Consider the following 209,658-nt stretch of genomic DNA (forward strand, 5'->3'; position numbering starts at 1 on the left):
GAAATGGTCATGCCTGGCGACAACGTCAGCATCACCGTGAAGCTGATCAACCCGATCGCGATGGAAGAAGGCCTGCGCTTCGCCATCCGTGAAGGCGGCCGTACCGTGGGTTCGGGCGTTGTGGCCAAGATCCTCGACATCTAAGCCGAGCGTAAAGAGTACCGGAGGGGTATAGCTCAATTGGCAGAGCGTCGGTCTCCAAAACCGAAGGTTGTAGGTTCGATTCCTACTGCCCCTGCCACCTAGGTGGCACCCCGAAAAAAGCCCGTCGCGTCCCGACGGGCTTCGGCGTCTCAAGAGACGCATTGAATTGAAGGCTGAAAGGCCACAGGAAAACAGCCGAACATGGCCACTTCTCAAATCGAAACCGTGAGCACCGGTGCCGACAAGGCCAAACTGGCCGTGGCGGTCGTGTTGGCAGTGGGCGCCATCGTGGCGTTCTATCTGCTGTCGCGCCAGGGCTCGCTGGTGCAATGGGCTGCGCTGCTGGTCGGCCTGGCTGCCGCAGTGGCTGCCTTCGGCAGTTCGGAGAACGGCCGTCAGTTGTGGGCCTTCGGTCGCGATTCGTGGCGCGAGGTCAAGAAGGTCGTGTGGCCGACCCGCAAGGAAGCGATGCAAATGACGGCCTACGTGTTTGCCTTCGTGGCAATCATGTCCGTCTTCCTCTGGCTCACCGACAAGACGCTCGAATGGGTGTTTTTCGACCTCATTCTGGGCTGGAGAAAATAAGCAATGACCGACGACGCAGTTGAAACCACGCCGCAAGAGGACGTTCATCCTCTTCTGGCCCCCGCCGCCAACCCTGATCTGCGTTGGTATGTGGTGCATGCCTATTCGGGCATGGAAAAGGCCGTCGAGCGCAACATCATCGAGCGCATCAACCGCGCCGGCATGCAGGACAAGTTCGGTCGCATCCTGGTTCCGACCGAAGAAGTGGTCGAAATCAAGAACGGCCAGAAGCGCACCACCGAGCGTCGCTTCTTTCCTGGCTACGTGCTGGTCGAAATGATCATGGCCGATGAGAGTTGGCATCTTGTGAAGCACACCAACAAGGTGACGGGCTTCGTGGGCGGCGCCAAGAACCGTCCGGCACCGATCTCGCAGAAAGAGGTCGAGGACATCGTCAGCCAGATGCAGCAAGGCACCGAGAAGCCGCGTCACAAGGTCGAGTTCACCGTCGGCGAGTTCGTGCGCGTCAAGGAAGGTCCGTTCACCGACTTCAACGGCACCGTCGAAGACGTCAACTACGAGAAGAGCAAGGTCAGCGTGTCGGTCATGATTTTCGGCCGTGCGACACCTGTGGAGCTCGAGTTCAGCCAGGTCGAGAAGACCTGAGCCTCCGGGGCTGAAGGCCTCGCCAATTATTCGGTTGCGCGTTGTCCGACTCGGCGCGCGGCCTTGATCTCGAAGAGTCGTTCAACCCCGGGGAGCCGCGGCCGCAAGGCCAGGCGATATCACCCGCAAGGAGCAAAGCATGGCGAAAAAAATCGTCGGCTTCATCAAGCTGCAAGTCCCAGCTGGTAAGGCCAACCCGTCACCACCCATCGGTCCCGCACTGGGCCAGCGTGGTTTGAACATCATGGAGTTCTGCAAGGCGTTCAACGCGCAAACCCAAGGCGTCGAGCCGGGTCTGCCGCTGCCGGTGGTCATCACCGCGTTCGCTGACAAGAGCTTCACCTTCATCATCAAGACGCCCCCGGCGATCACCTTGATCAAGAAGGCCATCAAGCTGGACAAGGGTTCGGCCCGTCCGCACACCGACAAGGTCGGCAAGATCACGCGCGCTCAGCTCGAGGAAATTGCCAAGGCCAAGATGAAGGACCTGACTGCCGCCGACCTCGACGCAGCAGTCCGCACCATCGCCGGCTCTGCCCGTTCGATGGGCGTGAATGTGGAGGGCGTGTAAATGTCCAAGAGCACCAAGAAGCAAAAGTCGTTCGAAGGCAAGGTCGACAGCAACAAGCTGTACGCCCTCGTTGACGCCATCGGTCTCGTGAAAGAAGCCGCCACCGCCAAGTTCGATGAATCGATCGACGTGGCTGTGCAACTCGGCATCGATGCGAAGAAGTCTGACCAGGTCGTGCGTGGCGCCGTCGTGCTGCCCAACGGCACGGGCAAGACCAAGCGCGTGGCTGTGTTCGCCCAGGGCGCCAAGGCTGAAGAAGCCAAGGCCGCCGGCGCCGACATCGTCGGCATGGACGACCTGGCTGCCATGGTCAAGGCTGGCGACATGCCTTTCGACGTCGTGATCGCCGCACCGGATGCCATGCGCGTCGTCGGTACGCTGGGCCAGATCCTGGGCCCGCGCGGCCTGATGCCCAACCCCAAGGTTGGCACCGTGACCCCGGACGTCGCCACGGCCGTGAAGAACGCCAAGGCTGGCCAGGTCCAGTTCCGCGTCGACAAGGCCGGCATCATCCACGGCACGATCGGCCGTCGTTCGTTCGACACCGACAAGCTGCAAGGCAACCTCGCCGCGCTGATCGACGCTCTGGTCAAGGCCAAGCCGGCGACCAGCAAGGGCGTGTACCTGCGCAAGGTGGCTGTGTCGTCGACCATGGGTCTGGGTGTCCGCGTGGACACGCAAACCATCTCGGCGAGCTGAAGAGATTTGCCCGGCTCCGGAAGGAGCAGGGCGGATGTGGTGGGTCGCGGCAGCCTCGGTTGCCGTGAGCCATCCAAGACCGCTGGTGTGCAGGGCGCTGCACTTAATCGCCGGATCGATCCTTCCGGTATCCAGCGCAGATGGCGACCCCGCTGCAAGGAATTTGATTTTTGTTCCGAAACAGTTGGTCGCTGCATGAAGCGCGATCCGAGGCTCCTGCCGAAGATCGCATTAAAAGGAGTAGACCTTGAGTCTGAATCGCAGTGAGAAAGAAGCGGTCATCAGTGATGTGACCAGCCTCGCCGCTAAAGCTCAAACGCTCGTGATGGCGGAATACCGTGGCATCACGGTTGCCGATATGACCAAACTGCGCAGCGAAGCTCGCAGCAAGGGTGTGACCCTCAGCGTGTTGAAGAACACGCTGGCACGCCGTGCTGTTGCTGGTAGCGCATTCGAAGTCGTCGGCGACCAGATGACCGGTCCGCTGATCTACGGCTTTTCCGAAGACGCAGTAGCCGCCGCCAAGGTGGTGGCCGACTTCGCGAAGACCAACGACAAGTTGGTGATTCGCGGTGGCGCGTTTGGCGGCAAGGCCCTGGACGTCAACGGCGTGAAGCAACTGGCCAACATCCCTTCCAAGGAAGTGCTGCTGGCGCAATTGCTGGGCTTGATGCAATCCCCGATCTCTCGTACCGCCCGCGTGCTCGCGGCGCTGGCCGAGAAGCGCGGTGGTGGCGAAGCTGCACCCGCTGCCGATGCACCGGCAGAAGCGCAGGCTGCATAAGCCTGCGTCTGAAATATTCAACCCAATTGTTAGGAAACAAAAATGGCATTCGATAAAGACGCATTTCTGACCGCGCTCGACAGCATGACGGTCCTGGAACTCAACGACCTGGTGAAAGCCATCGAAGAGAAGTTCGGCGTGAGCGCCGCTGCAATGGCCGCTCCGGCCGGCGCTGGTGGCGGTGCCGCTGCTGCCGCAGTGGAAGAACAGACCGAATTCAACGTCGTGCTGACCGAAGTCGGCGCGAACAAGGTTTCGGTCATCAAGGCCGTGCGCGAAATCACGGGCCTGGGCCTCAAGGAAGCCAAGGACCTGGTGGAAGCCGCTCCCAAGGCTGTCAAGGAAGCCCTGTCCAAGGCTGACGCTGAAGCTGCAAAGAAGAAGCTGGAAGAAGCCGGCGCCAAGGTGGAACTGAAGTAATTCAGACCCCCTAGAGGGCTGGAGGTGCCTGAAAAGGCCCTCCAGCCTTTGCCGCTTTCAGAGCGCACCCAAAAGCCGGCTCGTTGCCGGTTTTCCCGGAGACCTTCAGGTCGACGGAAAAGCCAAAAACGAGACGCTTTTTGAGTGTCTTCTGACCCCGACTGCAGAAGACCCCTTGGTTCGGGCGATGTGCAACGCATCGCTGTCCGCCAACGGCTGGTAGTGGCCAGCCGCCAAGCATCAGTGCCTAGGCACTGTTGACAAGTCGCTGAAGATCTCAAGCTCCGGAGCTCTCATGGCCCAATCGTCCGCGTACAGTTACACCGAACGCAAGCGCATCCGAAAAAGTTTCGGTAATCGCGACAGCGTCGTCGAAATTCCCTACCTGCTGCAGATGCAGAAAGACGCGTACACCGCGTTCCTGCAAGCCGGCATCGCCCCCAAACAGCGCACCGTCGAAGGCCTGCAGGCCGCGTTCGACGCCGCCTTCCCGATCGTCTCGCACAACGGTTTCGTCGAGATGAAGTTCCTCGAGTACAACCTGGCGAAGCCTGCGTTCGACGTGCGCGAGTGCCAGACCCGCGGTCTGACCTTCGCCTCGGCCGTGCGCGCCAAGGTGCAGCTCATCATCTATGACCGCGAGTCGTCGACCTCGCAGTCGAAGGTGGTCAAGGAAGTGAAGGAACAAGAGGTCTACATGGGCGAAGTGCCGCTCATGACCGAAAAGGGTTCGTTCATCATCAACGGCACGGAACGCGTGATCGTTTCGCAGCTGCACCGTTCGCCGGGCGTGTTCTTCGAACACGACAAGGGCAAGACGCACAGCTCGGGCAAGCTGCTGTTCTCGGCCCGCGTGATTCCCTACCGCGGTTCGTGGCTCGACTTCGAGTTCGACCCGAAGGACATGCTGTACTTCCGCGTGGACCGTCGCCGCAAGATGCCGGTCACGATCCTGCTGAAGGCCATCGGCCTGAACCCGGAATCGATCCTCGCGAACTTCTTCGTGAACGACAACTTCCGCCTGATGGACAGCGGCGCGCAGATGGAGTTCGTCGCCGAACGCCTGCGCGGCGAAGTCGCGCGCTTCGACATCACCGACAAGTCGGGCAAGGTCGTGGTCGCCAAGGACAAGCGCGTCACCGCGCGCCACACGCGCGAACTCGAGCAGGGCGGCACCACGCACATCAGCGTGCCGGAAGACTTCCTGATCGGTCGCGTCATTGCCCGCAACATCGTCGATGCCGACTCGGGTGAAATCCTGTCGAAGGCCAACGACGAACTCACCGAAGCGCTGCTGAAGAAGCTGCGCACCTCGGGCGTGCAGGACATCCAGGTCATCTACACGAACGAACTGGACCAGGGCGCGTACATCTCGCAAACGCTGCGCATCGACGAAACCGTCGATGAGTTCGCCGCGCGCGTGGCCATCTACCGCATGATGCGCCCCGGCGAGCCGCCGACCGAGGACGCTGTGCAGGCCCTGTTCCAGCGCCTGTTCTACAACCCGGACACGTACGACCTGTCGCGCGTGGGCCGCATGAAGTTCAACGCCAAGGTCGGCCGCGACGAATCGACCGGCCCGATGGTGCTGACCAACGAAGACATCCTGGCCGTGGTCAAGATCCTCGTGGACCTGCGCAACGGCAACGGCGAAGTCGACGACATTGACCACCTGGGCAACCGCCGCGTGCGCTGCGTGGGCGAACTGGCCGAAAACCAGTACCGCACCGGCCTGGCACGTATCGAGAAGGCCGTGAAGGAACGTCTGGGTCAAGCGGAACAAGAGCCGCTGATGCCGCACGACCTGATCAACAGCAAGCCGATCTCGGCCGCGCTGAAGGAATTCTTCGGCGCCTCGCAGCTGTCGCAGTTCATGGACCAGACGAACCCGCTGTCCGAAATCACCCACAAGCGCCGCGTGTCGGCCCTTGGCCCGGGTGGCCTGACGCGTGAACGTGCAGGCTTCGAAGTGCGCGACGTGCACGTGACCCATTACGGCCGCGTGTGCCCGATCGAAACGCCCGAAGGCCCGAACATCGGCCTGATCAATTCGCTGGCCCTGTACGCCCGCCTGAACGAGTACGGCTTCATCGAGACGCCGTACCGTCGCGTGGTCGACAGCAAGGTCACGATGGAGATCGACTACCTGTCGGCCATCGAGGAAGGCAAGTACGTCATCGCCCAGGCCAACGCGGCCCTGGACAAGGACGGCGTGCTGACCGGTGACCTGGTCTCCGCGCGTGAAGCCGGCGAATCGATCCTGGTCGGTGCCGAACGCATCCAGTACATGGACGTGTCGCCCGCGCAGATCGTGTCGGTGGCCGCATCGCTCGTGCCGTTCCTGGAGCACGACGACGCGAACCGCGCGTTGATGGGCGCCAACATGCAGCGTCAGGCCGTGCCTGTGCTGCGCCCCGAGAAGCCGATGGTCGGTACCGGTATCGAGCGCGTCTCCGCGGTCGACTCGGGCACCGTGGTCACGGCCACCCGCGGCGGTATCGTCGACTACGTCGATGCGACCCGTGTCGTGGTGCGCGTGAACGACGCCGAAGCGGCTGCCGGTGAAGTCGGTGTGGACATCTACAACCTGATCAAGTATCAGCGTTCGAACCAGAACACCAACATCCACCAGCGTCCCATCGTCAAGCGCGGCGACAAGATCGCCAAGGGCGACGTGGTGGCCGACGGTGCGTCGACCGACCTCGGCGAACTGGCCCTTGGCCAGAACATGCTGATCGCGTTCATGCCGTGGAACGGCTACAACTTCGAAGACTCGATCCTGATCTCCGAACGCGTCGTGGCCGAAGACCGCTACACCTCGATCCACATCGAGGAACTGGTGGTGATGGCGCGCGACACGAAGCTGGGCGCCGAAGAAATCACGCGCGACATCCCGAACCTGGCCGAGCAGCAGCTCAACCGCCTCGACGAATCCGGCATCATTTATGTCGGCGCCGAAGTGCAGCCGGGCGACACGCTGGTGGGCAAGGTCACGCCGAAGGGCGAGACCACGCTGACGCCGGAAGAGAAGCTGCTTCGCGCCATCTTCGGCGAGAAGGCTTCCGACGTGAAGGACACCTCGCTGCGCGTGGACCAGGGCTCGCAAGGCACCGTGATCGACGTGCAGGTGTTCACCCGCGAGGGCATCACGCGCGACAAGCGCGCCCAGCAGATCATCGACGACGAGCTCAAGCGCTTCCGCCTCGACCTGAACGACCAGCTGCGCATCGTCGAAGCCGACGCGTTCGACCGTATCGAGAAGCTGCTGACGGGCAAGGTCGCCAACGGCGGCCCGAACAAGCTGGCCAAGGGCACCAAGCTCGACAAGGCCTACCTGTCGTCGGTCGAGAAGTTCCACTGGTTCGACATCCGCCCGGCGGAAGACGAAGTGGCCACGCAGCTCGAGTCGATCAAGAACTCGCTGGAGCAGACGCGCCACAGCTTCGACCTCGCGTTCGAAGAAAAGCGCAAGAAGCTCACGCAGGGCGACGAGCTGCCCGCGGGCGTGCTGAAGATGGTCAAGGTCTACCTGGCCGTCAAGCGCCGCCTGCAACCCGGCGACAAGATGGCCGGGCGTCACGGCAACAAGGGTGTGGTGTCCAAGATCGTTCCGGTCGAGGACATGCCCCACATGGCCGACGGCACGCCGTGCGACATCTGCCTGAACCCGCTGGGCGTGCCTTCGCGGATGAACGTGGGCCAGGTGCTCGAAGTTCACTTGGGCTGGGCCGGCAAGGGCATCGGCCAGCGCATCGGCGACATGCTGCAGCAGGAGGCCAAGGTGGCCGAGCTGCGCAAGTTCATGGAGCAGCTGTACAACGGCTCTGGCCGCCAGGAGAACATCGGTTCGCTGAGCGACACCGAGCTGCTCGAGATGGCAGCCAACCTGCAGAACGGCGCGACCTTCGCGACGCCCGTGTTCGACGGCGCCTCGGAAGATGAAATCCGCGGCATGCTGAAGCTGGCCTACCCGGACGACATCGCCAAGCTCAAGGGCCTGACCGATACGCGCACGCAGGCGTACCTGTACGACGGGCGCAGCGGCGACCAGTTCGACCGTCCGGTCACCGTCGGCTACATGCACTTCTTGAAGCTGCACCACTTGGTGGACGACAAGATGCACGCACGCTCGACCGGTCCGTACTCGCTGGTCACGCAGCAGCCCCTGGGCGGCAAGGCGCAGTTCGGCGGCCAGCGTTTCGGGGAAATGGAAGTGTGGGCGCTGGAAGCCTACGGCGCTGCCTACGTCCTGCAGGAAATGCTGACGGTGAAATCCGACGACGTGGTGGGCCGTACCAAGGTGTACGAGAGCATCGTCAAGGGCGAACACTCCATCGAAGCCGGCATGCCGGAATCGTTCAATGTGCTGGTCAAGGAAATCCGTTCCCTGGGCCTGGACATCGAACTCGAACGTTCATAAGCAACAAGGAAAGAGTCACATGAAGTCATTACTCGACCTGTTCAAGCAATTCACGCCCGACGAGCATTTCGATGCCATCAAGATCGGCATGGCGTCGCCCGAGAAGATCCGTTCGTGGTCTTTCGGCGAAGTGAAGAAGCCCGAGACGATCAACTACCGCACCTTCAAGCCCGAGCGCGACGGCCTGTTCTGCGCCAAGATCTTCGGCCCCATCAAGGACTACGAGTGCCTGTGCGGCAAGTACAAGCGCCTGAAGCACCGCGGCGTGATCTGCGAGAAGTGCGGCGTTGAAGTCACGCAGACCAAGGTGCGTCGCGAGCGCATGGGTCACATCGACCTGGCCGCGCCCTGCGCACACATCTGGTTCCTGAAGTCGCTGCCGTCGCGTCTGGGCCTCGTGCTCGACATGACGCTGCGCGACATCGAACGCGTGCTGTACTTCGAAGCCTACGTGATCACCGACCCCGGCATGACCCCGCTGAAGAAGTTCGGCATCATGTCCGAGGACGACTACGACGCGAAGCGCAAGGAATTCGGCGATGAGTTCGTTGCCAAGATGGGCGCCGAAGGCATCCGCGACCTGCTCGAAGGCATCGAACTCGACAGCGAGATCGAACGCCTGCGCGGCGACCTGACCGGCTCCGAAGTCAAGGTCAAGAAGAACTCCAAGCGCCTGAAGGTGCTGGAAGCCTTCCGCAAGTCGGGCATCAAGCCCCAGTGGATGGTGCTCGAAGTGTTGCCCGTGCTGCCGCCGGACCTGCGTCCGCTGGTGCCGCTGGACGGTGGCCGCTTCGCGACCTCCGACCTGAACGACCTGTACCGCCGCGTCATCAACCGCAATTCGCGTCTGCGCCGCCTGCTGGAGCTGAAGGCTCCGGAGATCATCGCGCGCAACGAAAAGCGGATGCTGCAAGAAGCGGTCGACTCGCTGCTGGACAACGGCCGTCGCGGCAAGGCCATGACGGGCGCCAACAAGCGCGCGCTCAAGTCGCTGGCCGACATGATCAAGGGCAAGAGCGGCCGCTTCCGCCAGAATCTGCTGGGCAAGCGCGTCGACTACTCGGGCCGCTCGGTGATCGTGGTGGGCCCGACGCTCAAGCTGCACCAGTGCGGCCTGCCGAAGCTGATGGCGCTCGAGCTGTTCAAGCCTTTCATCTTCTCGCGCCTCGAAGCCATGGGCATCGCGACCACGATCAAGGCTGCCAAGAAGGAAGTCGAGTCGGGCACGCCGGTGGTGTGGGACATCCTGGAAGAGGTCATCAAGGAGCACCCGGTCATGCTGAACCGGGCTCCCACGCTGCACCGCCTGGGCATCCAGGCCTTCGAACCCATCCTGATCGAAGGCAAGGCCATCCAGCTGCACCCGCTCGTCTGCGCGGCATTCAACGCCGACTTCGACGGCGACCAGATGGCCGTTCACGTGCCGCTGTCGGTGGAAGCGCAAATGGAAGCCCGCACGCTGATGCTGGCCTCCAACAACGTGCTGTTCCCGGCCTCGGGCGAACCGTCGATCGTTCCTTCGCAGGACGTGGTGCTGGGTCTGTACTACACGACCCGCGACCGCATCAACGGCAAGGGCGAGGGCCTGATCTTCTCCGACATCGGTGAAGTGCAGCGCGCGCTGGACGCCAACGAAGTCGAACTCACCGCCAAGGTGGCAGTACGGATCACGGAGTACACCAAGGACAAGGAAACCGGCGTCTTCACGCCGTCGACCTCGCTCGTGGACACCACCGTGGGCCGTGCCCTGCTGTCCGAGATCCTGCCGAAGGGCCTGCCGTTCTCGAACATCAACAAGGCGCTGAAGAAGAAGGAAATCTCCAAGCTCATCAACGTCTCGTTCCGCAAGTGCGGCTTGAAAGAGACCGTGGTGTTCGCCGACAAGCTGCTGCAGAACGGCTTCCGCCTGGCAACCAAGGCCGGCATCTCGATCGCCATCGACGACATGCTGGTGCCCGCTGAAAAGCACGGCATCATCGAGCGCTCGGCCAAGGAAGTGAAGGAGATCGAGCAGCAGTACGTGTCCGGTCTGGTGACCTCCGGCGAACGCTACAACAAGGTGGTGGACATCTGGGGCAAGGCCGGCGACGAAGTGTCGAAGGTCATGATGGCCAAGCTCTCCAAGGAGCGCGTCGTCGATCGCCACGGCAAGGACGTCGAGCAGGAGTCGTTCAACTCCATCTACATGATGGCCGACTCCGGCGCCCGCGGTTCCGCGGCCCAGATTCGCCAGGTGGCCGGCATGCGGGGCCTGATGGCCAAGCCGGACGGCTCGATCATCGAGACGCCCATTACCGCGAACTTCCGCGAAGGCCTGAACGTGCTGGAGTACTTCATCTCCACCCACGGTGCCCGAAAGGGTCTGGCCGACACGGCGCTGAAGACGGCGAACTCGGGCTACCTGACCCGCCGTCTGGTCGACGTGACGCAGGACTTGGTCGTGACCGAGCAGGACTGCGGCACGCACGGCGGCTACCTGATGCGCGCCATCGTCGAAGGCGGTGAAGTGATCGAATCGCTGCGCGACCGTATCCTGGGCCGTTCGGCCGCGGACGACGTGCTGCACCCGGAAAACCGTTCGGTGCTGCTGAAGGCCGGCGAGATGTTCGACGAAGACAACATCGAAGTCCTGGAAGCCCAGGGCGTCGACGAAGTCAAGGTCCGCACCGCGCTGACCTGCGAAACCCGCTTCGGCATCTGTGCGACCTGCTACGGGCGCGACCTGGGCCGCGGCGGCCTGATCAACATCGGCGAAGCCGTCGGTGTGATCGCTGCCCAGTCCATCGGCGAACCCGGCACGCAGCTGACGATGCGTACCTTCCACATCGGCGGTGCCGCTTCGCGCGCTGCCATCGCTTCGAGCGTGGAAGCCAAGTCGAACGGCTCGATCGGCTTCAACGCCACGATGCGCTACGTGACCAACAGCAAGAGCGACCTGGTCGTGATCTCGCGTTCGGGCGAGATCGTCATTCATGATGAGCACGGCCGTGAGCGCGAACGCCACAAGGTGCCGTACGGCGCGATCCTGACCGTCAAGGCCGACCAGCAGATCAAGGCCGGCCACGTGCTCGCCAACTGGGATCCGCTGACCCGCCCGATCATTACCGAGTTCGCCGGCAAGGCGCAGTTCGAGAACGTCGAGGAAGGCCTCACGGTCGCCAAGCAGGTGGACGAAGTGACCGGTCTGTCGACCCTGGTCGTGATCGACCCGAAGCGCCGCGGCGCCGCCAAGGTCGTGCGTCCTCAGGTGAAGCTCATCGACGCCTCCGGCGCCGAAGTGAAGATCCCGGGCACCGACCACTCGGTGACGATCGGCTTCCCGATCGGCTCGCTGGTGCAGATCCGCGACGGCCAGGACGTGGGCCCCGGCGAAGTGCTGGCGCGCATTCCGGTCGAAGGCCAGAAGACGCGCGACATCACCGGCGGTCTGCCGCGTGTGGCCGAGCTGTTCGAAGCCCGTTCGCCGAAGGACAAGGGCATGCTGGCCGAAATGACCGGTACCGTGTCGTTCGGCAAGGAGACCAAGGGCAAGATCCGCCTGCAGATCACCGATCCCGAAGGCGGCGTGTACGAAGACCTCGTGCCGAAGGAAAAGAACATCCTGGTGCACGAAGGCCAGGTGGTGAACAAGGGCGAAAGCGTGGTCGACGGCCCGGCGGATCCGCAGGACATCCTGCGCCTGCTGGGTTCGGAAGAACTCGCGCGCTACATCGTGGACGAAGTGCAGGACGTGTACCGCTTGCAGGGTGTGAAGATCAACGACAAGCACATCGAGGTGATCGTTCGCCAGATGCTGCGCCGCGTCGTGGTCGACAACATCGGCGAGACGAACTACATCTCCGGCGAACAGGTCGAACGCAGCGAAATGCTCAACACCAACGACGCCCTGCGCGCCGAAGGCAAGATCCCCGCGACGTTCACCAACCTGCTGCTGGGTATCACGAAGGCCTCGCTGTCGACCGACTCGTTCATCTCGGCGGCTTCGTTCCAGGAAACGACGCGCGTGCTGACCGAAGCGGCCATCATGGGCAAGCGCGACGAACTGCGCGGTCTGAAGGAAAACGTGATCGTCGGCCGCCTGATTCCTGCAGGCACCGGCATGGCGTACCACCAGGCACGCAAGGTCAAGGACGCCATGGACGAAGCCGAGCGCCGCGCCATTGCCGAGTCGGAGGCTGCCGACATGGCTGCCTCCAACGAGAGCAGCGATGCAGCCGCCACGGTCAGCGCCAGCGAAGGCGCAGCGACCGAATAACTGGTTAGCATCACCGGCCATGACCGGTACCCCACGCCCCCCGACCGCCCCCGGTTGGGGGGCGTTTTTCTTTGTTTTGTCCGAGAGGCGTTGTTATCGATGAGCGTGCTGCCCGAATCGCTGGCCAGCTGGATCGTGATCGCGGTGCTGCTGTTCTGGTTTGTCGGTTCCTACAACCGGCTGGTGCGTCTGCGCTCGGCCGTGCTGCAGGCCTACGGCGCGCTCGACGCGGCCCTGGGCAAGCAGCTGGACTTCGTGCAGGCCAGCATCGCCGCCGCGCCGCCGGACGATGCAGCGCCGCTGAACGAGTCGCTCTCGTCCATTGCGCCTCTGCAGGCGGCGACCACGCAACTGTCGACGTTGCTGGGCGCGACGCGGCTGCATCCCCTCGATGCCGGCGGCATGGCGGCGCTGGCCACGGCGCTGCAGGTGTGGCTCGGCGCGTGGCGCCGCCAGCACCCGGACGATGTGACCGTGTTCGACGCCGACGGCACGCTGTCGCGGCCGGCGCCGTTGCTGCCGGGCTCGGCCGCCGCGACGCCCGGTGTGTTCGAGCCGATCGCGTGGCCGGAGCCGTCGGCGGCCGCCGAAATCGCGCGCAGCCAGTTCAACCTGGCGGTTGCGCACTACAACGCGGCGATTGCCCAGTTTCCGGCGCTGCTGGTGGCATGGGCCGTGCGTCTGCGTGCGGCCGCACCGCTGCTCTGAACAGGCGGCGCGGCTCCTCTTTCTTTCCATTGCGCGGCGTCCGGCTCCAAGGCGCCCGTTACCATCGCCCCAACTTGTCAGAACTACATTCCGATCCTTCGAGCAGCGGCAGCGCACCGTCGCTGCAACCCCCGCTCTGGCGCCAACTGCAACTGACCGCGGTGGCGCTGGCGTCGATCCGCGCCGGCACCTCGGGCTCGGTCGCGTTCGAGGCAGTCGAACCCGCGCTGCGCCCCGGCGTGCAGGCGCTCGGCTTCCAGGTGCTGCGCTGGCTCGGCCGCGCCGAGGCGCTGCGCCGCCACCTGGCCAAGCGCACGCCGCCGCCGCTGCCCGATGCCTTGCTGTGCACCGCGCTGGCGCTGGCCTGGGACAGCGAGCGCGCGCCCTACGAGCCCTTCACGCTGGTCGACCAAGCGGTCGAGGCCGCCAAGCGCAATCCCGCCACGCGGGCGCAAGCCAGCTTCATCAACGCCTGCCTGCGTCGCTTTCTGCGCGAGCGCGACGAACTCGTCGCCGTGACCGACAGCGAGCCGGTCGCGCAGTGGAACCACCCGCGCTGGTGGATCGAGCGCCTGAAGCGCGACCATCCGCGCGAATGGCAGCGTGTACTGAGCGCCGATAACGCGCAGGCGCCCATGACGCTGCGGGTCAATGCGCAACGCGCGACCCCGGCCTCTTATCTGGTGGAGCTGGAAGCCGTCGGTCTCGCGGCCACGCGCGTGGGCCCCTTCGGCCTGCAACTGGCGCGCGCCCGGCCCGTGCAGCAACTGCCCGGCTTTGCCGGCGGTGCCAGCTCGGTGCAGGACGCCGCCGCGCAAATGGCCGCGCCGCTGCTGCTCGACGGCCTGCTGGCGGCCAGGCCCGGCGCCGCGCCGTTGCGGGTGCTCGACGCCTGCGCCGCCCCCGGCGGCAAGACTGCGCACCTGCTCGAGCTGGCCGGCCCCGACGCGGTCGAGGTCACGGCGCTGGAAGTCGACGCCGTGCGCAGCCGCCGCATCGACGAGACCCTGCTGCGCATCGGCATGAAGGCCAAGGTGCTGGTGGCCGACGCGGCGCGTCCCGCCCAGTGGTGGGACGGCACGCCGTTCGACGCCATCCTGCTCGATGCGCCATGCACCGCCTCGGGCATCGTGCGGCGCCATCCCGACGTGCGCTGGCTGCGCCGCGAAAGCGATACCGCCCAGCTGGCCGCGCAGCAGGCCGCACTCCTGGCGGCGCTCTGGCCGCTGGTGCGGCCCGGCGGCCGTCTCCTTTACTGCACCTGCTCCGTGTTTCGCGAAGAAGGTTCGCAACAAATTGATGCGTTTCTTGTACACAACACCGACGCACGATTGCTGCCGTCACCCGGCCATTTGCTGCCCCAAAACGGGTCGAATGGTCGCGGCGTCCCGGACAATCTGCTGGGTGACCACGACGGTTTCTTCTACGCACTGCTCGAAAAGCGCTCGCACTGAACGGTGCCGTCCGGCCCTGCTGGCCGTGCTGCTCTGGGTGTGGGTGATATGGATGGCCTGGCTGCCGGCCCCGGTGGCGGCGCAGGGACGCGTGGGGACATCGATCACGCAGATGCGCCTCGAGCAGGCCGACGACGGCGTCTATTTCAGTGCCGCCGTGCAGTTCGACCTGCCCTCGCTGGTCGAGGAGGTGCTCGACAAGGGCATTGCCATCTACTTCGTGGCCGAAGCCGAGATCTTCCAGGAGCGCTGGTACTGGACCGACCGCAAGGTCGCCCAGGTCACGCGCCACATGCGGCTGGCGTACCAGCCGCTCACGCGGCGCTGGCGCCTGAACGTGTCGGCGGCGCCGATCAGCAGCGCGGCCGGCCTGGGCATCTCGCTGAACCAGAACTTCGACACCCTGGCCGATGCGCTGGACGCCATCAAGCGGGTGGGCCGTCTGCGCCTGGGCGACGCCGGCGAAATCGGTGACGACCCCCTGCACCAGGTCACCTTCAGCTTCCGGCTCGATACCTCGCAGCTGCCGCGACCGTTCCAGATCGGCGTGGTCGGCCAGTCCGACTGGAACATCGCCGCCGAACGCACGGCCCGACTCGCGGTGGAGAAGCAGAAGTGAGCACTTCCGGGCGCAGCAGCGCTGCGGCACCGCCGGCCGCGCGCCGCGCGCGGGCCACGCGCTGGGCCCTCGGCGTGGGCGCGGCCCTGGTCACGGCCATCGGCCTGGTGCTGATGTTCCTGCTGGCCCAGGCCACCAACAACCGCGCGCTGTACGAGCGCTATTACGTGCGCCTGTTCGGCATCAACGTGGTGGTGGCGGTGCTGCTGGTGCTGGTGATCGGCTGGGTCGCCGTCCGCCTGCTGCAGCGGTTGCGGCAAGGCAAGTTCGGCAGCCGGCTGCTCATCAAGCTCGCGGCCATCTTCGCGCTGGTGGGCGTGGTGCCCGGTGCGCTGGTCTACGTGGTGTCCTACCAATTCGTGGCGCGCTCCATCGAGAGCTGGTTCGACGTGAAGGTGGAAGGCGCGCTCGACGCCGGCCTGAACCTCGGGCGGGCCACGCTCGATTCGCTGTCCGACGACCTCGCGGCCAAGACGCGCAGTGCTAGCGCGCAGCTCGCCCAGGTGCCCGACGCCAGCGCGGGCCTGTCGCTCGAGCGCATCCGCGACCAGCTCGAGGCCACCGACGTGATCCTCTGGACCGGCACCGGTCAACTGGTGGCCAGCGCCGGCACCTCGCGGTTCCAGCTCAGCCCCGAGCGTCCGACGGTGCAGCAGTTTCGCCAGGTTCGCCCGGAACGTGCCGTGGCCCACATCGAAGGGCTGGACGAAACCGCCGCGCCCGGCGCTGCGCCGCCGATCGCGAGCGTGCGCGCGCTGGCCATGGTGCAGAGGCCGGGCTTCGACTTCGACACCGCGCCGCGCTATCTGCAGGTCACGCGCCCGCTGCCGCCAGCGGTGGTGGCCAACGCGCTCGCCGTGCAGGAGGCCAACCGCGAGTACCAGGAGCGGGCGCTCGCGCGCGAAGGCCTGCGCCGCATGTACATCGGCACGCTCACGCTGAGCCTGTTCCTGGCCGTGTTCGGCGCGGTGCTGCTGGCCGTGCTGTTCGGCAACCAGCTCGCGCGGCCGTTGCTGGTGCTGGCCGACGGCGTGCGCCAGGTGGCGGCCGGCGACTTGCGGCCCACCGCCGTGCTGCAGGGCAAGGACGAGCTGGGCGGCCTCACGCGTTCGTTCGCCGTCATGACGCAGCAGCTGGCCGATGCCCGGGGCGCGGTCGAGAAGACCATGGGCCAGCTCGACGCCGCCCGTGCCAACCTGCAGACCATTCTGGACAACCTGACCTCGGGCGTGATCGTTCTGGACGCCAAGGGCACGGTGCTGTCCACCAACCCGGGCGCCACCCGCGTGCTGCGCGCGCCGATGGCGGCCTACGAGGGCCAGGCGCTGGTCGACGTGCCGGGCCTGGCCGATTTCGGCGCCAAGGTGCAGCAGCAGTTTGACGACTTCCTCGTCGAGCGCATGCAGCACGGCCTGGACCACTGGCAGCACGCGTTCGAGCTGAACGCCTCCGGGAATGACCTGCCGCACAAGGACGGCGCCATCAACATCGTCGCGCGCGGGGCGGAGCTGCCCGGCGCGGCGCGGCTGCTGGTGTTCGACGACATCTCCGAGATCGTCTCGGCCCAGCGCGCGCAGGCCTGGGGCGAGGTGGCGCGCCGCCTTGCGCACGAGATCAAGAACCCGCTCACGCCCATCCAGTTGTCGGCCGAGCGGCTCGAGATGAAGCTGTCGGGCAAGGTGCCGCCGCCCGAGCAGGCCATCCTGGTGAAGTCGGTGAAGACCATCGTCGACCAGGTCGATGCGATGAAGCGGCTGGTGAACGAATTCCGCGATTACGCGCGGCTGCCCGCAGCCGACCTGAAGCCGGTCGACCTCAACGCCCTGCTGGCCGACGTGCTTCAGCTCTACAACACCGAGAGCCTGCCGATCGTGCTGCGCTTCGAGCTCGACGAGCGCTGCCCGCCGATCCGCGGCGACGACCAGCAGATTCGCCAGGTCATCCACAACCTGCTGCAGAACGCGCAGGACGCCGCCGAGGCCGGCGCCACCGGCACGGGCAAGGTGGGCGAGGTTGTCATTCGCACGCGGCTCGGTGATTCGGGTCAGCGCGTGCGCCTGACGGTGCAGGACAGCGGGCCGGGTTTTGCCGAAAACATTCTGAAGCGCGCGTTCGAACCGTACGTCACCACGAAAACAAAAGGTACCGGTTTGGGCCTTGCGGTCGTCAAGAAGATCGCGGACGAACACGGCGCGCGCATCGAGCTTTCCAACCGCATGGTCGGTGGGGCTGTGGCAGGGGCGCAAGTCTCGCTATCATTCGCGCTGGCAAGCGAGTCGCGGGCAGCGGTCGCTCACACCGAAGATTCGAAGTCTTCCGCCGCCTGAGCTGCACGAATCCGTCGCACGGGCGACGGATGGGCCAGCGGACTTCTACACACCTTTGCAGACACCAGCGCATACAACAAGCAGCACTCATGGCAAACATTCTCGTGGTCGATGACGAGCTGGGCATCCGGGACCTGCTCTTCGAAATTCTCAATGACGAAGGCCACAACGTGGAGCTCGCGGAAAACGCCGCCGAAGCCCGCGCTGCGCGCCAGCGCGCGCGGCCCGACCTCGTGCTTCTGGACATCTGGATGCCCGACACCGACGGGGTGACGCTGCTCAAGGAGTGGTCCACCTCGGGTCTGCTGAGCATGCCGGTGATCATGATGAGCGGCCACGCCACCATTGACACCGCGGTCGACGCCACGCGCATCGGCGCCTTCGCGTTCCTCGAAAAGCCCATCACCATGCAGAAGCTGCTCAAGGCGGTGGAGCAGGGCCTGGCGCGTGAAAGCGCACGTCGCGCCGCCGCCGGCGTGGTACCCCCTCCGGCCAATGGCATGCAGGCCGCAGCCATCACCACCACAGGCGACAGCCTGATGATGGCGTCGCTGGCCTCCGTGCCTGTGGCCGACGCCGGTCCGCAATCGACCCAGAGCTTCGACCTCGACCGCCCGCTGCGCGATGCGCGCGACGGTTTCGAGAAGGCGTACTTCGAATTCCACCTCGCGATGGAGAACGGGTCCATGACGCGCGTGGCCGAGAAAACCGGCCTCGAGCGCACCCATCTGTACAGAAAACTCAAACAACTTGGTGTGGATCTTTCAAGAGGGCGCAGAAGCGCTGTATAATTCGAGGCTGCACACAATGGCCCGGTAGCTCAGTTGGTAGAGCAGCGGATTGAAAATCCGCGTGTCGGTGGTTCGATTCCGCCCCAGGCCACCACTCATTACTTTGCAGTCGTCCACAGGCGACCGCTAAAGACAAAAAGCCCTAAGTAGATCAACTACTTAGGGCTTTTTGCATTTCAGGCCCGATGGTTCAAGAGCGCGCGCTCGAGGCTTTCTAAAAGCTCGAAAACGCCCATGCCCGCCAGCATCGCAGCCACGAAGACGAGCGCCTTGACCTTCGCCCATTCCGAGGAACACGAGGGCCGGGCCCGGGCAGAAGCCGGCGACGCCCCAACCGATGCCGAAGCGCACGCTGCCCAGGACCAGGCGGCGGTCGATGTGGCGCGCTGGAGGCAGCCGCATCCCGGCGCCCAGGAAGGACACGGCGCGGCGGTTGGCCAGCCCGAAGGCCAGCGCGCCCACAGCGATGGCCCCCGCCATGACGAAGGCCAGGGAGGGGCCCAGTCCCGGCAAGATCCAGGAAGCCGAGCACTTTGGCCGGGTTCCTACCTTCGCATCCCGCTGAATGCGGTTTAAGTTCATCCGCAGCCTGCCGCAAAAGTAGGGGCACGAGCTCGGCCGGGGACTTGGCTGTACCGGCGGCGCGTGCCGTTCCATCTGGCTCGCTCCCCGAACAAGTCGGTTCTGCTTGCATGCCGCCTGGCCAACTGGAACAGGCCGACGCCGAGGCCCCGGCGCAGGGAGTCCGCCGCTTCGTATGTTCGTTACCGCACAGACCTATGTTCGCCGCGCGCCGGAAACTGCGGCGACTCATGAAGTCTGCGCGTCCGGTCATCCTCGCCTTGAATGGCGGGTCCTCCAGCATCCGGTTCGGCGTGTACCGCATGGGCGGGAGGCCGGAGTGCCAGCTCCACGGCAAGCTGGACCGTATCGGCATTGGTGGCTCCAGTCTGCGCTTCGCCGGGGTGGACGGCGTGGCACACGAAGTTCCCCTCAAGGCGGTCAGGGACTACACCTCGGCCACCAAGGCGGTGCTCGACTGGCTGGACACGCGCAAGGTCTTCGAGACGCTCACTGCCGTGGGCTACCGCCTGATCCATGGCATGGGCCATACCGACCCCGAACTCGTCACGCGCGACCTGCTGGACGATCTGCGCCGGATCCAGTGGGTCGACCCGGATCACCTGCCAGACGAGATCGAGTTGATCGAGGCCGTGCGCAAGCATGCGCCGTTGCTGCCGCACGTGGCGTGCTTCGACACGGCTTTTCACAGCCACATGCCGCTGGTGGCCAGGATGCTGGCCATTCCACGGCGCCTGGGTGAGAAGGGCGTACGCCGCTACGGATTTCACGGTCTGTCGTATGCATACCTGATGCTGGCGCTTGCGCGCGCCGCCGGTCCCGCTGCCGCGAAGGGGCGGGTGGTCCTCGCGCACCTGGGCGGCGGTGCCAGCCTGGCTGCCGTGAAGGGCGGAGAGGGGATCGACACGAGCATGGGCTTCACGCCCGCCGGCGGCATGCCCATGGGCACGCGTTCCGGCGACGTGGATCCCGGCCTGGCGCTCTATCTTGAGAGAACCGAGCACATGACGCCCGTGCAGTTCGATGCCATGGCCAACCATGCGTCGGGACTGCTCGGCATCTCGGAAACCAGTTCCGACATTCGCGACTTGCTCGCGCGCGAAGCGGTCGATGCAAGAGCGGCCGACGCGATCGCCTTGTTCTGCTACCAGGCGAAGAAGTGGGTCGGTGCCTATGCGGCGGCCCTTGGCGGGCTCGACACGCTGGTCTTCGCCGGAGGTATTGGTGAAAACTGCGCGCCGGTGCGGGCGCGCATCTGCGAAGGGCTCGACTTCCTCGGCGTTCGCCTCGACCCGGCGCGAAACGCAGCGGGCGCCGATGTGATCTCCGTCGCCCGGAGCGGGGTCACGGTGCGCGTCATCCGCACGAACGAGGAATGGATGGTTGCGCGATTGACTGCCGCTCGGGTGGCAGAAGATGCGCCGCCGAAGGGCAAGACTTCCGCGTAGTTCTCGGTAACTGGGCAGAGCAGAGTCGTTCGAGCAGTTCGCAGGGCACCATGAATCCTCCACGGCAAGAGCCGGTTGGAGGTTTGGTATTGGCCATCTGTGTTGTCCGCCGTCGGTCGCCCTGGCGGCGCAGGCGCCAGGGCGGCAGGATTTGCGTGCAGCCAAGCCCCCCGTTTCGACAGGCCATTCATGCGAGGCCGGTTAGACTGAGACCAGGGTGCGGATCCGCTCGATGCGGTACGCAGGTTCATGCGCTGGTCGGGCCGCCACGCGGAATTGAAACGTCAGCACCTGATGCAAGAACCCGCCATCCAATACATTGCCGCAGCCCTTTTTGCTGTGGCGCTCCTCCATACCTTCACGGTCAAGCAGTTCGAGCGCTTGTCGCACCGTTTTCCGCGGCATGCCGGCATGTTTCACTTGCTGGGCGAGGTCGAGGTCGTCTTCGGGTTCTGGGCCATCGTGCTCGTTCTTTCGATGGCGCTGGTGGCCGGCGGCGATCACGCGCTGACCTACGCGGAGTCGCGCAACTACACAGAACCGCTCTTCGTCTTCGTTGTCATGGTGGTGGCTGCGTCCCGGCCGGTGCTGATGACGGTCATGTCCAGCGTGAACACCATTGCGCGGGTGTTGCCGTTGCCTACGCCGATCGCGGCGGCCTGGCTCGGGCTCGCGGCTGTTCCGCTGCTCGGATCCCTGATCACCGAACCGGCGGCGATGACCATCGCTGCGTTGATGCTCGCGCCGCAGATTTTCAGACCACAGGTGCCCGAGTCGCTGAAATACCTGGCCTTGGGGGTGCTGTTCGTCAACGTGTCGATCGGAGGCACGCTCACTTCCTATGCCGCGCCACCCGTTCTGATGGTCGCCTCGACCTGGCAGTGGGACAGCGCGTTCATGGTTGTCACCTTCGGCTGGAAGGCCGCGCTGGCTGTGCTCGTCAATGCGACCGTCGCCACGTATGTGTTGCGCAGGCACTTGCCCGTTGTCTCTGCAAGTGCGGCGTCTTCCGATGCGCCGGTACCGATACCGGTGGTGCTGACACACCTGGTCCTGCTTGCTGGCATCGTGATGTTCGCCCACCATCCGGTGGCCTTTCTCGGGCTCTTCCTGATGTTCCTGGGGTTCACACAAGCCTACGAGCGGCATCAGAGCCCACTGATCATCAAGGAGGCGTTGCTCGTCGGATTCTTCCTGGCTGGCCTGGTGGTGCTCGGCGGAATGCAGCAGTGGTGGTTGCAGCCGGTGGTGTCCAGCCTGGAGCCGGTGGCCTTGTTCTTCGGCGCGCTCGGCTTGACAGCCATCACGGACAACGCGGCGCTGACCTATCTGGGGTCGCTCATCGCGGGAATCTCGGACGAGTCCAAATACATGCTGCTTGCCGGGGCGGTGGCTGGCGGTGGACTGACGGTGATCGCCAACGCGCCGAACCCGGCAGGCGTTGCGCTTCTCAAGAGGGGTTTCTCCGACGAGACGATCGGCGCCGGCGGCCTGCTGCTCGGAGCGCTAGCGCCGACGATGGTCGCTGCCGCAGCGTTCATGCTCTTGTAGAAGGCTGGCGGAAGCTGCGGCAACCACGAGCGAGCGGAAAGCCCGTGGCAACCCGGAGACGATGGCCCGGTATTTGCTCCTATCCTTGTCGTCTCGACATTCCTTCCACCGGAGCAATCATGAATTTCAAGTTCTGTCTCGGCGTTGCTGGTCTGACACTGGGTGTCTCTGCATTCGCCCAGACCAAGTGGGACCTGCCGACGGCGTACCCGGCGAACAATTTTCATACCGAAAATCTCGCCCAGTTCGTCGGTGACGTCGACAAGGCTTCCGGTGGAAAGCTGAAGATCACGCTTCACGCGAACGCGTCGCTCTTCAAGGCCCCCGAGATCAAGCGCGCAGTTCAAGGCGGGCAGGCACAGATGGGCGAAATCCTGCTGGTCAACTACCAGAACGAGTGGCAGGGCTTCGGGGCGGATGGTCTTCCATTTCTGGCGGACAGCTACGACGCGGCGTGGAAGCTTTATCAGGCGCAGAAGCCGGCGCTCGAAAAGAAACTCGGCGACCAAGGGATCATGCTGCTCTATGCGGTGGCATGGCCGCCTCAGGGCATCTTCGTCAAGAAGACCATCGAATCGGCCGCAGACCTCAAGGGTGTGAAGTGGCGTGCCTACAGCCCCGCGACGGCGCGCATCGCAGATCTGGTCGGCGCACAGCCGGTGACCGTGCAGCAAGCCGAGCTCTCGCAAGCCATGGCAACCGGCGTGATCGAGTCCTACATGTCCTCCGGCTCGACGGGCTACGACACCAAGACCTATGAATACATCAAGAACTTCTACGACACCCAGGCCTGGCTGCCGAAGAACGCGGTGCTGGTCAGCAAGAAGGCGTTCGACGCGCTCGACAAGCCGACGCAGGAGGCCGTGCTGAAGGCCGGTGCCGAGGCGGAGAAGCGTGGCTGGGACAGCTCGAAGAAGAAGAACCTCGAATACCTCGACCTGCTCAAGAAGAACGGCATGACGATCCACGTCCCGTCCGCACAACTGAAGGCAGACATGAAGAAGGTGGGCGAGACCATGCAGAAGGAATGGATCGAGAAGTCCGGGCCCGAAGGCCAGGCCATCATCGACGCCTACAAGAAGATGTAGGGCTGGGGCGTTCATCCCATGCGCAAGACGCTCGATTTTCTCTATGACAGTGCCGCCGCCCTGGCGGCGCTTTTCATGATCGGTCTGCTGCTGATGGTGCTGCTGTCGATCGTGGGACGACAGCTCCACTTCAACGTACCAGGCACGGATGCCTACGCTGGCTATCTCATGGCCGGCGCCGGCTTCCTCGCCCTGGCGCACACGCTCAAGCGTGGCGAACACATCCGGGTGACGCTGATCGTCTCCAGTCTGAAGCCTTCCGCCCGGCGCTGGCTGGAGCGCTGGGCCATGGGCGCAGGCGCATTGCTTGCCGGTCTGTTCGCGTTCTACAGCGTGCGGCTGGTCTGGAACTCCCATGTCTTCAACGACATCTCCACCGGCAACGATGCGACGGCGCTGTGGATTCCTCAACTGGCCATGGCCATCGGCACCGTGATCCTCGCCATCGCCTCGATCGACGAATTCGTCCTCGAGTGGCGTGGCCGGATAGCACCTCAAAACAACGAGGCGCTGCGCCATGAATGACATCGCCGTTGCAGGCCTGCTGATCGTCAGCCTGTTCCTCATTCTCGGCAGCGGTGTCTGGATCGGCCTCACCCTCTCCGGGGTGGCGTGGATCGGCATGGAGCTCTTTTCGTCGCGCTCTGCCGGGGATGCGATGGCCGTCACGATCTGGGGATCCGCTTCCAGCTGGACATTGACCGCGCTGCCGCTCTTTGTATGGATGGGCGAGATCCTGTTTCGCACCAGGCTGTCGCAGGACATGTTCAAGGGTCTGGCGCCCTGGATGCAGGCCTTGCCAGGGCGGCTCCTGCACACCAACGTCGTGGGCTGCGCCATCTTCGCAGCGGTGTCGGGGTCGAGTGCCGCAACCTGCGCAACCATCGGGAAGATGACGCTTCCCGAACTCAAGAAGCGCGGCTATCCGGAGGACATGGTCATTGGCACGCTGGCCGGCGCCGGTACGCTGGGGCTGCTGATTCCGCCCTCGATCATCATGATCGTCTATGGGGTCAGCGCGGACGTGTCCATTGCCAAGCTGTTCATCGCCGGTGTCCTGCCCGGCGTGCTCCTGGCATTGCTGTTCTCGGGCTACATCGCGCTGTGGGCCCTGCGCCACCCGGACCAGATCCCGCCGGCCGACGCCAAGATGAGCTTCATGCAAAAGCTGCGCGAATCCCGCAGCTTGATTCCCGTGGCGCTTCTGATCCTGGCGGTGCTCGGCTCCATCTACGCGGGGATTGCCACGGCGACGGAAGCTGCGGCGGTCGGCGTCGTGGGTGCCCTTGTCATTTCGGCCGTGCAAGGTTCCCTGAACTGGAGCTCCTTCAAGGAGTCGCTCCTCGGGGCCACGCGGCTGTACTGCATGATGGCGCTGATCCTGGCGGGTGCGGCCTTTCTGACGCTGGCCATGGGCTACATCGGGCTGCCACGCCACCTTGCCGAGTGGATCGGTTCGCAGGGCCTGTCGAAGTTTCAGCTCATCATGATGCTGGCCATTTTCTACATCGTGCTGGGATGCTTCCTGGACGGGATTTCGATGGTGGTCCTGACGATGGGTGTGATCATGCCCACCGTGCTGGCGGCGGGCATCGACCCGATCTGGTTCGGCATTTTCATCGTGCTCGTGGTCGAGATGGCGCAGATCACGCCACCCGTCGGGTTCAACCTTTTCGTCCTTCAAGGCATGACGGGGCGCCAGCTGCCGTATATCGCGAAGGTGGCACTCCCCATGTTCCTGCTGATGGTTCTGGCCGTGCTGCTCATCTACTTCGTGCCCGGCATCGTGACCTGGCTGCCGCAGCAAATGACACTGTAAGGCAGGCAGCCGGCCAGGTTCCGCGGGCATGAGACCGTGACCTTTGCGGCGAGGCCGTGGGCGCCGGAGGGCGCCTCCCGCCGACCTGCGGCTATGGCAAATGTCCTGCACCGGTCGTCGCCGACGGATGGCGGTGCCTGCGCCCCGGACGCCGAAAACTCTTCGTATCCACACAGAGATCGAGGAGTCGTCCATGTCCACGTCCAAGCCTTCAAGGCACGAAGAACCCGAAGTCACGCAGGAAGAGTCCGTGCCCAGCGATGGCCGCGACACCGAGGGCGAGGAACTGATGAAGCAGGTGCGCCACGACAAGCTCCAGGACAAGGGCTCCGCGGGAGCCAAGACTCCCGCGACGAGCGGCAAGCAAGACCCGGCCTGAGGCGCACGGCCATGAGTTTCCAGGCGACCCACGCGGCTGCTTCTCTGGACGCCGCGCAGGACGCTGCACGACCACCCGGCTCGCTGTGGCAACGCTGCCGCAAATGGGCGCTGCCTCTGCTCGGCATCGCCGTGCTGGGCCTGTTGCTGTCGCACGCGCACAAGGTCGATTGGGCTGGCGCCTGGCACGCGTTGCAGCGCTACTCGCCCTGGCTGCTGCTCGCGGTGCTCGGGCTCGCGACGGCCAGCCATGCGCTCTACGGCTGCTTCGACCTGATCGGCAAGCGCCATGTGCGGCACCGCCTCCCGTATTGGCGCACCTGGGCCATTGCGGTGACGAGCTATGCCTTCAACCTCAACCTCGGCTCCCTGGTCGGCGGCATCGCGATGCGCGCGCGCCTCTATGCGCGCGCCGGCCTGGACGACGCGACCGTCGCGCAGATCGTCGGCCTCAGCCTCGTCACCAACTGGCTCGGCTATGGGCTGCTGGCTGGCGGGCTGTTCGCCTCGGGCGTGATCGAGCCGCCGCGCCAGGCGCACATCGGCGAGTTCGCATTGCGCGCGCTCGGCGTGGTGATGATTCTTCTGGCCTTGGCCTATGTGGTGGCCTGTGCCGTGTCGCGCGGGCGCGAATGGCGCTTCAGGGGCAAGCGCCTCCACCTGCCGAGTGCGCGCCTGGCCGTGGTCCAGCTGGCGCTTTCCGCCAGCAACTGGGCGCTGATGGGCGCGGCCATGTATTTGTTGCTGGGCCAGCAGGTGCCTTACGCGACCACGATGGGCGTGCTGCTCGCCGCGTCCATCGTCGGCGTGATCACACCCATTCCGGCCGGGCTTGGCGTGCTCGAGGCCGTCTACCTCGCGCTGTTGTCGGGCACCGTGAAGCAGGGTGCGCTGATGGGCGCCGTGCTCGCGTACCGTGCGCTGTACTACCTGCTGCCGCTGGCCGGCGGGCTGGTGCTCTACCTGTTCCTCGAACGCTACGCGGCAAGCCATCCGCAGGACGCAGCGCAGGGCGCTGCGCCCGCACGTGAATCACCCACCGCGCCGGCCTGACCGACGCGCGGGCGCCAGCGCACCACCGCGTCACTGACCCGCGCTCGGCGTGGCACGCGCCAGCAGACGGATGTGCTCGAAGTCCAGCAGGTCCAGCGCGTGCCGCACCGCGTCGACCAACGCCGAATGCGGCGTGTCGCCGTCCAGCCGGTCGGCCCATTCGTGCAGGTCGCTCCAGCGGCCGTCGCGCGCGAGCATTTCCAGTTCTTCGCGCACCGCCGCAGGCAGCGGCGCGATCGCGGGCAGGGGCGGGCGCCGCCTGCGGCGCTGGGCCGCAGGGACAGGGCGCGCAGGCTGCGGCTTGGCGAGGGCGAACGGCAGCAGTTCCTTGGGCGCGTCCTTCACGATCACCGAGAAGCGCACGCGCGTGCCGAGTTCGCGGCGGCTCTCCAGCAGCAGCCGACCGCCCATGTGCTGAACGATGCGCCGCGCAATCATCAGCCCGAGCCCGTTGCCGTCCGCGCTCGCTGCACCTTGCGCAAAGGCCTGGAAGATGCGCGCCTGGTCGGCCTTGTCGATGCCCACGCCGCTGTCCCACACCTCGAACTGGAGCCGCCACGAGTCCGCGCGCGGCCGCGCCTGCACGCGCAGGCCGATCTTGCCGTCGCGCGTGAACCTGGCGGCGTTCGACAGCAGGTTGAGCAGCAACTGCAGGAAGCGCTTGCTGTCCAGGTGCACACCGATCGGCAGCGCGCCCTTCACCTCCAGTTCGAACCGGTTGTGCTGGCGCTGCGCGAGCGTGTCGGCGTACTGCGCGATATCGTCGATCAGCGCGCGCAGGTGCACCGGCCGGGGTTCGAACGAGAAGGGCAGCAGCTCGCCCTTGGCATAGTCGAGCAGGTCGTCGATCAGCGTGAGCTGGTAGGTTGCGCTGCGCTCGATGGCCTGCAGCCGCTCGGCCGGCGGCAGGTTTTCGTCGCGCAGCAGGCGCACGTTGCCGATGATGGTGGCCAGCGGCGCGCGCAGGTCGTGGCTGACATAGGCCATGAGCCGCGTCCGCTCGCGCGCCTCGTGCTCGGCCTGCTCGAGCGCGGCGTTCAGCGCATGCGTCTTGCGTGCCACTTCTTCGTGCAGGCGCTGCTGCTCGTCGGCCTGCCAGTGCCCCAGCGTGCGCTGCGCCTCGAGGCGCTGGCGCGACAGGTGGTGCGTCCACGTGGCCAGTGCCACCAGGCCGAACAGCATGCCCGGGAAGCCGAGCGCATAGGCGTCGAAGCCGGGAATCGTGTGCGCCGGCATCACCAGCTCGGTGAGCCGCAGGCACATGCCCAGGGTGATGATGCACATCATCACGAAGGCCAGCTGGCCGCCGGGGCCCGCGCGCCGCATGTACAGAAAGGTGCTGACCGTGAGCGCGACCACCGCCAGCGGCCCGCTCAGCGTGGCGAGCTTGGCGGCCGGCGCGTACGGGCCCCACGCCATGCCGATCACCACCACGCATTGCAGCGCCGCCAGCGCCAGCAGCACCGGCAAGCCGGGTGCGCGCACCGGCCCGCGCCGCGACACCGCATACAGGTGGCACATCAGGTTGAGCACGCAGCAGCCGGCGGTGACGCCGGCCGCGCGGTAGCTCCACTCGAAGTTGTCGGGCCACAGCGCGAGCCTCGCATGGCCGCGGTAGACGCTCTCGTAGAGCGCGACCAGGGCGAAGCCCAGGCTCTGCAGCGCCATCGGCAGGCTGCGCGAGATGAACCACAGCGCCAGCGAATACACCGCCAGCACCAGCAGCCCGCCGATCAGCAGGCCGTCGAGCAAGGCATGGCTGCTCTCGGCTTCGCGCCAGCTGTCGGCGGTGTGCAGCTCGGGCGCGAGCTTGACGCTGCTGCGCGACTGCACGCGCACCAGCACGCGCGCCTGCTCGCCGGGCCGCAGGTCGAGCGACAGCGTGGGCACCCGGTCGCGTGCGCCGTGCAGCGGCACCGACACGCCGGCCTCTTCATGGGTCCATGCGGCGCGTGACGTGGTGCCCTGAAGCACGTGAAAGTCCGCGTGCTGCAGCCAGGTGGCGTTGAGCACCAGCCGCAGCGACCGGGGCGCGCCGCTCTCGTTCGACAGCCTGAGCCGCAGCCAGAAGGCCGACTTCGAAAAGCCCTGCCGCATGCGCGCCGGGTTGCCGGGCTGGAAGCCGCCGGGCGTGTCGCTGCCCAGCGCGTCGACCTCGTCGCGCGACAGCTGCGCGCCGGTGTCCTCGAACAGCTCCAGCGCGTTGTCGATGTCCAGCGGCCACTGCGTCGTGCCGTCCAGGCGCAGCGTGCCGGCCTGCGCCGCGGGCGTGCCTGCCAGCCAGAACACCGCGCACAGCAGCAGGGCGGCGAGCCCGCGCACCAGGGTCACCGCCGGCTCATGCCAGCGGTGCCGGCAATGACGACGGTGCCTGCCGTGCAGCCGCCGGTGCGTGGCGGAATGCCGTGGGCGTGCAGCCGAAGCGCTCGCGGAACGCCGTCGAGAAGTTGGCTGCGTTCGAGAATCCCACCGCCTGCGCCACCTCTTCCACGCTGAGCGCCGACGCGCCCAGCAGGCGCTGCGCTTCGCCCAGCCGCGCCTGGCGCACGAACGCGAACACCGAGCCGCCGGTCTGTTCGCGGAACACCCGCGACAGGCGCTTTTCGTGCGTGCCCACGCGCGCCGCGAGCTCGGGCAGGGCGGGCACCTGCGCCAGGTCCGCACGCACCACGCGTTCGGCGGCCTGCACGAGCACCCGGCCGAGGCTGTCGGGGTTCCTGCCGGTGTTCGCGCGCTCGCCACGGGCGTTGTCCAGCGCGCTCGCGGCCTCGGCCATGCAGGCCTGCGCCTGCTGTCGGCTGCCCGACAGCGCCAGGTGCACCGCCACGCGCGCCAGCACTTCGGCCGGTTCGAAGGGCTTCAGGATGTAGTCGACGGCGCCCTCGCGCAGCCCCGTCAGGCGCTCTTCCACCGAGCCCGACGAGGTCACGAAGATCACTGGAATGTGCGCCGTGGCGGGGTCGGCCTTCAGCAGCCGGCAGGTGGCGTAGCCGTCGGTGGCGCCCATGCGCACGTCCAGCAGCACCAGGTCGGGCTGCAGCGCCGTCACGCGGCGGTAGCCCTGCATGGCGTCGAACGCCAGGCTGATGCGGTGCCCCGCCTCGCGCAGCGCGCCCAGCAGCAGCTGCAGTTCTTCGATGTTGTCGTCGATGAGAAGGATGTGCGCGCGGCGTGGCGGGATGGTCGACCAGTAAGACATGCCGCGAGGGTAGGGGCGACGCCCTGAAATGCCATGTGAAGAATTTCACATTACGTTGCATTCGTAAACAAACGTCAGTTAAAGCAAACGTTTTGTCCTGAATCCCAAAGGTGCGCGCAGGACCTCGGCCCAAGACTCGCCCTCTTTCCGGAGCACCCCGCCGCATGCAGCGGCGCCACCCCACCCCACGGTGCCCGGTCCATCAGAGCCATCGCGAGGGACAGGATGTCCAGCACCCCAACGAATCTGTCGGCCGCCGCGTGCGCGCGCCGCGACGTGTCTTCCAACGCAGCGCCGGTGCGGCATCGCAGCGGGCAAGGTCCGCTGGCGGGCCGGTCCGGCATCGCGCGCCTGGCGGCCCCGTTCACGGCCCTGCTGGCCGGCCTGCTGTTCGCCGCCGCTGCCCATGCGGTGCCGCAGGTGTCGAGCCTGGTGCATGTGCCCGACATCCTCCCCGCCGGGGGCACGGTGACCAGCACCGTCACCATCGCCGACAGCGACAGCCTGGCGATCGACGAGCCGGGCGCCTCGTTCACCTACTCCATTCCGCCCGACACGATCTACATGGGCACCGGCCCGCTGCCCGTGGGCAGTTGCACGTCCACCGTGGCCGTGGGCGCCGCAGGCTCGGGCACGCTGACCTGCTCGGGCATCACGCTGGCCGCCAACCAGTTGCGTGAGTTCAAGGTGCTGCTGCGCACGACGCAGCAGGGCACCTTGAGCGTCACGGCCACGCCCAGCGGCGGCGGTTCGATCGAAACCAAGGCCATCACCGTGAACCAGGGGGCCGACATGGCCGTGGCGATCGTCGTCCCGGGCAGCGCCCCGAGCGGCTCCACGGTGGTGATCGGCTTCACGCTCACCAACAACGGCCCCGACGCCAGCTCGGGCTCGACGCTGACCTACCCGATTCCCACGGGCCTGTCGGTCTCCGGCAGCGGCCTGCCCGCAGGCTGCTCCGTGGCCGGCGGCACGCTGACCTGCAATGTCGCGGCCATCGCCCTGAACGGCTCGCGCACCCTCAACGTGAACGGCGTGGTCACCGCGGGCTCGGGCTCGACCATCACGCACCAGCCGGCCGTGGCGCCGGCCGGGGGCATCGGCGACGGCGTTTCCGTCAACAACAGCGCCACGGCCAACACCACGGTCACGCCCGGCTCCGTGCTGCAGCTCGTCAAGACCCACGACGGCGGACAGCTGCTGGTGGGCCAGCGCTTCAACTTCAGGCTGAGGCCCAGCTTCAGCGGCAGCGCGCCCACCGGCGTCACGCTGAGCGACACGCTGCCCGCCAACTTCCAGGTGCAGACCCCCATTGGCGCAGCCGCGGGCTGGAGCTGCTCGGCGGCCGGCCAGACGGTCAGCTGCACCCGCACCGACATCGGCACCAGCGGCGCCGGCGTGGCGCTCGGCGACATCGTGATCCCGGTGATCGCCGTGGCGCCCGGCCTGGGCGTGGTCAACGAAGCCACCGTCAGCGCCACCGGCCCGGTGGTCGGCTCGGCCACGGGCAGCGTGTCCGCCGACGTGGCGGTGTCCGAGACCGACTTCCGCGCCGACAAGCGCCGCGGCTGGCCGCAGAGCAACGTCCCCGTGGGCCAGGCCTTCGACTACCAGGTAGGCGCCACCAACCTCGGCCCCACGCGCCTGCTGGCCGGCAGCACCGTCAGCCTGGTCGACAGCATGCCGGCCGGCGTGCGCATCAACAGCGTGTCCTCGCCCGACGGCTACAGCTGCACCATCGTCAAGGGCGGCGCGACCGTCGCCGCGCCGGTGGACGGCCCCGCCACGGTGAACTGCTCGCGCGTGCTCACCGCCGACATCGGCGTCGACACGTCCAACGGCGCGACCGCGCGCAACGCCGGCTACGTGGTCGTGAACGCCACCATTCCCGTGGCGCTTGCCCCGGGCGACCAGATCGTCAACAACATGTGCGTGAACGTGGCGCTGGCCTCGGGCACCGACCCCGACGCGCAGACCGGCAACGACTGCGTGAACCTGGGCACGGGCGTGAACGAAGCGGGCGATGCCGCCGACGTCAAGACACTCAAGCGCGTGGTGGGCATCGGCGACAGCGCCGCCAACCGCCAGACCGCGGGCCAGGCCGTCACCTGGGAAATCGAGGTGGTCAACACCGGCCCGCGCGAGGCGCAGAACGTGGTCGTGAGCGACAGCTTCGCGCAGGTGGTCGGCGCCGGTGCCGTCACCCAGGTGGCCAACGGCGGCACCTTCTCGGGCGCTTGCGCGCTGCCGGCCAACGGCAACGGCTTCGGCACCGCCACGCTCGGCGGCTGCACGCTGTCGGTGCTGCCGGTCTGCCGCGCCAGCACGGACGCCGCCAGCGCCTTGCCGCTGTGCCCGGTGGTGCGCGTCGTCGCCTCGCACTACGGCGACGGCGCCTCGGCCACCGACCACGGCTTCCAGATCGACAACACGGCGCGCGCCGTGGGCGCGACGCCGGCGGACCCGAACCTTGCCAACAACGACGCCAGCGCCACGGCCTGGTACACCGCGCGCACCGACGTGCTGGTGACCAAGAGCGCCAGCCCGGCCTCGGTGCCGGTCGGCCAACTGCTCACCTACACGCTGACGGCCGTGAACCGCGACGTGCCGCAGGGCAGCTTCAGCCGCGCCTACGACGTGCGCGTGCTCGACACATTGCCGGCCAACCTGATGTTCATCTCGGCCACCGCCTCGGGCGGCGGCAGTTGCACCACGCAGCCGAACACCACCCAGCCCACCGGCACGGGCACCACCAACAACCAGCTCGCCTGCGGCTGGACGTCGCTCAACCGCACCGTGCAGCAGACGGTGACGGTGCGCGTGCGCCCGCTGTACGCCCTGAACGGCACCACGGTGACCAACAACGTGCACGCGAGCACCGCCACGCCCGAGGTCACCACGGCCAACAACGACGCCAGCGCCCCGGCCAACGTCACCGCGCCCGAATACGACCTGGTGGTGACCAAGCGCGACGACGTCGACCCCGTGAACGTGGGCGACAACGTCACCTACACCATCACCGTGTCGAACAACAGCGCCTCGACCGCCGAAGACGTGCGCATGACCGAGCTGCTGCCGCTGGCGCTGCCGGGCGGCGAGGCGCCGCCCACGCTGGTGTCGGTCAGCACGCCCGCGGGCACCAGCTTCTCGCTGGCCAGCGGCGCGGCAGTGGGGGCGGCCGGCGGGCAGATCGTGTTCACCATTCCCACGCTGGGCGGCGCCGGCGCCACCGCGACCGGCGAGCCCAATTCGCTGCAGTTCCAGGTCGTGCTCAAGGGCACCTCGCGCGGCACCTTCCAGAACAACGCCAAGGTCGACTTCTTCGACGCCGCGCGCAACGTGTACGACACCGTGCAGGGCAACAACACGGTGGCCGAGAACACCACCTTCCGCTTCAAGGCCGACGTGCAGGTGGTCTCCAAGGCCGCCGTGTCGGCCGGCGGCAGCACGCCGCTGGCCACCGTGTCGACGGCGCAGACCTTCGACTGGCTGGTGCACGTGCGCAACAACGGCCCCGACAGCGCCGAGACCACCACCTTCGCCGACACGCTGCCCGCCTCGCTGGTGCTGGCCGGTGCGCCGGTGTTCACCGTGAACAGCGGCACCTTCGTGCCCGCCGCACCCTCGTGCACCGGCGCTGTCGGCGGCTCGGCCGTGAGCTGCGCCATCACCTCGATGCCGGCCAACGCCGACGCCACCGTGCGCATTCCGGTGCGCTTCAGCGGCGCAGTGCCGGCCAACGGCACCGTGATCACCAACCGCGCAACCATCGTCACCACCGGCTCGGGCGACACCGACGGCGGGGCCAACCCCAACGCCGGCAACAACTTCAACGAGGGCAAGGTCACGGTGCAGAACAGCGCGCTGTCCGGGCGCGTGTTCGAAGACGGCAACGGCAGTGGCGCCTTCGACGCCGGCGAACCCGGCATCGCGGGCGTCACCCTGCGCCTGACCGGCACCGACAGCGTGGGCAACGCGGTGTCGCTGACCACCACCACCGACGCCAACGGCAACTGGGGCTTCACCGTGCCCGCGGGCACCTACAGCGTGGCCGAGGACCAACCCGCGGCCTACCTGCCCGGCATCACCAGGGCCGGCACCGTCAGCGGCGTGGGCAGCACGCCCGGCACCGTGCCGGCGGGTACGTCGAACGGGCCGAACGGCTCCAACGCCAACACCATCAACGCCATCGTGCTGGGCACGGGCGGCACGTCGAGCGCCAACAACTTCGGCGAAGTGCGCGCGTCCAGCCTGGCCGGGCGCGTGTACCAGGACGCCGACTACAACGGCGCCGCGAGCGCGGGCGACCCCGGCATCGCGGGCGTCACCGTCACGCTCACCGGCACCGACATGTTCGGCAACCCGGTCTCCCGCACCACCACCACCGCGGCCGGCACCGGCAACTACAGCTTCGCCGCGCTCACGCCCGGCAGCTACACGCTGAGCGAAACGCAGCCCGCGGCCTTTGCCGACGGCAGCGACGCGGCCGGCACCGAAGGCGGCACCCCGGCCAACGACGTGGTCAGCGCCATTGCGCTGGCCTCCAACAAGGCCGGCACCGGCTACGACTTCGGCGAACTGCTCACCCGCGTGTCGGTGCGCGTGTTCGTCGACGCCAACAACGACGGCGTTCCGCAGGCCGGCGACTCCGGCATCGCGGGCGTGGAGGTGCGCCTCACGGGCACCGACGCCGCGGGCAACCCGGTGAACATCCTGGCCGTGCCCACCGGCCCGGCCGGCAGCTACGAGTTCCGCAACGTGCCCCCGTCGGGCGCGGGCGGCTACACCCTCACCGAAACCCAGCCGGCCACCTACGCGCCGGGCAAGGCCAACAACAACGGCCAGCCCGGCACGCCGCAGGGCGGCGGCAACACCATCACCGGCGTCACCGTCTCGGGTACCAGCGTGCCGCTCGTGCAGGGCGAGTACTACTTCGGCGAACTGCTGCCGGGCGGCATCTCGGGGCGCGTCTACTACGACCGCGACGGCAACGGCGCGCAGGGCGCCACGGCCACCGAGCCGGGCCTGGCGGGCGTGACCATCACGCTCACGGGCACCGACGTCAACAACCAGCCGGTGACGCGCACCACCACCACCGACGCCGCCGGCGACTACAGCTTTCTCAACCTCGCGCCGGGCAGCTACACCGTGACCGAGACGCGCCCCGCGGGCTACCTGCCGGGCCTCACGCATGCCGGCAACGCCAGCGGCGCGGGCAGCACGCCCGGCACGGTGGCGGCCAGCGGCGGCGGCGGGGCCAGCGGCCCCAACGGCTCGAGCGCCAACGTCATCCAGAACATCGTGCTCGGCGCCCCGCTCGCGGGCTCGGCCGGCAACAACTTCTCGGCCGTGAAGCCGGCCAGCCTGTCGGGCTACGTGTACGCCGACGTGGCGCCGTCCAACGGCACGCGCGACGCCGCCGAGCCCGGCATCGGCGGCACCACGGTGCGCATCATCGGCACCGACTTCCTGGGCAACGCCGTCACGCACACGGTGCAGACCGCCGCCGACGGCCGCTACCTGGTCGACACCCTGACCCCCGGCACCTACCAGGTCGACGAGACTCAACCCGCCGGCGTGGCCGACGGCCCCGAGTCGCTCGGCACCGTGGGCGGCGCACCGCGCGGCACCGTCAACCCGGGCGCCGTGAACGACCGCTTCGGCGGCCTCGCGCTGGTGTCGGAAGACGTGGGCATCGACTACAACTTCGGCGAGCGCGGCGGGCAGATCGCCGGCTGGGTGTACGTCGACACCAACAACGACGGCGTCCGCCAGGCCGGCGAGGCCGGCATTGCCGGCGTCACCGTCACGCTCACCGGCCGCTCGGCCAGCGGCCTGGCGGTGAACGCCACCGTGGTCACCGACGCCAGCGGGCGCTATGTCTTCACCGGCCTGCTGCCGGCCGACGCCGCGGGCTACACGCTGCGCGAGACGCAGCCCGCGACCTATGCCGACGGCATCGACGCCGTGGGCACGCTCGACGGCGTGCCCAGCGGCACGCTGGGCAACGACATCCTCGGTGCCATCGCCTACCGGGGCGGCAACGGCGACAACTACAACTTCGGCGAGCGCGGCGCGTCGCTGGCGGGCACCGTCTACAACGACGCCAACCGCAACGGCACGCGCGAGCCGCAGGACCTGCCGATCGCGGGGGTCACCCTCACGCTCACCGGTACCGACGCCGCGGGCCAGCCCGTGACGCGCACCGCCGTCACCGACGCCAACGGCCGCTACGAGCTGCCCGGCCTGCCCTTGCCCGGCAGCGGCGGCTACACCGTCACCGAGACGCAGCCCTCCGGCTACGACGAAGGCATGGCCGTGCCCGGCACCCTGGGCGGCACCGCGCAGGGCCCGAACCAGATCCGCGTGAACTTCACCGGGCTGGACGCGCACGGCACCGGCTACGACTTCAGCGAGCACAGCAACCAGCCCGCCTCGCTCACCGGCACCGTGTGGTTCGACCAGAACCACAACCGCACCCGCGAATCGGGCGAAGGCCACGGCGAAGGCTGGACGGTCGAGCTGCTGCGCTGCGCCGACGGCGCCAACGCCTGCCCGGAAACCGCGGCCACCGTGCTCTACACCGTGACCACCGGCGCCGACGGCAGCTACCGCTTCGGCGACCTCACGCCCGGCGAGTACCGCGTGCGCTTCCGCTCGCCCGACGGGCGCGTGGTGGGCGGCGTGTGGCCGACCGACGCGGCGCAGAACGGCGCCAACGGCCCGTACCCGACGCCGCCGGCGAGCGATCCGCGCTTCACCATCAAGGCGCGCGTGGGCGCCGGCGCCAACGTGCAGAAGCAGGACCTGCCGTACGACCCGGGCGGCGTGGTGTACGACAGCGTGAGCGGCACCCCCGTGCCCGGCGCCGTGGTGCGCCTGGTGGGGCCCCCGGGCTTCGACCCCGCGCAGCACCTGCTGGACGGGCGCGACACCTACACCACCGGTCCCAACGGCTACTACGACTTCTTCGTGCTGCCGGGCGCGCCGGCGGGCGAATACCGCCTGGCCATCACGCCGCCGGGCGCCTACCTGCCGTCGTCCATCTACCCGGCCGCGGCCGGCGCGCTGGGCACGCAGTCGTGCGCGGCGCCCGCCAACGGCCCGGCGCCCGCGCAGACCAACCCCTGCGTGGTGAGCCCCGGGGCGGCCCTGGTGGCCGGCGCCGGCTACTACCTGGTGTTCATGATGCCGGGCGGCGGCGGCCAGCACGTGGTGGCCAACAACATCCCGCTCGACCCGTCGGACGCCACGCTCATCGAGCTGCGCAAGACCACCTCGAAGCTGACCGTGAAGAAGGCCGAGCTGCTGCCGTACCGCATCACGGCGCGCAACACGCGCGGCAACCCGGTGCCGGGCGTGGCCGTGACCGACACGCTGCCGCCGGGGTTCCGCTACATCCAGGGCTCGCTCACCGTGCGCACGCTGCCCGGCGGCGTGGCGCTGCCGGTGGTGCCGCAGGTCAGCGGGCGCCAGGTGGTGGTGCCCGGACAGAACTTCGCGCCCAACGAGACCAAGGAATACCTGATGGTCGCGGGCGTGGGGGTCGGCGTGGGCGAGGGCGAGTTCGTCAACCAGGTCATCGCGCTGCAGGGCGTGGGCGGCCGCACGCTGTCCAACCTGGCCACCGCCACCGTGCGCGTGGTGCCCGACGCGCTGTTCGACTGCACCGACGTGATCGGCAAGGTCTACGACGACAGGAACGCCAACGGCTACCAGGACGAGGGCGAGCCCGGCCTGGCCAACGTGCGCATCGCCACCGTCAACGGCGTGCTGGTGACCACCGACGCGCAGGGCCGCTACCACATCGCCTGCGCCGCCATTCCGAAGGAAGGCACCGGCAGCAACCTGGTGTTGAAGCTGGACGAGCGCACGCTGCCTTCGGGCTACCGCACCACCAGCGAGAACCCGGCGGCCGAGCGCGCCACGCGCGGCAAGGTGCTGAAGATCAACTTCGGCGCCACCGTGCACCGCGTGGTGCGGCTCGCGCTGCAGGGCACAGCCTTCGAGGACGGCGCGGCCGCGCTGCGCGCCGGCTTCACGGGCGAGCTCGACCGCACGGTGGCCGTGCTGGCCGAGAAGACCTCGGTGCTGCGGCTGGCCTACAAGGCGGCCCCCGGCGAGGCCGGGTCGCTGGGCCGCCAGCGCATGGACGCGGTGAAGGCCGCGGTGCTCGCGCGCTGGAAGCAGCTGGGCGAGCAACGCGCCCGCGCCGACGGCAACGCGCCGCCGCTGTTCAACCTCGACGTCGAGGTCGAACTGGTGCCCGCCGCGACGCAGGAGGGCAGCAAGCCATGACCCGCCCCTTCGCACAGAACCCGAGCCAGCGAGCCGACATGAAAAGAAAGCTACCCAAGCGCATCGCCCTCGCGGGCGCCGTCACCGCCGCCTGCATGGGCATGGGGCTCGCGGCCGCGCAGGAGTCGGCCGTGCGCGGCCGCATGCACGACCAGGCCGCGGCCGATCCGCGCGCCGTGGACATCGACGGCGCGCGCCACTTGCCGCGCAGCAGCGAGCGCGAGCTGCCCAAGGCCACCTTCGTGCTGGGTGACGCGAGCGCGCCGGCAGTCACCGCCGGCCCGACGCCGACGCCCGTGCCGGGCGCCGAGCGCAGCAACACCGGAGTGCCGCATTTCGCATCGGGCGCCGACGGGCTCGCGCCAGCCGACCGCGTGCAGCTCGACCGCATCGCCGAACAGGTGAAGGGCCGCGACGGCCTGCGCTTCGAGATCGTCGGGCACACCGACACGCAGGCGCTCAGCGCGAAGTCGCGCGAACGCTTCGCCGACAACCAGGCGCTGGGGCTGGCGCGCGCGCAGCAAGTGGCGCGCTACCTCACGCGCAGCCTCGGCCTGCCCGAAGACGCCGCGGCCGCCAGCTCTCGCGGACCCGACGTGCCCGTGGCCACGCCCGCCACCGACCCCGCCAGCTGGGCCGCCAACCGCCGCGTCGAGGTGCGCGTGTACTGGCGCGATGCGCCCGTCGCTGTCGCACCCGCGCCGGCAGTGGCCGACCCCGGCGTGTGCCGCACCTTCACCGCCTTCGGCACCGACGATGCGCCGCTGCGCCTGAGCGTGGACGGCCAGCTGCTCACGGCCGACGGCAAGGCCGCGGCCGGCGACGGCACCACCAGCGCCGACCGCCAGCGCTGCGTCGACGTGCAGCTCGAGCGCAACCAGCTGCGGCTGCAGTACGACAACCTCTCGCAGCCGCGCCGCCTGAGCGCCAGCGCCTGGCCCACCACCGTGGTGGCCGGCGACACCGTGCGCTTCGCCGGCTACAGCAACTACCTGCTGTTCACCGCGAAGGCCGAGCTGCGCGTGTTCACCGCCAACGAGGCGATGCAGCGCCGCCTGGTCGCGACCGTGCCGCTGGACGCCGCATTGCGAGGCGAATGGCAGGTGCCCGAAGGGCTGCTGAACCGCCTTGCCGAAGGAGCGAGCGGCAAGCTGTACTACCGCGTGCGCGTGTACGACCGCCAGGGCCGCTTCGACGAAACCGACGACCTCTCGCTCACGCTGGCGCAGCGCCACCAGCCCGAGACCGGCCTGCCGCCAGACCCCGCGCGCGAACTGCTGCGCGGCTACGGCAACAACAACATCGCCATCGCCAACATTCCGCTTGCCGCCGGCACCGTCACCGCCAGCGGTGCGGCCATTCGCCCGGGCGAGAGCGTGCGCGCGCTCGGCTTCGCGGTGCCGGTGGACGAGAACGGGCGCTTCGTGTTCCAGCAGCTGGTGCCGCGCCGCGTGCAGACCGGCGAAATTGCCGTCACCGACGCGCAGGGCGCCACGCGCGCCTACCGCCGCGACTTCGACCTGCCCGCCAGCGACTGGTTCTTCGTGGGCCAGGCCGACCTCACCGTGGGCAGCAACAGCGTGAGCGGGCCGGCCGCGATCATGACCAACGACAAGAACCGCTACGGCGGTGGCGGCTGGAGCGAAGGCCGCATCGCCGGCTATGCCAAGGGCCAGCTGAACGACCGCTGGACGCTCACGGCCAGCGTCGACACCGAAGAGCGCCCGCTGAAGGAGCTGTTTCGCAACCTCGAGCGCAAGGACCCGACCTCGCTGTTCCGCCGCTTCGACCCCGAGGACTCGTGGAGCACCTTCGGCGACGACTCCACCACCATCGAGGACGCGCCCACGCAGGGCCGCTTCTACCTGCGCGTGGACGACGGCCGCTCGCAGGCCATGTGGGGCAACTTCAAGCTCAACTTCGGCGACACCGAACTCACCCGCGTGAGCCGCGGGCTCTACGGCTTTCATGGCCGCTACCTGGGCGAGGAGTCGACCTCGTTCGGCGAGGCGCGCCTGAAGGTCGACGCCTTCGCGGCCGAGCCCGGCACGCTGGCCGCGCGCGAGGAATTCCGCGGCACCGGCGGCTCGCTGTACTACCTGCGCAACCAGGACATCACGCGCGGCGCCGAGCGCGTGACGCTGGAAATCCGCGACCGCGACTCGGGCTTCGTGCTCAAGCGCACGCAGCTCGTGCCCAGCTCCGACTACGAGATCGACTACCTGCAGGGCCGCGTGCTGCTGTCCGCGCCGCTGCCCAGCCTGTCGGACGACGGTGCGCTGGTGCGTGCCGGCGGCTTGACCGGCATGCCGGCCTACCTGGTGGTGGACTACGAATACACGCCGCTGGCGACTTCGCTCGACACGCTCGCCGTGGGCGGCCGCGTGTCGTGGTGGGCCAACGACCACGTGGGCGTGGGCGTGACCGCGTCGCGCCAGGACCAGATCGGGGGCGACCAGCGCCTGGCCGGCGCCGACCTCACGCTGCGCAAGACCGACAACACCTACGTCAAGGGCGAGTTCGCGCGCAGCAAGGGCCCGGGCACCGGCCAGCTCGACTCGCTGGACGGCGGCTTCAGCTTCACCGGGCGCAACGGCTCGCTGGGCAACCGCCTGGGCAACGGCCCCACCGGCAACGCCAGCGCCTGGCGCCTGGAAGGCCAGGCCGACCTGGGCGACTACGACATCCGCGGCGGCGGGCGCGTGAGCGCCTATGCGCAGTCGCGCGACGCCGGCTTCTCCGCGCCGGGGCAGTACGCGAGCAACGCCACGCGCCAGGTCGGCGTGCAGGCCACCGTGCCCTTCGGCGAGAAGGGCGAGAACGGCGAGCTGCGCCTGAAGGCCGACCGCCGCGACGAGCGCGACGGCTACAACGCCAGCGTGCTCGACGCGCAGTACGCCCTGGCCCTGTCGCCCGCGTGGAAGCTCGGCCTGGGCATGCGCTACGACGACAAGACCGGCGACGCGCTCATCACCAGCCCGTCGCTGCCCACCACGCAGGCCGTGTCGGGCGAGCGCGCCGACGCCGTGGTGCAGCTGGAGTACACCGGCAGCGACACCTGGAGCGCCTACGGCTTCGCGCAGAAGACGCTGCGGCGCACCGGCACGCGGCTGGAGAACGACCGGCTGGGCCTGGGCGGGCGTTACCGCGTGAGCGACAAGCTCGCGCTGCGCGGCGAAGTCTCCACCGGCGACGGCGGGCTGGCCGGCAAGGCCGGCGTCGACTACCAGTACGACGACCGCTCCAACCTGTACATGACCTATGCGGCCGACACCGGCCGCACCGACGAGAACCTCATCGGCCGCGGCGGCAGCCTGGTGACCGGCGTGCGCTCGCGCGTGGGAGACGGCCTCACGATGTTCACCGAGCACCGCCAGGCCACCGGCGCGCAGCCGGGCCTCACGCATGCCTACGGCGTGCAGTACGCGCCCGACACGCGCTGGACCTTCGGCGTCAACTTCGAGAACGGCTGGGTCGGCGCCGAGACGCTGGGCGCCACGCGCCGCGAGGCCGTGGCCTTCACCACCGGCTATTCGAGCGAACGGCTCAAGTACAGCGGCGGCCTGGAATACCGCAAGGACCGCACCGCGGCCGAGACGCGCACCAGCTGGCTGGTGAAGAATTCGCTGAGCTGGAAGGTGGACGACGACGCGCGCTGGGTCGGCAAGTTCAACTGGGCCGACAGCGACAGCACCACCGGCACGCTGGCCGCGGCCAAGTACACCGAAGCCATGCTCGGCTACGCGCTGCGCCCGGCCTTCAACGACCGGCTGAACCTGCTGTTCAAGTACACCTACCTGTACGACCTGTCGTCACCGGGCCAGGTGGTGTCGGGCGGGGTCGATTCGAGCCTGGGCACCGTGTCGACCACCGGCATCGACTACCAGCAGCGCAGCCACGTGTTCGCCATCGACGCCACCTGGGACCTGAACGAGCGCTGGACGCTGGGCGGCAAGTACGCCTGGCGCCGCGGCGAGCTGCGCGCCAGCCGCGACAGCAGCGCGCCGTGGTTCAAGAGCTCGGCCGAACTCGCCGTGCTGCGCGTGGACTGGAAGCTGGTGCGCAACTGGGACTGGATGGTCGAGTGGCGCACGCTGCGCGCGCGCGAACTCCAGGACCGCAAGAGCGGCTGGGTCACCGCCGCGTACTACCACGTCAACGAGAACCTGAAGGTGGGCGTGGGCTACAACTTCACCGACTACTCCGACAACCTCACCGACATGAGCTACCGCAGCAAGGGCTGGTTCCTGAACGTGCTCGGCAAGTTCTGACGGGTGGCGCCTCGGTGAACGGCGGTGCCGCCGCGCTCAGGCCGTGGCGTGCCGCAGCGCCGCGCGCGCCAGCAGGCGCGTGGAATCCAGCGTGGGCAGCGCCGAGTTGCCGTCGTTCAGCACCAGCGGCAGCTCGGTGCAGCCCAGCGCCACGGCGTCGCAGCCGCGCGCCTTCAGGCCGTCGATCATGCGTTGCAGCACCGCGGTGGATTCGGGGCGCAGCACGCCGCGCACCAGCTCGTCCATGATGATGCGGCCCAGCTCGGCGCGCTCCTGCGCATCGGGCTTCACGGCCTGCAGGCCCGCCGCGGCGAGCGCCTGCGGATAGACCTCGCTGTCGACCAGCCAGCGCGTGCCCAGCACGCCCACCCGGCGAAACCCGCGCGACGCCGCTTCGGCCGCCACCACCTCGGCGATGTGCAGCCACGGCAGCGGCGAGCGCGGCCGCACGAGGTGCATCGCCTGGTGGATGGTGTTGTCGGGGCAGACCAGAAAATCCGCGCCGGCCGCGGCCAGCTTGCCTGCCGACGACAGCATCAGCTGCGCCACGCCTTCCACGTCGTTGCGCTCGAGGCACTCGACATAGGCGGCCAGCGAATGGGTGTGCATCGACACCTCGGGGTGCGCGTGGGGCGTGCCCAGGTACGAGGCACCTTCCACGCACAGCGTGCGGTAGCAGAGCGCGGCGCCTTCGGCCGAGCAGCCGACCACGCCAATGTGCAAGGACATGACAATTTCTCCGGAACGTCAGGAAAGAGCGGGGGCCGGTTCTCCGGCGCCGGCTGAAACGGCTATGCCGGCGACTGGGCGCGCGACTGCCATTCGGCGAGCCATTCTTCCACGCGCCGCTTGACCGATCCCAGCGCTTGCGCACGGTCGCCGCCAAGGCCGGGCAGGGTCAGGTGGCACATGGGCAAGCCGTGGCGCAGCAGCACGCCCACGCCGCTGAAGTCGTCTTCGGCGCTCCGGCTCATGTGCAGTTCGAAGGTCCATCCGACCGGCAGCCGCGGGTTGCATTCCGCGGCGAGATCTGTGTCCAAGGAGGGCCTTTGCGATGCGGTGGCGGAAACGGCCAGCATAGACCTTGCAGGACCCACCGCGTCAGATAGATTCACGCGGGCAAGATGGAGTTTCTATCCGTGCCCTGCTTATCGCGCAGCTGGACGATCTTCGGCGTGGAAAAAATGGCGGTGTCCATGGCGCGGATTTTCGCTTCGGCCTGCACCGGCTAGCGCTTGCTGGACACCGCCATGCCCGCCTCGCGGTCCAGCCGCAGCGACATCAGCGTCGCGGCGGCCATCAGCGCGGCCACCACGTACCAGGCGTGGTGAAAGTCCACCAGCTGCACCGCCGGCGCGTCGCGCAGCGCCTTCGACGCGCCGAGCACCATCGCGCCCAGCGCCACGCCCAGCGCGAGCGACACCTGCTGCAGCATCGTGCCCAGCGTGCTGGCACCGGCGCGCGCGGTGTCGGGCACGTCGGCGAAGGCCAGCGTGTTGATGGCGGTGTAGTTCATCGAGCGCGCCATGCCGGCCACGAACAGCAGCACGCACACCCACGGCAGCGGGTCGCCGGGCGCGAGGAAACCGCAGGCGAACAGCGTGGCGGCGCAGATGGCGCCGTTCACCGTCAGCACCTTGCGAAAGCCGAAGCGGCGCAGCACCGCGGTGGTGGCGCTCTTCATCACGAGGTTGCCGCCCATGTACACCAGCAGCATCGAGCCGGCCTGGAACGCCGTCATGCCGAAGCCGATCTGGAACATCAGCGGCAGCAGGAAGGGCGAGGCGTTGATGGCCACGCGCGAGACGAAGCCCGCCGTGGCGGTGGCGATGGCATAGGTCGGCACGGCCAGCGCGCGCAGGTCGAGCATGGGCGCGGCGGCCCGCCGCGCATGGCGCACCGCGGCGGCGGCGGCGATGGCGCCCACGGCCAGCAGGCCCAGCGTGGTGGCCGAGCCCGGATGCGGTCCGCCCAGGCGCGTGAGGCCTTCGACCAGCGCGGCCAGCGCCACGGCCGTCAGCACGAAGCCGGGCGCGTCGAAGCGCGTGGGTGCCACGTCGGTGCGGCGCGGAAACAGCCGCAGGATCAGCAGCAGCCCCACCAGCCCCAGCGGCACGTTCAGCAGGAAGATCCAGCGCCACGACGCATGCGTGGCGATGAGCCCGCCGAGCGGCGGCCCGAGCACCGGCGCAATGAGGCCGGGCCAGGTGATGGTGCCGATGGCCTCGATCAGCCGGTGCCGGGGCGTCTCGCGCAATACCACCAGCCGCCCCACCGGGGACATGAAGGCCGCCGCCGCGCCCTGCAGCACACGGGCCGCCACGAACATCCCGAAGGTCGGCGCGAGCCCGCACAGGAGCGAGGCCACGGTGAAGGTGCCGACCGCCAGCGCGAACACCCGCCGCGCGCCGAAGCGCCCGGCGCACCAGCCCGCCGCGGGCACCAGCGCCGCCATGGCGATCAGGTAGATGGTCACGCCCAGGCTCGCGTCCAGCGCGCCGATGCCGAAGCCCGCGCCGATGGCCGGCAGCGCCGTGACGATGACGGTGGCGTCCAGCGTTTCCATGAAGAAGGCGGCGGCCACGGTGAGGGCAATGCGGCGGGAGGCGGTGTCGCTCGCCTGTGCCGGGGCCGGTGCTGCGGTGTCGGTCATGCGCGAAGTCTGACACCGCTGTCTTAGCTAGGGTTTCCCCTCGGGTATCGGTCCGGTGGATCGGACGGGCGGGGTCGGCGCCATCCGGATCGTCGGCGCGCCGTACCGCACACCCCGCTGCGAAGGTCCATGAAATCAACCACTTAGCGCGCGCGGCACGCCTCGCAGCCCGTGGCATATCGATTGCTCAGTCAACCGGCCCACCGCATCGCCCGATGCGGCGCGCCGCCTTGCGACTGGAGACACACCAATGAGCACCCCCGTGGAACACCCACCCCAAGCCCCGACCCCCCAACCCATCTACAAGTCCCTGTACTTCCAGGTCATCACGGCCATCGTGCTGGGTGTGCTGCTGGGGCATTTCTGGCCCGACACCGGCGCGGCGATGAAGCCACTGGGCGACGGCTTCATCAAGCTGATCAAGATGATCATCGCGCCCATCATCTTCTGCACGGTGGTGGTGGGCATCGCCGGCATGGAAGACATGAAGAAGGTCGGCAAGACCGGCGGCCTGGCGCTGCTGTATTTCGGGGCGAGATCCTGCAGGTGCTGCTGATCGCGGTGATGTTCGGCTTTGCGCTGCACAAGTTCGGCGGGCGTGGCACGCTGGTGTTCGACGTGATCGAGAAGGGCTCGCACGTGCTCTTCGTGATCGTGGGCTACATCATGAAGGTGGCGCCCGTGGGCGCGTTCGGTGCCATGGCCTTCACCATCGGCAAGTACGGCGTGAGCTCGCTGCTGCAGCTGGGCCAGCTGATGGCCACCTTCTACCTGACGTGCCTGCTGTTCATCTTCGTGGTGCTGGGGCTCATTGCCAGGTTCCACGGCTTCAGCATCTGGAAGTTCATCAAGTACATCAAGGAAGAGCTGCTGATCGTGCTGGGCACCTCGTCCAGCGAGTCGGTGCTGCCGCGCATGATGGCCAAGCTGGAGAACCTGGGCGCTAAGAAGTCGGTGGTCGGCCTGGTGGTGCCCACGGGCTACTCGTTCAACCTGGACGGCACCTCGATCTACCTGACGATGGCGGCGGTGTTCATCGCGCAGGCCACCAACACCGACATGACGCTCACGCAGCAGCTCACGCTGCTGGCGGTGCTGCTGCTCACCTCGAAGGGCGCGGCGGGCGTCACGGGCAGCGGCTTCATCGTGCTGGCGGCCACGCTGTCGGCGGTGGGCCACGTGCCGGTGGCGGGGCTGGCGCTCATCCTGGGCATCGACCGCTTCATGTCGGAGGCCCGCGCGCTGACCAACCTGATCGGCAACGGCGTGGCCACCCTCGTCGTGGCCAAGTGGACCGGCGACCTGGACACCGTGCGCATGCACCAACACCTGAACCAGGAAACCGCGGTGGAGGCCGACGCGCCCGAGCGCGTGCTCGACGCCAACGACGCCCACATGCCCACCGGGACGCCGCGCCGGGCCTGAGCCCCGAACCCACCCCCCGCCCCCCGGCCAGGGGTCATCGGGCTGCCACCGATGCGGGCGCTGCGCCCCTGTGCAATAACGCTCCCATGATTTCTAGGGAGCCCGTTCGCCGCGCCGATCCGCCCGCCGACAGTGCGCGGCGCTGGCGCGCATTGCCGCGCTGGTGCGGCGCGCTGGCCCTGGTGGCGGTGGCTGCTTTCGCCGGCCACCAGTTCGCCATGCAGGCCGGCCTGGCACGCCTGCGCGAGGCGGCCGACCATCGCCTGGACATGCTCGCGACCGGCCTGGACGCCGACCTGGCCCGCTTCGACTACCTGCCCGCGCTGCTGGAGATGACGCCCATCGTGCCGGCGCTGCTCGGCGCGCCCGCCGACACGCAGCTGCGCGACGCCGTCAACCGCTACCTGAACGGCGTCAACGCCGCCGCCGGCGCCGAGATGCTCTACGTGCTGGACGCCGCCGGCACCTCGCTGGCCGCCTCCGACTGGGACAAGCCCGGCACCACGCTGGGCCAGGACCTGTCGTTCCGCCCCTACGTGATCGACGCGCTGGGCCAGGGCCGGGGCCGCTTCTACGGCGTGGGCATCACCAGCAAGCGGCCGGGCTACTACCTGTCGTATGCGCTGCGGCGCGGGCAGCCGCAGCGCGGCGTGGTGGCGGTGAAGGTCAACCTCGAAGAGGCCGAGCTCGCTTGGCGCAAGCTGCCCGGCGACGTGGCGCTGATCGACCAGCGCGGCGTGGTGATTCTGGCCACCCGCGAGGACCTGAAGTTCAGGCCGCTGCTGCCGCTCGATGCGTTGCAGCGCGCCGAGGTGCTGCGCTCGCGCCCCTACGGCGAGGCCGGCCTGCTGCCGCTGCGGTGGACGCCCAAGGAGGCGCTGGACCGCGACGTGCAGGTGATCTCGCTGGACGGCCGCGACCAGCTCGCCACCGCCCGCACCCTGCGCGGCGCGCCCTGGCAACTGGTGGTGCTGGACGAGCTGGCGCCGGTGCGCGTGGCGGCGCGCAACGCGGCCATCACAGCCAGCCTGGCGATGGCGGTGCTGCTGCTGGTGGCCGTGGCGCTGTGGCTGCGCCGCCGCGCGGTGCGCCAGAAGCTGGCCAGCCAGGCCGCGCTGCAGGCGGCGCACGACACGCTCGAGTCGACCGTGGTGGCGCGCACCGCGCAGCTGCGCGCCGCGCAGGGCGAGCTGGTGCACGCCGGCAAGATGGCCGCGCTGGGCCAGATGTCGGCCGGCGTGGTGCACGAGCTCAACCAGCCGCTCACGGCGATGCGCACGCTGTCGGAGAGCGCCGGCATCCTGCTCGACAGGAACCGCCTGGACGACGTGCGCGGCAACCTGGAGCGCATCCGCCACATGGTCGACCGGCTGGCGCGCCTGACCACGCAACTGAAGACCTTCGCCCACAAGAGCGAGCTGCCGCTGGCGCCGCTGCGGCTGTCGCAGGCCATTGCCGACGCGCAGGTGATCGTGGCCGAGGCCGCGAAGAAGCAGCGCGTGACGGTCGAGGTCGACGTGCAGCCCGCCGCGCTGAGCGTCATGGCCGAGGAGGCCGCGCTGGGCAGCGTGCTCGCCAACCTGATGCGCAACGCCATCGACGCCATGCAGGACGCGCCCGTGCGCACGCTGCGCCTGGAGGCGCGCGCGAAGGACGGCCGCGCGGTGCTGAGCGTGAGCGACACCGGCCCCGGCATCCACCCCGACGTGCTGCCGCGCCTGTTCGAGCCTTTCGTGACCCGCAAGCCGGCAGGGTCGGGCCTGGGCCTGGGGCTCGTCATCTCGGCACAATTGGTGCGGGCGATGGACGGCACGCTGCGCGCGGCCAACCTCGCGGGCGGCGGTGCGTGCTTCGTGGTCGACCTGCCCGCGGCGATGGCCGCGGACCCCCTTTCTCTTCCTTCTTCCCCTTCTTTCCCTTCCCCCTTGCACAACAGGAGTGACCCCCCGTGAGCGAAGCCCCTGCCATCCGGGTGCTGCTGGTCGAGGACGACGAAGACGTCCGCGTCAGCACGACCCAGGTGCTGACCCTGGCCGGTTTCGAGGTCGACGCGGTTCCCAGCGTCGAGCGCGCGCGTGCGCACATCGATCTCGGCGTGCCCGCCATTGTCATCAGCGACGTGCGCCTGCCGGGCATGAGCGGCACCGAGTGGCTGCCCGAGCTGCGCCAGACCGACGCCGAGCTGCCGGTGATCCTGGTCACCGGCCACGGCCACATCGCCATGGCCGTGCAGGCCATGCGCGAGGGCGCCTACGACTTCATCGAGAAGCCCTTCAGCTCCGAACGGCTGGTGGCCATCGTGCGCCACGCCATCGAGCGGCGCCAGCTCACGCTGCAGGTGCGCGCGCTGCGCGAGGCGCTGGAGAACTGGCAGGGCATCCAGTCGGTGCTGATCGGCCGCTCGGCGCAGATGCAGCAGGTGCGCCAGACCGTGAAGACGCTGGCCGAGACCTCGGCCGACGTGCTGGTCTACGGCGAGACCGGCACCGGCAAGGAACTGGTGGCGCGCTGCCTGCACGACCACAGCGCGCGCCGCCGCCAGCATTTCGTGCCGCTCAACTGCGGCGGGCTGCCCGAGGCACTGGCCGAGAGCGAGCTGTTCGGCCACGAGGCCGGCGCGTTCACCGGCGCCAACCGGGTGCGCGTGGGCAAGTTCGAGTACGCCAGCGGCGGCACGCTGTTTCTCGACGAGATCGAGAGCATGCCCATGGCCGTGCAGATCAAGCTGCTGCGCGCGCTGCAGGAGCGCAGCATCGAGCGCATCGGCTCCAACAAGACCATTCCCTTCGACTGCCGCGTGGTGGCCGCGAGCAAGGACGACCTGAAGGAAATGAGCGACCAGAAGAAGTTCAGGGCCGACCTGTACTACCGCCTGGGCGTGGCCTTCATCGAGCTGCCGCCGCTGCGCGAGCGGCGCGAAGACATTCCACTGCTGTTCGAGCACTTCACCCTGCAGGCCGCGAGCCGCTACGAGCGCGCCGCGCCGCTGCCGAGCCATGCGCAGCTGGCCGACCTGATGGCCTACGCCTGGCCCGGCAACGTGCGCGAGCTGCGCAACGTGGCCGACCGCTTCGTGCTGGGCCTGCTCGGTGAGCGGCTCACGCAGGCGCGCGGCGGCAGTGCAGACGGGGTGCCGGCCTTGCCGCGCGGGCTGCCGCAGCAGGTGGAGTCGTTCGAGCGCGCGGTCATCGTCGAAGAGCTGCGCCGCCAGCGCGGCGACCAGCCGGCCACGGCCACCGCGCTGGGCATTGCGCGCCAGACGCTGCACGACAAGCTGCGCAAGCTGGGCGTGGCGGTGGACGAGTTCAAGTAGCCGGGGGCCGGCAGGCTCCGGCGGCGCGCGGTCAACGCAGCAGCAGCTTCATCATCCGCGCGAAGGTCTTGCCGTAGGGCGGCCTGAACAGGCCCACGCCGTTGAACGCCGACTGGTGAAAGATCGGCTTCATCTTAGAGAAGGTCTGGAAGCCGTGCTCGCCGTGGTACGCCCCCATGCCGCTCGCGCCGACGCCGCCGAAGGGCAGGTCGTCCTGCGCAACGTGCATCAGCGTTTCGTTGATCGACACGCCGCCGGCCACCGTCTCGTGCATCACGCGCTCGATGGTGGCGCGGTCTTTCTCGAACAGGTAGAGCGCCAGCGGGCGCGGGTGCGCGTTGACGTAGGCAATGGCTTCGTCGATGGCGCGGTACGCCATCACCGGCAGCAGCGGGCCGAAGATTTCCTCGCGCATCACGCGCATGCCGTCGTGCACGCCGGTCAGCAGCACGGGCGGAAAGCGGCGCGTCGCCTCGTCGGGGGGCGTGCCGCACAGGGGCACCGCGGTGGCGCCTTCCTGCTGCGCCGCGGCCGACAGATCCTGCAGCCGCGCGAAGTGGCGCGGGCTCACGATGCTGGTGTAGTCGGTGCTGCTTTCCAGGCGCGGGTACATCTGCGAGAACACGCGCCGCGCCGCATCGATGAAGTGCTGCTGCCTGCCTTCGGGCAGCAGCACGTAGTCGGGCGCGATGCAGGTCTGGCCCGCGTTCAGCGTCTTGCCCACGAGGATGCGCTCCACGGCCTTCTCGAAGTTCGCGCCGGGCCCGATGATCGCGGGCGACTTGCCGCCGAGCTCCAGCGTCACCGGCGTGAGGTTCTCGCTCGCGGCGCGCATCACCTGGTGGCCCACGGCGGTGGAGCCGGTGAACAGCAGGTGGTCGAAGGGCAGGGCGGAGAACGCGCGCGCCGCTTCGGCGTCGCCGTTGACGATGGCCATCTCGTCTTCGGCGAAGGCCTTGCGCACCAGCGCGGCGAACAGCTCGGCGAAGCGCGGCGTGAACTCCGACTGCTTCACCATCACCCGGTTGCCCGCGGCCAGCGCCGCGGTCATCGGGCCCACCGCCAGGTACAGCGGGTAGTTCCACGGCACCACGATGCCGACCACGCCCAGCGGCTGCGGCATGACGCGCGACGAGGCGGGCTTGAACCACAGGCCGGTGGCGCGGCGCTTCACGCGCATCCATCGCTGGCCGTGGCGCAGCGCGTGGTCGATGCCCTCGACGCTGGGAAACACCTCGGCCAGTTCGGTCTCCTGCGCGGCGCGGTGGTGGAAGTCGGCGCTGATGGCCGCGGCGATGGCGGCGCGGTGGTCGACGACCAGCGCGCGCAGGCGCTTCAGCCGGTCGGCGCGCTCGCGCCAGGGCGGGGTCTGTGCGCGCAGGCTCGCGGCGCGCAGGGCGTCGAAGCGCTGCCGCATGTCTTGCTGCGTCAGGGCTTCGGGCGCCATGGCGTCAGCTTTCGGTGAAGGGTGCGGGCTCGACCGGCAACGCGCGCTTGTGGGCGCTCTTGCGGTGCGTCGAGACGATGATCTCGCGCGCCTTGGCCGACACCGGCTTGCCCTCGAGGAAGTCGTCGATCTGCTCGTAGGTGACGCCGAAGGCGTCTTCGTCGGGCTTGCCCGGCACCAGCGACTCGAGGTCGGCCGTGGGCACCTTGTAGACCAGCGCGTCGGGCGCGCCCAGCAGCTGGGCCACCGCGCGCACGCGGCGCTTGTTCAGGCCGGTGAGCGGCGTGATGTCGGCCGCGCCGTCGCCGAACTTGGTGAAGAAGCCCATCAGCGCCTCGGCCGCATGGTCGGTGCCGATGACGATGCCGTCGTGCGCGCCGGCCACCGCGAACTGCGCCACCATGCGCTCGCGCGCCTTGATGTTGCCGAGCACGAAGTCTTCGTGTGCCGCGTCGCGGAACTTCAGGTCGCCGGCCTTCAGCGCGGCCAGCATGCCGTCGGCCGCGGGGCGGATGTCCACCGTGATGGTGCGGTCGGGCCGGATGACGGCGAGCGAGGCCTGCGCCTCGGCCTCGTCCTTCTGCACGCCGTACGGCAGGCGCATGGCGATGAAGGTGGCGTCGTGGCCTTCGGCGCGCAGCTTCTCCACGGCGCGCTGCGCCAGGCAGCCGGCGGTCAGCGAATCGACGCCGCCGCTGATGCCCAGCACCAGCGTCTTCAGGCCGGTCTGCTTCAGGTAGCTCGCGAGAAAGTCGACACGGCGCGCCAGTTCGCGGGCGGCATCGAACACGGGTGCGACATGCAGCGCCGCGATGATCTCGCGCTGCGTGGCGTCGACGGGGGTGAGGTCAGCACTCATGAGGCTTTGTCGAAGTAAGAGGAAGGTCAGAAATCCACGAGGCTGAGGCCGATGCTGAGCACGGTGCGCTTGCGGTTGTAGTCCACCAGCGTGTCGCCGTAGCCCGAGAACAGCTGCGTGTGAAAGCGCAGGTTGCTCTTGGTCGGGTCGCCGATGGCCTTGAGCCATTCGAGCCGGATCGAGCCGCGTCCGCTGTCGCGCAGGTTGTTGCGCACCGTGATGCCGAACTGGTTGTCGCGGTTGAAGTTCCAGCGGCCGGTGACTTCGGCGCGACCGATGTAGTCGGCGATGTCGGGGTTGTCGTCCTTGGCGGCGCTTTCGGCAATGCGCTTCCAGATGCGCCCGGTGATGGTGAAGCGGTCGTCCAGCTCGGCGCCGCCCATCAGGTACACGCGGTTCCAGCTGCGCGACAGCGGCAGCGTCTGGCCGTTCGACTGATGCACCAGCCCCAGGCCGGCATAGCGCCAGCGCCAGCCGCCGGGCAGCTTGAAGTCGGTCGGGTAGACGTACATCAGCTCGGGCTCGTGGTCGGTGGTGCGAAACGGCCGCGAGATGTCGCCGTTGAACAGCTGCCAGGTCGACTGCTGCGTATAGGCGAACCACAGCGAGTCTTTCTTCGTCGGGTCGTCCTGCGTGAGCATGCCCTGCGCGAGCTTGGTGCGCACCGACAGGCCGATGCGCATTTCGTTGGCCTGGTAGGCGATCGGCGTGCCGGTGTGGTCGGCCGAGGGCGAGGTGGGCGTCTCGGGCTTCTTGGTGGCGGCCGAGACCGACACGTTCAGCGGGCGGTAGCCGCGAAAGCCGAAGGTGCCGCAGTCGGTGGCGTTCTCCAGTTCCCAGAAGCGCGACAGCGTCGAGTACTGGCGGTCGCGGCAGCCTTCGGTGGTGGCCACCGAGACCACGCGCGTGGCCGGGATGGTGGCGTCCACCGGTGGCGCCTGCGTGCTGGCGAGCACCGGCGGCGCCACGGGCACCGACACCGAGGGCAGCGTCTGCTGCTGCGCCCAGCGGTCGAAGCAGGCCAGGCGTGCCTCGTTGTTGGCGCCCAGCGCGCTGCATTGCTGCCAGGTGAGCTGCGCGTCGGCCAGCGGGCTGGCCGGCTTGTCGACGGCCTGCGCATGCACGGCGGTCGCGCCACCGAGGCAGGCGGCCAGCGTGGCGAGCGTGGCGAACTTGAAGGAGGGTGGAGGTTTCTTCATGGCTTTCCTTGCGCCGCCGCCGGCGCGGCTGTCTTGCTGAGCACGAACGGGTGAATGCTTTCGTCGGCGGCGTTGCGCCACGTGCCCCTGAACTCGCGGCCGCACGAGCGGGCCTGGAGCTTGCCGGACCACACGCCGCTGATGGCGCGGCCGTCCTGCGATTCGTCGATGGAGAGCGCGCCTTCGTCGTCCACGTCGCCCGCGAGCTGCGCGACCGTGGCCTTGGCGGGGTTGTCCGGGTTGCGCGTGATGGTGCCGCGCACGCCGTCGTAGTCGGGGTGCTTGCCCAGCTGCACGGCGGCCACGGCGGGCAGGCCGTCGAAGCGCGCCTCCCAGCGGCCGTACAGCGATGGCAGCGGCAGCTCGCGCGCGTCGGTGGGGCAGTCGGGGTTGCCGCGGCCGATGGCGCAGCCCGCGAGCGCGGTGCTTGCGAGCACGGTGGCGGCCAGCAGCGCCGCGGTGAAGGGGGAACGGGGGGTACGGGTCTTCGTCATGGGGTGGCCGCTGCCTTGGCCGCGCTGTCCTGCGCCTTGCGCGCGAACTCGGCGCGCAGCGCCTTGAGCTTTTCGCGCGGGTCTTCCTTGATGGTCTCCTTGCTCAGGCCCATCTCGGCGATGAAGCGGCTGGGCACGCAGGGCACCATCTCGCGGCCCTGCTTGCGCTTCTTGGTCCAGCTCACGGCCAGGCTGCGCTGGGCGCGGGTGATGCCGACGTACATCAGGCGGCGCTCTTCCTGCAGGCGCTGCAGCGTCTCGTCGCTGATCACCTGCTGGCGGCCGTTGTCGTCGTCCAGCTTGAAGGGCAGCAGGCCCTCGCTCACGCCGACCAGCATCACGTGCGGCCACTCGAGGCCCTTGGAGGCGTGCAGCGTGGAGAGCGTGACCACGTTCTGGTCCTGCTCGCGCTCGCTGATGGTCGACAGCAGCGAGATGGTCTGCGCCACTTCGAGCAGGCTCTTGCGCTCGGCCTCGATGTTGCTGTCGGCGCCCGAGGTGTCGTCCAGCGTGCCGCCGGCGCGCTGGGACATCCAGTCGACGAACTCCAGCACGTTGGTCCAGCGCGAGGCCGCGGCGGCCTCGCTGTCCTCGCCGTCGTACAGGTGCTTCTCGTAGTCGATCTCCTTCAGCCAGTCGAGCATGAAGGTGCGCGAATCTTCCGCGCCCATGGTGCGGCGCGCGCGGTACTCCAGGTCGTTGATGTAGCGGCCGAACTCGTGGATGCCCTCGAGCGTGCGCTTGGGCATCACGCTGGGCAGCGACGGGCTGAACAGCGCCTCGAACAGGCTGAGCTTGTACTGGCTCGCGAAGGTGCCCAGGCTGGCCAGCGTGGTGTGGCCGATGCCGCGCTTGGGCGTGGTGATGGCGCGCAGGAACGCGGGGTCGTCGTCGTTGTTGACCCACAGCCGGAACCAGCCGCACAGGTCCTTGATCTCGGCGCGGTCGAAGAAGCTCTGGCCGCCCGACACCTTGTACGGAATCTGCGCCTTGCGCAGCGCCTGCTCGAACACGCGCGCCATGTGGTTGGCGCGGTACAGGATGGCGAAGTCTCGAAACTCCTTGTGCTGCTGGCCCTGCGTGAGCGAGTCGCCCGCGCGGATGCTCACGATGCGCGCCACCGCGCGCTCGGCCTCGTGCAGCTCGCTGTCGGCGTCCACGATGCGCACCGGCTCGCCCTCGCCGAGCTCGGAGAACAGCGTCTTGGGAAACAGCTTGGGGTTGGGCCCGATCACGTTGTTGGCCGCGCGCAGGATGGCGCTGGTGGAGCGGTAGTTCTGCTCCAGCTTGATGACCTTGAGCTTGGGGTAGTCGATCGGCAGCTTGCGCAGGTTGTCCAGCGTGGCGCCGCGCCAGCCGTAGATCGACTGGTCGTCGTCGCCCACCGCGGTGAACTGGCCGTGCTCGCCGACCAGGGCCTTCAGCACCTCGTACTGGGTGGCGTTGGTGTCCTGGTATTCGTCCACCAGGATGTGGCCCAGCGCGGCCTGCCACTTGGCGCGCACCTCCGGAAACTCGTGCAGCAGCTTCAGCGGCATGCCGATCAGGTCGTCGAAGTCGACGCTCTGGTAGGCCTGCAGGCGCTCTTCGTAGCGGCCCATGATCTTGGCGGTGATGCGCTCGTTGTCGTCCACCGCGGCGGCCTCGGCCTGGGCGGCGTTCAGGCCCATGTTCTTCCACTTGCTGATGGTCCACTGCCAGATGCGGGCGGTGGCCGCGTCGGTGCTGCCGCCGGCGTCCTTCAGGATCTTGGTGACGTCGTCGCTGTCCAGGATGCTGAACGCGGGCTTCAGCCCGAGCACGGCGCCGTCCTCGCGCATCATGCGCACGCCCAGCGCGTGGAAGGTGCACACCACCACCTTGCGCGCGTCCTTGCCGATCAGGTCCTTGGCACGCTCGCGCATTTCCGCGGCGGCCTTGTTGGTGAAGGTGATGGCCGCGATGCGCTTGGGCTCGAGGCCGGCCTGGATGAGGCGGCCGATCTTGTGCGTGATCACCCGCGTCTTGCCCGAGCCTGCGCCTGCAAGCACCAGGCAGGGACCGTGCATGTAGTTGACAGCTTCCTGCTGCGCGAGATTGAGACCGTGAGACATGGGGATGGGAGAGAACCGGAAGTCGCCCTGCGCAGCCGCGGGCGAAAAAGCGTGAAAGCCGAGAAAAGCGGGCAATGATACGGGGCGGACCCCGCGCGGGGTTGTAGGCCGCGCCCCCCTGTGCAATGACCCTGCGGCCATCGCGGCAGGCAACGACAATCGACGGGTGCTGCCTGTATTCCTTGTTACTTTCCCTTTCTTCGCGTTAATCGCGGCGGGTTATGCCGCCGCCCGCGCGCGCGTCCTGCCGCTGGACGCGATTCCGGGCCTGAACACCTTCGTGCTGTATTTCGCGCTGCCGTGCATGCTGCTGCGCTTCGGCGCGGGCACGCCCATCGGGCAGTTGCTGGACGGCAGCGTCGCACTGGTCTGGGGCGTTTGCGCGCTGGCCGTGGTGGCGGGCGTGGTGATGTCCACCCGCAATGCGCGCATCGGCTGGAACGACGCGGCCTTCGGCGCGCTGGTGGCGGCGTTTCCCAACACCGGCTTCATGGGCGTGCCGCTGCTGGTGGCCCTGCTGGGCGCGCAGGCGGCGGGGCCGATGATCATCACGATCGCGTTCGACCTGGTGGTGACCTCGTCGCTGTGCATTGCGCTCTCGCGGCTGGACGCTGCCGTGGGCTCCGTGGGAGCGGGAGTGGGAGTGGCGGTGGCCGGGCGCCAGGGCGCCACGCTGGCGGCGCGCAAGGCGCTGCGCGGCATCCTGGTCAACCCGATGCCGTGGTCGATCCTGCTGGGCGTGCTGCTGTCGGCCGCGCGCTGGCAGCTGCCGGGCCCCCTCGAGCGCACCGTCGCCATGCTGGCCGACGCGGCGTCGCCGGTGGCGCTGTTCACCATCGGCGCGGTGCTGGCGCGTTCGGCGCTGCTGGCGCGCGAGCACGACGCCAGCGCGGCGGTGGCCGAGGCGATGGGCACGCGCCCGAAGGCCGCACACAACGCGGCGAAAGCGCCGTGGAGCGACGTGCTGCCGGTGGTGGCGGTGAAGCTGCTGGTGCACCCGCTGCTGGTGTGGGGCCTGGGGCGGGGCGCCATGGCGCTGGGACTGCCGCTGTCGCACGCGGCGCTGGTGGTGATCGTGCTGGTCGCGGCGCTGCCGAGCGCGAGCAACGTGGCCATGCTGGCCGAGCGCTTCGGTGCCGACAACGGCCGCATCGCCCGCATCATCCTGTGGACGACGGTGGTGGCGTTCTTCAGCTTTCCGCTGATGGTCGGCGCGCTGAACTGAGCGGCCGGGGTGGCGCTACGGCGTCAGCACGCCCAGCTTGTACGGGTCGGCGTCGGAGAGCCGTTCGCACTTGGAGAAGTCGCGGCCCTGCGTGCCGTCGCAGTAGTAGGTGTTGTAGACGCGGCCGAAGAGGGTGGGGCTCGCGGTGAAGAGCACGCCGTGGTCGGGCTGCCAGTTGTCCTTGGGCGGCGGCGCACCGGCGTCCGCAGGCGTGGCGCCGGCCGTGGTGGAAACCGCGGTGGAAGTTGAAGCAGCGGTGGCTGCCGCTCCTGCGGGCGGCGTGAAGTCGGCCAGCGTCTTGTGGGCTTCGTCGCCGCGCCATCGCGTTGCCAGCTCGGAGGCCGTGGGCCGCACCGCCACCGGCAGCATGATGCCGTTCACCTGCGGGCCGTAGCCGAAGCGGTGCGTCTTGCCCGCCAGGAAGGCGTAGGCGCAGGCCGCCATGCACTGGCCCCGCACCTCGGTCTGCACGCCACTCGCGCGGATGGCTTCGGCATAGGCGCCGGCCGCGTCCGCGGTGCCGCCGAACGAATCCTCGAAAACCACGGTGCGCACCGTGCCGCTGGCCAGATGGTCGGTGAATTCCTTGACGGCGGTGCCGTCGAGCATGCCTGCGACCACCAGGCGGCTGCCCTGCAGCGCCAGCTCGGCTGCGCCGGCCGAGGGCGAGGCGGCCAAGGCCAGGCATGCGAGGCAGGTCGCGAGTGACAAAACCCAACCTGGTGCGGACGGCGGTTTCATGGCGATCTTTGCGGACCCTGGGGCCTTTGCCTTTTCGATGGCGAGCTTGCCTGGAAGACGAAACCCGCGACGGGTTCGCGTCGGTTACAGCTTGAACAGCGCCGGGGGATGCCGTCAACTGTTTTTTCACAAATTTTCGGGTAAGCCAAGGCTGGCCTTAAGGCATAGGCAGCGCTATCACTTCAGTTGAATGCTTCCGTTTGCAGTTGCGCTGCTACAGTGCTTGTACGTCAAAGGTGTGAATAGGGGCGCGCAATGGCAATTCTGGTTCGCATCCTGTTGTGGTTCTCGTGGCTAGCCGGCGTCGGCTGGTGCTGGCACGCCAGCAAGTTCGGCACGGCCACCGCCATCGCGCTGGCCGCGCTGAGCCTTGTGGTGTTCGCCTGGCCGAGCAGCATGGTGAGGCGCCGGCACAACGAGCTTCGCTACGTCGACATGGGCAAGGAACCGACCGGCTACCACTGACAAGCGCGGTGTCAGGAAGGCGCTTGCTGCAGGCGCTCGAACTCGTGGCGCTTCATGGTCATGTAGTCGTTGCGGTCGACCTCGTGCAGCTGCTTCGCGTACTGCTCGGTGGCGTCGAACCACGCGCCCAGGCGCTGTTCGAGCTGGGCCGGCGCCGGCGCATCCAGGTAGCTGTCGATGGCCAGGTAGTAGCGCATGGTGTTGCGCTCCACCACGCCGCGCACGCCGCCGATGTACTCGCCCTGTCCCTTCGAGGTGAACCCGACCTTGTCGCTGCCCAGTGTCGAGAGGTACCCCTTCATCGCCAGCCGTGCGGCGGTGCCGTAGGCGTAGGCGTAGCTCATGTGGATGGCGGTCTTGCCGTTGTCGGCCGGCGTGGCCTCCAGCACGATGGCGTAGTCGCGCGTGGACAGCGGCCCGGTGGCCGCGCTCAGGCGCACGTTCAGGTAGTTGGCGTCGGCCTTGCCCACTTTGTAGGCGAAGTCGATGTTCTGTGCGTCCGACAGCGGCTGGTCGAACTTGCGCCCGACGGCCACGGCCAGGGCTGCACCGCCGCTCTTCACCGCGCAGTGCTTGGTGTTGAGGTGCAGCATCAGCACCTGGCACCACGCGGCCGGCTCGCGCAGCGCGCCGCTCACCTGGTTGAAGGGGTGGTCGACTAGCGCATAGACGTCGCCGCTCAGCCGGTCGGAGCTTTCGTTCGACTCGATGGTCAGCGGGCGCTTGAAGGCGTTGCTTGCCAGCTGCGGTTTCAGCGCATCGAGCTTCGCGCGCAATGCCTCGCCACCGTTGGCAGCGGCTGCAGCGGCTGCGGGGGCTGCAGGGGCAGGCTGCTGCGCCGCGGCCGGCAAGGCACACAGCGCCGCGCAGGCCGCCAGGAGCCAGGGTGCGAACGCGCGGCGCGCCAAGGGAGTGGGGGCGGTTGTCATGCGAGTCACTTTCGCCACGCCCCGGCTTTAGCCTTGCAGGACAAGCGGCTCAGATGCTGTGCGGATCGACGTCGACCAGCCAGCGGATCACGCCCTTGCCCTCGGGCGTGCGCCGCAATTCGTGCAGCAGCGGCTGCCACAGCGCCAGCAGGCGCTGCAGCGCGGCGCGCGAGGGGCTTTCGATGAGCATCTGCGCGCGCTCGACGTTGGCCACGCGCTGGATCGCCAGCGGCACCGCCGGGTAGCGCGTGACGAGGTCGGCGCCCGGCAGCGCCTCGGCCTTGTCGGCGGCCAGGTTCAGGAAGCCCTGCGCAACCGCCTGCTCGCGCGCGTCGGCCCGCAGCAGCGCCTGGTAGGCGAAGGGCGGCATGGCGGCGGCGCGGCGCTCGTCGAGCTGCTGCTGCGCGAAGGCGGCGTAATCGTGCTGGCGCAGCGCCGTGAACAGCGGGTGCTGCGCATGGTGCGTCTGGATCCACATCTCGGCCCTGGCGCCCTGCGCCGCGAGGTAGGCCGCGTCCCGGCCAGCGCGGCCGGCCGACTGCATCAGCAGGCTGAACAGGCGCTCGGGCGCACGGAAGTCGCTCGAGAACAGCGCGCCGTCGGGGTTCACCGCGGCCACCAGCGTGATGCGGCGGAAGTCGTGGCCCTTGGCGATCATCTGCGTGCCGACCAGCACGTCCACCTCGCCCGCGTGCACCGCGGCGAGCTGCGATTCGAGCGCGCCCTGCTTCCTGGTGCTGTCGGCGTCGATGCGCGCGATGCGCACCGCGCTGCCGTCCGGGTGCTTCACAGCCGAGAAGAGTTCGGCCAGGTGCTCCTCCAGCCGCTCGGTGCCGCGGCCCACCGGCGCGATGTCGGGGTTGCCGCAGGCCGGGCAGGCGCGCGGCACGCGTTCCGTGAAGCCGCAATGGTGGCAGCGCAGCGTGCGGTCGATCTTGTGGAACACGCGGTAGGCGCTGCAGTGCGGGCATTCGCTCTTCCAGCCGCAGTCGCCGCAGGCCAGCACCGGGGCGTAGCCGCGCCGGTTCAGGAAGATCATGCTCTGCTCGCCGCGTGCGATGCGCTGGCCGATGGCGTCGAGCAGGGCGACTGAAATGACCGTTTTCGGCGGCTGCAGGTTCATGTCGACCAGGCGCACCGTGGGCAGTTCGCCCGCGCCGATGCGCGAAGGCATGGCCAGGCGCACATAGCGCCCGCCCGCGTCGTCGCCCTCGGGCGGGCGGCTCTGGTGCCAGCTTTCGAACGAAGGCGTGGCCGAGCCCAGGATCACCTTGGCCTTCTCGCGCTGGCCGCGCCATACGGCGAGGTCGCGCGCCGAGTAGCGCGCGCCTTCCTGCTGCTTGTAGCTGGGGTCGTGTTCCTCGTCGACCACGATGAGCTTCAACCCCGGAATCGACGCGAACACCGCCATGCGCGTGCCCAGCACGATGCGCGCCGCGCCGCCGTGTGCCGCCAGCCAGCTCGCCAGTCGCTGCGGGTTCGTCATGCCGCTGTGCAGCGACACGACGGCCTCGTCGCCGAAGCGGGCCTTGAAGCGGGCTTCGAGCTGCGGCGTGAGGTTGATCTCGGGCACCATCACCAGCGCCTGCGCGGCGGGGTCGCGCGCCAGCAGGTCCGCCACGCAGCGCAGGTAGACCTCGGTCTTGCCGCTGCCGGTGCTGCCGACCAGCAGGAAGGTGCCGGTTTCGGCATCGATTCGGGCCAATGCGGCCGTCTGCTCTGCACTCAGCGCTATCAAATTCGAAGATTCGGCGGTTTCGGCCACCGGCCCGGCCGTCGTCTTGCGCTTGAGGCGGCGCGCCAGCTGCGTGGTGCTCAGGTCGCGCAGCTGCGGTGGCAGGGCCGCCAGGGCGATCTCGCCGATCGAGCGCTGGTAGTAGCGCGCGGCAAAGGCCACGAGGTCTCGCCAGGCCTCGCCCAGGGGCTCGAGCGCGTCCAGCGCGGCGCCCACGGGCTTCAGCGCCATGTCCGGCGCGGCGCCTTGCAGGGCGGTGGGCGGGTTCCACACCACGCCCAGCACCTCGCGCTTGCCCAGCGGCACCCGCACCAGCGTGCCGGGCGGCAGGGGCTCGGCGCCGGCGTAGCTCAGCAGGTCGCCCAGGGCGGCGTGCGCGGGGGTCTGCACCGCGACGTCGAGCCGCCATGGCAAGCCCGAGGGGCTACCGTTCGTCGGATGGACGGTCCCGTCATGAGGGAGGGCGGCGTCGGCGATGGGAATACTTCTTGGCAAGGTTTGTTAAAGCGACTTTGAGCACATTCGCTTAAGTCGTTGATTTCTCACAGCTTTGGAATCCATCCAGAGTTTCTGTGGATAACTTTGTTGACAACCGGGCGCCACACGCCGCCAAGCCTTGTAAATCAAGGCTCTGGCCAGATTGCCCGCAAAAAAAGCAAAGTTCAAATCCCATATAAATCAACAACTTGGCGGTGCTATTGCTTTGGGAGCAAAGGGGCGGATCCCTCGGACAATCTTGCGCAGTGCAGCACGGGTTTTGTGCATAAGTCAGTACCCATATACCGTTTTTGCGCTTGACAAACGGCTGCGGACCGCCTTTTCGGGGGCGGTCGACGCTGCGCGCCTTCCGCCCGCCAGTTCACAGTTTCAAGCGCGCAGGGCGCGCGACTGGCTGTGCACCGCCTGCACCAGCGCCGCCACGTGGTCCGGCGGCGTGAACTGGCTGATGCCGTGGCCCAGGTTGAAGATGTGGGTCGGGCCCTTGGCGTTGCGGTCGGCGTGCGGCTTGCCGAAGGCGTTCAGCACCTTCGCCACTTCGGCCTCGATCTGCGCGGGCGGTGCGAACAGCACATTGGGATCGATGTTGCCTTGCAGCGCCTTGGCCTTGTCGTCGGCGCCCTCGGCGACCTGCTGGCGCGCGGCGGCCAGGTTCACCGTCCAGTCGACGCCGAGCACCTGGCAGTCGAGCTCGCGCATGGCGTCCAGCCACAGGCCGCCGCCCTTGGTGAACACGATGCGCGGCACCGGCTCGCCGTCGGCGCCGGTGCGCTTCAGGCCGGCCAGCACGCGGGCCGTGTAGGCCAGGCTGAACGCCTGGAACGCGCCGTCGGCCAGCACGCCGCCCCAGCTGTCGAAGACCATCACGGCCTGCGCGCCGGCGTCGATCTGGGCGTTGAGGTAGGCGGCCACCGAATCGGCATTCACCGCGAGGATGCGGTGCATCAGGTCGGGGCGGCTGTACAGCATGCTCTTCACGAGGCGGTAGTCGCTGGAACCCGCGCCTTCCACCATGTAGCAGGCCAGCGTCCACGGGCTGCCCGAGAAGCCGATGAGCGGCACGCGGCCGTCGAGCGCCTTGCGGATGGAGGCCACGGCACTGAACACGTAGCGCAGCTTGTCCATGTCGGGCACTTCGAGCGCGGCCACCGCGGCTTCGTCGCGCACCGGGCGCGCGAAGCGCGGGCCTTCGCCGGCCTCGAACGACAGGCCCAGGCCCATGGCGTCGGGCACGGTGAGGATGTCGGAAAACAGAATCGCCGCGTCGAGCGGGTAGCGCGCCAGCGGCTGCAGCGTGACTTCGGTGGCGTAGTCGGTGTTGGTGGCCAGCCCCATGAAGCTGCCGGCCTTGGCGCGGGTGGCGACGTACTCCGGCAGGTATCGCCCGGCCTGGCGCATCAGCCAGACAGGCGTGTGGTCGGTGGCCTGGCGCCAGCAGGCCCGCAGGAAGGTGTCGTTTTTCAGGGGGGCGAAAGGCATCCGGCGATTGTCGCAGGGGGACGGTGCCAAGAGGTGTCGTCGTCGTTCAGGGCGTAGTCAGAGCCGTGGTTGATCGCCAATCACCAGCAGCGTGAGCTTTGAGCAGAGCGGTCGTTGATCGGGGCGCACCCGCAGCGTGTCCGGTGCACAGGGCGTCGGGTGCTCCCCGCAGCGAAATAAAGGAGGAGGCCGCAGGCCGGGGGTCATTCGCGGAGGCGAGTACCCGGCGGTCTGTGCACGCGCCCTGAAGAACCAACCGGCGCCCGGCAAAACTCAAACCACCGGCACGCGCCGCGAGTCCGCCGCGCTCACGTTGCGCCGGTAGAGCACCAGCGTCGCAATCAGTCCGCAGATGGCCGCCGCCGTCATCCACAGCCCCGGCGCGCCCTTGTCGCCGGTCATCTCGATCAGCCCCGTCGCAATGGCCGGGGTGAACCCGCCGAACAGCGCGGTGGCCAGGCTGTATGCCAGCGAGAAGCCCGCGGTGCGCACGTTCACCGGCATCACCTCGGTCAGTGCCACCACCATCGCGCCGTTGTAGCTCGCGTAGAGGAACGACAGCCACAGTTCCACCTCGAGCATGCGCACGAAACTCGGCGCGCCCACCAGCCACTTCAGCGACGGGTAAGCCGTGAGGATGGTCAGCACCGTGAACAGGATCAGCAGCGGCTTGCGCCCCACGCGGTCCGACAGCGCACCCATGATCGGCAGCCAGATGAAGTTGGAGACGGCCACGCACAGCGTGACGATCAGCGCGTCGGTGGTGCTCAGGTGCAGCACGGCCTTGCCGAAGGTGGGCGTGTAGACGGTGATCAGGTAGAACGACACGGTGGTCATCGACACCAGCATCATCCCGGCCACCACCAGGCCCCAGTTCGCAATCATCGACTGGAAGATCTCGCGGGCGTCCGGACGGTGCTTGCGCGCCATGAACTCCTCGGTCTCCTGCAGGGAGCGGCGGATGATGAACAGCACCGGCACGATCAGGCAGCCCACGAAGAAGGGCACGCGCCAGTAGAAGTCGCCGATCTCCTGCGAGGTGAAGGTCACGTTGAGCCAGTAGCCCAGCGCGGCCGCCACCACGATGGCCACCTGCTGGCTGGCCGACTGCCAGCTCACGTAGAAGCCCTTGCGGCCCGGCGTGGCCATCTCCGACAGGTACACCGACACCCCGCCCAGCTCCACGCCGGCAGAGAAGCCCTGCAGCAGCCGGCCGATCAGCACCAGCAGCGGCGCCACCAGGCCGATGGTGGCGTACGACGGCACGCAGGCGATGAGCAGCGTGCCCGTGGCCATCAGCGCCAGCGTGACGATCAGCCCCTTGCGACGGCCCACGCGGTCGACGTACGCGCCCAGGAAGATCGCGCCCAGCGGGCGCATCAGGAAGCCCGCGCCGAAGGTCATGAACGTGAGCATCAGCGAGGCGAACTCGTTGCCCGAGGGGAAGAAGGCCTTCGAGATCTGCGTGGCGTAGAAGCCGAACAGGAAGAAGTCGAACATCTCCATGAAGTTGCCGCCGGTCACGCGCAGGACGGTGGCGACTTTCGAGGAGGACGATGAGGAGGAAGCGCCGACGGTGGCGCGGGCGGGCGCGCCTTGCGGCGCTGTGGAGGGCGCGGTCTTCATGTTGTTGTCCCCTGTGGCGTATGTGGTCGCCGAGGGTAAGCCGCGCTTCCCGACCGCTGCCTGACTGCGCCGGTCAGGTAGCTGTCACGCCCCGGCGCCGTCGCGCGGGGCATGGGGTTCGGCGCTCAGGTCTTGTACTTGATCGAGCAGCCGTAGGGCCGCGTGCTGGCCGTGGAGATCGGCTTGCCGCCGAAGGCCTCGCCCAGCGCCCGGTTCACGTAGTTGGTGGCCGTCTTGATGTCCTCCGCCCGGGCCGACGCGATGCTGTCGATGCCGCCCGCGTACACCAGCATGCCCTTGGGGTCGATGATGAAGATGTGCGGCGTGGTGCGCGCGCCGTAGACCTGGCCGATCACGCCGTCTTCGTCCATCAGCACGGCGGTGGGCGCGGCCTTTTGCGACTTCATCCATGCGTCGAGCGCGTCGGCCTTCAGGTAGTCGCTGGCGGCGCGCTCTGTGGAGTTGATGGCCAGCCACACCACGCCCTTGTCGGTGGCAGCTTTTTGCGTGGCGGGCATGTTGCCGCTGCCGTAGTGCTTGCGCACGAAGGGGCAGCCGGGGTTGGTCCACTCGAGCACCACGAACTTGCCCGCGAAATCGGACAGCTTGTGCTTGGCGCCGGTGGTGTCCACGGCCACGAAATCGGGTGCCTGCTGGCCCACGGCGGGGGCGGCGGCGGCGTTGGTGCCCATCAGGAAAGTGGCGCCGAGTGCCACCGCGGCGGCGACGACGGCACGGCGGGAGGCCCGGCTCAGGGCGGCGCGGGCATTGCGCGCGGCACGCAGGGAACGCGAGTCGACGGTTGGCGAAAGAGACATGGCCAGCTTGAACTCCAAAAGAAAAATTCCAAACAACAACTGCAGCTTAGAACGGTTTCTTCAAGTGCTTGTGACAACCCATGTCACAGCGGTGGTCAAAGCGCGGCGAGTGCGGCGCGAACCTCGTCCTTGCCCAGTATTTCCGTCAGCACGACCGGCGCCTTGCCCGGCGCCTGCAGCACGTACACCGGCACCCCGCTGCGGCCCAGCGCGGTGAGCGCGGCGGTGATGGCGGGGTCGCGGCGGGTCCAGTCGGCGCGCAGCATGGCGACCTTCTTGGCATCGAAGTCGGCCAGCACCTGCGCGTCGGCCAGGGTGGCCTTCTTGTTGTACTGGCAGGTCACGCACCAGGCGGCGGTGAAGTCGATGAACACCGGCTGGCCGGCGCCCGAAAGTTCGGCCACGCGCTCGGCGGACCACGGTTGCCAGCGCTGGCCGGCGGCACCCGGCGGGCCCGCCGATGCGAGCGTGGCGGGCTCCACGACCTGCAACACATTGCGCCCGATGGCGGCGCTCAGCAGCGCGGTGAAGGCGATCAGCACGCCCGCAATCACCATGCGCGTGCGTCCGCGCAGCGTGAGCGCCCAGACGATGGCGGCCATGCACACCAGCAGCGCCAGCAGCGTGCCCGCGCCGTCGATGCCGCTTTGCTGGCCGAGCACCCACACCAGCCACGCCACGGTGGCGAACATCGGGAATGCGAGCAGCCTGCGCAGCGTGTGCATCCACGGGCCCGGCTTGGGCAGCAGCCGGGCGATGGCGGGCACGAAGCTGGCCACCAGGTAGGGCAGCGCCAGCCCGAAGCCCAGTGCCGCGAACAGCAGCAGCGCCTGCGCGGCCGGCAGGCCGATGGCGAAGCCCAGCGACACGCCCATGAAGGGCGCGGTGCACGGCGAGGCGATGACCACGGCCAGCACGCCCGAGAGGAAGTCGTTGGCCAGCGGATGCTTGGCCTGCGCGCTGCAGACCGACGACGGTGCGGCGCGGCCGAACTCGAACACGCCCACCAGGTTCAGCCCGATCAGCGTGAACAGCGCCGCCAGCGCGGCCACCACGCCCGGCGACTGCAGCTGGAAGCCCCAGCCCAGCCCGGCGCCGGCCGCGCGCAGCGCCAGCATGGCGCCGCCCAGCGCGAGGAAGGACAGCATCACGCCGCCGGTGTACGCGAGCCCGGCCTTGCGGTGCGCGCTGTCGTTGCCCGCCTGCCGCGCGAAGCCCAGCACCTTGATCGCCAGGATCGGGAACACGCAGGGCATCAGGTTGAGCATCAGGCCGCCGAGCAGCGCGCCGAACAGGGCGGCGATGAAGGTGGTGGCCGACGGCGCGTCCAGCACGGCCGGTGCCGCGGCGGCTGCATTCGCGGCCAGGGCGGCATTGGCCGTGAGGGCGGACTGCAGCGCCGGCGACACCTCGGCGCGCGGCGCGGCATTGGCGGGCCAGGCGCCCGACACCGGCGGCTCCGCGCGCCAGGCGATCGGCTGGCCGGCCTGCCGGTCGGCCTCGGCCAGCGCCACCACCAGCGGCAGCGCCGTGGGGCTGGCGCTGCGCTGGTCGGCCAGCGGAATCGTCGCGGTCCAGGTGCCGTTGTCCTGCCAGGCCTGGGTCCAGTCCTTGCCGGAGACGGCCGCGGTGCGGATCACCTCGGGGGTCTCGGGGAAGAAGCCCAGCGTCTTGCCCTGCACGGCGGCGGGCAGGCCTTCGAGGCGCACCTTCAGCGTGTGGCCGTCGACCTCCACGGTGCCGGGCCTGGCCAGCGGCAGGGGCTGGGCTGCCGCGGCGGTGTCGAAATCGGCCTTGTGCAGCGCGGTCGAGCCCTGCAGCGGCAACGACAGCGAGAAGGTGCCTTCCTCGGGAATGCATTCCTTGCGGCACACCAGCCAGGAGGCCTTGAGCTGGATGTCCATGGCCGGCGTGGCGCCCAGCGCCACCGGCGGCTTGTACAGCGTGGACACCTCCAACGGCACCGGCAGCAGCACGGTGTTCTCGTAGCCGTAGTTGGCGAGGCTGCCCACCGCGATCTTCTCGGGCACCGGCCAGGCGATCTCGCCGGTGGACACGCCGGGCGGCAGCGTCCACGTCATTTCCGTAGGCAGGCCCGAATCGCCGGCGTTCTTCCAGTAGGTGTGCCACTCGGGCTGGTGCGTGATCTGCAGGCCGACCCACACCGGGGCGCCGGGCGCCACGCCGTCGGGCGCATGCGCGATCAGTTCGGCGCGCACGTGGGGGGTGGTGACCACCGCGCCCGGTTTGGACGCCAATTGTGCGGCAGCCGGCATGCTGGCTGCGGCGGTTGCTATCAGAAGCGTAGCGAAAGAAATGCGCGAGAAGATCATGCCTGCAGTCGGAGCCATCGATGGGGGCGAAGTTCCGGGCGCTTCAGGCGGCCACGGGAGCCCAGCCCAGCACCACGCGCCGGCTGTTGGCGCTCTTCTTCTCTATCTTGGTGACCACCATCGCCCCGATCTCCGAGGTGTTTGCAACATGCGTGCCGCCGCAGGGCTGGAAGTCGATCTGCACGCCGCCCTCGGCTTCGGAGCCGCCGATGCGGATGGTGCGCACCGTGCCCAGGCCGCGCGGCGGCTGCACGCTCATGCTCTTGACCAGGCCGGGGTTGGCGTCGAGTTCGGCGTCGGTGATGGCGCCCACGGTCAGCGGATGGGCCGCCTCGACCAGCCGGGCCAGCCCGGCCGTCAGCGCCTCCTTGTCCAGCGGATCGGTCATGTGGAAGTCGATGCGCGCGTAGTCGGGGGTGATGGAGCAGCCGTTCACCGGCACCGGCACCAGGTGGCACAGCAGGTGGGAGGCGGTGTGGAAGCGCATCAGCCGGTGGCGGCGCTCCCAGTCGATGCGGGCGGTCACGGTGTCGCCGGGCTTCAGCGCGGCCAGCAACCCGGCCTGTTCCGGGGCGGGCACATGGACGAATTCGTCCGTCGGCTGGCCTTCTTCGTTCTTCGCCTTGCGGGTGTCGGCAATGATCAGTTCGCGGCCGTCGGCCAGGGCCAGCACGCCGCTGTCTCCGGCCTGCCCGCCGCCCAAGGGGTAGAACACCGTGCGGTCGAGCACGATGCCGGCCTCGTCGATGCGCAGAACGCGGGCTTCGCAGGTGCGCAGGTAGGCGTCGGCGCGGAACAGGTCGTCGGTCATGCCGCGATGGTAGCGGCGATGCCCGAATCAGGTGCGCCCACGCCAGAAAGCGCCCACGACCGACAGCCCCGCCCCGCGCACGCGGGGGATGATCCGGCCGACAGGCGGCCCGAACCGCCAACACCGCTCAAAGGATCACGCATGAAAGCACCGCAGCAAGCCCCCACTCGCAACGCCTTTCTCTGGCAGGCGCCCGCCGTGGCCGTGGCCGTCGCGCTGCTCGTCGCCGGCTGCGGCGAGGCCGCCAAGCTGACGCCGGAGGCCACCACCGGCCCCACCCCGAAGCTGGCCGAACCCAATAAGACGCTGATTCCCACCGTCAACGTCGCCCCCGCCGTCGGCTGGACCGACACCGCCACGCCCACCCCCGCCGAAGGCCTGAAGGTCACGGCGCTGGCACGCGGGCTGGACCATCCGCGCTGGGTCTACACCCTGCCCAACGGCGACATCCTGGTGGCCGAGAGCAACAAGCCGCCGAAGCCCGGCGGCAGCGCCACCGACGGCGGCGACGGCGTGGTGGCCAAGGTGCGCAACTGGGTCATGGGCAAGGTCATGGGCCGCGCCGGTGCCGGCGTGCCCAGCGCCAACCGCATCACGCTGCTGCGCGACGCCAACGGCGACGGCGTGGCCGAGGTCAAGCAGGTCTTCATGACCAACCTGATGTCTCCCTACGGCATGGCGCTGGTGGGCAACGAGCTCTTCATCGCCAACGCCGACGCGCTGGTGAAGGTGCCCTACACCGAGGGCCAGACCGCCATCAGCGTGAACCCCACGCTGGTGACCCAGCTGCCCGCGGGCATCAACCACCACTGGACCAAGAACGTCATCGCCAACGCCGACGGCAGCAAGCTCTACGTGACGGTCGGCTCCAACAGCAACATCGGCGAGAACGGCCTCGCGGCCGAAGAAGGCCGCGCCGCCATCTGGGAAGTCGACACGAAGTCGGGTGAGAAGCGCATGTTCGCCAGCGGCCTGCGCAACCCCAACGGCATGGGCTGGGACCCCGACACCAAGGCCCTGTGGACCGTGGTGAACGAGCGCGACGAGATCGGCAGCGACCTCGTGCCCGACTACCTCACCTCGGTGAAGGACGGCGCCTTCTACGGGTGGCCCTGGACCTACTACGGCGGCATCGTCGACGCGCGCGTCACGCCGCAGAACCCCGAGATGGCGGCCAAGGCCATCGCGCCCGACTACGCGCTGGGCTCGCACGTCGCGCCGCTGGGCATGGCGTTCTCGCGCGCGGGCGTCATGCCCGAGCAGTTCGCCAGCGGCGTGTTCATCGGCGAGCACGGCTCGTGGAACCGCAAGCCCAAGTCGGGCTACAAGGTGGTGTTCGTGCCCTTCATCAGCGGCAAGCCGAGCGGGCCGCCGGTCGACGTGCTGACCGGCTTCCTCACCGCCGACGAAAAGGCCCAGGGCCGCCCGGTGGGCGTGACGCTCGACAAGAGCGGCGCGCTGATCGTGGCCGACGACGTAGGCAATGCGGTGTGGCGGGTGTCGAAGGACAAATAAGCCGCCGCCCGTTGTCCTGTCAGCGCCGCGGCCGGCCGATGCGGAAGAGCCGGTGCCGGCGCAGCGCATGCCCTTCGGGCACCAGCGGATGGTCGAAGGCGCCGGCGAGGTCTTCGGTCATGCCGATGCGTTCCATCACTGCCGCGGAGCGCAGGTTGCCGACGGCGGTGAAGGCCACGATCTCGTCGAGCGCCAGTTGATCGAAGCCGACCTGCAGCGCGCCGCGCGCGGCCTCGGTCGCGAAACCCTGGCCCCACGCATGGCGCGCAAAGCGCCAGCCGATTTCGACGCATGGTGAGAAAGGCAGGGCGGCCACGGGCACGTTGAGCCCCGTGAAGCCGATGAATTCGCCTGAGGCCTTGTGCTCGACGGCCCAGAAGCCCCAACCGTTCTTCGCGATGAGCGCCCTGGCACGATCGGCCGACGCATCGCTGTCGGCGCGCGTCGGCAAGGGCAGCAGGAACTCCATCACCTGCGGGTCGCAAGCCAGCGCAAAAAATGGCGCGAGATCGCTCTCGCGCCATTGGCGCAGCCGCAGCCGTTCAGTGTCGAATTCGATGAGGGGCGCGGGTGCGCGGGCGTCGTCGGTCATGCCGGCGATTGTGCTGGCTCAGAAACCGGCCAGCACCACCTTGCCCTGCGCCTTGCCGCTCTCGATGAGCGCATGGGCGCGCTTCAGGTTCGCGGCGTTGATGGTGCCGAAGCTCGTGTTCGCCGTGGTGCGGATGCGGCCCGCGTCGACCAGCGCCGCCACCTCGGCCAGCAGCTTGCCCTGCTCGGCGATGTCGGGCGTCTCGAAGCGCGAGCGCGCAAACATCATTTCCCAATGCAGCGAGATGCACTTGGTCTTCAGCGGCATCGCGTCGAGCACCTTCATGTCGTCGATCACCGCGAGCTGGCCCTGGGGCTTGAGGCTCTCGATGATCTGCGCATAGTGCTGCTCGGTCTGCGTGAGGCTGGCGACCATGTCGACCTCGCCGATGCCGGCGGCCTTGAGCTCTGCCGCGAGCGGCTTCGAATGGTCGACGACCGTGTGCGCGCCCAGTGCCAGGCACCACTCGCGCGTTTCGGCGCGGGAAGCCGTGGCAACGATGCGCAGCTTGGTGAGCTGGCGCGCCAGCTGGATCAGGATGGAGCCCACGCCGCCCGCGCCGCCGGTGATCAGCAGCGTCTGGCCTTCGCCGCCGCCGCCGTCTTTGGGCACCTGCAGGCGGTCGAACAGCAGCTCGTAGGCGGTGATGGTGGTCAGCGGCAGCGCGGCGGCCTGCGCGTCGTCCAGGCTTTTCGGCGCGAGGGCGGCGATGCGCTCGTCCACCGCGTGCAGTTCGGCGTTGGCACCGGGGCGAATGATGGAGCCGGCGTAGTACACGCGGTCGCCCACCTTGAAGTTCTGCACGCCGCTGCCGATGGCCTCGACCGTGCCGACCGCGTCCCAGCCCAGCACCTTGGCCTGGCCGGCCTCGGGGGCGGCGTTCTTGCGGATCTTGGTGTCCACCGGGTTGACCGACACCGCCTTCACGCGCACCAGCAGGTCGCGCGCGCCGGCCACGGGGGCGGGCAGCTCGATGTCCTGCAGCGATTCGGGGTTGTCGATGGGAAGGGGCTGGTAGTAGCCGACGGCTTTCATGGCGGGGACCTTTCAGTGACGATGCCTCGACTGTAGGATGGCAAGGCTGGTTTGATAAGACCGTCGAAACGAGCAACACTTTCAAATGAAGATTGAAAATATGTCCGACCTGCAGGTGCTGGTGCATACCGCGCGAGGCGGCACGCTCACCGCGGCGGCGCATGCGCTGGGCATCACGCCGGCTGCCGCCAGCGCCACGCTCAAGCGGCTGGAAACCCAGCTCGGCGCCCGCCTGTTCGAGCGCTCCACCCGTGCCATGCGCCTCACGCCGCAGGGCCAGACGCTGCTCGACTACGCGGTGCGCGCCTTCGAGCTGCTGGACGAAGGCGAGTCGCTGGTCACGGCCGACCGGGGCGAACTGGTCGGCACCTTGCGGGTGGCGGCGCCATCGGACCTCACGCGCAGCACGCTGCTGCCGTGGTTCGACGAGTTCCTGGCGCTGCACGCCGGCGTTCAGCTGTCGCTGTCGGTCGGCGACCGGCCGCTCGACGTGATGCGCGACGAGGTCGACGTGGCGCTGCGCTATGGCCCGCTGGCCGATTCGCGGCTGGTGGCGCGGCCCTTCGCCATGACCAATCCGTTGTTGATCGCCTCGCCCGACTACCTGCGCCGCCATCCCGCGCCGAAGACGCCGCAAGACCTGGCGCAGCACAACTGCCTGATCTTCAACCGCGGCGGGCGCGCCAACCGCGTCTGGCGTTTTGCGCAAAAGGGCCAGTGGACCGACGTGCGCGTGAACGGCAACCGCAGCGCGGACGACGCCTCGCTGGCGCGCGAATGGGCGGTGGCGGGCCACGGGATCACGCTGAAGTCGTCGCTCGATGTGCGCGACGACATCCGCGAGGGGCGGCTGGTGCGGCTGCTGCCGGAGTGGGACACGGAGCCTTATCCGCTGCATGCGCTGCTGCCCAGTGGGCGGTTTGTGCCGGCTCGGGTTCGGGCGTTTGTGGATTTCTTGGCGTTGAAGTTCGAGGCGCTGATAGGAGCTTGAACTGTTGGCGTTGGTTTGTTTGGCGCTGCTGGCCGGGACTCGCCCCGGCGGGCGACTTACTTTCTTTTGCTTCGCCAAAAGAAAGTAAGCAAAGAAAAGGCGACCCCACTGTCCGCGTCCCTCCGCTTCGCCGCGGGCAACCTGCGGTGCTCGCGTTCCGCGGGGTCTCGCCCAAACTCGCTTCGCTCAGACAAGGGCGAGCCCTGACCCGCGAAACGCTCCGCTCCTCGGCGCGGCCAGAGGGGAGGGAGCCGGTTCAGGCCATCGCTTCGCTCGGCCCTTGCAGTTCGAACGGGCCTTCGCTGCGCTCGGCCTTGGGTTTTGCTCCCTCTCCCCTTGGGGAGAGGGCTGGGGTGAGGGCGGCGGCGCTCGATACCGCCGCTTGCTCCCACGTCCCACGCGCCGCCCTCAGATCATCGGCGTCACCGCCCCATCCATCGCCACGATCGCGCCCGTCACATAGCTCGCCTTCGCCGATGCCAGGAACACCACCGTGTTGGCGATTTCCTCCGGCGTCGCGATGCGCCCCAGCGGCAGCCTCGCCTTGGCGCGTGCCAGCGCCTCGTCGGTGCCGATGCCCGCCAGCTTGGCGTCGGCCTTCATGCCTTCCTGCAAGCGCTCGGTCAGCGTGAGGCCGGGGTTGACCGCGTTCACGCGCACGCCCTTGCCGGCATAGGCCGCGGCCATGCCGGCGCTCACCAGCATCAGCGCCGCATTGGCCGCGCCGCCGGCCATGTGCACGGGGCTGGCCACCTTGCCGCCCTGGCCGATCACGTTGACGATGGCGCCGCGGCCGCGCTGGCCCATGCGCTTGACCACCGGGTCGATCATGTGGATGTAGGTGAAGTACTTCGCGTCCATCGCGTCGTGCCAGGAGGCCGCGGTCAGGTCGTCGGGCGGGGTGCGGCGCGCGGCGCCGGCCGAATTCACGAGCACGTCGACCGCGCCGAAGGCCTGCTCGGCCGCGTCGAGCGCGGCCACGGCGCTGGCCGGGTCCTTGAGGTCGGCCGCATGCACCGACACGCGGCCTTCCGCCTGCGCATGCGCCTCGAGCAGCGTCTTTCGGCCCTGCTCGAGGTTGGCGATGTCGCGCGAGACGAGGCTCACGCGCGCGCCCTCGCGCAGAAAGCCCAGCGCGCAGGCCAGGCCGATGCCCTTGCTGCCGCCGGTGATGAGAACGTGCTGGTCCTGGAGCTGGAGGTCCATGAAAAAATCCTTGGCCGTGATGAATGGGAATCCGCCGGCGATTGAAGCACCGCCGTGAAACCCCTGCACGGACGCGGCCGTGCGCCGCGAACCCTAGCGCTACCTACCGGCTCAGCGCCTTGCGCCCGCGCGCTGCATCGGCTCGGGTTCCAGCGCGCCCGGCGCGGTGTCGGTGGCGTCGCGCAGGTGGCCGTTGTTGTCGTGGTGCGCCAGCAGCTGGCGCGTGCGCTGCCAGGCCGACAGCCGTGCCGGCGGCACGTCGATGAAGGAGGCCAGCGCGAACAGCGACGATTCCTCCTTCTCGGGCGGCGCCTCGCGCTTGTTCTGGCGGCGGCGCCAAGGCGCCATCACCAGCATCGCCACCCCGATCACGCCGATCAGCACCGCATACAGGCCCAGCAGGTGCATCACCTCGGGCTGCGAGCGCGCGCCCAGCACGTAGGGCCAGGCATACCAGACGGCGCAGAACCAGATGGCGATGGTGAGGGCCGGGCGCGCCACGCGCAGCCACAGGTACATGGCCAGCGTGCGCCGCGGCGAGCGGCCGGTGCCGAAGGCGCGCAGCGAAATGCGCGCGGCGTCGATGATCGGCTCGTCCACCGCGGGCTGGCCCCAGGAGCGCGAGCGGCTCGGCGGCGGCGTGTCGTCGTACTCGGGAAAACGGCTGGGTGTCTCATGGTTTTCATTGCGCATCGGAAACTCCTCTGTCAGGGCTGGTCCATACCGCGCGCTTGCCGCGGCGGCGTAGCAGGACCTTGGGAAGGGCGATGACGGTGGTCGCCATCGTCAGGGTCCAGAAAGCGATCGGGTACCAGATCGTTCCGGCGAAATAGCGCAGCAGGTCGCGGTCGTAGCGGCGATCGATCCACAGGCTCAGCAGCATCTGCAGAATGCAGGTCATGGCCAGCAGCGTGCCCTGCCAGTGCGGCAGCAGCGCGGAGTGCCACAGCGAGTCGACCGGCAGCAGCGGGCGCACCAGGCTCACGAGCAGCACCGCGGCCATGGCATAGGCCCACACCACGCTCGTCATGTACTCCGCATAGACCAGCCACATGCGCCAGTTGCCCGGGCGCAGGATGCGCGGCGTGTAGCGCAGCATGGTCTGGATGCCGCCCATGGCCCAGCGCAGGCGCTGCTTCCACAGGCCGCGCAAGGTCTCGGGCATCAGGATCCAGCACAGCGCGCGCGGCTCGAAACGCAGCTTCCAGCCGGCGAGCTGCAGCTTCCAGCTCATGTCGATGTCCTCGGTGAGCACGTCGGGGCTCCAGAAGCCCACGTCGATCACCGCGCGGCGGCGGAACATGGCAATCACGCCCGACACCGTGAACAGCGTGCCCACCAGCTGCTGCGAACGCTTGATGAGCCCGATGATCGAGGAGAACTCGCCCACCTGCATGCGCCCCAGCAGCGTGGTGCGGGTGCGGATGCGCGGGTTGCCCGTCACGGCGCCGATGCGCTCCGACGCCAGCATCGGCTGCAGCATCCATGCAATGGCGTCCTCGTCGATCAGCGCGTCGCCGTCGATGCCCAGGATGTATTCGCCGCGCGCCAGCTGGCAGGCGGTGTTCAGGCCGACCGCCTTGCCCTGGTTGCTGGCGTTGTGGACCACGCGCAGGCGGCTGTACTCGCGCGTCATCTCGTCGAGCAGCTCGCCGGTGCCGTCGGTGCTGCCGTCGTTCACCGCAATCACCTCGTAGTTCGGGTAGCGCGTGCGCATGAGCTGTTCGATCACCTCGCGCAGGTGCGGCGCCTCGTTGAAGCAGGGCACCACCACCGTGACCAGCGGGCGCGTGGGCAGCCGATCGAGCGGGTTGCCCTCGATGTCGCGCTTGCGCTCGAACACCCACGCATGCGAGAGGCCGCCCGCCATCCACACGTAGGCCATGAAGAAGGGGTAGTAGAAGACGAAGCCGAACAGCAGCGACGGCAGCGTCTGCGCGAGGAAATGACTGGAGCTCATGGCGAGCGTTCTCCTTGCGGGGACTGCGGAGGAATTTCAGCGGAGGCCGGCCCCAGGGCGCGGGGCAGCAGGGTGCGCACCGAGAGGGCCCGGCGCACGGTGTCCAGCGAGGGCTGGTCGTTCAGGAAGTCGTCGGGGTAGTAGCCCAGGTGGCGCACGCCGGCGCGCTGCAGCAGCGTCCACTGGCGCGTGAGCTCGGCGTCGGGCACGGGCTCGCCGGTGCGCCAGTCGCGCGCCTGCAGCTCGAACACGGTGCCGTCCAGGCCGCGCGGCGTGTCGGCCGCGCGCTTGGCGAGCCGCGCCAGCCAGGCCTGTGCGTCGGCTTCGCCTTCCATGCGCGGCATGGCCATCAACGCCACGTAGTCGTAGGCGGCGAGCGAGGCCTCGTAGTTCTGCGCGAACCACTGCTCGGCCTGGGGCTCGAGCAGCGGGCGCGCATACAGGTTGCGCGCGGTTTCCAGCGCGGGCCGCCAGGCGCCCACGCGCGCGGCGAGCTCGTGCGTGAAGTCGATCAGGTAGCGCGTCTTGGCCGTGGTCCAGCGCGCCATCAGCGCGGGGTCGGCGCGGATCGCGGCCACGTCGCGCGGCAAGCCCCAGCGCTCGTAGGTGGCCAGCGCGGCGGGGCTGGCGTCCTCGTCGTCCGCGAGCATGGCGTCGTCGTGGAACAGCAGTCCCTCGAAGAAGGCATGGCTGCCCAGGTCTTCGTAGATGTCGCCGACCAGCGCGCGCACGGCCGGGTCGAAGGGCGTGAGGCGGTGGTAGCGGTCGTCGGGTGTCGTGCCGGCCTGCGTCGCCACCGTGTGCGTGGCGAGCGGGTTGGCCTCGGGCAGCCGGAAGGCCGTGACCGGCATCCACGCGTAGACCTTCACCCCGGTGCGGGTGCGCAGCTGCCAGGCGGCGCGCGCGAACAGGTCGGCGCGCATCGGCAGGTGGCGGTTGGGAAAGTACATGGCGTCGGCCACGCCGTCGCCGTCGGGGTCGGCATAGGCCTGCAGGAACACCGAGCGCGGGCGCACGGCGGCCACGCGGTCGATCAGCAGCGACAGGTTGCGCTCCTGCTGCGCGGGGTCGGGGTCGTACACGTAGTCCAGGTCCACGTGCATCACGCGGTTGACCGGGCGCACCTCGCCGCCCACGGGGCTGCGCAGCAGCCGGGCGTACTCGGGCGCCTGGTTGTCGTAGGCGGCCAGCGCGCGGCGGATGCGGCTGAGCGGCACGGCGCCGGTGTTGGGGCCGTCGTCCAGCGTGAAGGTGATGGGCATGCCCGCGCGCTCGGAGGCCTGCAGCGCCGCGGTGTTGTAGGCGCCGTAGGGCCACACGGTGGCGCGCACCTTGGCGCCGGTGCGCGCCTCGATGATCTCGCGGCTGCGGCGCAGGTCGGTCTCCACGCGGCGTGCGTAGGCGTCGTCGCTCTCGTAGCGGCCGGTGGCGCTGTCGTAGCGGTGCGTGGCGGCCGAAGGCAGCAGGTTGCCCTGCGGGTTGGCGGCGATGCCGGTGTGCATCGCATCGGTGTGGCTCGCGAACTCGACCAGGCCCGAGCGCGCCATCTCGGCGGCTTCGGACCACAGCAGGAAGTTCTCGCGCGGCGCGGGCTTGTCGCCCCAGTGCACCAGCTGGCCTGCGGGTACGTCGAGCCAGCTGGTCACCAGCGCCATCAGCGCCGGGTAGTTGTAGCGCTTGAGCAGCGGAAACACCTTGGTGTAGGCGCTGCGGTAGCCGTCGTCGAAGGTCAGCAGCACGGCCTGCGCCGGCAGCGGCTTGCCGCCGGCGCGCGCGTCGACGATCTGCTGCAGGCTCACCGGCCGGTAGCCGCTGTGCTCGAGCCAGGCGAACACCTCGGCGAAGGTGCGCTCGTCCACGGCGGTCTCGTCGGGCGAGTCCGCAAAGGTGGCGCGCACGTTGGTGCGCACGTCGTGGAAGGACAGCACGCGAAAGGTGAGGCCGTCGCTGGGGTCGGCCGGCGGCAGCGGCTGTGCCGGCGCGGGCAGCGCCACGGCCAGCAGCAGCCCCAGCAAGGCGGTGCGCCACAGGGAAAGGAAGTTCTTCATCGTTCGCATCACGGCAGGGGCATCGAGAGGTTCAGGAAGACGCCGCGCTGTCGCTCGCGCACGCCGTCGTAGGGATGGCTGGAAATGCTCAGGCCGTAGCGCAGCGTGAGCTTGGGGCCGAGCTCCCAGCGGTGCTCGTAGCGCAGGCTCCACAGCGGCCCGCTGCCGAAGCCGGCCTGCCGGTAGGTGCCGCCGCTCAGTCCCACCACCTGGAAGAACTGGCGGTCGTCGCGCTTCCAGTTGAGCCATTGCGCGCGCACGCCGAGCTCGGTGCTGCTGTCGCTCGACGGGTTGAAGTAGGGCGCGTCGACGGCGCGCCCGCGGCCGGCGGCGGTGGTCAGCTGGGTCTCGAGCTGGAAGCTCGGCGTGCTGATCCAGCGCTCGCGCCAGCCCAGTTCCAGGCCGTTGCGCACGTTGCCGTCGCTGAAGTCCATGCGCTGGTACTGCAGGTCGAAGCGGCGCGACTCGTTCACCACGTAGCCCACGCTCGCGCCGGTCTCGCGCGCGCCGATGCGGGCCACGCGCGCCTTCCACGGCAGTTCCTTGCTGTCGCCGTCGTAGGTGGCCGACAGCCGCCAGGCGTCGCTGGCGCGGTAGTCCACGCGGCCCGCCACGCTGTTCTGGTAGGGGCCGCCGTTGGAATGCTGCAGTGCGCCTTCGGCCAGCCAGGGGCCGCGCTGCCAGGCCAGGCCCAGCCCGCCGCGCGCCCAGTTGGCGTTGCCGATGTCGGTGTTGCCGCGGCCGAGCGACTGGTCGTAGAACAGCCGCCATTCGTCGTTGACGAGGCCGGAGCTGAGCCTGCCGTCGACGCGCCATTCGCGGCTTGCAATGGCCGCGCCGCCGCGCGAGGCTTCGGCATCGACGTCCAGCCGGGGCCCGGTAATGGCGCGCCGCTTGCGCTCCATCTCTCGCACCTCGGCCGTGTCGGGTGCATCGGCCACCACCGATTCGGCGCGGCGGCGGGCCTCGGCGAATTCGTCGGCGTCGAGCAGGGCTTCCACGTAGCCGGTGCGCGCGCTGATGTCGTCGGGGTGGTCGGCCGCCAGCGCCTCGAAGCGCGCCACGGCGGCCTCGGGGTGCTCGCGCATCCGCTCGGTCAGCGCCGCGCCGTAGGCGTAGCCGGCGTTCAGCGGCGCCTCGCGTGTCAGCACGTCGAACTGCTGCTCTGCCAGCGCATGCCGGTCGCTGTACAGCGTGAGCAGGCCGCGCAGGCCGCTCACGTCGCTGTACTGCTCGTTGGGACGGCGTGCTTCGGGCGCCAGCCGCAGGTAGGTCGGGGTGGCGCCTTCGAGCCGCGCGAGCAGCGCCTGCGCGTCGTCGAAGCGGCCGGTGTCCTGGTAGGCGTAGACCAGGCCGAAGTAGAGCGGGTCGGGCATGGGCAGGTCGTCCCCGCCCTTGCTCACCGCCGCCTCGAACAACGGCACGGCCTCGGCCGAGCGGCGCTCCTGCGCATAGGCGCGGGCTGCGGCGCCCAGGCCGTAGAACGGCAGTTCGGTGCCGGCGGCGCGCATCGACTCGTACAGCGCAATGGTGTCGGCGGGCCGGCCGCGCTCGACCAGCGCCAGCAGGCGGTCGCTCAGCAGCCGCACGCGCAGGGCGCGCCAGGCCGGCGCATCCGCGGGGTCGGCCTGCAGGGCGGCGGCATCGGCGCGGGTCAGTGCGGCTTCTTGAGCGGCCAGCACGCGGTCGAGTGCAACCACGCGTTCCGCGCCCAGGCGCTGGTCGCGTTCCTGGATGGCCCAGCGCAACTGCTGGCCCAGGGCCTCCTGCTGCAGCGTGGAGAGCGCCAGCGGCGAGAAGCTGCCGGGCGTGGCGCGCTCCGCCGCTTCGGCGTCGTCGGAGGCGCTCGATGCGGCGCCGCTGCCGGCGAGCAGAAAGTCGGCCTCGCGGCGCAGGTCGGGGCGCTCGGGCCGCAGGGCGCCGGCTTCGGTGTAGGCGGCCAGGGCCTGCAGCGGGTCGTTGTCGGCGCGGGCCACGGCGGCGCGCAGCTCCAGCAGCGAGACGCGGTCGTCGATCTGCTTCGAGGGCTGCGCGGCCAGGGCGGTGTAGATCGCCTTCGCACCCGCGACGTCGCCGCTGTCGAGCCGCCAGTAGGCTTCGTGGATGCGCGGCTCGCGGGCGTCGGGCTGCCGTGCGCGCCAGAGCTTGACGGTGTCGCCCTGCAGCGAAAGATCCTTCGTGCGCCGGGCGGCCACGGTGAGCGGGCCCAGCGCGTAGTCGCTCAGCCCTGCGGGCGGGAACCGGCGCGCCAGCGCCACGGCTTCGGCGAACCGCCCGTCGGCGACCGCCACGACGACGGCGTCGGACGCGGCGCGCCGCCGTTCGGCTTCGCCCAGCGGCGATGCGAGCCAGGCCTCGAGCTGCTGCAGCGCCTGCGCCGGTGTGACGCGGCCTTCGCGGCGTGCGGCGATCAGCGCGTCGTGCTGTTGCGGGCTGTAGGCCATCGTGCTCGCGTCGGACGCGGGCGCCTGGGTGACCGAAGGCTGCGCAAGGGCCGCCGACGTGTCGAGGGCCAGGACGCAAACGATGGGGAATCCTCGTGCTGCTTTGGCGAGGCGATGAGACAACGACCCTGCGGGTGCCGATTGGCGCCCGAACGTGACCGTGCCTCCAGCTTTTTTCTGGATATGCACACTGCTCCCTTGAACCGCATCTCTCATGCGGCGAAATGCCTGCATGAAAGCCGAACTACCGTGCGGATCGATGCCGCAAGCTGGTAGTTCTTAAAAAAAGACTCAGGAAAGGACTCTATGGAGAATAGTTAACAAACGCAAACATAAGTACCAGGTTCTCGTTATAAACGTGAACATGTTTACGTTTTCGGGGTGGGCAAGCCGCCGCCATGTCAGACAAAGGCGTTCCAAACGCCTGCCCGGGGAGCCCACTAAGATCGCGCGATGAACGCTCCTTCGGCTTCCTTTCCCCGCTTCTGGTCCCAGCTCACCACGCGCGACTTCGCGTCGCTCGACGCGGCGGCCACGGTCGCGGTGCTGCCGCTGGGCGCGACCGAGCAGCACGGCCCGCACCTGCCGCTGGGCGTGGACACGGTGCTGGCCGACGGCATCGTGGCGGCCGCGCTGCCGCTGCTGCCGGCCGAATTGCCGGTGCTGTTCCTGCCGACCCAGCAGATCGGGCTGAGCCCGGAGCACGCGCGCTTCGCGGGCACGCTCACGCTGTCGGCCGAGACGCTCATCCGTGTATGGAACGAAATCGGCGCGGGCGTGGCGCGCGCAGGGGTGAAGAAGCTGGTGCTGTTCAACGCGCACGGCGGCCATGTGGGCGCGATGGACATCGTGGCGCGCGAGCTGCGCGCGGCGCACGGGCTCATCGTCTACAGCGTGAGCTGGTTCAACCTGCCGCTGGGCGACGCGAACGCACGGTTCAGCGCGCAGGAGCATCGCTTCGGCGTGCACGGGGGCGAGATCGAGACATCGATGATGCTGGCGCTCACGCCGCAGCTGGTGCGCATGGGCGAGGCGAAAAACTTCAGTTCGACTTCGCAGCAGCGCGCGGCTAACTACGCGATCCTCGGCAACGGCAAGAGCGCCAAGCTCGGCTGGGCCATGGAGGACTACAACGCGCACGGCGCCGCAGGCAATGCGGCCGCTGCAACCGCCGAGAGCGGCCAGGTCGTGATCGATGCGGCCGCGCAGCAACTGGCACTGCTGCTGGCGGAGGTGTCGCGCCTGCCGCTGAGCACGGCCCACACGGGGCCGCTGCCTTAGGCGGCGCCCTTCAGCACCCCGGCGAACATGTCCGAGTCGACATTCCCGCCACTCACGCTGATGCCCACCGTCTTGCCGCGCCAGCGTTCCTGCTGCTGAAGCGCCGCCGCCAGCGCCGCGGCCCCCGCACCCTCTGCCACGTTGTGCGTGTCGCTGAAGAGGATGCGCATCGCGTTGGCGATCTCGTCGTCGGTGACCATGACCACGTCGTCGGCCTCGCGCAGGATCACCTCCACGGATTCGGGCACCGGCGTGCGGCACGCCATGCCGTCGGCCAGCCGCGTGGTGGCCGGCGCTTCCACCGGCTTGCCCGCGCGAAAGGAATCGCGGTACGCCGTGGCATGGGCGGACACCACGCCGATGAGCCTGGTCGACACGCCGCAGTGCGCGCGCGCCGCCGCCGCCGCGGCAAAGCCCGAACCCAGGCCGATCGGCACGAACAGCACGTCGGGTGGCGTGCCCGACAGCGCATCGAAAAATTCGACATACGCCGTCGACACCCCGCGCACCAGCTCGCGGTGGAACGAGGGCACGCGGTGCAGGCCGTCGCGTTCGGCCAGCACGCCCGCATGTTCGGAAGCCGCCTGGAAGTCGTCACCGTGCTCGACCAGCGTCACGCCCAGCGCGCGCATCGCGGCGTTCTTTTCGGTCGAGTTGCCGTGCGGCACCACGATGGTCGCGGCCAGCCCGTGGCGCCGCGTGGCGAAGCCGACCGACTGGCCGTGGTTGCCGCGCGTGGCGCTGACCGCATGGCGCACCTCGGGATGCTCGCGCGCCAGCGTTTCGAAGTACGTCAGGCCGCCGCGGATCTTGAAGGCGCCGGCCGGCGTGTGGTTCTCGTGCTTGGCCCACACCGTGGCGCCCAGGCGCTGCGACAGCAGCGGCCAGGCGTACTGCGGCGTCGGCGGCATGGCCGCGTGCACGGTGCGCTGTGCGGCTTCGATGTCTTCGCGGGTGAATTTCACGGGTGCCCTTGTTCGATGTTCACTTGCGTTCGGTGAGCGCCACGCGCACGGCCAATGCGGCGAGCACGCTGCCCATCACATAGCGCTGCGCGCGCAACCAGCCCGCGCTTTGCGACAGCACCGCCGTGATGCTCGCGGCGCCGAGGATCATTGCCGTGTTGACGGCGGCGCTGGTCGCCATCTGTGCCACGCCCAGCTGCATGCTCTGCAACAGCACCGAGCCTCGCTCGGGGTGGATGAACTGCGGAAAGAACGACAGGTAGAACATCGCCACCTTCGGGTTCAGCAGGTTCGTCAGAAAGCCCATGCGAAACAGCCTGGCCGGCGGGTCGGCCGGCAGCACGCGCGCCTCGAAGGGCGCATTGCCGCCGGGCTTCACCGCCTGCCACGCGAGCCACAGCAGGTAGGCCGCGCCGGCCAGGCGGATTGCGTCGAAGGCCAGCGGCACCGCCAGCAACAGCGCGGTGAGCCCGAGCGCGGCGGCGAACAGGTGCACCAGGAACGCCGTCAGCACGCCGCCCAGCGAGATGAGCCCGGCGCGGCGGCCCTGGATCAGCGTGCGCGAGACGCAATAGATCATGTTCGGCCCCGGCGTGAGGGCCAGCAGCAGCGAGGCCAGGGCGAACCAGGCGATTTCGGTGAGGCTCAGCATGGTCAGAGTCCTTTGGATTCGAGCGTGACGGGGCCGCGCGGCGTGTCGAGCACGGCAATGAGGTTCGGCGGGCCGGCATCCACCGGCATGGCTGCCATGCCCACGGCCGACAGGGCGGCCGCCAGCGCCGGGGCGCGCGGATGCACGGCGCGCAGCGCACGCATTGCCAGGCCGGACTTCGGCATGGCGTCGGTCGGATGTACCGGGCCCCACTGAATGAGCGTGGGCAGTGCGCCGTAGAACAGCCGCTGGCCGTCGTCGCGCACCGTGATCTGCCATTCGAGCCGGCCGGCCGGCGTGTCGCGCGAGGCCTCGAGCAGCGTGCCGCGGTCGATGTGCGCATGCTCCTCGTGCGCCAGTGCGCGCGCGGCGGCCTGCGCGTCGGGCACCCGGGCCACGAAGTGAATCAGCCGGGGCCCGCGCTGCGCGAGCCCGGCCTGCAGCGCGGCGTCGTCCAGGTCGAACCAGCGGTGCGTCTTGGGGCGCGAGGGCTGCTTGCCCGGCTCGATGGCGATGATTTCGAGGTAGGCCGCCGGAAAGTCGTCGCTCGCGATGTTCAGCAGGCGGTTGTGCGTGCCCATCAGCGGGTGCGTGCCGCCCGGCCCGGGCGCGACGCCGAGCGTGGCTTCGCACCAGGCCACGCCCTCGTCGAGCGAGGCGGCGGCAATCACGAGGTGGTCGAGTTGCGCGTGCATGGCGTGATGGTCTCCTTTTGGCGGGGCTACAGCGTGACGTGGCCGTCGACGCAGGTCACGGCGTCGCCGCCGACCCAGATCTTTCCGACGGCGTCGCGCTCGATGTACACACGGCCCGCGCGGCCCAGGCACTGGCCCTGCGCGGCCAGGTAGCGCTCGGGCATGTGGCCGTCGGCGATCAGCCATTCGGCCAGGCTCGCATTGAGGCTGCCGGTGACGGGGTCTTCCTGCACGCCGATGGGCTCGGCGAAGGCGCGCACTTCCAGGTCGATCTTCGCGCCGTCTTCGTTCGGCGTGGCGGGCCGGTTGCCGAAGGCGCGCGCCTCGCGGTTCGAACGGCCGATGAGCAGTGCGGTGTCGTGCGCCGCGGGCACGCCCGCCACGCCGGCCTTCACGCCCAGCTCCTTGAGCGCACGGTGGTCGGGCTGCAGCGCCAGCACGGCGTCGGCGTCGTTGACCAGCAGGCCGAACCAGACCGGGCCGTTGTCGAGCACCTGCGCCGCGACGATCTGCTGCGCCTTCAGGCCCAGCGCGCCCGCCACCTTGGCCAGCAGCGCGGGGCTCGGTGCGCTGCGCTTGAGCGGCGGCGCGGCGAAGGCCAGGCGAGCGCCGTCGCGCCGCAGCGGCACCAGCCCGGCGCCGCACTGCTGCACCACCTGGCCGGCCGCCTTGGGCTTGCCGCCGGCCTGCAGCCACGCATGGCAGCTGCCGATGGTCGGGTGGCCGGCAAAGGGCAGCTCGCCGCCAGGCGTGAAGATGCGCACGCGGTAGTCGGCGGCGGGGTCGGTCGGCGGCAGCAGGAAGGTGGTCTCGGACAGGTTGGTCCACTGCGCGAAGCGCTGCATGGCCTCGTCGCCGAGGTCCTGGCCGTCGATCACCACGGCGAGCGGGTTGCCGTAGTACGCGGTGGCGGTGAAGACGTCGACTTGCTTGAAGGGGCGGGATTTCATCGGATTCATTCGAGAGGCAGATCGAGCACGCCGCGCGCGCCCGGACGGGAAAGCAGGTCGGCGTACCAGCGCTCGACGTTCGGCCAGGCCGGCCGGCGGTATTCGGCGGCCGGCAGGCCGAACCAGCGGTGCGCTTCGCAGCCGAGCGGGAAGTCGGCCATGGTGAAGCTGTCGCCGCCCATGTAGGCGTGCTTGCCGAGGTGCGCGTCGAGCATCGCGAACAGCGCCTCGCTCTCGCGCACCGACGCATCGATGAGCGCGTTCTGGCGCTCCGACGGCGGCGTGCGCACCCACTGGATGAAGGCGTCGCGGCTCGCGCGGTTGAGCGTGGTCTGCTGCCAGTCCATCCAGCGCTCGGCGGCGAAGCGCGCGGGCAGTTCGCTCGGATAGAAGCTGCCGTGCGAGTGCCTGGCGCAGAGGTAGCGCACGATCACGTTCGACTCCCACAGCGTCACGCGCTCGGCGCCTTCGCCGTCGTCGATGGTGGGCACCATGGCGTTCGGATTGAGCGCCAGGTATTCGGGCGTCTGCACCACGCCGAACCTGCCGCCGGCCTCGGTGCGCTGGAAGTCGAGGCCGAGCTCCTGCGCGCACCACACCACCTTGCGGACATTGATCGAACTGATGCGGCCCCAGATATTGAGCATGGTCGTGATTCTTTCGTTGATTCCTGGATTCAGGCCGCCATGAGCCGCGCGGTGCCCGACACGCGGACCGAGCTGCCCGCTGCGGGCGCGATGTCGGCATGCAGCTTCGACAGCATGCCCATGTCCTCGCCCTGCACCACGTCGATGGCGCCGCCGTGCGGCCAGCCGATGTCGCGCAGGTAGCCTGCCAGCGCGGCGGTGGCCGCGCCGGTCGCGGGGTCTTCGTGGACGCCGCCGGAGGCGAAGGGGTTGCGGGTGTGGAAGCGCTGCGCCGTCTCGGAGTGGAGCAGCAGCACGGTCGTGAGGCCCGCGCCGTTCATCAGCGCGCGCCCGGCTTCCAGTTCGTAGTGCATGGCCGACAGCAGGGCCCGGCTCTTCAAGGCCAGCACCAGGTGATCGGCACCCGCGTGCGCGACGGCCGGCGCAATGCGCGGGTCCAGGTCGCCGGCCGCGTAGCCGAACAGGGCCAGCGCGTCGGACACCAGCGCGGGCGCCGCAGCCGCGCTGCGCGTGGGTGGCGACTGCAATGCCGCGGCCACGAGCTTGCCGTTGCGCCGGCCTTCGACGGTGATCCGCGCATGGTTGAGTGCCAGCGCGAACACGCCGTCGCCGTGCTGCAGCGCGAGCGCGGCGCCCAATGCGATCGTCGCGTGGCCGCAGAACGGCACCTCGGACTGCGGCGAGAAGTAGCGCACGCGCCAGCCGTCGGCGGTGCGGGCCGCGAACGCGGTCTCCGAGAAGCCGACTTCCGCGGCGACGGCCTGCATCCGTGCCGCGTCGGGCAATGCGTCGCCGATGACGACGCCGGCGGGGTTGCCGCCCGTCTCGCCGTCGGAGAAGGCTGCGATCTTCAGGACATTCATAAGGGTGTCTTTCTCAGCGCGGCGCGGGCCGGTCGAGGAACAGCAGCCGCACGGCCAGGCCCAGCATCACGGCGGCCAGCAGGCTGCTCTGCAACCGCGCGGCGCCGGGACGGCGGTGCAGCCAGCGGCCGACCTGGCCGCTGCATGCGCCCAGCAAGGTGTTGAACGCCAGCGCGGCCAGCGACAGCACCACGCCCAGCTGCACCAGCTGCAGCGGCACGCTGCCGCGCCCGGGGTCGACGAACTGCGGCAGGAAGACCATGAAGAACAGCAGCGCCTTCGGGTTGACCAGGTTGTTCAGCAGCGCCATGCGCACGATGCGGCCGAACCCTGCCGGCTGCGCCTGCGCACCCATGCGCAGACCGCCGCCGCTTCGCAGGGCCTGTACCGCCAGCCACACCAGGTAGAGCGCGCCCGCATAGCGCAGCACGTCGAACGAGGGCGGCCACGCGGCCACCAGCGCGGTGACGCCCGTGGCCGCGAACAGCGTGTGCACCAGGTCGGCCGCCGAGATGCCCAGCGCCGCCGCAAAGCCGCCGCGCGGGCCATGGGCCACGCCGTGCGAGAGCACGAAGGCCATGTTCGGGCCCGGCGACAGGAACAGCGCCAGCACGGCGAGCAGGAAGAGCGAGAGCGTGGCGAGGCCGATCAAGGAAGGCTCCTGGTGGGAGGGGTGGGGTGGGCGGCTGCCTCAGATCTGCGCGGCCGCCAGCGTCTTGTCGCCGAGCAGCACCAGCTCTTCGCGCAGCGTCTGCGCCAGCGCGGCGATGGCGATGTCGATCTGCTCGACGCTGGCCGTCACGAACGACAGGCGCAGCGTGCGCGGATCGCCTTCGCCCGCGTAGAACGGCGCGCCCGGCACGAAGGCCACGTTGCGTTCCACCGCCTTGGGCAGCAGCGTGACGGTGTCGATGCCCTCGGGCAGGCGCGCCCACAGGAACATGCCGCCCTTGGGGGCGTTGAACTTCACGTCCAGGCCTTTCATCTCGCGCTTGAGCGCGGCGATCATCGCGTCGCGCTGGCTCTTGTACAGCGCGCGGATGGTGGGCACGTGGCGCTCGAGGAAGCCGTCCTTCATCACCGAGGACACCATGCGCTGCGTGAAGATCGGCGTGTGCAGGTCGACGGCCTGCTTGGCCTGCAGCAGCTTCGGGTAGATCGACTTGGGCGCCACCAGGAAGCCCAGGCGCAGGCCGGGTGCCAGCACCTTGGAGAACGAGCCCAGGTAGATCACGCCTTCGGGGTTGCGCGCGGCCAGCGGCAGCGGCGGGGCTTCGTCGAACCAGAGTTCGCCGTAGGGGTTGTCCTCGACGATCGGCAGATCGGCTGCAGCGGCGGCTGCCGACACGGCGGCGCGGCGCTCCTCGGTCATGGTGCGGCCGGTGGGGTTCTGGAAGTTGGGCAGCAGGTAGACGAAGCGCGCGTCGCGGGCCTTGGCCACCAGGTCTTCGACGATCACGCCGTCGTCGTCGCTGGCCACCCCCACGGGGTTCGGCTCCATCGGGCCGAAGGCCTGCAGCGCGCCAAGGTAGGTGGGCGTCTCGACCAGCACCTTGCTGCCCGGATCGATCAGCACCTTGGCCACCAGGTCGAGGCCCTGCTGAGAGCCGGTGGTGATGAGCACCTGCGAGGCGTCGACGTCCCAGGGCAGCATGTCGGCCACGGCCTGGCGCAGCGGCGCGTAGCCTTCGCTGGCGGCGTACTGCAGGGCGGCCTGGCCGTCGGTGTGCAGCACTTCGGCGCAGGCGTCGGCAAAGGCCTGGATGGGGAAGGTCTTGGGCGAGGGCAGGCCGCCGGCCAGGCTGATGATGCCGGGGCGCTCGGTGACCTTCAGGATTTCACGCAGCACCGAGGGATTCATCTTGGCGGCACGTGCGGCGAGTTTCCAGTTCATGGGGTTCTTTCAGGCGGTGAGGTGAGATTCGAATGAGAGGGTACAGGCGGATCAGCGTCCGTGCGGGCCGGCCTCGCCGGCGGCGGCGGCTGGCGCTATTTTCGGCGCGGCGGCCTTCATGGGGTTGGCCGCGTTCGCCGGCTGCGACAGCCGCTTGCCGACCACCACCGTGGCCACCACGGCGACGGCGAAGCCCAGCGTCACCAGGTCCAGCGGCTCGCCCAGGATCGGGATCGACGCGAGGATCGACAGAAAGGGCTGCAGCAGCTGCGTCTGGCTCACGCGCAGTGCGCCGCCCAGGGCCAGGCCGCGGTACCAGGCGAAGAAGCCGATCCACATCGAGAACATGCCCACGTACACGAAGCCCAGCCACGACGCCGTGGCGATGGGTTGCGTCGGCCACAGCGCCAGCGTGGCCGGCAGCGTGAAGGGCAGCGCCATTACGCAGACCCAGCAGATCACGCGCTCGGCGCCCAGCGAGGGCGTGACCTGCGCGCCGTAGATGTAGCCGAATGATGCGGCGATGACGGCGCCCACCAGCAGCAGGTCGGCCCACTCGAAGCCGAAGCCGTGCCCCGTCTGGCTCGCGCGCAGCACCGAGAACACCACCACCAGCAGGCTGCCCGCGACCGCGCACAGCCAGAAGCCGAGCCGCGCGCGCTGGTGCAGCACCCAGGCCGCGACCGCGGCCGTGACCAGCGGCAGCAGCGCCGTCACCACCGCTGCATGGCTGGCCGTGACCACGCGCAGCGCATAGGCCAGCAGCAGCGGAAAGCCGATGCAGTTGCCCAGCACCGCGATGCCCAGCGACTTCCACTGGTGCGGGGCCGGACGCCGCGAGCGCGTGACCAGCAGGAACACGGCCGACAGCAAGCCGGCCAGCGCCGCGCGCCCGAGCGTGACGAACCACGGCGACAGCTGCGGTGCGTCCTGCGTGCCGGTGGCCAGGCGCGTCATCGGCAGCGTGACGGCGAACATCGCCACCCCGAGCACGCCGAGCCACATGCCCAGCGTCTCGTCCCTGATGTCGAGCTTCATACGCGCACCATCCACCACGCGGTGAGCACCAGCACCAGCCCCATCGCGCGGTTGAACCACAGCAGCCGAGCGCCCCTGGCCAGCCAGTCGCGCAGCAGCGCGCCGACCAGCGCATAGGTGAAGTTGCTGGTGAAGGCGAAGAACAGCATCACCGGCGCCACGATGGCGAAGCGGCCCAGCGCGTCGGGCTGGCGGGGGATCCAGCCCGCCACCAGCGTGAGCGCCAGCAGCCAGGCCTTGATGTTGACGAACTGCAGCATCACGCCCTGGCCGAAGCCGACCGACAGGCTGGCGCCATCGGCCTTGCCGAGGGTGGCGCTGCCGCTGAGCTTGTACGCCAGCCACAGCAGGTAGGCGATGCCCAGCACCTTGATGGCCACGCGCAACGGGGGCACCGCCACCACCAGCGCGCCGATGCCCGCGGCGCACAGCGCCAGCAGCAGGGTCCATCCGACCGGCACCGCCACGATGAAGCGCATGGCGCGCGGCAGGCCGCCGTTGGCGGCCAGGGCGGTGGACAGCGTGGTGTTGGGTCCGGGCGAGAAACTCATCGCCGTGGCCAGCACCAGCAGCGCGGTGAATTCTTGCCAGTTCATGGCACACACTCTAAACTTCAGACCATTACAGTGCCAATACAGATGATCGAACAATCCCGGAATCTGTATTGGTCAAGCGTTCGACACAGCGCCCCTTCAAGAGAGGCGGCGCTCCTGCCGCGAGTGAACCACGCATGCTGACACGCACCTCCACCCAGTCGCTGACCAGCCAGCTCGCCGACCGCCTGGGCGAGCGCATCCGCACCCGGCTGCTGCCGCCCGGCGCCCGCCTGCCCTCGGTGCGCGAATGCGCGCGGCAGCAGGGCGTGAGCCCGTACACGGTGGTGGCGGCCTACGACCAGTTGCTGGCGCAGGGGCTGGTCGAGGCCCGCCGGCAACGCGGCTTCTATGTGCGGGACTCGGCACCGGTACAGGACGGCCGCCCGGGCAACGGCCCGGACGCCGGCACCGTGAACGGCATGCCCGCCGCGATGGCCGTGCAGATGATGGCCTCGCGCGTGCCGGCCGACGCCAGCTCGCTGATCCGCAGCATGTTCCACCGCCCGAGCGACAAGCCGCAACCGGGCATGGGCGTGTTCCCGCCCGACTGGATGGCGTCGACCTTCATGCCCACCGCCGTGCGGCGCATGACCAGCACAGCCGTGCTGCAGGAGCTGTCGCTGCAGTACGGAGAGCCTGCGGGCGACATGGCGCTGCGGCGCAGCCTGTCGCAGAAGCTGGTGGGCATCAACGTGCCGGCCTCGCCCGAGCAGATCGTGACCACCATCGGTGCCACGCATGCGCTGGACATCGTGAGCCGCACGCTGCTGCGCGCGGGCGACCCGGTGATGGTGGAGGAGCCGGGCTGGGCGCTGGAGTTCGCGCGGCTGGAGGCGCTGGGCATGCGCATCCTGCCGGTGCCGCGGCGCGCCGACGGGCCCGACCTGGAGGTGATGGCGCAGTACTGCAGGCTGCACAGCCCCAAGCTCTTCGTCAGCGTGAGCGTGCTGCACAACCCCACGGGCTACAGCCTCACGCCCGGCAGCGCGCACCGCGTGCTGCAACTGGCCAACGAGCACGACTTCCACATCGTCGAGGACGACACCTACAGCCACCTCGCGCCCGAGCACGCCACGCGCCTGAGCGCGCTCGACGGGCTGCAGCGCACCATCTACGTGAGCGGCTTCGCGAAGATCCTGGCGCCCAACTGGCGCATCGGCTTCCTTGCGGCGGCGCCCGCGCTGAAGGAGCGGCTGCTGGAGACCAAGCTGCTGGCCACGCTGACCTCGCCCACGCTGTTCGAGCGGGCGCTGTCGTGGTGCATCGACCAGGGGCAACTGCGGCGCCACGCCGAGCGCATGCGCATCCGGCTGGACGGCGCGCGCAGCCGGGCGGTGAAGCTGGCCATGTCGCACGGCTGCAGCTTCGCGTCGGAGCCGGCGGGGCTGTTCGGCTGGGTCGATACCGGCGTGGACACCGACGCGCTCACGCAACGCATGCTCGACCAGGGCTATCTGCTGGCGCCGGGGTCGCTGTTCCATGCGCGCCGGCCGCCGAGCACCATGATGCGGATCAACTTCGCGACCTCGCAGGACGCGGCGTTCTGGAAGGTGTTCAGCAAGGTGCGCGGCGAGCTCTGACGGCCGCGAAAAGCCCGGGGCCTTGGAGTAAGCTGGCAACACAAGAAAACCCAGCCTGGAGACCCCCCATGAGCAACGCCAACAAGCCCTTCGACTTCAGCCAGTTCGTCCCCGGATTCGACTTCCTGAAGAACCTTGCCGGGGGGGCGGCCGCAGGGGCCGGCACTGGCGCGGTGCCCGGCATTCCGAGCCTGGCGAGCTGGGTGGCGCCCACGCTGAGCGTGGAAGAGGTCGACAAGCGCATCCAGGAACTCAAGACCGTGCAGTACTGGCTCGAGCAGAACGGCCATGCGCTCAAGGCCACGATCCAGGCGCTCGAGGTGCAGAAGATGACCCTGTCGACGCTGCGCGGCATGAACGTGCGCATGGAAGACATCGCCAGCGCCTTCACCAAGCAGGCCGCCGCGATGGCGCCGGCGGCTGCAGCCGGTGCCGCCGGTGCAACTGCCTCGGCACCCGAGCCCGAAGAGGCGGAAGAAGCGGAAGAAGCGGAAGAAGCCGAAGCCGGATCACCCGAGGAAGAAGCGGCACCGGCGAAGTCGCGCGCCAGGCCGAAGGCCGGCAATGCCGGCGTGGTCGACCCCATGCAGTGGTGGGGCGCGCTCACCGAGCAGTTCCAGCAGATCGCCAGCACGGCGCTGCAGGACGCGGCGCAGCTCAAGGTGCCGGCCATGGCCCAGCCGCTGGCCGATGCCGTCAAGGCGATGGGCACGCCGGCCGCGCGCAAGCCCGCCGCCGCAAAGAAGGCCGCCGCAAGCAAGGCCCCGGCCGCCAAAAAGAAGCCCGCCACCGCCGCCCGCAAGCGAACCTCCGCGCGGCGCTGACGTCATACACGGATATTTTTTGAAGAGAACGGGTCGGCACGCATCATGAAGTTGTTTCCCTCCGGTCATGCCACCCATCCGCAGTGGCGCATGGCAGCCGGCCTCGTGCTGGCGCAGTTGCGCGCACAGATGGCCCTTCCCGACTACGCGTCGGCGCCCACCCTGGGGCTGCTCTACATCACCGACCACTACGCCACCGACGCGCAGGACATCCTCGACCACCTGAGCGCCGAGCTGCCCGAGGTGACCGACTGGTCGGGCACGGTCGGCATCGGCGTGTCGGCCAACAACGCCGAGTACTTCGACGAACCCGGCATCAGCCTGATGCTGTGCGCGCTGCCGAGCGACCAGTACCGCGTGTTCTCGGGCGTGGCGCCGCTGGGCAACTCCGAAATGAGCGGCTTCGAGGCGCACACGGCGCTGGTGCATGCCGACCCCGCCACGCCCGACCTGACCGAACTCATCGGCGAGATGGCCGGGCGCACCGACACCGGCTACCTGTTCGGCGGGCTGTCGTCGGGCCGCCACGGCTCGCTGCAGTTCGCCATCGGCGGCAACGGCAACATCCGCGGGCACGGCGCGGCGGGCGGCGTGTTTTCGGGCGGCATGTCGGGCGTGGTGTTCGGCGAGGGCGTGCGGGTGGTGTCGCGCGTCACGCAGGGCTGCCAGCCGCTGCGTTCGGGCGCGGTGCGCGAGCGCGAGATCACCGAGGCCGACGGCAACCTGCTGCTCAAGCTCGACGGCGAACCGGCGCTCGACGTGCTGCTGGCCGACCTGCAGGTGTCGCTCGAGCGTCCGCAGGAGGCCATCGACGCGGTGCGCAACACGCTGGTGGGGCTGGCCGACGCGGGCAGCGACGGCATCCGCCGCACCGGCGACCTGGGCGCCGACGTGCTGGTGCGCCACATCATCGGCCTGGACCCCACGCGGCGCGGCATCGCCATTGCCGACACGGCCGAGGCCGGCATGCGCCTGACCTTCTGCCGCCGCAACGCGCAGGCCGCGCGGGCGGACCTGATGCGCATCTGCGCCGAGATCCGCGAAGAGCTGGAACCCGAGGAGCAGACGCTGGCCACCGCGCGCGCCGTGGCCGCAGGCGAGGCCGAGGCCGCGCCGCACCCGGCGCGGCGCATTGCCGGGGCGGTGTACGTGAGTTGCTCCGGACGCGGTGGGCCGCACTTCGGCGCGCCCGGCGCCGAGCTGCAGATCGTGCGCCATGCGCTGGGCGACGTGCCGCTGGTCGGGTTCTTTGCGGCGGGCGAAATTGCCCGCCACCATCTGTATGGCTACACCGGCGTATTGACGGTGTTCACCAGCAACGACTGACCTTGGCGATCACGCCGGCTGCAGCACGCGCAGCCTGGGCGCTGGCATGCCGGTGAACGCGAAATCGACCTCGGGCGCCAGCCCGCTCACGATGCGCGCGATCGACTTGCCCGAGCCGCAGGCGTGCGTCCAGCCGAGCGTGCCGTGACCGGTGTTGAGGAACAGGTTCGGCAGCTTTGTCTTGCCGATCAGCGGCACGTTGCTCGGCGTGGCGGGGCGCAGGCCGGTCCAGAACTGCGCCTGCGTGGTGTCGCCGGCGCCGGGGAACAGTTCTTCGACGCGGCGCACGATGGCTTCGCAGCGCACCGGGTTCAGGTCGCGGTCGTAGCCATTGAGCTCGGCCGTGCCGGCAATGCGCAGCCGGTCTCCGGACGCCGACGTATAGCGCGAGAACACCAGCTTGAACTCGTCGTCGGTCAGCGAGACCTGGTGGGCCTTGGAAGCGTCCTTCACGGGCAGCGTCACCGAGTAGCCCTTGGCCGGGTAGATCGGCAGCCGGATGCCCAGCGGCGCGGCCAGCAGCGGGCTCAGCGAGCCCATCGCCATGACGAAGGAGTCGCCGCGGATGCGCTGGAAGCGGCCCTCGTGGTCGGTCACCTCGACGTGGTCGATCTGGCCGCCGGCTTCGCGCAGCGCGGTGACGGTGTGGCTCATGAGGAACTTCACGCCGGCCGCGGCCGCCAGCTTGGAGAGCTCGCGTGCGAAGCGGTTGGCGTCGCCCGATTCGTCTTCGGCCGTGAAGGTGGCGCCCGCCAGCTTGGGCCGGATGTGCGCGAGGGCGGGCTCGATCTTCACCGCCTCGTCGGCCGAGATGACCTGGCGCTCGCAGCCCAGCGCACGCATCTGCTCGGCGGGGGCGAGGGCGCCGTCGAACTCCTTCTGCGTCGTGTAGAAGTGCAGGATGCCCTGCGTGCGCTGGTCGTAGTCGATGCGCGTGTCGCGGCGCAACTGTTGCAAGGTGTCGCGGCTGTAGGTGCCCAGGTGCACGATCTGCGCGATGTTGTGACGGGTGCGCGCGGGCGTGCATTCACGCAGAAACTGCAGGCCCCAGAGCCATTGGCGCATGTCGGCGCGGATGCGAAACAGCAGCGGGGCGTCTTCCTTGCCCAGCCATTGCAGCACCTTGAGCGGCGCGCCGGGGTTGGCCCAGGGTTCGGCATGGCTGACGGAAATCTGCCCGCCGTTGGCAAAGCTGGTTTCGGCGGCCGGGGTGGCCTGCCGGTCGATCACGGTCACTTCGTGGCCGAGTTGCTGGAGGTAGTAGGCCGAAGTCACGCCGAGCAGGCCGGCGCCAAGAACGATCACGCGCATTTCAAATACCTTTTAAGGTTGAAGCGCTTGAACGACGGGCGTGGTGTGCTATTGAATCAATAGCAGGCAACCGGACGGCCGTGGTCCAAGTTGCCGCTCCCCCTGTCCTCGGTACCTGAGAGATTCACCCCCTGCGCCCGCAGCGGGTTTGCTCCTTCGGTGCATCGTTGCCACTGGGCGTGGTGCGATGGCTCTCCAGACGGCGTTGTCAGTTGATGCAGTACTGACCCCTTGCCGAAATCTTCTTCGAAGACCTCGTCGGGCCGACCTGAGCGTTCATGGGAGTTTGCGCCTTCGGTAGGGCCACCGGGGTGGCCCGCTCTCCTGCAGTGTGGCCGATTGTAAACACGGCCTGAAGTGAACGGTAACGCCTTGTGTTTCGGCCTGTCGGCCCAATGGGATAATCGCCAGTTGATTTGCCGCAGGGCAATTGCTTCAAACACAGGGGACCCCATGATCTTGGTTACCGGCGGCGCTGGCTTCATTGGCGCCAATTTCGTACTCGACTGGATCGCGAACAGCGACGAGCCGGTCGTGAACCTCGACAAGCTGACCTACGCGGGCAACCTCGAGACCCTCGCGTCGCTCAAGGGCAACCCGAACCACATCTTCGTGCAGGGCGACATCGGCGACAGCGCGCTGCTCGACCGCCTGCTGGCCGAGCACAAGCCGCGCGCCGTGGTCAACTTCGCCGCCGAATCGCACGTGGACCGCTCCATTCACGGCCCCGAAGACTTCGTGCAGACCAACGTGCTCGGCACCTTCCGCCTGCTCGAATCCGTGCGCGGCTTCTGGAGCGCGCTGCCTGCCGACCAGAAAAGTGCCTTCCGCTTCCTGCACGTGTCCACCGACGAGGTCTACGGCTCGCTCTCCAAGACCGACCCCGCCTTCACCGAAGAGAACAAGTACGAACCCAACAGCCCGTACTCGGCCAGCAAGGCCGCGAGCGACCACCTCGTGCGCGCCTGGCACCACACCTACGGGCTGCCGGTGGTCACCACCAACTGCTCGAACAACTACGGTCCGTTCCACTTTCCCGAGAAGCTCATTCCACTGATGATCGTCAACGCCCTGGCCGGCAAGCCGCTGCCCGTGTACGGCGACGGCATGCAGGTGCGAGACTGGCTCTACGTGAAGGACCACTGCAGCGCCATCCGCCGCGTGCTCGAAGCCGGCAAGCTCGGCGAAACGTACAACGTGGGCGGCTGGAACGAGAAGCCCAACATCGAGATCGTCAATACCGTGTGCGCGCTGCTCGACGAACTGAGCCCCAAGGCCGGCGGCCAACCGTACAAGGAACAGATCACCTACGTCACCGACCGCCCCGGCCACGACCGCCGCTACGCCATCGACGCGCGCAAGCTCGAACGCGAACTCGGCTGGAAGCCCGCCGAGACTTTCGACTCCGGCATTCGCAAGACCGTCGAGTGGTACCTCGCGAACAGCGAATGGGTGCGCAACGTGCAAAGCGGTGCCTACCGCGAGTGGGTTGAAAAACAGTACGACGCCGCACCGGCAAAGGCCGCGGCATGAAGTTGCTGCTGCTGGGCAAGGGCGGGCAGGTGGGTTGGGAACTGCAGCGCAGCCTGGCGCCGCTGGGTGAATTGGTGGCGCTCGATTTCGACAGCACCGACTTTCATGCCGACTTCAGCCGCCCCGAGCAGCTGGCAGACACGGTGCTCAAGGTGCGCCCCGACGTGATCGTCAATGCGGCGGCCCACACGGCCGTCGACAAGGCCGAGAGCGAGCCCGAGTTCGCGCGCAAGCTCAACGCCACCTCGCCCGGCGTGGTGGCCGAGGCGGCGCAGCAGATCGGCGCGCTGATGGTGCATTACTCGACCGACTACGTTTTCGACGGCAGCGGCAGCGCACCCTGGAAGGAAGACGACGCGACCGGCCCGCTGAGCGTGTACGGCCAGACCAAGCTCGAGGGCGAGCAACTGGTGGCCCAGCACTGCGCAAGGCACCTGATCTTTCGCACGAGCTGGGTGTATGCGGCGCGCGGCGGCAACTTCGCCAAGACCATGCTGCGGCTGGCGAAGGAGCGCGACAAGCTCACCGTCATCGACGACCAGTTCGGCGCGCCCACGGGTGCCGAGCTGCTGGCTGACGTTACTGCGCACGCCATCCGGGCGACGCTGCAGGACCCCACGAAAGCCGGTCTTTATCACGCGATTGCCGGCGGTGAAACCACATGGCACGGCTATGCGCGCTTCGTGCTCGGCCTGGCGCAGCAGGCCGGCGTCGAGCTCAAGGCCGGCCCCGATGCCGTCGAGGCCGTGCCGACCAGCGCCTTCCCGACCCCGGCGAAGCGCCCGCACAACTCGCGCCTGGACACCACCAAGCTGCAGACCACCTTCGGCCTGCGCCTGCCCCCCTGGCAGGACGGCGTTGCGCGCATGCTGCGCGAAACGCTCTGACGCGTGAATTCACACGAGAAGAAAAGCATGACCACGACGACTCAACGCAAGGGCATCATCCTGGCCGGCGGCTCGGGCACCCGCCTGCATCCCGCAACCCTGGCGCTCAGCAAGCAGCTGCTGCCCGTGTATGACAAGCCGATGATCTACTACCCGCTCAGCACGCTGATGCTGGGCGGCATGCGCGACATCCTGATCATCAGCACGCCGCAAGATACGCCGCGCTTCCAGCAATTGCTGGGCGACGGCAGCCAGTGGGGCATCAACCTGCAGTACGCAGTGCAGCCGAGCCCGGACGGCCTGGCGCAGGCCTTTCTCATCGGCGACAAGTTCGTGGGCAACTCGCCGAGCGCACTGGTGCTGGGCGACAACATCTTCTACGGCCACGATCTCGTGAACCTGCTTGCCGACGCCGACAAGAAGCCGTCGGGCGCCACCGTGTTCGCCTATCACGTGCAGGACCCGGAGCGCTACGGCGTGGTCGCGTTCGACGCCAAGGGCAAGGCCAGCAGCATCGAGGAGAAGCCCTTGAAGCCCAAGAGCAGCTACGCGGTCACAGGCCTCTACTTCTACGACAACCAGGTGGTGGACATCGCCAAGGCCGTGAAGCCGAGCGCGCGCGGCGAGCTGGAGATCACCGCCGTCAATCAGGCGTACCTCGAGCTGGACCAACTGAACGTGCAGATCATGCAGCGCGGCTACGCATGGCTGGACACGGGCACGCACGACAGCCTGCTGGAAGCGGGCCAGTTCATCGCGACGCTGGAGCATCGGCAGGGGTTGAAGATTGCGTGCCCCGAGGAAATCTCGTGGCGCAACGGCTTCATCACCAGCGAGCAGCTCGAAAAGCTCGCGGCGCCGCTGGAGAAGAGCGGCTACGGCAAATACCTGCGGCACCTGCTGAACGACGAGGTGCGGTCATGAAGGCCACGCCGACGGCCATTCCCGATGTGCTGGTGATCGAACCCAAGGTGTTCGGCGACGCGCGGGGCTTCTTCTTCGAAAGCTTCAACCAGAAGGCCTTCGACGAAGCGGTCGGCCACCATGTCGATTTCGTTCAGGACAATCACTCGCGCTCGGTCAAGGGCGTGCTGCGTGGCTTGCACTATCAGATCCAGCAGCCGCAGGGCAAGCTGGTGCGGGTGGTGCGCGGGGCGGTGCTCGACGTGGCGGTGGACATCCGGCGCAAGTCGCCGACCTTCGGCAAATGGGTGTCGCAGGAACTGAGCGAAGAAAACCACAAGCAACTGTGGGTGCCCGCGGGCTTCGCGCACGGATTCCTGGTGCTGAGCGATACGGCTGACTTCCTGTACAAGACCACCGATTACTACGCCCCGGCCAACGAACGCTGCATTGCCTGGAACGACCCGGCGATCGCCATCGCATGGCCCGACCTTCAGGCCGATTTCGTGTTGTCCGCCAAGGACCAGACGGGCAAGCGCCTGGCCGACGCCGAAGTATTTGAATGACGCCGTGCGCGGCGCGCCGGCACGGGCGCTTCTCGGGCGCACCCTTCGGTTTTCCTCTCTCATGCGGCTGCGCATTGCGGCCCACATTCATTCGGCCGGTTCCTGACGACGGCAAAAATGAACAACTCACCGTCTCGCATTTTTTCTAAGCGCCGCCAATGAATTTCAGATGGACCACCGTGCTTGCCCTGCTCATCCTGGGCGGCGTGGCAACGGCGACAGGCTTGCATCAGCTGAGTTGGCATTCGATCGCCGCCCTCCAGTGGGACGCGCTCAAGCCCTACGCCGTGGTGATGGTGGGCGGCATGTTCGCCGCCGAAATCTTTTCGCGCTGGCTCGGCATCCACCGCCTCGCGGCCGGTGCGGCCGTGGCAGCCGCCATTGCTTTGGCCACGGGCGCGGTGGGCGCCTTGCTGGTCGTGGCGTGGATCGCGCTTGCGAGCCATGTGGTGGGCTCGACGGTGCTGAGGGTGTGGAGCAAGCGCAGCGAAGCGCCCTCGGCCCTGATCTCGGTGCTCGTGGGCGCCGTCGTCTATGGGTCGCTGATCGGCCTTGCCGCGCACCGGCCCATCAACTACCCGGGCTTGTATGCCATTGCGCTGGCCTTGCCGATCGTCTTCGGCTGGCGGCAGGTTCGCACGGCGCTGCTGTCGATGAAGACCTTCGCACGCAGCAAGTCGACGTCCTGGCTGGATCTGCTGATCGTCGGCGTGGCGCTGGCTCACTTCGTCGTGGGGCTGATGCCGGAAACCGGGCACGACGCCCTGGCCTCGCACCTGTTCATTCCCGCGCACCTCGCGGCGCGCCACGCCTGGGGCTTCGACGTCAGCCTGTATGCGTGGGCGGTGATGCCGATGATGGGCGACTGGCTGTTCTCGCTGGGCTACATGCTGGCGGGCGAAACAGGCGCGCGCCTCGTCAATGTGGGCTTCGTGCTGGCCACCTGCTGCCTGGTGCGCGAACTCGTGCTGTGGGCCGGCGGCAGCCGCGCCGGTGCGAAGTGGGGCGCGCTGCTGTTGCTCACCACGCCGCTGGCGCTGCTCGAAAGCAGCAGCCTCTACATCGAATCCATCTGGGCGGCCTTCGCGGTCGCCGGCGCGCTGTCGCTTTTCAGGGCGTTGCAGCGCGACGGGCAGCGGCCCGCCGACATCCGCTCGGCCGCCATCCTGCTCGGCGGCGCACTGGCCGCGAAAGCGATCACGCTGGCGATCCTGCCGGGGTTGTTCATCGTGTTCCTGGTGCGTTTCCGCGTATGGGCCACCAAGGCATCGGCGGGGCGCTTCGGGCGTGCGCTGGGGCTCTTTGCGCTGGTGGGCTGCGTTCCCTACCTCACCGCGTGGGTGCTCACCAAAAATCCGTTGTTCCCCTATTTCAACGAGATCTTCCGCTCGAAGCTCTGGCCTCTGGCCAACTTTCAGGACTCGCGCTGGACCAAGGGCTTCAAGTGGGACACGCTCTACCAGGCGACCTTCCACACCGAAACCTTCCTGGAAAGCTGGCCGGGCGCGAGCGGCTTCCAGTGGCTGCTGCTGCTGCTGCCTGCGGTCGTGCTGGTGGCCCGAAAGGGAAAGCAGCGCGCGCTGGCGATTCTCTTCGTGGGCGCGGCTTCGGCGGTGCTGACGTTCCAGTCCATCGCCTACCTTCGCTACATCTTCCCGGCCTTCGTGTTGATGGTCGCGTTGATCGCCGCCGCGTTTTCCCAGCCGGAAAGCGCCTCGCCGATCGGCAAGCGGGGGCTCTGGATCGCCAGTGCGGTCGTCGTCCTGCTGAATCTGGTCTTCCTGAAATCGGCGACCCACTACGGTGACATCGTGGCGCAGCCGCTGCTCAGCCAGACGGGCAGGGAAGCTTTCCTGCGCGACCGGCTGCCCATTCGCAGCGCGGTCGACGTGGTGAACAAGCTCAACCTCGACGACTCGCCGGTCGCGGTTTTCTCCTCGCCGCTGGGTGCCGGCCTTCATGCCGATGCGCTGTACCCCAGCTGGTACAACCTGAACTTCGAGCGCGCCGTGACCGCTGCCGAGTCGACCGACTCGATGGCCAAGGCGCTGGTGCTGGCGGGCGGCGACTACCTCGTTCTCGACAGCGGCTGGGGCACGCCCGTGCAGCGAAAACTGATCGAGGAGGCGAGCGACCCGGTGGCCGCGTTCGTGCCCATTGCCGTGCGGCGCGTCAAGGATCAATATCGCTTCGCGCAAGAGCTGCTGCGCAACCCCGATTTCGCCGCGGACGACGGCTGGTATCTGCCCCCCGGCATGCCGGACAGGCGCGCGGGCCGCATCTCGGTCAATGTGACGGCCGTGGCGACGCAGCAGGTTCCCGTGGTCGCCGGACGCCGCTACAAGAACAGCGCAAAGAGCGTCTGCGAAACGCAACCGACGCAGGGGCGCCTGCAGGTGAACTGGATGGATGCGAAGGGCCGATTCATCGGGACGAACATCCAGGTCTTCGAATGCACCGCCGACGCCACGACCTATTCCATGGAAGTCAGGGCGCCCCGGAAAGCAGCCACTGCCGTCGTCTACGCCTCGGGGCAGACCGACGTTTCCGTCACCTTCAGTGAAGTATCTTTCAAACAATGACTTCCACCAGCTACGAAACGCAGATGTCGAGCGCCCGCATCGCGGTCGTGATCCCTTCCTACAAGGTCACCCGGCACATCGCACCGCTGATTGCATCGATCCCGTCGTACGTCTGGAAAATCTACGTGGTGGACGATGCCTGTCCCGACCAGTCGGGCAATTTCGTCAAGGCCAACTGCACCGATCCGCGAATCACCATCGTTTTCCATGAGGTCAACCAGGGCGTCGGCGGTGCGGTCATGACCGGCTATCGCGCTGCCATCAAGGACGGGGCTCAGATCATCGTGAAGATCGACGGCGACGGCCAGATGGACCCGGCGCTCATTCCCAATTTTGTAGATCCCATTCTTTCGGGCGAGGCCGACTACACCAAGGGCAACCGGTTCTTCGACCTGGAAAAGGTTCGCGCCATGCCCAAGGTCCGCCTCATCGGCAACGCGGTTCTTTCGCTGATGACCAAGCTCTCGTCGGGCTACTGGGACCTGTTCGACCCGACCAACGGCTACACGGCCATTCATGCGCGAGTGGCCGAGCATCTGCCCATGGAAAAGCTGAGCCGCCGCTATTTCTTTGAAACCGATGTGCTTTTTCGGCTCAACACCCTGCGCGCTGTGGTCATGGATGTGCCGATGGAGGCGCAATACGGCGACGAAGTCAGCAATTTGAAAATCTCGAAGATCGTGACTGAATTTCTTTTCAAGCACGCGAGAAATTTCATGAAACGAATTGGCTACAACTACTATCTGCGCGACATGTCGCTCGGCTCGCTGGAATTGCCCGTTGGGCTCCTGTTGTTTTGCGGCGGCGGTGTTTTTGGTATTTACCACTGGATCAATTCCATGCGCGCTGGCGTTGAAACTTCGTCGGGCACGGTCATGCTCGCGGCGCTTCCAATCCTGATGGGGATTCAATTGATTCTTTCATTCTTTGGCCAGGACATTGCCGCGGTTCCGCGCACGCCCCTGCACAAGAAGATTTCACGACGCGTCCTGTGACCGATTCACGGGAAAATATTTACTCCAACAATGGACGAAGCTGTCAAATGATTAATGTCGTACTGACATTGCTGTTTGCAATGATCATGGGCTCGGGGCAGCTGGTGCTGTCCCAGGCATCGAAGGAAGTTTTTGCGCTGGGAGGCTTGTCGATCAATGCCCTGCTCACCAGCAAATGGCTGTGGCTTGGGATTTTCATCTATGGCTTTGCCATGATCTTCTGGGTTTATATCCTGTCGCGTTTCGACGTCAAATACGCCTACCCCATTTCTTCGACCGCGATTTTCTTCACCGCCATTTTTCAGGCCATCATTCAGCGCAACATGCCCAGCGGGAGCTATTGGCTGGGCTTGGCGCTGGTCGTGGTCGGGCTCGTCGTTCTTTCGATCGACAAGAAAATCTGAGTGCGGGCGTCGCAATTCCGATGAACAAGATTCGACTGGAGGCGCTGCAGGCGGACGGACTCGATGAGCAGATCGCCGTCGGTGCCGCGGTGTATTCGACCCCCGAAGTCACCGACCGCGAGCACCTTCGCTGGAAGCACCTGGGCAACCCGGGCGGCGTGTCCACGAGCATCAGCGCCCGAAACCCGCAGGGTGAACTGGTGGGCCGCTCTTTTCTGCAGCCGCGGCGCGTGTCCCTGGGCGCGGCAGAGTCGTGCGCAGGGGCCACGGTCACTGACCTCGTGGTGAAGCCCGAAGAGCGCAATGCCGCCACCATGATCTCCATGACCCGCGCGGTGCGTGCGCCCGAAGGCATCGACGTCGTGTTTCACACCTCGAACGAGGTGAGCGACATCTTCTATCGCAAGCTGTTCAAGTTCCCGGTGGCGTTTTCCTTGCAGGCGGCAGGCTTGCCGATCGGCGTTGCCGGCGCGATCGGGCGCTTCGTGTCGAACCGCGTGCTCATCGCATTCGGCAATTTCCTGGCGTCACCCTGGCGGCTGCTGATCCGCGCGGCCGCAGGCGCCTGCGCATGGGGCACCCGGCTGATGTTCGGTCCGGTGCCGCAAGAAGCCGAACGGGCTGAGGTGTTCCGGCGCTTTCGGGACTATGCAGGCCCTCACCTCGCGCGCGACGATGCGTTCGTCGACTGGCGGTTTTCCAAAGGCACCTTGTTCCGCGGTGACGTGAAGTGGCTCTGGAAAAAGCAGGAGTGCCTGGGCTACCTGGCGTTCAAGCAGGTCGAGCTGGCCGGGCTGAAGATCATGGTCATCATGGACTCGGTGTTGTCGCGACCGCTGTCGGGCGGAGAATCGGTGCACCTGAAGCTGATGGCGGCGCGCGTGGCGGCCGACGCCGGTTGCGACGCGGTGTTCACCATTGCGAACCTGCACAACCCGGCCTTGAAATGGATGGGCGGTTTTCCGTTCATCGGCATCCCCGACCGCCACCTGCCGCATCCGACACCGATATTCGTTCATGCCGTCGAGGGCAGGCGCGGCGCCATGGCGCGAGCGGACCTGTTCTTTTCGCTGGCAGACCTGGACTATTTTTAAACTGGAAGGAACATCATGAGTGACTTGGCAAAACAGATCGTCGACGAGGCGATCCTCGAAGTGAACGCGGACCAGGACGCCGATGCGCAGATCGCGAACGAGCCGCAGACCGCGCTGCTCAGCGAAGGCAGCAACGTCGACTCGCTCGCGCTGGTGCGCCTGCTGCTCGCCGTCGAGCGGATCATCGAAGAGAAGACCGGCAAGGCCATCACGGTGGTGGACGACACCGCCTTCGAGACCGAGCAGAGCCCCTTCGCCACCGTCGGCACGCTGCTGCAGCACGTGACCCACCTGCTGGCTTGAACATGCAGGACGGCCGCATTCTGATCACCGGTGCCAGCAGGGGCCTGGGCCGAGGGCTGGTCGAGCGGCTTCTCGCGGCCGGCGCCATCGTGTCGGGTTGCTCGCGGCAGTCGTCCGACATCGAGCATCCGAACTACACGCACTTCGTCGTCGACATCAGCGACGAGCCGAGCGTCGTCGCCATGTTCAAGGACATCGCGGCGCTCAAGGTGCCGTTGACGCTGCTGGTCAACAACGCGGGCGTTTCCCAGGCCAGCCTGGGCATCCTGACGCGGGCGGCCAATGCCGAGGCCATCATCCGCACCAACCTGCTTGGAACCTTTTTCGTTTCCCGGGAAGCGCTAAAGCTGATGCAGCGCCAGAAGTACGGCCGCATCGTGAACTTCTCGTCCATCAACGTTCCGTTGGGCAGTGCCGGCAGTTCCCTCTACAACGCCAGCAAGGCGGGGGTCGAGGCTTTCTCGAACGTGCTCGCCAGGGAATGCGGCAACGCCGACATCACGATCAACACGCTGGGCCTGTCGCTCGTGAACAACTCGGGCATGCTCGAGGCGCTCGGCGAAAAGGCCGTGTCCGCCAAGCAGTCGAACATGCTGAAGCCGAAGGTGCTCGAGGTGGACGAGATTCTTCACGCGGTGAATTTCTTTGCCTCTCCCCTGGCGCGCAACATGACGTGCCAGACGCTCTATTTCGGGGGGCTGTGATGACCGCCAGCACGAGCCACACCCAAAGCAGCACCGACGCCGACAGCGTCTCCACCTTCACCAACGGCAAATGGCGGCAGAACTGCTATGTGGTCGGCAATGCACAGCGCAAGGCGCTGATCGTCGACCCGGGCAGCGACGCAGAAGGCCTGCTCGCGCTCATCGACACGCTCGGCGTGACACCGGTGGCCATTGTCAATACGCACGCGCACTACGATCACATTGGCGCGGTGGCCGCCGTGCAGGAAAAGTTCGGCATTCCGTTCTACCTGCACGGTGACGACGCCAAGCTGATGAAGCAGGCCAACATCTACAAGATCCTGTTCGAGAGCAAGACCAGCATCAAGGTGCCGGAGTTCGACCGCGATCTGGCCGAGCTGGAGGGCGACGAACTGGCGCTCGACGGGTTCGTCGTGCGTGTCGTGCGCACGCCGGGCCACACGCCCGGAAGCACCTGCCTGATCGTCGGCAACAACCTTTTCAGCGGCGACACACTGCTGCCCGGAGCCCCCGGCAGGACCGACCTGCCCGGCGGCGACAAGAAAAAGCTGGCGCAAACGCTTGAAGCCCTGCGCCAGCTGGACGCGGGCTATCTCGTGCATCCGGGCCACGGCAAGCCGTTCGCCCTCGGCGAGTTCTGGAGCAAATTCGATGACAAATAACGCCGTCGTCGGCATCGAGGGCATCGGCTACAGCCTCGGCGCCCTGACCGTGACCAACGACCAGCTGCAGGCCGAGAACCCGCACTGGGACATGTCCAAGACCATCGAGCGAACCGGTGTGTCCTCCAGGCCGATCGCAGCCGAAGGAGAAACTGCGCTCGACCTCGCGATGCAGGCAAGCGCCGACGTGTTCCGGCGCCTCGACATTGGCGCGGGCGACATCGATGCCCTGATCTTCTGTACGCAGACACCGGACCATGTGCTGCCGCCGAACTCGGTGCTGCTGCACGGCAGGCTGGGCATGCTGCCCTCGGTCATGGCCTTCGACATCACGCATGCCTGCTCGGGATTCGTCTACGCGCTGGGCATTGCGCGCAGCCTGGTCATCAGCGGCACCGCACGCCGTGTGCTGGTCGTCACCGCGGACACCTATTCGCGCCTGGTGCATCCGCTGGACCGGTCGATCCGGCCGTTGTTCGGCGACGGCGCCGCGGCCACGGTTGTTTCCGCGCAGCAGCCGAAGCTGCGTGTGATCGACGCGAGCTTCGGCACGTCCGGAAAGAACGCCGAGCGCTTCATCGTGAAGAACGGCGGCGCCCGCCATGCGTCGACCGCCGGCGGTGCGCCCGCCGAACCCGACCGCAGCGGCCGCATCTACAGCGACGATCACATCCGCATGGACGGCATCGGCCTGCTGAGCTTCTTCAACAACGCCGTGCCGACGGCGGTGCGCGACATGCTCGGCAAGCATGCGCTCGCCGTTTCCGACATCTCGCTGTTCGTGTTTCACCAGGCCAGCCGGCTGGCGCTCGACGGCATCTCGCGTGCGCTGCAGATACCCGAGCAGCAGATGGTCGTCGACATGGAGGACACGGGCAATCTCGTCTCGGCCTCCATTCCCGTGGTGCTGGCCAAGCTCATCGACAAGGGTGTCGTTGCCGAAGGCCAGACCATCGTTCTTTGCGGCTTTGGCGTGGGTTTGTCCTGGGCCACCGTTCTCATTCAAGTTTGAAGGCCAGACCGTGAGCCAGATCCAATTTCTTCTCGACCGATTTGCGTCGAAACCAGAAGCCCCGGCGGTTGTCTTTCGTAGCGCTTCCGTCAATTACGGCGAACTGTCGGCCGCCATTGCGCAGCAGCAGCAAGCGCTGGAAGCCGCAGGCGTGCAGCCCGGCGTGCCGGTGATCCTGCGCGGCGACTATTCGGCGCTGGCCGTGAGCATGCTGCTCGCACTCATCGAGCGTTGCTGCATCATCATTCCGCTGACGCCCGAGGCCTACGACAGCCTCGGCGCTTCGATCGACGACGTGGCGCCCGAATGGCTGATCGACGTGTCGAAGACCGAGGCCAGCTTCGAGAAGCTCGCCGCGGGTCCGTTGCCCGAGCTGTACAAGATCGTAATCGAGCGCGCCGCGCCCGGCCTGGTGCTCTTCACTTCCGGCTCGTCGGGCAAGCCGAAGGCCGTGGTGCACGATTTCTCCAAGCTCATGGAGAAGTTCCACGCGGTTCGCCCCGCGATGATCACCCTGAACTTCCTGCTGTTCGACCACTGGGGCGGCCTCAACACGCTGCTGCATTGCCTGTCGAACCTGTGCCTCATCGTCGTGCCGGCCGGCCGCTCGCCCGAGCAGGTGTGCGCGCTGGTGGCGGCACACCGCATCGAGCTGCTGCCGGCCACGCCGAGTTTCCTGAGCATGCTGCTGATCAGCAAGGCCTACCTGGGGCACGACCTCGGCTCGTTGAAGCTCATCACCTACGGCGCCGAGCCGATGCCCGAGACGACGCTGAGGAACCTGCGCAAGGTGTTCCCCGGCATCGAGCTGCGCCAGACCTACGGAATGATCGAACTCGGCGTGCTGCGCGCCAAGTCGCGTTCGCCCGATTCGCTCTGGGTCAAGCTCGGGGGCGAAGGCTACAACGTGCGCGTGGTCGACGGCATGCTGCAGATCCGCGCCGATTCGGCCATGCTGGGGTACATCAATGCGCCGAGTCCGTTCACGGAAGACGGCTTCCTCATGACGGGCGACCTGGTCGAAACCGACGGCGAATGGATCCGCGTGCTGGGGCGGCAGTCCGACATCATCAATGTCGGCGGCCAGAAGGTGTACCCGGCCGAAGTCGAGGCCGTGCTGCTCGATTGCCCCGAAGTGGCCGATGCCGTGGTGTACGGCGAGCCCAACCCGCTGCTGGGCAAGATCGTCTGTGCGCAGGTCATCCTGCGCGAGGGCTTCGACGAGGCGGCGGCGCGCAGCGGCATCCGCAAGCTGGGCAAGGAGCGGCTGCAGCCGTTCATGATCCCGGCCAAGATCAAGTTCGTGGCCGAAATCGCGCAGTCGCACCGGCTCAAGCGCGTACGCGCCAAGTCTTGAACGCGAACCGTCGTGGCATGACCGCAGGCACCGCACTTTTTCTCTTTGCGCATCAGGACGACGAGTTCGGTGTGTTCCAGAAGATCCTCGATGAACGGGCCGCCGGCGCGCGGGTGGTCTGCGCGTTCATGACCACGGGCACCGTGGGCGGTGCGTCTCCCGAGGCGCGCAATCGCGAGTCGCTCGCCGTGCTGGAAAAGCTCGGCGTCGGGGCGGGCGACGTGATCTTTGCCGGGCAGCAGCTGCAGATCGACGACGGCGCGTTGATGCACCGCCTCGACGATGCCGCGGCCTGGTTGCGCGGCTGGATCGACGCCTGCCCGTCGCTGCGCGGGCTGTACCTGCCGGCCTGGGAGGGCGGCCATCCCGACCATGATTCATTGCATGCCGTGGGCGTTACCGTCGCGCTGCAGGCGGGGCTGCTGCACCTGGCAAGGCAATCGCCGCTGTACAACGGCTACAAGCGCCCGGGGCAATTGTTCAACGTCATGCGGCCGCTGCCCATGAACGGGCCGGTGGAGCCCGTCGCGGTTCCGTGGGGACACCGTATCGCGTTCATGCGCCATTGCCTCAGCTACCCGACGCAGCGCAAGACCTGGATCGGCCTGTTTCCGTTCGTGCTGCTGCACTATGTGTTTGGCGGGCGGGATGCAATGCAGCCGGTGGCTCCCGAGCGGTTGGCCTCGAGGCCGCATGAAGGGGCGCTTTACTATGAGCGGCGGCAATTCACTACTTGGGCGGCGCTCAGCGAGCGCGTTGCCACATTCACGCGCTCGAACGCTTGACCTCTTGACTCAGGGGGCAGAGCGCCCGTCCAGCAGCTTGATCGCACGCGTGACGTCTGCCTCGTCCGCGAAAGCCAGTAGCGCAGGCTGCTGCACTTCGATGAACTGCACCGTGACCCACCGGGCATCCGAAGGTATGGCCGAGGTGATCGCCGACAGGCGCAAGCCCTCGCCCCAGCGCAAACGGTAAGACGACTCGAAATACGCCGCCATGCCGTTGCGCATCCAGGCGTCCATGAAGCTGTCGCCCACGAACAGAACCGGGTGCAGCAAACCCTTGCTGCCGGGAGCGACGTGGCTGACGTCGGTATACGGTGCCGGCCCCGACACGCTGGTGAATCCCCCTGGCCATTGCCATGACGGTGTCACGAAGAGGGACTTTTCGGACGGCGAACGCAGCAGCGGCATGAAGCGGGCGATGCCGCCGCTGTAGGACTGCGTTTCGTAGTGCAGCGGATGCGTCCACGTGCTGCCCGCAAGGCCTTCGGCACGGCTCATCGCGTCGACGACACCCTTGGCCACCGGGTAGGCCGCGGGGTCGTTCCAGTGAAAGTCGGTGCGATGGAAGATCGGCCGCGTTTTCTCGACGTCCTTCAGGATGACCGTGCTGTCGATGAAGGTCACGTTGGGCACCTGCTTCAGCTTGTCGAGCAGGCTGTCGATGCGCCGCAAGGGTGGCCGCTCTGCAACCGAGGCCGGCAACTTGTCGGGCAGGAACCGGTCGCCCAGCAGGTTGACGACCATCACCATGCCGATGCCCTTTTGCTGCAGGGCTTCGGCATAGCGCCGCACGCCTTCGACCACGGCGGCCTCGTGCGTGCCGAGGTAGGCGTCGACGGCCGGCTTTTCGACGTCGAGCGTGCTGCGGTAGAACAGGTAGCCGTCCCGGCCCACGTGAACCTTGTCGGACACGCGGAACAGGCGGTAATCGACCGTGGCCTTGAGCCGGATCAGCAGTGCCCGAAACCCGAAGTGGTCCGAGAACCAGCTGTTGGCCTGCTGCAGGTAGCGATCGGGGTGCGCCATGCTCGGCGGGGCCGCGAGCGTGCGCTGCTCGTCGATGGTCATCTCAGGCAGCCATCGCGTGGCCATCTGCAGGCCCGGCAGCAGCGTCAGGACGAAGAAGGCCGCGATGAAGATCCGGCGGGTGGCGGTGGAGCGCATCTCAGAAGCGGAAATAGATGAACGGATTGAATCCGTTGGCTGCGATCAGCATGGCCGAGTAGGCGAAAAGCACAATGGCGCCCAGCGACAGCACCGGCGCGGCGATCGAGTCGCCCGCACGTTGCCAGGCGGAGAGCCGCCAGTTTTCGGGCACCAGCACCGCCACGCTGCCGATCACCAGAAAGAGCAGCTTGTCGGATGTCAGCACGGACCATGCGGCTGCGGGCGTCTCGCCTGCGGTCACGCCGGCCATTGCCATCAGGTAGTGCCCGGCCACGCCGGCCGACGGCGCCCTGAACAGCACCCAGCCGACCATCACCAGCAGCAGCGTGGTCAGCCAGCCGCTGAAGCCGCGCGGCGTCCAGCCGAACCGGTTCAGCGCCAGCCGCTCGATGACCAGCAGCACGCCATGGAACAGCCCCCACAGCAAGAAGGTGTAGGCCGCTCCGTGCCACAGGCCGCACAGCACGAACACGATGAGCAGGTTGAGGTACGTGCGCACCGGTCCCGCGCGGTTGCCGCCCAGCGGGATGTACAGGTAGTCGCGGAACCAGCGCGACAGCGTCATGTGCCAGCGCCGCCAGAACTCGGTGATGCTGTGCGACCGGTAGGGCTGGTTGAAGTTTTCCGGAAACTTGAACCCCAGCATCCGGCCCATGCCGATCGCCATGTCGGAATAGCCCGAGAAGTCGAACAGGATCTGCAGCGTGTACGCCAGGATGCCGATCCAGGCGGCGGCGGTGCCGAGCTGGTCGGCCGGCAGCCCGAACATGCGGTCGGCGACCACGCCCACGTTGTCCGCAATGACGATCTTCTTGGCCAGGCCGAGGCAGAAGCGCAGCAGCCCGGCATGCACGTCTTCCAGGCGAACGGGGCGGTGCTGGATGCGGCTCACCAGCTCGCTGTAGCGCACGATCGGCCCGGCGATGAGCTGGGGAAACAGCGTGTGGTACATGCCGAAGTCGACCAGCGTGGGCGCGGGCGGCGCGTCGCGCCGGTAGATGTCGACGATGTACGAGATGCCCTGGAACGTGAAGAACGAAATGCCCGCAGGGAGCACGATGTCGCTGAGCGTCCATGACGCGGGCATCTGGAGCGCGGCGGCCGCGTCCAGTGCCGCGCGCTGCATGAAGTTCCAGTACTTGTAGTAGATCAGCGGCACCAGGTTGGTGACCACGCCGACCGCCAGCAAGGCGCGGGCTCGGCCGTCGGCGGGCATGCGGTAAAGCGCGTTGCCGATGATCGCGTTAACGACCACCGACCCCAGCAGAACCACCGACACCAGCCCGGCGTCCACGAAATAGAACGCAAAGCTCGCCAACATCAGGAACGCGTTGCGCGAGCGTGCGGGAAGAACGAAATACAGCAGGAACACGATCGGCATGAAGCCGAACAGGAAGCCGGGCGAACTGAAAGTCACTTTGCGTTCTAGCCCTTGAACATGCGGCGCGCGGCGCGCAGCGGCTTGGTGATGCGCCACGACAACGAACCGGTCACCTGGCGATGGGCCTCTTCTACCTGGGACAACGCGGCGACCCGCTGCTGGCTTTCCTTCAGAAGCACGTCGCGCTCCGAAAGCACGCTGGCCGCGTGACGGTGGTCCTTCTGCAGGGTGCTCAGCTCTTTGTCGACATTGGCCAGTTGGGCGAGCACACGCTGGACGTCAGACGCCTTGGAAGCCAGTTCCTGGCGCGTGCTCTCGAGTTCCCAGCGGCGCAGCACGGATTCGCCGAGGCTGGAGAACACCTCTTTCACCGCCTTGGCGCCGGCCTGATCCTTGGGCAGGTCCAGGAGCTTGCGCACTTCCGCCGGCTGGTTGGGGCCGACGGCCAGCACGCCCAGGCCTGCCGAGTGATCGAACTCGAAGCCGGGATACTTCTTCGTGATCTCGGCCCAGTATTGCCACACGCCGAAGTCGCGCTCGCGCACGTTGGTGTCGTGGAACAGCACGATGGCGCGGTCCGACAGCTTGGGCAGCCAGCTCTCGAAGTCATGCTTCACGGCCTCGTAGGTGTGGAGCCCGTCGATGTGCAGCAGGTCGACCGAGCCGTCCTCGAAGTAGGTTGTGGCCTCGTCGAAGGTCATGCGCATGAGACGCGAAAAACCCGCGAAATGCTTGTCGTTGAACGCCGCCAGGTCGTTGTAGACGCCGTCGCCATAGAAGCCCGCGTGCTCGTCGCCCTGCCAGGTGTCGACCGCATAGCACTTGGTGTTGAGGCCCTCGTTCTGCACGGTCTGGCAGAAGGCCGCATACGACATGCCGAAGTGCGAGCCCAGTTCGACCAGCACGCGAGGCTGCTGCACGGCGGTGAGCCATGCGCCGAAGGGCACATGCCCGGTCCAGCCGCTGGAGACCAGGCGAAGCGGGCGGATGAACATGGCCAGGTTGGGCTGGACGGCGTCGAAGATCATGGTTTCTGGCTGGTGTGTGGCTGGAAAAAGCGGGCTCGATTGTGCAGCAGGCCCGGCAAGCGCTATTTCGGCGTCACCGAGAAGCGGCCGACCTTGATCACGGCGCCCGTGAAAAGCTGCTCGATGGCGATTTCATGCTCGCCTTCAGCGCTGAAAAGCGCCGGTGCGAAAGCTGCCGTGATGGCGGCCGGGGAGACGCCGGTTGACGACGCGGGTTTGCCGTCCAGCGTCATCCGGACGTCACCGATGTCGTCCGCGTCGGCAACCTGCACCCAGATGCCGGCGCTGCCGTCCGGTTGGGCGTTCGGCACCGTACCGGCAGGTGCCGAGCGCGGTCCCCAATTCAGGATGCGCATCCTTGCGGCACCGGCGGCCAGCTTGGCGAGTTCCTCGGTGCTCTTCTGCAGGAATTCGGGCTTGCTGGCGAGCCCGGGGTTGCCCTTGGCAACGAAGAGCTCGAGTTCGGGCTTCAGCGGATTGGGCACGCGCTGGAAGTTGTCGGCAAAGTACCGGTAGGTCAGTGGATGCGAGTTCTTGAAGCGCAACTGTTCGTCGCCATCGAGTGCCAGGTCGTAGATCAGCGCAAAGCCCGGATCGGCGGCCTTGATTCGCGCGATTTCCACCTCCTCGAACGCGGCGGGGCGGGGGAACAGCGCATAGATCTCCCACACCGGCGACTTCTGGTTCAGCAGCGCGTAGGCCCCGGGCCATAGCGGCGCAGCGACGAAGTTTCGTCCCCCGGCCGCGTACTGCCTGGCAATCCGGCGGAGGACGTCCACTTCCTTGGCAGTGGCCGGGTCCACGCGCATGCGGCTGGTGGACACCTCGACGTCCACGCAGCGCTCGGCGGAGCGGCATTGCCAGCCTGCGTGATAGCCGTACATCGTCAAGACACTGGCCGCGAGCAGGGCGCCCACGACCCCCCAGCGGGTTCTTGCGCCCGGCTTTGCGAGCGCGAGCGCGAAGCAGCCGACGAGCAGCGGGAAAATCCCGAAGGCCAGGTGATAGAAGTCTGCGCGCGAGAAGGCGTAGTGCGCATACGGCAGTGCAAGGAACGCGGATGCGGCGAACGCAGGCACCACCGGCTTGCGCTGCCAGCGGCTCCAGACCACCCAGATCATCGCAACGATGCCGAACGCGAGCGTCGCAATGAAGAACACGCCGAGCATCACGTCGCGCACGATGGCCGCTACCGGCCCTGAAAAGTCGGCGCGCCAGGGCCAGGGCACGGGCAGGCCGATGTTGGTCGCCTTGATTTCGAACAGGAAGCGAATGCCCTCCCAGTACGCCGATGCGAACCCGGGAACCAGCAGCAGCATCGCGACAACGGGCAAAAACCCGAGCGCGACGCCGGCGGCGAACAGCAGCGCTGCGCGCACGAACGCGGGGCCCTGCGTGCGGTGGAGATTCAGCCAGAGGATGGTCGCGCCCGCCGCGGCAAGTCCGTACATGCCGTGGTTGCGGCCCATGAAGGCCGAAAAGCCCACGCACACGCCCGCCAGAACGTAGCGGCGCGCGGTGGGGGCCTCGATCAACATCGTCAGCGCGCCGATCAGCAGGATCGACGCGCACATGTCCGCCATCTTGAAGTGCGGAATCATCCAGACGGCCAAGGCGATGGATGCGGCGGCGAGATACAGGCGATTTCGGTCCGGCCGGGCACCTCTTGCAATGACCAGCAGGCCGCAGAAGAGCCCCGCCACCTGCAGCACGGCGCCCGAGGCCCGCAACCCGAGCATGCCCGTGTCACCGCCCCAGAGCCCCATCAGCGCGGCGGACCAGTAGTAACGGAACGGGTCATAGGCCTGGAAGTCGCGCAACGGGACCTCGCCGTGCATGACGCGCTGCACGCCGTACCAGAAGAAGCCTTCGTCCCAGAGATTCAGGCCCTTGGCGCCTTCCAAAAGAAACAACGCGAGCGCCGTCAGGACGGAGATAGCGAGGATCGGAAGCAGCCGGGCTTTGGTGGAAGGAATGGACGCGTGCATCTGTGGCGGCTGGCTGGGTCGTGGAACCGCGTGGAAGCCAGGCGCCTCCCGAGGTGTAAATTGTCTCCAAATTGTGTCCGATAATCCCCCGGGGGACTTCGGGGCTGAATCTTCCGACGTACGGCCCCGTATCAGGGCAACAACGCAGAAGGGCCAGAGCATTGAAAAAAGTAGCGATCCTGCAGTCGAACTACATCCCGTGGAAAGGCTACTTCGACCTGATCGGCTCAGTCGATGAGTTCATCCTGTACGACGACATGCAGTACACACGCCGCGACTGGCGCAACCGCAACCAGATCAAGACGCCGCAGGGCGTGCAGTGGCTCACGGTGCCGGTGCGCGTCAAGGGCAAGTACGACCAGAAAATCAGGGACACCGAGATCGACGGCGGCGACTGGGCCGCCGCCCACTGGAAAGCGCTCGCGCAGAACTACGCGCGCGCACCGCACTTTGCCGAGATCGCCGCCTGGCTCGAGCCCCTTTACCTGGCCACTTCGTACACACACCTGTCCGAGCTCAATCGCCGGTTCATCGAAGCGGTCTGCGCTTATCTGAGGATCGACACGGTCATCAGCGATTCGAGCGACTACACGCTGGTCGAAGGCAAGACCGAACGCCTGGCGGACCTGTGCGCGCAGGCTAGCGGCACCGAGTACGTGTCGGGCCCGTCCGCCCGCGACTACGTGGACGAAAGCGTCTTCGAGCGCAGCGGGATCCAGCTCACCTGGTTCGACTACGCCGGCTATCCCGAATACCCCCAGCTGTGGGGCGAGTTCGCGCACGGCGTGACCGTGCTCGATCTGCTGTTCAACTGCGGCAAGGATGCGGGTCGCTTCATGAGGCATGCAGGCCTATGAAGCTCTCGATCGTTGCAACCCTGTATCAATCCGCGGCCTACATCGACGAGTTCTGCAGCCGTGTGGGAGCCGCCGCGCGGCAACTCGTCGGCGACGACTACGAGATCGTGCTCGTGAATGACGGTTCGCCGGACAACAGCCTCGATGTCGCGGTGCAACTCACGCAGCGCGACAGCCACGTGGTGGTGGTCGACCTGTCGCGCAACTTCGGGCATCACAAGGCCATGATGACCGGCCTGTCCGCGGCACGCGGCGAGCGCGTCTTCCTGATCGACAGCGACCTCGAGGAAGAGCCGGAATGGCTGACCTCGTTCGCGGCCCAGATGGAGGCCGACGCGTCCGACGTGGTCTACGGCGTGCAGGCCGAGCGCCGTGGCGGAGCCTTCGAGCAGATGACCGGCACGCTGTTCTACAAGCTTTTCCGCACGCTGACCGGCATCGTGCAGCCGAACAACATCGTCACTGCGCGGTTGATGACGCGCCGCTACGTCGACGGACTGCTGATGCACGAAGAGCGCGAGCTGAACATCGGCGGCCTGTGGGTGATCACCGGTTTCCGGCAATCGCAGCAGGTCGTTCGCAAGCACGCGACCAGCCCGACAACCTACTCGCTGTCGCGCAAGTTCAGTCACCTCGTGAACGCAATCACCTCGTTCAGCAGCCTGCCGCTGGTTTTTACTTTCTATTCGGGGCTGTTGATTTCGGCTTCGGCGCTGCTCTACATCGTCTACCTGTTCTTGCGCTATCTCCTGGGTGCGGCGCCGCCCAGCGGCTACACCTCGATCGTTGCGTCGATCTGGCTGTTTTCGGGCCTCATCGTTTTCTTCCTCGGGGTTCAAGGTATCTACATCGCGAAAATATTCTCCGAGGTGAAGCGCCGGCCCTACACCATCGTGCGGCAGGTCTTCGCTCATCCGGACAGGGCAGGCAAGCAGATATGAGCAATGTCGATCGTTTCGTCCCGTCCGCTTCTTACGGGTTGTTGGACCGCACGCCGGAAGGCTCCCCTGTGGACCAGGCGGCCGAGCAGGTGCGCCACCTCGGGTATGCGCTGCTCGATGCAGGTTATGCGCCGGCAGAGCTTCGGGGTATTTCCGATGCTTTCGAGAGTGCGCGCAAGGCGTACATTGAAACGCACGGAGAGGCTCGGCTGCGCAGCCTGGACGAGTTCTACACCGTCCGGTCGTTGCTGACCCAGCCCGCGGGAAAAGACACCTTTCTCGCACTCGCGCTCAACCCGAATCTCATGGCGGTGTTGAAGCATCTGATACAGGGTAAGTTCATCCTCAACCAGCAGAACGCTATCGTGAACCCTCCGCAGGAGGGCTACAACCAGAGCGCATGGCACCGAGACTTGCCTTATCAGCACTTCGTTTCGTCGAGGCCATTGGCGATCAATGCGCTCTTCTGTGTGGACGACTTCACCTTCGACAACGGCGCCACATTCGTGCTTCCCGCGTCGCACAAGGCCGAGCCCTTTCCTTCTCGCTCCCACGTGGAGCGCAATGCCACGCAGATCGAGGCCAAGGCAGGCTCGTTCATCCTGCTCGACTGCATGATGTTTCACGCGGGTGGTTTCAACAAGACGAATGTTGCGCGCCGGGCTGTGAATCACGTCTTCAACATTCCGTATTTCAAGCAGCAGATCAATCTCCCGTCGAACATCGATGGAGCGAACCTGTCTGCCGAGGCACGGGATATTCTCGGGTTCGGGTACGTGGAGCCGGCCTCGGTGGGGGCTTATCTCTCCAGCCGCGAGTCAAAAAAATCATGACCTATCTTCTCGTCGGAGGACCATGAAAATGGCCGTCTTGCCTCCCGGAACACTTTTGCAGTTGATGTATCTGAAAGAACGCTTGCGCAGTGTTCCGGCAGGTCGATTCATCGAGATAGGCCCTGGCAGCGGCGAGATCACGCGCCTGTTGCTCGATCATGGATGGACAGGTTCGTCGTACGACCTTGAAAGCCGCACGATCGACAGCCTGAAGCAACGCTTTTCGTCGGAGATATCGGGCGGGCGTTTCATGCCCGTCAACCATGACTTCCTGCAGGCCCCGGCCGACCAGGTTGGAAAGGCCGATCTCGTCATTTCATGCATGGTGATGGAACACATGGACGATCAGGGGCAGCATGCGTTCATGCACAAGGCGCTGCAGGTGCTCCAGCCACAGGGTGCAATGATCGGCATCGTGCCGGGATCGCCAGCGCACTGGGGCATCGAGGATGACATCGCGGGACATTGCCGACGCTACACCCGCACGGCCATCAAGGAACTGGTTTCCGAGAGTGGCTGGAAACTCAAGCATGTCGCGGGCCTCACCTTCCCGATATCCAATTTCCTGTTGCCTGTTTCCAATTACCTGGTCAACAGGGCGGAGCGCGCCAAGCTGAATCTCTCGCTGGTCGATCGCACCAAGGCGTCGGGTCGCCGGCAGGTCGCGTTCAAGACGCACTTTCCTTCCTTGCTCGGTGTGGTGTTGAATCCCGTCACCATGTTCCCGGCCTTTCTAATTCAAAAGCTCTTCGCCCGCTCCGAACGCGCGCTGGTGCTTTACTTCGAAGCAAGCCCTGCAACACGGGCGCAAGACAAATGACGTCCGACTCCCGCCAAGCTCTGCTCTCCGAAGTTGCCGACTACTACACCGGCAAGCTGGCCGAGCACGGTGAAAGCCCGCGTGGCGTTGACTGGAACGGTGAAGAAGGCCAGGTGCTTCGCTTCGAGCAACTGTGCAAGGTCATCGCCGGAGACGGGCCGTTTTCTCTCAACGATCTGGGCTGCGGATACGGCGCCCTGTGCGACTTTCTGGTGCCCCGGTACAAGGCGTTCGAGTACACAGGCATCGATGTGTCCGAAGCCATGGTGCGTGCGGCCGAGCGGCGTTACCAAGGCAAGCCGAACGCGCGCTTTGTCGTCGCAAGCGAAGCCGATCGGGTGGCCGACTACAGCGTGGCGAGCGGCATTTTCAATGTGCGAATGGGCCGGTCCGATGCCGAGTGGCAGGCTTATGCGGAGGCGATGCTCGATACGCTGGATCGAGCGAGCGCCAAGGGCTTCGCATTCAACTGCCTGACTTCCTATTCGGACAAGGACAGGATGCGCGCCGATCTCTACTACGCCGACCCACTTGCATTGTTCGACCTGTGCAAGCGCCGGTATTCGCGCAACGTCGCATTGATGCATGACTACGGCCTGTACGAATTCACGATGATCGTGCGGAAGACACCATGAAAAAAACGAAAAAGCTCGTCATCTTCGGTTGCGGCGATATCGGGCAGCTCGCGCACTATTACTTCAGCTCGGACTCCGGGTACGAGGTCGTGGCTTTCACGGTCGATGCGGCCTTCGTGCCCGGGCCGGAGTTTTGCGGTCTCCCGGTCGTCCCGTTCGAAGAACTGACCGAGCGTCATTCGCCGGGCGATGTCGACGTGTTCGTGGCGCTCAGCTACTCCAAGCTCAACGCGGTGCGAAAAGAAAAGTACCTGGCGGTCAAGGCGCTCGGATATCCGTTGGCAAGCTTCATCAGCTCACGCGCGACGGTGCTCAATGAGGGCCGCATCGGCGAGAACTGCTTCATCTTCGAGGACAACACGATCCAGCCCTTCGTCACGGTCGGCAACAACGTGACGCTGTGGAGCGGCAATCACATCGGCCACCACTCGGTGATCGGCGATCACTGTTTCATCGCTTCTCATGTGGTGGTGTCGGGCGGCGTCGAGATTGCTGAGCAGTGCTTCATCGGCGTGAATGCGACGCTGCGCGATCACGTCAAGGTCGGTGCGCGTTGCGTGATCGGCGCTGGCGCGCTGCTGCTGGCCGACGCGGAGCCGGAGGGCGTGTACATCGGCGCGGCGACGGAGCGCTCGAAGGTGCCTAGCACGAGGCTGCGGGGTATATGACGCATCACTGGCAAAAGCTCGGCCTGCTCTATTGCCCGTTCGGCGACCGGCGCCATCCCAAGCTCCTGTCGCACGCAGCCAATCCGCTGCCGGTGCACATGGAGGGAGATGTCTTTCGTGTCTATTTCAGCGGACGCGATGCGCTCCAGCGTTCCTCGGTGGGCGCGGTGGATGTCGACATCGTCCAGCGCCGGGTGGTGAAAGAGCACGCGGAACCGTTTTTCGAACACGGGCCTGCAGGAAGTTTCTATGCGGATGGTGTCAGCGTTGGCAACTGCTACGACACCGCTGGTTGCAAGCACATGCTTTTCATGGGCTGGCAGAACCCTTCGGACGCTCATTGGCGCGGCGATATCGGGCGGTTGCAGGTCGGCGAAGACTTCGGCCTGACGATGGTCGATGCGGCGCCTTTGCTAGCGTCCGACGCGACCGATCCGCTGAGCCTCTCCTACCCGTGGGTGATGCAAGCCGGCCAGTATGCGCGTTTCGACATGTGGTACGGCTCCACCCTGAACTGGGACGCCGGCAATGGCGAGATGCTTCACGTCATTCAACATGCCAGTTCCGCCGATGGCGAACGCTGGGAAAAGGATGGGCTGGCGGTGCCTTTCGAGATCGGCGTGGCGCAGGCCTATTCGAGGCCGACTGTGGTCCGCGATGCGCAAGGGCTTCACATGTGGTTTTCCTATCGCGGCAAGGTCGGTCAGACGTATCGCATCGGGTATGCCTTCTGCCCGGCGGGCGGCAGTTGGGAGCTTCGGCTCGCGGACACGGGCATCGACGTGTCGAGCGACGGCTGGGATTCCGAAATGATCGAATATCCCTTCGTGTTCGAGCATGACGGGCTGCGCTACATGCTCTACAACGGCAATGGATATGGCCGCAGCGGCTTCGGTCTTGCGGTTACAGGCCGTGAATGAATTTCGGTGGGCCGCGATCCGAACATCGGCGGGGCAGTTGTTGCGCTACGGCTTGCTGGGGTTGGCCACGAACATTGCGGGCTTCCTTGTCTATTTGCTTGTGACGCACCTGGGGGCGCCGCCAGCGGCCACCATGAGCTTCTTCTATGTGATCGGCGCGATCCTGGGGTTCTGGGGCAACAAGCGCCTGACGTTCGCGCACCAGGGCGGTGTGCTGGCGAGCGGCATGCGCTACGTGCTTGCGCATGCGGTGGGCTACTGCCTGAATCTGTCGCTGCTTCTGGTCTTCGTCGGCAAGCTGGGCTATCCGCATCAATGGGTTCAGGGAGGGGCGATCCTGATCGTCGCCGGCTACCTGTTCCTCGCATTCAAGTTTTTTGTTTTCAAGAACCCGGAGCGCGAATGACGCGCGGGACAGCAAGGAAATCGACCGTATGAACGACCAACGCATCCCCTTCAACTGGCCGCACATGACCGGCAAGGAACTCTTCTATATCGCGGAGGCCCACTTCAATGGCCGACTTGCGGGAGACGGTCCGTTCACCAAGCGTTGCCACGCCTGGCTCGAAGAGCGCACCGGCTGCTCGAAGGCGCTGCTCACGCACTCGTGCACTGCGGCGTTGGAAATGGGCGCGTTGCTGCTGGACATCAAGCCCGGCGACGAAGTCATCATGCCGTCCTACACCTTCGTGTCGACGGCCAATGCTTTCGTGCTGCGCGGCGGGGTGCCGGTGTTCGTCGATATCCGCGAGGACACGCTGAACCTCAACGAGAAGCTCATCGAGTCGGCCATCACGCCGCGCACGAAGGCGATTGCACCGGTGCACTACGCGGGCGTCGCCTGCGAGATGGACGAGATCATGGCGATTGCCGCTCGGCACGACCTCAAGGTCGTCGAGGACGCGGCCCAGGGCGTCATGTCGACCTATAAGGGTCGCGCGCTAGGTTCCATCGGGCACTTTGGCGCCTACAGCTTCCACGAGACCAAGAACGTGATCGCGGGGGAGGGCGGTGCGCTGCTCGTGAACGATCCTGCGGCGGCGCTGCGGGCCGAGGTCATCCGGGAAAAGGGCACCGATCGCAGCCGCTTTTTCCGCGGTGAGGTCGACAAGTACACGTGGCAGGAGGTGGGTTCGTCGTTTCTGCCGGGGGAACTGATCGCCGCATTTTTGTGGGCCCAGTTCGAAGAGGCTGACCGCGTCACGCAGGCGCGCCTGGCCGCATGGGACCGCTACAACACCATGCTCGAACCGCTGGAGCGCCGTGGCGTGCTTCGCCGGCCGATCGTTCCCGAGGATTGCGTCCACAACGGACACATGTATTACGTGCTGCTTGCAGACGGTTTCGACCGGCAGCGACTTCTCGACGAATTCAAGGCGAACGACATCAATTCGGTGTTCCACTACGTCCCATTGCACTCGTCGCCCGCCGGACGGCGCTATGGGCGGACCCATGGCGACACATTGCGCGTTACCGATTCACAGTCGGAGCGGCTGGTCCGCCTTCCCCTGTGGGTGGGGCTGACCGAGCAGCAGCAGGACAGGGTGCTTGCCGTGCTGGAAGCCATGCTGAAGTGACTCTGCCCGCGAGGCGTTGCGGACAACTGTGGCGGAAATGCCCATTGCGGGATTTTTAGGCGTTTGCCATAAAAAGTCGGTTGAATCATTGCGGCACAATTACGCGGCACGTTTTCCATATAGAGAAATTTCCAACTACCCATGAAGAAAATCGCAGTTGTCACCGGTGTCACTGGTCAGGATGGCGCCTATTTGGCGCAGCTCCTGCTGAACAAGGGCTATGTCGTGCACGGCACGTTCCGCCGCACCAGCTCGGTCAACTTCTGGCGGATGGAAGAGTTGGGAATCCAGGATCACCCCGACCTGAAGCTGGTCGAGCATGACCTCACCGACCTGGGCAGTTCCCTGACCCTTATCAAGGAAGCCAAGCCGCACGAGGTGTACAACCTTGCCGCCCAGAGCTTTGTCGGCGTGAGCTTCAACCAGCCCGATGCCACGGCGCAGATCACCGGCATGGGCGCGCTGCACCTGCTGGAAGCCATTCGCCTGACCGACCGAAGCATTCGCTTCTACCAGGCCTCGACCTCCGAGATGTTCGGCAAGGTGCAGGCCATTCCGCAGGTCGAGGACACGCCGTTCTATCCGCGCAGCCCCTACGGCGTTGCCAAGCTGTTCGCGCACTGGATGACGATCAACTACCGCGAGAGCTACGACATCTTCGGCGCCAGCGGCATCCTGTTCAACCACGAAAGCCCGTTGCGCGGACGCGAGTTCGTCACGCGCAAGATCACCGATGCCGCCGCCAAGATCAGGCTCGGCAAGCTCGACGTGCTCGAGCTCGGCAACCTGGGCGCCAAGCGCGACTGGGGCTTTGCCCAGGAATACGTCGAAGGCATGTGGCGCATGCTGCAGGCCGATGTGGCCGACACCTTCATTCTTGCCACGAACCGTACCGAGACGGTGCGCCGCTTCGTCGACATGGCGTTCAAGGCCGCGGGCTACGAGCTGCGCTTTGAGGGTGAAGAGCACAACGAAGTCGGCATCGACATCGCCACCGGCAAGACATTGGTGCGCGTGAACCCCAAGTTCTACCGGCCCGCCGAAGTCGAACTGCTGATCGGCAATCCGGCGCGTGCCAAGGAAAAGCTCGGCTGGGAACCCAAGACCACGCTCGAGGAACTGTGCGCGATGATGGTCGAAGCGGACCTTCGCCGCAACAAGCTGGGTTACTCATTCTGACGGCTTAACCGCCGATCGTGCCTCGTCGAGTTTTTATCGGACGGAGCAGGCGCACCAAGACGCCCACAGTGGAGAAGATTTGATCAACGAACTCAAGCAGGCCGTCCGGCTTTCCAAGAAGGCGCTGCGCGTCCTCGGCATCAGTGCGCGGCACTCCGCGGCGGACGTCCGCGCGATCCAGGAGGGCCGCCTCTTCGATGCCGACTTCTATCTCAAGGAATATCCTGCGGTAGCGTCGAGTGGCAAGGATCCGCTCAAGCACTACCTGGTGCAGGGGTGGAAGGACGGCCTCGAGCCTTCCCCCAACTTTTCGGTGCGGGCCTACATGGCTGAGAACCCCGACCTGCGCAAGGTGAACCTGAATCCGCTCGTGCATTGGGTGCGCTTCGGTCGCCAGGAAGGCCGTGTGTTGCCCGGCGCGCCACGTGCAGAGCCGCTCTGGTCAGATGACGAGGGGCGTCGTTTCCCGCTGCCCGACGACGTGGTGCAGTTCGAACTCATGGCCGGCAAGGCTTACTTCTCCGGCGCGGGTTTCGACTTCGCGCAGCGCGAGGCGGGCGACTCCGTGGAGGCCGCCGCCAGGGCAATGGCCGCCAAGACGCCTGCATTGCAGGTGACGACCACCGCGCCCAAGGTGTCGATCATCATTCCGGTCTATGGGCAAACGCACTTCGTGCTCAATTGCCTCGACTCGCTCGCCAAGCTGCGTTCGAAGCACTCGGTCGAAATCATCGTCGCCGACGACGCCTCGCCGGTGGCGTCGCGCGTGGACGTGCTGAAGGTTATTCCGTGGATCCGCTACGAGCGGCGCGCCGAGAACGGCGGGTTCCTCGAGTGCTGCAACTCTGCGGTGCAACTGGCGAACGGCGAAATCGTCATTCTCCTGAACAGCGACACCCGCGTGGTCGAAGGCTGGCTCGACGAACTGGTCGACGCCTTCACGCTGTTCCCCAAGGCCGGCATGGTCGGCTCCAAGCTTTTCAACGACGACGGCACCTTGCAGGAAGCGGGCGGCATTTTCTGGCGCGACGGTTCGGCCCACAACTACGGCCGCAACCAGGACCCGAACCTGCCGCAGTACTGCTTCGCGCGCCAGGCCGATTTCATTTCCGGCGCGTCCATCGCGTTGCGCAAGACGGTGTGGAACGAGCTCGGCGGCTTCGACCCCGAATACAAGCCTGCCTACTGCGAGGACGCCGACCTGGCGTTTCGCTTGCGCCGTGTTGGCTACGAGGTCTGGTTCGTGCCGACCTCGCGTGCCATTCACTACGAAGGCATCACCCACGGGCGCGACACCACTAAAGGCATCAAGGCCTACCAGGTGACGAATCTCGAGAAGTTCGCCAAGCGCTTCAGCGCCGAACTCAAGGCGCACCCGCAGCCGGGCACGAGTTCGATGCGCGCCGCCAGCTGGCGAGTGCGTCGCAACATCCTGGTGGTGGACGCGCTCACGCCGACCCCCGACCAGGACTCCGGCTCCATCGTGACCGATGAAGTGATGAGCGCCTACCGGGAGTGCGGCTTTGGCGAGAGCTTCTTCCCGCTGCATTCGCCGTACTGGTCGAAAAAGTACACCGGGGCATTGCAGCGCCGCGGTGTCTGCTGCTACTACAAGCCTTACGCCGAAGAAATGAACGCGCTGCTCGACATCGACAGCCAGTTCGACTACGCGCTGCTGTACCGCTACAACGTTGCGCATCCTGTCTATGCAATGCTGCGAAGGAAGGCGCCCAGCACGCGCATCCTGTTCGCCAACGTCGACCTGCATTTCCTGCGCGAGACGCGTGCCGCCGAGACCTCGAACACACCCGAGGCCCTGTTCTCCGCCAAGGTCACGAAGAAGCTGGAGCTCGAGATGTTCGCGCAGGCGGATGCTTCGTTCGTCCACACCGAGATCGAGCGCGACGTGATTCAGCAGTCGTTGCCGGCACCGCTGGGCAACATGGTCGTGCTGCCATGGATCGCCGATGTGTACCGCGACACGCCCGCCTTCGCCGGCCGCGCGGACATCATGTTCCTGGGCAACTTTCCGCACGCGCCGAACGTCGATTCGGTTCTCTACTTCGTCAAGTCGATCTGGCCTGAGTTGGAGAGGGAACTGCCTGCCGGCGCAAGGCTGCTGGTGGTGGGCAACAAGCCGCCGCCCGAAGTGCTGTCCCTGGCGTCGGACCGCATCGTGGTCACGGGCTTTGTGGAAGAACTGGCACCGTATTTCCAGACTTCGCGCGTGTTTGTGGCGCCGCTGCGCTACGGCGCTGGCATCAAGGGCAAGCTCGTCACCGCGTTGGCGCACGGTGTGCCCAGCGTGGCAACGGCCATCGCGGCGGAAGGCATCGCGCATCCGGGTGACGGCCATCTGGCCACGGCCGACGATCCCCGGCAGTTCGCGGCCGAGGTCTTGCGCTTGTACCGTGACGAAGCGGCCTGGAACGCGATGCGCGAAGCCGGTCTGTCTTACGTTGAGGAAAACTACTCGCGCAGCGCGACCTCGAAAATCTGCCTGCGCGCGATGGACGTGGCCGACGCAACCTGGTTGACCCGGCAGGAGCTCCAGTGCCGGCGTTCGCTCGAGCAGATCATGGCGCAGAACGGCGAATTCGAACGGGTGACGCCCATCTGAGGGCAGCTCACCGCATTGCTCTCTCTACCGGCCCCACGGTGAGTCCCATGAACAACGACAGGTCCGATCAGGATCGCTCCGTGCCCCACGCAGAGACGGACGCAGACAAGTCCGGGTTTTCGCAAGGCGGAAACACCGCTGGGTTCGAAGTCCTGCTGGACGCAGCCAACCAGCGCGCGCAAGCCGCGCTCGAGCGCGAGCGTGCGATGCGCGCCTCGATGTCCTGGCGCGTCACGGCGCCGTTGCGCAAGGTGTCCACCGCCGTGCCGCAGCCCCTGCGCGCCAACCTGCGCCGCGTCGCCAAGGCCGCATGGTGGGCAATGACGCCATGGCGCATGCCTGCGCGGCTTCGCGCCATGCGCTTTCGCACGCCGAACGAGGTGGCGCTGCGCGGTACGCTGGACGCCTCCGATGCCTACGGCGTGTGGATTGCAACCCGCGAGCGCCGCTCGCCCACTGTGCCCGATCATCCCGGCACGCGCGTGTCGTTCCTGCTTGCGGCGGGCGGCAGCTCGCAGGCTTTGCTGCAGACACTGAAATCGGTGCGCTCCCAGTCCGTCGGTCTTTGGGAAGTCTTGGTGGCGGTGTCGCCCGACGCGCCAGTCGCCGTTCTGTCGGTGCTCGACGGCGTAGCGAAGGACGCACGCATCGTGCGCGTGCCTGTGCCGGGCGGCGGGCGTGCGGATGGCTTGTCCGCGTGCCTTGCGTCGGCCCGCGGCGAACTCGTTGCATTGCTGGACGCCGGCGACATGCTGGCCGCCGGGGCGCTGAACGAACTGGCGCACGCGCTTCGGCGTTCGCCCAGCAGCGACATTTTCTATGGCGATGAGGACCGGCTCTCCGGCGAAGGGTTGCGCCAGAGCCCTTACTTCAAGCCAGGGTGGTCGCCCGACCTGCTGTATGCCTTCAACTATTTCGGTCGCCTGACGCTGTTGCAGCGCGACCTGATGGTCGGCGCGGGCGGTATCGACGCCGACATGGGCGAAGGCGTGGAGTGGGATCTGAACCTTCGCGCAAGCGATCGGGCCGGCATCATCACGCGCATTCCGAAGGTGCTGTGCCACCGCAGCGCGGACAGCGGGTCCGAGCGGCCCGCGCCGGGCTCCGAGGCGGCTGCCGACCATCGCAGGGCGTTGCAGGCGCACTGGGCGCGGGCGGGCATTGCGGCCAATGTCGAAACCCAACTTGACGGCACGCAGCGCGCCACCTGGGAGCTGGCGGCGCCGCCGCTGGTGTCGGTTGTCATCCCCACCAAGGACAAGGCCGACCTGCTGCGAGTGTGTGTGCAAGGGCTGCTGCAAGGCACCGACTACGGCAACAAGGAAATCATTCTTGTAGATACCGGGTCTTGCGAGGAAGCCACGCGTGCGTACTACGAAGAGCTGCGCGCCTGCCCCGAGGTGTCGATCGTTCATTTCAGCAGGAAATTCAACTACTCCGCGGCCTGCAATTTCGGTGCGGGCTTCGCGCGCGGCGACCTGCTGCTGTTTCTCAACAACGACACCGAGGTGATTGCGGCGGACTGGCTGCAGGAGCTGGTGCGGTTTGCGCAGCGCCCTGGCGTGGGCGTGGTCGGCACCCAGCTGCGCTATCCCGACGGCGAACTGCAGCACGGCGGCGTCGGGCTGGGAGTAACGCTCTGTGGGCTGATGTACCACGCCGATCACAGCGATGCGTGGGGCGTGTTCGGCTCGGCAGCGCATCCGCGCAACTGGATGGCCGTGATGGGGGCGTGCCAGATGGTGTCGCGCGAAGCCTTCGACCGGATCGGCGGCTTCGACGAGGCCTACCTGCTTGCCTTCAGCGACGTTGCGTTGTGCCTGCGGGCCTGGCGTGCGGGATATCGCACGGCCTATGCGCCGCACGCCCGCCTGGTGCACCACGAAGGCGCCACGCGGGGCGACATCAACCCCACGCCGGACCTGCAGCGCTTTGCCGATGACGTACGCCTGCTGGGCATCGACGAAGACCCTTATCTGCATCCGGAGCTGGACGGACACAGGCCGATTCCCACGCTGTGCGTAGGCGCAGCCCGCTCCCCGCGTGAAAGCCTCCAGACCGACACGCGGGCGCTCGGCACGATGATGCTGCCCTCGTCGACCCTCGATCTCTCGGTGGAGCGCACCTGCCTCGAGGCCGCAGGCTTGCCGCGCGAAGACGTGCTGTGGATGCCGCAACCCGCGCACGGCGTGGTCGACGCGTGGTCGGCCGCGCGCTGGGTTCTGGACCTGCTGCGAACCTGTCCCGATGTCGCGCGGCGGTTTCCCACCGCGCTGTCGGATGGCCCCGGCGGCGCCTTTGGCCGCTGGATCGCGGGTGAAGGCGGCGCCGCGCTTGCGTTGCCTGAAAGCGCAAGGGGATGGGTGGCTCATTGCCTGGGCGCGGGCCTGGGCGCCCGCGCCCGGCAGGCCTACCTGTTCGACGAAGACATCAAGAACACGCTGCCGCACGGCCTCTTGCCGATGGGGCAGCACGCATTGTTCGGTTGGTTCATGCGCAACGGTCGCCATCTGGCGAATCTGAGACTCGAAGAGATCTGGTGGCTGTTTCGCGAGGCGTCCGAACAGCCGGTCGTCGAGCTGCTGCGCGCCTATGTCTTCTCGCCGGCCTGGCAGGCGCTCTACCCAGACGGGCTCACGGTCTTCGGCCGTCGCGCGTTCGCCGGATGGGTGGCGGCCACCTATCGCGTGAAGGAGGGCTGGATCAATCCCGCATGCTGGCCGGTGGATGCATCGCCCGCACGCCAGATCCGCGGTGCCTACTGGGCGCGTGAAGACTGGCGCCTTCTTCATCCTCATGCGCTGGACGACGCAAGCCGCGCTTCGGCGCTGATCGAGTGGTTGTCCACGCCCGCGGCGGCGCAGCCTGCAGAGGTCGTGGAATGGGTCGATGCGCTCGATGTCGCGCAGGTGGCGGCCGAACTGGTGGCGCCGGGCTTGAACGTGATCGGCCATTTCGCCTACCCCTCGGGCCTGCGGGTGTCGATCGAGGCATTGGTCGAAGGTGCGCAACGCGTGGGCGTGCAGACCTCGCTGCGCGACCTGAAAACCGACCGCAAGGACGACCCGCGGCATGCAGACTTCCAGGGTTTCGAGGATTTCGACACCACGCTGATCCACGTGCAGCCCGAGCCGTTCTTCGACGAGGCCTACAGCCGCAGCGACCTCTTCGAGCGCTCGCCGCGCACCTACCGCATCGCCTACTGGTATTGGGAGTTCGACGTCATTCCGGATTCCTGGCTGCCGCATGTCGAAGAGATCGATGAGGTCTGGGCCGCCACCGAATTCGTGGCGCGTGGCCTGCGTGCCAAGATTTCGAAGCCGGTGCACGTGCTCTTCCCGGGCGTGAAGCTCGGCCCCTTCGAGCGGCGCCCACGTGCCTATTTCGGCCTCGAGGCGGCGCCGTACACGTTCCTGTTCACCTTCCATATGATGAGCGTCATGGAGCGGAAGAATCCGCTCGGCCTGATCCGCGCTTTCGCAAGCGCTTTTCGGCCTGGCGAGCCGGTGCAGCTCGTGCTCAAGACCTCGTTCGCGGAGCGACATCCGGAGCAGTTCCAGGCGCTCAAGGACGCGGCAGCCAAGGTCGGCAACGTGAAGATCATCAACGAGGTCTACAGCCCCGGCGACGTGCTGGCGTTGATGGATGCCTGCGACGCTTACGTGTCGCTGCATCGCAGCGAAGGCCTGGGCCTGACGATGGCGGAAGCCATGCTGATGGGCAAGCCGGTCATTGCCACCGACTTCTCGGGCAACGTCGACTTCATGGACGAAGGCAACAGCCTTCCGGTGCGCTACGAGATCGTCAAGCTCGGCAAGGCGATCCCGCCTTACGACGCGCATTTCGAATGGGCCGAGCCGTCCGAGGCGCATGCAGCCGAACTGATGCGGCGCGTGTTCGACAATCAGGCCTGGGCCGCGGAACTGGGGGGCCGGGCCAAGGCCAGCGCGCAGGCCGCGCTGTCGGTCGATGTGGCGGGCGAGAAGGTGGCACGGCGGCTCGCCGAGATTCAAGCGCTGCGGCGCAGCCTGCGCCGCTGACAGGCGCGCAGCCTGTCAGGAGACCTCGACGATCCGCCCGTGCTCGAGGTGGATCACCCGGTTGCACTCCTTGGCGATGAGTTCCGGCGAGTGCGAGGCCAGCACCAGGATGCCCGACTTGGACACCACGTCGCGCATGCGTTGCTCGGCCTTCTCCGTGAACTCGGCGTCGCCCACCGACAGCCACTCGTCCATGAGCAGGATGTCGGCTTCGACGCTTGTCGAGATCGAGAACGCCAGGCGCATCATCATGCCGGTCGAGTAGGTGCGCACCGGCATGTTGACGTACTCGCCCAGTCCGCTGAATTCGCAGATGTCGGGCGTGAGGCGGTCGAGATCCTTCTTGCTCATGCCCATCACGAGTCCGCGCAGCATGATGTTCTCGATGCCCGTCGCATCCATTTCGATGCCCAGCGAGGGGTCGATCAGGCTGGCGACCGAGCCTTGCCGCATGAACTCGCCCGACGACGGTTCGTACACGCCAGCCAGCGTGCGCAGCAATGTCGACTTGCCCGCGCCGTTGTGCCCGATCAGGCCGAGCCGGTCGCCGCTTTTCAGTTCGAGGTTGATGTCGCTGAGCGCCTGCACGACGGTCACGCCGGTTTCCTTGCCGAAGCGTCCGCCCGTCACGGAAGCCGCCAGCGTCTTCTTCAGCGAGGCCGCGCCCGCACCGTAGATCGGAAAGTTGACGGCGACGTTTTTGAGTGAAATGGATGCCATGGATCAGAGCCAGTAGACGACGCGGCGGCGGTACTTCGAGAACAGGAGGGTGGCGGCGACCAGGCACAGCGCGGTCCAGACCATGATGCCGATCCAGCTGTGCAGGTGAGCGACCCCGCCCATCAGCGGCGTGCGAAGCAGGTCCAGCATCTGCGCGAACGGATTCCACAGCACGTACTTGGCGCGGCCCGGCAGGCTTTCGGGCAGCCAGAACACGGGGGTCAGGAACATCAGCATCTGCATCACGCTGGTGACGATCTGCGTGACGTCGCGGTAGCGCGTGCAGATCAGCCCCAGAAGGAGCCCCAGCGCATGCGCGTTGATGATGAGGATGAGGAAGGCGGGCACGATGAGCAGCACCGACCACGACAGCGAAATTCCGGCCCAGAGCGCCACCGGGATGTAGAGCACGATCTGGTGGCCGAACTGGATCAGGTTGCGCGCCAGGCTGCGCCAGACGAACAGGCTGATCGGGAAGTAGCCCTGCTTGAGGTAGTTGGACGACCCCACGAATGCGTTGCAGGCGTCGGTCACTACGCTGGAGAAGAACGCCCAGAAGATGATGCCCAGTGCCAGATGCGGAAAGAACCGGGACAGTTCGGTGCCGAACAGCGAACTGTAAAGCGGCCCCATGCCGGCGATCATCACGCCCATGCTCAGGGTGAGCCACAGGGGGCCGAGCATCGAGCGCCGGTAGCGCAGCACGATGTCGAACCATGCGAGGGTCAGCCAGATGTCGGTGCGGCGTGTACCCTGCCACCAGTCGGCCAGGGCGCTTCGATGTAGATTGGAATGGACTTGGCTCATGTGCGCCCGTAGGTGTCTGCAAGGCGGACGATGTCGTCTTCGCCCAGATAGCCGCCGCACTGGACTTCGATGAGCACGAGCTCATCTTCGCCGGTGTTGGTGAGACGGTGTTTTTCTTTCAAGGGAATGTAGCGGTACTGCCCGGGGAAGGTTTCGTACTCGACCTCTCCGATCTGCACGAGGCCTTGACCCTGTACCACCACCCAATGCTCGGCACGTTCGTGGTGGTATTGCAGGGAGAGCGCCTCACCGGGCCTGACCGTTATGCGCTTGACCTTGTAGCCTTCTTCCTGCTTGAGCGAAGTGTACGTGCCCCAGGGGCGGTGAACCAGCGTGGGCTGATGAACCGTATCGTGCTTGCGGGCTTTGAGCGCGTTCACGACCTGCTTCACCTTTTGCGCGCTGTCCTTGTGCAGCACCAGCAGCGCGTCCGGCGTGTCGACGACGACCAGGTCGTGCACACCGACGACCGCCACCACCTTGGGCCCGAAGCTCTCGACCTGCACGTGCGTGCCCGTGGTGTCGAGCGCCACCACGTCGTCGGGCAGCGTGTTGCCGCTGGCGTCGGGAATCAGCGCGTTGGACACGGCAGGCCAGGAGCCCACGTCGCTCCAGCTGAACTTCGCCGGCACCACGTGAACGTTCGAGGCACGCTCCATCACGGCGTAGTCGATGCTGATGTCCGGCTGCAGGCCGAACGCATGCAGCTCGAAATTGATGCAGTTGCCCGTGGCCTTGGAGGTTTCCAGCGCGGCCCTTGCCGCGCGGATGACTTCGGGCGCGTGTTCTTCGAGCGCCGCAATGATGGTGTCCGCCGTGAAGGCGAACATGCCGCTGTTCCAGTAGTAACGACCTGTTGCCAGATAGCTCTGGGCCGTTTCGAGATCGGGCTTCTCGACGAAGCGCTTGACGCCCTGGCTCTCGCGCGAGACATGCTCGACCTCGATGTAGCCGAACCCCGTGTCGGGGCTGGTGGGGCTCACGCCGAACACCACGAGCTTGCCCTCCTGCGCCAGGCGGAAGGCTTCGCTGGCGCTGGCCACGAAAGCGTGCACGTCCGGCACGAGATGGTCGGCGGAGAGAACCAGCATCACCGTGTCACCGCTGAACTGGCGCGCGCACTGAAGCGCGGCCAGCGCGATCGCCGGACCCGTGTTGCGGCCCTTGGGCTCGAGCAGGAAGGACGTGGCCGGCGGGTCCGACATCTGCTGGAGCACATCGCGCGTCAGGAACAGGTGGTCCTTGTTGGTCACGATCATCAGGTCGCCCGTGCCGCAGGCCTGGCCGCGTTCGATGGCTTGCTGGAGCAGCGTGGAGTCCCCGATCTTCATGAACGGCTTGGGAAACGCCTGACGCGACGCAGGCCAGAGCCTGGAGCCGGCGCCTCCCGAGAGCACCACTGAGAGCAACCTCATTGTTTTCCTTTTGCTTGTTGACCCGGCGAATTTTACGGGCAGCCCCTTCCGCGGGCGGCGCGGCACCCGGCGCTGGCGGCGACAGGGCTTGGCCCCTGGCCGTTGCGAAGATAATCCCCGGGCGGCGCCATCTCCCCGGCATGGCCGCTGTCTGTTTCTTTTCCCGCCCCAAAGTTTCGTTCCACCCGCCTTGCGGGTCTGCAATCCATGCATGCTCTCTACCGATTTCTTCTTGCACTGGCCGCCTTCGGGCGAGGCCCCGGACTGATGGGGCGCTTGCAGCGGGCCTGGCGCATGTTCAAGAAGTCGGGCTGGCCCGGCATCCGCTGGGAGATGGGGCGGCGCATCGGCGGCTACAACAACTACACGACCTGGGTGCGCCGCTACGACACGCTGACCCCCGAGATTCGCGACCGCATCGTGCAGCGCACGGCTGCCCTGAAAGACCAGCCCCTGATCTCCGTCGTGATGCCGACATACAACCCCAACCCCGGGTGGCTGCGCGAGGCCATCGAATCGGTGCGCGCCCAGATCTACCCGAACTGGGAGCTCTGCATTGCCGACGACGCGTCGCCCTCGGCCGAGGTGCGCGACGTCCTCAAGTCGTACAGCGAGCGCGACCCGCGCATCAAGGTCTTTTTCCGCCCGAAGAACGGGCACATTTCGGCCGCGTCCAACAGCGCGCTGGAGCTGGTGTCGGGGCCCTGGGTGGCGCTCATGGACCACGACGACCTGCTGCCCGCCGACGCGCTGTTCTGGGTGGCCGACTGCATCGCAGCGAACCCTGGCGTGCAGCTGATCTACTCGGACGAGGACAAGGCCGACGAAAGCGGCTTCCGTTTCGGCCCCTACTTCAAGCCCGACTGGAACGTCGATCTCTTTCGCTCGCAGAACATGTTCAGCCACCTGGGCGTGCTGTCGACCGACCTGATGCGCTCGGTCGGGGGCTTCCGCGTGGGCATGGAAGGTTCGCAGGACTGGGACCTGGTGCTGCGTTGCATGGAGCGTGTCGATGCCGGGCAGATCCGCCACATTCCGCGCGTGCTGTACCACTGGCGCGTGCACAGCGAGAGCACGGCGCGCTCGATGAGCGCCAAGCCGTATGCGGCCCTCGCGGGCGAGCGGGCGCTGAACGAGCACTTCCAGCGCACCGGCGTGCGTGCCACGGCCGAGCACCTCGACTTCGGCTATCGCGTGCGTTATGCCTTGCCCGATGTCCTGCCGCTGGTGTCAGTGATCATTCCCACGCGCAATGCGCTGCAGCTCACGCGCCAGTGCGTCGAGTCGATTCTTTCGAAGACCACCTACTCGAACTACGAAATCATCATCGTCGACAACGGCTCCGACGACCCGGCCACGCTGGCCTGGTTCAAGCAGATTGCGGCTGAACGGCCGAACGTGCGCGTGCTGCGCGACGATCGCGATTTCAACTATTCGGCGCTGAACAACGGCGCGGTTCCCTCGGCCAACGGCGAGCTGCTGGCGCTGGTCAACAACGACATCGAGGTCATCACGCCGGACTGGCTGAGCGAGATGGTGAGCCTGGCCGTGCAGCCGGGCGTGGGCGCGGTGGGCGCGCGGCTGTGGTACCCCAACAAGACGCTGCAGCACGCCGGCGTGATCCTGGGCATTGGCGGCATCGCCGCGCACGCGCACCGCGGCATGCCGGTCGGCCGCGAAGGTTACGCAGGCCGTGCCGCGCTGATCCAGTCGTTCTCTGCCGTCACGGCGGCCTGCCTGGTGATCCAGAAGCAGCATTACCTGGCGGTGGGCGGGCTGGACGAGGTGAACCTGAGGGAGTCGTTCAACGACATCGATTTCTGCCTGCGCCTGCGCGAAGCCGGTCTGCGCAATGTCTGGACGCCGTACGCCGAACTCTTCCACTACGAGTCGGCGACGCGTTCGAAGAACATGTCCCCGAAACGGCAGGCGCAGTTCCAGGAAGAGTCCGCCTACATGCACAAGCGCTGGGGCGACCTCCTGCAGAACGACCCCGCCTACAGCCCCAATCTCATGCTGGCCCGCGAGGACTTCAGCTACGCCTGGCCGCCCCGCCTCGCGCCGGTCTGATGGCCCTGGACGTGTCCGTCGCGCTGTGCACCCGCAACGGCGCGCGCTACCTCCCCGAGCAGGTTCGCAGCATCTGCGCGCAGACGCCGCTGCCGCGGGAGATCGTGCTGTCCGACGACGGCTCCACCGACGGCACCGTGGCCGTGGTGCGCGACACCCTCGTGCAATGCGGCGTGGCCGACCAGGTCGCGCTGCGCGTGTTCAGCAACGTGCCGCCGCTGGGCGTCACGCGCAATTTCGAGCAGGCCGTGAGCGCCTGCAGCCATGAACTCATCGCCCTGTGCGACCAGGACGACGTGTGGCACCCCGGCCGGCTCGCGCGCATGGTGGCGCAGTTCGAGGCGCGTCCCGACCTGCTGCTGCTGCACACCGATGCGCGCCTGGTCGACGCCGAACTGAAACCCCTGGGCTCCACGCTGTTCCATGCGCTGGAGGTGCAGCCCGCCGAGCTGGCGGCCATCGCCGGCGGCGAGGCCTTCGGCGTGCTGCTGCGGCGCAACCTCGCGACGGGCGCCACCACGGTGTTCCGCAAGACCTTGCTCGAGGCGGCGCTGCCGTTCGCGCCCGAGTGGGTGCACGACGAATGGCTGGCCGCGGTGGCGTCGGCCGTCGGGCGCATGGACGTGCTGCCCGAGCCGACCATCGACTACCGTCAGCACGCCAGCAACCAGATCGGCGCCCGGCGGCTCACGCTGTCCGAGAAGGTGGCCAAGGCCTTTGCCGAACGCGGCGACAAGCATGTGGCTCGCCTGCGCCGGGCCGAGGCCCTGCTGCAGCGCCTGCAGCGGCTCGGTGCGCGTGTGCCGGCCAGGTACCTGGACGCACAGCAAGCCAAGGTCGCGCACCAGCGGTTCAGGGCGCAGCTCCCGGCGGCGCGGCCCTTGCGCCTGCTGCCGATCCTGCTGGAGGCGGCGCGCGGCCGCTATGCGCGCTTCGGCCGCGGCGGGCATGCCATCGCGCAGGACCTGCTCGAGCGCGGCTGACTAGCGGCGCAGCTTCCAGTACCGCCAGAACGACCCCGACAGCCACACCTTCAGCAGGCTGGTGACGTGCCAGTACAGGTACTTCTTGCTCCGGTGGCTGTCGCGTTGCGCGTCGTGCCGGGCCACCAGATCTTCGCCCACCTGCAGTTTCCAGCCCGCGAGCCGGGTGCGCGCGCAGATGTCGAAATCTTCGCCGTACATGAAAAAGCGCTCGTCGAAGCCGCCGACCTGCCGGTAGGCCTCGCTGCGAAACAGCATGAACAGCCCCGGAATCCACGCCGGCACCCTTGGCCGCACGTAGCCGGGCTTCTTGCGCCCGACGATCTCGAAGGGTGTGAGCAGCGCCCGGTGCGGCTCCGGCCCGGCCTTGCCGGGCTCCAGGATGCGCGGCGTCAGCAGCCCGGCGTCGGCCGCGGCCTGGGCGAGCAGGGGCGTCAGCACGTCGCTGTCGAGGCGGATGTCGGGGTTGAGCACCAGAAACCACGGGCTGCTGCAGCGCGCGAAGGCCTGGTTGTGGTTGGCGCCGAAGCCCTTGGGGCTTGCGTTCGTGATGCGCGCCACCTCGAAACCCCAGCTCCGCCCCGCGAGCAGGTCAGGCTCCGGAATGTTCTGCGTGAGCACGACCTTGGCGATCGCGGCGCGGCAATGCCGCTCCAGTTGATCGAGCAGCGGCAGCACCAGCGCAAGCTGGCCGTGGCTGACGATTGAAATGGTGATCGGGGGAAACGGCGTGGGGAAGGGGGAGGGGGGCGTGGGCATGGTCTAATTTCGCTCGGGAATTCTAGGGTTCCCCAACCCCCACACATGATTGCTCTGATCGTCATCAGTTTCTTCGTCGCCGCCTTCTCGGTCCAGGTGTTCATGCGCCGCGCGCGCAGGCATGCCCGCATCTACGGCGCCGACATGCCCCAACGCTTCCACAAGGGCCATGTGCCGCGCCTGGGCGGTGCGGGCATCCTGCTGGGCATGGGCGTGGCCTGGCTGGCGGCCGGCATCACCGGCACCGACCCGTTCAACGTGTCGTGGCCCGCGAAGACCTCGATGCTCACGCTGCTGTGCATCCTGCCCGCCGTGCTGGGCGGCATCGTCGAAGACGTCACCCAGAAGGTCAAGGTGCGCTACCGGCTCGGGCTGACCATCGGCTCGGCGCTGCTGGTGTGCTGGCTGCTGGGGCTGGGCGTGGCGCGCACCGGCTTCGAGATCGTCGACGGCTGGCTGGTGATGATTCCCTTCGCCACCGTGCTGTTCGCGGTGCTCGCCATCGGCGGCCTGCCGCACGCCTTCAACATCATCGACGGCTACAACGGCCTGGCGGGCACGGTCGCCGTGCTGGTGTGCCTGGCCATCTCGCACGTGGCGCTGCAGGTGGGCGACCGGCAACTGGCGGCCATGATGGTCTGCCTGGTCGGCGCCACCATGGGTTTCCTGGTGTGGAACTACCCGCGCGGCAAGATCTTCGCGGGCGACGGCGGCGCCTACGTCTGGGGCATGGTGATCGCCGTGGCCGTGGTCATGCTGGTGCAGCGCCACCGCGTCGTCTCGCCCTGGTTCCCGATGCTGCTGCTGATCTACCCGGTGTGGGAGACGCTGTTTTCCATCTACCGCAAGCTGGCGCGCGGCCAGTCGCCCGGCACGGCCGACGCGCTGCATTTCCACCAGCTGATCTTCCGGCGCATCGTGCGCGTGGCGCTGGCCGATGACGAGGCCCGCCAGCTGCTGGCCCGCAACAACCGCACCTCGCCCTACCTCTGGATGTTCGCCGCCATGTCGGTGGTGCCGGCCGTGCTGTTCTGGAACAACACGCTCGTGCTGATGTTCTTCTGCCTGCTGTTTGTCACGACCTATGTGGGTGCGTACCTCATGATCGTGCGCTTCAAGGTGCCCCGCTGGCTGCGCCCGTGACAGCCTCCGCCTTGCGAGAATTCCCCCTCATCGTCCAACGCTTCGGAGCCTGACCGCCCATGACCGACCCCGTCCTCAACATTCCCCCGCGCGACAAGGCCGAGATCCTGGCCCAGGCGCTGCCGTACATCCGCAAGTTCCACGGCAAGACCATCGTCATCAAGTACGGCGGCAATGCCATGACCGACCCCGCGCTGCAGGCCGACTTTGCCGAAGACGTGGTGCTGCTCAAGCTGGTCGGCATGAACCCGGTGGTGGTGCACGGCGGCGGGCCGCAGATCGAGGCCGCGCTGAACAAGCTGGGCAAGAAAGGCAGCTTCGTGCAGGGCATGCGCGTGACCGATGCCGAGACCATGGAAGTCGTCGAATGGGTGCTGGCCGGCGAGGTGCAGCAGGACATCGTGGGCCTGATCAACCAGGCCGGCGGCAAGGCCGTGGGCCTCACGGGGCGCGACGGCGGCCTGATTCGCGCGCAGAAGCTCAAGCTGGCCGACCGCACCGACCCCGCCGTGTTCCACGACGTGGGCCAGGTCGGCGACATCGTCTCCATCGACCCCAGCGTGGTGAAGGCGCTGCAGGACGACGCGTTCATTCCCGTGGTCAGCCCGATCGGCTTCGGCGAGGACAACGAGAGCTACAACATCAACGCCGACGTCGTGGCCGGCAAGCTGGCCATCGTGCTCAAGGCCGAGAAGCTCATGCTGCTGACCAACACGCCCGGCGTGCTCGACAAGAACGGCAAGCTGCTTACCAACCTGAGCGCGCGCGAAATCGACGACCTGTTCGCCGACGGCACCATCTCGGGCGGCATGCTGCCCAAGATCGAGGGCGCCCTGGACGCGGCCAAGAGCGGCGTGAATGCGGTGCACATCATCGACGGCCGCGTGCCGCACGCGATGCTGCTCGAGATCCTGACCGACCAGGCCTACGGGACGATGATCCGGGCCCGCTGAGCCCCAGGTCGCGTGCAAGAAACGCAGAGGGCGCGCGCTCACTGCGCTGTGCGAGAATCAATTGATTACATCTTTGCACGCGCTCCCATGCAGAACGAAGAGACGACCAGTGCTCCCGGCGTAGAGACCCCTGCAGACCCGCCCACCCCCCCGGCGCGCAAGCGCCCGAAACCGGGTGAGCGGCGCGTGCAGATCCTGCAGGCGCTGGCCGCCATGCTCGAGCAGCCCGGCGCCGAGCGGGTCACCACCGCGGCGCTGGCCGCGCGGCTCGAGGTGAGCGAGGCGGCGCTGTACCGCCACTTCGCCAGCAAGGCCCAGATGTTCGAGGGGCTCATCGATTTCATCGAGCAGAGCGTCTTCACCCTGGTCAACCAGATCCTCGAGCGCGAGGGTGCCACCGGCGCCCAGCAGGCCGGCCGCATTCTCACGCTGCTGGTCCAGTTCGCCGAGCGCAACCCCGGCATGACACGCGTCATGGTGGGCGACGCGCTGGTCTACGAGAACGAACGCCTGCAGCAGCGCATGAACCAGTTCTTCGACAAGATCGAAGCCACCTTGCGCCAGGTGCTGCGCGGCGCGGCCGCCGCCGAAGGCTCTGCCACGCCCAGCGTCGATGCGCAGGTCCGCGCGGCGGCGCTCACCGCCTTCGTGGTGGGGCAGCTGCAGCGCTTTGCGCGTTCGGGCTTCCGGCGCGCGCCGTCCGAACACCTCGAGGCGACGATTGCGCTGATCGTTTGAGGTGTATCGCAGGGTATGGTCGGCCTGCCTCGAGCCGACCGGCAGCCGCGCCCTTGGTGACATGCTCACCGCGCGGGCGCAGAGGGCGACGACGCGCCTTTTTTCCGTATCGAAGCTGCGCGCAACGACTTAGACTGCGCGGTTCCCAACATAAAAACATTGGAGCGAGGGACATGAGCATCGTGAAAAGGGCTTTGCGCAAATTGCGCCTGGCCGCATCGAGTTGGCGCACGCGACCCGGGTCGCCAACGCCGTCGGCAACGCAGCCACATTCCGCAACGTCCGCATCGGTCGTGGAGCCGCCAGCCATGGCCGAGCCCGTCGATGAAGGCCCCGTGTTTTCAGGGGTCTGCCCTGTCTGCGGCATGCACAGCCGGTTTGCCGGGTTCACAGACAACCCGCGCGAATCGGGCCGGTGCTCGAATTGCCAGTCGTTCAACCGCCAGCGGCAGATGGCCTATCTGATTCGCCAGCAGTTCAGCTTGCCGAACGACGGCGGCTGGCACTTTCCCCCCGGCTTCGTCACCTACAACACCGAGACCACGGGCGCGCTGCACCTGCAGCTGGCCGAACTGCCCGGCTATGTGTGCTCGGAGTACTTCGGCGACGAGTACACCTCCGGCCAGATGGTCGACGGGCGTCGCCATGAAGACCTTCAGGCGCTGTCCTTCGCCGACGGCTCGCTCGACCTCGTGATGTCGAGCGACGTGATGGAGCACATGCCCGAGCCCTATGCCGCGCATGCGGAAATCTTTCGCGTGCTCAAGCCCGGCGGGCGACACATCTTCACGGTCCCCTACAGCCCGCTGCTGGCCGAGGACCAAGTGCGCGCAAAGATCGTCGACGGCGAAATCGTCTATCTCGAAGAGAAGGCCTTCCACGGCGACCCGGTGCGGCCCGACGAAGGCGTGCTGGTGTGGACGATCTTCGGCCTGAGCATGCTCGACCGCCTGCGAGCGCTCGGCTTCGAGGCCACGCAGTGGGACCTGGACCAGCCGACGCACGGCATCATCGGCCCCGGTACGGTGATCTTCGAGGCCAGGAAGCCTTACACGCGGGCGTGATCAGGCACGTGCGTCGCGTGGGCATTCCCAAGCCGGCGCCGGGACACGGGAGTTGGGAATTCACTCCGCAGTGGACAGGTCGATTTAACAGGGTCGGCTGCAGGTGCTGAAGCCGCGCATCGATCCGACCTTCGGCGAGCATAGCTACGACTTCAGCCGGGGCGCAGCGCGTATCAAGCGGTTCGATCAGCCAAGCAGTGTTTGGGGCAAGGGCGACGCGTGGTGGTTGACCTTGATCGATAGATATTTCTTCGACCGAATTAACCGCGACATCCTGATGAATCGGCTAACCAAGCGAAGCCGTCTGGCTGGGGCGGTTTATCGTTCGGCCTGCGGTCTTGTCAGGCGCTGCATCGATACGACGATGGTGCGATCAATCCGGCGGGTGGCGTGGAGATCTCCTCGAGCTGCCCAGCAAAGTGCTCACGGCAGTAGGCCTCCAGCAGCTTGATCTGAATGCTGGTGGCAAATATGGGCACGCCTTCCGGACTGCGCAAGCGAACAATCATGTCGCGTCCGGCAAGGCTCTCTGATCGCGAGACCGCAAAAGGTGCCAACGTCGACACGCCCAGCCCGTACAGCCTGTATGCCATTGCGCGCTCGGAAATTCCGAGCACCGGGTAGACCGCTTCGAACGGGAAGCTGGAGGCCCACAGGACGACTGGTTGGCCGTCTACGCCGCTGACCTGTTTGCGAACTTGTGCATCGGCGCTCCTGAGCGCTCTTGATTCAGTAACGACGTTGACCATGTTGACTACAGCTGCGATGCCGAGCACGCTGGCGAACAGGGCGTTGTATCGTTGGCGCCAACGGAATTCTGGCAACGGCGCGACGATGAGCAAGGCGAGCACGGGAACGTAAACGCGAAGAACGCCAGGTCGGCCAAGATATCCCATCGCGGCGATGCCGGTGAGAAAAATCGCCCAAGCACATAGTGTTGAGCGTCTGGCGCCAGTCGCGGAAACCCCAAGCGCGACCAAGGTGAGCAGCCAGATGGATGGCTGACCTAAAGCTTTAATGCCAAGCACTGCATTGATGAACTTGTGCTCTTGTATCGGGCTTCCGCCTGCTTCCAAGATCATCGCTTGAAGTGCTGGAGGATTCGCCACTTTCGGATCGACGAAGAACCAACCTTCGATCAACGTGACGTCATTCAGGCTGAAGCCGTGCTTGGACAGCACGTCGGGACGCGCTCTGACGGGCTCAGCGGCGCCGAAATCCGTCATCAGCGCACGGACGGGATTGAGGGCGTTGAAATCGCGCCATTCTGGTGTTCGGTAGGCCTGGTAGTCGACAACGGCACTTGCAACGACGGCGCAAGCCAGAGCGCCAGCCCCCATCAGCGCCCGTCGGTCCCTGAGAAATTGGCCGACTGGAAGGAAGGGCAAGCCCGCTGCGCAGACAAACAAAAACTCTTGCGAGCGGATGAGGTAGCTGGCAAAGGCGAGCAGGCAGGCGGCGGCCAAGAGACTGGCCTTTCCGTCTCTGGCATACACGCGCAAGAGCATGATGGACGCGACCATGAGCAAGCCAGCGTTCACCGTGAACTGCGGAAATAGGATTGGTCCTGTGAAGACGAAAACGACCACTGCGGCGCAAACCGCAACGCTAACTCGCAATCGCAGCAACGCGAAGCCGATCGCCGAACCTGAAACCAGCAGCGCTGCCATCGTAGCAAGTGAATAGCCCGGTGTGCCGTTCAGTGTCGGTAAGCTGCGGACGAAGTAGCCCCACAGCAGGTTTGAGAACATAAGGTTGGGCGGTGAGCCACCAGAGACGACGCCGTAGCCGTGCGCCACCATGGACATGAATGCGTCGTCGTTCGTCTGCCACCGTGGGGCGGCGAGCCAGCACAACAGGATGAGCGTTGTCCCGGCTGTGAGCAGCGCGATCGCAAGATCCTTCCAGCTCGAATCGTCGCTGTCATTCCGAGCTGAACTAGCCATGAACAATTCCCGCAGTGATGTAGTCAAAAAACGAATGGCATGGGTCGACGCCATGCAGCGCGTGCATCGAGGGGCGGTTGCGAGCAATCCGCCGAGGTTGAGCGCGGGGGGATGGTAACCGTCCAAACGCGCCAAGCGCCGGTTCTGCCCGAAGCCGAGGTGCGGCGAAGCCTTCCATGGAGGGATGGTTAGGTCCGGTCGACCACGGGCTGCCGCTTGCGGGTCATCTGCCGTGGCAACGTCTTGCTACTGCTAATCAATCACCCTCAGCGTTCACGCTGGAGGCTGATTTGGGCCACCGCGGGCCGCGCACAATACGTGTATGAAAGCCGCTCCAGACGTCCGACTGCACTTCCTCGATGGCCTGCGCGGATGGGGTGCGGTTGTAGTGGTGCTATACCACGTGTTTCTCGACGGATTTTCGATCAACCAAACTGTCAGCGACACCCTTCGACCAATATTCCTGTTCAATGGCGTGCTTGCGGTGTGGGTGTTCTTTCTGGTCTCCGGCTTCTCGCTCTCCATCGCGTTCTTACGGCGGCCTGACTATGCCGGGCTGACCAATATTGCCCTCGGACGGTACTTCCGCCTAGCACTCCCCGTACTCTGCGTGACGCTCGTGCTTTACGCCTTTTTCGCGGTCGGTTTGGTTCTACCTGCCGAAAAGCGGCTACCCGCCTTTCAGACTTTCCTGCCAGTTGCCCCAAGCCTGTGGCAGGTCTTCAGATCCTCGTTGTTCGACACGTTCTTCGACTACAGCTTCGCAACTACGCTGATTGCGCCTCTGTGGACCATGCGATTTGAGCTCTGGGGGTCGTGTCTTGTCCTAGGCGTACTTTTTGTCGCTGGGCGGCTGGAGCGCCGCTTCCTCGTCTACAGCGCAGTCGGGGTCGTATCGTACTTTGTCCACCCGATATACACGGCATTCATCGTTGGCCTCGTGTTTGCAGAGATCTACGTCTCGGATTCGTGGAAGCGCAGCAAGGGCAACTGGTCGTCGGCCACGTTTCTACTGTTCATCCCAGGTGTGTATGGCGCCAGCCTGTTACACAAGGCTGGCGAGGAACCTTGGGGCGCAAGCCTTACGGTCGCGATCCTGCTCACCATACCTTGCATCTTCAACCCGCCCACTGCACGGCTTCTTTCCGGCCCCATTAGCCGCTTTCTCGGGCGAATATCCTTCCCGCTGTATCTGATCCACGGGCCGCTGATGCTCGCCTACGGCAACAACGCCTACCGCTGGATTGATGAGCCGACGGATGTGCAGAAGATGTTGCTGAACCTGTCGACGGTTGCGGTGAGCATCGCGTGTGCGACATTGCTTGCCCCGACAGATCGCTGGGGCATCGCGGCAGCGAAACGTTTCAGCGCATATCTGATGGGGTCAAGTGGGACGCCAAGCCAAGCAAAGAACGATGCCCGTACTACCCCGCGGTGAAGCATCTTTCCCACTCAATGTCCGACCCGTCTCGTCCGTGTTTGTGCTGGGAGATTTTCTGCTTTTTGGCTGCCGTCACAATGCGGTGCAAGTTGCAAGAAGGAGAAGACATTGAAAAATGTAGCCGCAGACACCTCAGTCCACGCAATGGGGGGGATGCATCGCCGATGGGCGGTAGTGTGCTGGGCCGCAGTGATTGCTGCTGTGTTGTTCTCGATGCCCATGATCCCTTACCTGCAGCAGCCGGCAGACCTGTGGAATCACATCCAGTATGCGAAGTCGATCCACCAGTGGTCCGACGTTGTCTCGCCGCACTTTCTGTTCCAACTGCTGATAATCGCGATCGCCAAGGCGAGCAGCCTTTCTTATGAGGCCGCGGCCATCGTTCTGATGTCGCTGTGCTATGCAGGTATGGCAGGGATGATCGGAGCCCAGATCCGTCGGTCTTCACCGAGGGGGAGCCCGATGGGCGCACTGAGCATCGCAGTCTTGGTACTGCTGGTCTCTCACATCTTCGTGCAGACCGCGCTCGCGCTGAACTTCTACTATGGCTACATCGCGCCAACCGTCTACCACAACCCTACTCAGGTGCTCTCGAAGGCACTCTCGATAGCGGTTCTGTTCGCCTACTTTAGGGTTGTCTTCGAAGGACAGAAGGGCGCAGTTTGGGTGGTGATACTGCCCGTCGGCGTGATCCTTTCCGCTATCGCGAAGCCATCATTCCTGATCGCGTTCTTGCCGTGCGTGTGCGCTGTAGAGTTTTATCGTGCGTTGTCCGGCTCCTGGAAAGCGGCTCTGCGAAACCTCACGTTGGTCGCAATACCAGCGTGCATAGTGTTGGCGCTTCAGTACCGAATGACCTTCAACGGCAGCCCCGGGGGGGGAGGGCTCGGATTCGCACCGTTCGTAGTCTATGGCGGGGCGGCGGACTTGCTCAAAAAGCTTCCGGGCTCGCTTCTTTTTCCAGTTGTGGCCGCCGTGGTCATCTGGCGCCAGCGCGCGGGTGCCAACCGGCTGCTGTTCGCATGGTTCCTCTACGCTGTTGGGATGACGATCAGCATTTGCGTCGTTGAGTCTGGCGGGCGCATGATGCAAGGAAATTTCGCGTGGACTGGGCAGACGGTGACGTTCTTGCTATATGTCGAAAGCGCGATCGCAGTTGCGGCTGTGGCTTGGCGTAGAGCTTGGCCGGCATGGGCGGCATTTGGGCTCCACGTGATCTTTGGGGCCATCTGGTATTCGGCAGCCTTGCTCATGCCGATAGGCACATTTTTGTAGTCCGTGGAGTTAGTCCCGATTCACCCCTAATCAGGGGGCACCCCGGAACCCTCAGTAGCTCAGCGCGTCGGAGAAGGAGCAACGCGGCCCTGCACCTGCAGCGCATCCTCCATAGCGCGGTCGTGGCAAGCGTCGCGTTCCCGCCGACCGCGCCGTAGCGAAGACGGGATCACTCAGCGCCGCGGCTAAGCCTACTTGAAGACCCTGCGAGAGTCCGGTTTGCCGCCTCGGAAGCGCGCCAGGTCCTTAGCATGGATGTCCTGATCTGTAGAAATTCTTCGACGGAGTGAACCACGACATCCTCATGGATCGGCTGACCAAGCGAATCGCTGACAGGTCGGTGCTGCGGTCAATTCTCATGTCGCGTAAGCTGCGCGGCGTGTGTGTCAGTCGCAATGTGGCCGAGCGGATCGCGGCCAATGTTTGACGCTGGTTGTGCAGCTGAGCATTGGCGCTGAACCGCATGCTCGCCGTTGCGTACGTCGACCTCTTTGGCGTGCCCGGCCCGGATGCTGACTTCTCAACTTCTCGAACCGCCCGGTGCGGACCCGAATGCTGGGGTGGTGTGGGAGGGGACAGGTCTTCGTCGACCGACCCCTATCCCGATCGGACTAGGCGCACTCAGGTCGAAACGCTCACACCCACCGTGGCCCCCGCCGCCACGATCTCCCCCCACGTCGCGTCGTCCACCCAGATCCCGTCCTTGCGCCGCGCCGCACGCGCCTTGCGCTCCGGCTCGCCCGCAAGCTGCACCTCGTCGAAGCCCTGTCCCGGCGGGCTCTGGCGCAGCCACTCGACGAACTCGCGCGCCTCCTGTTCGAACGACGCTTGCGTGCCCAACCGCTCGGGGTCGATCAGCACGCTCAGCATCCCGTTGAGCACCGTGCGCGACGTGTCCGCCGGCCGGTGCCAGGTGCCCCCGCCCGACAGCGCACCGCCCAGCAGCTCGCACGCCACCGCCATGCCGTAGCCCTTGTGCTCGCCGAAGGTCATGAGCGCGCCGAAGAGCCCGTTGCCCTGCGGCACCACCACCACGCCCGGGTCGTTGGTGGGCGCGCCGTTCTCGTCGATCAGGTAGCCGTCGGGCACCTGCTCGCCCTTGTTGTGGGCCACGCGCATCTTTCCCTGCGCCACGCGGCTGGTCGCGTAGTCGAGCACGAAGGGGTCGGCGCCCGCCAGCGGAATGCCGATGCAGCACGGGTTGGTGCCGAAGCGCCCGTCGCCGCCGCCCCAGGGCGCCACCACCGGGCGCGACAGCACGTTGACGAAGTGCAGGGCCACCAGCCCCTGCGCCGTCGCCATCTCGGCGAAGTGCCCTATGCGCCCCAGGTGGTGCGCGTGCGAGAGCGTGAAGATGCAGCTGCCGTGCTGCCTGGCGCGCGCAATGCCCAGCTCCATGGCCTGCACGCCGACGATCTGTCCGTAGCCGTGCTGGCCGTCCAGGCCCATCAGCGTGCCGATGTCGAGGTTCACGCGCACGGCGGCGTTGGGTTTCAGCCCGCCTTCGGCCACCGCGTCGACATAGCGCGGCAGCATGCCCACGCCGTGCGAGTCGTGGCCGCTCAGGTTGGCCAGCACCAGGTTGGCCGCCACCTGCTGGGCTTCGGCCGGCGAACTGCCGGCGGCTTCGAGGATGCGGGTGACGGTGGCTTGCAGGCTGTCGGCCGGCAGTGTTCTGGACATGGATCAGACTCCCTTTGCGTTCAAGGTGATGGCATAGAGCGACGAGGTCGCGCAGATGAAAAGGCGGTTGAGCTTCGGCCCGCCGAAGCACACATTGGCCACGCGCTCCGGCACGAGGATCTTGCCGAGCAAGGTGCCGTCGGGGTGGTAGGCGTGCACGCCGTCCGCCGCGCTGGTCCAGATGCGGCCTTCGGTGTCGAGCCGGAAGCCGTCGAACAGGCCGTTCGTGCATTCCGCGAACACCTCGCCGCCGCTCAGGGAGCGCCCGTCGGCGCCCACCTTGAACCTGCGGATGTGCCGCGGCCCGTCCGCCGCATGGCTGGCGCCCGTGTCGGCGATGTACAGCAGCGACTCGTCGGGCGAGAACGCCAGCCCGTTGGGCTTGACGAAGTCGTCGGTCATGCGCACGACCTCGCCGCTCGCGGGGTCGATGCGGTAGACATGGCAGGCGCCGATCTCGCTGTCGGCGCGCAGGCCTTCGTAGTCCGACAGGATGCCGTAGCTCGGGTCGGTGAACCACACGCCGCCGTCCGAATGCACCACCACGTCGTTCGGTGAATTGAGGCGCTTGCCCTGCCAGTGCGAGGCCAGCACGGTGATGGTGCCGTCGTGCTCGGTGCGCGTCACCCGGCGCGTGAGGTGCTCGCAGCTCACGAGCCGGCCCTGGCGGTCCACCGTGTGGCCGTTGGTGTTGTTGGCCGGCGCGCGGAACACGCCCACCGTGCCGTTAACCTCGTCGTAGCGCAGCATGCGGTTGTTCGGAATGTCCGACCACACCAGCGTGCGGTGCGCGCCGAACCACGCGGGGCCTTCGCACCAGCGCGCGCCGGTCCACAGGCGCTCCAGGCGCTCGGGCCCGGGAATGCAGCCCTTGAAGCGCGGGTCGAGCTGTTCGAAACCGGTGCCGTCCAGAAAGCCGAAGGGGAGGTCTTGGCGGTTGGCCATGGGTGTTGTCTTCCTTGGGTGAGATGTGGGTGCGGCCTCAGCGCCTGGGGCGGGAGCTTGCCAGCACGATGACCGCGATGATGATGACGCCGGTCAGCAGCGTGCGCAGCCCCGGCCCGGCGCCGACGGCGTTGAGCAACGCCACCAGCAGGAACATGAACATGGCCGCGCCCCAGATGCCCGGCACGCTCGGCCGCCCGCCCGCCACCGCCGTGCCGCCGATGACGACCACCGCGATGGTCATCAGCAGGTACTCGGCGCCCTGGTCGAGCGAGTTGCCGCCCGAGAAGCCCGCGATCAGGGCGCCCGTGAAGCCCGCGAGCGCGGCGCAGATCACGTAGGCCAGCAGCCGCGTGCGCTCCACCCGCAGGCCCGCCAGCTGCGCGGCGCGGCGGTTCTGCCCCACCGCGGCAATGGAGCGCCCGAGCACCGTGCGCTCCAGCATCACCGCGACCAGCACCGTGACGGCCAGCGCCACCACCGCCACCAGCGGCACGCCCAGCACGCGCTGCGCCATCAGGTCGGAGAACAGCGCCGGCGGCTTCACCTTGAGCCCGCGCCCGAAGTTGATGGCCACCGACATCACGATCAGCGAGGCCGCCAGCGTGGCGATGATCGGCGGAATGCGCAGCAGCCGGATCAGGCCGAAGTTGAACAGGCCCACGCCCGCCCCGACGGCCGTGGCCGCCAGCAGCCCCGGCACCAGCATCGCGTTGTTGCCGTCCATGACGATCATCGCGGCCGCGCCCGACAGCGCGATGGTCGAGGGAATCGACAGGTCCGCATTGCCCGGCCCCACGCTGATCACCAGCATCTGACCAAGCGACACCAGCACCGTGAAGGCCGAGAACGCGAGTGCCGCGGCCAGCAGGTCGCCCGAGCCCTGGCCGTGGGCACTCCACACCGTGGCGGCCCAGGCCAGCACGGCGGCCACGCAGGAGCCCAGCCAGGGGCGGTTGCCCGCGAGTCTTTTGAAGCGCTGCCAGCGCGGCGCCGTCACCGGTGGGGCCAGGGTCTCGTTCACCGCGCTCATCGCTTGCCTCCCACCAGGTCAATGGCCGCGCGCAGGCCCAGCACGGCCACCAGGATCAGGCCCTGCATGCCCACCTGCCAGTCCGGCGCGATGTTCAGGAAGGTCAGGAACGAGGCCGCCAGCGTCACCGTGAGCGCACCGATCACCGCGCCCACCGGCGCCACCTTGCCGCCCGCGAACTCCGCGCCGCCGAGGATCGCCGCCGCAATGGCCACCAGCGTGTAGCGCGAGGCGATGTTGGCGTCGGCCGAGGTGGCCTGGCCTACGAGCATGAGCCCGGCGCACACGCCGAACACGCCGGCAATCGCATACACGCCGGCGCGCACGCGCACCATGTTCCAGCCCGCGCGCGCAATCGCGCCCGGGTTGCCGCCCAGCCCGCGCACCAGCGTGCCGAAGGCGCTGCGGGTGATGAGCAGATGGCCCACGATGGCCGTGACGAGGGCCATCCAGATCGGCATCGGCACGAGCGGCGTGCGCCAGCTCATGGCGCCGCGCAGCCACTCGGGCGCCGTGCCGCCCGGCGTGGGCAGCAGCAGCACCGCGCAGCCCAGCCACACGAAAGACAGCCCCAGCGTGACCACGATCGACGGCAACTGCCGCGCCTCGATCACCGCGCCCGCCAGCGCGTACACGCCGACGGCGGCCGCGAGCGCCAGCACCGCGAGCCATGGCTGCGTGGGCATCAGCGTGGCGCCGATGCAGGCCACCAGCGACACGAAGGGCCCGATCGACAGATCGAGGTCGCTCACCGCCAGCACCATCATCTGCGCCAGCGTCGCGAACATCACGGGAATGGCGAGGTTCAGCAGCAGGTTGATGCCGAAGTAGGACATGGCGCGCGGCTGCTTCAGGAACACCGCCGCCAGCAGCAGCGCGAGCGCCACGGCGGGCAGCAGCGCATGCAGCATCGCCGTGCGTTGCGCGGGGCTTGCCGCGCGGCGTGTCATGGCACCGGCGCTCATGCCGCGGCCTCCTCGAATGAAAGTGCCACCACGCGCTCCTCGCTGATGTCGTCGCCGGCCAGCTCGCCGACCACGCGCCCGTTGCTGAACACATAGACGCGGTCGCAGTGGTGCAGTTCGTCGAACTCGGTCGTGTACCAGACGAAGGTGCGGCCCCGGTGCGCCTCGTCGCGGATCAGCGCGTACACGTCACGCTTGGTGCCCACGTCCACGCCGCGCATCGGGTCGTCCATCAGGATGACCGGCGCGCTCGAGCCCAGTGCGCGCGCAAACAGCACCTTCTGCTGGTTGCCGCCCGAGAGCGAGCCGATGGGCAGGTCCATGTCGGGCGTGACCAGGCCCAGCCGCTGGCGCCACTGCTGCGCCTGCTCCTGCTCGCGCTTCAGGTCGATCAGCGGGCTGCGCGCGCGCAACTGCGCGAGCCAGCCCACCGTCATGTTGCGCGCGATGGACCAGAGCGTGAACACGCCGTCGGTCTGCCGGTCGCCGGCCACGAAGGCGGTGCCGCCTTCGACGCGCATCGCGTCCTTGTCGTCGTAGGTGTGTTGCGAGGCTTCCTGCAGCGCCAGCAGCATCGCGGTCTGGCCATGCCCGGCCAATCCTGCGAGGCCGATGATTTCCCCGCGCGCTGCCCGCAGCGCCATGCCGCGTTCCGGCGAGGCCTGGACCTGCACCACGGCCTGCATGTCGCCGGCTTCGCGCCGGCGCGCCGTCGATGCGTCGGAAGACGGCGCATCCCTGGCCACGGCCTGGCCCATTGCCGTCACCAGCCGCTCGCGGTCGGTCTCGGCGGTCGGCGTGGCCTGCACCACCTGCCCGTCGCGCATCACCACCAGCCGGTCGGTCACCGCGAAGATCTCGCGCAGCTTGTGCGTGATGAGCACGCAGGTCTTGCCCTCGGCCACGAAGCTGCGGATGTAGGCCAGCAGCTGCGCGGCGGCCTGTCCGTCGAGCGAGGAGGTCGGCTCGTCGAGGATCATCAGTTCCAGCGGCTGCGCGCCGGGTGTGAATGCGCGCGCCACCTCCACGATCTGCCGCTTGCCGATGGGCAGTTCGCCCACCACGTCGTCGGCCCGCAGGCCATGCCCCGGAAAGATGCGGTCCAGCGAGGCCATCAACTGCGCACCCGCGCGTTTGCGCCACGCCCATTCGGCCGACTGCGGCTGCGCGATGCGCATGTTCTCCGCCAGCGTGAGGTTGTCGCACAGCGACAGCTCCTGGAACACGCAGCGCAGCCCCCAGCGCCGTGCTTCGCGCAGGCTCCATGCGGCGCTGTCCGCGGGCCTGCCTGCGAAGTGCAGCGCCCCCCGATCGGGTGCGAGCGCGCCGCACAGCACGTTGACCAAGGTCGACTTGCCCGCGCCGTTGTGTCCCACGAGGCCGACGCATTCGCCGCGCCGCAATTGCAGATCGACCCCGCGCAGTGCCTGCACGGCCCCGAAGGACCGCGCCGCGCCGCGCACCTCGACCAGCACCTCACCCGGTGGCTGTTGCGATGGGTTTGGCATCGCTGCTTACTTGGCCTTGGCGATGAAGTCGATCACTTCCTTCTGCGAGTACTCGACGTTCACCACGCTGCCCACCTCGGTGTTCTTCACGGCGTCGTCGAGCGTCTCCTGTGTCACCACGCTGATCGGCAGCTTCATGTCCTTGGGCACCTTCGCGCCCGACAGGATCTGCTGCGCCACCCAGAACGCGAAGGTCGACGCGCCCGGCGCGATGCTGGCCGACATGGTCTGGTACTTGTTGGCGTCGCGCTGTTCCTTCCACCACGCCAGCTCGTCCTGCCGGTTGCCCATGAAGATCACCGGTGTCGGGCGTCCTGCCGCCTTGAAGGCCTGCGCCACGCCGTAGCCGTCGCCGCCCTGCGTGGCCACCGCCGTCACGGGCGGCAGCGTCGAGAGAATGGCCGACACCTCTTTCTGCGCCACCGTCTGCGTCCAGTTGCCGTGCACCGAGCCGACGATCTTGTATTCGGGCCGCTTGGCCACGGCGGCGGTGATGCCCTGGTGGATCTCGTCGTCCACGAACACGCCCGCGATGCCGCGCACTTCGAGCAGGTTGCCCTTGATGCCGCGGCTGGCGAAGTAGTCGATCTGCATCGCGCCGAGCTGCTTGAAGTCCACCGCGATGCGGTAGGCGCAGGGCTCGTTCACGATGCCGTCGAACGACACCACCACGATGCCCGCGTCGCAGGCCTGCTTCACCGCGCCGTTCAGCGCCGTGGGCGAGGCCGCGTTGATCACGATGGCGTCGAAGCCCTGCAGGATCATGTTCTGGATCTGCGCGGCCTGCTCGGTGGCCTGGTTCTCCGACGTGGTGAAGCTGGGCGCCTGCGCCACCACGCCCTTGGCGACCGCGTCCTTCGTGACCTTGTCCCAGCTCTTGAGCATGGCCTGTCGCCACGAGTTGCCGGCGAAGTTGTTCGACAGCGCGATCTTCTTGGCCTTGGTGTCGGCCGCGTGCGCGGGGAAGTGCAGTGCGGCGGCGCCCAGAACGAGGGCGGCAGCCAGTGCGGTAGACGAGAGAGGGATCTTCTTCATGGCGTTGTCCTTGGTGTTCCGAACCCGCTGTCCCGGATCCGGTTGTCTCCTGCGGATGCCCCTGGTGCGATGCCGCGCCGGTCAGTGCGGCGGCATCGGGGCGCTGTGTGCTGTGTTCTGCGTGGTGGGTGTCGGCTACATCACCGCGCCGACCTGCCACGGAACGAACTCGTTCTGCCCGTAGCCGTGCTGCTCGCTCTTCGAATGCGCGCCGGACGCGGTCGCGAGCACCATCTCGAAGATGCGCTGGCCCATCTCCTGGATCGAGGCCGTGCCGTCCACGATCTCGCCGCAGTTGATGTCCATGTCCTCTTCCTGCCGCTGCCACAGCGCCGAGTTGGTCGCCAGCTTGAGCGAAGGCGAGGGCGCGCAGCCGTAGGCCGAGCCGCGCCCCGTGGTGAAGCAGATGAGGTTGGCGCCGCCGGCCACCTGGCCCGTGGCGCTCACCGGGTCGTAGCCCGGCGTGTCCATGTAGACGAAGCCGTGCGCGGTCACGGGCTCCGCGTATTCGTACACCGCCTCCAGGTTGCTGGTGCCGCCCTTGGCGACCGCGCCCAGCGATTTCTCCAGGATGGTGGTCAGGCCGCCCGCCTTGTTGCCCGGCGAGGGGTTGTTGTTCATCTCGCCCTGGTTGATCTCGGTGTAGTGCTCCCACCACTTGATGCGGTCCACCAGCTTCTGGCCGACCTCGCGCTTCACCGCGCGGCGCGTGAGCAGATGCTCGGCGCCGTACACCTCGGGTGTCTCGCTGAGGATGGCCGTGCCGCCGTGCGCCACCAGCAGGTCGACCGCCGCGCCCAGCGCCGGGTTGGCGCTGATGCCCGAGTAGCCGTCGGAGCCGCCGCACTGCAGCCCGATGGTGATGTGCGCCGCGCTGCACGGCTCGCGCTTCACCGCGTTGGCGCGCGGCAGCATCTCGTTGATGAGCGCCACGCCCTTCTCGACCGTCTTGCGCGTGCCGCCCGTGTCCTGGATGTTGAAGGTGCGAAAGTTCTCGCCCTCGGCCAGGTGGCCGGTCGCCAGCCAGGCGTTGATCTGGTTGGCCTCGCAGCCCAGCCCCACCACCAGCACGCCCGCGAAGTTGGGGTGCGTGGCATAGCCCGTGAGCGTGCGCGCCAGGATCTGCAGCCCCAAGCCCTCTGTGTCCATGCCGCAGCCGGTGCCGTGGGTCAGCGCGACGATGCCGTCGACGTTGGGAAACGCCGCGAGCGCCTGCGGGTTGGTCTTGCGCGAGAAGTGGTCGGCAATGGCACGCGCGGCCGTGGCCGAGCAGTTCACGCTGGTCAGCACGCCGATGTAGTTGCGCGTGGCCACGCGGCCGTCGGCGCGCTTGATGCCCATGAAGGTGGCCTCGCGCTTCGCGGGCGCGGGCTTCACGTCGGCGCCGAAGGCGTAGTCGCGTTCGAAGTCGCCCTTGTCGGGGCCCATGTCCAGGTTCTGCGTGTGCACATGTTCGCCCGCGGCGATGGGCCTGCTCGCGAAACCGATGATCTGGTTGTAGCGGCGCACCGGCTCGCCGGGGGCGATGGCGCGCATCGCGATCTTGTGGCCGGGCGGAATCAGGCCGCGCACGGCCACGCCTTCGATGGCGGTGCCGCCGAGCAGCTGGGCGCGCGCGATGACGACGTCGTCGGCGGGGTGGAGTCGGATGTAGGGGGTCATGGGGGGGCTGGCTTGTGATGGCTGGCGGTAGAAAGGGTCTGAAGGGGGTCAGGAAGCCTTGGCGCGGCGCCAGCTCGCGCTGAATCTCTGGTGGAACTTGTCCATGTGCTGGTGCATGGCGTCGCGCGCCGCCGCGGGGTCGCGCGCCGCGATCGCGTCGAGGATGGCTTCGTGCTCGCCGATGGCGGCCTGCCACGAGGTCATGGTCTCGAAGTAGTCGATCATCCGGGCGAAGATCGGCCCGTGGCGCGACTCCCAGAAGCCCTGCACCGTCTCGGTCAGCACCACGTTGTCGCAGGCGTTGACGATGGCCAGGTGAAAGGCGCGGTCGCCTTCGTGCGGCACCTCGTTGCGCGCGGCCATGTCGCGCATCGTCCGGATGGCGCGGCGCATGGCGTCCACGTCCTTGCGCTTGCCGTGCTGCGCGGCGGTGGCGGCGGTCTCGCCTTCGACCAGGCGGCGCGCGCGAATGATCTCCAGCGGACCCCATTCGGCGCCGGCGCCATTCGCGCCGTTCGTGCCGTTCACGACCGGGGCCGTGCGGTGCGAACGGTCGAGCACGTACACGCCCGAGCCGGTGCGTATCTCGACCCAGCCCTCCACCTCCAGCGCAATGAGCGCCTCGCGCACCGAAGGCCGGCTCACGCCCAGCTGCTTGGCCAGGTCGCGCTCGGCGGGAATGCGCGCGCCCACGGCGAACTCGCCCTTGCCGATGAGCACGCGCAGCTGTTCGGCAATCTGGCGGTACAGGCGCTGGGGTTCGAGGGTCTGGATCGGCACGGGAGCGAATGAAGCGAAGGGAAGAACGAAGAGGGCAGGGGGACCGGCTTAAGGGTTGTCCTGAATTGGACAAGTGGTAAGGCCAATTCAGAATACGATACCGCGCCCGCGCCACCATCGGGCCTAACCCGAAGAACGAGGAGACACCGATGAGACTGAAGGGAAAGACCGCACTGGTCACCGCCGCGGGCCAGGGCATCGGCCATGCCAGCGTGCTCGCCATGGCCGCCGAGGGCGCGCAGGTGTGGGCCACCGACGTCAACGAGACGCTGCTGGCGCGCTACGCCGGCATGCCCAACGTCACTGCGCTCAAGCTCGACGTGCTCGACAAGGCCGCCATCGGCGCGCTGGTGGCCAAGCTGCCCGCGCTCGACATCCTCTTCAACTGCGCGGGCGTGGTGCACAACGGCACCATCGAGCAGGCCACCGACGACGACCTGCTGTTCGCCTTCAGCCTCAACGTGCGCGCGCAGATGTGGACCATCCAGGCCGTGCTGCCCGGCATGCTGGCGGCGGGGCGCGGCAGCATCATCAACATGGCGAGCGTGTGCTCCAGCATGAAGGGGCTGCCCAACCGCTTCGTCTACGGCACCACCAAGGCGGCCGTGCTGGGCCTCACCAAGAGCGTCGCGGCCGACTACGTGGCCAGGGGCATCCGCTGCAATGCGGTGTGTCCGGGCACGGTCGACACGCCTTCGCTGGGCGAGCGCATCAACGCCAATGCCGACCCGGACGCGGCACGCCGGGCCTTCATCGCGCGCCAGCCCATGGGCCGGCTCGCGCAGGCCGAGGAAATCGCGCCGGTGGTGGTGTTCCTCGCGAGCGACGAATCGGTCTTCGCCACCGGGCAGGCCTTCACCGTCGACGGCGGCATCACGATATGAACCAGCTCGACTTCGCGGGCCGTCACGCGGTGGTCACCGGCGGCGCGACGGGGCTCGGTTTCGGCATTGCGCAGCGGCTCATCGCTTCGGGCGGCAGCGTCACGCTGTGGGACCGCGACGAGGCGGCCGCGAACCAGGCCGCGCTGTCGCTGGGCGACAAGGCCTTCGCGCTGAAGGTCGACGTGTCGCAGCAGCCCTCGGTCGCCAAGGCCGTGGCCGCCACGCTGGCACATGCGCCACGCATCGACGCGCTGGTCAACAGCGCGGGCATCACCGGGCCCAACACCAGGCTGTGGGACTACCCGGTGGACGACTGGCGCCAGGTGATGGAGGTGAACATCAACGGCGTGTTCCTGTGCTGCCGCGAGGTGGTCGCGCAGATGCGCAAGCAAAACTATGGCCGCATCGTCAACATCGCCTCGGTCGCCGGAAAAGACGGCAACCCCAACGCCAGCGCCTACAGCGCGAGCAAGGCGGCCGTCATCGGCCTCACCAAGTCGTTGGGCAAGGAACTCGCCGACACGGACATCCGCGTGAACTGTGTGACGCCCGCGGCGGTGAAGACGGCCATCTTCGAGCAGATGTCGGCCGAGCACATCGCCTTCATGCTGTCGAAGATTCCCATGGGCCGTTTCGGCACGGTGCAGGAGGTGGCCGCGATGGTCGGCTGGCTCTGCACCGAAGATTGTTCTTTTTCCACCGGCGCGGTGTTCGACCTCTCCGGTGGGCGCTCCACGTATTAATTCAAACCAATGCACTGAAAGGAAAGCATGAAACTCGTCCGCTACGGCAACCCCGGCAAGGAAAAGCCCGGCCTCATCGACCAGGACGGCAAGCTGCGCGACCTGAGCGCCATCGTCAAGGACATCGGCCCCGAGCAGCTCGGCGACGCCGCCATCGCCAAGCTGCGCAAGACCAAGCTCGACAAGCTGCCCCTGGTGCGCGGCAAGCCGCGCCTGGGCAGCCCCGTGGCCAATGTCGGCAAGTTCATCGCCATCGGCCTGAACTACGCGGACCACGCCGCCGAGTCGGGCCTGCCGGTGCCCAAGGAGCCCGTGGTCTTCATGAAGGCCAACAGCTGCATCCAGGGCCCGAACGACCCCGTGATGTTGCCCAAGGGCTCGGTCAAGTCCGACTGGGAAGTCGAGCTCGGCGTGGTCATCGGCACGCGCGCACGCTACGTGTCGCAAAAGAGCGCGCTCGACTACGTGGCCGGCTACTGCACCATCAACGACATCAGCGAGCGCGAGTACCAGATCGAGCGCGGCGGCACCTGGGACAAGGGCAAGGGCTGCGACACCTTCGGCCCGCTGGGCCCCTGGCTGGTGACGCGAGACGAGATCGAAAACCCGCAAAAGCTCGCGATGTGGCTCGACCTGAACGGCCAGCGCGTGCAAACCGGCAGCACCAGGACCATGATCTTCAGCGTGGCCAAGATCGTGAGCTACGTGAGCCAGTTCATGACGCTGATGCCCGGCGACGTCATCACCACCGGCACGCCTCCGGGCGTGGGCATGGGCATGAAGCCGCCGCTGTTCCTGAAGAAGGGCGACGTGATGACGCTGGGCATCGAGGGCCTGGGCGAGCAGCGCCAGGAAGTGGTGCCGTTCAAGCTCTGACGAGGCACTGAGCTTCCCGGTCTTTCAAGGGCGCCTGCGGGCGCCCTTTCTCTTGGCGTTTCAAATGTCCCATTGACAGAACATTGAAACTGCAAAAACATCAAAGGCATGTCGCAAATGCCTTTGCCGAAATACCACCAGATCTACCTGGTGCTGCGCGAGCAGTTGCACGAGGGGCGTTTTGCCGAAGGGCTGCCCGGTGAACTCGCGCTCATGGCGCAGTTCGGCGTGGCGCGCGTCACGGTGCGCCGCGCGCTCGAGCAGCTGGCCTCCGAAGGCCTGATCGAGCGCAACCCCGGGCGTCGCACGCGCGCGCTGCCGCCCCCGGTGCTTGGCGACGGTCCCAGCGGCAAGAGCATGGAGCGCGCCAATCTGCGCGGCCTGCTCGAGAACCTGGTCACCATGGGCCTGCACACCTCCGTCAAGGTGATCGACGTGGCGACCATCACCGCGTCCACGCAGGTGGCCGAGGCGCTGCAGCTGAAGCTCGGCGACCCTGTGCAGAAGGCCGTGCGCGTGCGTTCCACCAAGGAAGGCCCGCTTTCGCACATCACCACCTACGTGCCCGACACCATCGCGCGCCGCTTCGGGCGGCGCGAGCTGTCGAAGAAGCCCATCCTGGTGCTGCTCGAGGAATCGGGCGTCAAGGTGGGCCGCGCGCACCAGACCATCTCGGCCCGCCTGGCCGACAACGTGCTCGCACAGCACCTGGACGTGTCGGTCGGTTCGGCCCTGCTCGCGGTGCGCCGCCTCATCTACGACGAAGACGAGCGGCCCGTGCAGTGGCTGCACGGCCTCTACCGCCCCGACCGCTACACCTACGAAATGCAGCTCTCCCGCGTGGGCAGCATCGACGCCAAGGTGTGGGTCAGCAAAGACGTGTCAGCCCAGTTCAACTGAAGAAAAAGGAAAGCCTCACCATGCAGAACCGCCGTCGTTTCGTGTCGCAGTCGGCCGCCCTGGCCACCGCCGTCGCCTTCCCGCTCGTGGCCGGTGCGCAGCCCAAGACCGTCAAGGTCGGCGTGCTGCATCCGGTCACCGGTGCGCTGGCCTATTCGGGCCAGCAGTGCCGCCTGGGTGCGCTCATGGCCATCGAGGACATCAACGCGGCGGGCGGCATCAAGTCGCTCGGCGGCGCGAAGCTCGAGGCCCTGCTGGGCGACGCGCAGTCGCAGCCGCAGGCCGGTGCCGCCGAGGTCGAGAAGATGAACGAGGCCGGCGTGTCCGCCATCGTGGGCGCCTTCGCCTCGGCCATCTGCCTGGCCACCACGCAGGCCGCGGCCAAGTACAACCTGCCGCACGTGGTCGACGTGGGCGTGGCCGACCAGATCGTCGAGCGCGGCCTGAAGAACACCTTCCGCTTCGGCCCCGGCTACAAGAAGTCGACCGAGGTCGCCATGGCCAACCTGCTGGTGCTCAACAAGGCCGCGGGCAGCCCCGCCAAGACCGTGATGATCATCCACGAGGAGTCGCTCTTCGGCGCCGGCACCGCGCAGCTGCTGTCTCGCGAACTGCCTGGCTACGGCTTCGAGGTGAAGGAGGTGGTGAAGCACGCCAACCCCACGCGCGACTTCAACAACATCGTGCTGCGCATGAAGTCGGTCAACCCCGACATCGTGATTCCGGCCAACTACTACAACGAATATGCGCTGCTGGTGCGCACCATGCAGCAGCAGAAGGTGGTGCCCAAGGCCATCTTCTCGGTGCTGGGCGGCGCCGCGTCGAGCTACAAGTTCGTGAAGGAATTTCCGGACGCGGCCAACGGCATCATCGACTGCAACCACTGGTTCAACCCGAAGGACAAGCGCTCGCAGGAGCTGCGCAAGCGCGTGGAGGCCAAGGGCCAGTTCTTCAGCTACGAGGTCTTCATGACCTACACCTCGATGTGGCTGCTGGCCGATGCCATCGAGCGCGCCAAGTCGATGGACCGCGCCGCCATCATCGACGCGCTGGAGAAGAGCACCTTCTCGAATCACATCATGCCGTACGGCCCGACCAGGTTCGTCAATGGCCAGAACGAGGGCGCGCAGCCGCTGATGACGCAGGTGGTGAAGAACGACATCAAGGTGATCATTCCGCGCGACTACCGCGAAGTGGATCCCGTCTTCCCGCTCAAGGCCTGAGCGAGTGGTGGACGCAATGGCGGTGAGCCCCCCGATCCCTGGCCGCGACCGATCGGCCACGCAGCCCGGCATGCGGTGCGGGCCGGCGCAGCGGGGTCGCATGGCCCGCACTGCATGCCGGGCTGCCCGAACAAAGAGACAAGAAGCCAAGCACCCAGCCAGCCAATGCTAGACATCAACATCCTCTTCCCCTCGGTCCTCAACGGACTGACCACAGGCGCCGTGTACGCCCTGATCGCCGTGGGCCTCACGCTGATCTACGGCGTGCTGCACATCATCAACTTCGCCCACGGCGCTAGCCTGATGCTGGCCCTCTACGTCGTCTACTTCCTCAAGGAGCGCCTGGGCATCGACCCCTACATGGCGCTGCCCATCGCCATCCTGGGCATGTTCGCGCTCGGCTATGCGCTGCAACGCGTTGTCATCAACCGCGCGGGCCACGGCAAGGACGAGAACATCCTGCTCGCCACGCTCGGCATTTCCATCGTCATGGAGAACCTCGCGCTGCTGTTCTTCAAGTCCGACACCCGCAGCATCGACACCGCCTACTCGCTGAGCACCGTCGCCATCGGCCCCGCCATGATCGCCGTGCCCAAGCTCATCGCCTTCGCCGGTGCGCTCGCGGTGTCGGGCATCCTGTTCTGGATCATGGGCCGCACCGACCTCGGCCGGGCCATCCGCGCCGTGGCCAAGGAGAAGGAGGGCGCCAAGCTCATGGGCATCGACGTCGACCACGTGTATGCCATGAGCTTCGGCATCGGCCTGGCGTGCCTCGGCGCGGCGGCGTGCTTCCTGCTGCCCGCGTACTACGTCAACCCGCAGGTGGGCGGCGGCTTCGTGCTCGTGGCCTTCACCATCGTCGTGCTCGGCGGCATGGGCAGCTTCGTGGGCGCGCTCATCGGCGGCCTGCTCGTGGGCGTGGTCGAGTCGCTCGGCGGCCTCTACCTGGGCGAGTCGCTCGGCCAGATCGGCATCTTCGCCATCTTCATCGGCGTCGTGCTGTTCCGCCCGCAGGGCATGTTCGGAGCCAAGGCATGAACGCGGGAACGAAACAGCTCGCGGGCATCGCGCTCTTCGCCGTGGTCGTCGGCTGCGTGCCGCTGGTCACCCAGTCGGGCGTCATGCTCAACTTCGTGATGATGGCGCTCTACGCCACCCTCATCGCGCAGGCCTGGAACATCCTCGGCGGCTTCGGCGGGCAGTTCTCGTTCGGGCATGCGCTGTTCTTCGGCACCGGTGCCTACATCCAGGCCATCGCGCAACTGCAGGGCGGGTTCAACCCGTGGGTCGCACTGCCGATGGCCGTGGCCGGCGCCGCGCTGGTGGGCCTGTTCGTCGGCGCGCTCACCTTCCGCTACGGTCTGAAGGGCTCGTATTTCGCGCTCGTCACGCTGGCCTTCGCCGAAGTGTTCCGCATCGTCGCGACCTCGGTGCCCTTCACCGGCGGCGGCGTCGGGCTCATGGTGCCGCTGCGCGAATCGGTCGGCAACATGCAGTTCGCCTCGCGCGCGGCCTACCTGTGGCTGGTGCTCGCCATGGTCGTCGTCGCGCTGCTGGTCACCTGGTGGCTGCGCAACGGCCGCTTCGGCGCCTACCTGCAGGCCGTGCGCGACAACGAGGACGCCGCGCGCGCCGTGGGCGTGAACCCGTTCCGCGTCAAGCTCGCGGCCATCGGCATCTCGGCGGCCTTCATGGGCGCGGCCGGCGGGTTCTACGTGCAGGTGTTCCAGTACATCGATGCGGGCATCGCCTACGGCTCGGTCACCTCGGTCGAGGCGCTGGTCGCGGCCATCGTGGGCGGCATGGGCACGCTGTGGGGGCCGGTGCTCGGCGCGGCGGTGCTGCACCTGCTGTCGGACTTCACGCGCAACCTGTTCGGCGAGCTGCCGGGCATCAACATGGTCATCTACGGCACGGTGCTCGTGCTCATCGTGATCTTCCTGCCGCGCGGTGTCGCGGGCCTGGGGCTCTCGGTGCGGCAACTGTGGAACGCCAAGGGAGGCAAGCATGACTGAGCCTCTCCTGAAACTCGACGGCATCTCGCGCTCCTTCGGCGGCCTGAAGGCCGTGCAGAACGTGAGCCTGGCCGTGCAGCAAGGCAGCCTCACGGCGCTGATCGGGCCGAACGGCGCGGGCAAGACCACGCTGTTCGCGCTGATGTCGGGCTTCCTGAAGCCCGACGCCGGCACCGTGCGGTTTGCCGGCCAGGACATCACCGGCCGCGAGCCGCACCGCAACGCCGTGCTCGGCATGACGCGCACCTTCCAGATCGTGAAGCCCTTCGCCGCGCAGACCGTGCGCGAGAACATCGCCGTGGGCGCGCACCTGCACGTGCGCAACCGCGCCGAAGCCCTGCAGAACGCCGAGGCCGTCGCGCAACGCGTGGGCCTCGCGCCGCAGCTCGACAAGCCCGCGTCGGACCTCACCGTGGCCGGCCGCAAGCGCCTCGAACTCGCCCGCGCGCTCGCCACGCGGCCTCGCCTGCTGCTGCTCGACGAAGTGCTTGCAGGCCTCAACCCGCAGGAGATCGCCGAGATGATGCCGGTGGTGCGCGGCATTGCCGACAGCGGCGTGACCGTGCTGATGATCGAACACGTGATGCAGGCCGTGATGAACCTGGCCGAGCATGTGTGGGTGCTGGCGCAGGGCCAGCTCATTGCTGAGGGCAACCCGGCGCAGGTGACTTCCGACGACCGGGTGGTCGAGGCGTACCTGGGACACGGCACGGCGGCGCGCCTGCGCAAGGCCGCGGCGGCAGGATCGGGAGCCCAGGCATGAGCGCGCTGCTGGACATTCAAGGCCTGCGCGGCGGCTACGGCCGCGTGGAAGTGCTGCGCGGCGTCGACCTGCAGGTCAACGCCGGCGAGATGGTCGCGCTGCTGGGCAGCAACGGCGCGGGCAAGTCGACCCTCAACAAGATGGTCTGCGGCCTCGTGCCCGCCTGGAGCGGCACCGTGCGCTTCGACGGCAAGGACCTCACCGGCGCGCACTACCGAGACGTGGTCAAGGCCGGCCTCATCCAGGTGCCCGAAGGCCGCAAGGTGTTCCCCAACCTCAGTGTGCTGGAGAACCTGGAGCTGGGCTCCTTCACCCGCGCCCGCGAGCGACGTGCGGCCAACGTCGAGAAGATGTTCCACATCTTCCCGCGCCTGCGCGAGCGCATCGCGCAGCACGCCGGCACCATGAGCGGCGGCGAGCAGCAGATGCTGGCCATCGCACGCGGGCTCATGGCCGAGCCGGTGCTGCTGATCCTCGACGAGCCTTCGCTGGGCCTCTCGCCGCTGCTGGTGGAAGAGATGTTCACGCTCATCCGCACGCTGCGCGATGGCGGCCTCGCGGTGCTGCTGGTCGAGCAGAACGTGGGCCAGTCGCTGGAAATTGCCGACCGCGCCTACGTGCTGGAAAACGGCAGCGTGCGCTTCTCGGGCAAGCCCGACGCGCTGCTGGGCAGCGACGAACTGCGGCGCGCCTACCTGGGGCTGTGAGCCCCGCGACAAAAACAAGGAGACCATCCTATGAAACGCCGTGACATCCTCATCGCGCCCCCCGCGCTGGCCGCATTGGCCTTCGCCGCTGGCGCTCGCGCGCAGATCGGCGGCGCGCCGGTGCGCATCCTCGTCGGCGCGCCCGCCGGCGGCTCGACCGACACGCTGGCCCGCTCGCTGGCCGTCAGCATGGGCCCCGCGCTGGGCCGCACCGTCATCGTCGAGAACAAGCCCGGCGCCGGCGGCAACATCGCCGCCGACGCGGTCGCCAAGGCCGCGCCCGACGGCCACACGCTCCTGCTGAGCTTCACCAGCCATGCCATCAATGCCACGCTGTATCCCACGCTGCCCTTCGATCCGGTGAAGGACTTCACGGCGCTCACCTGCGTGGCCACCTCGCCGTCCATCCTGGTCGCCAGCCCGAGCCTGCCGGTGAAAAACGTGCGCGAACTCATCGCGCTCGCCAAGGCCAAGCCGGGGCAGCTCAACTTCGCCATCGGCGCGGTGGGCTCGTCGCTGCACATGGCGGGCGAAGACTTCAAGATGCAGTCGGGCGTGGACATCGTGAACATTCCCTACAAGGGCACCGCGCCCGCCGTGCAGGACCTGCTCGCGGGCCAGGTGCAGCTGATGTTCGCGGCGGTGGGCAACGTCAAGGCCCACATCCAGGCCGGCAAGCTCAAGGCGCTGGGCGTGACCACCGCCAAGCGCCTGCCCGCGTTCCCCGACGTGCCGGCCATTGCCGAGGCCTTGCCGGGCTACGAGTCGAGCGCCTGGTTCGGCCTGTTCGGCCCGGCACGCCTGCCCGCCGACGTGGCGCGCAAGCTCGGCGACGCGGCGCGCCAGGCGCTGCAGCAGCCCGACATGCGCAAGCGGCTGGAGACCGAAGGCGCGATTCCGGTCGGCAACTCGCCCGAGCAGTTCGCCGCCTTCGTGCAGAGCGAGATCCCGCGCTGGGCCAAGGTCGTGAAGTTCTCCGGAGCCAAGCCGGAATGACCTCGCCTGCACTGAACCGCACGCCCGGGACGCCAACGCAGACGCTGGCGCAGAAGCTCATCGCGCGCGCCAGCGGCCGCGGCCATGTGGCGGTGGGCGAGATCGTGACCTGCGGCGTCGACCTTGCGATGTTCCACGACTCCTCGGGCCCGCGCCGCCTGAAGCCCATGCTCGAGGAGCTGGGCGCGCAGATCTGGGACCGCTCGCGCATCGTGCTCGTGATGGACCACTACGTGCCCGAGCGCGACGACGACTCGCGCCGCATCGTGCGCATCGCGCGCGACTGGGCGCGCGACCAGCAGCTGCCGCACGTGTACGACAGCCAGGGCATCTGCCACGTGGTGGTGCCGCAGCACGGCCACATCCGCCCCGGCATGCTGTGCGTGGGCGGCGACTCGCATTCGCCCACCGGCGGCGCCTTCGGTGCCTACATGTTCGGCGTGGGCAGCACCGAGATGCTCGGCGTGGTCGTCACCGGCGAGATCTGGCTGCGCGTGCCCGAGACCATCCGCATGTGGTGGGACGGCGCACTGCCCGCGGGCGTGACCGCCAAGGACATGATGCTGCACATGATCGGGCGCTTCGGCATGAACGGCGGGCGCTACCAGGCGGTGGAGTTCGCCGGGCCGGCCGTCAAGGCGCTGTCGATGCAGGAGCGCATGACGCTGTCGAACATGAGCGCCGAGCTGGGCGCGCAGGCCGGGCTGATCGCGCCCGACGAGACCACGGCCGCCTTTCTCGAAGGCGCGGGCGCCCCACGAGCGGACATGGCCCGCTGGTTCACCGACGAGGGCGCCGACTTCACGCGCCACCGCTTCGACGCCGCCACGCTGGAGCCGCACATCGCCGCGCCGCACAGCCCGGCCAACTCGCACGGCGTGAGCCGCTATGCGGGCACGCACGTGGACGTGGCCTACATCGGCGCGTGCACCGGCGCCAAGCTCGACGACCTGCGCGCCGCGGCCCAGGTGCTGCGCGGGCACAAGGTGGCGGCGGGCATCCGCCTGATCGTCGCGCCCGCCAGCATCCAGGACCAGGAGCAGGCGCGCGCCGAGGGCGTGCTGCAGGTGCTGATGGACGCGGGCGCCGAGCTGTTCCCGACCGCCTGCGGCGCCTGCTCGGGCTATGGCGACCCGATGGGCGACGACATCACCGTCATCTCGACCACGGCGCGCAACTTCAAGGGCCGCATGGGTTCGCCGACCGCGCAGGTGTACCTGGGCTCGCCCTACACGGTGGCGGCCGCGGCGCTGCGCGGCCAGGTGACCGATCCGCGCGAGGTGCTGCAATGAGCGTGACACGCGCCACCCACCGCGTCTGGCGCCTGGGCGCCGACATCGACACCGACCTGCTCGCGCCGGGCCATGCCATGAAGCACGGCATCGACATCATCGCGAAGCACTGCCTCGAAGCCATCCGCCCCGACTTCGCCGCCGGTGTGCAGCGCGGCGACGTGCTGGTGGCCGGGCCCAACTTCGGCATCGGCTCCTCGCGCGAGCAGGCCGCCGCCGTGCTGGTGCACCTGGGCGTGGCGGCAGTCGTCGCGCCTTCGTACAGCGGCCTGTACTTTCGCAATGCCTTCAACGTGGGCCTGCTGCTGCTGACCTGCGCCGAGGCCGAAACGCTGAACGAGGGCGAGCAGATCGCCCTCGACACCACGGCACCCGAGATCGTTGCACCCGGCGCCCGGCGCCTGGCCTGCGAGCCGGTGCCGCCATTCCTCATGGACATGGTCCGCGCCGGCGGACTGTTGAACCAGCTGCGCCAGCGCTCCAGCCGCCCCGCCTTCAAGAAAGCCCCCGATGCCTGATCCTTCTTCCGCCACAACACTCGACCCCGTCACGCTCGCCGTGCTGCGCGGCCGCCTCGAACAGGTGGCCGACGAGATGGACGCCACGCTCTACCGCAGCGCGTTCAACCCCATCATTGCCGAGGCGCACGACGCCTGCCACGGCCTGTACGACGCCACCACCGGCGACACGCTGGTGCAGGGCAAGTCGGGCCTGCCGGTGTTCGTGGGCGCCATGGCCTTCGCCGTGCGCGCCACCGCCAAGGCCGCCGAGCCGCGCGGCGGCATGAAGGACGGCGACATCTGGATCAGCAACGACGCCTACGACGGCGGCACGCACGCCAACGACTTCAAGCTGGTGAAGCCCTTCTTTCGCAACGGCAAGCTCTACTGCCACATGGCCTCGGCCGCGCACTGGCACGACGTGGGCGGCGCGGTGCCCGGCAACTACAACCCCGCGGCCACCGAGTGCTGGCAGGAGGCGGTGCAGATTCCGCCGGTGCGCATCGTGCGCAACGGCGTGCTCGACGCCGACGTGCTGGCCATCCTGCAGGCCAACACGCGCCTGCCCGACAGCCTGTGGGGCGACCTGAACGGCCAGCTCGCCGCGCTGGAGCTCGGCGAGAAGCGGCTGAACGGCCTGCTCGACGAGTACGGCGACGACCTGGTGCTGAACGCATTGAGCGAGCTGCGCACCCGCGCGCTGCGCCTGATGCGCTCGCACATCGCCTCGCTGCCCGACGGGCGCTACAGCTTCGACGACGTGCTGGACAACGACGGCATCGTCAACGAGCCGCTGACCATCGCGCTCGACATGACCGTGGCCGGCGACCGGCTCACGCTCGACTTCTCGCGCACCTCGCCGCAATGCGCGGGGCCGGTGAACATCTCGCGCGCCACCGCCATCGCGGCCTGCTACGTCGCGCTCAAGCACCTGTTCCCCGACGTGCCCGCCAATGCCGGCGTGCTCGATGCGGTGGACTTCGTCATTCCCGACAAGCTAGTGATCAGCTGCGAACGCCCGCGCCCGGTCGGCGGCTACACCGAGACCATCCTGCGCATGATCGACGTGATCTTCAGCGCCGCCGCGCAGGCCGACCCCACCCGCGCCGTGGCGCAGGCCTACGGCACCATCAATGCGCTGTCGATCGCGGGGCACCGCAGCGACAAGGGCCGCGAGGGCCAGCGCTGGGTGATGTTCAGCTTCTTCGGCGGCGGGCACGGCGGGCACTCGGGCGGCGACGGGCTGTCGCACGGCAACGCGCCGATCTCGACCGCGACCATTCCGCCGCTCGAGATTCTCGAAGCCGCCTACCCGGTGCGCTTCACCGAATGGTCGCTGCGCGCCGACTCCGGCGGCGACGGCCAGCACCGCGGCGGCCTGGGCGCCGTCTATGAAATCGAACTGCTCGAGAAGGACGCCGAGGTGTTCGTCTTCGGCGAGCGCGGCACCTCGCCGCCCAAGGGCATCGCGGGCGGCGGCCCGGGCGCGGTCAACGTGTTTAGCTACGAGAACGCGGGCGAGTGGCACACACCGCCCATGGTCTCGAAGATGCGCGGCATCACGCTGGCGCGCGGCGAGCGCGTGCGGCTGGAAACCCCCGGTGGCGGCGGCTGGGGCCATGGCGCCCGGCGCAACCCTGCGCAGCGCGAGGCCGACGCGGCCATGGGCTACGTGAACACCGACAGCAAGAAGAAAGCCTCCGAATGACTTCCCCTGCCAAATCCCTTGTCGTCGGCGTCGATGTCGGCGGCACCTTCACCGATCTGTTCGTGCTCGACGAAGCCAACGGCACCGCGCGCATCGTCAAGGTGCCGTCCACCCGCGGCGAGGAAGCGCGCGGCTTCATGAACGGCGTGGCGCGCGTGGCCGACTCGGCCGCCGACATCTCGACCATCGTGCACGGCACCACCGTGGGTACCAACGCGCTGCTGGAGCGCAAGGTGGCGCGCACCGGCATCATCACCACGCGCGGTTTCCGCGACGTGCTCGAGCTGCGCCGCCGCGACCGGCCCGAGACCTGGGGCCTGCGCGGCAGCTTCAAGCCCGTGGTGCCGCGCGACCTGCGCCGCGAGGTGGACGAGCGCGTGCTGGCCGACGGCACGCTGCACACGGCGGTCGACCTGGAGCAGGTGCGCGCCGAAGCACGCTCGCTGCTCGAAGCCGGCTGCGAGGCGGTGTGCGTGTTCTTCATCAACACCTACGCCAACCCCGAGAACGAGCGCCTGGCCGTGGCCGCGGTGCGCGAACTGTGGCCCAACCCGCACGTGACCTCGGCCAGCGAGGTGCTGCCCGAGATCCGCGAGTTCGAGCGCTGCTCGACCGCCACGCTCAACGCCGCGCTGCAGCCGGTGGTGGGCAGCTACCTGGGCCGGCTGGAGAGAGACCTGCGCGCGCAGGGCTTCGCCGGCGAGCTGCTGGTGGTGCAGAGCAACGGCGGCGTGATGTCGCGCCAGACCGCCAGCGACCTGCCGGTGCGCACCGCGCTGTCGGGCCCGGCGGCCGGCGTGATCGCCTGCGCGGCCATTGCGCGCGCGGCGGGCTTTCCGAACGCGATCACGGGCGACATGGGCGGAACGTCTTTCGACGTGTCGCTGGTGGCCAACGGCGAGGCCGCGCTGGCGGCGCAGACCGCCATCGAGTTCGGCATGGTGATCCGCTCGCCCATGATCCAGATCGAGACCATCGGCGCCGGCGGCGGCTCCATCGCGTCGGTGGATGCGAGCGGCATGCTGCAGGTGGGCCCCGAGTCAGCGGGCAGCGTGCCTGGCCCGGCCTGCTATGGGCGCGGCAACATGCGCCCGACGGTGACCGATGCGAACGTGCTGCTGGGGCGCATCGCCGCCGACCGTCCGCTGGGCGGCGGGCTGCTCGCCGCGCTGGACGCAGAGAAGTCGCGCCAGGCCATCGAGGAACATGTGGCACGCCCGCTGGGCCTCGATGTGTACGCGGCGGCCGAAGCGATTTTGACCGTGGCCAATGCGCGCATGGCCGGTGCCATCCGCCTCGTGTCCATCGAGCGCGGACACGACCCGCGCCGCTTCGCCTACATGCCCTTCGGCGGCGGCGGCGCGCTGCATGTGTGCGCCATGATGCGCGAGGTGGGCGTGGCCACGGGCATCGTGCCGCGCTACCCCGGCGTGACTTCCGCGCTGGGCTGCGTGATCGCCGACATGCGCCACGACGCGGTGCAGACACTCAACAAGCCGCTGGCCGAGCTGGACGTGGCCGATGTGCAGCGCCGCATCGACGCGCTGGCCGCCAGCTGCCAGCAACGGCTCGATTCTTCGGGCGTGCGCTTCGACGAGGTGAGGCAGGTCGTCGCGCTCGACATGCTCTACGCCGGCCAGACGCACACGCTGCCCGTGGTGCTGGCCGATGCGGGCAAGGCGCCGCTCACGGCCGCATCCATCCGCACCGCCTTCGAGGCGGCCTACACGGCAGCCTTCGGCCGCGTGCTCGACGGCATCGCCATCCGCGTGATGAACCTGCGCTACGCGCGCATCGGCGTGCGGCCCAAGTTCGACTTGAAGGTGCTGGCGCCCGAAGGCGAGGGCAGCACTGCGCCGCTGGGCACGCAGCGCGTTTTCCATCAAGGGCAGTGGCACGACGCGGTGCGCTATGCACGGCTCGAACTGCCGGTGGCCTCGCGCATCGACGGGCCCGCGATCCTGGAGCAGGCCGACACCACGGTGTGGCTGGAACCCGGCTTCCATGCCGAGGTCGATGCGCACGGCAACCTGCTGGTGAGGCCGTCGTGAGCGAAGGCGCGAAGATCGTCGCGGCGAAGACGGCGCTGGTCGTCATCGACCTGCAGAACGACTTTCTGGATGCCAAGGGCGCCTATGCGCGCGGCGGCGACACCAATCCGCCGGCCTTGCTGCTGCCCGAGCGCGTGGCCGCCGTGGCGCGCGCGCTGAAGGCGGCGGGTGGGCTGGTTGTCGCGAGCCAGTTCACGCTGTGGCCCGATGCGAAGGGCGAGCCGATGGTGTCGCCGCACCTGAAGGCGCTGCGCCCGTACCTGGCCAAGGGCGACTTCGCGCCCGGCAGCTGGGGCCAGGCCAACGTCGATGCGCTCGCGGGCCTGGTCGACGTGACCGTCAGCAAGGTCGCGTACTCGGCCTTCTTCAACACGCAGCTCGACTGGGTGCTGCGGCGCGCGGGCATAGCCACCGTGGCGGTCTGCGGCATCGTCACCAACGGCGGCGTGGCCAGCACGGTGCGCGACGCGCACATGCGCGACTACCGCACGCTGGTGCTGGGCGACGGCTGCGCGGCCTTCGGCGAGGAGCGCCACAACACCTCGCTGGCCGACATGCGCAACGTGGCCGAGGTCACGAACTGCCAGCCCTTCATCGATTCGATCGCATGACGCAACCCGTGCGAACCATTCGCCGCGCGGCGGCGGTCGAGGCCGACGTGCATGTGTCGGTGGCCATCGTCGGCGGTGGCGCCTGCGGGCTCACCGCCGCGCTGATGCTGGCCGATGCCGGCGTCGACTGCGTGGTGCTCGAACGCGATGCGCTGCTGAGCGGATCGACCGCGCTGTCCTCGGGCTTCATTCCCGCGCCGGGCACGCGCACGCAGCGCGCGCACGGCGTGGCCGGCGACAGCGCGGCGCGCTTCGCGGCCGACATCCAGGCCAAGGCGCACGGCCGTGCGGTACCGGCGCTGGTCGAGGCCTATGCCGCCGCCATCGGCCCTGCGCTCGATGCGCTGCAGGAACGCCACGGCCTGGCGTGGATGCTGCTCGACGGCTTTCTCTACCCCGGCCACAGCGTGCACCGCATGCACGCGCTGCCGCAGAAGACGGGCGCCGCGCTCATGGCGGCGCTGCAGGCCGCTGTCGAGGCCGCCGGCGTCCCCGTGCTCACGCAGGCGGTGGTCGACACGCTGGTGCTCGACGACGAAGACCGCGTGATCGGCATCGACTACCTGCGCCCCGACGGCCGGCACGAGACGCTGGGCTGCGACGCGCTGCTGCTCGCCTGCAACGGCTTCGGCGGCAACACGCAGATGGTGCGCACGCTGCTGCCCGAGATGGCCGAGGCCACCTTCGGCGGGCATGTGGGCAACGACGGCAGCGCCATCCTCTGGGGCGAGGCGCTGGGTGCGCAACTGCGCGACCTGGGCGGCTACCAGGGGCACGGCTCGTGGGTGACGCCGCAGGGCGCCTTGATGTCGTGGGCCGTCATGATGGAAGGCGGCGTGCAGCTCAACAGCGAAGGCCGTCGCTTCCACGACGAAACGCAGGGCTACTCCGAGGCTGCGGTGCATGTGCTGGCGCAGCCGGGCGGCATTGCGTGGAACGTGTTCGACACGCCCTTGCTCGCGCTGTCGCGCGGCTTTCCCGATTTCTGCGAGGCCGAGGCGGCGGGCGCGCTGCGCCGCTGCGACTCGGTGGATGCGCTGGCCGACTGCATCGGCTGCGAGCGCGCGGTGCTGCAGGCCACGCTCGATGCGCTGCGCGCTGGCACCCCGGGCGCCGACGGCCGCGTGTTCGCACGCGGGCTCGACGCGCCGTACTTCGCCGTCAAGGTGACCGGCGCGCTCTTCCACACCCAGGGCGGCCTGGCCACCGCGCCCGACATGCGCGTGCTGCGGCAAGACGGCACGCCGCTGCCCAACCTGCTCGCGGCGGGCGGCGCGGCGGGTGGCGTCTCGGGCGACGCGGTGTGGGGCTATCTCTCCGGCAACGGCCTGCTGAGCGCCGTGGCCGGTGGCTACATCGCGGCGCACACGGCTGCCGCGTTCATTCGATCCAAGGAGGCGTCCGCATGACGACCGAGAACTTCAAGACCCGGCTGGCGCGCAACGACATCGTGCTGGCCCCGGGCGTGTACGACGCGCTGAGCGCACTGGTGGCCGAGCAGGCCGGCTTCGAGGCGCTGTACCTCTCGGGCGCCTCCATCGCCTACACGCGGCTGGGCCGCTCCGACATCGGCCTGACCACCTTCACCGAGGTGGCCGACACGCTCGCGCGCATCACCGAGCGCGTGAACCTGCCGGTGATCGTCGATGCCGACACCGGCTTCGGCAACGCGCTGAACACGCAGCGCACGGTGCGCGGCTTCGAGCGCGCGGGCGCGGCCATGGTGCAGATCGAGGACCAGACCTTTCCCAAGCGCTGCGGCCACCTCGACGGCAAGGCCGTGGTGCCCGAGCGCGAGATGGTCGGCAAGCTGAAGGCCGCGCTGGACGCGCGCGCCTCGAGCGACACGCTGATCCTCGCGCGCACCGACGCGGTGGCGGTCGAAGGGCTGGAGGCCGCGCTCGACCGCGCCGAGGCCTACCTCGAATGCGGCGTGGACGCGCTCTTCATCGAGGCGCTGCGCTCGCCCGCGCAGATGGACGCGGCGTGCCAGCGATTCGGCGACCGCGTGCCGCTGCTGGCCAACATGGTCGAAGGCGGCAAGACACCGATCCAGGATGCCGATGCACTGCAGAAGCACGGCTTTCGCATCGCCATCTTCCCGGGCGGCACGGCGCGCGCGGTGGTGCACACGCTGCAGGGCTACTACGCAAGCCTGCACCAGCACCGCACCACGCAGCCATGGCGGCCGCAGATGCTGGACTTCGATGCGCTCAACGAGGTGATCGGCACGCCCGAGCTGATGCGCACCGGCCAGAAGTACGACTGACGACGCGGCTCAGCGCAACGCGCGGACCAGCGCGTCGTACACCAGCCGCACGCGCGCCGGCACCGGCGCGCGCTGCGAGCGGTAGACATGGATGGGCCAGGGCTCGGGCGCCTCGGCCTCCAGCACCGGCACCAGCGCGCCCGACTGCAGCAGCGGCTCGGCCAGCGGCCCCACGAGCTGGCCGAAGCCGATGCCCGCCAGCACCGCCGCGCATTCCGCATCGACGTCGTCGGTGACGAAGGACGGCGCGGCGATCGGCACCTGCCGCCCCTTGCTGAAAAACCACGACCACGGGCGGCCCGAGCTGCGGTCCATCAGCGCGGTGAGCGGAAAGCCGGGCAGCGCATCGAGGCTCTTCGGAATGCCGGTGCGCTCGATCAGCGCCGGCGCGGCCACCACGTAGAGGCGCATCTTGCCGACGGTGCGCGCGACGAAGCGCGCATCGCGGATGGGGCCTGCCCGCACCCCGATGTCGATCTGCTCGTCGACCACGTCGGCATGGGTCTCCGACAGCCTCAGGTCGAGCACCAGGCCGGGATGCTCGGCCAGCATCGGCGCCAGCACCTGCGGGATCAGCCGGCGGCCGAACACGTTGGGCGCCGTGACCCGCACCGTGCCCGCGTGCTGCGACAGCGCGCGCCGGTCGGTGCGGTGGAACAGCGCGTCGACGCCGCCCACCGCGGCACGCGCGCGCTGTGCGAGCTGCCGGCCGAAATCGGTGAGCTGCACGCCGCGCGTGCTGCGGTGAAAAAGCGGCTCGCCCAGTTCTTCTTCCAGTTCGCGCACCGCACGCGTCACCACCTGCGGCGACACGGACAGGCGCACGGCGGCCTCGCGGAAGTTGGCGGCATCGGCTGCGGTGAAAAAGACGCGCAGGGCTTCGAGGCGGTTGGACATGGAGTGTTCCTTGTTGAGGAATTCTGAAGTCGCCAGAGTTTCATTTACTGGAACGCGTGGATTTTCCACACTGCATGCACTTCTTCAACACACCCGAAAGGAATTTCCCATGACATCCGTTCAAGACAACATCAAGGGCAAGGTCGCCATCGTCACCGGCGCGAGCAGCGGCATCGGCGAATCCATGGCGCGCCACCTGGCCGCGCGCGGCGCGAAAGTGGTGCTGGCCGCGCGCCGCACCGAGCGCCTCGACCAGGTGGTCGCCGAGATCCGCGAGGCCGGCGGCGAAGCCATCGCCGTGGCCACCGACGTGGCACAACGCGCCGACCTCGACAAGCTGGCCGCGGCCACGGTTGAGGCCTTCGGGCGCATCGACGTGCTGGTCAACAACGCGGGCGTGATGCCGCTTTCGCCCATCGAGAAGCTCAAGGTCGACGAGTGGGACCGTACCATCGACGTCAACATCAAGGGCGTGCTGTACGGCATTGCCGCGGTACTGCCGCGCATGCAGGCGCAGGGCAGCGGCCACATCCTGAACGTGGCGTCCATTGCCGGCTTCAAGGTGTTCACGCCCATCGGCACGGTGTACAGCGCGACCAAGCATGCGGTGCGCGCCATCTCCGAAGGGCTGCGCATCGAAATGGGCAACAGCGGCGTGCGCGTGACCACGGTGTCGCCCGGCGCGGTCGAGTCGGAGCTGAAGTTCGGCAGCAGCGACGCCGACAGCGCGGCCGGCGTGAAGGCGTTCTATGACGCCAACCAGATCCCGGCCGACGCGGTGGCGCGTGCCGTGGTCTACGCGGTGGAGCAGCCGGCGAACGTGGACATCAACGAAGTGGTGGTGCGGCCGGTGTCGCAGGAGTTCTGAGTCGCGCGGTCGCCGACATGACCGAGGGAAGGGGCCGATTGCGGCCCCTTTTCGTTTCAATTAACCTTCAACAACTGAAGGTTTCTGGAAGCCGAAACCTCGAAGTCCCTGCAAAATAGAACGACCGTTCGTTTTTTGCCTGGGATTTCCACGATGACCGCCACCGCTGCTCCCGCCAAGCCCGCTCGCGCCGCCCAGAAGGGCCAGCAGACCAAGGCCGTCATCGTCGACGCCGCGCTGGCGCTGGCCGCGCAGATCGGGCTGGAAGGCCTGTCGATCGGCGCCGTGGCCGAGATCACCAAGATGAGCAAGTCGGGCGTGTTCGCCCACTTCGGCTCGCGCGAGGAACTGCAGATCTCGGTGGTGCGCGAATACCACGCGCGCTTCGAGCAAGAGGTGTTCTTCCCCGCCCTGAAGGCGCCGCGCGGCCTGCCGCGGCTGCGCGCCATGTTCGCCAACTGGATGAAGCGCACCTCGACCGAAATCGACTCGGGCTGCATCTACATCAGCGGCGCCTCCGAATTCGACGACCGTCCGGGGCCGGTGCGCGACGCGCTGGTCGAGTCGGTCAGCATCTGGCAGGCCGCCGTGCTGCGCGCCATCGTGCAGTCGAAAAGCGAAGGCCACCTGCGTGCGGACGCCGACGAGCGCCAGGTGGGTTTCGAGATCCACGGCCTGATCCTCGCGCTGCACTACGAGGCGCGCTTTCTCCAGGTGCCCGGCTCCATCGGCCGCGCCAACGTCGGTTTCGACAACATCCTCGCGCGCAGCGCAACCCCCGAGGCCCCCAGGCCGGAGGCTGCCACCGCAGCCGCACCCGCGGGCCGCCGCCTGAAGACCGTGCGCTGACACGCGCGCGGCTCGCCCCGCTTTCACGTTCTTGTTTTTTCTTTTTTCTATCTAGCTTCGACCAGGAGAGTTCCGGATGCCTACCTACACCCCCCCCGTTCGCGACATGCAGTTCGTGCTGCACGAAATGCTCAACGTCGCCGAGGAACTCAAGGCACTGCCGGCCCATGCCGAGACCGATGCCGACACCATCAACGCGGTGATCGAAGAGGCCGGCAAGTTCGCCGCCGAAGTGACCTTTCCGCTGAACATCAGCGGCGACGAAGAAGGCTGCGTGCTCGACAAGGCCACCCATGAAGTGACCACGCCCAAGGGCTTCAAGGCCGCCTACGCCAAGTACGTGGAAGGCGGCTGGCCCGCGCTGTCGTGCGACCCGGCCTTCGGCGGCCAGGGCCTGCCCTTCGTGGTGAACCAGTGCCTGTTCGAGATGCTCAACAGCGCCAACCAGGCCTGGACCATGTACCCGGGCCTGTCGCACGGCGCGTACGAGGCGCTGGTGGCCCACGGCACCGAAGAACAGAAGAAGACCTACCTGCCCAAGCTCACGAGCGGCGAGTGGACCGGCACCATGTGCCTGACCGAACCCCATTGCGGCACCGACCTGGGCCTCTTGCGCACCAAGGCCGAGCCGCAGGCCGACGGCACCTACCGCATCACCGGCAGCAAGATCTTCATTTCGGCCGGCGAGCACGACATGACGGACAACATCATTCACCTGGTGCTGGCCCGCCTGCCGGACGCGCCCAAGGGGAGCAAGGGCATCAGCCTGTTTGTGGTGCCCAAGTTCCATGTGAAGGCCGACGGCTCGCTGGGTGAGCGCAACCCGATCTTCTGCGCCGGCCTGGAGCACAAGATGGGCATCCACGGCAACGCCACCGCGCAGATCGTGATCGAAGGCGCCACCGGCACGCTGGTGGGCGAGCCCAACAAGGGCCTGGCTGCGATGTTCGTGATGATGAACGCCGCGCGCCTGGGCGTGGGCAACCAGTCGCTGGGCCTGACCGAAGTGGCTTATCAAAACGCACTGGCCTACGCCAAGGACCGCACGCAGATGCGTTCGCTGTCGGGCGTGAAGGCCAAGGACAAGGAAGCCGACCCGATCATCGTGCACCCCGACGTGCGCAAGATGCTGCTCACCGCCAAGGCCTACGCCGAAGGCGGCCGCGCGCTGCAGATCTTCTGCACGCTGCTGCTCGACAAGGAACACAACCACCCCGACGAGAAGGTGCGCAAGGACTCGGGCGAACTGGTCGCGCTGCTCACGCCCATCGTGAAGGCCTTCATCACCGACAACGGCCACATCGCGACCAACGCGTGCATGCAGGTGTTCGGCGGCCACGGCTTCATCAAGGAATGGGGCATGGAGCAGTTCGTGCGGGACAACCGCATCAACATGATCTACGAAGGCACCAACACCATCCAGTCGCTGGACCTGCTGGGCCGCAAGGTGCTGGGCAACAACGGCGCATCGCTGAAGAAGTTCGGCAAGCTGGTCGCGAAGCTGGTAGAAGAAGAGGGCGTGAACGAGAAGATGGCCGAGTTCATCAACCCGATTGCCATGCTGGGCGACCAGCTCACCAAGTTCACCACCGAGATCGGCTTCAAGGGCTTCCAGAACCCCGACGAAGTGGGCGCCGCCGCGGTGGACTACCTGCGCGTGGCCGGCCACTTCGTGTTCGGCTACCTGTTCGCGCGCATGGCGCAGGTCGCGTTGCGCGAAATCGCCGCCGGCAACACCGACCCGTTCTACGTGGCCAAGCTGCAGACCGCGCGCTTCTATTTCGCCAAGCTGTTCCCCGAGACCGCGACGCTGATGCGCACCGCGCGCGCCGGCAGCAAGGTGCTGATGGACACCGACGCGGCGCTGGCCTGAGGCCGGCCTCTTGCCCTTTTTGCCCTTTTTGCCCTTTCCTTCGACTCTGCGGGAGACACGCATGAAAACAACATTCGCAGCCGTTCTGTTCGCCGTCACGGCGGCCTCGGCCATGGCCCAGTCCACGCCCGTGGGCCTGTGGCGCAACGTCGACGACAAGACCGGCGAGGTCAAGGCCGAGATCAGCATCGCCGAGACCAACGGCGCGCTGCTCGGTCGCATCGAGAAGGCACTGGGCAAGGACGCCAAGCCCGGCGCCACCTGCGACGAATGCAGCGACGACCGCAAGGGCAAGCCCATGGTCGGCCTGGACATCATCCGTGGCGGCAAGAAGGCCGAGGGCAAGGACGTCTGGGAAGGCGGCAAGATCCTCGACCCCGAGAACGGCAAGGAATACCGCGCCAGCTTCACGCCCATCGACGGCGGCAGGAAGCTGGAGGTGCGCGGCTACCTGGGCCCGTTCTGGCGCACCCAAACCTGGAACCGTGTTCCTTGACCCACCCCCGTAGCTGCTCACTTCGTGTAGCAGCCTCCCCCTCGAGGGGGCAACACCAGCGGCCCGGCAAAGCCGGTTCCGCGGTGTTCCCCGAACTGATTCAGAACTTCGAAACTCCGCTATGTCCCGATTTCAAGTGAAGAAGGTCGCCGTGCTCGGCGCCGGCGTGATGGGCGCGCAGATTGCGGCCCACCTCGTCAACGTGCGCGTGCCTGTCGTGCTGTTCGACCTGGCCGCCAAGGAAGGCCCGAAGAACGGCATCGTCACGCGCGCCATCGACAACCTCAAGAAGCTCAAGCCCGCGCCGCTCGGCGACGTGGCCGATGCCGTGTTGATCGAGCAGGCCAACTACGAGGACGACCTCGCCAGGCTCGGCGAGTGCGATCTCATCATCGAAGCCATTGCCGAGCGCATGGACTGGAAGCTCGACCTCTACAAGAAGATCGCGCCGCATGTCGCCAGGCATTCGATCCTGGCCTCGAACACCTCGGGCCTGTCGATCACCAAGTTGAGCGAGGCGTTGCCCGAAGCGCTGAAGCCGCGTTTTTGCGGCATTCACTTCTTCAACCCGCCGCGCTACATGTTCCTGGTGGAGCTGATCAACACGCCCACCACGCAGCCACAGGTGCTCGACGACCTCGAGGCCTTCGTCACCAGCACGCTGGGCAAGGGCGTGGTGCGCGCGCACGACACGCCCAACTTCATCGCCAACCGCGTCGGCATCGCCGGCATGCTGGCCACGCTGAAGGAAGTCGAGAAGTTCGGCCTCACGCCCGACGTGGTGGACGACCTCACCGGCAAGAAGCTGGGCCGCGCAAGCTCTGGCACTTTCCGCACCGCCGACGTGGTGGGGCTGGACACGATGGCCCACGTCGTGAAGACGCTGCAGGACACCCTGAACGCCGAGACCGATCCGTTCTACGCCAACTTTGCGACGCCGCCGGTGCTCGCCAAGCTGCTGGAGCTGGGCAACCTGGGCCAGAAGACCAAGGCCGGCTTCTTCAAGAAGGTGGGCCGCGACATCCTGCGCTTCGACCTGAAGAGCGGCGAGTACGTGCCCGCCGGCGCCAAGGCCGACGAGGTGTACGGCCGCATGCTGAAGAAGCCCGCGGGCGAGCGCCTGAAACTGCTGCGCGAGAGCGAAGGGCCGCAGGGGCAGTTCCTGTGGGCGATCCTGCGCGACGGCTTTCACTACGCCGCCGTGCACCTGGCCGACATTGCGGAGAGCGCACGCGACATCGACTTCGCGATGCGCTGGGGCTTCGGCATGAAGCAGGGTCCGTTCGAGCTGTGGCAGGAAGCCGGCTGGGCACAGGTTGCCAAGTGGATTCAGGAAGACATCGACGCGGGCAAGGCGCTGAGCACGGTGCCGCTGCCCAAGTGGGTGTTCGAAGGCGCGGTTGCCAAGGCCGGTGGCGTGCACACGCCCGAAGGTTCATGGAGCGCGTTGCAGGGCCAGTTCATCCCGCAGCGCAAGCTGCCGGTGCACGACCGTCAGCTGTTCCCCGAGAGCGTGCTAGGCGCGAACGCGGCCGATGCCAACACCGCCGGCACCACGATCAGCGACGAAGGCGACGTGCGCGTGTGGACGCTGGACGGCGAGGTGTTGATCGCCAGCATCCATTCGAAGATGCACGCCATCAGCCCCGACGTGGCCGAGGCGCTGGGCGCCGCGGTCGAGCTGGCCGAGGCCGAGTACAAGGGCCTGGTGATCTGGTCGCCCGATGAGATGTTCTCCGTCGGCGCCGACCTGCAGGCGATGCTGCCGGCCTTCGTGGTCGCGGGCATCGGCGCGGTCGAAGGCGCGGAAGAAGAGCTGCAGAACGTGATGCTCAAGATCCGCTACGCCAGCGTGCCGGTGGTGTCGGCCGTGCGTGGCCTGGCACTCGGCGGCGGCTGCGAACTGGCGGTGTATTCGTCCAGGCGCGTGGCGGCGATGGAAAGCTACATCGGGCTGGTCGAAGTCGGCGTGGGGCTTATCCCCGGCGCGGGCGGTCTGACCTACATCGCACGCCGCGCGGCGGAGAACGCTGCGGCCTCGACGGGCACCGACCTGCTGCCGTTCCTGACCGAAGGCTTCACCGCCGCCGCCATGGCGAAGGTGGGCACGGGCGCGCTCGATTCGAAGAAGCTGGGCTACCTGCTCGACAGCGACGTGATCGTGCCGAACAAGGACGAGCTGCTGTACGTGGCGCTGCAGCAGGCCAGGGCGATGGCCGACGCCGGCTACCGCCCGCCGCTGCGCCGCACGTTCCGCGTGGCGGGGCGCAGCGGCGCGGCCACGATCAAGGGGCAGCTGGTGAACATGCGCGACGGCGGGTTCATCAGTGCGCACGACTTTCACATTGCGAGCCTGATCGCGAACGTGGTGACTGGCGGCGATGTGGACGCGGGTTCGCTCGTGACCGAGGAATACCTGATGACGCTGGAACGCAAGGCGTTCTGCTCGCTGATCGTGCATCCGAAGACGCAGGAGCGGATCATGGGGATGCTGAGTACGGGGAAGCCGGTACGGAACTGACCTGCATTTCTCCTTCCCCTTCCGGGGGAAGGCAGGGATGGGGGCTCTCCAACCAAGCACGATGCGAAACCAGTCCACGCCCAATGCCCGTGCAAACGCACAGGTGCTGCGTCGCGAGATGACCGACTCGGAGCGCAAGCTCTGGGGCGGTCTGCGCGCGGAGCAATTGGGCGTGAAGTTTCGGCGCCAGCATCCGCTGGGCGGCTACATCGCCGACTTCGCGTGCCTTGCGCCGAAGCTGATCGTCGAACTCGACGGCTCCCAGCACCAAGCGCAGCAAGGTTACGACGCGCGACGTGACGCATTTTTCCGCGCGCAGGGTTTCGACGTGCTGCGCTTTGCATCGAACGATCCGTTCACCAATCTTGATGGGGTTCGCCATGCCATAGCCAACCGGCTTGTCGAGTTGACGCCGCAGGCCCCCATCCCAGCCTTCCCCCGGAGGGGGAAGGAGCAAGAAAATCCAGGAGCTTCTTCATGAGCAGCAAACAAGTCCAAGACGCCTACATCGTCTCCGCCACCCGTACCCCCATCGGCAAGTCGCACCGCGGCTACTTCCGCAACTACCGCCCCGACGACCTGCTCGCCACCACCTTGCGCGCCGCGCTCGCCGCCGTGCCCAGCCTCGACCCCAAGGCCATCGAGGACATCATCTGCGGCTGCGCCATTCCCGAATCGCAGCAGGGCCTGAACGTCGCGCGCATCGGCGCGGTGCTGGCCGGCCTGCCGACCAGCGTGGGCGGCATCACCGTCAACCGCTTCTGCGCCTCGGGCCTCTCGGCCGTGCAGATGGCGGCCGACCGCATCCGCGTGGGCGAAGCCGACGTGATGATCGCCGCCGGCGTCGAGAGCATGAGCATGGTGCCCATGATGGGCAACTCGCCTTCGCTGTCGCCCGCCATCTTCGAACGCGAAGGCGACGTGGGCATCGCCTACGGCATGGGCCTCACGGCCGAGAAGGTCGCGCAGCAGTGGAAGGTGAGCCGCGAAGCGCAGGACGCGTTCGCGCTTGCCTCGCACCAGAAGGCACTGGCCGCGCAGAAGGCCGGCAAGTTCTCCGACGAGATCACGCCCATCGAAGTGACCGACCGCACGCCGAACCTGGAGACCGGCGAGTCGGTAGCCAAGACCCGCACCGTGAGCCTCGACGAAGGCGCGCGCCCCGACACCAGCATCGAAGGCCTGGCCAAGCTGCGCACCGTGTTCGCCGCGCGCGGCACCGTGACGGCCGGCAACAGCTCGCAGACCTCGGACGGCGCCGGTGCGCTGATCCTGGCAAGCGAGAAGGCCGTGAAGCAGTACGGCCTCACGCCGCTCGCGCGCTTCGTGAGCTTCGCCAGCAAGGGCGTGCCGCCGCACATCATGGGCATCGGCCCGATCGAGGCGATTCCGGCCGCGCTGCGCTACGCGGGCCTGAAGCACGAGGACATCGACTGGTTCGAGCTCAACGAGGCCTTCGCCGCGCAGTCGCTGGCGGTCATCCGAACGCTGGGGCTCGACCCGTCCAAGGTCAACCCGATGGGCGGCGCCATTGCGCTGGGCCACCCGCTGGGCGCGACCGGTGCTATCCGCTCGGCGACAGTCGTGCACGCGCTGCGTCGCGAGAATCTGAAGTACGGCATGGTCACGATGTGCGTGGGCATGGGCCAGGGCGCTGCGGGCATCTTCGAGCGCGTCTGACAGCCCAGGTCGTTTTGCCGTGCAGCCGTCGCAGGAGACAACACAGATGACAGCGCATCCGTTCGACAAGGCCCTCGCGATTCACCACAGCGACATCCGCGTGGGCCACTTCACGGGCATGACCAGCCCCGACTACTGGAACATGGTCGGGCCCTTCGGCGGCACCACGGCGGCGCTGGTGCTGCAGGCGGTGCTGAAGCACCCGGACCTGCTCGGTGCGCCGATCGCGCTCACGGTCAACTACGCGGCGGCGCTGGAAGCCGGCGCATTCGACATCCAGGCCACGGCCGTGCGCACCAACCGCTCGACGCAGCACTGGACGGTGCAGATCACCCAGGCCGGCCCGAGCGGCGCGCCGAACATGACGACCACCGCCACCGTGATCACCGCGGTGCGCCGCGAGACCTGGGGCGAGAACGACCTGCCGATGCCCGAGGTGCCCCGGCCCGAGGCGGTCGAGCGCATCACCATCGGCCCGTCGGGCGTGGCGTGGATCGGCCATTACGAGATGCGCCCGATCAGCGGCGGCATTCCGGCCCGGTGGGACGGCAGCGGCCACCACAGCGAAAGCCGGCTCTGGCTGCGCGACGCCCAGCCCAGGCCGCTGGACTTCACGTCGCTCGCGGCCATGAGCGACCTGTTCTACCCGCGCGTGTGGCTGCGCCGCGCCAAGCCGGTGCCGGCGGGCACGGTGTCGATCACCACCTACTTCCATGCCAACGCGGCACAGCTGGCCGAGGTCGGCACGGGCTACCTGCTGGGCAGCGCCACGGGGCAGCAGTTCAGCAACGGCTTCTTCGACCAGGCCGCGCAGCTGTGGAGCGAAAGCGGCGCATTGCTCGCCACCTCGAACCAGATCGTCTACTACAAGGAATGACCGCCATGTCGCTGACCAAAGCCGTACTCGTCGTCGGCGCCGGCGACGCCACCGGCGGCGCCATTGCCCGGCGCTTCGCGCGCGAGGGCTATGCCACCTGCGTCACGCGGCGCAGCCTCGACAAGCTGCAGCCGCTGGTGGCGCAGATCGAGGCCGACGGCGGCAGGGCGCACGCCTTCGCCTGCGACGCGCGCAAGGAGGAGGAAGTGGTGGCGCTGGTCGAGCAGATCGAGTCGACCATCGGGCCGATCGAGGTGATGGTGTTCAACATCGGCGCGAACGTGCCGGAGAGCATCCTCACGGAGACTGCGCGCAAGTACTTCAAGGTGTGGGAGATGGCCTGTTTCTCGGGTTTTCTCAACGGCCGCGAAGTGGCCCGGCGCATGGTGGCGCGTGAACTGCCCAAGGGCGGCCACCGCGGCACGATCATCTTCACGGGCGCCACGGCGTCGCTGCGCGGCGCGGCCAACTTCGGCGCGTTCTCTGGCGCCAAGATGGCCCTGCGCGCGCTCGCGCAGTCGATGGCGCGCGAGCTGGGTCCGCAGGGCATCCACGTGGCGCACGTGGTGGTCGACGGCGCCATCGACACCGAGTTCATCCGCAGCAACTTCCCCGAGCGCTATGCGCTGAAGGAAGACGACGGCATCCTGAACCCCGAACACATCGCCGACGCCTACTGGATGCTGCATTCGCAGCCGCGCGATGCGTGGACGCACGAGCTCGACCTGCGGCCCTGGTCCGAGAAGTTCTGAAGACCCCAGGAAGGAGACAACACCCATGACCAGATCCGTCGACTTCTATTTCGACTTCGGCAGCCCCGCCGCCTACCTGGCGGCCACCCAACTGCCCCATGTGTGCGCCGACACCGGCGCCGACCTGGTGTGGAAGCCCATGCTGCTGGGGGGCGTGTTCCAGGCCACGGGCAACCATTCGCCCGCCGAGATCAAGCCCAAGGGCCCGTACATGACCGCCGACCTGCAGCGCTTTGCCAGGCGCTACGGCGTGCCCTACGTGCACAACCCCTTCTTCCCCATCAACACCTTGCTGCTGATGCGCGGCGCCACCGGCATCCAGATGACGGAGCCCGCGCGCTTCGGCGCCTATGTGGATGCCGTCTATCACGCGATGTGGGTCGAGCCTAAGAACCTCAACGACCCCGCCATCGTCGGCGCCGTCTTGCAGAATGCAGGCTTCGACGCCGCCGGCCTGCTTGCGCTGGCCGGTGCGCAGGACACCAAGGACCGCCTCAAGGCCGTCACCCAGGAGGCCGTGGAACGCGGCGTGTTCGGCGCGCCGACCATGTTCGTCGGCACCGAGATGTTCTGGGGCCAGGACCGGCTCGATTTCGTGCGCGAAGCACTGGCAGCCGCCTGACCGCGGCAACGCCCCTTTTTACCCAAGGACCAATCCCATGAGCGACATCCTCGTCCACACCGAAGCCGGTGTGATGACCCTCACCTTCAACCGCCTCGACAAGAAGAACTCGATCACCAGCAGCATGTACGCCGAACTGGCCGACGCGCTGGCCACGGCCGAGGGCGACGCGGCCGTGCGCTGCGTGCTGATCCAGGGCGACCCGACGATCTTCAGCGCCGGCAACGACATCGGCGACTTCCTGAACGCTCCGCCGTCGACGCAGGAGTCGCCCGTGTTCCGCTTCCTGCGCGGCATCGCGACCTTTCCCAAGCCGATCGTCGCGTCCGTGTGCGGCCCGGCCGTGGGCATCGGCACCACGATGCTGTTCCATTGCGACCTGGTCTACGCGGGCGACAACGCAGCCTTCTCGATGCCTTTCGTGAACCTGGGCCTATGCCCCGAGGCCGCGTCCAGCCTGCTGGTGCCGCAGATGCTGGGCTACCACCGCGCGGCCGAGGCGCTGCTGCTGGGCGAACCCTTCATGGCCGAGGCTGCGCTCGAAGTGGGCCTGGTCAACCGTGTGGTGCCGCCGACCGAGGCGAACGCCATTGCGCAAACGCAGGCGCGCAAGCTCGCGGCCAAGCCGCTGAGCGCGCTGATCGAGACCAAGCGCCTGCTGAAGAAGTCGCAGATGCCCGCCGTGCTCGAACGCATGGGCGAGGAGGGCGCGAGCTTCGGGCGCATGCTGCGCGAACCGGCTGCCAAGGAGGCATTCGGTGCGTTCATGGAGAAGCGCAAGCCGGATTTCTCGAAGGTCTGACGCGCGCCGCAGGCTTGTGCGGGCACGCTCAGTTTTCAGAGGAAAAAACACCCGTAACGCGCGTCCAGCCTGCGAATGGTGCTACTGAAAAAGTAGCGTCCGACGCAACGCGGCGGTGCACGTCAGGCTTGCCTGCAGTTACTCGGCCGACTTCTCGATGGGGCGTGGGCGGCCGTTGTCGTCGATGGCCACGTAGGTGAAGGTGGCCTGCGTCACCTTGATGTATTCGCCCTGGGCCCGGAAGCGCTCGGCGAACACCTCCACCGTGACCGTGACCGACGTGCGCCCGATGCGCACCAGCTTCGAATAGAACGACAGGATGTCGCCCAGGCGCACCGGCTGCTTGAAGATGAACTCGTTCACCGCCACCGTGGCCATGCGGCCCTTGGCGTGACGCGCCGGAATCACCGAGCCGGCCAGGTCGCACTGCGCCATGACCCAGCCGCCGAAGATGTCGCCGTTGGCGTTGCAGTCGGCCGGCATCGGGATGACCTTGAGCACCAGCTCCATGTCGGTGGGCAGGCTCTTGAGGGTGGCGGCAGCGGCGGCGCTGGAAGTGTCTGACATGGGCACAATCTGGAACAAACAAGCAACCACGATTGTCCTCCATGCGCCGAAGCGGCGAAGCCCTCCCCCCCTCACACACCGTCTCCGGCCACCCGCCGGAGCGCAGCGACCGTTCCGACTGGGCGACGCTGCGCCGCCTGTTTCCCTACCTCTGGCAGTACAAATGGCGGGTGGCCGCCGCGCTGGCCTTCATGGTGGGCGCCAAGGTGGCCAACGTGGGCGTGCCGGTGTTGTTGAAGAACCTGGTCGACACCATGACGCCCAAGGCGGGTGCGCCCGACCTGGCGCAGGCCCTGCTCATCGTGCCCATCGGCCTGCTGCTGGCCTACGGCCTGCTGCGCTTCTCGACCTCGCTGTTCGGAGAGCTGCGCGAGCTGATCTTCGCCAAGGCCACCGAAGGCACGGCGCGCCAGATTGCGCTGGAGGTGTTCCAGCACCTGCACTCGCTGAGCCTGCGCTTCCACCTGGAGCGCCAGACCGGCGGCATGACGCGCGACATCGAGCGCGGCACGCGCGGCGTGCACTCGCTGATCTCGATGTCGCTCTACAGCATCGTGCCCACCATCATCGAGCTGGTGCTGGTGCTCACCATACTGGGCGTGAAGTTCGACTCCCTGTTCGTCTGGATCACCGGGGCGGCGCTGGTGCTGTACATCGGCTTCACCGTCACGGTGACCGAGTGGCGCACGCAGTTCCGCAAGACCATGAACGAGCTCGACTCGGTGGCGCAGAGCCGCGCGGTCGACTCGCTCATCAACTACGAGACGGTCAAGTACTTCAACAACGAGGCGTTCGAGGCCAAGCGCTACGACGCCAGTCTGGACCGCTACCGCAAGGCCGCCATCAAGAGCCAGCGCACGCTGAGCATGCTCAACACCGGCCAGCAGGCGCTGATTGCCGTGAGCCTGGTGCTGATGCTGTGGCGCGCCACCTCGGGCGTGGTCGAGGGGCGCATGACGCTGGGCGACCTGGTGATGGTCAACGCCTTCATGATCCAGCTCTACATACCGCTGAATTTCCTGGGCGTGATCTACCGCGAGATCAAGCAGAGCCTGACCGACCTGGACAAGATGTTCGTGCTGATGGAGAAAGACCGCGAGGTGCGCGACGCGCCCGGCGCGCAGCCGCTGGCCGGCACGGACTCCACCATCCGCTTCGAGGATGTGAGCTTTGCCTACGAACCCGCGCGCCCCATCCTCAAGCACTTGAGCTTCGAGATCCCGGCCGGCAAGACGGTGGCCGTGGTGGGCCCCTCGGGCTCGGGCAAGTCCACGCTGGCGCGGCTGCTCTACCGCTTCTATGACGTGCAGCAAGGGCGCATCACCATCGGCGGCGAGGACATCCGCGAGGTCACGCAGGCCAGCGTGCGCCGCGCCATCGGCATCGTGCCGCAGGACACGGTGCTGTTCAACGACACGGTCGAATACAACATCGCGTACGGCCGCCCGGGGGCCACGCGCGAGGAGGTGGAGAACGCCGCGCGCGCCGCGCGCATCCACGACTTCATCTCGGCCACGCCCAAGGGCTACGACACCACCGTGGGCGAACGCGGCCTGAAGCTGTCGGGCGGCGAGAAGCAGCGCGTGGCCATTGCGCGCACGCTGCTGAAAGACCCGCCGATCGTGATCTTCGACGAGGCCACCTCGGCGCTGGACTCTGCCAATGAGCGCGCCATCCAGTCGGAGCTCAAGAGCGCCGCGCAGGACAAGACCACGCTGGTCATCGCGCACCGCCTGTCGACGGTGGTCGATGCGCACGAGATCCTGGTGCTCGAGGCCGGGGTGATCGTCGAGCGCGGCACGCATGCCGAGCTGCTCGCCAGGCAGGGACGCTACGCCCAGATGTGGGCGCTGCAAAAAAGCGAAGCAGCCCCGATTCTTTAGGCTCGCCCCCAGGCTCCGCGCACTGCGCACTTCGTGTCGCTTCTCCTACCCCGTGCCGGGGGCAACACCTGAGGCCCGGCAAAGCCGCATCCTCGGTGTTCCACTGCGAGATATCCACGCCATTTTTTTGACATCGATTAGGAGTTCCCACGTGCCGACCAAGATTCCCCTGCTGGTGCTCAACAGCCTGTCGAGCGCCCACCAGGCCCAGATTGCCGAGGTCTACGACCTGACCTATGCCTTCGGCGCCGCCGAGCGCGCGGCCGCCATTGCCGAGCACGGCAAGAAGTTTCGCGCGGTGCTGACCATCGGCGTGATCGGCATCACGCCCGAGGAAATCGCGGCCCTGCCCGCGGTGGAGCTGATCTGCTGCCTGGGCGCGGGCTATGAAGGCGTGCCGCTCGACGTCACGCGTGCGCGCGGCATCGTGACGGCCAACGGCGCCGGCACCAACGACGACTGCGTCGCCGATCACGCCATGGGCATGCTGATCAGCATCGTGCGCGGGTTCCGCAAGCTCGACCGGCTGTGCCGCGAGGGCGTGTGGCGCGAGGCCATCGAGCAGCCGGCGAACGTGTCGGGCAAGAAGCTGGGCATCCTGGGGCTGGGCACCATCGGCCAGAAGATCGCCCGGCGCGCGGCGGCGTTCGACATGGAGATCGGCTATCACAACCGCAAGCCGCGCGAGGGCGCCACGCACCGCTACTTCGACGACCTGAAGTCGCTGGCGGCGTGGGCCGACGTGCTGGTGCTGGTGGCGCCGGGCGGACCGGCGACGAAGCACATGGTCAACGCCGAAGTGCTCGACGCGCTGGGGCCGCAGGGTTACCTGGTGAGCATCGGGCGCGGCAGCGTGGTCGACACCGAGGCGCTGGCCGCGGCGCTGCGCGAAAACCGCATCGCGGGCGCGGGCGTCGACGTGTACGAGAGCGAACCGAAGCGGCCCGAGCCGCTGGTCGGCCTGGACAACGTGCTGCTGACGCCGCACGTGGCCGGCTGGTCGCCCGAGGCGACGCAGCGCTCGGTCGACCATTTCCTGGCGAATGCCGAAGGGCACTTCGCAGGGCGCGGCGTCGTCACGCCCGTCTGAGGTCTTGCGTCTTACCCCGGGAGGGAGGGAGCAAGTCAGGACACCGGGACATTGCAAGGCCGGCCTTGCTCCTTCCCCCTCTGGGGGAAGGCTGGGATGGGGGCGGGCAGAGCGCCCAGTGGATACGCCGCTTGCCCCCACCCCGGCCCTCCCCCGGGAGGGGAGGGAGCAAGCCAGGACATCGGGACATTGCAAGGCCGGTCTTGCTCCTTCCCCCTCTGGGGGAAGGCTGGGATGGGGGCGGGCAGGGCGCCCAKTGGATGYGCCGCKTGCCCCMMCCCCSGCCCTCCCCCGGGAGGGGAGGGAGCAAGTCAGGACACCGCGACATTGCAAGGCCGGTCTTGCTCCTTCCCCCTCTGGGGGAAGGCTGGGATGGGGGCAGGCAGGGCGCCCRKTGGATGYGCCGCKTGCCCCCACCCCGGCCCTCCCCCAGCGGGGGAGGGAGTCAATCCAATGCGGGCGGGCGGTGCGACGCCCATCCGCACGCCTGGTCATACGCATGCCCCAGCCGCAGCACCTCGAGGTCCGCATGAATCGGCCCCGCGAGCTGCAGCCCCATCGGCAGCCCGCCCTCGCCGAACCCGGCGCGCACGTTCAGCGTCGGCAAGCCCGCCAGCGTGAACGGCGTGACGATCTCCATCCAGCGGTGGTAGGTGTCGCTCTTCACCCCGTTCACCTCGTCCGGCCAGTGGAGTTCGGCATCGAACGGGAACACCTGCGCGGTCGGCGCCACCACGAAGTCGAAGCGCTCGAACAGCTTGACAAACGCGCGGTACACGTTCGAGCGGTACAGCGAGGCCTGGTACAGCGAGGCCGCATCCAGGTGGCGGCTCTGTTCGATTTCCCATTGCGCCTCGGGCTTGAGCTGCGCGAACAGCGCGGGGTCGCTCAGGTAGGCGCCCAGCTTGCCGCCCACCAGCAACTGCCGCAGCCGCAGCCACGCGCTCCAGTTGTGCGCACGCGGCACGTCGAGCGTGCAGGGCTCGACCTCGCAGCCGATGGTGCGGAAGGTGTCGAGCGCCTTCTCGCCGAGTTCGCGGATGCCGGGCGCCAGCGGCAGGTCGGGCCAGATGCTGCCGAGCCAGCCGATGCGCAGGCCCTTGCCGTCGCCCTCCAGCCGCAGCGCGTCGGGCGAGGGCAGGGCCTGGGGCGACGACAGCGGCACGCGCGGGTCGAAGCCCGCCTGCACCGCCAGCAACCGCGCCGCGTCTTCCACCGTGCGCGCCATCGGGCCGTCGGTGCCCAGCTGCTGGAAGAACAGCTCGTCGTCAGGGTTGCCGGGCACGCGCCCGCGCGAGGGCCGCATGCCGATCACGTTGTTGAAGGCGGCCGGGTTGCGCAGCGACCCCATCATGTCGCTGCCGTCCGCCACCGGCAGCATGCCCAGGGCCAGCGCCACCGCGGCGCCGCCGCTGCTGCCGCCCGCGCTGCGGTCCGGCGCCCAGGCGTTGCGCGTGATGCCGAACACCGGGTTGTAGGTGTGCGAGCCGAGCCCGAACTCGGGCGTGTTGGTCTTGCCGATGACCACCGCGCCGGACGCGCGGGCGCGCGCCACGTGCAGGCTGTCGGCGCGCGCCGGCGAGCGCGGCGACAGCGGCGAGCCCATCGAGGTGGGCAGGCCGGCGGCATGGCTCAGGTCTTTCACGGCCAGCGGAAAACCGTGCATCCAGCCGCGGCGCTCGCCGCGCGCCAGCTCGGCGTCGCGCGCGCCGGCTTCGGCCAGCAGTTGCGCCGGATCGCGCAGCGACACGATGGCGTTGAAGCGCGGGTTCAGCGCCTCGATGCGGGCCAGCGAGGCCTGCATCACTTCGCGGCAGGACACCTCGCGCGATGCGATGCGGCGGGAAAGTTCGGTCGCCGTGAGGGCGAGCAGGTCGTCGGCAGAAGGCATGGCGAATGCGAAAAAGGAGGGGGCGTTCAGTATGGCGCGGCGCTCGCATAATCGTCACTCATGGAAACAAAGTGGCTAGAAGACTTCATCAGCCTGGCTGAAACCCGCAGCTTCAGCCGCTCGGCCCAGCTCCGGCACGTGACCCAGCCGGCGTTCTCGCGCCGTATCCAGGCGCTCGAGGGCTGGGCCGGCACCGATCTGGTCGACCGCAGCTCCTACCCCACGCGCCTCACGCCGGCGGGCCAGACGCTCTACAGCCAGGCCATCGAGATGCTGCAGTCGCTGCAGAGCACCCGGGCCATGCTGCGCGGCCACTCGGCGGCCGGGCAGGACGTGATCGAGATCGCCGTGCCGCACACGCTGGCATTCACCTTCTTTCCCTCCTGGGTGACCAGCCTGCGCGAGCACTTCGGGCCGATCAAGAGCCGGCTCATCGCGCTCAACGTGCACGACGCCGTGCTGCGCCTGGTGGAGGGCAGCTGCGACCTGCTGATTGCTTATCACCACCCCTCGCAGCCGCTGCAGCTGGACGCCAACAAGTACGAGATGGTCAGCCTGGGGGAGGAAACCGTGGCCCCCTGGGTCAAGGCCGATGCCGACGGCGCGCCGCGCTACCGCTTGCCGGGCCGTCCCGGCCAGCCGCTGCCCTACCTGGGCTACGCGCCGGGCGCCTACCTGGGCCGCGTGGTCGACCAGTTGCTGAAGGAGTCGGGCACCGCCATCCACCTCGACCGGGTCTACGAGACCGACATGGCCGAGGGCCTGAAGGTGATGGCCCTCGAAGGCCACGGCATCGCCTTCCTGCCGCAGAGCGCGGTGCGCAAGGAAATCAAGGCACGCAAGCTGGTGAGCGCGCTGCCCCCGGAGATCGACAGCCTCGAGGCGACGATGGAAATCCGCGCCTACCGGGAGCGCCCCGGCGCCCCGGCGCCGGTGAAGACCGGCACTGGCCGCGGCGCCAAGGCAGCCGCAGGCACCACGGCCACCACGGCCGCCACCGGCCTGCAGCCCAAGCGCACAGCCGACGCGCTGTGGTCGTACCTGGTCGGCACGCAGCCACCGGGCTGACGGCCGACAGCATTGGTGCACTGCACAATCTATGAATGCCATGCATGAAGCACCCCGCATACGGCATTGGCGCCTCGGGCCGGGCACCACTACAGTCGCGGCAGCTTTTTCGCCGCTGTCACAAGCACATCTTCGGCACGCGTTCCACGCGTGCTTTTTTTTAGCCGGGGAACCTGTATGAGCACCAATTTCAGGACCGAACGCGACTTCCTCGGCGAGAAGCAGATTCCTGCGGTCGCCTACTGGGGCGTGCACACGGCGCGGGCGGTCGAGAACTTCGCCATCTCCGGCACCCGCATCTCGGCCATGCCCGACCTGGTGCGGGCGCTGGCCTTCGTGAAGAAGGCCGCCACCCGCGCCAATGCCGACCTGGGCGCCATCGACCGCGACCGCGCCGCGGCCATCATCCTGGCCTGCGAGGACCTCATCGAAGGCAAGCTGCTCAACGAGTTCGTGGTCGACGTCATCCAGGGCGGGGCCGGCACCTCGACCAACATGAACGCCAACGAGGTCATCTGCAACCTCGCGCTGGAAAAGCTGGGCCACGAGAAGGGCCGCTACGACGTGCTGCACCCCAACGACCACGTGAACGCCTCGCAGAGCACCAACGACGTGTACCCCACGGCCGTGCGCCTGGCGCTGTGGTTCGCCATCGGGCGGCTGCTGGAGGCCATGGCGTCGCTGCGTCGCAGCTTCGAGGCCAAGGCGCTCGAATTCAAGGACGTCCTCAAGATCGGCCGCACCCAGCTGCAGGACGCCGTGCCCATGACGCTGGGCCAGGAGTTCCTGACCTACGCGATCATGATCGGCGAGGACGAGGCCCGCCTGGGCGAGGCACGCGCGCTCATCGAGGAAATCAACCTCGGCGCCACCGCCATCGGCACCGGCATCAACGCGCCGCACGGCTACGCCAACCTCGCCTGCCAGTACCTCGCCGAACAGACCGGCGTGCCGCTCAAGCAGGCGGCCAACCTCATCGAGGCCACGCAGGACACGGGCGCCTTCGTGCAGCTGTCGGGCGTGCTGAAACGCGTGGCCACCAAGCTCAGCAAGACCTGCAACGACCTGCGCCTGCTGTCCAGCGGCCCGCAGGCCGGCTTCGGCGAGATCCGGCTGCCGGCGCGCCAGGCGGGTTCGTCGATCATGCCGGGCAAGGTCAACCCCGTGATTCCGGAAGTCATGAACCAGGTGGCCTTCGAGGTCATCGGCAACGACATCACCGTGACCATGGCGTCGGAGGCCGGCCAGCTGCAGCTCAACGCCTTCGAGCCGATCATGGGCTGGAGCCTGTTCAAGAGCATCAAGCACCTGGCCAATGCCTGCGCCACGCTGCAGACGAACTGCGTCGAGGGCATCGAGGCCAACCGAGAGTTCCTGGCCAAGAGGGTGCGCGAGTCGGTCACGCTGGTCACCGCGCTCAACCCGCTCATCGGCTACGAGAAAGCTGCGCTCATCGCCAAGACCGCGCTGGCCACCGGCGGGCCGATCGACCTGGTGGCCGAGTCGCTGGGCATCATGACGCGCGCCGAAATGGAGGCGCTGCTCGTGCCCGAGAACCTCACGCAGCCCGTGCGCCTGTCGGCGGCCCCCGTTCCGCCCGCGGCCGAACCCTCGGGTACCGTGCCCGGGAAAGCGCCCGGAACGGCGTCGGGCACAAAGGCTGCTTAGTGAAAGTCAGACAATGCCAGGAGGCAGGATCGCACCATGCTGACACGCGCATGCGCTTGCATGGTGCAGATTAGGCGTCGACGCACCGGGTTGGTCCGGGTATCACGCAAAATGTGAGTGTCTAGAATTTCGTTGTATCTGTTTACGTCACCCTCAGGAGTTTTACCGTATGAAGAAACAAGTATTGGCATTGGCAATCGCGGCGCTGGCCGCCGGCGGCGCTCTGGCACAAGCCAATGACACCCTCGCCAAGATCAAGGCATCGGGCGTCATCACCGAAGGTGTGCGTGAATCCTCCGGCCTGTCGTACACGTTGGGCAACGGCCAGTACACCGGCTTCCACTACGACGTCTGCGCCAACATCATCAAGGACCTCGAGAAGGCCGCCGGCAAGAAGCTCGAAGTCAAGTACCAGCCCGTGACCTCGCAGAACCGCATTCCGCTGGTTCAGAACGGCACCGTGGACATCGAGTGCGGCTCGACCACCAACAACGCCACCCGCCAGAAGGACGTGGCTTTCGGCGTGACCACCTACGTCGAAGAAACCAAGATCATCGTCAAGGCCAATTCGGGCATCAACTCGCTGGCCGACCTGAAGGACAAGACGGTTGCCACCACCACCGGCACCACGCCGCTGCAGACCGTGCGCAAGCAAAAGCGCGCCGAGAACCTGACTTTCAAGGAGGTCTACGGCAAGGACCACTCCGACAGCTTCCTGCTGCTGGAAACCGGCCGTGCCGACGCCTTCGTGATGGACGGCTCGATCCTGGCTTCCCTGGCCGCCAAGTCCAAGGCCCCCAAGGACTACAAGATCCTGAGCGACGTGCTGGCCGTGGAACCCATCGCCATCATGATCCGCAAGGACGACCCCGCCTTCAAGAAGGCCGTGGACGACAGCATCAAGGCGCAGGCCAAGTCGGGCGAGCTGACCAAGCTGTACGACAAGTGGTTCCTGAAGCCGATTCCCCCGGCCAACGTGACCATCAACCTGCCGCTGGGCGAAGCCACCAAGAACGCTTGGGCCAACCCGAACGACAAGCCGGCTGAAGAGTACGTCACCAAGGAATAAGCGGCGCGTCGCTGCATGAATGACGCCCACCTTTCGCGGTGGGCGTTTCTTTTCAAGGGACAGGTTTTCCAAGAGCTGAAGGAGTGAATGAACATGGGCAACTGGGATTGGCAGGTCTTCCTGCAAGACCCCGGGGGGGACTACCCGACTTACCTGCAATGGATGCTGTCGGCCTGGGGCTGGACGGTGTCGGTTGCGCTGCTGGCGCTGATCGTGGCGCTCGTGCTGGGCTCCCTCGTCGGCATCATCCGCACGCTGCCTGACAACCCATGGCTCGTGCGCCTGGGCAATGCGTGGGTGGAGCTGTTCCGCAACATCCCGTTGCTGGTGCAGATCTTCCTGTGGTACCACGTGATTCCGGCGCTCGTTCCGGTCATGAAGGGCGTTCCGAGCTTCATCCTCGTGGTGCTGGCGCTGGGCTTCTTCACCTCGGCGCGTATCGCGGAGCAGGTGCGCTCGGGCATCCAGGCGCTGCCCAAGGGGCAACGCTACGCGGGCATGGCGGTGGGCTTCACCACGGTGCAGTACTACCGCTACGTGATCCTGCCGATGGCCTACCGCATCATCATCCCGCCGCTCACCAGCGAGACGATGAACATCTTCAAGAATTCGTCGGTCGCGTTCGCCGTGTCGGTCACCGAACTCACCATGTTCGCCATGCAGGCGCAGGAAGAAACCTCGCGCGGCATCGAGGTCTACCTTGCGGTGACGGCGTGCTACGTGGTGTCGGCCCTGATCATCAACCGCTTGATGGCCTTCATCGAGAAGAAGACCCGCGTGCCGGGCTTCATCGTCTCGGCCAGCGCCGGCGGCGGAGGACACTGACATGATGAATCTCGACCTGTCCTTCTACAACTGGGACGTCATCAGCAACTTCGTCGTCAAGGGCTTCTACTTCAGCATCATGCTGACGGTGGTGGCCACGATCGGCGGCGTGATCTTCGGCACCCTGCTGGCGCTCATGCGCCTGTCGGGCAAGAAGTGGCTCGACACCCCGGCCGCCATCTACGTCAACGGGATGCGCAGCATTCCGCTGGTGATGGTGATCCTGTGGTTCTTCCTGCTGGTGCCGGCGTCGTTCTACTCGCTGTTCGGCTCGGTGGGCTCCAACTACCGCTCCGAAATCTCGGCCGTGATCACCTTCGTCGCGTTCGAGGCCGCCTACTTCAGCGAGATCATGCGCGCGGGCATCCAGTCGATCCCGCGCGGCCAGGTGAACGCCGGCCAGGCGGTCGGCATGACCTACGGGCAGAACATGCGCCTGGTGGTGCTGCCGCAGGCCTTCCGCAACATGCTGCCGGTGCTGCTTACGCAGACCATCATCCTGTTCCAGGATACGTCGCTGGTCTACGCCATCGGCGCCTACGACATGCTCAAGGGCTTCGAAACCGCCGGCAAGAACTTCGGCCGTCCCATCGAGGCCTACCTGCTGGCCGCTGTCGTTTACTTTGTCATGTGCTACGCCCTTTCGTGGCTGGTGAAGCGCCTGCACAAGAAAATCGCCATCATTCGCTGACCTGAGTGCTGAACCGGAGAGAAACAAATGTCCGAAAAAATGATTGAAATCAAGAACGTATCGAAGTGGTACGGCCCGGTGCAGGTGCTCAACGATTGTTCGGTGAGCATCTCCAAGGGCGACGTGGTGGTGGTGTGCGGGCCTTCGGGCTCGGGCAAGTCCACCCTCATCAAGACCGTGAATGCGCTCGAGCCCTTCCAGAAGGGCGAGATCACCGTCAACGGCATTCCGCTGCACGACCCCAAGACCAACCTGCCCAAGCTGCGCTCCAAGGTCGGCATGGTGTTCCAGCACTTCGAGCTGTTCCCGCACCTGTCGGTGACCGAGAACCTCACGATCGCGCAGATCAAGGTGCTGGGCCGCACGCCCGACGAAGCCAAGACCCGCGGGCTGAAGATGCTCGACCGCGTGGGCCTGATGGCACACAAGGACAAGTTCCCCGGCCAGCTCTCGGGCGGCCAGCAGCAGCGCGTGGCCATTGCGCGCGCGCTGTCGATGGACCCGATCGTGATGCTGTTCGACGAACCCACTTCGGCGCTCGACCCCGAAATGGTCGGCGAAGTGCTCGACGTGATGGTGGCCCTGGCCAAGGAAGGCATGACCATGATGGTGGTCACGCACGAAATGGCCTTCGCCCGCAAGGTGGCCAGCCGCGTGATCTTCATCGACGTGGGCGGCAAGATCCTGGAAGACTGCCCGAAGGACGAGTTCTTCAGCCACCCCGAGAACCGCCAGCCGCGCACCAAGGACTTCCTCAACAAGATCCTGCAGCACTGATTTCGCTGCGGCACACAAAACAAAGCCACGCTGTTCGCAGCGTGGCTTTTTTCATGGGCGCTCGCCGGTGTTCAGGGAAGCCGCGCGATGTGTTCCGTCAGCAGGTCGAAGAAGCCCTGCGCGTCGCCGTCGACGATCCAGTTCACGTTGGGCGCGCGATGCAGGCTGCCGTACCAGTCGGCCACCGTCTGCCCGAAGCCCATGCCCTCGCGGCTGTCGATCTCCACATGGATGCGCTTGCCGCGGAACAGCGAGGGCTGCAGCAGGTAGGCCGTGACGGTGGCGTCGTGCACCGGGCCGCCGGGCATGTCGTAGTGCTTCATCTCCTGGGGCGCATAGGCGTCGAGGATGTCCGCAACGATGGCGCCGGCCCGGTTGCCCAGGCCGCGCAGGCGCGCGATGCGTTCGTCGCTCGTGAGGATCTTGTGCGTCACGTCCAGCGGCAGCATGGTGATGGGCACGCCGCTTTGCAGCACGGCCTCGGCCGCGTGCGGGTCGGCGAACACGTTGAACTCGGCCACGGGCGAGATGTTGCCGCCGTTGAAATGCGCACCCGCCATCAGCACCAACTCGCGCAGGCCGCGCACGATGTCGGGCGCCTGTTCGAGCGCAAGAGCGAGGTTGGTCTGCGGGCCGAGCATGGCGAGCGTCACGCTCTTCTCGGGTGCCGCGCGCAGCGTGCGAACCAGGTAGTCGACCGCGTGGCCCTCGGCCAGCGGCGCGGCGGGCTCGTACACGTCGACCCCCGTGAGGCCTTCCTTGCCGTGGATGTTGGCCGCGTAGATCGGCGTGCGCCGCAGGGGTCGCTCGGCGCCCGCGTACACCGGAATCTCCGGCCGCCCGGCCCATTCGCAAGCCAGGCGCGCGTTGCGCGAGGTCTTGGCCAGCGGCACGTTGCCGGCCACCGTCGTCAGCGCCTGGATCTTCAGCGCGTGCGGCGCCGCCATCGCGAAGAGCAGCGCGATCACGTCGTCAGCACCGGGATCGGTGTCGATGACGAGGGTGTGCGGGGCGGTGTCGACGGACGGGTTCGATGGCATGGCGGGCTCCTTGGCGGGCAAGTCTGCCAGAGCCCGCGCGATCGTCAGTGCCCGCCCCGCAGCCGCTGCGCGAAGAACGCCAGGATCTCGTCGCGCGCCGCCAGCGTCGGCTGGCCGGCTTCGTCGATCAGGTGCGCCGTCACCACGCTGTGCGGGCTGGCCACCAGCTTCGCGAAGAAGGGCGGCGTGTCGGGGTTGGCGGCGCTGTCGGGCAGCACGCGCGCGACGAAGCGCTCGCCCAGCGCCTGCGAGAACGCCGCGAAGCGCTCCGCCTTGCAGAACCTGTCGCCGTCGAAGCGATAGGCCATCACCGTGAGGTCTTCGCGCGCCAGGCGCTGCCGCACGGCGGCCAGTTCGTCGGCGGCCACGTTCATTCCTGCCGGGTCGTCCAGCGGCAGCGAAGGCTGGCACACCACCGGTGCGAGCATGGCGGGCTCCATCATCATCGAGAGCGCGAAGTTGCCGGTGAAGCACATACCGATCGCGCCCACGCCCGGGCCGCCGCACTCTTCGTGCGCCAGCCGCGCGAGTGCGCGCAGCCATTGCGTGACGGGGCTCGAAGCGTTCGACGCGAAGGCGCGGAACTCGGCGCTCACGCAGGCGCGCTTGAACACGGCGGTGCCTTCCTCTGCCTGCGGCACCGCGCCGTCGCGGCCGAACAGCGAGGGCATGTAGACCGTGAAGCCCGCGTCGCGCACCCAGCGGGCGAAGCGCGCCACGTGCGGGCTGATGCCGGGCATCTCGGTCATCACGATCACGGCGGGGCCCCGGCCGGTGAGGTAGACCTTCTTCTCGATGCCGTCCAGGGTGATGGGGCGCGAGGCGAAGTCGTCGAGCGGATCGTCTTCGTTCAGGTTGCGGGTCGGTGCCATGGGTTTTTTCCTGGTGTTCATGCGGCGTGTGCCGGGTGGACCAGATGCTGCAGGTGCGCATACCCCGCGGCGCGCGCGAAGTCGGGCAGCCGCCAGACGCCGCCGCCCACGCCCCAGGCGCCGTCAGCCACCTCGTGGATGACCACCGAGGTGGCGAGGCGGCGCCCGTCGTCAGAAGGCAACGCCTCCTCGAACGCGGCGTGCATGCCCGACACGAACGCGGCGCGCGCTGCATCGTCGAGCACGCCGGCCGGCACGCAGGCCAGCGCCGTGCATGGCAGCAGTTGCGCACTCACGTCGGCGCCGCCGCAGGTCCACGCACCGGCCGCGAGCTCGTCGACCAGCACCCAGCACAGGCGCCGCGCGCGCGGCTCGTCGGGCATCTGTTCGGCTGCTGCAGCGGCTTCATTGATCTTGCGGACCAGGGCGCCACGGCTTTCGCCGGGAAACGAGCCATGGGGAATCTTCACGAGGATGGTGGGCATGCGGGGCCTGAAGGAAGCGGATGGAGCTTGTATTGGGCCGTTCGCACAGCCAGAATGGCAGTGTCCGATCCGACTGCTTTCGGGCCTTATCCGCCAAGCACTTTTGCATGCACGATTTCACTGTCCTGGTGCTGCCCGGCGCCTTCAACTCCAGCGTGGCGATCACGCTCGACATCCTGGGCGCCGCGCAGGCCGTGGCCGCGCGTGCCGGCGTGGCGCCTCCGCGCTGGCGCGTGTGCTCGGTGCAGGGTGGCCCTGCGCGGCTGCAGGCCGGCATGAGCCTGGACACCGCGCGCCTGCCCGCGAGGCCGCGTGACGATCGTTCGACATGGGTGGTGCCAGGGCTCGGCCTGAACACGCCGGGTGAGATTCGCCAGTGCCTGGAGAGCCACGATGCCGCCCAGGCCGTCAAAGGCCTCGTGCGCCACGTGAAGGCGGGCGGACAGGTCGCCGCATCGTGCTCCGCGGTGTTCCTGCTGAACGCCGCAGGGCTGCTCGAAGGCCGCCGCGCCACCACCTCATGGTGGTACGCGCCCTTGCTCGCGCGCATGTCGCCCGGCTGCACGGTCGACGCCAACCGCATGGTCTGCGCCGACGGCCCCGTGGTCACCGCGGGCGCCGCATTCGCGCAGACCGACCTCATGCTGCACCTGCTGCGCGAGCGCTGCGGCAGTGCGCTGACCGACCTGGTCTCGCGCACGCTGCTGATCGACGGGCGCCAGGCGCAGGCGCCGTTCATCGCGGCGGAGTTGCTGGCCAACGGCAACGACCTGGTGGCGCGGCTCGCCGCAAGGGTGGAATCGGCCCTGCCGGATGCGCCCGCCGTGAGCGTGCTGGCGAGCGAGTTCTGCATGTCGACACGCACGCTGGCGCGCCACATCCAGAAGGCCACCGGCAAGAGCACGCAGGCCCTGGTGCAGGGCGTGCGGCTGCGGCGCGCCCGCGCGCTGCTCGAAGGCAGCCGCATGACGGTGGAGCAGGTGGCCTGCGCCGTGGGTTACCAGGACGCCACCGCGCTCAGGCGCCTGATGAAGAAAGTGGCGGGCGCAAACCCGAGCCGCTACCGCGAAGGCGGCTACGCCGCCTGACACGCCCGCAAGGAAACCCGCTTATTTCTTGCGCGCCGCGATCGCCTGCTCGGCCTTGGCCACCAGGTCGGCGCCCACGGTCGACTTCCACTTGTCGTACACCGGCCGCGTGGCCTTCACGAACGCGTCGCGCTCGGCCGGCGTGAGGCTGGTCACCGTCACGCCCATGCCGGCGATGTCCTTCAGCACGGGCTTGTCGGCTTCCACCAGGCCCTTGCGCGCGATGACGATTTCTTCCTTGCCCGCATCGATGGCGGCCTGGCGCACGATGGCCTGGTCGGCCGGCGTCCACGAGGCCCAGATTTCCTTGTTGACCACGAACACCAGCGGGTCGGCCACGTAGCCCCAGGTGGTGACGAACTTCTGGCCCACGGTCTGCATCTTCAGCACCGTGAACAGGAACAGCGGGTTCTCCTGGCCGTCGACCGCGCCGCTGGCGAGCGCGGGCTGTGCGTCGGCCCAGCTCATCTGCGTGGGGTTGGCGCCCAGCGCAGTGAACATGTCGGAGTAGATGGGCGAGCCCACCACGCGGATCTTCATGCCCTTGATGTCGGCCGGCGACCTGATGGGCTTCTTCGAGTTGGTGATTTCGCGAAAGCCGTTCTCACCCCAGGCGAGCGGCACCACGCCGGCCTTCTCCAGCGTCTTGAACATGTCCTTGCCGACCTCGCCCTGCGTGAGCGCGTCGATGGCCGCGTAGTCGGGCATCAGGAAGGGCATGGAGAACAGGTTGAGCTGCTTGACCTGCGGCGACCAGTTGATGGTCGAGCCCACCGCCATGTCGATCACGCCCTGGCGCAGCGCGCTGAACTCGCGCGTCTGGTCGCCCTGGATCAGCGACACGCCGGGGTACAGCTTGATGTTGATGCGCCCCTGGGTGCGCTCCTTCACCATGTCGGCCCAGATCTTCCCGGCCTGGCCCCAGGGCGTGGGCGGGCCGAGCACCAGCGACATCTTGTATTCGGGCTTGTAGGCGGCCTGCGCTATGGCGCCGGTCGAGAACATGCCAAGGGCGGTGGCTGCGGCGGCAAGGCCGAGCAGGGTGCGGCGGAATTTCATGAAAGGTCTCCTTATTGTGTTGAACTGAACCGGGGCACTGAAATCTTTGGCCGGGGCTGTCGACCACGCGTCAATAGCCCAGCTTCCTCGGCAGCCACAAGGCCAGCTCGGGGAAGATGATGACCAGCACCATCACCACGAACATCGAGAACAGCATCCAGCCGACCCAGCGCACGGTTTCTTCCATGCGCACCTTGGCGATGCGGCACGACACCATCAGGTTCACCGCCAGCGGCGGCGTGAACTGGCCCAGCGCCACCTTCAGCGTGAGGATCACGCCGAACCACACCGGGTCCCACTTGTAGTACTGCACGATCGGCAGCAGCAGCGGCACGAAGATCAGGAAGATCGACACGCCGTCCAGAAACATGCCCACGGTGATCAGCAGCAGGATCAGCAGCGACAGGATGCCGTACTCGCCCAGCCCCGAGTTCACGATGGCGCGCGTCACCGGGTCGATGATGCCCAGCGTCGACAGCGAGTACGCAAAGATGCCCGCCAGCGACACCACCAGCAGGATCACCGCCGACAGCTCGCCCGACTCCCGCAAGATGACGAACAGGTCGCGCACCTTGATCGTGCGGTGGATGCACATGCCCACGAACAGGCCGTAGAACACCGCCACCACCGCGGCTTCGGTCGGCGTGAACCAACCCGCGCGCATGCCGCCCAAGATCAGCACCGGCGCGGCCAGCCCCCAGGTCGCTTCGCGAAAGCTCTTCCAGAACGGCGGGCGCGGCAGCGTCGATTCGAGCGCGCCCATCTTGTGCTTGCGGGCCAGCAGCACGGCCGGAATCATCAGCGCCAGTCCGGCCATCACGCCGGGAATCATGCCGGCCGCGAACAGCGCCGGCACCGAGGCGCCGGGCACCAGCACCGAGTACACGATGAACGCGACCGATGGCGGAATCAGGATGTCGGTGGCCGCCGCGGCGCCCACCACGCTGGCCGAGAAGGCGGCCGGGTAGCCCGCGCGCGACATGGCCGCGATCATCACCGCGCCCACGGCCGCCGCGTTGGCCGGGCCCGAGCCCGAGATGCCGCCCAGGAACATTGCCACCGCGATTGCCACCAGCGGGAGCATGCCGGGGCCGCGGCCCACGATGGCAATCGCGAAGTTGACCAGCCGCAGCGCCACGCCCGAGCGGTCGAAGATGGAGCCGACCAGCACGAACATCGGAATGGCCAGCAGCGGGTATTTGCCCAGGCCCGCATAGAAGTTCTGCGGCACGGCCAGGAGGCCGAACCACTGGGCGTCGCCGTTGGCCAGCGCGATGCAGGCGGCGCCCGCCAGGCCCAGCGCGGCGCCGATGGGCACGCCCACCAGCATCATCGCGACGAAGGCGACAAAGAGCAGCGTGGCGATCACTTGGCGTCGCCCTTGCTGTCGGAGGCGTAGTTGGTCTTGCGGCCGCGGCGCACCATGAGACCCACGGCGCGCAGCGCGATCGCATACGACACGATCGGCAGCCACATGGAGTACCACCAGGCCGGCAGCCCGATGCCCGGCGTGGTCTCCTCGAAGCGGTAGTCGTCCCACACCATGCGGATGCTGAGCGTGCCGATGAGCGTGAACAGAATGGCGATCATCAGCGCGCCGAACTGCGCGAGCCGCTTGCGCCGCGCCATGGAGCCGCTCTCCGAGAAGTACTCGATGCGAATGTGCCGGTCGCGCGCCACCGCCGCCGAGCCGGCCACCAGCGCCAGCATGATCATGAGGAACACCGAGAACTCTTCGGTCCACGCGAACGACGAATCGGTGAAGTAGCGCACCAGCACGTTGGCGAAGGTGATGAGCGCCAGCGCGCCCATGATGAGGACGGTGAGCCAGTCTTCGATGGCAAGGGGAACCTTGGTCGGTTCGTCGGCGGCTTCGATGTCGGGGGGGAGGGGGCTGGCGGCGTCCAGCGTGGGGCCGGACTCGGGTGGTGTTGTCATCGCAGAAGGTCAGTGAGGCAAGAACGCCATGTCACCGGGCGGACGCCGGGACGCGTTCCGTACACCTCGACAGGGAAACAGCCGTCGATGCTAGGGGGTCGATGACCACTGATGCATCGGGGGTTTCCTTAGCTGGTTGGCTCTTTTCACGGCGGCTTTCGGGGCGTGTGCACAGGCCGCCGGGTACTCCCCTCCGCGAATGTCCCCCGGCCTGCGGCCTCCTCCTTTATTTCGCTGCGGGGAGTACCCGACGGCCTGCGCACGATGAGGGCGGCTGTGGGGTTGGTGGGGCGAGCGCTGTGGCGGATTGCGGATGGACGTGAGGGGGCGGACTGCTGAGCGTTTTCGAGAGACGGGCGGTGGGCGAGCAGAAGTTAGAAGGCTGGTGTCGGCCGCGGTCGACTTTGCCATGACTTCGTTCCATGTTCGCTTCAGACTGGAGCCTGTCGGTGAGTGGATGCCTAGGGAGCGTCGACGCCCACGTTAGGCTGCGCTCGCGAACAATCTGAGGATAGCTCGCTGGGGTGCTGTTGCAGCAGCTCAAGGTCTGACCATCTTCAGCTCGCAGCTCGCTTGCCGCCATACTGAGCGCAATCCAACGGAGAAAAAAATGGCGGTGACAAACGAACTGGCTTTCCCGACGACCGAGGACCAGTTCGAGGAAATGTGCTTTCACCTCTATCGGAAAGAGTGGAGCGACCCTGGATGCACACGGCTCGGCGGTGTAGGCCAAGGCCAATTCGGTCTGGACATCATCGGCACAAGTGGCGCCCAGCAGATTGGCGTCCAGTGCAAGCACTACGTCAAGAAGCAGTTCACGCTCGCTACGGTGGAGGGTGACGTCGAGAAAGCCGACAAGGCTGGCATCGCCGTCGACCATGTCATCTTCGCAACTACGGCCGCCAACAAATCTGAACTGGTGCTCAAGGTCCGAGGGCTGAGCAATTCTCGTAAGAAGGCTGGCAAGTTCACCGTTTCAGTCGCCTTCTGGCAAGAGCTCTCCGGCATGCTCCGTCTGAACAAGGAGGTGGCGCGCGAATACATTCCCGGCTTTCCAGGTGGGACGCTGCTGCAGGTCAAAGAAGCAACTGAGATCACGCTGGATATTGTCAAGAGCAGCAGCGAACGCGACTCGGAGTTCCAGGCCGACGTTCGGAGTCAATTGGCTGGCATTACCGAGCACGTGTCCAGTACTGCGGCGGCCTCGAGCCTGCCGCAGTCGCAGGGCACAGAAGCTGAGCCCCTGATTGCCAAAAACCTCGACCTTGTTCGCGGCAAGTTGCTGGAAGGACGTCCGAGAGAAGCGGTTGAACTGTTGGAGTCGCTGGGAAACCCAGACCGCTTTCGCGACATCTACTCGCAATTTCGTTGGCACACAAACCGCGCTGCTGCGCACCTGCTTGAAGGCAAGAAGGCTGAAGCCGCACGAGAGTATTTGGCCGCGGCCGCGATTGACCCAAAGCTTGAGAAGGCTTGGAGCAATCGAGCCCATGCCCACCTGCTGCTGGACGACGCGGCAGCGTCACTTGCAGCCAGTCGCGAGGGGCTGCTGGCTTATCCCGAAAGCGCGCCACTGTGGGCGCTGCATGTTGGAGCAAAGCAGCTAGCGGGAGACGCCGAGCCTGACCAAAGCGTGCCTAAGCACATCCTGAAAACGTCCGACGTCAGATTCACGCTCTCGTATGTTCGATACAAGCAGGGGCGCCTAGAAGAGTCGCTTGACCTCATTCGCCTGTGCGCCGAAGGCGATGGATCGTCGCTGGAGGTTCGACGCAGCTACTTGGCAGCGGCGCTTACTTGGGCCACCGTGGACCCGGTCGCGGCGCACCACGACCAGTTGCTGCCGAAACAGCGAGAAGCGCTCGCGGATGCGTTGCGGTTGTTGGAGCCGCTGGAAGCAACGCTTGCCGCTCTCCAAGTTGACAGCGTTTCCGAGGAGTTGACCAACAACGTTTGCGTCGCCCTGCTGCTGACCAGAAACTGGGGTCGCGCACGAGCCATCGCCGCTACGGCGCTTGCGCGGCACCCGACATTGGAGGGCATTCTGCGCATTCGGGTGAACGAGCTCTCCGACAAGGAGGACTTCGCCGGGCTGCACAGACTGACTGACGGTCGATACGACGACCTGCCGACATCTACTCTTGCGGCCCTCGCCGAGGTCTCAGCGAACAAGGGGGACCTAGACTGGCATCAGGCCGTCATCGCGGACCTGGGAAAGCGCGAGCGCAGCGCGCATCAAGCCGCAGAGCTTCGGGCTCTGACCATTCACGCGCACTGGGAGGCAGGAGAAAAGGTCAAGGCAATTCAGCTCGCAAACGACTTCCTGGCAGAGCAGCCCGCCCATGCTCTGACGCATGTGCTGTTGTCGCGGATGCTACTTAAGCAGGGCAAGCTGCTCCCTGCAGCCCAACAAGCGGACTTAGCCATGGGCACGCTACAGCCCGACAGCTCCATGGGTGATGTCCTGCATGTGGCCGACCTGCTGTACGAGCGCAACCTCTACCCCGAAGCATCCGTGCTGTACGAGCGCATTGCGACCTCACCGGGCGCCAATTGGCTCACTCAGCGGTACTTAGTCTCCCTTATTGAAAGCGGTCAGCGGCGTAAGGCAAGCGAAATCCTGGAGACTCTGCCCGCAGACATTAGGAGCATGCCGGCGTTCCGTCGCATCGAATCAAACCTAGCTCGTCAGATGGGCGACTGGCCAAGGATGCGAGATCTGCTTAAGCAGGAGCTTGACAGAACTCCGACTGATTCCGGCATAGCCGTCGGCTATATAGGCGCGCTCCATCGCATCCCCGGCAAGAAAGATGCCCTCAAGACGTACCTCGCCAGTGACCCAATTTATGACAGTAGGCAGCCGTTCAACGAGGTCGAGGTAGCCAAGTACCAACGCGAGCATGGCTTTCCCGAGCTCGCACTTAAACGGCTGTATCGGCTATTCCGCGCGCATCCGAATGACTCTGCGCTTGGCGGCTACTTCTTGGCGCAGGTGTTGATTGGGAAGCTGGTGCCTGAGCTGGCGCAGGCGCCTGTTGTCGCAGGGGCAGGCGTTGTGGTCCATCTTCGTGCGGGTGTTGAAGCCCGCGACATCGCGATTGACTTCGATGAGGCAGTTGAGGGCGCCAGCTGGCCTGAGCTTGTGACGCCTGACTCGGACTTGGCCCGGAACCTCTTAGGCAAGGTCCTCGGTGACAAGGTGACCATTGGCAGAGGCATTGGGGACATCGAATACCAGGTTGCTGGTCTGTCGCCGTTGTATGCGTTCGCGGCTGGGAAGGTCCAGAAGCTCCTTGCCGAATCAGCTAACCCAGGCGGTCCGCTATGGGCCGTTAACCTCGAGAAGGCAGACGGGTCTCTTGACATTGAGCCGCTCCTAGCGATGACGCGACACAGGTCTGCCGGGATTGCCGATGCGCTCAAAAACTACTCACGACTTCGCTTTCCCCTGGCGACCCTAGCGAGACTCATTGGCACCGAGCCCCTCACGCTGATGCTAGGGTGGCCAAGCTCGAAGGCTTCTCTGTTTGTCAGCATCGGCACCCAGGAAGAACGCGATCAGGCGCTGGCCCTGCTGGTTAGCAGCGGCAAGCGCTACGTCATTGACCTACCTACTTTGGGCGAGCTCGTTGGAACTGGCGTATTCCGGGCTGTCGCCCCGCTTCTTGGGCGGCCCCTAGTGCCCCAAACTGCAAGGGAAGAACTCACCAACATCATCCAGTTCCAGGCCACCGCACCCTCGAAGATGTCGTTGCGAGAGGAAGATGGTCAATACATCCGCGAGGAAACAACGCAGGAAGAGCTAGATCGCGGACTGGCGTTGTTACGCGAGATGTTGGCGTGCATGGATCACCTTTGCGAGGTGACTCCAGTACTTGGTCCGAAGGCCATTACAGAGAACCACAGAATGCTGGAAGAGCTACTCGACAACGCGACACTTGACGCTGTCTACCTGGCCCTCGAGCGCGATGCCGTTCTTCTCAGTGACGATGGCGGGCTGCGACTGGCCACGCCGGCCGTGGGGCTTGTCGACTCGATGGCGGTGCAGCCACTGCTCATGCTTGCGAGGGACCGAGGCGCTCTTGCCCAAACAGCCTACGTCGACGTGGTGATGGGGAAGCTCGCCAGGAATCACGACTTCATCAGCGTCAGTACTGAGGATCTAGTCGCGGTGGCGCAGCGAGACATAGCCAACGTGGCTGCGACCGTGGTGGTCGCATTCAACACATTCCGAAGTCGAACTCTGGACCTTGCCTCGGGCCTGCAAGTTTGTGGAAAGTTCTTGGCAAGCATCGTGCCGCTGTGCCCGCCGACGGTTACGACGGAGTACTTTAAGCTGGCATTGGCCGCGCTGTTGCATGAGCGGCCGATGTACGCTGAGGCAGTTCACCGTGCATTGGCGGATGCGGTACGACACGCGATGGAAGGCATTCCCAAGAAAAAGACCCATCCCCTTCGGCGGGCGATGAACGTCCTTCTGAACTCTCCGGAGTCGCAACAGCAGCGCATTCGGATGGCCCCGGTGGCGCGCGCAGTGAAGGAGCTCCTCGATTCGTATAGAGCGGTTTGGTGAGCGCATGAACTGAGGACACGTTGGACTTGCTCAGGTCAGGATAAGCCCCTTCCAGCCACCTCCAATGACTGGTCTGGATTGGGGATCGAAATTCAGCGGCTGGATGCGATTGGCAACTTTCGCTGGCGGATGCTCGCATTGTCTGTCGATGATCAGCACGGAACACATAGCTGCCATTGAGGCCTAGCCCGTAAACCTCAATCGAACCGAATTCCCTCCATCGCGAAGACTTCAACCGTCGCACCCCAAAGAGCCGTTCCCCAGGCGGGCCGCGAAACTCGCAGCCCGCAGACCAGCCGCTAACCGCCAGTCTCAGGCGCCCTGAGTCGCGCCTTCTCGTTCAACTGAAACAGCTCCCCAGCCTTGCGCGCCAGTTCAGCCGCAAGCCAAAGCAGGTTGTCCAGTTGTCGAGGTCCGCTCCCGCTGCTCCAGTCGATGTCTTCCCCGTGGCAGACCCACAGGAGAGCTTCGAGTTGAGAGAGGGTATTTTCGAGACGATCCGCCGGGTCTTGGGCGTTGTCTTCGGAAGCTCCGGGCGTACGAGGCCGGGCTATAGTCTTGGTAGCCATTTTTGTGCGTTCCTTTCCAAGGTGATTGCACGGATTTGGTTAGACGGTCGGGGTGCTCGTAACACCCTGGCCGTCGCCTTTTGATACCTCGCATCTGCATCGCTGCTTTCGCACCGACAACCTGCCGCGAGGCAAGCAGCCTTCATACATTTCGGTGTGTGGGTGTGTGGCGCCTTTCTTCTTCCCTAGGTGGGATATCGAGTGACAGGGGCATCCACTTTAGAGAAGAGCGCTGGCGCAGTGGCCGTTTCTTGCCGCACGAAGTCTCGGCAATCGCCAACAAATGCAGCTTCCGCAATGCGCCGCGCGCGTGCCTCAGGGGCCGTGCGGTCTCAGTTCGCAACCGCGCTGAACGCGCAGGCCGATGGGGTGCCTTGCGCAGCGAAATAAAGGAGGAGGCCGAAGGCCGGGGGACATTCGCGGAGCAAGGTACCCCGTCGGCCTGCGCGCCCCCCGAACGCGAGCAAGAAAGACTCAGTTCATCCAGGACCGCGCCCGGTCCATATGCTCGCGGCACTCGCGCACCATGCGCTCCAGCAGCTCCGCGCAGGTCGGAATGTCGTCGATCAACCCGATGCACTGGCCCGCCGACACCACGCCGTTCTGCACCTCGCCTGACGCCAGCGCCGCCTTGCCGCGCGCACCAGCGACCAGCGGGCGCACCTCTTCGAACTCGCAGCCGCCCGCGCGGTTCTCCATCGCCACCACCTCTTCGGAGATGGCGTTGCGGAACACGCGCGCGGTGTTGCGCATGGTGCGAAACATCAGCTTCGTGTCGCGCTCGGTCGCGTCGACCAGCGCCTGCTTGATGTTGTCGTGAATGGGCGCTTCCTGCGTCACGCAGAAGCGCGTGCCCATGTTGATGCCCTCGGCGCCCAGCGCCAGCGCGGCGGCCATGCCGCGCCCGTCGGCAATGCCGCCCGACGCGATGATCGGAATGCGCAGCTTGCGCGCCGCAATCGGCAGCAGCACCAGGCCGGGCACGTCGTCCTCGCCCGGATGGCCCGCGCACTCGAAGCCGTCGACCGACACCGCGTCCACGCCATTGCGTTCGGCCGACAGCGCATGGCGCACCGAGGTGCACTTGTGCACGATCTTCACGTCATGGCGTTTCAGCGCCTCGATGAAGTCCTTCGGGCTGTTGCCCGCGGTCTCCACGATCTTCACGCCGCTGTCGATGATGGCCTGCACGTACTCGGCGTACGGCGGCGGCTTCACCGACGGCAATATCGTGAGGTTCACACCGAAGGGCTTGTCGGTCATCGTGCGCATGCGCGCAATCTCGTGGCGCAGGTCGTCGGGCGTGGGCTGCGTCAGCGCCGTGAGCACGCCAAGGCCCCCGGCGTTCGACACGGCCGAGGCCAGCTCGGCGTGGCCCACCCATTGCATGCCGCCCTGGATGATCGGGTAGCGAATGCCGAGCAGCTCGGTGATGCGGGTCTTCATCGGCGCAGCCTCTTACAGCGCCTTCACCAGCTCGGGCACGGCCACGAACAGGTCGGCGACGAGGCCGTAGTCGGCCACGCTGAAGATCGGCGCTTCTTCGTCCTTGTTGATCGCGACGATGACCTTCGAGTCCTTCATGCCGGCCAAGTGCTGGATGGCGCCCGAGATGCCCGCTGCGATGTACAGCTGCGGCGCAACGATCTTGCCGGTCTGGCCCACTTGCCAGTCGTTCGGGGCATAGCCTGCATCGACGGCTGCGCGGCTGGCGCCCAGGCCCGCGTTGAGCTTGTCAGCGAGCGGCGCCATCACTTCGGTGAACTTCTCGGCGCTGCCCAGGGCGCGGCCGCCCGAGACGATGATCTTGGCGGCGGTCAGTTCGGGGCGTTCGCTCTTGGTGACTTCACGGCCGACGAAGCTGCTCTTGCCGCTGTCTGCGACGCCTTCGGCGGTTTCGACGGTTGCAGTGCCACCGGTGGCCGCTGCAGCATCGAAGCCGGTCGTGCGAACCGTGATCACCTTGGTGGCGTCGCTGCTCTGCACGGTGGCAATGGCGTTGCCGGCGTAGATCGGGCGCTCGAAGGTGTCCGGACTGTCGACCTTGGTGATGTCGCTGATCTGCGCCACGTCCAGCTTGGCCGCCACACGCGGGGCCACGTTCTTGCCGTTGGCGGTCGAGGGGAACAGGATGTGGCTGTAGTTGCTGGCAATCGCCAGAACTTGGGCAGCAACGTTCTCTGCGAGGTTCTCGGCCAGGCTAGGGCTGTCCGCAGCGATGACCTTGGTCACGCCTGCGATCTGGGCTGCGGCCTTGGCAGCTTCAGCGGCGTTCGCGCCAGCCACCAGCACATGCACTTCACCGCCGCAAGCCAGCGCGGCAGTCACGGTGTTCAAGGTTGCCGGCTTGATGCTGGCGTGGTCGTGTTCGGCAATAACAAGTGCGGTCATGTTCAGATCACCTTCGCTTCGTTCTTCAGTTTGTCCACCAGCGCTGCGACGTCAGGCACCTTGATGCCGGCACCGCGCTTGGGCGGCTCCGAGACCTTCAGGGTCTTCAGGCGGGGCTTCACATCGACGCCCAGGTCTTCAGGCTTGAAGGTGTCCAGCTGCTTCTTCTTGGCCTTCATGATGTTCGGCAGCGTCACATAGCGCGGCTCGTTCAGGCGCAGGTCGGTCGTGATGACGGCCGGCAGCGTGAGGGTCAGCGTTTCCATGCCGCCGTCGACTTCGCGCGACACGGTGACCTTGTCGGCGGCCAGGTCGACCTTCGAGGCGAAGGTGGCTTGCGGCAGGTC

171 protein-coding genes, 2 tRNA genes, 2 pseudogenes and 1 riboswitch are annotated in these 209,658 nt (G+C 67.4%); of the genes and pseudogenes, 109 read left to right on the plus strand and 66 right to left on the minus strand.

From position 1 onward, the window contains the following. From AC1DJH_RS25790 to AC1DJH_RS25865, 16 genes are all read left to right on the plus strand, one after another. On the plus strand, positions 1-144 hold a 144-nt coding region (locus tag AC1DJH_RS25790), incomplete at its 5' end, for an EF-Tu C-terminal domain-related protein (protein WP_478084152.1). Between the two features lie 21 nt (positions 145-165). After that, positions 166-241, plus strand: a tRNA-Trp gene (locus AC1DJH_RS25795). 104 nt (positions 242-345) lie between these two features. Next, the gene (secE, locus tag AC1DJH_RS25800) at positions 346-729 is read left to right on the plus strand and encodes a preprotein translocase subunit SecE (protein WP_093057178.1); all 384 of its coding nucleotides are present in this window, start codon (positions 346-348) and stop codon (positions 727-729) included. Between the two features lie 3 nt (positions 730-732). Next, positions 733-1,335 carry a transcription termination/antitermination protein NusG gene (gene nusG / locus AC1DJH_RS25805; protein ID WP_472120491.1) on the plus strand — a complete coding sequence of 201 codons (603 nt, stop codon included), beginning with the start codon at positions 733-735 and terminating at the stop codon, positions 1,333-1,335. A 139-nt stretch (positions 1,336-1,474) separates the two neighbouring features. Next, positions 1,475-1,906: a 50S ribosomal protein L11 gene (rplK, locus tag AC1DJH_RS25810; protein ID WP_056584627.1), complete on the plus strand. Its 432-nt coding sequence runs from the start codon at positions 1,475-1,477 to the stop codon at positions 1,904-1,906. Further along, positions 1,907-2,605, plus strand: a complete 699-nt coding sequence (rplA, locus tag AC1DJH_RS25815) for a 50S ribosomal protein L1 (RefSeq protein ID WP_435437825.1) — start codon at positions 1,907-1,909, stop codon at positions 2,603-2,605. Between the two features lie 247 nt (positions 2,606-2,852). Next, entirely contained in the window at positions 2,853-3,389 is a 537-nt protein-coding gene (gene rplJ / locus AC1DJH_RS25820) for a 50S ribosomal protein L10 (protein WP_093243510.1), read from the plus strand. Between the two features lie 42 nt (positions 3,390-3,431). Beyond that, the gene (gene rplL, locus AC1DJH_RS25825; protein WP_435437826.1) at positions 3,432-3,809 is read left to right on the plus strand and encodes a 50S ribosomal protein L7/L12; all 378 of its coding nucleotides are present in this window, start codon (positions 3,432-3,434) and stop codon (positions 3,807-3,809) included. A 295-nt stretch (positions 3,810-4,104) separates the two neighbouring features. Further along, positions 4,105-8,229: a DNA-directed RNA polymerase subunit beta gene (gene rpoB, locus AC1DJH_RS25830; RefSeq protein ID WP_472120493.1), complete on the plus strand. Its 4,125-nt coding sequence runs from the start codon at positions 4,105-4,107 to the stop codon at positions 8,227-8,229. Between the two features lie 19 nt (positions 8,230-8,248). Then, positions 8,249-12,484 carry a DNA-directed RNA polymerase subunit beta' gene (gene rpoC, locus AC1DJH_RS25835; protein ID WP_472120495.1) on the plus strand — a complete coding sequence of 1,412 codons (4,236 nt, stop codon included), beginning with the start codon at positions 8,249-8,251 and terminating at the stop codon, positions 12,482-12,484. A gap of 99 nt (positions 12,485-12,583) precedes the next feature. Then, positions 12,584-13,192, plus strand: coding sequence for a LemA family protein (locus AC1DJH_RS25840; RefSeq protein ID WP_478187671.1), 609 nt, complete (start codon positions 12,584-12,586; stop codon positions 13,190-13,192). Positions 13,193-13,314: 122 nt separating this feature from the next. Further along, positions 13,315-14,646, plus strand: a complete 1,332-nt coding sequence (gene rsmB / locus AC1DJH_RS25845; RefSeq protein WP_472120725.1) for a 16S rRNA (cytosine(967)-C(5))-methyltransferase RsmB — start codon at positions 13,315-13,317, stop codon at positions 14,644-14,646. 52 nt (positions 14,647-14,698) lie between these two features. After that, positions 14,699-15,265, plus strand: a complete 567-nt coding sequence (locus tag AC1DJH_RS25850) for a DUF4390 domain-containing protein (RefSeq protein ID WP_478187777.1) — start codon at positions 14,699-14,701, stop codon at positions 15,263-15,265. Further along, positions 15,262-17,592, plus strand: a complete 2,331-nt coding sequence (locus AC1DJH_RS25855) for a sensor histidine kinase (RefSeq protein WP_478187672.1) — start codon at positions 15,262-15,264, stop codon at positions 17,590-17,592. Before AC1DJH_RS25850 ends, AC1DJH_RS25855 begins: the two co-directional genes overlap by 4 nt. Positions 17,593-17,681: 89 nt before the next feature. Continuing rightward, positions 17,682-18,383, plus strand: a complete 702-nt coding sequence (locus AC1DJH_RS25860) for a response regulator (protein ID WP_435437832.1) — start codon at positions 17,682-17,684, stop codon at positions 18,381-18,383. Positions 18,384-18,401: 18 nt separating this feature from the next. After that, positions 18,402-18,477 (plus strand) — tRNA-Phe (locus AC1DJH_RS25865). Between the two features lie 82 nt (positions 18,478-18,559). Here AC1DJH_RS25865 and AC1DJH_RS25870 read toward each other — a convergent pair. Next, a pseudogene (locus tag AC1DJH_RS25870) lies at positions 18,560-18,927 on the minus strand (DUF6691 family protein); the annotation flags it as partial. Between the two features lie 235 nt (positions 18,928-19,162). Here AC1DJH_RS25870 and AC1DJH_RS25875 point away from each other — a divergent pair. The 7 genes from AC1DJH_RS25875 (at position 19,163) to AC1DJH_RS25905 (ending at position 26,302) form a co-directional block, all read left to right on the plus strand. Continuing rightward, positions 19,163-20,413 carry an acetate/propionate family kinase gene (locus tag AC1DJH_RS25875; protein WP_478187673.1) on the plus strand — a complete coding sequence of 417 codons (1,251 nt, stop codon included), beginning with the start codon at positions 19,163-19,165 and terminating at the stop codon, positions 20,411-20,413. A 294-nt stretch (positions 20,414-20,707) separates the two neighbouring features. Next, positions 20,708-21,964: a putative Na+/H+ antiporter gene (locus tag AC1DJH_RS25880; protein WP_478187778.1), complete on the plus strand. Its 1,257-nt coding sequence runs from the start codon at positions 20,708-20,710 to the stop codon at positions 21,962-21,964. Between the two features lie 119 nt (positions 21,965-22,083). Further along, positions 22,084-23,052 carry a TRAP transporter substrate-binding protein gene (locus tag AC1DJH_RS25885; protein ID WP_478187779.1) on the plus strand — a complete coding sequence of 323 codons (969 nt, stop codon included), beginning with the start codon at positions 22,084-22,086 and terminating at the stop codon, positions 23,050-23,052. Positions 23,053-23,070: 18 nt separating this feature from the next. Then, positions 23,071-23,577 carry a TRAP transporter small permease gene (locus AC1DJH_RS25890; RefSeq protein WP_478187674.1) on the plus strand — a complete coding sequence of 169 codons (507 nt, stop codon included), beginning with the start codon at positions 23,071-23,073 and terminating at the stop codon, positions 23,575-23,577. Next, positions 23,570-24,871, plus strand: coding sequence for a TRAP transporter large permease (locus AC1DJH_RS25895; protein ID WP_472120504.1), 1,302 nt, complete (start codon positions 23,570-23,572; stop codon positions 24,869-24,871). The genes AC1DJH_RS25890 and AC1DJH_RS25895 overlap by 8 nt, the downstream gene beginning before the upstream one ends. 193 nt (positions 24,872-25,064) lie before the next feature. Continuing rightward, entirely contained in the window at positions 25,065-25,250 is a 186-nt protein-coding gene (locus tag AC1DJH_RS25900) for a hypothetical protein (RefSeq protein WP_478187675.1), read from the plus strand. Between the two features lie 11 nt (positions 25,251-25,261). Beyond that, complete coding sequence (locus AC1DJH_RS25905) at positions 25,262-26,302, plus strand: lysylphosphatidylglycerol synthase domain-containing protein (RefSeq protein ID WP_478187676.1); 1,041 nt, start codon at positions 25,262-25,264, stop codon at positions 26,300-26,302. 30 nt (positions 26,303-26,332) lie between these two features. On the opposite strand, the gene AC1DJH_RS25910 is transcribed toward AC1DJH_RS25905, so the two are convergent. Together AC1DJH_RS25910 and AC1DJH_RS25915 are read right to left on the minus strand one after the other, a co-directional pair. Then, complete coding sequence (locus AC1DJH_RS25910; protein ID WP_478187677.1) at positions 26,333-28,633, minus strand: sensor histidine kinase; 2,301 nt, start codon at positions 28,631-28,633, stop codon at positions 26,333-26,335. A gap of 7 nt (positions 28,634-28,640) precedes the next feature. After that, positions 28,641-29,501 (minus strand): response regulator, encoded by an 861-nt coding sequence (locus AC1DJH_RS25915; protein ID WP_478187678.1) that lies wholly within the window; start codon positions 29,499-29,501, stop codon positions 28,641-28,643. 225 nt (positions 29,502-29,726) lie between these two features. Here AC1DJH_RS25915 and AC1DJH_RS25920 point away from each other — a divergent pair, with 225 nt between their 5' ends. Then, the gene (locus tag AC1DJH_RS25920) at positions 29,727-37,799 is read left to right on the plus strand and encodes an SdrD B-like domain-containing protein (protein WP_478187679.1); all 8,073 of its coding nucleotides are present in this window, start codon (positions 29,727-29,729) and stop codon (positions 37,797-37,799) included. A 38-nt stretch (positions 37,800-37,837) separates the two neighbouring features. Next, on the plus strand, positions 37,838-42,070 hold the full coding sequence (locus AC1DJH_RS25925; protein ID WP_478187680.1) for an OmpA family protein: 4,233 nt from the start codon (positions 37,838-37,840) through the stop codon (positions 42,068-42,070). Between the two features lie 36 nt (positions 42,071-42,106). Here the strand turns inward: AC1DJH_RS25925 and AC1DJH_RS25930 are convergent, their stop codons facing one another. The 3 genes from AC1DJH_RS25930 to AC1DJH_RS25940 form a co-directional block, all read right to left on the minus strand. After that, positions 42,107-42,799 (minus strand): aspartate/glutamate racemase family protein, encoded by a 693-nt coding sequence (locus AC1DJH_RS25930; protein ID WP_435486434.1) that lies wholly within the window; start codon positions 42,797-42,799, stop codon positions 42,107-42,109. Positions 42,800-42,861: 62 nt separating this feature from the next. Next, on the minus strand, positions 42,862-43,110 hold the full coding sequence (locus tag AC1DJH_RS25935; protein ID WP_472120516.1) for a hypothetical protein: 249 nt from the start codon (positions 43,108-43,110) through the stop codon (positions 42,862-42,864). Between the two features lie 188 nt (positions 43,111-43,298). Further along, positions 43,299-44,723, minus strand: coding sequence for an MFS transporter (locus AC1DJH_RS25940; RefSeq protein ID WP_478187681.1), 1,425 nt, complete (start codon positions 44,721-44,723; stop codon positions 43,299-43,301). A gap of 250 nt (positions 44,724-44,973) precedes the next feature. On the opposite strand from AC1DJH_RS25940, the pseudogene AC1DJH_RS25945 reads away from it, so the two are divergent. The 3 genes and pseudogenes from AC1DJH_RS25945 (at position 44,974) to AC1DJH_RS25955 (ending at position 49,461) form a co-directional block, all read left to right on the plus strand. Then, positions 44,974-46,148, plus strand: a pseudogene (locus AC1DJH_RS25945) (dicarboxylate/amino acid:cation symporter). Positions 46,149-46,234: 86 nt separating this feature from the next. After that, complete coding sequence (locus tag AC1DJH_RS25950; RefSeq protein WP_478187682.1) at positions 46,235-48,100, plus strand: sensor histidine kinase; 1,866 nt, start codon at positions 46,235-46,237, stop codon at positions 48,098-48,100. Further along, positions 48,097-49,461 carry a sigma-54-dependent transcriptional regulator gene (locus tag AC1DJH_RS25955; RefSeq protein WP_478187683.1) on the plus strand — a complete coding sequence of 455 codons (1,365 nt, stop codon included), beginning with the start codon at positions 48,097-48,099 and terminating at the stop codon, positions 49,459-49,461. Before AC1DJH_RS25950 ends, AC1DJH_RS25955 begins: the two co-directional genes overlap by 4 nt. Before the next feature lie 31 nt (positions 49,462-49,492). Here the strand turns inward: AC1DJH_RS25955 and AC1DJH_RS25960 are convergent, their stop codons facing one another. The 5 genes from AC1DJH_RS25960 to AC1DJH_RS25980 are packed head-to-tail and all read right to left on the minus strand — an operon-like array spanning position 49,493 to position 55,553. Beyond that, positions 49,493-50,908 (minus strand): coniferyl aldehyde dehydrogenase, encoded by a 1,416-nt coding sequence (locus tag AC1DJH_RS25960; RefSeq protein ID WP_478187684.1) that lies wholly within the window; start codon positions 50,906-50,908, stop codon positions 49,493-49,495. Positions 50,909-50,912: 4 nt separating this feature from the next. After that, complete coding sequence (gene nadE, locus AC1DJH_RS25965) at positions 50,913-51,767, minus strand: ammonia-dependent NAD(+) synthetase (RefSeq protein WP_478187685.1); 855 nt, start codon at positions 51,765-51,767, stop codon at positions 50,913-50,915. A gap of 26 nt (positions 51,768-51,793) precedes the next feature. After that, positions 51,794-52,966, minus strand: coding sequence for a phospholipase A (locus tag AC1DJH_RS25970; protein ID WP_472120529.1), 1,173 nt, complete (start codon positions 52,964-52,966; stop codon positions 51,794-51,796). Continuing rightward, positions 52,963-53,460 carry a hypothetical protein gene (locus AC1DJH_RS25975; RefSeq protein ID WP_435486424.1) on the minus strand — a complete coding sequence of 166 codons (498 nt, stop codon included), beginning with the start codon at positions 53,458-53,460 and terminating at the stop codon, positions 52,963-52,965. The genes AC1DJH_RS25970 and AC1DJH_RS25975 overlap by 4 nt, the downstream gene beginning before the upstream one ends. Then, entirely contained in the window at positions 53,457-55,553 is a 2,097-nt protein-coding gene (locus AC1DJH_RS25980; RefSeq protein WP_435437857.1) for an ATP-dependent helicase, read from the minus strand. The genes AC1DJH_RS25975 and AC1DJH_RS25980 overlap by 4 nt, the downstream gene beginning before the upstream one ends. 166 nt (positions 55,554-55,719) lie before the next feature. Here AC1DJH_RS25980 and AC1DJH_RS25985 point away from each other — a divergent pair, with 166 nt between their 5' ends. Continuing rightward, complete coding sequence (locus AC1DJH_RS25985; protein WP_472120532.1) at positions 55,720-56,778, plus strand: AEC family transporter; 1,059 nt, start codon at positions 55,720-55,722, stop codon at positions 56,776-56,778. A 15-nt stretch (positions 56,779-56,793) separates the two neighbouring features. Here the strand turns inward: AC1DJH_RS25985 and AC1DJH_RS25990 are convergent, their stop codons facing one another. Next, positions 56,794-57,456 (minus strand): hypothetical protein, encoded by a 663-nt coding sequence (locus tag AC1DJH_RS25990; RefSeq protein ID WP_472120534.1) that lies wholly within the window; start codon positions 57,454-57,456, stop codon positions 56,794-56,796. 318 nt (positions 57,457-57,774) lie between these two features. On the opposite strand from AC1DJH_RS25990, the gene AC1DJH_RS25995 reads away from it, so the two are divergent. After that, positions 57,775-57,984, plus strand: a complete 210-nt coding sequence (locus tag AC1DJH_RS25995) for a hypothetical protein (RefSeq protein ID WP_472120536.1) — start codon at positions 57,775-57,777, stop codon at positions 57,982-57,984. 11 nt (positions 57,985-57,995) lie between these two features. On the opposite strand, the gene AC1DJH_RS26000 is transcribed toward AC1DJH_RS25995, so the two are convergent. From AC1DJH_RS26000 to AC1DJH_RS26030, 7 genes are all read right to left on the minus strand, one after another. Beyond that, the gene (locus tag AC1DJH_RS26000) at positions 57,996-58,913 is read right to left on the minus strand and encodes a hypothetical protein (protein ID WP_478187686.1); all 918 of its coding nucleotides are present in this window, start codon (positions 58,911-58,913) and stop codon (positions 57,996-57,998) included. A 49-nt stretch (positions 58,914-58,962) separates the two neighbouring features. Beyond that, positions 58,963-61,062 (minus strand): replication restart helicase PriA, encoded by a 2,100-nt coding sequence (gene priA / locus AC1DJH_RS26005; protein WP_478187687.1) that lies wholly within the window; start codon positions 61,060-61,062, stop codon positions 58,963-58,965. Positions 61,063-61,515: 453 nt separating this feature from the next. Continuing rightward, positions 61,516-62,625, minus strand: a complete 1,110-nt coding sequence (hemE, locus tag AC1DJH_RS26010) for a uroporphyrinogen decarboxylase (RefSeq protein WP_478187688.1) — start codon at positions 62,623-62,625, stop codon at positions 61,516-61,518. 273 nt (positions 62,626-62,898) lie between these two features. Then, positions 62,899-64,251, minus strand: coding sequence for a tricarballylate/proton symporter TcuC (gene tcuC / locus AC1DJH_RS26015; protein WP_472120541.1), 1,353 nt, complete (start codon positions 64,249-64,251; stop codon positions 62,899-62,901). Between the two features lie 125 nt (positions 64,252-64,376). Further along, a complete protein-coding gene (locus AC1DJH_RS26020; RefSeq protein WP_478187689.1) occupies positions 64,377-65,069 on the minus strand; it encodes a redoxin domain-containing protein in 693 nt (230 codons plus the stop codon). A gap of 95 nt (positions 65,070-65,164) precedes the next feature. After that, positions 65,165-67,402 (minus strand): protein-disulfide reductase DsbD family protein, encoded by a 2,238-nt coding sequence (locus tag AC1DJH_RS26025; protein WP_478187780.1) that lies wholly within the window; start codon positions 67,400-67,402, stop codon positions 65,165-65,167. Between the two features lie 43 nt (positions 67,403-67,445). Next, complete coding sequence (locus AC1DJH_RS26030; RefSeq protein ID WP_478187690.1) at positions 67,446-68,213, minus strand: alanyl-tRNA editing protein; 768 nt, start codon at positions 68,211-68,213, stop codon at positions 67,446-67,448. A gap of 141 nt (positions 68,214-68,354) precedes the next feature. Between AC1DJH_RS26030 and AC1DJH_RS26035 the strand changes: the two genes are divergently transcribed. Next, positions 68,355-69,728, plus strand: a complete 1,374-nt coding sequence (locus AC1DJH_RS26035; protein WP_478187691.1) for a PQQ-dependent sugar dehydrogenase — start codon at positions 68,355-68,357, stop codon at positions 69,726-69,728. A 19-nt stretch (positions 69,729-69,747) separates the two neighbouring features. On the opposite strand, the gene AC1DJH_RS26040 is transcribed toward AC1DJH_RS26035, so the two are convergent. Then, positions 69,748-70,320: a GNAT family N-acetyltransferase gene (locus AC1DJH_RS26040; protein WP_478187692.1), complete on the minus strand. Its 573-nt coding sequence runs from the start codon at positions 70,318-70,320 to the stop codon at positions 69,748-69,750. 18 nt (positions 70,321-70,338) lie between these two features. Beyond that, positions 70,339-71,355, minus strand: coding sequence for a zinc-binding alcohol dehydrogenase family protein (locus AC1DJH_RS26045; protein ID WP_478187693.1), 1,017 nt, complete (start codon positions 71,353-71,355; stop codon positions 70,339-70,341). Between the two features lie 85 nt (positions 71,356-71,440). Between AC1DJH_RS26045 and AC1DJH_RS26050 the strand changes: the two genes are divergently transcribed. Continuing rightward, positions 71,441-72,346, plus strand: a complete 906-nt coding sequence (locus tag AC1DJH_RS26050) for a LysR family transcriptional regulator (protein WP_478187694.1) — start codon at positions 71,441-71,443, stop codon at positions 72,344-72,346. Positions 72,347-72,754: 408 nt separating this feature from the next. On the opposite strand, the gene AC1DJH_RS26055 is transcribed toward AC1DJH_RS26050, so the two are convergent. The 5 genes from AC1DJH_RS26055 to pgaA all read right to left on the minus strand — a co-directional run bounded on the left by AC1DJH_RS26055 (position 72,755) and on the right by pgaA (position 80,004). Continuing rightward, the gene (locus tag AC1DJH_RS26055; RefSeq protein WP_435486408.1) at positions 72,755-73,552 is read right to left on the minus strand and encodes an SDR family oxidoreductase; all 798 of its coding nucleotides are present in this window, start codon (positions 73,550-73,552) and stop codon (positions 72,755-72,757) included. A 111-nt stretch (positions 73,553-73,663) separates the two neighbouring features. Next, on the minus strand, positions 73,664-74,245 hold the full coding sequence (locus AC1DJH_RS26060) for a PgaD family protein (RefSeq protein WP_472120557.1): 582 nt from the start codon (positions 74,243-74,245) through the stop codon (positions 73,664-73,666). Further along, positions 74,235-75,512, minus strand: a complete 1,278-nt coding sequence (gene pgaC, locus AC1DJH_RS26065) for a poly-beta-1,6-N-acetyl-D-glucosamine synthase (RefSeq protein WP_472120559.1) — start codon at positions 75,510-75,512, stop codon at positions 74,235-74,237. The genes AC1DJH_RS26060 and pgaC overlap by 11 nt, the downstream gene beginning before the upstream one ends. Continuing rightward, positions 75,509-77,560, minus strand: coding sequence for a poly-beta-1,6-N-acetyl-D-glucosamine N-deacetylase PgaB (gene pgaB / locus AC1DJH_RS26070; protein ID WP_478187695.1), 2,052 nt, complete (start codon positions 77,558-77,560; stop codon positions 75,509-75,511). Before pgaB ends, pgaC begins: the two co-directional genes overlap by 4 nt. Positions 77,561-77,568: 8 nt before the next feature. Beyond that, positions 77,569-80,004 (minus strand): poly-beta-1,6 N-acetyl-D-glucosamine export porin PgaA, encoded by a 2,436-nt coding sequence (pgaA, locus tag AC1DJH_RS26075; protein WP_478187696.1) that lies wholly within the window; start codon positions 80,002-80,004, stop codon positions 77,569-77,571. 453 nt (positions 80,005-80,457) lie between these two features. On the opposite strand from pgaA, the gene AC1DJH_RS26080 reads away from it, so the two are divergent. After that, entirely contained in the window at positions 80,458-81,285 is an 828-nt protein-coding gene (locus AC1DJH_RS26080; RefSeq protein WP_478187697.1) for a creatininase family protein, read from the plus strand. Here AC1DJH_RS26080 and AC1DJH_RS26085 read toward each other — a convergent pair. From AC1DJH_RS26085 to AC1DJH_RS26130, 10 genes are read right to left on the minus strand one after another with little or no spacing between them, the layout of a single operon-like run. Beyond that, on the minus strand, positions 81,282-82,250 hold the full coding sequence (locus AC1DJH_RS26085; RefSeq protein ID WP_478187698.1) for a threonine dehydratase: 969 nt from the start codon (positions 82,248-82,250) through the stop codon (positions 81,282-81,284). The genes AC1DJH_RS26080 and AC1DJH_RS26085 overlap by 4 nt on opposite strands. A gap of 19 nt (positions 82,251-82,269) precedes the next feature. Beyond that, positions 82,270-82,902 carry a LysE family translocator gene (locus AC1DJH_RS26090; protein WP_435486401.1) on the minus strand — a complete coding sequence of 211 codons (633 nt, stop codon included), beginning with the start codon at positions 82,900-82,902 and terminating at the stop codon, positions 82,270-82,272. A gap of 2 nt (positions 82,903-82,904) precedes the next feature. Further along, positions 82,905-83,597 (minus strand): VOC family protein, encoded by a 693-nt coding sequence (locus AC1DJH_RS26095; RefSeq protein WP_435486400.1) that lies wholly within the window; start codon positions 83,595-83,597, stop codon positions 82,905-82,907. A gap of 26 nt (positions 83,598-83,623) precedes the next feature. Beyond that, positions 83,624-84,547: a PhzF family phenazine biosynthesis protein gene (locus AC1DJH_RS26100; RefSeq protein WP_478187699.1), complete on the minus strand. Its 924-nt coding sequence runs from the start codon at positions 84,545-84,547 to the stop codon at positions 83,624-83,626. A 5-nt stretch (positions 84,548-84,552) separates the two neighbouring features. Continuing rightward, positions 84,553-85,194 carry a glutathione S-transferase family protein gene (locus tag AC1DJH_RS26105; RefSeq protein ID WP_472120571.1) on the minus strand — a complete coding sequence of 214 codons (642 nt, stop codon included), beginning with the start codon at positions 85,192-85,194 and terminating at the stop codon, positions 84,553-84,555. A 29-nt stretch (positions 85,195-85,223) separates the two neighbouring features. Beyond that, complete coding sequence (locus tag AC1DJH_RS26110; protein ID WP_478187700.1) at positions 85,224-86,057, minus strand: PhzF family phenazine biosynthesis protein; 834 nt, start codon at positions 86,055-86,057, stop codon at positions 85,224-85,226. A 13-nt stretch (positions 86,058-86,070) separates the two neighbouring features. Then, entirely contained in the window at positions 86,071-86,709 is a 639-nt protein-coding gene (locus AC1DJH_RS26115; protein ID WP_478187701.1) for a LysE family translocator, read from the minus strand. Between the two features lie 39 nt (positions 86,710-86,748). Then, entirely contained in the window at positions 86,749-87,951 is a 1,203-nt protein-coding gene (locus tag AC1DJH_RS26120) for an aminotransferase-like domain-containing protein (RefSeq protein WP_472120576.1), read from the minus strand. Positions 87,952-88,002: 51 nt separating this feature from the next. Then, complete coding sequence (locus AC1DJH_RS26125) at positions 88,003-88,989, minus strand: DMT family transporter (protein WP_478187702.1); 987 nt, start codon at positions 88,987-88,989, stop codon at positions 88,003-88,005. Beyond that, positions 88,986-89,585, minus strand: a complete 600-nt coding sequence (locus AC1DJH_RS26130) for a LysE family translocator (RefSeq protein ID WP_478187703.1) — start codon at positions 89,583-89,585, stop codon at positions 88,986-88,988. The genes AC1DJH_RS26125 and AC1DJH_RS26130 overlap by 4 nt, the downstream gene beginning before the upstream one ends. Positions 89,586-89,719: 134 nt before the next feature. Here AC1DJH_RS26130 and AC1DJH_RS26135 point away from each other — a divergent pair, with 134 nt between their 5' ends. From AC1DJH_RS26135 to AC1DJH_RS26145, 3 genes are all read left to right on the plus strand, one after another. After that, a complete protein-coding gene (locus AC1DJH_RS26135) occupies positions 89,720-91,165 on the plus strand; it encodes an aminotransferase-like domain-containing protein (protein WP_478187704.1) in 1,446 nt (481 codons plus the stop codon). 68 nt (positions 91,166-91,233) lie between these two features. Beyond that, positions 91,234-91,989 carry a PhaM family polyhydroxyalkanoate granule multifunctional regulatory protein gene (locus AC1DJH_RS26140; RefSeq protein ID WP_478187705.1) on the plus strand — a complete coding sequence of 252 codons (756 nt, stop codon included), beginning with the start codon at positions 91,234-91,236 and terminating at the stop codon, positions 91,987-91,989. A gap of 45 nt (positions 91,990-92,034) precedes the next feature. Beyond that, a complete protein-coding gene (locus AC1DJH_RS26145; RefSeq protein WP_472120582.1) occupies positions 92,035-93,315 on the plus strand; it encodes an FIST signal transduction protein in 1,281 nt (426 codons plus the stop codon). A gap of 9 nt (positions 93,316-93,324) precedes the next feature. Here AC1DJH_RS26145 and AC1DJH_RS26150 read toward each other — a convergent pair whose 3' ends face one another. Then, positions 93,325-94,626 (minus strand): D-amino acid dehydrogenase, encoded by a 1,302-nt coding sequence (locus AC1DJH_RS26150; RefSeq protein ID WP_478187706.1) that lies wholly within the window; start codon positions 94,624-94,626, stop codon positions 93,325-93,327. A gap of 92 nt (positions 94,627-94,718) precedes the next feature. Next, positions 94,719-94,835: riboswitch (glycine riboswitch) on the minus strand. Positions 94,836-95,079: 244 nt separating this feature from the next. Between AC1DJH_RS26150 and rfbB the strand changes: the two genes are divergently transcribed. The 14 genes from rfbB (at position 95,080) to AC1DJH_RS26220 (ending at position 108,413) form a co-directional block, all read left to right on the plus strand. Further along, entirely contained in the window at positions 95,080-96,159 is a 1,080-nt protein-coding gene (rfbB, locus tag AC1DJH_RS26155) for a dTDP-glucose 4,6-dehydratase (RefSeq protein WP_478187707.1), read from the plus strand. Further along, a complete protein-coding gene (gene rfbD, locus AC1DJH_RS26160) occupies positions 96,156-97,046 on the plus strand; it encodes a dTDP-4-dehydrorhamnose reductase (RefSeq protein WP_478187708.1) in 891 nt (296 codons plus the stop codon). The genes rfbB and rfbD overlap by 4 nt, the downstream gene beginning before the upstream one ends. A gap of 27 nt (positions 97,047-97,073) precedes the next feature. Beyond that, positions 97,074-97,970 carry a glucose-1-phosphate thymidylyltransferase RfbA gene (gene rfbA / locus AC1DJH_RS26165; RefSeq protein ID WP_478187709.1) on the plus strand — a complete coding sequence of 299 codons (897 nt, stop codon included), beginning with the start codon at positions 97,074-97,076 and terminating at the stop codon, positions 97,968-97,970. Next, positions 97,967-98,515 carry a dTDP-4-dehydrorhamnose 3,5-epimerase gene (gene rfbC / locus AC1DJH_RS26170; protein ID WP_472120591.1) on the plus strand — a complete coding sequence of 183 codons (549 nt, stop codon included), beginning with the start codon at positions 97,967-97,969 and terminating at the stop codon, positions 98,513-98,515. Before rfbA ends, rfbC begins: the two co-directional genes overlap by 4 nt. Before the next feature lie 158 nt (positions 98,516-98,673). Next, on the plus strand, positions 98,674-101,097 hold the full coding sequence (locus AC1DJH_RS26175) for a hypothetical protein (RefSeq protein ID WP_478187710.1): 2,424 nt from the start codon (positions 98,674-98,676) through the stop codon (positions 101,095-101,097). Further along, positions 101,094-102,092 carry a glycosyltransferase gene (locus AC1DJH_RS26180; RefSeq protein WP_472120595.1) on the plus strand — a complete coding sequence of 333 codons (999 nt, stop codon included), beginning with the start codon at positions 101,094-101,096 and terminating at the stop codon, positions 102,090-102,092. Before AC1DJH_RS26175 ends, AC1DJH_RS26180 begins: the two co-directional genes overlap by 4 nt. A 47-nt stretch (positions 102,093-102,139) precedes the next feature. Then, positions 102,140-102,496: a hypothetical protein gene (locus AC1DJH_RS26185; protein ID WP_478187711.1), complete on the plus strand. Its 357-nt coding sequence runs from the start codon at positions 102,140-102,142 to the stop codon at positions 102,494-102,496. After that, positions 102,433-103,590, plus strand: coding sequence for a hypothetical protein (locus AC1DJH_RS26190; RefSeq protein WP_478187712.1), 1,158 nt, complete (start codon positions 102,433-102,435; stop codon positions 103,588-103,590). Before AC1DJH_RS26185 ends, AC1DJH_RS26190 begins: the two co-directional genes overlap by 64 nt. A 15-nt stretch (positions 103,591-103,605) precedes the next feature. Continuing rightward, positions 103,606-103,893, plus strand: a complete 288-nt coding sequence (locus tag AC1DJH_RS26195; RefSeq protein WP_472120599.1) for a hypothetical protein — start codon at positions 103,606-103,608, stop codon at positions 103,891-103,893. A gap of 2 nt (positions 103,894-103,895) precedes the next feature. Beyond that, on the plus strand, positions 103,896-104,597 hold the full coding sequence (locus AC1DJH_RS26200; RefSeq protein ID WP_478187781.1) for an SDR family NAD(P)-dependent oxidoreductase: 702 nt from the start codon (positions 103,896-103,898) through the stop codon (positions 104,595-104,597). Further along, positions 104,597-105,259: an MBL fold metallo-hydrolase gene (locus tag AC1DJH_RS26205; protein WP_478187713.1), complete on the plus strand. Its 663-nt coding sequence runs from the start codon at positions 104,597-104,599 to the stop codon at positions 105,257-105,259. Before AC1DJH_RS26200 ends, AC1DJH_RS26205 begins: the two co-directional genes overlap by 1 nt. Further along, positions 105,249-106,271 (plus strand): 3-oxoacyl-ACP synthase III family protein, encoded by a 1,023-nt coding sequence (locus tag AC1DJH_RS26210; RefSeq protein WP_478187714.1) that lies wholly within the window; start codon positions 105,249-105,251, stop codon positions 106,269-106,271. Before AC1DJH_RS26205 ends, AC1DJH_RS26210 begins: the two co-directional genes overlap by 11 nt. A gap of 10 nt (positions 106,272-106,281) precedes the next feature. Next, positions 106,282-107,628, plus strand: a complete 1,347-nt coding sequence (locus AC1DJH_RS26215) for an ANL family adenylate-forming protein (RefSeq protein WP_478187715.1) — start codon at positions 106,282-106,284, stop codon at positions 107,626-107,628. 17 nt (positions 107,629-107,645) lie between these two features. Beyond that, on the plus strand, positions 107,646-108,413 hold the full coding sequence (locus AC1DJH_RS26220) for a PIG-L deacetylase family protein (RefSeq protein WP_472120607.1): 768 nt from the start codon (positions 107,646-107,648) through the stop codon (positions 108,411-108,413). Positions 108,414-108,422: 9 nt separating this feature from the next. On the opposite strand, the gene AC1DJH_RS26225 is transcribed toward AC1DJH_RS26220, so the two are convergent. The 4 genes from AC1DJH_RS26225 to AC1DJH_RS26240 form a co-directional block, all read right to left on the minus strand. Continuing rightward, complete coding sequence (locus tag AC1DJH_RS26225) at positions 108,423-109,577, minus strand: alginate O-acetyltransferase AlgX-related protein (RefSeq protein ID WP_478187716.1); 1,155 nt, start codon at positions 109,575-109,577, stop codon at positions 108,423-108,425. Between the two features lies 1 nt (position 109,578). After that, positions 109,579-110,997, minus strand: a complete 1,419-nt coding sequence (locus tag AC1DJH_RS26230) for an MBOAT family O-acyltransferase (RefSeq protein ID WP_478187717.1) — start codon at positions 110,995-110,997, stop codon at positions 109,579-109,581. An 8-nt stretch (positions 110,998-111,005) separates the two neighbouring features. Continuing rightward, the gene (locus AC1DJH_RS26235) at positions 111,006-111,989 is read right to left on the minus strand and encodes a class I SAM-dependent methyltransferase (RefSeq protein WP_478187718.1); all 984 of its coding nucleotides are present in this window, start codon (positions 111,987-111,989) and stop codon (positions 111,006-111,008) included. Positions 111,990-112,051: 62 nt separating this feature from the next. Continuing rightward, positions 112,052-113,977, minus strand: a complete 1,926-nt coding sequence (locus AC1DJH_RS26240) for a hypothetical protein (RefSeq protein WP_478187719.1) — start codon at positions 113,975-113,977, stop codon at positions 112,052-112,054. Between the two features lie 161 nt (positions 113,978-114,138). On the opposite strand from AC1DJH_RS26240, the gene AC1DJH_RS26245 reads away from it, so the two are divergent. From AC1DJH_RS26245 to AC1DJH_RS26300, 12 genes are all read left to right on the plus strand, one after another. Further along, complete coding sequence (locus tag AC1DJH_RS26245; protein ID WP_478187720.1) at positions 114,139-114,834, plus strand: WbqC family protein; 696 nt, start codon at positions 114,139-114,141, stop codon at positions 114,832-114,834. Continuing rightward, the gene (locus AC1DJH_RS26250; protein ID WP_478187721.1) at positions 114,831-115,775 is read left to right on the plus strand and encodes a glycosyltransferase family 2 protein; all 945 of its coding nucleotides are present in this window, start codon (positions 114,831-114,833) and stop codon (positions 115,773-115,775) included. Before AC1DJH_RS26245 ends, AC1DJH_RS26250 begins: the two co-directional genes overlap by 4 nt. After that, positions 115,772-116,608 (plus strand): phytanoyl-CoA dioxygenase family protein, encoded by an 837-nt coding sequence (locus tag AC1DJH_RS26255; protein ID WP_478187722.1) that lies wholly within the window; start codon positions 115,772-115,774, stop codon positions 116,606-116,608. The genes AC1DJH_RS26250 and AC1DJH_RS26255 overlap by 4 nt, the downstream gene beginning before the upstream one ends. Positions 116,609-116,630: 22 nt before the next feature. Continuing rightward, the gene (locus AC1DJH_RS26260; RefSeq protein WP_472120621.1) at positions 116,631-117,428 is read left to right on the plus strand and encodes a class I SAM-dependent methyltransferase; all 798 of its coding nucleotides are present in this window, start codon (positions 116,631-116,633) and stop codon (positions 117,426-117,428) included. After that, the gene (locus tag AC1DJH_RS26265; protein WP_478187723.1) at positions 117,425-118,063 is read left to right on the plus strand and encodes a class I SAM-dependent methyltransferase; all 639 of its coding nucleotides are present in this window, start codon (positions 117,425-117,427) and stop codon (positions 118,061-118,063) included. The genes AC1DJH_RS26260 and AC1DJH_RS26265 overlap by 4 nt, the downstream gene beginning before the upstream one ends. After that, the gene (locus AC1DJH_RS26270; protein ID WP_435445269.1) at positions 118,060-118,731 is read left to right on the plus strand and encodes an acetyltransferase; all 672 of its coding nucleotides are present in this window, start codon (positions 118,060-118,062) and stop codon (positions 118,729-118,731) included. The genes AC1DJH_RS26265 and AC1DJH_RS26270 overlap by 4 nt, the downstream gene beginning before the upstream one ends. Beyond that, a complete protein-coding gene (locus AC1DJH_RS26275) occupies positions 118,728-119,651 on the plus strand; it encodes a hypothetical protein (protein WP_478187724.1) in 924 nt (307 codons plus the stop codon). The genes AC1DJH_RS26270 and AC1DJH_RS26275 overlap by 4 nt, the downstream gene beginning before the upstream one ends. After that, the gene (locus tag AC1DJH_RS26280) at positions 119,608-120,057 is read left to right on the plus strand and encodes a GtrA family protein (protein ID WP_478187725.1); all 450 of its coding nucleotides are present in this window, start codon (positions 119,608-119,610) and stop codon (positions 120,055-120,057) included. The genes AC1DJH_RS26275 and AC1DJH_RS26280 overlap by 44 nt, the downstream gene beginning before the upstream one ends. Positions 120,058-120,085: 28 nt before the next feature. Further along, positions 120,086-121,228, plus strand: a complete 1,143-nt coding sequence (rffA, locus tag AC1DJH_RS26285; RefSeq protein ID WP_478187726.1) for a dTDP-4-amino-4,6-dideoxygalactose transaminase — start codon at positions 120,086-120,088, stop codon at positions 121,226-121,228. 141 nt (positions 121,229-121,369) lie between these two features. Then, positions 121,370-122,407, plus strand: a complete 1,038-nt coding sequence (gmd, locus tag AC1DJH_RS26290; RefSeq protein ID WP_472120631.1) for a GDP-mannose 4,6-dehydratase — start codon at positions 121,370-121,372, stop codon at positions 122,405-122,407. 79 nt (positions 122,408-122,486) lie between these two features. Next, the gene (locus tag AC1DJH_RS26295) at positions 122,487-125,027 is read left to right on the plus strand and encodes a glycosyltransferase (protein WP_472120633.1); all 2,541 of its coding nucleotides are present in this window, start codon (positions 122,487-122,489) and stop codon (positions 125,025-125,027) included. A gap of 80 nt (positions 125,028-125,107) precedes the next feature. After that, on the plus strand, positions 125,108-129,067 hold the full coding sequence (locus AC1DJH_RS26300) for a glycosyltransferase (protein WP_478187727.1): 3,960 nt from the start codon (positions 125,108-125,110) through the stop codon (positions 129,065-129,067). 15 nt (positions 129,068-129,082) lie between these two features. On the opposite strand, the gene AC1DJH_RS26305 is transcribed toward AC1DJH_RS26300, so the two are convergent. The 3 genes from AC1DJH_RS26305 to AC1DJH_RS26315 are packed head-to-tail and all read right to left on the minus strand — an operon-like array spanning position 129,083 to position 132,009. Next, positions 129,083-129,787 (minus strand): ABC transporter ATP-binding protein, encoded by a 705-nt coding sequence (locus AC1DJH_RS26305; protein WP_478187728.1) that lies wholly within the window; start codon positions 129,785-129,787, stop codon positions 129,083-129,085. A gap of 3 nt (positions 129,788-129,790) precedes the next feature. Then, a complete protein-coding gene (locus tag AC1DJH_RS26310) occupies positions 129,791-130,594 on the minus strand; it encodes an ABC transporter permease (RefSeq protein WP_472120638.1) in 804 nt (267 codons plus the stop codon). After that, a complete protein-coding gene (locus tag AC1DJH_RS26315) occupies positions 130,591-132,009 on the minus strand; it encodes a mannose-1-phosphate guanylyltransferase/mannose-6-phosphate isomerase (RefSeq protein WP_472120640.1) in 1,419 nt (472 codons plus the stop codon). Before AC1DJH_RS26315 ends, AC1DJH_RS26310 begins: the two co-directional genes overlap by 4 nt. A gap of 207 nt (positions 132,010-132,216) precedes the next feature. Here AC1DJH_RS26315 and AC1DJH_RS26320 point away from each other — a divergent pair, with 207 nt between their 5' ends. Then, positions 132,217-134,079, plus strand: a complete 1,863-nt coding sequence (locus AC1DJH_RS26320) for a glycosyltransferase family 2 protein (protein WP_478187729.1) — start codon at positions 132,217-132,219, stop codon at positions 134,077-134,079. After that, on the plus strand, positions 134,079-135,062 hold the full coding sequence (locus AC1DJH_RS26325) for a glycosyltransferase family 2 protein (protein ID WP_478187730.1): 984 nt from the start codon (positions 134,079-134,081) through the stop codon (positions 135,060-135,062). Before AC1DJH_RS26320 ends, AC1DJH_RS26325 begins: the two co-directional genes overlap by 1 nt. Here AC1DJH_RS26325 and AC1DJH_RS26330 read toward each other — a convergent pair whose 3' ends face one another. Next, a complete protein-coding gene (locus AC1DJH_RS26330) occupies positions 135,063-135,821 on the minus strand; it encodes a glycosyltransferase family 2 protein (protein WP_478187731.1) in 759 nt (252 codons plus the stop codon). It lies immediately after the preceding gene. Between the two features lie 45 nt (positions 135,822-135,866). Between AC1DJH_RS26330 and AC1DJH_RS26335 the strand changes: the two genes are divergently transcribed. The 4 genes from AC1DJH_RS26335 (at position 135,867) to AC1DJH_RS26350 (ending at position 139,719) form a co-directional block, all read left to right on the plus strand. Continuing rightward, positions 135,867-136,964: a glycosyltransferase family 4 protein gene (locus tag AC1DJH_RS26335; protein WP_472120647.1), complete on the plus strand. Its 1,098-nt coding sequence runs from the start codon at positions 135,867-135,869 to the stop codon at positions 136,962-136,964. A 59-nt stretch (positions 136,965-137,023) separates the two neighbouring features. Then, complete coding sequence (gene argB / locus AC1DJH_RS26340) at positions 137,024-137,917, plus strand: acetylglutamate kinase (protein ID WP_472120648.1); 894 nt, start codon at positions 137,024-137,026, stop codon at positions 137,915-137,917. Positions 137,918-138,004: 87 nt separating this feature from the next. Beyond that, positions 138,005-138,655 carry a nucleoid occlusion factor SlmA gene (gene slmA, locus AC1DJH_RS26345; RefSeq protein ID WP_435437917.1) on the plus strand — a complete coding sequence of 217 codons (651 nt, stop codon included), beginning with the start codon at positions 138,005-138,007 and terminating at the stop codon, positions 138,653-138,655. 452 nt (positions 138,656-139,107) lie between these two features. Next, positions 139,108-139,719, plus strand: coding sequence for a class I SAM-dependent methyltransferase (locus AC1DJH_RS26350; protein ID WP_478187732.1), 612 nt, complete (start codon positions 139,108-139,110; stop codon positions 139,717-139,719). Between the two features lie 341 nt (positions 139,720-140,060). Here the strand turns inward: AC1DJH_RS26350 and AC1DJH_RS26355 are convergent, their stop codons facing one another. Then, positions 140,061-141,719: a hypothetical protein gene (locus AC1DJH_RS26355; protein WP_478187733.1), complete on the minus strand. Its 1,659-nt coding sequence runs from the start codon at positions 141,717-141,719 to the stop codon at positions 140,061-140,063. A 268-nt stretch (positions 141,720-141,987) separates the two neighbouring features. On the opposite strand from AC1DJH_RS26355, the gene AC1DJH_RS26360 reads away from it, so the two are divergent. The 3 genes from AC1DJH_RS26360 to AC1DJH_RS26370 all read left to right on the plus strand — a co-directional run bounded on the left by AC1DJH_RS26360 (position 141,988) and on the right by AC1DJH_RS26370 (position 144,808). Beyond that, complete coding sequence (locus AC1DJH_RS26360; protein WP_478187734.1) at positions 141,988-143,103, plus strand: acyltransferase family protein; 1,116 nt, start codon at positions 141,988-141,990, stop codon at positions 143,101-143,103. 111 nt (positions 143,104-143,214) lie between these two features. Beyond that, positions 143,215-144,381, plus strand: coding sequence for a hypothetical protein (locus tag AC1DJH_RS26365; protein ID WP_478187735.1), 1,167 nt, complete (start codon positions 143,215-143,217; stop codon positions 144,379-144,381). Between the two features lie 286 nt (positions 144,382-144,667). After that, positions 144,668-144,808 (plus strand): hypothetical protein, encoded by a 141-nt coding sequence (locus AC1DJH_RS26370; protein ID WP_472120657.1) that lies wholly within the window; start codon positions 144,668-144,670, stop codon positions 144,806-144,808. A 194-nt stretch (positions 144,809-145,002) separates the two neighbouring features. Here AC1DJH_RS26370 and AC1DJH_RS26375 read toward each other — a convergent pair whose 3' ends face one another. From AC1DJH_RS26375 to AC1DJH_RS26410, 8 genes are all read right to left on the minus strand, one after another. Further along, positions 145,003-146,064, minus strand: a complete 1,062-nt coding sequence (locus AC1DJH_RS26375) for a malate/lactate/ureidoglycolate dehydrogenase (protein WP_478187736.1) — start codon at positions 146,062-146,064, stop codon at positions 145,003-145,005. A 3-nt stretch (positions 146,065-146,067) separates the two neighbouring features. Beyond that, positions 146,068-147,009: an SMP-30/gluconolactonase/LRE family protein gene (locus AC1DJH_RS26380; RefSeq protein WP_478187737.1), complete on the minus strand. Its 942-nt coding sequence runs from the start codon at positions 147,007-147,009 to the stop codon at positions 146,068-146,070. Between the two features lie 37 nt (positions 147,010-147,046). Further along, entirely contained in the window at positions 147,047-148,042 is a 996-nt protein-coding gene (locus AC1DJH_RS26385) for an ABC transporter permease (RefSeq protein ID WP_478187738.1), read from the minus strand. Then, positions 148,039-148,992 carry an ABC transporter permease gene (locus AC1DJH_RS26390; protein WP_478187782.1) on the minus strand — a complete coding sequence of 318 codons (954 nt, stop codon included), beginning with the start codon at positions 148,990-148,992 and terminating at the stop codon, positions 148,039-148,041. Before AC1DJH_RS26390 ends, AC1DJH_RS26385 begins: the two co-directional genes overlap by 4 nt. An 11-nt stretch (positions 148,993-149,003) precedes the next feature. After that, on the minus strand, positions 149,004-150,515 hold the full coding sequence (locus AC1DJH_RS26395) for a sugar ABC transporter ATP-binding protein (RefSeq protein WP_478187739.1): 1,512 nt from the start codon (positions 150,513-150,515) through the stop codon (positions 149,004-149,006). Positions 150,516-150,521: 6 nt separating this feature from the next. Next, entirely contained in the window at positions 150,522-151,550 is a 1,029-nt protein-coding gene (locus AC1DJH_RS26400) for a substrate-binding domain-containing protein (RefSeq protein WP_478187740.1), read from the minus strand. A gap of 135 nt (positions 151,551-151,685) precedes the next feature. Then, the gene (locus tag AC1DJH_RS26405) at positions 151,686-153,212 is read right to left on the minus strand and encodes a UxaA family hydrolase (RefSeq protein ID WP_478187741.1); all 1,527 of its coding nucleotides are present in this window, start codon (positions 153,210-153,212) and stop codon (positions 151,686-151,688) included. A gap of 48 nt (positions 153,213-153,260) precedes the next feature. After that, on the minus strand, positions 153,261-153,992 hold the full coding sequence (locus AC1DJH_RS26410) for a FadR/GntR family transcriptional regulator (protein WP_478187742.1): 732 nt from the start codon (positions 153,990-153,992) through the stop codon (positions 153,261-153,263). 149 nt (positions 153,993-154,141) lie between these two features. Here AC1DJH_RS26410 and AC1DJH_RS26415 point away from each other — a divergent pair, with 149 nt between their 5' ends. The 17 genes from AC1DJH_RS26415 (at position 154,142) to AC1DJH_RS26495 (ending at position 171,530) form a co-directional block, all read left to right on the plus strand. Next, the gene (locus AC1DJH_RS26415; RefSeq protein ID WP_472120667.1) at positions 154,142-154,876 is read left to right on the plus strand and encodes an SDR family oxidoreductase; all 735 of its coding nucleotides are present in this window, start codon (positions 154,142-154,144) and stop codon (positions 154,874-154,876) included. After that, positions 154,873-155,619 carry an SDR family NAD(P)-dependent oxidoreductase gene (locus AC1DJH_RS26420; RefSeq protein WP_478187743.1) on the plus strand — a complete coding sequence of 249 codons (747 nt, stop codon included), beginning with the start codon at positions 154,873-154,875 and terminating at the stop codon, positions 155,617-155,619. Before AC1DJH_RS26415 ends, AC1DJH_RS26420 begins: the two co-directional genes overlap by 4 nt. Before the next feature lie 27 nt (positions 155,620-155,646). Next, entirely contained in the window at positions 155,647-156,495 is an 849-nt protein-coding gene (locus AC1DJH_RS26425) for a fumarylacetoacetate hydrolase family protein (RefSeq protein ID WP_478187744.1), read from the plus strand. A gap of 117 nt (positions 156,496-156,612) precedes the next feature. Continuing rightward, positions 156,613-157,395 (plus strand): GntR family transcriptional regulator, encoded by a 783-nt coding sequence (locus AC1DJH_RS26430; RefSeq protein WP_478187745.1) that lies wholly within the window; start codon positions 156,613-156,615, stop codon positions 157,393-157,395. Positions 157,396-157,415: 20 nt separating this feature from the next. Further along, positions 157,416-158,618 (plus strand): ABC transporter substrate-binding protein, encoded by a 1,203-nt coding sequence (locus tag AC1DJH_RS26435; RefSeq protein ID WP_478187746.1) that lies wholly within the window; start codon positions 157,416-157,418, stop codon positions 158,616-158,618. A 165-nt stretch (positions 158,619-158,783) separates the two neighbouring features. Continuing rightward, positions 158,784-159,656 (plus strand): branched-chain amino acid ABC transporter permease, encoded by an 873-nt coding sequence (locus AC1DJH_RS26440; protein WP_435437930.1) that lies wholly within the window; start codon positions 158,784-158,786, stop codon positions 159,654-159,656. Further along, positions 159,653-160,633 carry a branched-chain amino acid ABC transporter permease gene (locus AC1DJH_RS26445; protein ID WP_478187747.1) on the plus strand — a complete coding sequence of 327 codons (981 nt, stop codon included), beginning with the start codon at positions 159,653-159,655 and terminating at the stop codon, positions 160,631-160,633. The genes AC1DJH_RS26440 and AC1DJH_RS26445 overlap by 4 nt, the downstream gene beginning before the upstream one ends. Continuing rightward, positions 160,626-161,396 carry an ABC transporter ATP-binding protein gene (locus AC1DJH_RS26450; RefSeq protein WP_478187748.1) on the plus strand — a complete coding sequence of 257 codons (771 nt, stop codon included), beginning with the start codon at positions 160,626-160,628 and terminating at the stop codon, positions 161,394-161,396. The genes AC1DJH_RS26445 and AC1DJH_RS26450 overlap by 8 nt, the downstream gene beginning before the upstream one ends. After that, positions 161,393-162,103: an ABC transporter ATP-binding protein gene (locus AC1DJH_RS26455; protein WP_435437933.1), complete on the plus strand. Its 711-nt coding sequence runs from the start codon at positions 161,393-161,395 to the stop codon at positions 162,101-162,103. Before AC1DJH_RS26450 ends, AC1DJH_RS26455 begins: the two co-directional genes overlap by 4 nt. A 30-nt stretch (positions 162,104-162,133) precedes the next feature. Then, positions 162,134-163,099, plus strand: coding sequence for a tripartite tricarboxylate transporter substrate binding protein (locus AC1DJH_RS26460; protein ID WP_472120682.1), 966 nt, complete (start codon positions 162,134-162,136; stop codon positions 163,097-163,099). Continuing rightward, positions 163,096-164,391, plus strand: coding sequence for a 3-isopropylmalate dehydratase large subunit (locus tag AC1DJH_RS26465; RefSeq protein WP_478187749.1), 1,296 nt, complete (start codon positions 163,096-163,098; stop codon positions 164,389-164,391). Before AC1DJH_RS26460 ends, AC1DJH_RS26465 begins: the two co-directional genes overlap by 4 nt. Continuing rightward, complete coding sequence (locus AC1DJH_RS26470; RefSeq protein ID WP_478187750.1) at positions 164,388-164,909, plus strand: LeuD/DmdB family oxidoreductase small subunit; 522 nt, start codon at positions 164,388-164,390, stop codon at positions 164,907-164,909. Before AC1DJH_RS26465 ends, AC1DJH_RS26470 begins: the two co-directional genes overlap by 4 nt. After that, positions 164,902-166,599 (plus strand): hydantoinase B/oxoprolinase family protein, encoded by a 1,698-nt coding sequence (locus AC1DJH_RS26475; protein WP_478187751.1) that lies wholly within the window; start codon positions 164,902-164,904, stop codon positions 166,597-166,599. The genes AC1DJH_RS26470 and AC1DJH_RS26475 overlap by 8 nt, the downstream gene beginning before the upstream one ends. Then, positions 166,596-168,650 (plus strand): hydantoinase/oxoprolinase family protein, encoded by a 2,055-nt coding sequence (locus AC1DJH_RS26480; RefSeq protein WP_478187752.1) that lies wholly within the window; start codon positions 166,596-166,598, stop codon positions 168,648-168,650. Before AC1DJH_RS26475 ends, AC1DJH_RS26480 begins: the two co-directional genes overlap by 4 nt. Further along, entirely contained in the window at positions 168,647-169,261 is a 615-nt protein-coding gene (locus tag AC1DJH_RS26485; protein WP_478187753.1) for a cysteine hydrolase family protein, read from the plus strand. The genes AC1DJH_RS26480 and AC1DJH_RS26485 overlap by 4 nt, the downstream gene beginning before the upstream one ends. After that, complete coding sequence (locus AC1DJH_RS26490) at positions 169,258-170,670, plus strand: FAD-dependent oxidoreductase (protein ID WP_478187754.1); 1,413 nt, start codon at positions 169,258-169,260, stop codon at positions 170,668-170,670. Before AC1DJH_RS26485 ends, AC1DJH_RS26490 begins: the two co-directional genes overlap by 4 nt. Beyond that, positions 170,667-171,530, plus strand: a complete 864-nt coding sequence (locus tag AC1DJH_RS26495) for an isocitrate lyase/PEP mutase family protein (protein ID WP_472120695.1) — start codon at positions 170,667-170,669, stop codon at positions 171,528-171,530. The genes AC1DJH_RS26490 and AC1DJH_RS26495 overlap by 4 nt, the downstream gene beginning before the upstream one ends. 9 nt (positions 171,531-171,539) lie before the next feature. Here AC1DJH_RS26495 and AC1DJH_RS26500 read toward each other — a convergent pair whose 3' ends face one another. Continuing rightward, positions 171,540-172,427 (minus strand): LysR family transcriptional regulator, encoded by an 888-nt coding sequence (locus AC1DJH_RS26500; RefSeq protein ID WP_435486337.1) that lies wholly within the window; start codon positions 172,425-172,427, stop codon positions 171,540-171,542. 109 nt (positions 172,428-172,536) lie between these two features. Here AC1DJH_RS26500 and AC1DJH_RS26505 point away from each other — a divergent pair, with 109 nt between their 5' ends. The 11 genes from AC1DJH_RS26505 (at position 172,537) to AC1DJH_RS26555 (ending at position 183,767) form a co-directional block, all read left to right on the plus strand. After that, the gene (locus AC1DJH_RS26505; protein ID WP_478187755.1) at positions 172,537-173,295 is read left to right on the plus strand and encodes an SDR family oxidoreductase; all 759 of its coding nucleotides are present in this window, start codon (positions 172,537-172,539) and stop codon (positions 173,293-173,295) included. Between the two features lie 153 nt (positions 173,296-173,448). Then, the gene (locus tag AC1DJH_RS26510; RefSeq protein ID WP_478187756.1) at positions 173,449-174,144 is read left to right on the plus strand and encodes a TetR/AcrR family transcriptional regulator; all 696 of its coding nucleotides are present in this window, start codon (positions 173,449-173,451) and stop codon (positions 174,142-174,144) included. 76 nt (positions 174,145-174,220) lie between these two features. Continuing rightward, a complete protein-coding gene (locus AC1DJH_RS26515) occupies positions 174,221-176,017 on the plus strand; it encodes an acyl-CoA dehydrogenase C-terminal domain-containing protein (protein WP_478187757.1) in 1,797 nt (598 codons plus the stop codon). 61 nt (positions 176,018-176,078) lie between these two features. After that, positions 176,079-176,513 carry a DUF2147 domain-containing protein gene (locus AC1DJH_RS26520; RefSeq protein ID WP_478187758.1) on the plus strand — a complete coding sequence of 145 codons (435 nt, stop codon included), beginning with the start codon at positions 176,079-176,081 and terminating at the stop codon, positions 176,511-176,513. Between the two features lie 121 nt (positions 176,514-176,634). Beyond that, the gene (locus AC1DJH_RS26525) at positions 176,635-179,034 is read left to right on the plus strand and encodes a 3-hydroxyacyl-CoA dehydrogenase/enoyl-CoA hydratase family protein (RefSeq protein WP_478187759.1); all 2,400 of its coding nucleotides are present in this window, start codon (positions 176,635-176,637) and stop codon (positions 179,032-179,034) included. A gap of 61 nt (positions 179,035-179,095) precedes the next feature. Beyond that, positions 179,096-179,515, plus strand: coding sequence for an endonuclease domain-containing protein (locus AC1DJH_RS26530; RefSeq protein WP_472120706.1), 420 nt, complete (start codon positions 179,096-179,098; stop codon positions 179,513-179,515). Further along, positions 179,512-180,714 carry an acetyl-CoA C-acyltransferase gene (locus AC1DJH_RS26535; protein ID WP_478187760.1) on the plus strand — a complete coding sequence of 401 codons (1,203 nt, stop codon included), beginning with the start codon at positions 179,512-179,514 and terminating at the stop codon, positions 180,712-180,714. The genes AC1DJH_RS26530 and AC1DJH_RS26535 overlap by 4 nt, the downstream gene beginning before the upstream one ends. Positions 180,715-180,760: 46 nt before the next feature. Then, a complete protein-coding gene (locus tag AC1DJH_RS26540) occupies positions 180,761-181,591 on the plus strand; it encodes an acyl-CoA thioesterase (protein WP_478187761.1) in 831 nt (276 codons plus the stop codon). Positions 181,592-181,596: 5 nt separating this feature from the next. After that, complete coding sequence (locus tag AC1DJH_RS26545; RefSeq protein WP_478187762.1) at positions 181,597-182,343, plus strand: SDR family oxidoreductase; 747 nt, start codon at positions 181,597-181,599, stop codon at positions 182,341-182,343. A 25-nt stretch (positions 182,344-182,368) separates the two neighbouring features. Continuing rightward, on the plus strand, positions 182,369-182,965 hold the full coding sequence (locus AC1DJH_RS26550) for a 2-hydroxychromene-2-carboxylate isomerase (protein WP_472120713.1): 597 nt from the start codon (positions 182,369-182,371) through the stop codon (positions 182,963-182,965). Positions 182,966-183,002: 37 nt separating this feature from the next. Continuing rightward, entirely contained in the window at positions 183,003-183,767 is a 765-nt protein-coding gene (locus AC1DJH_RS26555) for an enoyl-CoA hydratase (RefSeq protein WP_435486327.1), read from the plus strand. A 138-nt stretch (positions 183,768-183,905) separates the two neighbouring features. Here the strand turns inward: AC1DJH_RS26555 and AC1DJH_RS26560 are convergent, their stop codons facing one another. After that, on the minus strand, positions 183,906-184,334 hold the full coding sequence (locus AC1DJH_RS26560) for an acyl-CoA thioesterase (RefSeq protein ID WP_478187763.1): 429 nt from the start codon (positions 184,332-184,334) through the stop codon (positions 183,906-183,908). Positions 184,335-184,375: 41 nt separating this feature from the next. Between AC1DJH_RS26560 and AC1DJH_RS26565 the strand changes: the two genes are divergently transcribed. Beyond that, entirely contained in the window at positions 184,376-186,217 is a 1,842-nt protein-coding gene (locus tag AC1DJH_RS26565) for an ABCB family ABC transporter ATP-binding protein/permease (protein ID WP_478187764.1), read from the plus strand. A gap of 151 nt (positions 186,218-186,368) precedes the next feature. Continuing rightward, positions 186,369-187,307: a 2-hydroxyacid dehydrogenase gene (locus AC1DJH_RS26570; protein WP_478187765.1), complete on the plus strand. Its 939-nt coding sequence runs from the start codon at positions 186,369-186,371 to the stop codon at positions 187,305-187,307. A 445-nt stretch (positions 187,308-187,752) separates the two neighbouring features. Here AC1DJH_RS26570 and AC1DJH_RS26575 read toward each other — a convergent pair whose 3' ends face one another. Further along, positions 187,753-189,198, minus strand: coding sequence for an amidase (locus tag AC1DJH_RS26575; protein WP_478187766.1), 1,446 nt, complete (start codon positions 189,196-189,198; stop codon positions 187,753-187,755). Positions 189,199-189,258: 60 nt separating this feature from the next. Here AC1DJH_RS26575 and AC1DJH_RS26580 point away from each other — a divergent pair, with 60 nt between their 5' ends. From AC1DJH_RS26580 to AC1DJH_RS26605, 6 genes are all read left to right on the plus strand, one after another. Next, complete coding sequence (locus tag AC1DJH_RS26580) at positions 189,259-190,266, plus strand: LysR substrate-binding domain-containing protein (protein WP_435437958.1); 1,008 nt, start codon at positions 189,259-189,261, stop codon at positions 190,264-190,266. Between the two features lie 177 nt (positions 190,267-190,443). Continuing rightward, positions 190,444-191,934, plus strand: a complete 1,491-nt coding sequence (locus AC1DJH_RS26585; RefSeq protein WP_478187767.1) for an aspartate ammonia-lyase — start codon at positions 190,444-190,446, stop codon at positions 191,932-191,934. 169 nt (positions 191,935-192,103) lie between these two features. Continuing rightward, the gene (locus AC1DJH_RS26590; protein WP_478187768.1) at positions 192,104-193,003 is read left to right on the plus strand and encodes an amino acid ABC transporter substrate-binding protein; all 900 of its coding nucleotides are present in this window, start codon (positions 192,104-192,106) and stop codon (positions 193,001-193,003) included. A gap of 93 nt (positions 193,004-193,096) precedes the next feature. Further along, a complete protein-coding gene (locus tag AC1DJH_RS26595) occupies positions 193,097-193,828 on the plus strand; it encodes an amino acid ABC transporter permease (RefSeq protein WP_472125554.1) in 732 nt (243 codons plus the stop codon). A 1-nt stretch (position 193,829) separates the two neighbouring features. Continuing rightward, on the plus strand, positions 193,830-194,519 hold the full coding sequence (locus AC1DJH_RS26600; protein WP_435486318.1) for an amino acid ABC transporter permease: 690 nt from the start codon (positions 193,830-193,832) through the stop codon (positions 194,517-194,519). Between the two features lie 39 nt (positions 194,520-194,558). Further along, positions 194,559-195,296 (plus strand): amino acid ABC transporter ATP-binding protein, encoded by a 738-nt coding sequence (locus tag AC1DJH_RS26605; RefSeq protein WP_435486461.1) that lies wholly within the window; start codon positions 194,559-194,561, stop codon positions 195,294-195,296. A gap of 71 nt (positions 195,297-195,367) precedes the next feature. Here the strand turns inward: AC1DJH_RS26605 and AC1DJH_RS26610 are convergent, their stop codons facing one another. From AC1DJH_RS26610 to AC1DJH_RS26620, 3 genes are read right to left on the minus strand one after another with little or no spacing between them, the layout of a single operon-like run. After that, positions 195,368-196,336: a nucleoside hydrolase gene (locus AC1DJH_RS26610; protein ID WP_478187769.1), complete on the minus strand. Its 969-nt coding sequence runs from the start codon at positions 196,334-196,336 to the stop codon at positions 195,368-195,370. 44 nt (positions 196,337-196,380) lie between these two features. Next, a complete protein-coding gene (locus tag AC1DJH_RS26615) occupies positions 196,381-197,208 on the minus strand; it encodes a dienelactone hydrolase family protein (RefSeq protein WP_478187770.1) in 828 nt (275 codons plus the stop codon). Positions 197,209-197,225: 17 nt separating this feature from the next. Next, positions 197,226-197,693, minus strand: coding sequence for a tautomerase (locus AC1DJH_RS26620; RefSeq protein WP_478187771.1), 468 nt, complete (start codon positions 197,691-197,693; stop codon positions 197,226-197,228). Positions 197,694-197,800: 107 nt separating this feature from the next. On the opposite strand from AC1DJH_RS26620, the gene AC1DJH_RS26625 reads away from it, so the two are divergent. After that, complete coding sequence (locus AC1DJH_RS26625; protein WP_478187772.1) at positions 197,801-198,781, plus strand: GlxA family transcriptional regulator; 981 nt, start codon at positions 197,801-197,803, stop codon at positions 198,779-198,781. 21 nt (positions 198,782-198,802) lie between these two features. Here AC1DJH_RS26625 and AC1DJH_RS26630 read toward each other — a convergent pair whose 3' ends face one another. The 3 genes from AC1DJH_RS26630 to AC1DJH_RS26640 all read right to left on the minus strand — a co-directional run bounded on the left by AC1DJH_RS26630 (position 198,803) and on the right by AC1DJH_RS26640 (position 201,778). Beyond that, positions 198,803-199,840 carry a DctP family TRAP transporter solute-binding subunit gene (locus AC1DJH_RS26630; RefSeq protein ID WP_478187773.1) on the minus strand — a complete coding sequence of 346 codons (1,038 nt, stop codon included), beginning with the start codon at positions 199,838-199,840 and terminating at the stop codon, positions 198,803-198,805. 70 nt (positions 199,841-199,910) lie between these two features. After that, the gene (locus AC1DJH_RS26635; protein WP_472125540.1) at positions 199,911-201,209 is read right to left on the minus strand and encodes a TRAP transporter large permease; all 1,299 of its coding nucleotides are present in this window, start codon (positions 201,207-201,209) and stop codon (positions 199,911-199,913) included. Further along, positions 201,206-201,778, minus strand: a complete 573-nt coding sequence (locus AC1DJH_RS26640; protein WP_435437966.1) for a TRAP transporter small permease — start codon at positions 201,776-201,778, stop codon at positions 201,206-201,208. Before AC1DJH_RS26640 ends, AC1DJH_RS26635 begins: the two co-directional genes overlap by 4 nt. 610 nt (positions 201,779-202,388) lie before the next feature. On the opposite strand from AC1DJH_RS26640, the gene AC1DJH_RS26645 reads away from it, so the two are divergent. Further along, positions 202,389-206,351 carry a PIN domain-containing protein gene (locus AC1DJH_RS26645; protein ID WP_478187774.1) on the plus strand — a complete coding sequence of 1,321 codons (3,963 nt, stop codon included), beginning with the start codon at positions 202,389-202,391 and terminating at the stop codon, positions 206,349-206,351. 1,043 nt (positions 206,352-207,394) lie between these two features. Here AC1DJH_RS26645 and AC1DJH_RS26650 read toward each other — a convergent pair. From AC1DJH_RS26650 to AC1DJH_RS26660, 3 genes are all read right to left on the minus strand, one after another. Then, positions 207,395-208,366, minus strand: a complete 972-nt coding sequence (locus AC1DJH_RS26650; RefSeq protein ID WP_478187775.1) for an NAD(P)H-dependent flavin oxidoreductase — start codon at positions 208,364-208,366, stop codon at positions 207,395-207,397. Between the two features lie 12 nt (positions 208,367-208,378). Continuing rightward, complete coding sequence (locus AC1DJH_RS26655) at positions 208,379-209,311, minus strand: electron transfer flavoprotein subunit alpha/FixB family protein (RefSeq protein ID WP_435437974.1); 933 nt, start codon at positions 209,309-209,311, stop codon at positions 208,379-208,381. Between the two features lie 2 nt (positions 209,312-209,313). Continuing rightward, on the minus strand, positions 209,314-209,658 hold a 345-nt coding region (locus AC1DJH_RS26660; RefSeq protein WP_478187776.1), incomplete at its 5' end, for an electron transfer flavoprotein subunit beta/FixA family protein.

The organism is Variovorax sp. 10N412 (assembly GCF_056394985.1).

What these genes read in the sequence shown, in the direction of transcription:
- secE (WP_093057178.1), top strand. Translation starts at nt 346, where the DNA reads ATGGCCACTTCTCAAATCGAAACCGTGAGCACCGGTGCCGACAAGGCC.
- nusG (WP_472120491.1), top strand. Translation starts at nt 733, where the DNA reads ATGACCGACGACGCAGTTGAAACCACGCCGCAAGAGGACGTTCATCCT.
- rplK (WP_056584627.1), top strand. Translation starts at nt 1,475, where the DNA reads ATGGCGAAAAAAATCGTCGGCTTCATCAAGCTGCAAGTCCCAGCTGGT.
- rplA (WP_435437825.1), top strand. Translation starts at nt 1,907, where the DNA reads ATGTCCAAGAGCACCAAGAAGCAAAAGTCGTTCGAAGGCAAGGTCGAC.
- rplL (WP_435437826.1), top strand. Translation starts at nt 3,432, where the DNA reads ATGGCATTCGATAAAGACGCATTTCTGACCGCGCTCGACAGCATGACG.
- rpoB (WP_472120493.1), top strand. Translation starts at nt 4,105, where the DNA reads ATGGCCCAATCGTCCGCGTACAGTTACACCGAACGCAAGCGCATCCGA.
- rpoC (WP_472120495.1), top strand. Translation starts at nt 8,249, where the DNA reads ATGAAGTCATTACTCGACCTGTTCAAGCAATTCACGCCCGACGAGCAT.
- AC1DJH_RS25840 (WP_478187671.1), top strand. Translation starts at nt 12,584, where the DNA reads ATGAGCGTGCTGCCCGAATCGCTGGCCAGCTGGATCGTGATCGCGGTG.
- AC1DJH_RS25850 (WP_478187777.1), top strand. Translation starts at nt 14,699, where the DNA reads ATGGCCTGGCTGCCGGCCCCGGTGGCGGCGCAGGGACGCGTGGGGACA.
- AC1DJH_RS25860 (WP_435437832.1), top strand. Translation starts at nt 17,682, where the DNA reads ATGGCAAACATTCTCGTGGTCGATGACGAGCTGGGCATCCGGGACCTG.
- AC1DJH_RS25875 (WP_478187673.1), top strand. Translation starts at nt 19,163, where the DNA reads ATGTTCGCCGCGCGCCGGAAACTGCGGCGACTCATGAAGTCTGCGCGT.
- AC1DJH_RS25880 (WP_478187778.1), top strand. Translation starts at nt 20,708, where the DNA reads ATGCAAGAACCCGCCATCCAATACATTGCCGCAGCCCTTTTTGCTGTG.
- AC1DJH_RS25885 (WP_478187779.1), top strand. Translation starts at nt 22,084, where the DNA reads ATGAATTTCAAGTTCTGTCTCGGCGTTGCTGGTCTGACACTGGGTGTC.
- AC1DJH_RS25890 (WP_478187674.1), top strand. Translation starts at nt 23,071, where the DNA reads ATGCGCAAGACGCTCGATTTTCTCTATGACAGTGCCGCCGCCCTGGCG.
- AC1DJH_RS25895 (WP_472120504.1), top strand. Translation starts at nt 23,570, where the DNA reads ATGAATGACATCGCCGTTGCAGGCCTGCTGATCGTCAGCCTGTTCCTC.
- AC1DJH_RS25900 (WP_478187675.1), top strand. Translation starts at nt 25,065, where the DNA reads ATGTCCACGTCCAAGCCTTCAAGGCACGAAGAACCCGAAGTCACGCAG.
- AC1DJH_RS25905 (WP_478187676.1), top strand. Translation starts at nt 25,262, where the DNA reads ATGAGTTTCCAGGCGACCCACGCGGCTGCTTCTCTGGACGCCGCGCAG.
- AC1DJH_RS25915 (WP_478187678.1), bottom strand. Translation starts at nt 29,501, where the DNA reads ATGTCTTACTGGTCGACCATCCCGCCACGCCGCGCGCACATCCTTCTC.
- AC1DJH_RS25920 (WP_478187679.1), top strand. Translation starts at nt 29,727, where the DNA reads ATGTCCAGCACCCCAACGAATCTGTCGGCCGCCGCGTGCGCGCGCCGC.
- AC1DJH_RS25925 (WP_478187680.1), top strand. Translation starts at nt 37,838, where the DNA reads ATGAAAAGAAAGCTACCCAAGCGCATCGCCCTCGCGGGCGCCGTCACC.
- AC1DJH_RS25930 (WP_435486434.1), bottom strand. Translation starts at nt 42,799, where the DNA reads ATGTCCTTGCACATTGGCGTGGTCGGCTGCTCGGCCGAAGGCGCCGCG.
- AC1DJH_RS25940 (WP_478187681.1), bottom strand. Translation starts at nt 44,723, where the DNA reads ATGACCGACACCGCAGCACCGGCCCCGGCACAGGCGAGCGACACCGCC.
- AC1DJH_RS25950 (WP_478187682.1), top strand. Translation starts at nt 46,235, where the DNA reads ATGATTTCTAGGGAGCCCGTTCGCCGCGCCGATCCGCCCGCCGACAGT.
- AC1DJH_RS25960 (WP_478187684.1), bottom strand. Translation starts at nt 50,908, where the DNA reads ATGGCGCCCGAAGCCCTGACGCAGCAAGACATGCGGCAGCGCTTCGAC.
- nadE (WP_478187685.1), bottom strand. Translation starts at nt 51,767, where the DNA reads ATGAGTGCTGACCTCACCCCCGTCGACGCCACGCAGCGCGAGATCATC.
- AC1DJH_RS25970 (WP_472120529.1), bottom strand. Translation starts at nt 52,966, where the DNA reads ATGAAGAAACCTCCACCCTCCTTCAAGTTCGCCACGCTCGCCACGCTG.
- AC1DJH_RS25975 (WP_435486424.1), bottom strand. Translation starts at nt 53,460, where the DNA reads ATGACGAAGACCCGTACCCCCCGTTCCCCCTTCACCGCGGCGCTGCTG.
- AC1DJH_RS25980 (WP_435437857.1), bottom strand. Translation starts at nt 55,553, where the DNA reads ATGTCTCACGGTCTCAATCTCGCGCAGCAGGAAGCTGTCAACTACATG.
- AC1DJH_RS25995 (WP_472120536.1), top strand. Translation starts at nt 57,775, where the DNA reads ATGGCAATTCTGGTTCGCATCCTGTTGTGGTTCTCGTGGCTAGCCGGC.
- AC1DJH_RS26000 (WP_478187686.1), bottom strand. Translation starts at nt 58,913, where the DNA reads ATGACAACCGCCCCCACTCCCTTGGCGCGCCGCGCGTTCGCACCCTGG.
- hemE (WP_478187688.1), bottom strand. Translation starts at nt 62,625, where the DNA reads ATGCCTTTCGCCCCCCTGAAAAACGACACCTTCCTGCGGGCCTGCTGG.
- tcuC (WP_472120541.1), bottom strand. Translation starts at nt 64,251, where the DNA reads ATGAAGACCGCGCCCTCCACAGCGCCGCAAGGCGCGCCCGCCCGCGCC.
- AC1DJH_RS26020 (WP_478187689.1), bottom strand. Translation starts at nt 65,069, where the DNA reads ATGTCTCTTTCGCCAACCGTCGACTCGCGTTCCCTGCGTGCCGCGCGC.
- AC1DJH_RS26025 (WP_478187780.1), bottom strand. Translation starts at nt 67,402, where the DNA reads ATGATCTTCTCGCGCATTTCTTTCGCTACGCTTCTGATAGCAACCGCC.
- AC1DJH_RS26030 (WP_478187690.1), bottom strand. Translation starts at nt 68,213, where the DNA reads ATGACCGACGACCTGTTCCGCGCCGACGCCTACCTGCGCACCTGCGAA.
- AC1DJH_RS26035 (WP_478187691.1), top strand. Translation starts at nt 68,355, where the DNA reads ATGAAAGCACCGCAGCAAGCCCCCACTCGCAACGCCTTTCTCTGGCAG.
- AC1DJH_RS26040 (WP_478187692.1), bottom strand. Translation starts at nt 70,320, where the DNA reads ATGACCGACGACGCCCGCGCACCCGCGCCCCTCATCGAATTCGACACT.
- AC1DJH_RS26045 (WP_478187693.1), bottom strand. Translation starts at nt 71,355, where the DNA reads ATGAAAGCCGTCGGCTACTACCAGCCCCTTCCCATCGACAACCCCGAA.
- AC1DJH_RS26050 (WP_478187694.1), top strand. Translation starts at nt 71,441, where the DNA reads ATGAAGATTGAAAATATGTCCGACCTGCAGGTGCTGGTGCATACCGCG.
- AC1DJH_RS26055 (WP_435486408.1), bottom strand. Translation starts at nt 73,552, where the DNA reads ATGGACCTCCAGCTCCAGGACCAGCACGTTCTCATCACCGGCGGCAGC.
- AC1DJH_RS26060 (WP_472120557.1), bottom strand. Translation starts at nt 74,245, where the DNA reads ATGCGCAATGAAAACCATGAGACACCCAGCCGTTTTCCCGAGTACGAC.
- pgaC (WP_472120559.1), bottom strand. Translation starts at nt 75,512, where the DNA reads ATGAGCTCCAGTCATTTCCTCGCGCAGACGCTGCCGTCGCTGCTGTTC.
- pgaB (WP_478187695.1), bottom strand. Translation starts at nt 77,560, where the DNA reads ATGAAGAACTTCCTTTCCCTGTGGCGCACCGCCTTGCTGGGGCTGCTG.
- pgaA (WP_478187696.1), bottom strand. Translation starts at nt 80,004, where the DNA reads ATGGCCTACAGCCCGCAACAGCACGACGCGCTGATCGCCGCACGCCGC.
- AC1DJH_RS26080 (WP_478187697.1), top strand. Translation starts at nt 80,458, where the DNA reads ATGAACGCTCCTTCGGCTTCCTTTCCCCGCTTCTGGTCCCAGCTCACC.
- AC1DJH_RS26090 (WP_435486401.1), bottom strand. Translation starts at nt 82,902, where the DNA reads ATGCTGAGCCTCACCGAAATCGCCTGGTTCGCCCTGGCCTCGCTGCTG.
- AC1DJH_RS26095 (WP_435486400.1), bottom strand. Translation starts at nt 83,597, where the DNA reads ATGCACGCGCAACTCGACCACCTCGTGATTGCCGCCGCCTCGCTCGAC.
- AC1DJH_RS26100 (WP_478187699.1), bottom strand. Translation starts at nt 84,547, where the DNA reads ATGAAATCCCGCCCCTTCAAGCAAGTCGACGTCTTCACCGCCACCGCG.
- AC1DJH_RS26105 (WP_472120571.1), bottom strand. Translation starts at nt 85,194, where the DNA reads ATGCTCAATATCTGGGGCCGCATCAGTTCGATCAATGTCCGCAAGGTG.
- AC1DJH_RS26110 (WP_478187700.1), bottom strand. Translation starts at nt 86,057, where the DNA reads ATGAATGTCCTGAAGATCGCAGCCTTCTCCGACGGCGAGACGGGCGGC.
- AC1DJH_RS26120 (WP_472120576.1), bottom strand. Translation starts at nt 87,951, where the DNA reads ATGAACTGGAAACTCGCCGCACGTGCCGCCAAGATGAATCCCTCGGTG.
- AC1DJH_RS26125 (WP_478187702.1), bottom strand. Translation starts at nt 88,989, where the DNA reads ATGAAGCTCGACATCAGGGACGAGACGCTGGGCATGTGGCTCGGCGTG.
- AC1DJH_RS26130 (WP_478187703.1), bottom strand. Translation starts at nt 89,585, where the DNA reads ATGAACTGGCAAGAATTCACCGCGCTGCTGGTGCTGGCCACGGCGATG.
- AC1DJH_RS26135 (WP_478187704.1), top strand. Translation starts at nt 89,720, where the DNA reads ATGCTGACACGCACCTCCACCCAGTCGCTGACCAGCCAGCTCGCCGAC.
- AC1DJH_RS26140 (WP_478187705.1), top strand. Translation starts at nt 91,234, where the DNA reads ATGAGCAACGCCAACAAGCCCTTCGACTTCAGCCAGTTCGTCCCCGGA.
- AC1DJH_RS26145 (WP_472120582.1), top strand. Translation starts at nt 92,035, where the DNA reads ATGAAGTTGTTTCCCTCCGGTCATGCCACCCATCCGCAGTGGCGCATG.
- AC1DJH_RS26150 (WP_478187706.1), bottom strand. Translation starts at nt 94,626, where the DNA reads ATGCGCGTGATCGTTCTTGGCGCCGGCCTGCTCGGCGTGACTTCGGCC.
- rfbB (WP_478187707.1), top strand. Translation starts at nt 95,080, where the DNA reads ATGATCTTGGTTACCGGCGGCGCTGGCTTCATTGGCGCCAATTTCGTA.
- rfbD (WP_478187708.1), top strand. Translation starts at nt 96,156, where the DNA reads ATGAAGTTGCTGCTGCTGGGCAAGGGCGGGCAGGTGGGTTGGGAACTG.
- rfbA (WP_478187709.1), top strand. Translation starts at nt 97,074, where the DNA reads ATGACCACGACGACTCAACGCAAGGGCATCATCCTGGCCGGCGGCTCG.
- rfbC (WP_472120591.1), top strand. Translation starts at nt 97,967, where the DNA reads ATGAAGGCCACGCCGACGGCCATTCCCGATGTGCTGGTGATCGAACCC.
- AC1DJH_RS26175 (WP_478187710.1), top strand. Translation starts at nt 98,674, where the DNA reads ATGAATTTCAGATGGACCACCGTGCTTGCCCTGCTCATCCTGGGCGGC.
- AC1DJH_RS26180 (WP_472120595.1), top strand. Translation starts at nt 101,094, where the DNA reads ATGACTTCCACCAGCTACGAAACGCAGATGTCGAGCGCCCGCATCGCG.
- AC1DJH_RS26185 (WP_478187711.1), top strand. Translation starts at nt 102,140, where the DNA reads ATGATTAATGTCGTACTGACATTGCTGTTTGCAATGATCATGGGCTCG.
- AC1DJH_RS26195 (WP_472120599.1), top strand. Translation starts at nt 103,606, where the DNA reads ATGAGTGACTTGGCAAAACAGATCGTCGACGAGGCGATCCTCGAAGTG.
- AC1DJH_RS26200 (WP_478187781.1), top strand. Translation starts at nt 103,896, where the DNA reads ATGCAGGACGGCCGCATTCTGATCACCGGTGCCAGCAGGGGCCTGGGC.
- AC1DJH_RS26205 (WP_478187713.1), top strand. Translation starts at nt 104,597, where the DNA reads ATGACCGCCAGCACGAGCCACACCCAAAGCAGCACCGACGCCGACAGC.
- AC1DJH_RS26210 (WP_478187714.1), top strand. Translation starts at nt 105,249, where the DNA reads ATGACAAATAACGCCGTCGTCGGCATCGAGGGCATCGGCTACAGCCTC.
- AC1DJH_RS26220 (WP_472120607.1), top strand. Translation starts at nt 107,646, where the DNA reads ATGACCGCAGGCACCGCACTTTTTCTCTTTGCGCATCAGGACGACGAG.
- AC1DJH_RS26225 (WP_478187716.1), bottom strand. Translation starts at nt 109,577, where the DNA reads ATGCGCTCCACCGCCACCCGCCGGATCTTCATCGCGGCCTTCTTCGTC.
- AC1DJH_RS26235 (WP_478187718.1), bottom strand. Translation starts at nt 111,989, where the DNA reads ATGATCTTCGACGCCGTCCAGCCCAACCTGGCCATGTTCATCCGCCCG.
- AC1DJH_RS26240 (WP_478187719.1), bottom strand. Translation starts at nt 113,977, where the DNA reads ATGCACGCGTCCATTCCTTCCACCAAAGCCCGGCTGCTTCCGATCCTC.
- AC1DJH_RS26250 (WP_478187721.1), top strand. Translation starts at nt 114,831, where the DNA reads ATGAAGCTCTCGATCGTTGCAACCCTGTATCAATCCGCGGCCTACATC.
- AC1DJH_RS26255 (WP_478187722.1), top strand. Translation starts at nt 115,772, where the DNA reads ATGAGCAATGTCGATCGTTTCGTCCCGTCCGCTTCTTACGGGTTGTTG.
- AC1DJH_RS26260 (WP_472120621.1), top strand. Translation starts at nt 116,631, where the DNA reads ATGAAAATGGCCGTCTTGCCTCCCGGAACACTTTTGCAGTTGATGTAT.
- AC1DJH_RS26265 (WP_478187723.1), top strand. Translation starts at nt 117,425, where the DNA reads ATGACGTCCGACTCCCGCCAAGCTCTGCTCTCCGAAGTTGCCGACTAC.
- AC1DJH_RS26270 (WP_435445269.1), top strand. Translation starts at nt 118,060, where the DNA reads ATGAAAAAAACGAAAAAGCTCGTCATCTTCGGTTGCGGCGATATCGGG.
- AC1DJH_RS26275 (WP_478187724.1), top strand. Translation starts at nt 118,728, where the DNA reads ATGACGCATCACTGGCAAAAGCTCGGCCTGCTCTATTGCCCGTTCGGC.
- AC1DJH_RS26280 (WP_478187725.1), top strand. Translation starts at nt 119,608, where the DNA reads ATGGCCGCAGCGGCTTCGGTCTTGCGGTTACAGGCCGTGAATGAATTT.
- rffA (WP_478187726.1), top strand. Translation starts at nt 120,086, where the DNA reads ATGAACGACCAACGCATCCCCTTCAACTGGCCGCACATGACCGGCAAG.
- gmd (WP_472120631.1), top strand. Translation starts at nt 121,370, where the DNA reads ATGAAGAAAATCGCAGTTGTCACCGGTGTCACTGGTCAGGATGGCGCC.
- AC1DJH_RS26305 (WP_478187728.1), bottom strand. Translation starts at nt 129,787, where the DNA reads ATGGCATCCATTTCACTCAAAAACGTCGCCGTCAACTTTCCGATCTAC.
- AC1DJH_RS26310 (WP_472120638.1), bottom strand. Translation starts at nt 130,594, where the DNA reads ATGAGCCAAGTCCATTCCAATCTACATCGAAGCGCCCTGGCCGACTGG.
- AC1DJH_RS26315 (WP_472120640.1), bottom strand. Translation starts at nt 132,009, where the DNA reads ATGAGGTTGCTCTCAGTGGTGCTCTCGGGAGGCGCCGGCTCCAGGCTC.
- AC1DJH_RS26320 (WP_478187729.1), top strand. Translation starts at nt 132,217, where the DNA reads ATGCATGCTCTCTACCGATTTCTTCTTGCACTGGCCGCCTTCGGGCGA.
- AC1DJH_RS26325 (WP_478187730.1), top strand. Translation starts at nt 134,079, where the DNA reads ATGGCCCTGGACGTGTCCGTCGCGCTGTGCACCCGCAACGGCGCGCGC.
- AC1DJH_RS26330 (WP_478187731.1), bottom strand. Translation starts at nt 135,821, where the DNA reads ATGCCCACGCCCCCCTCCCCCTTCCCCACGCCGTTTCCCCCGATCACC.
- AC1DJH_RS26335 (WP_472120647.1), top strand. Translation starts at nt 135,867, where the DNA reads ATGATTGCTCTGATCGTCATCAGTTTCTTCGTCGCCGCCTTCTCGGTC.
- argB (WP_472120648.1), top strand. Translation starts at nt 137,024, where the DNA reads ATGACCGACCCCGTCCTCAACATTCCCCCGCGCGACAAGGCCGAGATC.
- slmA (WP_435437917.1), top strand. Translation starts at nt 138,005, where the DNA reads ATGCAGAACGAAGAGACGACCAGTGCTCCCGGCGTAGAGACCCCTGCA.
- AC1DJH_RS26350 (WP_478187732.1), top strand. Translation starts at nt 139,108, where the DNA reads ATGGCCTATCTGATTCGCCAGCAGTTCAGCTTGCCGAACGACGGCGGC.
- AC1DJH_RS26355 (WP_478187733.1), bottom strand. Translation starts at nt 141,719, where the DNA reads ATGGCGTCGACCCATGCCATTCGTTTTTTGACTACATCACTGCGGGAA.
- AC1DJH_RS26360 (WP_478187734.1), top strand. Translation starts at nt 141,988, where the DNA reads ATGAAAGCCGCTCCAGACGTCCGACTGCACTTCCTCGATGGCCTGCGC.
- AC1DJH_RS26375 (WP_478187736.1), bottom strand. Translation starts at nt 146,064, where the DNA reads ATGTCCAGAACACTGCCGGCCGACAGCCTGCAAGCCACCGTCACCCGC.
- AC1DJH_RS26380 (WP_478187737.1), bottom strand. Translation starts at nt 147,009, where the DNA reads ATGGCCAACCGCCAAGACCTCCCCTTCGGCTTTCTGGACGGCACCGGT.
- AC1DJH_RS26385 (WP_478187738.1), bottom strand. Translation starts at nt 148,042, where the DNA reads ATGAGCGCGGTGAACGAGACCCTGGCCCCACCGGTGACGGCGCCGCGC.
- AC1DJH_RS26390 (WP_478187782.1), bottom strand. Translation starts at nt 148,992, where the DNA reads ATGACACGCCGCGCGGCAAGCCCCGCGCAACGCACGGCGATGCTGCAT.
- AC1DJH_RS26395 (WP_478187739.1), bottom strand. Translation starts at nt 150,515, where the DNA reads ATGCCAAACCCATCGCAACAGCCACCGGGTGAGGTGCTGGTCGAGGTG.
- AC1DJH_RS26400 (WP_478187740.1), bottom strand. Translation starts at nt 151,550, where the DNA reads ATGAAGAAGATCCCTCTCTCGTCTACCGCACTGGCTGCCGCCCTCGTT.
- AC1DJH_RS26405 (WP_478187741.1), bottom strand. Translation starts at nt 153,212, where the DNA reads ATGACCCCCTACATCCGACTCCACCCCGCCGACGACGTCGTCATCGCG.
- AC1DJH_RS26415 (WP_472120667.1), top strand. Translation starts at nt 154,142, where the DNA reads ATGAGACTGAAGGGAAAGACCGCACTGGTCACCGCCGCGGGCCAGGGC.
- AC1DJH_RS26420 (WP_478187743.1), top strand. Translation starts at nt 154,873, where the DNA reads ATGAACCAGCTCGACTTCGCGGGCCGTCACGCGGTGGTCACCGGCGGC.
- AC1DJH_RS26425 (WP_478187744.1), top strand. Translation starts at nt 155,647, where the DNA reads ATGAAACTCGTCCGCTACGGCAACCCCGGCAAGGAAAAGCCCGGCCTC.
- AC1DJH_RS26430 (WP_478187745.1), top strand. Translation starts at nt 156,613, where the DNA reads ATGCCTTTGCCGAAATACCACCAGATCTACCTGGTGCTGCGCGAGCAG.
- AC1DJH_RS26435 (WP_478187746.1), top strand. Translation starts at nt 157,416, where the DNA reads ATGCAGAACCGCCGTCGTTTCGTGTCGCAGTCGGCCGCCCTGGCCACC.
- AC1DJH_RS26440 (WP_435437930.1), top strand. Translation starts at nt 158,784, where the DNA reads ATGCTAGACATCAACATCCTCTTCCCCTCGGTCCTCAACGGACTGACC.
- AC1DJH_RS26445 (WP_478187747.1), top strand. Translation starts at nt 159,653, where the DNA reads ATGAACGCGGGAACGAAACAGCTCGCGGGCATCGCGCTCTTCGCCGTG.
- AC1DJH_RS26450 (WP_478187748.1), top strand. Translation starts at nt 160,626, where the DNA reads ATGACTGAGCCTCTCCTGAAACTCGACGGCATCTCGCGCTCCTTCGGC.
- AC1DJH_RS26455 (WP_435437933.1), top strand. Translation starts at nt 161,393, where the DNA reads ATGAGCGCGCTGCTGGACATTCAAGGCCTGCGCGGCGGCTACGGCCGC.
- AC1DJH_RS26460 (WP_472120682.1), top strand. Translation starts at nt 162,134, where the DNA reads ATGAAACGCCGTGACATCCTCATCGCGCCCCCCGCGCTGGCCGCATTG.
- AC1DJH_RS26465 (WP_478187749.1), top strand. Translation starts at nt 163,096, where the DNA reads ATGACCTCGCCTGCACTGAACCGCACGCCCGGGACGCCAACGCAGACG.
- AC1DJH_RS26470 (WP_478187750.1), top strand. Translation starts at nt 164,388, where the DNA reads ATGAGCGTGACACGCGCCACCCACCGCGTCTGGCGCCTGGGCGCCGAC.
- AC1DJH_RS26475 (WP_478187751.1), top strand. Translation starts at nt 164,902, where the DNA reads ATGCCTGATCCTTCTTCCGCCACAACACTCGACCCCGTCACGCTCGCC.
- AC1DJH_RS26480 (WP_478187752.1), top strand. Translation starts at nt 166,596, where the DNA reads ATGACTTCCCCTGCCAAATCCCTTGTCGTCGGCGTCGATGTCGGCGGC.
- AC1DJH_RS26490 (WP_478187754.1), top strand. Translation starts at nt 169,258, where the DNA reads ATGACGCAACCCGTGCGAACCATTCGCCGCGCGGCGGCGGTCGAGGCC.
- AC1DJH_RS26495 (WP_472120695.1), top strand. Translation starts at nt 170,667, where the DNA reads ATGACGACCGAGAACTTCAAGACCCGGCTGGCGCGCAACGACATCGTG.
- AC1DJH_RS26500 (WP_435486337.1), bottom strand. Translation starts at nt 172,427, where the DNA reads ATGTCCAACCGCCTCGAAGCCCTGCGCGTCTTTTTCACCGCAGCCGAT.
- AC1DJH_RS26505 (WP_478187755.1), top strand. Translation starts at nt 172,537, where the DNA reads ATGACATCCGTTCAAGACAACATCAAGGGCAAGGTCGCCATCGTCACC.
- AC1DJH_RS26510 (WP_478187756.1), top strand. Translation starts at nt 173,449, where the DNA reads ATGACCGCCACCGCTGCTCCCGCCAAGCCCGCTCGCGCCGCCCAGAAG.
- AC1DJH_RS26515 (WP_478187757.1), top strand. Translation starts at nt 174,221, where the DNA reads ATGCCTACCTACACCCCCCCCGTTCGCGACATGCAGTTCGTGCTGCAC.
- AC1DJH_RS26520 (WP_478187758.1), top strand. Translation starts at nt 176,079, where the DNA reads ATGAAAACAACATTCGCAGCCGTTCTGTTCGCCGTCACGGCGGCCTCG.
- AC1DJH_RS26525 (WP_478187759.1), top strand. Translation starts at nt 176,635, where the DNA reads ATGTCCCGATTTCAAGTGAAGAAGGTCGCCGTGCTCGGCGCCGGCGTG.
- AC1DJH_RS26530 (WP_472120706.1), top strand. Translation starts at nt 179,096, where the DNA reads ATGCGAAACCAGTCCACGCCCAATGCCCGTGCAAACGCACAGGTGCTG.
- AC1DJH_RS26535 (WP_478187760.1), top strand. Translation starts at nt 179,512, where the DNA reads ATGAGCAGCAAACAAGTCCAAGACGCCTACATCGTCTCCGCCACCCGT.
- AC1DJH_RS26540 (WP_478187761.1), top strand. Translation starts at nt 180,761, where the DNA reads ATGACAGCGCATCCGTTCGACAAGGCCCTCGCGATTCACCACAGCGAC.
- AC1DJH_RS26545 (WP_478187762.1), top strand. Translation starts at nt 181,597, where the DNA reads ATGTCGCTGACCAAAGCCGTACTCGTCGTCGGCGCCGGCGACGCCACC.
- AC1DJH_RS26550 (WP_472120713.1), top strand. Translation starts at nt 182,369, where the DNA reads ATGACCAGATCCGTCGACTTCTATTTCGACTTCGGCAGCCCCGCCGCC.
- AC1DJH_RS26555 (WP_435486327.1), top strand. Translation starts at nt 183,003, where the DNA reads ATGAGCGACATCCTCGTCCACACCGAAGCCGGTGTGATGACCCTCACC.
- AC1DJH_RS26560 (WP_478187763.1), bottom strand. Translation starts at nt 184,334, where the DNA reads ATGTCAGACACTTCCAGCGCCGCCGCTGCCGCCACCCTCAAGAGCCTG.
- AC1DJH_RS26565 (WP_478187764.1), top strand. Translation starts at nt 184,376, where the DNA reads ATGCGCCGAAGCGGCGAAGCCCTCCCCCCCTCACACACCGTCTCCGGC.
- AC1DJH_RS26575 (WP_478187766.1), bottom strand. Translation starts at nt 189,198, where the DNA reads ATGCCTTCTGCCGACGACCTGCTCGCCCTCACGGCGACCGAACTTTCC.
- AC1DJH_RS26580 (WP_435437958.1), top strand. Translation starts at nt 189,259, where the DNA reads ATGGAAACAAAGTGGCTAGAAGACTTCATCAGCCTGGCTGAAACCCGC.
- AC1DJH_RS26585 (WP_478187767.1), top strand. Translation starts at nt 190,444, where the DNA reads ATGAGCACCAATTTCAGGACCGAACGCGACTTCCTCGGCGAGAAGCAG.
- AC1DJH_RS26590 (WP_478187768.1), top strand. Translation starts at nt 192,104, where the DNA reads ATGAAGAAACAAGTATTGGCATTGGCAATCGCGGCGCTGGCCGCCGGC.
- AC1DJH_RS26595 (WP_472125554.1), top strand. Translation starts at nt 193,097, where the DNA reads ATGGGCAACTGGGATTGGCAGGTCTTCCTGCAAGACCCCGGGGGGGAC.
- AC1DJH_RS26600 (WP_435486318.1), top strand. Translation starts at nt 193,830, where the DNA reads ATGATGAATCTCGACCTGTCCTTCTACAACTGGGACGTCATCAGCAAC.
- AC1DJH_RS26605 (WP_435486461.1), top strand. Translation starts at nt 194,559, where the DNA reads ATGATTGAAATCAAGAACGTATCGAAGTGGTACGGCCCGGTGCAGGTG.
- AC1DJH_RS26610 (WP_478187769.1), bottom strand. Translation starts at nt 196,336, where the DNA reads ATGCCATCGAACCCGTCCGTCGACACCGCCCCGCACACCCTCGTCATC.
- AC1DJH_RS26615 (WP_478187770.1), bottom strand. Translation starts at nt 197,208, where the DNA reads ATGGCACCGACCCGCAACCTGAACGAAGACGATCCGCTCGACGACTTC.
- AC1DJH_RS26620 (WP_478187771.1), bottom strand. Translation starts at nt 197,693, where the DNA reads ATGCCCACCATCCTCGTGAAGATTCCCCATGGCTCGTTTCCCGGCGAA.
- AC1DJH_RS26625 (WP_478187772.1), top strand. Translation starts at nt 197,801, where the DNA reads ATGCACGATTTCACTGTCCTGGTGCTGCCCGGCGCCTTCAACTCCAGC.
- AC1DJH_RS26630 (WP_478187773.1), bottom strand. Translation starts at nt 199,840, where the DNA reads ATGAAATTCCGCCGCACCCTGCTCGGCCTTGCCGCCGCAGCCACCGCC.
- AC1DJH_RS26640 (WP_435437966.1), bottom strand. Translation starts at nt 201,778, where the DNA reads ATGACAACACCACCCGAGTCCGGCCCCACGCTGGACGCCGCCAGCCCC.
- AC1DJH_RS26645 (WP_478187774.1), top strand. Translation starts at nt 202,389, where the DNA reads ATGGCGGTGACAAACGAACTGGCTTTCCCGACGACCGAGGACCAGTTC.
- AC1DJH_RS26650 (WP_478187775.1), bottom strand. Translation starts at nt 208,366, where the DNA reads ATGAAGACCCGCATCACCGAGCTGCTCGGCATTCGCTACCCGATCATC.
- AC1DJH_RS26655 (WP_435437974.1), bottom strand. Translation starts at nt 209,311, where the DNA reads ATGACCGCACTTGTTATTGCCGAACACGACCACGCCAGCATCAAGCCG.